213 protein-coding genes, 4 pseudogenes and 3 riboswitches (1 of these 220 only partly in view) are annotated in these 227,697 nt (G+C 71.9%); of the genes and pseudogenes, 131 read left to right on the top strand and 86 right to left on the bottom strand.

All coding sequences use genetic code 11. From position 1 onward, the window contains the following. Window positions 1-552 precede the first annotated feature (552 nt). A complete protein-coding gene (gene corA, locus VTA80_RS21425; protein ID WP_407343082.1) occupies window positions 553-1,683 on the top strand; it encodes a magnesium/cobalt transporter CorA in 1,131 nt (376 codons plus the stop codon). A 32-nt stretch (window positions 1,684-1,715) separates the two neighbouring features. On the opposite strand, the gene VTA80_RS21420 is transcribed toward corA, so the two are convergent. After that, window positions 1,716-2,555: a putative protein N(5)-glutamine methyltransferase gene (locus VTA80_RS21420; protein ID WP_407343081.1), complete on the bottom strand. Its 840-nt coding sequence runs from the start codon at window positions 2,553-2,555 to the stop codon at window positions 1,716-1,718. A 148-nt stretch (window positions 2,556-2,703) separates the two neighbouring features. On the opposite strand from VTA80_RS21420, the gene VTA80_RS21415 reads away from it, so the two are divergent. The 8 genes from VTA80_RS21415 (at window position 2,704) to VTA80_RS21380 (ending at window position 12,370) form a co-directional block, all read left to right on the top strand. After that, window positions 2,704-3,183: a CoA-binding protein gene (locus VTA80_RS21415; protein ID WP_407343080.1), complete on the top strand. Its 480-nt coding sequence runs from the start codon at window positions 2,704-2,706 to the stop codon at window positions 3,181-3,183. A 178-nt stretch (window positions 3,184-3,361) separates the two neighbouring features. Further along, complete coding sequence (locus VTA80_RS21410; RefSeq protein WP_407345836.1) at window positions 3,362-4,558, top strand: toxic anion resistance protein; 1,197 nt, start codon at window positions 3,362-3,364, stop codon at window positions 4,556-4,558. 32 nt (window positions 4,559-4,590) lie between these two features. Then, entirely contained in the window at window positions 4,591-5,142 is a 552-nt protein-coding gene (locus VTA80_RS21405) for a hypothetical protein (RefSeq protein ID WP_407343079.1), read from the top strand. Continuing rightward, window positions 5,139-6,590, top strand: coding sequence for an AAA family ATPase (locus VTA80_RS21400; RefSeq protein WP_407343078.1), 1,452 nt, complete (start codon window positions 5,139-5,141; stop codon window positions 6,588-6,590). Before VTA80_RS21405 ends, VTA80_RS21400 begins: the two co-directional genes overlap by 4 nt. Then, window positions 6,587-7,903, top strand: coding sequence for a hypothetical protein (locus tag VTA80_RS21395; RefSeq protein WP_407343077.1), 1,317 nt, complete (start codon window positions 6,587-6,589; stop codon window positions 7,901-7,903). Before VTA80_RS21400 ends, VTA80_RS21395 begins: the two co-directional genes overlap by 4 nt. Continuing rightward, window positions 7,900-8,907, top strand: a complete 1,008-nt coding sequence (locus tag VTA80_RS21390; RefSeq protein ID WP_407343076.1) for a glutamate ABC transporter substrate-binding protein — start codon at window positions 7,900-7,902, stop codon at window positions 8,905-8,907. Before VTA80_RS21395 ends, VTA80_RS21390 begins: the two co-directional genes overlap by 4 nt. Then, window positions 8,907-10,079 (top strand): hypothetical protein, encoded by a 1,173-nt coding sequence (locus tag VTA80_RS21385; protein WP_407343075.1) that lies wholly within the window; start codon window positions 8,907-8,909, stop codon window positions 10,077-10,079. Before VTA80_RS21390 ends, VTA80_RS21385 begins: the two co-directional genes overlap by 1 nt. Continuing rightward, complete coding sequence (locus tag VTA80_RS21380) at window positions 10,076-12,370, top strand: tetratricopeptide repeat protein (RefSeq protein ID WP_407343074.1); 2,295 nt, start codon at window positions 10,076-10,078, stop codon at window positions 12,368-12,370. Before VTA80_RS21385 ends, VTA80_RS21380 begins: the two co-directional genes overlap by 4 nt. 188 nt (window positions 12,371-12,558) lie before the next feature. Here VTA80_RS21380 and VTA80_RS21375 read toward each other — a convergent pair whose 3' ends face one another. After that, window positions 12,559-12,732: a hypothetical protein gene (locus tag VTA80_RS21375; protein WP_407343073.1), complete on the bottom strand. Its 174-nt coding sequence runs from the start codon at window positions 12,730-12,732 to the stop codon at window positions 12,559-12,561. An 18-nt stretch (window positions 12,733-12,750) separates the two neighbouring features. On the opposite strand from VTA80_RS21375, the gene VTA80_RS21370 reads away from it, so the two are divergent. From VTA80_RS21370 to VTA80_RS21355, 4 genes are read left to right on the top strand one after another with little or no spacing between them, the layout of a single operon-like run. After that, window positions 12,751-13,521 (top strand): PP2C family protein-serine/threonine phosphatase, encoded by a 771-nt coding sequence (locus VTA80_RS21370; protein ID WP_407343072.1) that lies wholly within the window; start codon window positions 12,751-12,753, stop codon window positions 13,519-13,521. Further along, complete coding sequence (locus VTA80_RS21365; protein WP_407343071.1) at window positions 13,518-14,801, top strand: VWA domain-containing protein; 1,284 nt, start codon at window positions 13,518-13,520, stop codon at window positions 14,799-14,801. The genes VTA80_RS21370 and VTA80_RS21365 overlap by 4 nt, the downstream gene beginning before the upstream one ends. Beyond that, entirely contained in the window at window positions 14,798-15,604 is an 807-nt protein-coding gene (locus VTA80_RS21360) for an FHA domain-containing protein (RefSeq protein WP_407343070.1), read from the top strand. The genes VTA80_RS21365 and VTA80_RS21360 overlap by 4 nt, the downstream gene beginning before the upstream one ends. Next, window positions 15,601-16,371, top strand: a complete 771-nt coding sequence (locus VTA80_RS21355) for a DNA alkylation repair protein (RefSeq protein ID WP_407343069.1) — start codon at window positions 15,601-15,603, stop codon at window positions 16,369-16,371. The genes VTA80_RS21360 and VTA80_RS21355 overlap by 4 nt, the downstream gene beginning before the upstream one ends. Here VTA80_RS21355 and VTA80_RS21350 read toward each other — a convergent pair. Both VTA80_RS21350 and VTA80_RS21345 read right to left on the bottom strand, forming a co-directional pair. After that, on the bottom strand, window positions 16,358-17,110 hold the full coding sequence (locus VTA80_RS21350) for a DedA family protein (RefSeq protein WP_407343068.1): 753 nt from the start codon (window positions 17,108-17,110) through the stop codon (window positions 16,358-16,360). The two genes, VTA80_RS21355 and VTA80_RS21350, sit on opposite strands and share 14 nt — an antisense overlap. A 135-nt stretch (window positions 17,111-17,245) precedes the next feature. After that, entirely contained in the window at window positions 17,246-17,896 is a 651-nt protein-coding gene (locus VTA80_RS21345) for an MOSC domain-containing protein (RefSeq protein ID WP_407343067.1), read from the bottom strand. A 136-nt stretch (window positions 17,897-18,032) separates the two neighbouring features. On the opposite strand from VTA80_RS21345, the gene VTA80_RS21340 reads away from it, so the two are divergent. The 6 genes from VTA80_RS21340 to VTA80_RS21315 all read left to right on the top strand — a co-directional run bounded on the left by VTA80_RS21340 (window position 18,033) and on the right by VTA80_RS21315 (window position 25,778). Then, window positions 18,033-19,046, top strand: a complete 1,014-nt coding sequence (locus VTA80_RS21340) for a LacI family DNA-binding transcriptional regulator (RefSeq protein WP_407343066.1) — start codon at window positions 18,033-18,035, stop codon at window positions 19,044-19,046. Between the two features lie 94 nt (window positions 19,047-19,140). Beyond that, window positions 19,141-20,502, top strand: a complete 1,362-nt coding sequence (locus VTA80_RS21335) for an ABC transporter substrate-binding protein (protein ID WP_407343065.1) — start codon at window positions 19,141-19,143, stop codon at window positions 20,500-20,502. Window positions 20,503-20,597: 95 nt separating this feature from the next. Further along, window positions 20,598-22,148: a glycoside hydrolase family 32 protein gene (locus VTA80_RS21330; protein WP_407343064.1), complete on the top strand. Its 1,551-nt coding sequence runs from the start codon at window positions 20,598-20,600 to the stop codon at window positions 22,146-22,148. Between the two features lie 135 nt (window positions 22,149-22,283). After that, the gene (locus VTA80_RS21325; RefSeq protein ID WP_407343063.1) at window positions 22,284-23,066 is read left to right on the top strand and encodes a CoA transferase subunit A; all 783 of its coding nucleotides are present in this window, start codon (window positions 22,284-22,286) and stop codon (window positions 23,064-23,066) included. Window positions 23,067-23,070: 4 nt separating this feature from the next. Further along, window positions 23,071-23,727: a 3-oxoacid CoA-transferase subunit B gene (locus tag VTA80_RS21320; RefSeq protein ID WP_407343062.1), complete on the top strand. Its 657-nt coding sequence runs from the start codon at window positions 23,071-23,073 to the stop codon at window positions 23,725-23,727. Window positions 23,728-23,819: 92 nt separating this feature from the next. Then, window positions 23,820-25,778: an acyl-CoA dehydrogenase family protein gene (locus VTA80_RS21315; RefSeq protein WP_407343061.1), complete on the top strand. Its 1,959-nt coding sequence runs from the start codon at window positions 23,820-23,822 to the stop codon at window positions 25,776-25,778. A gap of 45 nt (window positions 25,779-25,823) precedes the next feature. Here the strand turns inward: VTA80_RS21315 and VTA80_RS21310 are convergent, their stop codons facing one another. Further along, a complete protein-coding gene (locus tag VTA80_RS21310; protein WP_407343060.1) occupies window positions 25,824-26,708 on the bottom strand; it encodes a universal stress protein in 885 nt (294 codons plus the stop codon). Window positions 26,709-27,002: 294 nt separating this feature from the next. Between VTA80_RS21310 and VTA80_RS21305 the strand changes: the two genes are divergently transcribed. Next, entirely contained in the window at window positions 27,003-27,230 is a 228-nt protein-coding gene (locus VTA80_RS21305) for a hypothetical protein (RefSeq protein ID WP_407343059.1), read from the top strand. Between the two features lie 12 nt (window positions 27,231-27,242). On the opposite strand, the gene VTA80_RS21300 is transcribed toward VTA80_RS21305, so the two are convergent. Next, complete coding sequence (locus VTA80_RS21300; protein WP_407343058.1) at window positions 27,243-27,632, bottom strand: DUF1622 domain-containing protein; 390 nt, start codon at window positions 27,630-27,632, stop codon at window positions 27,243-27,245. Between the two features lie 107 nt (window positions 27,633-27,739). Between VTA80_RS21300 and VTA80_RS21295 the strand changes: the two genes are divergently transcribed. The 31 genes from VTA80_RS21295 (at window position 27,740) to VTA80_RS21145 (ending at window position 58,080) form a co-directional block, all read left to right on the top strand. Further along, entirely contained in the window at window positions 27,740-28,084 is a 345-nt protein-coding gene (locus VTA80_RS21295; protein ID WP_407343057.1) for a YciI family protein, read from the top strand. Next, a complete protein-coding gene (locus VTA80_RS21290; RefSeq protein ID WP_407343056.1) occupies window positions 28,081-29,310 on the top strand; it encodes an RNA polymerase sigma factor in 1,230 nt (409 codons plus the stop codon). The genes VTA80_RS21295 and VTA80_RS21290 overlap by 4 nt, the downstream gene beginning before the upstream one ends. 46 nt (window positions 29,311-29,356) lie before the next feature. Further along, window positions 29,357-29,851 (top strand): hypothetical protein, encoded by a 495-nt coding sequence (locus VTA80_RS21285; RefSeq protein ID WP_407343055.1) that lies wholly within the window; start codon window positions 29,357-29,359, stop codon window positions 29,849-29,851. Window positions 29,852-29,928: 77 nt separating this feature from the next. Then, the gene (locus tag VTA80_RS21280; protein ID WP_407343054.1) at window positions 29,929-30,801 is read left to right on the top strand and encodes a DUF4349 domain-containing protein; all 873 of its coding nucleotides are present in this window, start codon (window positions 29,929-29,931) and stop codon (window positions 30,799-30,801) included. Between the two features lie 81 nt (window positions 30,802-30,882). Beyond that, window positions 30,883-31,017 carry a hypothetical protein gene (locus tag VTA80_RS21275; RefSeq protein ID WP_407343053.1) on the top strand — a complete coding sequence of 45 codons (135 nt, stop codon included), beginning with the start codon at window positions 30,883-30,885 and terminating at the stop codon, window positions 31,015-31,017. Continuing rightward, the gene (locus tag VTA80_RS21270) at window positions 31,014-32,120 is read left to right on the top strand and encodes an ABC transporter ATP-binding protein (protein ID WP_407343052.1); all 1,107 of its coding nucleotides are present in this window, start codon (window positions 31,014-31,016) and stop codon (window positions 32,118-32,120) included. The genes VTA80_RS21275 and VTA80_RS21270 overlap by 4 nt, the downstream gene beginning before the upstream one ends. Continuing rightward, window positions 32,121-33,332, top strand: coding sequence for an extracellular solute-binding protein (locus VTA80_RS21265; RefSeq protein ID WP_407343051.1), 1,212 nt, complete (start codon window positions 32,121-32,123; stop codon window positions 33,330-33,332). A gap of 7 nt (window positions 33,333-33,339) precedes the next feature. Next, window positions 33,340-34,236, top strand: a complete 897-nt coding sequence (locus VTA80_RS21260; protein ID WP_407343050.1) for an ABC transporter permease — start codon at window positions 33,340-33,342, stop codon at window positions 34,234-34,236. A 10-nt stretch (window positions 34,237-34,246) separates the two neighbouring features. Next, complete coding sequence (locus VTA80_RS21255) at window positions 34,247-35,053, top strand: ABC transporter permease (RefSeq protein ID WP_407343049.1); 807 nt, start codon at window positions 34,247-34,249, stop codon at window positions 35,051-35,053. Window positions 35,054-35,144: 91 nt separating this feature from the next. Then, window positions 35,145-36,818 (top strand): GspE/PulE family protein, encoded by a 1,674-nt coding sequence (locus VTA80_RS21250; RefSeq protein ID WP_407343048.1) that lies wholly within the window; start codon window positions 35,145-35,147, stop codon window positions 36,816-36,818. A gap of 219 nt (window positions 36,819-37,037) precedes the next feature. After that, window positions 37,038-38,189: a type IV pilus twitching motility protein PilT gene (locus tag VTA80_RS21245; protein WP_407345835.1), complete on the top strand. Its 1,152-nt coding sequence runs from the start codon at window positions 37,038-37,040 to the stop codon at window positions 38,187-38,189. Continuing rightward, window positions 38,189-39,418, top strand: coding sequence for a type II secretion system F family protein (locus tag VTA80_RS21240; RefSeq protein WP_407343047.1), 1,230 nt, complete (start codon window positions 38,189-38,191; stop codon window positions 39,416-39,418). The genes VTA80_RS21245 and VTA80_RS21240 overlap by 1 nt, the downstream gene beginning before the upstream one ends. 410 nt (window positions 39,419-39,828) lie before the next feature. Then, window positions 39,829-40,263, top strand: a complete 435-nt coding sequence (locus tag VTA80_RS21235) for a prepilin-type N-terminal cleavage/methylation domain-containing protein (RefSeq protein WP_407343046.1) — start codon at window positions 39,829-39,831, stop codon at window positions 40,261-40,263. Window positions 40,264-40,370: 107 nt separating this feature from the next. Beyond that, entirely contained in the window at window positions 40,371-40,796 is a 426-nt protein-coding gene (locus tag VTA80_RS21230; protein WP_407343045.1) for a prepilin-type N-terminal cleavage/methylation domain-containing protein, read from the top strand. 116 nt (window positions 40,797-40,912) lie between these two features. Then, window positions 40,913-42,556, top strand: coding sequence for a hypothetical protein (locus tag VTA80_RS21225; protein WP_407343044.1), 1,644 nt, complete (start codon window positions 40,913-40,915; stop codon window positions 42,554-42,556). A gap of 59 nt (window positions 42,557-42,615) precedes the next feature. Then, complete coding sequence (locus tag VTA80_RS21220; RefSeq protein ID WP_407343043.1) at window positions 42,616-43,185, top strand: hypothetical protein; 570 nt, start codon at window positions 42,616-42,618, stop codon at window positions 43,183-43,185. Between the two features lie 79 nt (window positions 43,186-43,264). Next, on the top strand, window positions 43,265-44,698 hold the full coding sequence (locus tag VTA80_RS21215) for a hypothetical protein (protein ID WP_407343042.1): 1,434 nt from the start codon (window positions 43,265-43,267) through the stop codon (window positions 44,696-44,698). A gap of 33 nt (window positions 44,699-44,731) precedes the next feature. Next, the gene (locus VTA80_RS21210; RefSeq protein ID WP_407343041.1) at window positions 44,732-45,529 is read left to right on the top strand and encodes a prepilin peptidase; all 798 of its coding nucleotides are present in this window, start codon (window positions 44,732-44,734) and stop codon (window positions 45,527-45,529) included. A 100-nt stretch (window positions 45,530-45,629) separates the two neighbouring features. Then, entirely contained in the window at window positions 45,630-46,688 is a 1,059-nt protein-coding gene (gene pilM, locus VTA80_RS21205) for a type IV pilus assembly protein PilM (RefSeq protein WP_407343040.1), read from the top strand. Beyond that, complete coding sequence (locus tag VTA80_RS21200) at window positions 46,685-47,404, top strand: PilN domain-containing protein (protein WP_407343039.1); 720 nt, start codon at window positions 46,685-46,687, stop codon at window positions 47,402-47,404. The genes pilM and VTA80_RS21200 overlap by 4 nt, the downstream gene beginning before the upstream one ends. A gap of 1 nt (window position 47,405) precedes the next feature. Beyond that, window positions 47,406-48,122, top strand: coding sequence for a hypothetical protein (locus tag VTA80_RS21195; RefSeq protein WP_407343038.1), 717 nt, complete (start codon window positions 47,406-47,408; stop codon window positions 48,120-48,122). Between the two features lie 98 nt (window positions 48,123-48,220). Next, window positions 48,221-49,414 carry a chorismate synthase gene (gene aroC / locus VTA80_RS21190; protein ID WP_407343037.1) on the top strand — a complete coding sequence of 398 codons (1,194 nt, stop codon included), beginning with the start codon at window positions 48,221-48,223 and terminating at the stop codon, window positions 49,412-49,414. A gap of 374 nt (window positions 49,415-49,788) precedes the next feature. Next, on the top strand, window positions 49,789-50,238 hold the full coding sequence (locus VTA80_RS21185) for a prepilin-type N-terminal cleavage/methylation domain-containing protein (RefSeq protein WP_407343036.1): 450 nt from the start codon (window positions 49,789-49,791) through the stop codon (window positions 50,236-50,238). 179 nt (window positions 50,239-50,417) lie between these two features. Next, on the top strand, window positions 50,418-50,870 hold the full coding sequence (locus VTA80_RS21180) for a prepilin-type N-terminal cleavage/methylation domain-containing protein (protein WP_407343035.1): 453 nt from the start codon (window positions 50,418-50,420) through the stop codon (window positions 50,868-50,870). 129 nt (window positions 50,871-50,999) lie between these two features. After that, the gene (locus VTA80_RS21175) at window positions 51,000-52,775 is read left to right on the top strand and encodes an Ig-like domain-containing protein (protein WP_407343034.1); all 1,776 of its coding nucleotides are present in this window, start codon (window positions 51,000-51,002) and stop codon (window positions 52,773-52,775) included. Then, window positions 52,775-53,440, top strand: coding sequence for a type II secretion system protein J (locus VTA80_RS21170; protein WP_407343033.1), 666 nt, complete (start codon window positions 52,775-52,777; stop codon window positions 53,438-53,440). The genes VTA80_RS21175 and VTA80_RS21170 overlap by 1 nt, the downstream gene beginning before the upstream one ends. 17 nt (window positions 53,441-53,457) lie before the next feature. Next, the gene (locus tag VTA80_RS21165; RefSeq protein WP_407343032.1) at window positions 53,458-55,053 is read left to right on the top strand and encodes a hypothetical protein; all 1,596 of its coding nucleotides are present in this window, start codon (window positions 53,458-53,460) and stop codon (window positions 55,051-55,053) included. 19 nt (window positions 55,054-55,072) lie between these two features. After that, window positions 55,073-55,861, top strand: a complete 789-nt coding sequence (locus VTA80_RS21160; protein ID WP_407343031.1) for a prepilin peptidase — start codon at window positions 55,073-55,075, stop codon at window positions 55,859-55,861. Window positions 55,862-55,883: 22 nt separating this feature from the next. Beyond that, window positions 55,884-56,462: a shikimate kinase gene (locus VTA80_RS21155; protein WP_407343030.1), complete on the top strand. Its 579-nt coding sequence runs from the start codon at window positions 55,884-55,886 to the stop codon at window positions 56,460-56,462. Then, complete coding sequence (gene aroB, locus VTA80_RS21150; RefSeq protein ID WP_407343029.1) at window positions 56,459-57,610, top strand: 3-dehydroquinate synthase; 1,152 nt, start codon at window positions 56,459-56,461, stop codon at window positions 57,608-57,610. Before VTA80_RS21155 ends, aroB begins: the two co-directional genes overlap by 4 nt. Before the next feature lie 26 nt (window positions 57,611-57,636). Continuing rightward, window positions 57,637-58,080: a type II 3-dehydroquinate dehydratase gene (locus VTA80_RS21145; RefSeq protein WP_407343028.1), complete on the top strand. Its 444-nt coding sequence runs from the start codon at window positions 57,637-57,639 to the stop codon at window positions 58,078-58,080. 93 nt (window positions 58,081-58,173) lie between these two features. Here the strand turns inward: VTA80_RS21145 and VTA80_RS21140 are convergent, their stop codons facing one another. Continuing rightward, window positions 58,174-59,103: a DUF559 domain-containing protein gene (locus VTA80_RS21140; protein WP_407343027.1), complete on the bottom strand. Its 930-nt coding sequence runs from the start codon at window positions 59,101-59,103 to the stop codon at window positions 58,174-58,176. A 297-nt stretch (window positions 59,104-59,400) separates the two neighbouring features. Between VTA80_RS21140 and VTA80_RS21135 the strand changes: the two genes are divergently transcribed. The 4 genes from VTA80_RS21135 to nusB all read left to right on the top strand — a co-directional run bounded on the left by VTA80_RS21135 (window position 59,401) and on the right by nusB (window position 61,641). After that, complete coding sequence (locus VTA80_RS21135; RefSeq protein WP_407343026.1) at window positions 59,401-60,138, top strand: hypothetical protein; 738 nt, start codon at window positions 59,401-59,403, stop codon at window positions 60,136-60,138. After that, the gene (locus VTA80_RS21130; protein ID WP_407343025.1) at window positions 60,135-60,545 is read left to right on the top strand and encodes a hypothetical protein; all 411 of its coding nucleotides are present in this window, start codon (window positions 60,135-60,137) and stop codon (window positions 60,543-60,545) included. The genes VTA80_RS21135 and VTA80_RS21130 overlap by 4 nt, the downstream gene beginning before the upstream one ends. Window positions 60,546-60,659: 114 nt before the next feature. Beyond that, window positions 60,660-61,223: an elongation factor P gene (efp, locus tag VTA80_RS21125; protein WP_407343024.1), complete on the top strand. Its 564-nt coding sequence runs from the start codon at window positions 60,660-60,662 to the stop codon at window positions 61,221-61,223. 1 nt (window position 61,224) lies between these two features. Next, entirely contained in the window at window positions 61,225-61,641 is a 417-nt protein-coding gene (nusB, locus tag VTA80_RS21120) for a transcription antitermination factor NusB (protein WP_407343023.1), read from the top strand. Here the strand turns inward: nusB and VTA80_RS21115 are convergent. Further along, entirely contained in the window at window positions 61,619-63,904 is a 2,286-nt protein-coding gene (locus VTA80_RS21115; RefSeq protein WP_407343022.1) for a putative bifunctional diguanylate cyclase/phosphodiesterase, read from the bottom strand. The two genes, nusB and VTA80_RS21115, sit on opposite strands and share 23 nt — an antisense overlap. 296 nt (window positions 63,905-64,200) lie before the next feature. Here VTA80_RS21115 and pyrR point away from each other — a divergent pair, with 296 nt between their 5' ends. From pyrR to VTA80_RS20985, 26 genes are all read left to right on the top strand, one after another. Continuing rightward, the gene (gene pyrR / locus VTA80_RS21110) at window positions 64,201-64,869 is read left to right on the top strand and encodes a bifunctional pyr operon transcriptional regulator/uracil phosphoribosyltransferase PyrR (RefSeq protein ID WP_407343021.1); all 669 of its coding nucleotides are present in this window, start codon (window positions 64,201-64,203) and stop codon (window positions 64,867-64,869) included. Next, on the top strand, window positions 64,866-65,933 hold the full coding sequence (locus VTA80_RS21105) for an aspartate carbamoyltransferase catalytic subunit (protein ID WP_407343020.1): 1,068 nt from the start codon (window positions 64,866-64,868) through the stop codon (window positions 65,931-65,933). The genes pyrR and VTA80_RS21105 overlap by 4 nt, the downstream gene beginning before the upstream one ends. Next, window positions 65,930-67,327 carry a dihydroorotase gene (locus VTA80_RS21100; protein WP_407343019.1) on the top strand — a complete coding sequence of 466 codons (1,398 nt, stop codon included), beginning with the start codon at window positions 65,930-65,932 and terminating at the stop codon, window positions 67,325-67,327. Before VTA80_RS21105 ends, VTA80_RS21100 begins: the two co-directional genes overlap by 4 nt. Further along, on the top strand, window positions 67,324-67,899 hold the full coding sequence (locus VTA80_RS21095) for a hypothetical protein (protein WP_407343018.1): 576 nt from the start codon (window positions 67,324-67,326) through the stop codon (window positions 67,897-67,899). Before VTA80_RS21100 ends, VTA80_RS21095 begins: the two co-directional genes overlap by 4 nt. Then, window positions 67,896-69,125, top strand: a complete 1,230-nt coding sequence (gene carA / locus VTA80_RS21090) for a glutamine-hydrolyzing carbamoyl-phosphate synthase small subunit (RefSeq protein WP_407343017.1) — start codon at window positions 67,896-67,898, stop codon at window positions 69,123-69,125. Before VTA80_RS21095 ends, carA begins: the two co-directional genes overlap by 4 nt. Continuing rightward, window positions 69,125-72,457 carry a carbamoyl-phosphate synthase large subunit gene (carB, locus tag VTA80_RS21085; RefSeq protein WP_407343016.1) on the top strand — a complete coding sequence of 1,111 codons (3,333 nt, stop codon included), beginning with the start codon at window positions 69,125-69,127 and terminating at the stop codon, window positions 72,455-72,457. The genes carA and carB overlap by 1 nt, the downstream gene beginning before the upstream one ends. A gap of 32 nt (window positions 72,458-72,489) precedes the next feature. After that, the gene (gene pyrF, locus VTA80_RS21080) at window positions 72,490-73,392 is read left to right on the top strand and encodes an orotidine-5'-phosphate decarboxylase (protein ID WP_407343015.1); all 903 of its coding nucleotides are present in this window, start codon (window positions 72,490-72,492) and stop codon (window positions 73,390-73,392) included. An 89-nt stretch (window positions 73,393-73,481) separates the two neighbouring features. Continuing rightward, the gene (mihF, locus tag VTA80_RS21075) at window positions 73,482-73,793 is read left to right on the top strand and encodes an integration host factor, actinobacterial type (protein ID WP_407343014.1); all 312 of its coding nucleotides are present in this window, start codon (window positions 73,482-73,484) and stop codon (window positions 73,791-73,793) included. A 95-nt stretch (window positions 73,794-73,888) separates the two neighbouring features. Then, window positions 73,889-74,458, top strand: a complete 570-nt coding sequence (gmk, locus tag VTA80_RS21070; RefSeq protein ID WP_407343013.1) for a guanylate kinase — start codon at window positions 73,889-73,891, stop codon at window positions 74,456-74,458. 82 nt (window positions 74,459-74,540) lie between these two features. Continuing rightward, a complete protein-coding gene (gene rpoZ, locus VTA80_RS21065; RefSeq protein ID WP_407343012.1) occupies window positions 74,541-74,804 on the top strand; it encodes a DNA-directed RNA polymerase subunit omega in 264 nt (87 codons plus the stop codon). Window positions 74,805-74,834: 30 nt separating this feature from the next. After that, complete coding sequence (locus VTA80_RS21060) at window positions 74,835-76,121, top strand: bifunctional phosphopantothenoylcysteine decarboxylase/phosphopantothenate synthase (RefSeq protein WP_407343011.1); 1,287 nt, start codon at window positions 74,835-74,837, stop codon at window positions 76,119-76,121. A gap of 40 nt (window positions 76,122-76,161) precedes the next feature. Further along, entirely contained in the window at window positions 76,162-77,367 is a 1,206-nt protein-coding gene (gene metK / locus VTA80_RS21055) for a methionine adenosyltransferase (RefSeq protein WP_407343010.1), read from the top strand. Window positions 77,368-77,470: 103 nt separating this feature from the next. Continuing rightward, complete coding sequence (locus tag VTA80_RS21050) at window positions 77,471-78,085, top strand: hypothetical protein (RefSeq protein WP_407343009.1); 615 nt, start codon at window positions 77,471-77,473, stop codon at window positions 78,083-78,085. Next, window positions 78,010-79,650, top strand: coding sequence for a primosomal protein N' (locus VTA80_RS21045; protein WP_407343008.1), 1,641 nt, complete (start codon window positions 78,010-78,012; stop codon window positions 79,648-79,650). The genes VTA80_RS21050 and VTA80_RS21045 overlap by 76 nt, the downstream gene beginning before the upstream one ends. Next, window positions 79,647-80,417: an HAD family hydrolase gene (locus VTA80_RS21040; RefSeq protein WP_407343007.1), complete on the top strand. Its 771-nt coding sequence runs from the start codon at window positions 79,647-79,649 to the stop codon at window positions 80,415-80,417. Before VTA80_RS21045 ends, VTA80_RS21040 begins: the two co-directional genes overlap by 4 nt. 10 nt (window positions 80,418-80,427) lie before the next feature. Then, window positions 80,428-81,378: a methionyl-tRNA formyltransferase gene (fmt, locus tag VTA80_RS21035; protein WP_407343006.1), complete on the top strand. Its 951-nt coding sequence runs from the start codon at window positions 80,428-80,430 to the stop codon at window positions 81,376-81,378. Further along, window positions 81,375-83,030: an RsmB/NOP family class I SAM-dependent RNA methyltransferase gene (locus VTA80_RS21030; protein ID WP_407343005.1), complete on the top strand. Its 1,656-nt coding sequence runs from the start codon at window positions 81,375-81,377 to the stop codon at window positions 83,028-83,030. Before fmt ends, VTA80_RS21030 begins: the two co-directional genes overlap by 4 nt. 215 nt (window positions 83,031-83,245) lie before the next feature. Further along, the gene (rpe, locus tag VTA80_RS21025) at window positions 83,246-83,917 is read left to right on the top strand and encodes a ribulose-phosphate 3-epimerase (protein WP_407343004.1); all 672 of its coding nucleotides are present in this window, start codon (window positions 83,246-83,248) and stop codon (window positions 83,915-83,917) included. 131 nt (window positions 83,918-84,048) lie between these two features. After that, window positions 84,049-84,190: riboswitch (FMN riboswitch) on the top strand. 220 nt (window positions 84,191-84,410) lie between these two features. Further along, window positions 84,411-85,529, top strand: a complete 1,119-nt coding sequence (ribD, locus tag VTA80_RS21020) for a bifunctional diaminohydroxyphosphoribosylaminopyrimidine deaminase/5-amino-6-(5-phosphoribosylamino)uracil reductase RibD (protein WP_407345834.1) — start codon at window positions 84,411-84,413, stop codon at window positions 85,527-85,529. Then, the gene (locus tag VTA80_RS21015) at window positions 85,529-86,149 is read left to right on the top strand and encodes a riboflavin synthase (protein ID WP_407343003.1); all 621 of its coding nucleotides are present in this window, start codon (window positions 85,529-85,531) and stop codon (window positions 86,147-86,149) included. Before ribD ends, VTA80_RS21015 begins: the two co-directional genes overlap by 1 nt. Then, window positions 86,146-87,510, top strand: coding sequence for a 3,4-dihydroxy-2-butanone-4-phosphate synthase (ribB, locus tag VTA80_RS21010; RefSeq protein WP_407343002.1), 1,365 nt, complete (start codon window positions 86,146-86,148; stop codon window positions 87,508-87,510). Before VTA80_RS21015 ends, ribB begins: the two co-directional genes overlap by 4 nt. After that, window positions 87,507-87,974, top strand: a complete 468-nt coding sequence (gene ribH, locus VTA80_RS21005; protein ID WP_407343001.1) for a 6,7-dimethyl-8-ribityllumazine synthase — start codon at window positions 87,507-87,509, stop codon at window positions 87,972-87,974. The genes ribB and ribH overlap by 4 nt, the downstream gene beginning before the upstream one ends. After that, window positions 87,974-88,672, top strand: a complete 699-nt coding sequence (gene pnuC / locus VTA80_RS21000; RefSeq protein WP_407343000.1) for a nicotinamide riboside transporter PnuC — start codon at window positions 87,974-87,976, stop codon at window positions 88,670-88,672. The genes ribH and pnuC overlap by 1 nt, the downstream gene beginning before the upstream one ends. 57 nt (window positions 88,673-88,729) lie before the next feature. Beyond that, entirely contained in the window at window positions 88,730-88,993 is a 264-nt protein-coding gene (locus tag VTA80_RS20995) for a phosphoribosyl-ATP diphosphatase (protein WP_407342999.1), read from the top strand. A gap of 40 nt (window positions 88,994-89,033) precedes the next feature. Continuing rightward, window positions 89,034-89,879 (top strand): ATP phosphoribosyltransferase, encoded by an 846-nt coding sequence (gene hisG / locus VTA80_RS20990; protein WP_407342998.1) that lies wholly within the window; start codon window positions 89,034-89,036, stop codon window positions 89,877-89,879. A 5-nt stretch (window positions 89,880-89,884) separates the two neighbouring features. After that, window positions 89,885-90,346, top strand: a complete 462-nt coding sequence (locus tag VTA80_RS20985; RefSeq protein ID WP_407342997.1) for a PH domain-containing protein — start codon at window positions 89,885-89,887, stop codon at window positions 90,344-90,346. 23 nt (window positions 90,347-90,369) lie between these two features. Here the strand turns inward: VTA80_RS20985 and VTA80_RS20980 are convergent, their stop codons facing one another. Then, window positions 90,370-91,575, bottom strand: coding sequence for a DUF3866 family protein (locus VTA80_RS20980; protein WP_407342996.1), 1,206 nt, complete (start codon window positions 91,573-91,575; stop codon window positions 90,370-90,372). Window positions 91,576-91,628: 53 nt separating this feature from the next. Here VTA80_RS20980 and VTA80_RS20975 point away from each other — a divergent pair, with 53 nt between their 5' ends. From VTA80_RS20975 to VTA80_RS20930, 10 genes are all read left to right on the top strand, one after another. After that, entirely contained in the window at window positions 91,629-92,702 is a 1,074-nt protein-coding gene (locus VTA80_RS20975) for a helix-turn-helix transcriptional regulator (protein WP_407342995.1), read from the top strand. Next, the gene (locus VTA80_RS20970) at window positions 92,695-93,669 is read left to right on the top strand and encodes a helix-turn-helix transcriptional regulator (protein WP_407342994.1); all 975 of its coding nucleotides are present in this window, start codon (window positions 92,695-92,697) and stop codon (window positions 93,667-93,669) included. The genes VTA80_RS20975 and VTA80_RS20970 overlap by 8 nt, the downstream gene beginning before the upstream one ends. A gap of 9 nt (window positions 93,670-93,678) precedes the next feature. Then, complete coding sequence (locus VTA80_RS20965) at window positions 93,679-94,002, top strand: hypothetical protein (protein ID WP_407342993.1); 324 nt, start codon at window positions 93,679-93,681, stop codon at window positions 94,000-94,002. Between the two features lie 88 nt (window positions 94,003-94,090). Further along, complete coding sequence (tatA, locus tag VTA80_RS20960) at window positions 94,091-94,390, top strand: Sec-independent protein translocase subunit TatA (RefSeq protein WP_407342992.1); 300 nt, start codon at window positions 94,091-94,093, stop codon at window positions 94,388-94,390. Window positions 94,391-94,397: 7 nt separating this feature from the next. After that, window positions 94,398-95,192, top strand: coding sequence for a twin-arginine translocase subunit TatC (gene tatC, locus VTA80_RS20955; RefSeq protein ID WP_407342991.1), 795 nt, complete (start codon window positions 94,398-94,400; stop codon window positions 95,190-95,192). Then, a complete protein-coding gene (locus tag VTA80_RS20950) occupies window positions 95,189-96,103 on the top strand; it encodes a diacylglycerol/lipid kinase family protein (RefSeq protein WP_407342990.1) in 915 nt (304 codons plus the stop codon). The genes tatC and VTA80_RS20950 overlap by 4 nt, the downstream gene beginning before the upstream one ends. Window positions 96,104-96,184: 81 nt before the next feature. Further along, window positions 96,185-99,016 (top strand): DEAD/DEAH box helicase, encoded by a 2,832-nt coding sequence (locus tag VTA80_RS20945; protein ID WP_407342989.1) that lies wholly within the window; start codon window positions 96,185-96,187, stop codon window positions 99,014-99,016. A 78-nt stretch (window positions 99,017-99,094) separates the two neighbouring features. Then, the gene (locus VTA80_RS20940; RefSeq protein ID WP_407342988.1) at window positions 99,095-100,744 is read left to right on the top strand and encodes an amidohydrolase; all 1,650 of its coding nucleotides are present in this window, start codon (window positions 99,095-99,097) and stop codon (window positions 100,742-100,744) included. Between the two features lie 473 nt (window positions 100,745-101,217). Next, complete coding sequence (gene lnt, locus VTA80_RS20935) at window positions 101,218-102,780, top strand: apolipoprotein N-acyltransferase (RefSeq protein ID WP_407342987.1); 1,563 nt, start codon at window positions 101,218-101,220, stop codon at window positions 102,778-102,780. Beyond that, the gene (locus tag VTA80_RS20930; RefSeq protein ID WP_407342986.1) at window positions 102,780-103,529 is read left to right on the top strand and encodes a polyprenol monophosphomannose synthase; all 750 of its coding nucleotides are present in this window, start codon (window positions 102,780-102,782) and stop codon (window positions 103,527-103,529) included. Before lnt ends, VTA80_RS20930 begins: the two co-directional genes overlap by 1 nt. A 23-nt stretch (window positions 103,530-103,552) precedes the next feature. Here the strand turns inward: VTA80_RS20930 and VTA80_RS20925 are convergent, their stop codons facing one another. The 9 genes and pseudogenes from VTA80_RS20925 to VTA80_RS20885 all read right to left on the bottom strand — a co-directional run bounded on the left by VTA80_RS20925 (window position 103,553) and on the right by VTA80_RS20885 (window position 113,406). Next, window positions 103,553-103,897, bottom strand: coding sequence for an RNA polymerase-binding protein RbpA (locus VTA80_RS20925; RefSeq protein ID WP_130102953.1), 345 nt, complete (start codon window positions 103,895-103,897; stop codon window positions 103,553-103,555). A 247-nt stretch (window positions 103,898-104,144) separates the two neighbouring features. Further along, window positions 104,145-104,798 carry a hypothetical protein gene (locus VTA80_RS20920; protein WP_407342985.1) on the bottom strand — a complete coding sequence of 218 codons (654 nt, stop codon included), beginning with the start codon at window positions 104,796-104,798 and terminating at the stop codon, window positions 104,145-104,147. Between the two features lie 114 nt (window positions 104,799-104,912). Next, window positions 104,913-107,024: an ABC transporter ATP-binding protein gene (locus VTA80_RS20915; RefSeq protein ID WP_407342984.1), complete on the bottom strand. Its 2,112-nt coding sequence runs from the start codon at window positions 107,022-107,024 to the stop codon at window positions 104,913-104,915. A 75-nt stretch (window positions 107,025-107,099) separates the two neighbouring features. After that, window positions 107,100-107,582, bottom strand: a complete 483-nt coding sequence (locus VTA80_RS20910; RefSeq protein WP_407342983.1) for a heme-degrading domain-containing protein — start codon at window positions 107,580-107,582, stop codon at window positions 107,100-107,102. After that, window positions 107,579-108,310 carry an anaerobic ribonucleoside-triphosphate reductase activating protein gene (locus tag VTA80_RS20905; RefSeq protein WP_407342982.1) on the bottom strand — a complete coding sequence of 244 codons (732 nt, stop codon included), beginning with the start codon at window positions 108,308-108,310 and terminating at the stop codon, window positions 107,579-107,581. The genes VTA80_RS20910 and VTA80_RS20905 overlap by 4 nt, the downstream gene beginning before the upstream one ends. After that, entirely contained in the window at window positions 108,307-110,400 is a 2,094-nt protein-coding gene (locus VTA80_RS20900; RefSeq protein ID WP_407342981.1) for a ribonucleoside triphosphate reductase, read from the bottom strand. Before VTA80_RS20900 ends, VTA80_RS20905 begins: the two co-directional genes overlap by 4 nt. Window positions 110,401-110,596: 196 nt before the next feature. Continuing rightward, complete coding sequence (locus VTA80_RS20895; RefSeq protein WP_407342980.1) at window positions 110,597-111,565, bottom strand: NAD(P)-dependent alcohol dehydrogenase; 969 nt, start codon at window positions 111,563-111,565, stop codon at window positions 110,597-110,599. 118 nt (window positions 111,566-111,683) lie between these two features. Then, window positions 111,684-112,352, bottom strand: coding sequence for a TetR/AcrR family transcriptional regulator (locus VTA80_RS20890; protein ID WP_407342979.1), 669 nt, complete (start codon window positions 112,350-112,352; stop codon window positions 111,684-111,686). 128 nt (window positions 112,353-112,480) lie between these two features. Further along, a pseudogene (locus VTA80_RS20885) lies at window positions 112,481-113,406 on the bottom strand (tyrosine-type recombinase/integrase). 454 nt (window positions 113,407-113,860) lie between these two features. Here VTA80_RS20885 and VTA80_RS20880 point away from each other — a divergent pair. After that, complete coding sequence (locus VTA80_RS20880; protein WP_407342978.1) at window positions 113,861-114,112, top strand: hypothetical protein; 252 nt, start codon at window positions 113,861-113,863, stop codon at window positions 114,110-114,112. Here VTA80_RS20880 and VTA80_RS20875 read toward each other — a convergent pair. Further along, the gene (locus VTA80_RS20875; protein WP_407342977.1) at window positions 114,100-114,231 is read right to left on the bottom strand and encodes a hypothetical protein; all 132 of its coding nucleotides are present in this window, start codon (window positions 114,229-114,231) and stop codon (window positions 114,100-114,102) included. The genes VTA80_RS20880 and VTA80_RS20875 overlap by 13 nt on opposite strands. Before the next feature lie 190 nt (window positions 114,232-114,421). On the opposite strand from VTA80_RS20875, the gene VTA80_RS20870 reads away from it, so the two are divergent. Then, window positions 114,422-115,036: a PilZ domain-containing protein gene (locus VTA80_RS20870; protein WP_407342976.1), complete on the top strand. Its 615-nt coding sequence runs from the start codon at window positions 114,422-114,424 to the stop codon at window positions 115,034-115,036. Window positions 115,037-115,103: 67 nt separating this feature from the next. On the opposite strand, the gene VTA80_RS20865 is transcribed toward VTA80_RS20870, so the two are convergent. After that, complete coding sequence (locus VTA80_RS20865) at window positions 115,104-115,775, bottom strand: MBL fold metallo-hydrolase (protein ID WP_407342975.1); 672 nt, start codon at window positions 115,773-115,775, stop codon at window positions 115,104-115,106. Window positions 115,776-115,780: 5 nt separating this feature from the next. Then, the gene (locus VTA80_RS20860) at window positions 115,781-119,179 is read right to left on the bottom strand and encodes a pyruvate carboxylase (protein ID WP_407342974.1); all 3,399 of its coding nucleotides are present in this window, start codon (window positions 119,177-119,179) and stop codon (window positions 115,781-115,783) included. A 208-nt stretch (window positions 119,180-119,387) separates the two neighbouring features. Between VTA80_RS20860 and VTA80_RS20855 the strand changes: the two genes are divergently transcribed. Beyond that, window positions 119,388-120,161 carry a ParA family protein gene (locus VTA80_RS20855; protein ID WP_407342973.1) on the top strand — a complete coding sequence of 258 codons (774 nt, stop codon included), beginning with the start codon at window positions 119,388-119,390 and terminating at the stop codon, window positions 120,159-120,161. A gap of 27 nt (window positions 120,162-120,188) precedes the next feature. On the opposite strand, the gene VTA80_RS20850 is transcribed toward VTA80_RS20855, so the two are convergent. The 9 genes from VTA80_RS20850 to VTA80_RS20810 form a co-directional block, all read right to left on the bottom strand. Next, window positions 120,189-120,770, bottom strand: coding sequence for a MerR family transcriptional regulator (locus VTA80_RS20850; RefSeq protein WP_407342972.1), 582 nt, complete (start codon window positions 120,768-120,770; stop codon window positions 120,189-120,191). Between the two features lie 240 nt (window positions 120,771-121,010). Continuing rightward, window positions 121,011-121,535: a bifunctional nuclease family protein gene (locus VTA80_RS20845; protein ID WP_407342971.1), complete on the bottom strand. Its 525-nt coding sequence runs from the start codon at window positions 121,533-121,535 to the stop codon at window positions 121,011-121,013. Between the two features lie 37 nt (window positions 121,536-121,572). After that, on the bottom strand, window positions 121,573-122,250 hold the full coding sequence (locus VTA80_RS20840) for a MerR family transcriptional regulator (RefSeq protein ID WP_407342970.1): 678 nt from the start codon (window positions 122,248-122,250) through the stop codon (window positions 121,573-121,575). Window positions 122,251-122,423: 173 nt separating this feature from the next. Continuing rightward, window positions 122,424-122,957: an FHA domain-containing protein gene (locus VTA80_RS20835; protein ID WP_407342969.1), complete on the bottom strand. Its 534-nt coding sequence runs from the start codon at window positions 122,955-122,957 to the stop codon at window positions 122,424-122,426. Between the two features lie 103 nt (window positions 122,958-123,060). After that, entirely contained in the window at window positions 123,061-123,765 is a 705-nt protein-coding gene (locus tag VTA80_RS20830; protein WP_407342968.1) for a DUF881 domain-containing protein, read from the bottom strand. A gap of 118 nt (window positions 123,766-123,883) precedes the next feature. After that, window positions 123,884-124,216 carry a small basic family protein gene (locus VTA80_RS20825; RefSeq protein ID WP_407342967.1) on the bottom strand — a complete coding sequence of 111 codons (333 nt, stop codon included), beginning with the start codon at window positions 124,214-124,216 and terminating at the stop codon, window positions 123,884-123,886. Then, a complete protein-coding gene (locus tag VTA80_RS20820) occupies window positions 124,213-125,070 on the bottom strand; it encodes a DUF881 domain-containing protein (protein ID WP_407342966.1) in 858 nt (285 codons plus the stop codon). The genes VTA80_RS20825 and VTA80_RS20820 overlap by 4 nt, the downstream gene beginning before the upstream one ends. Before the next feature lie 53 nt (window positions 125,071-125,123). Beyond that, window positions 125,124-125,708, bottom strand: a complete 585-nt coding sequence (locus VTA80_RS20815; RefSeq protein ID WP_407342965.1) for a CDP-alcohol phosphatidyltransferase family protein — start codon at window positions 125,706-125,708, stop codon at window positions 125,124-125,126. 183 nt (window positions 125,709-125,891) lie between these two features. After that, the gene (locus VTA80_RS20810) at window positions 125,892-126,941 is read right to left on the bottom strand and encodes a zinc-dependent alcohol dehydrogenase family protein (RefSeq protein WP_407342964.1); all 1,050 of its coding nucleotides are present in this window, start codon (window positions 126,939-126,941) and stop codon (window positions 125,892-125,894) included. A 45-nt stretch (window positions 126,942-126,986) separates the two neighbouring features. On the opposite strand from VTA80_RS20810, the gene VTA80_RS20805 reads away from it, so the two are divergent. The 3 genes from VTA80_RS20805 to VTA80_RS20795 all read left to right on the top strand — a co-directional run bounded on the left by VTA80_RS20805 (window position 126,987) and on the right by VTA80_RS20795 (window position 131,147). Next, window positions 126,987-127,415, top strand: coding sequence for a CoA-binding protein (locus VTA80_RS20805; RefSeq protein ID WP_407342963.1), 429 nt, complete (start codon window positions 126,987-126,989; stop codon window positions 127,413-127,415). A gap of 228 nt (window positions 127,416-127,643) precedes the next feature. Continuing rightward, complete coding sequence (locus VTA80_RS20800; RefSeq protein WP_407342962.1) at window positions 127,644-129,518, top strand: DEAD/DEAH box helicase; 1,875 nt, start codon at window positions 127,644-127,646, stop codon at window positions 129,516-129,518. A 12-nt stretch (window positions 129,519-129,530) separates the two neighbouring features. Beyond that, on the top strand, window positions 129,531-131,147 hold the full coding sequence (locus VTA80_RS20795; RefSeq protein ID WP_407342961.1) for an SDR family NAD(P)-dependent oxidoreductase: 1,617 nt from the start codon (window positions 129,531-129,533) through the stop codon (window positions 131,145-131,147). Between the two features lie 23 nt (window positions 131,148-131,170). Here VTA80_RS20795 and VTA80_RS20790 read toward each other — a convergent pair whose 3' ends face one another. The 3 genes from VTA80_RS20790 to VTA80_RS20780 all read right to left on the bottom strand — a co-directional run bounded on the left by VTA80_RS20790 (window position 131,171) and on the right by VTA80_RS20780 (window position 134,878). Continuing rightward, the gene (locus tag VTA80_RS20790) at window positions 131,171-132,220 is read right to left on the bottom strand and encodes a threonine aldolase family protein (RefSeq protein ID WP_407342960.1); all 1,050 of its coding nucleotides are present in this window, start codon (window positions 132,218-132,220) and stop codon (window positions 131,171-131,173) included. A 53-nt stretch (window positions 132,221-132,273) separates the two neighbouring features. After that, a complete protein-coding gene (locus tag VTA80_RS20785; RefSeq protein ID WP_407345833.1) occupies window positions 132,274-133,575 on the bottom strand; it encodes a DUF6421 family protein in 1,302 nt (433 codons plus the stop codon). Window positions 133,576-134,341: 766 nt separating this feature from the next. Then, on the bottom strand, window positions 134,342-134,878 hold the full coding sequence (locus VTA80_RS20780) for a DUF1697 domain-containing protein (RefSeq protein ID WP_407342959.1): 537 nt from the start codon (window positions 134,876-134,878) through the stop codon (window positions 134,342-134,344). 105 nt (window positions 134,879-134,983) lie between these two features. On the opposite strand from VTA80_RS20780, the gene VTA80_RS20775 reads away from it, so the two are divergent. The 3 genes from VTA80_RS20775 (at window position 134,984) to VTA80_RS20765 (ending at window position 137,377) form a co-directional block, all read left to right on the top strand. After that, a complete protein-coding gene (locus tag VTA80_RS20775) occupies window positions 134,984-135,562 on the top strand; it encodes a D-alanyl-D-alanine carboxypeptidase family protein (protein ID WP_407342958.1) in 579 nt (192 codons plus the stop codon). A 95-nt stretch (window positions 135,563-135,657) separates the two neighbouring features. Continuing rightward, entirely contained in the window at window positions 135,658-136,224 is a 567-nt protein-coding gene (locus VTA80_RS20770; RefSeq protein ID WP_407342957.1) for a hypothetical protein, read from the top strand. Between the two features lie 64 nt (window positions 136,225-136,288). Further along, window positions 136,289-137,377, top strand: coding sequence for an App1 family protein (locus VTA80_RS20765; RefSeq protein ID WP_407342956.1), 1,089 nt, complete (start codon window positions 136,289-136,291; stop codon window positions 137,375-137,377). Between the two features lie 36 nt (window positions 137,378-137,413). Here the strand turns inward: VTA80_RS20765 and VTA80_RS20760 are convergent, their stop codons facing one another. Together VTA80_RS20760 and VTA80_RS20755 are read right to left on the bottom strand one after the other, a co-directional pair. After that, window positions 137,414-138,475, bottom strand: coding sequence for a PHP domain-containing protein (locus VTA80_RS20760; protein ID WP_407342955.1), 1,062 nt, complete (start codon window positions 138,473-138,475; stop codon window positions 137,414-137,416). Between the two features lie 11 nt (window positions 138,476-138,486). Further along, window positions 138,487-139,599 carry a Ku protein gene (locus VTA80_RS20755; protein ID WP_407342954.1) on the bottom strand — a complete coding sequence of 371 codons (1,113 nt, stop codon included), beginning with the start codon at window positions 139,597-139,599 and terminating at the stop codon, window positions 138,487-138,489. Window positions 139,600-139,687: 88 nt separating this feature from the next. On the opposite strand from VTA80_RS20755, the gene VTA80_RS20750 reads away from it, so the two are divergent. Next, entirely contained in the window at window positions 139,688-140,614 is a 927-nt protein-coding gene (locus VTA80_RS20750; RefSeq protein ID WP_407345831.1) for an ATP-dependent DNA ligase, read from the top strand. Then, window positions 140,611-141,513, top strand: a complete 903-nt coding sequence (gene ligD / locus VTA80_RS20745) for a non-homologous end-joining DNA ligase (RefSeq protein WP_407342953.1) — start codon at window positions 140,611-140,613, stop codon at window positions 141,511-141,513. Before VTA80_RS20750 ends, ligD begins: the two co-directional genes overlap by 4 nt. 53 nt (window positions 141,514-141,566) lie before the next feature. Here the strand turns inward: ligD and VTA80_RS20740 are convergent, their stop codons facing one another. The 3 genes from VTA80_RS20740 to VTA80_RS20730 are packed head-to-tail and all read right to left on the bottom strand — an operon-like array spanning window position 141,567 to window position 144,204. Then, window positions 141,567-142,523 (bottom strand): DNA-3-methyladenine glycosylase family protein, encoded by a 957-nt coding sequence (locus VTA80_RS20740; RefSeq protein ID WP_407342952.1) that lies wholly within the window; start codon window positions 142,521-142,523, stop codon window positions 141,567-141,569. A 26-nt stretch (window positions 142,524-142,549) separates the two neighbouring features. Then, window positions 142,550-143,743 carry an MFS transporter gene (locus VTA80_RS20735; RefSeq protein WP_407342951.1) on the bottom strand — a complete coding sequence of 398 codons (1,194 nt, stop codon included), beginning with the start codon at window positions 143,741-143,743 and terminating at the stop codon, window positions 142,550-142,552. Next, a complete protein-coding gene (locus VTA80_RS20730; protein WP_407342950.1) occupies window positions 143,674-144,204 on the bottom strand; it encodes an MFS transporter in 531 nt (176 codons plus the stop codon). Before VTA80_RS20730 ends, VTA80_RS20735 begins: the two co-directional genes overlap by 70 nt. Window positions 144,205-144,323: 119 nt before the next feature. Here VTA80_RS20730 and VTA80_RS20725 point away from each other — a divergent pair, with 119 nt between their 5' ends. After that, window positions 144,324-144,902, top strand: coding sequence for a TetR/AcrR family transcriptional regulator (locus VTA80_RS20725; protein WP_407342949.1), 579 nt, complete (start codon window positions 144,324-144,326; stop codon window positions 144,900-144,902). A gap of 55 nt (window positions 144,903-144,957) precedes the next feature. Here VTA80_RS20725 and VTA80_RS20720 read toward each other — a convergent pair whose 3' ends face one another. Beyond that, window positions 144,958-146,064 (bottom strand): ATP-dependent DNA ligase, encoded by a 1,107-nt coding sequence (locus VTA80_RS20720; RefSeq protein WP_407342948.1) that lies wholly within the window; start codon window positions 146,062-146,064, stop codon window positions 144,958-144,960. Window positions 146,065-146,110: 46 nt separating this feature from the next. After that, the gene (locus tag VTA80_RS20715; RefSeq protein ID WP_407342947.1) at window positions 146,111-148,417 is read right to left on the bottom strand and encodes a putative bifunctional diguanylate cyclase/phosphodiesterase; all 2,307 of its coding nucleotides are present in this window, start codon (window positions 148,415-148,417) and stop codon (window positions 146,111-146,113) included. 131 nt (window positions 148,418-148,548) lie between these two features. Between VTA80_RS20715 and VTA80_RS20710 the strand changes: the two genes are divergently transcribed. Continuing rightward, complete coding sequence (locus VTA80_RS20710; RefSeq protein ID WP_407342946.1) at window positions 148,549-149,064, top strand: molybdenum cofactor biosynthesis protein B; 516 nt, start codon at window positions 148,549-148,551, stop codon at window positions 149,062-149,064. Continuing rightward, on the top strand, window positions 149,057-149,539 hold the full coding sequence (locus tag VTA80_RS20705) for a TspO/MBR family protein (protein ID WP_407342945.1): 483 nt from the start codon (window positions 149,057-149,059) through the stop codon (window positions 149,537-149,539). Before VTA80_RS20710 ends, VTA80_RS20705 begins: the two co-directional genes overlap by 8 nt. 99 nt (window positions 149,540-149,638) lie before the next feature. On the opposite strand, the gene ppdK is transcribed toward VTA80_RS20705, so the two are convergent. Next, entirely contained in the window at window positions 149,639-152,362 is a 2,724-nt protein-coding gene (ppdK, locus tag VTA80_RS20700; RefSeq protein WP_407342944.1) for a pyruvate, phosphate dikinase, read from the bottom strand. Window positions 152,363-152,584: 222 nt separating this feature from the next. Here ppdK and VTA80_RS20695 point away from each other — a divergent pair, with 222 nt between their 5' ends. Continuing rightward, complete coding sequence (locus tag VTA80_RS20695; RefSeq protein ID WP_407342943.1) at window positions 152,585-153,985, top strand: MFS transporter; 1,401 nt, start codon at window positions 152,585-152,587, stop codon at window positions 153,983-153,985. 68 nt (window positions 153,986-154,053) lie between these two features. Beyond that, window positions 154,054-154,730: pseudogene (locus tag VTA80_RS20690) on the top strand (histidine phosphatase family protein). Window positions 154,731-154,747: 17 nt separating this feature from the next. Here VTA80_RS20690 and VTA80_RS20685 read toward each other — a convergent pair. Further along, window positions 154,748-155,587, bottom strand: a complete 840-nt coding sequence (locus tag VTA80_RS20685) for a UbiA family prenyltransferase (protein ID WP_407342942.1) — start codon at window positions 155,585-155,587, stop codon at window positions 154,748-154,750. Window positions 155,588-155,686: 99 nt separating this feature from the next. Here VTA80_RS20685 and VTA80_RS20680 point away from each other — a divergent pair, with 99 nt between their 5' ends. The 4 genes from VTA80_RS20680 to VTA80_RS20665 all read left to right on the top strand — a co-directional run bounded on the left by VTA80_RS20680 (window position 155,687) and on the right by VTA80_RS20665 (window position 159,454). After that, a complete protein-coding gene (locus VTA80_RS20680; protein ID WP_407342941.1) occupies window positions 155,687-156,766 on the top strand; it encodes a type III polyketide synthase in 1,080 nt (359 codons plus the stop codon). 18 nt (window positions 156,767-156,784) lie between these two features. Beyond that, on the top strand, window positions 156,785-157,303 hold the full coding sequence (locus tag VTA80_RS20675; protein ID WP_407345830.1) for an isoprenylcysteine carboxyl methyltransferase family protein: 519 nt from the start codon (window positions 156,785-156,787) through the stop codon (window positions 157,301-157,303). Beyond that, window positions 157,300-158,355, top strand: a complete 1,056-nt coding sequence (locus tag VTA80_RS20670; protein WP_407342940.1) for an NAD(P)/FAD-dependent oxidoreductase — start codon at window positions 157,300-157,302, stop codon at window positions 158,353-158,355. Before VTA80_RS20675 ends, VTA80_RS20670 begins: the two co-directional genes overlap by 4 nt. A gap of 111 nt (window positions 158,356-158,466) precedes the next feature. Beyond that, window positions 158,467-158,658, top strand: a riboswitch (cyclic di-AMP (ydaO/yuaA leader). Between the two features lies 1 nt (window position 158,659). Then, window positions 158,660-159,454, top strand: a complete 795-nt coding sequence (locus VTA80_RS20665; protein WP_407342939.1) for a C40 family peptidase — start codon at window positions 158,660-158,662, stop codon at window positions 159,452-159,454. 23 nt (window positions 159,455-159,477) lie between these two features. Here the strand turns inward: VTA80_RS20665 and VTA80_RS20660 are convergent, their stop codons facing one another. The 4 genes from VTA80_RS20660 to VTA80_RS20645 all read right to left on the bottom strand — a co-directional run bounded on the left by VTA80_RS20660 (window position 159,478) and on the right by VTA80_RS20645 (window position 162,996). Beyond that, window positions 159,478-161,745 (bottom strand): heavy metal translocating P-type ATPase, encoded by a 2,268-nt coding sequence (locus VTA80_RS20660; protein ID WP_407342938.1) that lies wholly within the window; start codon window positions 161,743-161,745, stop codon window positions 159,478-159,480. Then, window positions 161,742-161,969, bottom strand: a complete 228-nt coding sequence (locus VTA80_RS20655; RefSeq protein WP_407342937.1) for a heavy-metal-associated domain-containing protein — start codon at window positions 161,967-161,969, stop codon at window positions 161,742-161,744. The genes VTA80_RS20660 and VTA80_RS20655 overlap by 4 nt, the downstream gene beginning before the upstream one ends. Window positions 161,970-162,031: 62 nt before the next feature. Then, entirely contained in the window at window positions 162,032-162,334 is a 303-nt protein-coding gene (locus tag VTA80_RS20650) for a metal-sensitive transcriptional regulator (RefSeq protein WP_407342936.1), read from the bottom strand. Window positions 162,335-162,447: 113 nt separating this feature from the next. Continuing rightward, window positions 162,448-162,996 (bottom strand): cob(I)yrinic acid a,c-diamide adenosyltransferase, encoded by a 549-nt coding sequence (locus VTA80_RS20645; RefSeq protein WP_407342935.1) that lies wholly within the window; start codon window positions 162,994-162,996, stop codon window positions 162,448-162,450. Between the two features lie 99 nt (window positions 162,997-163,095). Beyond that, window positions 163,096-163,173, top strand: a riboswitch (cobalamin riboswitch). Window positions 163,174-163,315: 142 nt separating this feature from the next. Here VTA80_RS20645 and VTA80_RS20640 point away from each other — a divergent pair. The 7 genes from VTA80_RS20640 to deoC all read left to right on the top strand — a co-directional run bounded on the left by VTA80_RS20640 (window position 163,316) and on the right by deoC (window position 172,308). After that, a complete protein-coding gene (locus tag VTA80_RS20640; protein ID WP_407342934.1) occupies window positions 163,316-163,975 on the top strand; it encodes a hypothetical protein in 660 nt (219 codons plus the stop codon). 8 nt (window positions 163,976-163,983) lie between these two features. Continuing rightward, window positions 163,984-165,150: an energy-coupling factor transporter transmembrane component T gene (locus tag VTA80_RS20635; protein ID WP_407342933.1), complete on the top strand. Its 1,167-nt coding sequence runs from the start codon at window positions 163,984-163,986 to the stop codon at window positions 165,148-165,150. Further along, window positions 165,147-166,838: an ABC transporter ATP-binding protein gene (locus VTA80_RS20630; protein WP_407342932.1), complete on the top strand. Its 1,692-nt coding sequence runs from the start codon at window positions 165,147-165,149 to the stop codon at window positions 166,836-166,838. The genes VTA80_RS20635 and VTA80_RS20630 overlap by 4 nt, the downstream gene beginning before the upstream one ends. After that, window positions 166,835-167,680: an ECF transporter S component gene (locus tag VTA80_RS20625; RefSeq protein WP_407342931.1), complete on the top strand. Its 846-nt coding sequence runs from the start codon at window positions 166,835-166,837 to the stop codon at window positions 167,678-167,680. Before VTA80_RS20630 ends, VTA80_RS20625 begins: the two co-directional genes overlap by 4 nt. A 139-nt stretch (window positions 167,681-167,819) precedes the next feature. Next, window positions 167,820-170,699 carry a vitamin B12-dependent ribonucleotide reductase gene (locus tag VTA80_RS20620; RefSeq protein WP_407342930.1) on the top strand — a complete coding sequence of 960 codons (2,880 nt, stop codon included), beginning with the start codon at window positions 167,820-167,822 and terminating at the stop codon, window positions 170,697-170,699. Window positions 170,700-170,884: 185 nt separating this feature from the next. Beyond that, a complete protein-coding gene (locus VTA80_RS20615; protein WP_407342929.1) occupies window positions 170,885-171,418 on the top strand; it encodes a hypothetical protein in 534 nt (177 codons plus the stop codon). Between the two features lie 185 nt (window positions 171,419-171,603). Further along, window positions 171,604-172,308 carry a deoxyribose-phosphate aldolase gene (gene deoC, locus VTA80_RS20610; RefSeq protein ID WP_407342928.1) on the top strand — a complete coding sequence of 235 codons (705 nt, stop codon included), beginning with the start codon at window positions 171,604-171,606 and terminating at the stop codon, window positions 172,306-172,308. A 20-nt stretch (window positions 172,309-172,328) separates the two neighbouring features. Here deoC and VTA80_RS20605 read toward each other — a convergent pair whose 3' ends face one another. The 3 genes from VTA80_RS20605 to VTA80_RS20595 all read right to left on the bottom strand — a co-directional run bounded on the left by VTA80_RS20605 (window position 172,329) and on the right by VTA80_RS20595 (window position 173,991). Next, on the bottom strand, window positions 172,329-172,664 hold the full coding sequence (locus tag VTA80_RS20605; RefSeq protein ID WP_407342927.1) for a hypothetical protein: 336 nt from the start codon (window positions 172,662-172,664) through the stop codon (window positions 172,329-172,331). A 78-nt stretch (window positions 172,665-172,742) separates the two neighbouring features. Further along, window positions 172,743-173,450: a SprT-like domain-containing protein gene (locus VTA80_RS20600; RefSeq protein ID WP_407342926.1), complete on the bottom strand. Its 708-nt coding sequence runs from the start codon at window positions 173,448-173,450 to the stop codon at window positions 172,743-172,745. 127 nt (window positions 173,451-173,577) lie between these two features. Further along, window positions 173,578-173,991, bottom strand: coding sequence for a DUF5997 family protein (locus VTA80_RS20595; protein WP_407342925.1), 414 nt, complete (start codon window positions 173,989-173,991; stop codon window positions 173,578-173,580). Between the two features lie 80 nt (window positions 173,992-174,071). Here VTA80_RS20595 and VTA80_RS20590 point away from each other — a divergent pair, with 80 nt between their 5' ends. Then, a complete protein-coding gene (locus VTA80_RS20590) occupies window positions 174,072-175,127 on the top strand; it encodes a LysR family transcriptional regulator (RefSeq protein ID WP_407342924.1) in 1,056 nt (351 codons plus the stop codon). A 21-nt stretch (window positions 175,128-175,148) separates the two neighbouring features. Here VTA80_RS20590 and VTA80_RS20585 read toward each other — a convergent pair whose 3' ends face one another. Then, window positions 175,149-175,598 (bottom strand): MarR family winged helix-turn-helix transcriptional regulator, encoded by a 450-nt coding sequence (locus VTA80_RS20585; RefSeq protein WP_407342923.1) that lies wholly within the window; start codon window positions 175,596-175,598, stop codon window positions 175,149-175,151. Window positions 175,599-175,615: 17 nt separating this feature from the next. On the opposite strand from VTA80_RS20585, the gene VTA80_RS20580 reads away from it, so the two are divergent. Further along, a complete protein-coding gene (locus VTA80_RS20580; RefSeq protein WP_407342922.1) occupies window positions 175,616-176,515 on the top strand; it encodes an NmrA family NAD(P)-binding protein in 900 nt (299 codons plus the stop codon). An 80-nt stretch (window positions 176,516-176,595) separates the two neighbouring features. On the opposite strand, the gene VTA80_RS20575 is transcribed toward VTA80_RS20580, so the two are convergent. The 3 genes from VTA80_RS20575 to VTA80_RS20565 all read right to left on the bottom strand — a co-directional run bounded on the left by VTA80_RS20575 (window position 176,596) and on the right by VTA80_RS20565 (window position 179,616). Then, entirely contained in the window at window positions 176,596-177,375 is a 780-nt protein-coding gene (locus VTA80_RS20575) for an ATP-binding cassette domain-containing protein (protein ID WP_407342921.1), read from the bottom strand. Beyond that, window positions 177,372-178,418 (bottom strand): ABC transporter permease, encoded by a 1,047-nt coding sequence (locus VTA80_RS20570; RefSeq protein ID WP_407342920.1) that lies wholly within the window; start codon window positions 178,416-178,418, stop codon window positions 177,372-177,374. Before VTA80_RS20570 ends, VTA80_RS20575 begins: the two co-directional genes overlap by 4 nt. Window positions 178,419-178,530: 112 nt before the next feature. Next, on the bottom strand, window positions 178,531-179,616 hold the full coding sequence (locus VTA80_RS20565; RefSeq protein ID WP_407345829.1) for a substrate-binding domain-containing protein: 1,086 nt from the start codon (window positions 179,614-179,616) through the stop codon (window positions 178,531-178,533). Window positions 179,617-179,808: 192 nt separating this feature from the next. Between VTA80_RS20565 and VTA80_RS20560 the strand changes: the two genes are divergently transcribed. Both VTA80_RS20560 and VTA80_RS20555 read left to right on the top strand, forming a co-directional pair. Continuing rightward, complete coding sequence (locus VTA80_RS20560; RefSeq protein ID WP_407342919.1) at window positions 179,809-180,813, top strand: LacI family DNA-binding transcriptional regulator; 1,005 nt, start codon at window positions 179,809-179,811, stop codon at window positions 180,811-180,813. A gap of 117 nt (window positions 180,814-180,930) precedes the next feature. Then, window positions 180,931-181,932: an aldose 1-epimerase gene (locus VTA80_RS20555; RefSeq protein WP_407342918.1), complete on the top strand. Its 1,002-nt coding sequence runs from the start codon at window positions 180,931-180,933 to the stop codon at window positions 181,930-181,932. Here VTA80_RS20555 and VTA80_RS20550 read toward each other — a convergent pair. The 9 genes and pseudogenes from VTA80_RS20550 to VTA80_RS20510 form a co-directional block, all read right to left on the bottom strand. Further along, complete coding sequence (locus tag VTA80_RS20550) at window positions 181,911-182,597, bottom strand: response regulator (protein WP_407342917.1); 687 nt, start codon at window positions 182,595-182,597, stop codon at window positions 181,911-181,913. The two genes, VTA80_RS20555 and VTA80_RS20550, sit on opposite strands and share 22 nt — an antisense overlap. Next, entirely contained in the window at window positions 182,594-185,113 is a 2,520-nt protein-coding gene (locus tag VTA80_RS20545) for an ATP-binding protein (protein ID WP_407342916.1), read from the bottom strand. Before VTA80_RS20545 ends, VTA80_RS20550 begins: the two co-directional genes overlap by 4 nt. Continuing rightward, entirely contained in the window at window positions 185,110-185,823 is a 714-nt protein-coding gene (gene kdpC, locus VTA80_RS20540; RefSeq protein ID WP_407342915.1) for a potassium-transporting ATPase subunit KdpC, read from the bottom strand. The genes VTA80_RS20545 and kdpC overlap by 4 nt, the downstream gene beginning before the upstream one ends. A gap of 1 nt (window position 185,824) precedes the next feature. Further along, window positions 185,825-188,002: a potassium-transporting ATPase subunit KdpB gene (gene kdpB, locus VTA80_RS20535; protein WP_407342914.1), complete on the bottom strand. Its 2,178-nt coding sequence runs from the start codon at window positions 188,000-188,002 to the stop codon at window positions 185,825-185,827. Next, a pseudogene (kdpA, locus tag VTA80_RS20530) lies at window positions 187,999-189,662 on the bottom strand (potassium-transporting ATPase subunit KdpA). The gene kdpB and the pseudogene kdpA overlap by 4 nt, the downstream one beginning before the upstream one ends. Next, window positions 189,659-189,751: a K(+)-transporting ATPase subunit F gene (kdpF, locus tag VTA80_RS20525; protein WP_407342913.1), complete on the bottom strand. Its 93-nt coding sequence runs from the start codon at window positions 189,749-189,751 to the stop codon at window positions 189,659-189,661. Before kdpF ends, kdpA begins: the two are co-directional and overlap by 4 nt. 228 nt (window positions 189,752-189,979) lie before the next feature. After that, window positions 189,980-190,234: a hypothetical protein gene (locus VTA80_RS20520; RefSeq protein ID WP_407342912.1), complete on the bottom strand. Its 255-nt coding sequence runs from the start codon at window positions 190,232-190,234 to the stop codon at window positions 189,980-189,982. Then, the gene (locus tag VTA80_RS20515; RefSeq protein ID WP_407342911.1) at window positions 190,231-192,303 is read right to left on the bottom strand and encodes a ferrous iron transporter B; all 2,073 of its coding nucleotides are present in this window, start codon (window positions 192,301-192,303) and stop codon (window positions 190,231-190,233) included. Before VTA80_RS20515 ends, VTA80_RS20520 begins: the two co-directional genes overlap by 4 nt. Next, a complete protein-coding gene (locus tag VTA80_RS20510; protein WP_407342910.1) occupies window positions 192,300-192,530 on the bottom strand; it encodes a ferrous iron transport protein A in 231 nt (76 codons plus the stop codon). The genes VTA80_RS20515 and VTA80_RS20510 overlap by 4 nt, the downstream gene beginning before the upstream one ends. A gap of 150 nt (window positions 192,531-192,680) precedes the next feature. On the opposite strand from VTA80_RS20510, the gene VTA80_RS20505 reads away from it, so the two are divergent. Further along, window positions 192,681-192,980 (top strand): hypothetical protein, encoded by a 300-nt coding sequence (locus VTA80_RS20505; protein WP_407342909.1) that lies wholly within the window; start codon window positions 192,681-192,683, stop codon window positions 192,978-192,980. Window positions 192,981-192,997: 17 nt separating this feature from the next. Here VTA80_RS20505 and VTA80_RS20500 read toward each other — a convergent pair whose 3' ends face one another. The 6 genes from VTA80_RS20500 to VTA80_RS20475 all read right to left on the bottom strand — a co-directional run bounded on the left by VTA80_RS20500 (window position 192,998) and on the right by VTA80_RS20475 (window position 199,848). Beyond that, on the bottom strand, window positions 192,998-193,495 hold the full coding sequence (locus VTA80_RS20500) for a universal stress protein (protein WP_407342908.1): 498 nt from the start codon (window positions 193,493-193,495) through the stop codon (window positions 192,998-193,000). Window positions 193,496-193,512: 17 nt separating this feature from the next. After that, complete coding sequence (locus VTA80_RS20495) at window positions 193,513-194,772, bottom strand: SLC13 family permease (protein WP_407342907.1); 1,260 nt, start codon at window positions 194,770-194,772, stop codon at window positions 193,513-193,515. 133 nt (window positions 194,773-194,905) lie between these two features. Then, window positions 194,906-195,316 (bottom strand): DUF1304 domain-containing protein, encoded by a 411-nt coding sequence (locus tag VTA80_RS20490; protein ID WP_407342906.1) that lies wholly within the window; start codon window positions 195,314-195,316, stop codon window positions 194,906-194,908. A gap of 108 nt (window positions 195,317-195,424) precedes the next feature. Continuing rightward, a complete protein-coding gene (gene hrpB / locus VTA80_RS20485) occupies window positions 195,425-197,941 on the bottom strand; it encodes an ATP-dependent helicase HrpB (RefSeq protein ID WP_407342905.1) in 2,517 nt (838 codons plus the stop codon). Between the two features lie 30 nt (window positions 197,942-197,971). Next, the gene (ppk2, locus tag VTA80_RS20480; RefSeq protein WP_407342904.1) at window positions 197,972-198,811 is read right to left on the bottom strand and encodes a polyphosphate kinase 2; all 840 of its coding nucleotides are present in this window, start codon (window positions 198,809-198,811) and stop codon (window positions 197,972-197,974) included. 62 nt (window positions 198,812-198,873) lie between these two features. Continuing rightward, a complete protein-coding gene (locus VTA80_RS20475) occupies window positions 198,874-199,848 on the bottom strand; it encodes an aldo/keto reductase (protein ID WP_407342903.1) in 975 nt (324 codons plus the stop codon). Between the two features lie 504 nt (window positions 199,849-200,352). Here VTA80_RS20475 and VTA80_RS20470 point away from each other — a divergent pair. Continuing rightward, window positions 200,353-201,105, top strand: a complete 753-nt coding sequence (locus VTA80_RS20470; RefSeq protein ID WP_407342902.1) for a GAF and ANTAR domain-containing protein — start codon at window positions 200,353-200,355, stop codon at window positions 201,103-201,105. A 4-nt stretch (window positions 201,106-201,109) separates the two neighbouring features. Here the strand turns inward: VTA80_RS20470 and VTA80_RS20465 are convergent, their stop codons facing one another. Next, complete coding sequence (locus tag VTA80_RS20465; RefSeq protein WP_407342901.1) at window positions 201,110-202,441, bottom strand: DUF2252 domain-containing protein; 1,332 nt, start codon at window positions 202,439-202,441, stop codon at window positions 201,110-201,112. 257 nt (window positions 202,442-202,698) lie between these two features. On the opposite strand from VTA80_RS20465, the gene VTA80_RS20460 reads away from it, so the two are divergent. After that, the gene (locus VTA80_RS20460) at window positions 202,699-203,091 is read left to right on the top strand and encodes an SHOCT domain-containing protein (RefSeq protein ID WP_407342900.1); all 393 of its coding nucleotides are present in this window, start codon (window positions 202,699-202,701) and stop codon (window positions 203,089-203,091) included. 163 nt (window positions 203,092-203,254) lie between these two features. Beyond that, window positions 203,255-203,713 (top strand): MarR family winged helix-turn-helix transcriptional regulator, encoded by a 459-nt coding sequence (locus VTA80_RS20455; protein ID WP_407342899.1) that lies wholly within the window; start codon window positions 203,255-203,257, stop codon window positions 203,711-203,713. Here VTA80_RS20455 and VTA80_RS20450 read toward each other — a convergent pair. From VTA80_RS20450 to VTA80_RS20405, 10 genes are all read right to left on the bottom strand, one after another. Next, window positions 203,691-204,491: an ABC transporter permease gene (locus VTA80_RS20450; RefSeq protein WP_407345828.1), complete on the bottom strand. Its 801-nt coding sequence runs from the start codon at window positions 204,489-204,491 to the stop codon at window positions 203,691-203,693. The genes VTA80_RS20455 and VTA80_RS20450 overlap by 23 nt on opposite strands. Window positions 204,492-204,594: 103 nt before the next feature. Next, window positions 204,595-205,572 carry an ABC transporter ATP-binding protein gene (locus VTA80_RS20445; RefSeq protein ID WP_407342898.1) on the bottom strand — a complete coding sequence of 326 codons (978 nt, stop codon included), beginning with the start codon at window positions 205,570-205,572 and terminating at the stop codon, window positions 204,595-204,597. Then, complete coding sequence (locus VTA80_RS20440) at window positions 205,569-206,651, bottom strand: LolA family protein (RefSeq protein WP_407342897.1); 1,083 nt, start codon at window positions 206,649-206,651, stop codon at window positions 205,569-205,571. Before VTA80_RS20440 ends, VTA80_RS20445 begins: the two co-directional genes overlap by 4 nt. A 98-nt stretch (window positions 206,652-206,749) precedes the next feature. Then, the gene (locus VTA80_RS20435) at window positions 206,750-207,181 is read right to left on the bottom strand and encodes an META domain-containing protein (protein WP_407342896.1); all 432 of its coding nucleotides are present in this window, start codon (window positions 207,179-207,181) and stop codon (window positions 206,750-206,752) included. 157 nt (window positions 207,182-207,338) lie between these two features. After that, on the bottom strand, window positions 207,339-208,145 hold the full coding sequence (locus tag VTA80_RS20430) for an enoyl-CoA hydratase/isomerase family protein (RefSeq protein ID WP_407342895.1): 807 nt from the start codon (window positions 208,143-208,145) through the stop codon (window positions 207,339-207,341). A 31-nt stretch (window positions 208,146-208,176) separates the two neighbouring features. Continuing rightward, a complete protein-coding gene (locus tag VTA80_RS20425; protein ID WP_407342894.1) occupies window positions 208,177-209,025 on the bottom strand; it encodes an SDR family NAD(P)-dependent oxidoreductase in 849 nt (282 codons plus the stop codon). Between the two features lie 59 nt (window positions 209,026-209,084). Continuing rightward, window positions 209,085-210,242, bottom strand: a complete 1,158-nt coding sequence (locus VTA80_RS20420; RefSeq protein ID WP_407342893.1) for an acyl-CoA dehydrogenase family protein — start codon at window positions 210,240-210,242, stop codon at window positions 209,085-209,087. Between the two features lie 75 nt (window positions 210,243-210,317). Beyond that, entirely contained in the window at window positions 210,318-211,328 is a 1,011-nt protein-coding gene (locus VTA80_RS20415; protein ID WP_407342892.1) for an electron transfer flavoprotein subunit alpha/FixB family protein, read from the bottom strand. Further along, entirely contained in the window at window positions 211,328-212,122 is a 795-nt protein-coding gene (locus VTA80_RS20410) for an electron transfer flavoprotein subunit beta/FixA family protein (RefSeq protein WP_407342891.1), read from the bottom strand. Before VTA80_RS20410 ends, VTA80_RS20415 begins: the two co-directional genes overlap by 1 nt. A gap of 103 nt (window positions 212,123-212,225) precedes the next feature. Then, complete coding sequence (locus VTA80_RS20405; RefSeq protein WP_407342890.1) at window positions 212,226-213,125, bottom strand: helix-turn-helix domain-containing protein; 900 nt, start codon at window positions 213,123-213,125, stop codon at window positions 212,226-212,228. A 138-nt stretch (window positions 213,126-213,263) separates the two neighbouring features. On the opposite strand from VTA80_RS20405, the gene VTA80_RS20400 reads away from it, so the two are divergent. Continuing rightward, entirely contained in the window at window positions 213,264-215,147 is a 1,884-nt protein-coding gene (locus VTA80_RS20400; RefSeq protein ID WP_407342889.1) for a SulP family inorganic anion transporter, read from the top strand. Here VTA80_RS20400 and VTA80_RS20395 read toward each other — a convergent pair. Both VTA80_RS20395 and VTA80_RS20390 read right to left on the bottom strand, forming a co-directional pair. Further along, the gene (locus tag VTA80_RS20395; RefSeq protein WP_407342888.1) at window positions 215,053-215,907 is read right to left on the bottom strand and encodes a hypothetical protein; all 855 of its coding nucleotides are present in this window, start codon (window positions 215,905-215,907) and stop codon (window positions 215,053-215,055) included. The two genes, VTA80_RS20400 and VTA80_RS20395, sit on opposite strands and share 95 nt — an antisense overlap. Before the next feature lie 302 nt (window positions 215,908-216,209). Beyond that, window positions 216,210-217,240: pseudogene (locus VTA80_RS20390) on the bottom strand (NADP-dependent oxidoreductase). Between the two features lie 107 nt (window positions 217,241-217,347). Here VTA80_RS20390 and VTA80_RS20385 point away from each other — a divergent pair. After that, the gene (locus VTA80_RS20385) at window positions 217,348-217,980 is read left to right on the top strand and encodes a TetR/AcrR family transcriptional regulator (RefSeq protein ID WP_407342887.1); all 633 of its coding nucleotides are present in this window, start codon (window positions 217,348-217,350) and stop codon (window positions 217,978-217,980) included. Here the strand turns inward: VTA80_RS20385 and VTA80_RS20380 are convergent. Together VTA80_RS20380 and VTA80_RS20375 are read right to left on the bottom strand one after the other, a co-directional pair. Continuing rightward, window positions 217,977-218,384, bottom strand: a complete 408-nt coding sequence (locus VTA80_RS20380) for a TraR/DksA family transcriptional regulator (protein WP_407342886.1) — start codon at window positions 218,382-218,384, stop codon at window positions 217,977-217,979. The genes VTA80_RS20385 and VTA80_RS20380 overlap by 4 nt on opposite strands. Continuing rightward, window positions 218,381-218,620: a hypothetical protein gene (locus VTA80_RS20375; RefSeq protein WP_407342885.1), complete on the bottom strand. Its 240-nt coding sequence runs from the start codon at window positions 218,618-218,620 to the stop codon at window positions 218,381-218,383. The genes VTA80_RS20380 and VTA80_RS20375 overlap by 4 nt, the downstream gene beginning before the upstream one ends. 193 nt (window positions 218,621-218,813) lie before the next feature. On the opposite strand from VTA80_RS20375, the gene VTA80_RS20370 reads away from it, so the two are divergent. Together VTA80_RS20370 and VTA80_RS20365 are read left to right on the top strand one after the other, a co-directional pair. Further along, complete coding sequence (locus tag VTA80_RS20370; RefSeq protein ID WP_407342884.1) at window positions 218,814-219,635, top strand: FAD binding domain-containing protein; 822 nt, start codon at window positions 218,814-218,816, stop codon at window positions 219,633-219,635. Next, on the top strand, window positions 219,632-222,370 hold the full coding sequence (locus VTA80_RS20365; protein ID WP_407342883.1) for a molybdopterin-dependent oxidoreductase: 2,739 nt from the start codon (window positions 219,632-219,634) through the stop codon (window positions 222,368-222,370). The genes VTA80_RS20370 and VTA80_RS20365 overlap by 4 nt, the downstream gene beginning before the upstream one ends. A 13-nt stretch (window positions 222,371-222,383) precedes the next feature. Here the strand turns inward: VTA80_RS20365 and VTA80_RS20360 are convergent, their stop codons facing one another. Then, window positions 222,384-223,499: an XdhC family protein gene (locus VTA80_RS20360; protein ID WP_407342882.1), complete on the bottom strand. Its 1,116-nt coding sequence runs from the start codon at window positions 223,497-223,499 to the stop codon at window positions 222,384-222,386. 67 nt (window positions 223,500-223,566) lie between these two features. Here VTA80_RS20360 and VTA80_RS20355 point away from each other — a divergent pair, with 67 nt between their 5' ends. Next, complete coding sequence (locus VTA80_RS20355) at window positions 223,567-224,190, top strand: NTP transferase domain-containing protein (protein WP_407342881.1); 624 nt, start codon at window positions 223,567-223,569, stop codon at window positions 224,188-224,190. A 55-nt stretch (window positions 224,191-224,245) separates the two neighbouring features. Here VTA80_RS20355 and VTA80_RS20350 read toward each other — a convergent pair whose 3' ends face one another. Next, window positions 224,246-225,559: a glycosyltransferase gene (locus tag VTA80_RS20350; RefSeq protein WP_407342880.1), complete on the bottom strand. Its 1,314-nt coding sequence runs from the start codon at window positions 225,557-225,559 to the stop codon at window positions 224,246-224,248. Next, on the bottom strand, window positions 225,556-227,697 hold the 3' portion of the coding sequence (locus VTA80_RS20345; protein WP_407342879.1) for a glycosyltransferase. 39 nt of this gene lie beyond the right edge of the window; 2,142 of the gene's 2,181 nt are visible here — the last part of the coding sequence; its start codon lies off the right edge, out of view; it ends in the stop codon at window positions 225,556-225,558. The genes VTA80_RS20350 and VTA80_RS20345 overlap by 4 nt, the downstream gene beginning before the upstream one ends.

Here is a 227,697-nt window from a genome sequence, read left to right as displayed (position 1 = left end):
CGCGGGGCGGGCACTCGCCGTCGTCGGGTGAACGAGTGAGGGATTGGTCACATCGTGAGGAGTCAGATGGTCCGAGGTTCCGCCGGGCGCCACGCCGGTACCCGGCCGGCGGCGACGAGGTCGGCGAACCCTGCCGCCGACAGCGGGCGGGCGAACAAGAATCCCTGACCGCTGTCGCACGCGTCGGCCTGCGAGGACCGGAGGCGAGCTGCCTGAGCCCACGAAGCAGGTACGCGCTGCGCTCGGCGTCGCGCGTCAGCATCGGCTCCGTGATCTCGACGGTGAGCAGTTCCGGGTCGAGGCCGCTGCGGCCGAGTGCCGCGCGCACGTCCCCGACGAGGTCGCCGCGGCGGTCGAGGTGGCGTCCGCTGAGATTCACCGCCACCGAGAGCGGCTGGCTGCCGTGCTGCCATCCGGCCGCCTGGCGGTAGGCAAAGACGTCGGGCGATATCGGGCACCCGACGACGGCCGGTCGCGGTCGGTCGTCGTCGGCCGCTGTGGGACCATCACGGTGCCGGTCTGCGCGCTGAAGGTGTTTCAAGGGAGTCGCACATGAAGAGGATCGTTCGTCCGACACCGCGGCACCCGTCACCGGCGAACCCGCTCTACGACTCGACCACCTCGATCGATCAGGTGGACGACGCCGTGCGCTCGAGCGTGGCGGTCAACGTCGTCTACAACGACGGCGTGCGGCTCGCCCAGCCGAGCTCGCTCGCTGCGACCTACGCGCTGCTGCGGGAGCGGGGCGACGAGCACACGGGCGACCTGGCCTGGATCGGGCTCGTGCGGCCGAACGAGACGGATCTGGCGTCGCTCGCGGCCGAGTTCGACCTCCACGAGCTGGCGATCGAGGACGCGGTGGAGACCCACCAGCGCCCCAAGCTCGAGCGGTACGGCAAGACCCTCTTCGTCGTGCTGCGGGCCGCCCGCTACGACGACAGTCGCGAGGAGGTCGACTTCTCCGAGCTGCACGTCTTCGTGGGCGACGACTTCGTCATCACCGTCCGGCACGGCCAGGCGCCCGACATCGGGAGCGTGCGGCGCCGCATGGAGGCCGATCCGGAGCTGCTGGCACTGGGCCCGGAGGCGGTGCTGTACGCGATCCTCGACCGGGTGGTGGACGACTACGCACCCGTCGTCGCCGGTCTGGGCAACGACATCGACGAGATCGAGACCGAGGTCTTCCGCGGGGACCCCACCGTGAGCCGGCGCATCTACGAGCTCTCGCGCGAGGTCATCGAGTTCCAGCGGGCCGCCGCACCGCTGCGGCAGATCCTGCACGGCCTGGCCGCGGGGTTCGACAAGTACGGCATCGACCCCGAGCTGCAGCGCGCGCTGCGGGACGTCCAGGACCACGTCGAGCAGGTCGTGGACCGCGTCGAGGGCTTCCGCCAGCTGCTGCAGAACATTCTGCTGGTGAACTCGGCCCTGGTCGGCCAGCGGCAGAACGAGGAGACGAAGATCCTCTCGGAGGCGAGCCTGGCCCAGAACGAGGAGGTCAAGAAGATCTCCGCGTGGGCGGCGATCCTGTTCGCGCCTACCCTCGTGGGCACGGTCTACGGGATGAACTTCCAGCACATGCCTGAGCTTGCCTGGATGCTCGGCTACCCGTTCGCGCTGGGGCTGATGGCCATGGTGTCGGTCGTCCTGTTCACGGTGTTCCGCCGCCGCACCTGGCTCTGAGCCGCGATCTCTGAGCCGCTAACGTGCCGGTCCTACGGGCTCCAGGAGCCGACGACGACGGTCGCGTCCAGCTCCGACGAGGTCGTCACACGGGCGACGAACCCGCGCCGGGTGAAGAGCTCGACGGTGCGGTCCGCCTGGTCGCGGCTGGTCTCGATCAGCAGGTGGCCGCCGGGGGTCAGCCAGATCGGCGCCTGCTCCACCGCGCGCCGCTGGACGTCGAGCCCGTCGGAGCCGCCGTCCAGCGTGACCCGCGGCTCGTGCAGCCGGGCCTCGGGGGGCATCGTCGCGATCGCGTCGGTCGGCACGTAGGGCGCGTTCGCGACCACGAGGTCGACCCGGCCGCGCACCCCGGCAGGCAGGGCGTCGAACAGGTCGCCCTCGAACACCTGGCCTCCGGCCGGCACCACGTTCAGGCGTGCGCAGCGCACCGCGTCGGGTTCGATGTCGACGGCGTACAGCTCGAGACGCGGCACGGCCGCAGCCAGGGCCACGCCGACCGCACCGGTCCCGCAGCACAGGTCGACCGCGACCGTGCCCGGCCGGGCGAGCGCGGCGGCCTGCCGCACGAGGAGCTCGGTGCGCCGCCGGGGCACGAAGACGCCGGGCTGCACCACGATCCGCAGGCCGCAGAACTCCGCCCAGCCGAGGATCGGCTCGAGCGGGAGCCCCGCGACGCGCTGGCGCACCATCGCGTCGAGCTCGGCGGGCGTGCGCGCCGCGGCGAGCAGCAGTCGCGCCTCGTCCTCGGCGTATACGCACCCGGCCGCGCGCAGGGCGGCGATGAGGTCGGCGGTCACGAGGTCGGCGGTCGCGAGGTCGGCGGTCGCGGCGCCGTCGTCCGGCGTGGGCGGAGCGGGGCGTTCGGTCATGGCACGCCTCTCGGGTCGACGCGTGCAGCGGGTCGACGCACGTCCGGCGGTGAGCACGGCTCACGCTACCGGCCGAACTGCGACCGGGCCGCGTCGTCGGGCACAACGTCCCTGCACTCGGCCCTGGGCCGTCCCTAGGGTGAGGGCCATGACCAAGATCAAGGACGCAGCCACGCAGTTCCTCACCGCGAAACGGGTGGCGGTGACGGGGGTGTCACGCAAGGCCGAGGGGCACGGCGGGAACATCGTCTTCCAGCGCCTGCGGGACCGCGGCTACGAGGTGTTCGCCGTCAACCCGAACGCCGAGACCGTCGAGGGCGTCACGGCCTACCCGAACCTCGCGGCGATCCCCGGCGGCGTCGAGGCCGTCGTCATCGGGACCAAGCCGGACACGGCCGAGGTCACCATGCGCGAGGCCGCCGAGCTGGGGATCACCCAGGTCTGGATGCACAAGTCCGTCGGCGGCGGGAGCGTCTCGCCCGCTGCCACCGAGTACGGGCGCGCGCACGGGATCACGGTGATCGACGGCGGCTGCCCCCTGATGTTCGATCCCACGGCCGACGGCGCCCACAAGTGCATGAAGCTCGTCCTGACGATGACGGGCGTGGTGCCGCGGCAGGTGAGTTGAGGGCCCCCAGAGTGCAGCGCGAGAGGCCCTCGACCGCGTAGGTTGACCCGCACGTGCTAGATACGAGGATCGCTGCCCCGCGGGGTGGCGCGGGCAAGGAAGGACCACCCTGGTGACCGAGGTCGACCCGACGAAGGCCGGCGCGGAGCAGGTCGCGCCGCTGCAACCCCCTGTTCCTATGGAACCGGTGCTCACGCTCACCATCCCGGCGCCCGTCGCGCAGGTCGCCACGACGGCCGCGCCGCGCATGGCTCCGGCCGTCGATGCTGCCGCCCTCCCGGGGCTCGACGCGAAGGTCGGTGACTACCTCGGCTCGTTGATGACCGCGGAGCCGCACTCGCCCGAGTTCGCGGCGAAGGCCGCCGACGTACGCACCATGGGCGACGTCGACATCCGCAACGCGGCCGAGAGCTCCAACCGGCTGCTGAAGTCTCCGGTGCGCGCCCTGACCGAGGGCGGCCTCGCCTCGGGCTCCAAGGTCGGCACGACGCTAGTCGAGCTGCGCCGCACCGTGGAGGACCTTGACCCGTCCGGCGCCCAGGGCACACGCAAGCTGCTGGGGTTCCTGCCGTTCGGCGACAAGATCGCCGACTACTTCCAGAAGTACCAAAGTGCCCAGAGCCACCTGGACGCGATCCTGCACGCGCTACGCGACGGGCAGGACGAGCTGCGCAAGGACAACGCGTCGCTCAACCTCGAGAAGGGCGAGCTGTGGGCCGCGATGGCCCGGCTCAACCAGTACGTCTACATCGCCGAGCGGCTCGACGCACGCCTCGCCGCGGGCATCGCCGAGCTCGAGGCCACCGACCCCGACCGGGCGCGATCGCTGCGCGACGACGTTCTGTTCTACGTGCGCCAGAAGCACCAGGACCTGCTGGTCCAGCTCGCGGTGTCGATCCAGAACTACCTCGCGATCGACGTCGTCATCAAGAACAACCTTGAGCTCGTCAAGGGCGTCGACCGGGCGTCCACCACGACGATCTCGGCGCTGCGCACCGCCGTGATCGTCGCGCAGGCGCTCGGCAACCAAAAGCTCGTGCTCGACCAGATCACGGCCCTCAACACCACGACGTCCAACCTGATCGAGCGCACCTCGGCCATGCTCAAGGACAACTCGGTGCGGATCCAGGAGCAGGCGGCGTCGGCCACGATCGGGCTGCCGCAGCTGCAGGCCGCGTTCGCGAACATCTACGCGACCATGGACGCGATCGACACCTTCAAGGTCGGCGCGCTCGACACCATGGCCGCCACGATCGGCACGCTCGAGACCGAGGTCGGCAAGTCGCGCGACTACCTCGACCGTGTCCAGCAGCACGACGAGCGGCTGGCGAGCGGTTCGCTCGACCTCGACCGCGCGCCCGGAAGCGGCCGATGAGCCGCAGCACCCGAGCGAGGGGCTGAGGTTCGATGGGTTCGTTCGCCGACCTGTTCGCCAAGGTCACCGGGCGCGGCCGAGCGCCGCAGGAGACCGAGCGGCTCATGCTGCCGCCGGTACCGACGAGCGCCGACCTGCTCGCGTCCATCGACCGGGTCGATGCCCTCGTGGCCGACGGCGCGGTCCCCGCCCCGGTCGCCTCGCGGGTGGCCCGGGTGACGCGCGTCGTGCGCGAGGCGATCGGCCGGCTCGACCGGCTGGGCTCGGGCAGCCCGCAGGCGTACTCCGTCATGGCCACGGCCACCGACTACCTGCCCGAGGCGATCGGCGGCTACCTCCGGCTTCCGCGGGACTGGGCGAACAGTCGACCAGTAGACAACGGTCGAAGCTCGCTCATGGTGCTGATCGACCAGCTCGACCTGCTGGCACGCACGATGGACCAGGTGATGGACGCCGTGAACCGGTCGGACGCCGCCGCCCTGGTCGCCCACGGCCGGTTTCTCGCGGAGAAGTTCGGCTCCGCCGCAGCGGGCGGGCAGCTGGAGATCGGTCAGATCACCCCACCCCCGCAGCCGGCGCCATGACCGACGACGTCTCGCTCGCCGAGGCGCTGATCGGGCTCGCCGCGATCGGTGTCGCCGCCGACCTGGCCGACGCCGACGTCCGGGCCGAAGGTGCGGCCCTCGCGGCGGCGGTGGCGGAGTCGGCCCCCCGGGCGGCGGGGGACTGGATCGCGCAGGTCGCCGCGGCGCAGCCGGGCGCAGAGCCGGACGCGGTGCCGGCTGTGGTCGACGGTCGGGCGCTGAGCACGCAGGACTTCTTCGATGCCGCCACCCGCGGGCGCCGCTGGCGGGCCGCGCCGACGCGCCTGCTCGGCGAGCTCGTGGCCGTCGGGTCGCCTCAAGCGGCGGCCTACGCCCGCGCGCTCGTCGAGGTGACCTCGGCAGCGTGCTCGCTCGGAGAGCCCACGCTGCGCGTGATCGGCAACGCGTCCGTCGCGGCGGCCGCCCAGCTCGGTGCGCTGCCGCGCGCCCTGCCCGTGGTCACGGCGGCCAGCCCGGCGCTGTCGTGGGTCCCCGTGCCGTCGGCCACTGGTTCGTCGCCCACCACGGTGTCGTCCACCACTGTGTCGTCCACCACGACCTCGTCCCCGTCCTCGTCCACCCCGGCCACGACCGTCGAGGAGCTCCTTGCGGAGCTCGACGCGCTCGTCGGGCTCTCCCGGGTCAAGCGCGAGGTGCACCGGCAGGCCGCCGTCCTGCGGGTGCAGAAGCTGCGCGCCGAGCAGGGGATGCAGAGCCCGACCATCTCGCGGCACCTCGTGTTCACCGGCAACCCCGGCACCGGCAAGACGACGGTCGCCCGCCTCGTGTGCGGCATCTATGCCGCGCTCGGCCTGCTCGCCAAGGGGCACCTGGTCGAGGTGGACCGGTCCGAGCTCGTCGCGGGCTACCTCGGGCAGACGGCCGTCAAGACCTCTGAGGTGGTGGCCGGCGCGCTCGGCGGGGTGCTGTTCATCGACGAGGCCTACAGCCTCGCGGGCGACGAGTACGGCGCGGAGGCGGTCGACACCCTGGTCAAGGAGATGGAAGACCACCGCGACGACGTCGTGGTGATCGTGGCCGGCTACCCCGCCCCCATGGTCGAGTTCGTCGAGGCCAACCCCGGACTCGCGAGCCGGTTCCGCACGACTGTCGAGTTCGACGACTACACCGACGACGAGCTGACCGAGATCTTCGCCCGGCTCGCGCGCGCGGGCGACTTCGAGCCGAGCGCCGAGTGTCTGGTGCGGTTCCGCGAGGTGCTGGCCGCGACGCCGCGGGGGACCGGGTTCGGGAACGGACGCTTCGCCCGAAACGTTCTCGGAGGTGCCATCGGGCGTCTGGCCTGGCGGCTGCGAGACGTCGAGGTGCCGACTCGGCAGGACCTGCGGGTGCTGCTCCCGCACGACCTGGACGACGACCCGCAGCTCACGGACCAGGCCCTCGATCGACCGGCCGTGCACCCGATCCCACCCGGAGGTCCCGCATGAGCTCGACGGCTCCGAACGCCCTGATGGCTCCGACCGTGCAGCAGGGCGAAGCGCCCGCGACCCGGGCTGGTCGGGGCCTGCAGCGCGCGCGGCTCGGCGTGCAGGGCACCCCGGGACGGCTCCGCGTGGTCTCGGCCGTGCTCATCCTGGTCGCTCTGCTGGTCGGCCTCGCGGGGGCCCGGTCGTTCTGGGCCGCCGACGACGCCCTGGCGCGCGCCGACCGGAACGCGGCCCAGCTCGTGCGGCTGCAGGACATCCAGACGTCCCTCGTCCGCGCGGACGCCGACGCCACCAACGCGTTCCTCGTGGGCGGCCTCGAACCGGTGGAGCAGCGCCGTGACTACGACGCCGCCGTCGAGCGTGCCGCCCGGCAGGTCGCCTTCGCCGCCCGGGCCCAGCCGGCCGACGGCGACGCGCTCGCCGCGCTCGGGGCGGCGATCCAGCGGTACACGGGCGGGGTCGTGCAGGCGCGCGCGACGAACCGCCAGGGGCTCCCGCTCGGGGCGCAGTACCTGCGTGAGGCGAGCGCGGGGCTGCGCGCGGATGCGCTGCCGCTGCTCGAGGCGCTCAACCAGGCCAACCAGGACCGGGTCACCACGGAGTTCGCCGCGGCCCGTCGCGCGCAGGCGCTCGTCGCCGTCGCGGGGCTGGTCGCTCTCGCACTGATCGCCGGCGCCATGGTGTGGATCGCGCGGCGCTCGCACCGCATCCTCAACGTGCCGCTGCTGGCCGCGGGCGTCGTCGTGCTGGTCGTGCTCGTCGCAGGGGTCGCCGTCCTCGGTTCGGTCAGTGCCACGGTCGGCACGGTGAAGACGGGCTCGTACGCCGCCGCCCGCGCGCTGGCGGGCGCCCGGATCTCCGCGTTCGACGCCAAGGCCAACGAGAGCCTGACCCTCATCTCGCGCGGCTCGGGCGCTGCCTTCGAGACCGCCTGGGCGGCGTCGTCCGAAGCCACCACCACCCGGCTCGCGGACGCGGTCGCGGTCGACGGCGGTTCCGCGGACCTCGAGCCGGCCTGGGCCGCGTACACGGCGCTGCACCGGGAGATCAGGGCCCTGGACGACGGCGGCGGCTGGGACCAGGCGGTGGCCGCGGCGGTCAGCCGCGAGCCGGGCAGCGCCAACGCGGCTTTCGACAGCTTCGACACCCGCTCGGCGGAGCAGCTCACGTCCGCCGGGGCCGCGACGACGTCGGCCCTGACGGATGCCCAGTCGGGGCTCACGCTCGCGGGGTGGTTGTGCGTGCTGGCGGGTCTGGGCGCTGCCGTGCTGGCGTGGTGGGGACTGTCGCAACGGATCGAGGAGTACCGATGAGCGAGCTCACGACGCGTCCAGGTCGGCGCCGATCGACGCGGACCGTCGTGGCGGGTCTGGCCACGCTGCTGGTCGCGCTGGTCGCGGGCTGCACGTCCTCGGCCTACGACGCCACCCCGCTGCCGACGCCGTCGACCGCGGCGGCGACGCCGGCGCCGACACCGAGCCCGTCCGGGTCGGCCGCCCCGGTGTGCGCCGACCCGCTCGCGTCGTACGCGCCGCTGAGCCCGCTGCCCGCCCCGGGGCAGATGCCCGCGGGCTCCACCATGGCGAAGATCGCCGAGCGCGGCCGCCTGATCGTCGGGGTGTCGGGCGACTCGCTGCTGCTGGGGGCGCGCAACCCGATCAGCGGCCAGCTCGAGGGCTTCGACATCGACACCGCGCGGCTCGTCTCGCAGGCGATCTTCGGTGACCCCAACAAGATCGAGCTTCGGGTCATCACCGCCGCCGAGCGGATCCCGCTGCTCCAGGACGGCAGCGTCGACCTGGTCGCGCGGAACATGACGATCACCTGCGCGCGCTGGGACCAGATCGCGTTCTCGGCGGAGTACTACCGGTCCGGGCAGAAGCTGCTGGTCCCGCTGGGGTCGACCGCGACGTCGCTCGCCGACCTTGCCGGGCAGCGGGTGTGCGCCCCCACCGGGTCCACGAGCCTGGACAAGCTCAAGGAGTTCCCCGACGTGATTCCGGTCGGCGCGTCGACACACACCGGGTGCCTGGTCAAGTTCCAGCAGGGCGAGGTGGACGCGATCACCGGGGACGACACGGTGCTCGCCGGCCTCGCCGCGCAGGACCCGTACGCGCAGGTCGTCGGCCCGGCCTTCACCGCCGAGCCCTACGGGCTGGGCATCAACTCCGCGAACGTCGACCTCGTGCGGTTCGTCAACGGCGTGCTGGCGCAGGCCGCGGCGGACGGTCGCTGGACGCAGTCGTACGACCGGTGGCTCGCCGACGCGCTCGGGGCCGCCCCCGCGCCCCCGGTGCCCGACTACGGGCGCGGCTGATGACGACCGGACCCGCCGTCGCCCCGCAGGCCCCGGCCCGGATGGGGGAGGCCGTCGACCCGGTCGCGATGCTGCGCTACCTCGAGCAGCTGGGCGCGTGGTGCGAGCAGCGCCGCACCGAGCTCGACGAGCTGGACCAGGCCGCGCTCGCCGCCGCTGCTGCGGACGCTGCCGGCACTGACAACGGCGCGCTGACCGGTGACATCACACTGTCGATGACACTCTGGCAGGCGGTGGCCGCGCGTCTGGCGGAGCTCGAGCGCGTGTGGGACAGCGGCCGCGTCGGTCCCGTCGAGCGGCAGCGGCTGTCTGCCCTGGTCTGGGGACGGCTCGACGCCGGCGCCGGGCCGGGGAGCGCGTCGCTCGCGGTCTCGGTGCCCGAGGCGTGCCGGCTCTCGGACGCGCTCGCCGCCCAGCTGAGCTGGCGGCTCTCGCTCGACCCGGTCTCGGTCGACCTCGCCGCTCACCTGCGTTCGCTGCGCGCGACGCTCGAGCGCGTGCGCGACCAGGTCCCGGCCGAGCCCGCCGGGGCGCTGCGGGACACCGCCACCGATCGCCTGCACCGGCTCGACCGTCGCCTGGCGGACGTCGCCGAGCGGGCGCAGCGCGGCGCCGACGTCGGCGGGCTGGTCGGTCCGCTCGAGTCCGACTCCGCGCTGCTCGAGCGGGACCTCATCGTTGCCGGCGCCACCCGCCGGGACGACGAGCGCGACCGCGCCCGGGCTTCGGCCCTGCGCACCGAGCTCGTTGCGCGCGCCGTGCGCGTGCACGGGGTCGTCGACGACTGCGTCGCGCACGTGCGGTCGGCGCCCACGCTGGCGGTGCCGCGGGTCGAGGCGCTCGGGCCCGTGCCCGACGACGCGCTCGCGGTGGACGCCTACCTGGTCCGGCTGGCCGCGGTGGCCCGCGCGCTCACGCTCGCCGAGCAGGCGTACAGCGGGCCGCTCGCCGAGCTCGCCGACCTGCGGGCGCTGCTCGACGTGTACCGCGCGAAGGCCGCGGGCACGGGACACTCCGACCGCCCGGAGGTCGCCGAGATGTACAAGCAGGCCCTCGCCGTGCTCGGCGAGACCCCGACCGACCTGTCCCGCGCACGCGCCGTGGTCGGGGCGTACCAGCTGCTCCTCGGTGGCTCGAGCGCCCCCGCCGCACCCTCAGGACGGAACCCATGAGCGCCATCGCCTGCACCCAGCCGGGGTGCACCGGCACGATCCAGGACGGGTACTGCGACGTGTGCGGTTCCCCCGCCGGGGCGCCGCCGAGCACCTTCAGCACCGCCTCGAGGGCAGCGCCTTCAAGCGTCACGTCGTCGAGCGGCACCTCGCCCGGGTCGGGCACGGTGCACGCCGGTGTGCCCGCCGGGGTCGACTCCTCGCCCTCGGCGGTCTCGCGGGCCTCCAACCGGCTCGCGTCCACGGCGATGGGCTCGGCGCGCGGCACCGGCGGCACGCAGGTGACCCAGCGTCGGGGGACGTCGTCGACCCGGCTGCGCGCCGCGCGCCTGGGTGCCGGCCTGACGACGATCCCGCCGCAGCCGGCGATCGACGCTTCCAAGGCCCTGATGGCCAACCCGCAGGTGGCGGAGGAGAAGCGGTTCTGCCCGTCGTGCGGCTCCGCCGTCGGGCGCTCGCACGACGGCCAGCCGGGCCGCACCGAGGGCTTCTGCCCGCAGTGCCGCAGCCCGTTCTCGTTCACGCCCAAGCTGCGCGCGGGCGACCTGGTCGGCGGGCAGTACGAGGTCGCCGGTGCGCTCGCGCACGGCGGGCTCGGGTGGATCTACCTGGCTCGCGACCGCAACGTCTCCGACCGCTGGGTGGTGCTCAAGGGTCTGCTCAACGCGGGCGACGCCGACGCGGTGGCGGCCGCCATCGCCGAGCGTCAGTTCCTCGCCCAGGTCGAGCACCCGCTGATCGTCGAGATCTACAACTTCGTCACGCACGAGGGCGCCGGCTACATCGTGATGGAGTACATCGGCGGCACGTCGCTCAAGGCGCTGCTCAAGGAACGCATGCGGGCCGCGGGGCGGTACGACCCGCTGCCGCTCGACCAGGCGATCGCCTACGTGCTCGAGATCCTGCCCGCGTTCCAGTACCTGCACGACCTCGCCCTCGTGTACTGCGACTTCAAGCCCGACAACATCATCCAGGTGGGCGACGACGTCCGGCTCATCGACCTGGGCGGGGTCCGTCGCCTCCAGGACGCGGACTCGGCGATCTACGGCACGGTCGGCTACCAGGCGCCCGAGGTGCCCGACGTCGGCACGACGATCGCCTCTGACATCTACACGATCGGCCGCACCCTGATCGTGCTCGCGATGGAGTTCCGCGGGTACCAGTCGACGTATGTGACGTCGCTGCCGCCGGTGGCCGAGACGCCGCTGTTCCAGCGCTACGACTCGTTCTACCGGCTGGTCGCCAAGGCCTGCGCGCCCGACGCCGCCGACCGGTTCGCCTCCGCAGCCGAGCTGCGCGTGCAGCTGCTCGGGGTGCTCCGCGAGGTCGTGATCACCGACCGGCCGGATGACCCGGCGGGCCGGCACGCACCGCCGTCGCTGCTGTTCACCCCACCGAACGTCTCCGACTCCACGCTCGAGTGGCACGACCTGCCCGAGCTCGTCGTGGACACCAGCGACCCGCAGACCGGCTGGCTGGCGACGGTCAGCGTCGAGGACCCGGCCGCTCGGCTCGACCTGCTCGCGCAGGCGCCCGAACGGTCGCCCGAGGTGCTGCTCCATCTCGGTCGAGCGGCGCTCGCGGCCCACCGCCCGGACGTGGTCGACCGCGTCGCAGACGAGCTCTTGACCGTCGACCCGTGGGAGTGGCGTGCCGTCTGGCTCCAAGGGTTGAAGGCGCTCGCGGCGAACGACGGCGACGCCGCCCAGGCGGCTTTCAACGCGGTCTACGGCCAGGTCCCCGGGGAGCTCGCGCCCAAGCTGGCGTTGGCGCTGGCGTGCGAGCTGCGCCAGGAGCTCGACATCGCCGAGGCGCTGTACGACACCTGCGCGCGCAGCGACGCGTCCTACACAGCCCCCGCGGCGTTCGCGATGGCGCGGATCCGCACCGCTCGACGGGACACGGCCGGTGCCGTCGCGGCGCTCGACCTGGTTCCGCCGACCAGTCGCGCGTTCCCGGAGGCCCGCCGGCAGCGGGCCGGCCTGCTGGCCGCGTCCGACGGCGGCCTGCCGGCGCTGGCGTCGGCGATGACGAGCGTCGAGGGCGTGAGCATCGACCCGCTCGACCGGTCCCGGCTCACCGCCCGCGTGCTCGAGAGCGCGCTCGGCCTCGTGCTCCAGCACGGACCTCAGCCTGCTCTGAGCATCGGCGGCCACCCGGCCGAGGAGCCCGCGCTGCGCGACGGCCTGGAGCAGACCTACCGCGAGCTGGCGACCATGGCCACGACCATGGACGAGCGGGTGGCGCTCGTGGACGCCGCCAACAGCGTCCGCCGCTGGACCCTGCGATGAGTCCGGACCCTGCGATGAGTCCGGCCACCTCTGTCGGTCCTCGCGTGTGCGCGTCGTGCGGCCAGGTCGCCGGGACCGGCGCGAACTTCTGCGAGGCCTGCGGGACCGAGCTGCCCGCCGCCGTCGGGCCTGAGTCAGCGCCGCCTGAGTCAGCGTCGCCTGAGTCAGCGTCGCCCGAGTCAGAGCCGTCAGCTCCGGTACAGGTTGTCGCCGGGCCCGCTCCCTGCCGCGAGTGCGGCGGCGAGGTCGACGCTGACGGCTACTGCTCGTCCTGCGGGGCCAAGGCCCCGGCCGCGCGCGACCACGTCGTCGAGCAGCCGCAGCCGTGGGTGGGCGGGGTCAGTGATCGGGGCCGGCGTCACCACCGCAACGAGGACGCGATGGCCCTCGCCGCGCACGAGGCCCCGGGCAGCCGCGCCGTGCTCGTGGTGTGCGACGGCGTCTCGTCGTCCGAGGACTCCGACGTCGCCAGTCTCGCCGCCGCGCGCGCCGCGCTCGAGGTGCTGCAGGCGCCCGGCGCGCAGGGCTTGGGGACCGATTCGGGGCTCGCTGCCGTGCTCGGCGCTCGCCTGGCCGCCGCCACGGACGCGGCGGCCCGGGCGGTCGCCCAGGCGACGTCGCCCGACCACGGTGCGAGCCCGCCGTCGTGCACGATCGTGATGGCCGTCGTCGAACGGGACCGGATCGTGGCTGGGGTCGTGGGGGACAGCCGGGCGTACTGGCTGCCGGACGTCGGTACGGCTCGGTTCCTCACGACCGACGACTCGTGGGCGGCCGAGCAGATCACCCTCGGCGTCCCGCGCGAGCAGGCCGAGTTCGGTCCGCAGTCCCACGCGATCACCCGGTGGCTCGGCGTCGACGCCCCCGACCACACCCCGCGCGTGACGACCCAGGCCATCGACACCCCGGGCTGGCTCCTCGTGTGCTCGGACGGGTTGTGGAACTACTGCTCCCCGGCCGCCGACCTCGCCGCGCTCGTGCAGCGCACGGCGGCGGGCACGGCGGGTGAGCCGCTCGCGATCGCCTCGGGGCTCGTGGACTGGGCCAATGCCCAGGGCGGACATGACAACATCACGGTGGTGCTCGCCCGGCTCGGTGCCGGTCCGGCGTCCCCGCTCAGCAACGACCGTCAGACGGGATCAACGACATGACCGAGTTCTCCGCGCAGGTGTACCAGAACGAGTTCCTGGCCGACGGCGCCACGGACGTGCACGCGATCGTCACGGTGACGTGCACCGGCGCCGGCCAGGCCGGGCAGTCGGGCGCCGGCGAGGCCGCGGAGATCGTCATCGTCGACACCTCCGGTTCGATGGGACCCGTCGGGATCCGCGCCGCCCAGCTGGCCGCCGTCGCCGCGCTCGACCAGGTGCTCGACGGGACCTGGTTCGCCGTCATCGCGGGCAGCCACGTGGCCCGGCTCGCCTACCCGGCCGGGGTGCCCGAGCTCGCCATGGTGCGCATGGACCCCTCGACCCGGGCCGCGGCACGCGCGGCGATCGGCACGTTCGTGGCCGAGGGCGGCACGGCCATGGGCACGTGGCTCGAGCTGGCCACGGCGGTGTTCGCCAGCGTTCCGTCCGCAGCGCAGCGGCACGCGATCCTGCTGACCGACGGCAACAACCAGCACGAGACCCCGGCCGAGCTGACCGCACGCATCGCCGCCGCGAGCGGTCGTTTCCAGTGCGACTGCCGCGGGGTCGGGGCCGACTGGAAGGTCGGGGAGGTCCGGCGGATCGCGACGGCGCTCATGGGCACGGTCGACCTCATCCCGACGCCCGACGAGATGGCCGGGGAGTTCGAGAAGCTGATGCGGGCGTCCATGGGGCGCGGGGTGGCGTCGGCCGACCTGCGCGTGTGGGCGCCGCAGGGTGCCCAGGTGCTGTTCGTGCGGCAGGTCGCTCCGACGGTGGAGGACCTGTCGAGCCGCCGGCGCGAGGTCAACGCCCTGACGGGGGCGTACCCGACGGGGAGCTGGGGCGACGAGTCGCGCGACTTCCACGTCGCGGTCCGGGTCTCGGCCGCGCGCGGCGTGGGGCAGGAACAGCTCGCCGCCCGCGTCCAGCTGGCGATCGGGGACGAGGTCGCAGCGCAGGGGCTGGTCAAGGCGAAGTGGTCCGACGACAGCGAGCTCACCGCCCGGATCAACCCGGAGGTGGCCCACTACACGGGGCAGACCGAGCTCGCCGAGGCGATCCAGGACGGGCTCGCCGCCAAGGCCGCCGGCGACACGGCGACGGCCACGGCCAAGCTCGGTCGGGCCGTGCAGCTGGCCGCGCAGACCGGTAACGAGGAGGCCACCTCCAAGCTGCGCAAGGTGGTCGACATCGAGGAGCCCGGCACCGGCAAGGTGCGCCTGCGCAAGAGCGTGGACCGGCTCGACGAGATGGCGCTCGACACGGCCTCGACCAAGACGACGCGGGTGCGCAAGTGAGCGCCGCGACCTGCCCCAACGGGCACCCGAGCAACGCGACCGACTACTGCGACACGTGCGGGGCGCCGATGGGTGCCCCCGCGGCCGGTGGTCCCGCCACCGCGGCGGGGTCGGGCGCAGCGGGTTCTAGCGCGGCGGGTTCTAGCGCTGCGGGGTCCGGCGCTGCGGGGCCGACGTCGTCGTCGGGCACCGTGGGCGTGGGCGCCCAGACCTGCCCGAACTGCCAGACCCCGAACTCCGCCGAGGCGCTGTTCTGCGAGGCGTGCGGCTACGACTTCACGACCGGGGCCATGCCGCGGCTCGTCGCGCCCGCCTCGACGCTGGACCTGGGCGGGTCGGGCGCTGCTGCCGCGGGCAGCCCGGATCCCGGGCCGTTGGCGCCCGCGGTCCCGCTGGAGTGGGTCGCTGAGATCTGGGTCGACCCCGACTGGTACGCGGAGCAGGACAGCGCGGAGACGTGCCCGTCACCCGGCCTGCCCGCGATCGTGCCGCTCACCGTGCGCAGCGTCCTGGTCGGGCGCCTCTCGCGGAGCCGGAGCATCCACCCGGAGGTCGACTGCGACGGCGACATCGGCGTTAGCCGGCGCCAGGCGCAGCTGACCACGGACGGCACGCGGTGGTGGATCGAGGACCTCCAGTCGTCCAACGGCACCTACGTCGGTCCGGACAGCGGACCGCTGCCGACCCAGGCCCTGCCCCCCGGCCAACGGCACGAGCTCACCGAGGGTGATCGGGTCTACGTCGGCGCGTGGACGCGGATCGTCGTGCGCCGGGCCACCGACGAGGAGAAAGCCGGAGGGTGAGCGGCTCGGAGCCGCACCCCGCCAGCCGCAGCGGCAGCGGCGGGGCGAGCCCGGCGCTCGACGCGCTTCGCGTGGACCTCCTGGGCGTGGCCGATCCCGTGCGCGCCGTCGCCCAGGCCCGCTACCTGCAGGTGCGCCCCGGGGGCTACGGCGAGGGCGACCTCGTGCTCGGGGTCCCGGTGCCAGCGCAGCGCCGCGTGGCTGCGCGGCACGGGGCTGCCCTGACGCTGACCGAGGTCGCGCTCCTGCTGCACAGCCCGTGGCACGAGGAGCGGCTCACGGCGATCTTCGTCCTGGTGCGCAGGTTCGACCGCGCGGCGGCCGACGAGCGCCGCGCGATCGTGGAGCTGATGCTCGCGAGCACGGCGTGGATCAACAACTGGGACCTGGTCGACTCGAGCGCGCCCTACCTCCTGGGCCCCTGGCTGGTGGACCGCGACAGCTCCGTGCTCGACATCCTCGCCGACTCACCCTCGGTGTGGGACCGACGCATCGCGATCATGGCTACCTCGGCGTTCATCCGCGCGGGCCGGTTCGCACGGACCCTGGAGCTCGCGGAGCGCCTGCTCCACGACGAGCACGACCTGATCCACAAGGCGGTCGGGTGGATGCTGCGCGAGGTCGGCAACCGGGACCGTGCGGTCGAGGAGGAGTTCCTCGCGCGGCACTGCCGCGACATGCCCCGCACGATGCTGCGCTACGCGATCGAGAAGTTCCCGCCGGAGCTGCGCTCGGCGTACCTCACGGGGGCGGTCACGCCGTCGTGATGGTGCCCGCCGCGATGGTGCCCGTCGGGGCCGCGACGGGCGGGACGACGTCGGACATGACGATGTCGGACATGACGCCGTCGGGCAGGACGACGTCGGGCAGGACCGCTGCGACCCCCGCCTCGACCAGGACGCGCTCGCGCTCCCGCACGCGGAATCGCCGCCACACGAGCAGCCCCGCCACGATGAACACTGTGACGAGGACCGTGCTGCCGCGACCGAGCAGCTTCTCGACGGCGGAGTAGGAGGTCCCGGCGAAGTAGCCCAGCAGGGCGACCCCGCCGCCCCACACGACCGCGCCGATCGCGTTGTACACCAGGAAGCGCCGGTACGGCATCTGGCTCGTGCCCGCCAGCCCGGGCATGACCGCCCGCAGGAAAGCGGTGAACCGGCCGAGGAAGACGGCCCAGCCGCCCTTCTCTCGCAGGGATTTCTGGGCGCCGGCGATGGCGAGCTGATGTCTGCGCAGGGGGCGCGAGGCGAGCACTCTCGGACCGAAGTGTCGACCGACCTCGAAGCCGACCGAGTCGCCGGCGATCGCAGCTGCCACGACGAGGGCCAGGACCACCGGCAGGGACAGCCGGCCGTTCGCGGCGAGCACCCCGCCGATGATGACGGCGGTCTCCCCGGGCAGGACGAAGCCGACGAAGACGGCCGCCTCGGCGAACACCAGGGTCGCGATGAGGGCGTACGCGGCGGGTGCCGGAACGCTGAGCAGCCAGTCGGCGATCCCGCTCATCGTGCGATCGCCGTCGCGTTGCGCGGCGTGGGTGACGTGAGCATGGCGCTCATCCTGCCCCGCGCAGGCGGGGCAGGCATCACCCGCGGGTGGGATCTTCGGCGGGTGGTCGTCATTCCCTGGCGGTACGTCGGCTCAGGTCCCGGTACGGCGTCGGACCAGGTCACGGTCCTTGCGCGGCAGTGCGTCGGCCACGAGCAGCAGGGGGAGCAGGTCGGGTTCGAGCGTCAGGGCCCGGAAGGTCAGGGCCACGCTGACGCGGTGCCCTGGGCGGTGCACGACCTCGATCGGGTCGCCGGCCGCGACCTCGCCGCCCTCGATCACCCGCAGGTACGCCCCCGGCAACGCGGCCTGAGTGAACTCCTTGATCCAGCCGGCGCGCTCGAGCCAGCCCTGGAACGTGCCGCACGGGATCCGCGGGCACGAGACCTCGAGGACGACGTCGAGCCCGATCCGCCAGCGCTCGCCGATGAGCGCGCCCGCCAGGTCGATGCCGCGGGTCGTGAGGTTCTCACCGAAGACCCCGCCGGGCAGCTCGCGGCCGAGCCTGCGCTCCCACACGTCGAGGTCCTCGCGCGCGTAGGCGTAGACCGCCTGGTCGGTGCCGCCGTGGTGCGCGACGTCGAACACCTGGTCGCCCGCGAGGCCGACGGCGCCGGGAGCGCGAGGGTCGGGTGCAGTGACCGCGACGGGGCCGACGACGGCTCGCTTGTCGATCCCGGTCGTGCTCACCTCGTCCCACGGGTTCGGGCGAGGGTGGGCGACGTTGACGGAGTGCACGTGCATGCGCCCACGGTACGGGGTAGGGGAGGGGAAGAGGCTCGTCCCGAGGTGGGCCGATTGACACCGAGGTAGCGCTGGTCCTACATTGCTGTTGAGCGACTAACGCGCGTTAGTAACGCGCTTTATCTGAGGAGAGGCGATGTCCCGCAGCAAACCTCGCAGCGTGACGATGGACGACGTCGCCCGCCACCTCGGCCTGAGTCGCACGACCGTCTCCTTCGTGCTGAGCGACCGGCCCGACGCCAACATCCCCGCCGAGACCCGGCAGCGGGTCTGGGACGCGGTGCGCGAGCTCGGCTACCGACCGAACGCCGCCGCGAAGTCGTTGGCCTCGCAGCAGACCCACCTCATCGGGCTCGTCACGGACATCGTCACGACGCCGTTCGCGGGGGAGATCATCAAGGGCGCGCAGCAGCAGGCCTGGACCAGCGGCAAGCTCCTGCTCATCGTGAGCACCGAGGGCGACCGCTCGATCGAGGCCGCCGCCTTCGAGATGCTGCTCGAACGCCGGGTGGAGGGCATCCTCTACGCGACGACGTGGAACCGTGCGGTCACCCTGCCGGCGAGCGCGCGCGAGGTCCCGACGGTCCTGGTGAACTGCTTCGACGTCGAGCGAACCTACCCGTCGATCATCCCCGACGAGATCCAGGGCGGACGCGATGCCACCGAGCGGCTCGTCGCCGCCGGTCACCGCCGGATCGCGCTGATCAATCTCGACCCGACCATCCCGGCGGCGGTGGGGCGCCGGACCGGCTACGAGGCGGCGCTGCGCGCGGCCGGGATCGCGGTCGACGACGCGCTGGTCGTGTCCGGCCTGGCCACCGCCGACGGCGGCTTCGCGCGGGCCCGCGACCTGCTCGATCTCCCGGACCCCCCGAGCGCGATCTTCTGCGCCAACGACCGGATGGCCATGGGCGCCTACGACGCCGTCAAGGAGCGCGGCCTGCGCATCCCCGACGACGTGGCACTCGTCGGGTTCGACAACCAGGAGATCATCGCGGCCTACCTTCGGCCGGGCCTGACCACCGTCGCGCTCCCGTTCCAGGAGATGGGCGCCGCCGCCGTCGCGCGGCTGACCTCGCTGACGCGGTCCGACCAGCTCGCCGACCAGCACCTGGTGCTCTGCCCGCTCATCGAACGGTCGTCGGTATGACCGGCGCCAGGGGCCGCGCCACGTAGTTGCCGGACTCGTGAACCACGACGCCAGCACGACGACGCACGCACCACAACGCAGTGGAGGTCTACCCATGTCCAACCATCGTTCTCGCCGCGCACTCGCGGCGGTATCCGGCGCGCTGGGGCTCGCCCTGGTCCTGACGGCCTGTTCCGGCGCGGACTCGACCGGCGGTGACGGCACCACCAGGTCGGCCGCCGACTGCGCGGCCTTCGAGGCGTACGGCGACCTGTCCGGCAAGAAGATCGACGTCTACGCGGGCATCGTGACGCCCGAGGACGTGCCCTACATGGACTCGTATAAGCCGTTCGAGGACTGCACCGGCGCCACCGTCAACTACGTGGGCGACAAGTCCTTCGAGACGCAGATCCTGGTGCGCGCCAAGGCGGGCAACCCGCCCGACCTCGCGATCGTGCCGCAACCGGGCCTGGTGAAGCAGCTCGTCGCGACCGGGGCCGCGGTCGAGGCCCCGCAGGCGGTAGCGGACAACGTCGACACGTTCTGGGGCGCCGACTGGAAGGCCTACGCCACGGTGGACGGCAAGTTCTACGGTGCGCCGTCGAGCGCGAGCGTGAAGTCGATGGTCTGGTACTCGCCGTCGGAGTTCACCGACGCGGGCTACGAGATCCCGACGACGCTGGCCGAGCTCACCACCCTGTCCGACACGATCGCGGATACCGGCAAGAAGCCGTGGTGCGCTGGGATCGCCAGCGGCGAGGCCACCGGTTGGCCGATCACCGACTGGATGGAGGACTTCATGCTGCGGCTGTCGGGACCGGACGTCTACGACCAGTGGGTCAGTCACGAGATCGCCTTCAACTCCGCGGCACCGACCGCGGCGCTCGACGCCGTGGGGGAGTACCTCAAGAACGACAAGTACGTGAACGGCGGGCTCGGGGACGTCAAGTCGGTCGCGACCACCACCTTCCAGGACGCCGGCCTGCCGATCCTCGAGGGCACCTGCTCGCTGACCCGCCAGGGCAGCGGCTACGGGCTCAACTACCCGGAGGGCACCAAGATCGCGGCCGACGGCGACGTCTTCGCGTTCTTCCTGCCCGGCAAGACCGCGGCCGACAAGCCCGTGCTCGGCGGTGGCGAGTTCAACATCGCCTTCACTGACCGCCCCGAGGTCCAGGCGTTCCAGACCTACCTGTCGACCGACACCTGGGCCAACAACAAGGTCGCGGCCTCGCCGGCCGGCGGCTGGATCAGCGCCAACAAGGGGCTCGACGTCACGAAGCTGACGAACCCGATCGACCAGCTGGCGGCCTCGCTGCTGCAGGACCCGAGCACGGTCTTCCGGTTCGACGGCTCGGACATGATGCCGGCGGCGATCGGCTCGAACTCGTTCTGGAAGCAGGCGACGAGCTGGATCGTCGGGCAGAGCACGAAGGAGACGGTCGACAACATCGAGGCGGCGTGGCCGACCTCCTGAGCTGATCGGCTGGTGGTGGGTCCCGGCGCGCCCGTCGGCGCCCCTGGACCCACCCGCCAACCCGTCCAGTACGAACCCCAGCGGAAGCGGAAGCAGTGAGCGGAACAGCTCTGACGAACACGGCGACGGGGAAGCCCGACGTCGACGGCCTCCCGCTCGATCTCGGCCAGCTCGCCTGGCGGGACCCGCAGCGGCCACGGTTCCACTTCGTGTCACCCGGCGGGTGGCTGAACGATCCGAATGGCCTGTGTCGGTGGGCGGGCCGGTACCACCTCTTCTACCAGTACAACCCCGCCGCAGCGGTGCACCACCGGATCCACTGGGGCCACGCGAGCAGCACCGACCTCGTGCACTGGCGGGACGAACCCGTCGCGCTGGTCCCGAGCGACGGCCCCGACGTCGACGGGTGCTGGTCCGGGGTCGTGGTGGACGACGGCGGCGTGCCGACGATGGTGTACTCCGGCCGGAAGGACGGGCGCGAGGCCGGCTGCGTGGCGACGGGGTCGCCCGACCTGGTCCGGTGGCGCAAGCATCCGACCAACCCGGTGCTCGCCGGGCCGCCGCCCGGCCTGGACGTCACCGCCTTCCGCGACCACTGCGTGTGGCGCGAGGGAACGCTCTGGCACCAGCTCGTCGGCTCGGGCCAGCGCGGCGTCGGGGGCGCGGCCCTGCACTACACGTCGCCGGATCTGCGCTCGTGGACCTACGTAGGGCCGATGCTTGTCGGCGACGCCGCCACGACGGAGCCGATCTGGACCGCCGAGATGTGGGAGTGCGTCGACCTGTTCGACCTGGATGGCACGAGCGTGCTCGCGTTCTCCGTGTGGGACGACGGCGAGACGCTCTACCCGGCGTACGTGACGGGCCGCCGCGAGGGGGGCCGCCTGGTCGCGGGCCCGGCGCGTCTTCTCGACCTCGGCCTGCGGCACTTCTACGCGCCGCAGTCCCTGCTCGACGACGACGGCCGTCGGATCATGTTCGGCTGGATGCAGGAGGCCCGCGAGGACGCCGCAGCCGTCGCAGCGGGGTGGTCGGGGGTCATGTCGCTGCCACGCGTGGTCCGCCTCGACGCCGGCGGCGAGCTCGCCTTCGCCCCCGCCGCCGAGGTCGCCGCGTTGCGCACCACCCGGCTGCACGGTGGCCCGGCCGTCCTCGGAGCGGCCACCGCGGTCCAGACCGTCGACGGCGACCAGCTCGACCTCGTCGCGGAGGTTCGGTTGCCCGCCGGGACCCGGGTCGAGCTCGCGGTGCGGGCCACCGCCGACGGCGCCGAGCAGAGCGTCGTCGTGCTCGATCGAGCACCGGGCGCGGCGGGCGCGCGGCTGACGCTCGACCGGTCCTCGTCGAGCCTCGACCCGGGCGTGGACACGGTCGCGCTCGGTGGGGACGTCCCCGTCGGGCCGGACGACCGGGTCGCACTGCGGGTGCTGGTCGACCACTCCGCGCTCGAGATCTTCGCGAACGGTCGCGCGCTCAGCGCGCGGGTCTATCCGACGCGTCCCGACGCGGTCGGGGTGTGGCTCGGCGGCTGGAGCGCGCCCGGCGTCGCGGGCCGCCCTGTCCCCGCGATGGACCGGCTCGACGTGTGGCGCATGGCGGACCTGTGGACCGGTCCGCGCCCGCTCTGGCCCGACGCACAGTCCTGATTGCACCGATCCCGTACCGGTCATACTCGGAGCTGGGGACTCGCGTTCCCTCGCCCTGGCCGTCCACCGCAGACCGATGGAGCTCCGAGTGACCACCTACCGTGCCCCCGCCCGAACGTCGTCGGCAGCGCAGAGATGAGCGGGATCGACAAGGTCGTCGCCTCGCCCGGCGTCGCCGTGGCCGACATCCCGGACGGGGCCACGCTCGCCGTGGGCGGGTTCGGGCTGTGCGGCAACCCGATCGCCCTGATCGAGGCGCTGCTCGCGGCCGGGACCCGGGACCTCGAGATCGTGAGCAACAACTGCGGCGTGGACGACTGGGGTCTGGGCGTCCTGCTCGCCGCCGGCCGGATCCGCAAGATGACGTCCTCCTACGTCGGCGAGAACAAGGAGTTCGGGCGCCAGTTCTTCGCCGGCGAGCTCGAGCTCGAGCTGGTCCCGCAGGGCACGCTCGCCGAGCGGTTGCGCTCGGGGGGATCGGGCATCGCCGGCTTCTGGACCCAGACGGGTGTCGGGACCCAGGTGGCCGACGGCGGTCTGCCGCTGCGTTTCGACGGCGCGGGCGGCATCGCGCTGGCCTCCGCGCCAAAGGAGGTCCGGGAGTTCACGGTGCGCGGGGTCACGCGGGAGTACGTCCTCGAGGAGGCGATCGTGACCGACTTCGCGCTCGTGCACGCCGAGCGGGGCGACCGCTACGGCAACCTCGTGTTCCACCGGTCGGCCCGCAACTTCTCCCCGCTGGCCGCGATGGCCGGCCGGGTGACGATCGCGCAGGTGGAGGAGCTCGTCGAGCCGGGTGTGCTCGATCCCGACGAGATCCACCTGCCCGGGGTGTTCGTGCACCGCATGGTCGAGGTCGGGCGCGACGTGCCCAAGCGCATCGAGAAGCTGCGCGTGCGTACCGACAGGGAGGCGTGAGGAGATGGCGATCTCACGCGATCAGATGGCGATGCGGGCCGCCCTGGAGCTGGTGGACGGCTCGTACGTCAACCTCGGGATCGGCCTGCCGACCCTGGTCTCGAACTACGTCCCCGCCGGCTTCACGGTGATGCTGCACTCGGAGAACGGCATCCTCGGCGTCGGGCCGTACCCGACGCGCGACGAGGTCGACCCGGACCTGGTCAACGCGAGCAAGGAGTCGGTGACCGTAGTCGCGGGCGCGGCCCTGTTCGACTCGGCGATGAGCTTCGGGATGATCCGCGCCGGCAAGATCCACACCGCGATCCTCGGCGGCATGCAGGTGTCGGCCGCCGGCGACCTCGCGAACTGGATGGTCCCGGGCAAGATGGTCAAGGGCCCCGGGGGAGCGATGGACCTCGTGCACGGCGCGTCCCGGGTCATCGTGCTGATGGAGCACTGCGCGAAGGACGGCTCGATGAAGATCCTGCGGGAGTGTTCGTTCCCGCTGACGGGGCGCCGGGTGGTGCACCGGATCATCACCGACCTGGCCGTGCTCGACGTGACCCCGGCCGGTCTCGTGCTGCGCGAGCTCGCGCCCGGCGTCTCGCTCGCCGAGGTCGTCGCGGCCACCGAACCGGACCTCATCGTCGCGCCGGATCTGCGCGAGCAGATCGGCTGACAGACGTCGTTCGCCCGCCTGAATTGTCCCCCTTCCCCTAGCATCGGGTCACCTGGACCTGTCGCGAGCGGATGTTCACCAAGGGGAACGCCATGACCATCAAAGACGTCCCGCCGACGACCCCCGCCGCGGCCCGGCGGCCCGATGTGACCGAGCGCCGGGCGCGCGAGGTCGCCGAGGCCGCGCGCGAGACCGAGTGGGTCCGGCCGTCCTTCGCGAAGGGGCTGTACCTCGGCGACTTCGACGTCACCCTCATCCATCCCCACCCGCAGCCGACCCCGGACGAGGCCGCCCACGGTGACGCGTTCCTGGCGCGGCTCACCGCGTACTGCCGCACCCTCGACGGCCGCCGGATCGAGCGCGACGACCTCATCCCCGACGAGTACATCGCGGGGCTGACCGAGCTCGGGGTCTTCGGCATGAAGATCCCGACCCAGTACGGCGGGCTCGGGCTGGGGCTCGTGTACTACGGGCGGGCGTTGATGGTCATCAGCTCGGTGCACCCGAGCCTGGGCGCGCTGGCCTCGGCGCACCAGTCGATCGGGGTCCCGGAGCCGGTCAAGATGTTCGGCAGCGAGGCGCAGCGCCAGGAGTTCCTCCCGCGGTGCGCCGCGGGGGCGATCTCGGCGTTCTTGCTCACCGAGCCCGACGTCGGCTCCGACCCGGCTCGGATGGGATCCACGGCGACGCTCAGCGAGGACGGGACCGAGTACGTCGTCGATGGCGTCAAGCTCTGGACCACCAACGGACCGATCGCCGAGCTGCTTGTCGTCATGGCGAACGTCCCGGCGCACGGCGGCGAGCGCGGGGGGATCAGCGCGTTCGTCGTCGAGGCGGACAGCCCGGGCATCACGGTGGAGCACCGCAACGCGTTCATGGGCCTCAAGGGGATGGAGAACGGGCTCACGCACTTCCACCAGGTGCGCGTGCCGGTCGCGAACCGGCTCGGCCGCGAGGGCCAGGGCCTGAAGATCGCGCTGACCACGCTCAACACCGGTCGTCTCTCGATCCCCGCGATCTGCGCGGGTGGCGGCAAGTGGGCGCTCAAGATCGCCCGCGAATGGTCCGTCGAGCGCGTGCAGTGGGGCAAGCCGATCGGCAAGCACGAGGCGGTCGGCAAGAAGCTGGCCTTCATCGCGGCCACGGTGTTCGCGCTGGAGTCCGTGTTCGAGCTGTCGGCGGCGCTCGCGGATGCCGGCCAGAAGGACGTGCGGATCGAGGCCGCCCTGGCCAAGCTGTGGGCGAGCGAGATGGGCTATCGCGTCGCCGACGAGCTCGTGCAGATCCGCGGCGGTCGCGGGTACGAGACGGCCGACTCGCTCGCGGCGCGCGGCGAGCGGGCGGTCGCGGCCGAGCAGCTGCTGCGTGACCTGCGGATCAACCGGATCTTCGAGGGGTCGTCGGAGATCATGAAGCTCCTGATCGCCCGCGAGGCCGTGGACGCGCACCTCGCGGCGGCCGGCGATCTGGCCTCAGCGGACGCGAGCCTGGGGGCCAAGGCGCGCGCGGCGGCGCAGGCGAGCGGGTTCTACGCGCGCTGGCTCCCGCAGCTCGTCGTCGGCAAGGGGGCGCTGCCGGGGTCGTACTCCGAGTTCGGCTCGCTGGCCAAGCACCTGCGCTACGTCGAGCGCGCGTCGCGCACCCTGGCGCGGCGCACGTTCTACGCGATGTCGCGGTGGCAGTCGGGGCTCGACCAGAAGCAGGCCCTGCTGGGCCGCATCGTGGACATCGGCGCCGAGCTGTTCGCGATGTCGGCGGTGTGCACGCGGGCGGACTCGTTGCGCGAGCGCGACCGGGTCAGCGGCGAGGCGGCCTACCGGCTGGCCGACGTGTTCTGCGCGCAGTCGCGGGCGAGGGTCGACGCGCTGCTGCGCGAGCTCCGGCACAGCACCGACTCGGGCGATCGCGAGCTCGCGCGCGCCGTGATGGCGGGAGAGGCGACCTGGCTCGAGCGTGGCGTGCTCGACGGTTCGGAGGGCACCGGCCCGTGGATCTCGGTCGCGGCCTCAGGACCGTCGACGACGACGTCGGTCCGTCGCCGGTATCGCTGAGACTCCCGGCACCACCCGGGACCTGCGCGGCCCGGCACGCCGGGGTCAGTCGTGCGCGCCGTCGTGCATGACGAGCACGGTCGACGCAGCGTCCCGGAGCACCTCGTGGCTGACCGAGCCGAGCAGCATCCCGCGGAACGCCCCCAGGCCCCGTGAACCGACGACGACGAGCTGCGCCGACCGTGAGGCGGCCACGAGCGCATGCACCGGGTCGTCGGCTTGCAGCTCGAGGCTGATGTCCGCGCTCGGGTGCTCGAGGGCGAGCTGGTCGACCACGGCCTGGGCCGCCCGTTGCGGGTCGGTGTCGGCCGAGTCCTGCGGGGTGAGCGAGGCCGCGACGGGGACACCGCGGCCGACCGAGCTCGCGACGACCGGGCGCGCATGGAGCACGACGAGCGGAACCTTGCGCAGCGAGGCCTCCCCGGCCGCGGTGCGGGCGGCGGCGACGGACTCGGGCGAGCCGTCGACCCCGACGACGATCGGGGCCGCCGGGTCGGCTGGTGCCGCGCGCACGACGACGACGGGACAGGCGGCGTGCGCGGCGATGTGGCTGCTGACGGACCCGATCCCGGGGCGCCTGCCGCGGCCGCTCGCGCCGAGGACTACCAGCCGCGCGTCCTCGCTGAGCGTGCGCAGCTCGGGGACCGTGGGGCCGTGCGGTTCGCGGGTGCTGATCGTGAGGTCAGGGTGCTGGGCGCGCGCCCGCGCGAGCAGGTCGGCAAGGTAGTCCTTCGCGGCGGTCTCGAAGCCGAGGTCCTCGTCGATGAGCGGGTACCAGCTCCACTCGGCGAACTCGCGGGGGAGCTCGAAGACGCGCACCAGCAGCACGTCGGCGCCGCGGCGCACGGCCTCCGCGAGCCCCCACTCCAGGGTCTGCGCGCTGTGCGGTGAACCGTCGAGGGCGATCACGACGGGGCCGTCGGTCTTCATGGGAACTCTCCAGAGGGAAAGAGGTGCGTGCTCCCGGCACCTCCAGCGTGGCCCCGGAGGCGGCGCGGCGTCCCGGGCCTTCGGACCTCAGTTCGCCCGAGCAGGTCGGTCGCCGAATCCCTGGGCAGCTCGGTCCTCGGCCGTGTAGCGTCAGACTTTTCACCCGAAAGACTGACATCCCGTCACGTCGCGCGGCCCGGCCGAGCTGGTGAGTCGTTCTTCGCACCGTCATTGATCAGGACCTCCCATCGCACGCAGGGCCGCGCACGATGGACGGATGCCAAGGGAGTCTCCATGAGTACCAATACGCAGCAGCGCTACATCGTTCATCTGGACGTGAGCACCACGGCTGACGATGCCGTCGGCGCCGTGTCGGAGGCCCTCGCGGAGGTGCGGCGCGGCCGGCCGAGGGCGTTCGAGTTCAGTGTCGAGGAGGTCCACGAGAGCGTCGGGCTCCCGGGTGGCTTCGCGGACGACGTCGGCGCCGTGTGCAGCCCGTACTCCGGGGAGTTCCTCGGCTAGGTCGGCGCGCAGCTAGCTGGTCCGGCGGGCGGCGCGGGCGACGTGGCTCGCCCCGCTCGTGGCCGCACGCCGCCAGGGGGCAACCCCTTCGATCTCGATCTCGAGCGAGAAGCTCAGGAAGGTCCGGATGAGCACGATCAGGCCGAGGATCAGCACGTTCTCGACCGTGGGCGAGACCGCAACGGTGCGAACCAGGTCGGCGGCCACGAGGATCTCCAGCCCGAGCAGGATGACCCCGCCGAACGACTCCCGCAAGACCTGATAGGCCAGCTGACCGTTCGAGGTTCGCCGCAGTGTCCGGATCGCCAGCCCGACGCTGACGAGCAGCCCACCGAGCAGCACGACCGCCCCGATGGCCTCGAACGCCTGGGCCACGTGCTCCATCACCGCCGTGAAGTCCATGCGTCCGCAGCCTAGCCAGCGACCGCGGTACGTGTCCTTCTCACAGCCCGCCGTTCGTCCTGTCAGTGAAGCCGGTCATCCCGACCGGTCGCAACGAGGAGGTCACCATGCCGAAGTACGCCGCCATCATCTACTCCGCCGACCTGGACTGGTCCGCACCCGAGCAGGCAGCCGTGATCGGGGAGTACCAAGCGTTCGGCGAGGCCGCCGCCGCTGCCATCCGGGGCGGGGCCGCGCTCTACCCGACGGGCACCGCCACGACCGTGCGGGTGACCGGCAAGGGCGGGGACGTCGTGACGAGCGACGGACCGTACGCCGAGACCAAGGAGGTCCTGACGGGCTTCTACCTGCTCGAGGCGACCGACCTCGACGCCGCGATCGCCCTCGCCGCCCAGATCCCCGGCGCCTGGACCGGCGCGGTCGAGGTGCGGCCGGTCCTGCCGATGATGTGAACCAGCTCGACGCCACCCGCGCGGCCCTCGTCCGGCTCGTCCGTGAGGAGGGCGCGCGGGTCGTCGCCACCCTGATCCGGATGACCGGGGACGTCCAGCTGGCCGAGGACGCGGTCCAGGACGCGGCGATCCGCGCGCTGGAGGTGTGGCCCGTCAGTGGGCTGCCGGACAGTCCGCGCGCGTGGCTCACCGTGGTGGCCCGACGGCGGGCGCTGGACATCATCCGCCGCGAGGCCAGCCGAGACCGGAGGGAGGCTGAAGCCGTGCGTCTCGCGCGCGTGTTCGAGGCGGAGCCGCCGGACTCGGACGTCCCGGACGACCTGCTGCGCCTGATCTTCACCTGCTGCCACCCCGCGCTGTCCCTCGACACCCAGATCGCGCTGAGCCTGCGCACGCTGTGCGGACTGAGCACGGCCGAGGTCGCGCGGGCGCTGCTGGTCTCGGAGGCGACGATGCTCAAGCGCCTCACCCGCGCGAAGCAGAAGATCTCCCGGGCCGGGATCCCGTTCCGGATCCCGGCTGCGGCCGAGCTGCCGGACCGGGTCGCGGGGGTGGCGGCGTGCGTCTACCTCATGTTCAACGAGGGGTACGCGGCGACCTCCGGCGACGACCCGCTGCGGCGCGACCTGCTGGACGAGGCGATCCGGCTGGGGCGCCTCCTGCACTCGCTCATGCCCGACGACGCGTCGCTCACCGGACTGCTCGCCCTGATGCTGCTGCACGACTCGCGGCGCGACGCGCGCGTGGGTGCGGACGGAGAGCTCGTCCTGCTGGCCGACCAGGACCGCTCCCGGTGGCGCCGGGACCAGATCAGGGAGGGCGTCGAGCTGCTCGGTGACGGGTTGGCCCGAACCCCGCAGGAGGCCGACCCCTACGTGGTCCAGGCGGCCATCGCGGCTTGCCACGCGCTGGCCGGGACCTCCGAGGAGACGAGCTGGCCGGCGATCGTCTCCTGGTACGACGTGCTCCTGACGGTCCAGGACACCCCCGTGGTGCGGCTCAACCGCGCGGTCGCGCTGGCCGAACGGGACGGCCCGGCGGCCGGGCTCGCCGCGGTGGACGACATCGCCGGGCTCGAGAGCTACGCGCTGTGGCACGCGACCCGCGCCGTGCTGCTCGACCGGCTGGGCAGGAGGGAATCAGCCGACGCGGCGCGGGCGGCGGCTCTCGCCCTCGAGGCCAACGAGGCCGTGCGCCGCCAGATCCTCGCCGGCCCTACCTCCTGATCGGCGGGCCCGCCGGATCGGGCCGTCCGGTCCTACGCTCGTGGCCATGACCGAGACCGAGACGGCGCTGGTGCACCGCGCCCACCACGTGGCCGGTGCGATCTACGGCACGATCCTGGCCACGAGCGTGGTGGCCGCGTCGGCACACGATCCCGCGATGATCGACCGGGCGGTCCTCATCGTGCTCGGCACCTCGGTGGTCTTCTGGCTGGCGCACGTCTACTCCCTCGCGCTCGCGGCCCGCATGGTGCTGCGTCGACCGTTACGCCGTGACGAGCTGCGCTCGCTCGCGCTCGCGGAGTGGCCGATGCTGCAGTCGAGCTGGCCCATCCTGGCGGCGCTCCTGCTCGGCGTGACCGGCGTCGTCGGGCATACGACGGCGGCGGACCTCGCGATGTTCACCGGCATCGCGGCGCTGTTCATCTACGGCCTGGTGATCGGGCGCCAGGAGGAGATGCGGTGGCCGCGCGCGCTGCTCAACGCCGTCGTCGCCGGGGCGTTCGGGCTCGCGATCCTGGCGCTCAAGGTGCTCGTGCACTGATCACGACCTCGTCACGACCTCGTCACGATTGCGTCCGGAACCCGCGGGGCCGCGCCCGTCACCCCTACGGTCGGCTCATGAGACGAATCGCGGGTCCGGTCGCCCTGCTCCTGGTCGCAGGCGGGCTGCTGGTCGGCTGCAGCGCGTCGTCGGACTCTGCGGGCTCGTCGGGGCAGTCCAGGGCGGACGCGCCGGCGGTGTCGGTCGGCGACGCGGTCGGGGGACAGGTTGCGGGAGAGCAGGCCGCCGTCGATCGGCAGGTGGTGACCACCGGTTCGGTGCGGCTCGTCGTCGGCGACCCGGCGGTGGCTGCAGAGCATGCCGTCGAGATCGTCGAGCAGGCCGGCGGTCGCGTGGATGAGCGGACCGAGGACGCCGCCTCGGACGAGCGCGACGCGAGCGCGCGCCTCGTGCTGCGGATCCCGTCGGCGGAGCTCACCGCAACCCTGGCCGACCTCAAGGCGCTGGGCGACGTCGATCAGGTCCAGCTCAGCTCGACCGACGTCACCGGCGTGGCCCAGGACCTCGACGCACGGATCGCTGCCCTGAAGGTGTCCGTGGCCCGGCTCGAGACGTTGATGGCGTCGGCGACCTCGAGCGACGACCTGCTTGCGCTGGAATCGGCCCTGTCGAGCCGGCAGGGAGACCTGGAGGCGAAGCAGGCGGAGCGCGCCGGGCTCGCCGGTCAGGTCGCGCTCGCCACGGTCACGCTCGACCTGGTACCCGAGGCGACGGTGCAGGCCGGCGGCCCCAGCGGATTCTGGTCCGCGATCGGCACCGGGTGGGCGGCGCTGGTGACCACCCTGCGGGGGGTGCTGATCGCCGTCGGCGTGCTGGTCCCGTGGATCGCCTTCGCCGCGGTGGTCGGCGCCGTGACGATCGCTGCGATCCGGTTCGTCCGCCGTCGGCGTGCCCCCACCGCCGTGCCAGTCTCGGCGCCGGCGGAGTAGTAACAAGCTCGGCGCGAACTGGCCGGCCCCGATTCGGTCATTTCCTGGACAAACGCCCTCGATAGCGGGCATTCTTCGCCCATGCGCGACTCCCAGGCGAGCCACCGGCGGCCCCAGATCCTGACGTTTGCCGCGGCTTTCGACGCCTGGAGCGAGCAGATCAGCACTCGGGCGCGTCTAACAGGGCTGATCTCGTCGGTGTCGGTGACCGCATGAGCACCGCGGGAATCGGCCTGTCGGGAGAGCGCACGCCGGGGATCGCCGTCCGGCTGCGCGGCCTGCGCAAGCAGTTCGGCGAGGTCGTCGCCGTCGACGGGGTGGACCTCGACGTCTACGACGGCGAGTTCATCACGCTGCTCGGTCCGTCCGGTTCGGGCAAGACGACGGTGCTGCGCATGATCGCGGGGTTCGAGCTGCCGACCTCGGGCACCGTCGAGCTGGGCGGCGTCGACGTCACGGGGCGCGCGCCGTTCGAGCGGGACGTGAACACGGTCTTCCAGGACTACGCGCTGTTCCCGCACATGAGCGTGCTGGACAACATCGCGTACGGGCTCAAGGTCAAGAAGGTGGGCCGCAAGGAGCGGACGACGCGCTCGGCCGAGGCGCTCGAGAGCGTGCAGCTCGGGGGCTACGGCGAGCGCAAGCCGTCCCAGCTGTCCGGCGGGCAGCGCCAGCGGGTCGCGCTCGCGCGCGCTCTCGTGAACCGGCCGAAGGTCCTGCTCCTGGACGAGCCGCTCGGTGCGCTGGACCTGAAGCTGCGCGAACAGATGCAGGTCGAGCTCAAGGCGATCCAACGGCAGGTCGGGATCACGTTCCTGTTCGTCACGCACGACCAGGAAGAGGCCCTGACGATGTCCGACCGGATCGCGGTCTTCGCGGGCGGCCGGATCGAGCAGGTCGGCTCGCCCGCCGAGGTCTACGAGAACCCGGCCACGCCGTTCGTGGCGGGTTTCGTCGGCACCTCGAACCTGCTGACCGGCGACGTCGCCGCCCAGGTGCTCGACCGGCAGGGCACCTGGTCGGTGCGCCCGGAGAAGATCCGGATCGAGGCGGTGGACGCGCGTCCGGGCGCGGGCGAGGACGGCGCCGTCGGGACGGTGCGCGAGGTCGTGTACGTCGGGTCCGCGACGCGGTTCCTGGTCGACCTCGACGCCGGCGCGAGCCTCATGGCCCTCCAGCAGAACCTGCAGACGTCGTCCATGGACGTGCAGGGCATGCGCGGCGCGCGGGTACTGCTGGTGTGGAAGAAGGAGCACGAGTTCCAGGTGGCGCAGGGCATGGCCATGACCGATCAGACGCTCGACAGGAGGAGTTCTTAGATGACACGCACACGAGTACTCAAGCTGGCAGCGGTCGGTGCCATGGCGGCGCTGGTCGTGTCCGCCTGCGGCAGCAGCACCGACTCGAGCGGAGGCGGCGGCTCCGGCCCGGCCCAGCCGCCGACCCTCACCGCCCCCACGTCGCTCGGCGCCGGCGAGGGCGCGGTGAACATCCTGGCGTGGGCCGGGTACGCCGAGGACGGCACGACCGACCCGGCGGTCAACTGGGTCGGACCGTTCGAGAAGGAGACCGGCTGCAAGGCCAACGTCCAGGTCGCCGACTCGTCCGACTCCATGTTCGAGAAGATGGGCACCGGCGACTTCGACGTCGTCTCGGCGTCCGGCGACTCGTCGCTGCGGATGATCTACGCGGGCAAGGTCGCCCCCGTGAACACCGACCTGCTCACCAACTACGCCGACGTGCCGAGCTTCCAGAAGATGCAGGCCTGGAACTCGGTGAACGACGTGGCCTACGGGATGCCGCACGGCTGGGGCGCGCAGCTCATGGCCTACCGCACCGACGTGGTCACGCCCGCCCCGGACTCGTGGAAAGACGTGTACGAGACGAGCACCCCGTACGCCGGCAAGATCACCGACTACGACTCCGCGACGGACGGCATCGCGGCCGCCGCGGTGTACCTGATGTCCACCCAGCCGGACCTCGCCATCACCAACCCGTACGCGCTCGACCAGAAGCAGTTCGATGCCGCCGTCGCGCTCCTCAAGGCGCAGCGGCCCCAGGTCGGCAGCTATTGGGCGAGCTACACGGACGCGCAGAAGGCGCTCGAGAACGGCTCCACGGTCATCGGCTCGACCTGGCAGATCATCGTGAACCTGGCCAAGGCCGACGGCGCTCCGGTCGCGTCGGTGCTCCCCAAGGAGAGCGCCACCGGCTGGGCGGACACCTGGATGGTCGACGCTAAGGCGGCGCACCCCAACTGCGCCTACCTCTGGATGAACTGGGTCACCAACCCGGACACCCAGGCTCAGGTCGCGGAGTGGTTCGGCGAGGCGCCCGCGAACGTCAAGGCGTGCGACCTGACCGTCGACCCGACCCACTGCGACACCTACAGCGCGAAGGACGAGGCGTTCTTCAAGAAGATCTGGTTCTGGACCACGCCGCAGTCCGACTGCCTCGACGGCCGGACCGACGTCAAGTGCATCCCCTACTCCGAGTGGGGCAAGGCGTGGAGCAGCGTGAAGAACGGCTGATGGACCGATGACAGCCGCGCTCGAGAAGCCGGTGGGCGCAACCGGCGTCCACCGGCTCTCGGCCGCGCTGTTCCGGCGACCCCGGCTGCGGCTGGCCGGGCTGCTGGCCCTGCCGACGTTCTGGCTCGTCGCGGTGTACCTGGCCGCGCTCGCGTCCCTGCTCGCGACGGCGTTCTTCTCGGTCGACGAGTTCACGAACGCCGTGGTGCGGACCTTCACGCTGTCGAACTTCCAGGACGTCCTGTTCGATCCGGCCTACCTCCAGGCGACCGTGCGCACGGTCGGGATCGCGGTGGCGGTCACGGTGGGCTGCACGGTGCTCGGGGTGCCGATGGCGTTCTTCATGGCCAAGATCGCCCCGCGGCGCTGGCGCAACCTGCTCGTCGCGCTCGTCGTGACGCCGCTGTGGGCGTCGTACCTGGTCAAGATCTACGCGTGGCAGGCGATGGTCCAGCCGGAGACCGGGGTGATCGCGTGGCTGCTCAAGCCGCTCGGGCTGTCCGGTCCGGGCTACGGCGTGACCGCCACCGTGCTCACCCTCACGTACCTGTGGCTGCCGTACATGATCCTGCCGATCTACGCGGGGCTCGAGCGACTCCCGGACTCGTTGGTCGATGCGTCGGGGGACCTCGGGGCCAAGCCCGGTCGCACGCTGCGCAGCATCGTCATCCCGCTGATCTACCCGTCGATCGTCGCGGGGTCGGTCTTCACCTTCTCGCTCAGTCTGGGCGACTACATCACGGTGCAGATCGTGGGCGGCAAGACCCAGATGCTCGGCAACATCGTCTATCAGAACTACACCAGCAGCCTGCCGTTCGCGGCCGCGATCGCCGTGATCCCCGTCGTCATCATGGTCGGGTACCTCACGCTCGTGCGCCGGACCGGCGCGTTGGACAACCTGTGAGGGCGGCGACGTGAACTTCTCCCGGGGGGTCCGCTGGTCGGTCGGCCTCGTGATGGCATTCGGCCTGGCGTTCATCTACGTGCCGTTGGCCGTCATCCTCGTGAACTCGTTCAACGCGAGCACCGTGTTCGCCTGGCCGCCGCAGGCCTTCACGACGAAGTGGTGGTCCAGCGCGCTCGGGAACGAGGGCGTGCGCTCGGCCGTGCTCACCTCGGTCGAGGTCGGTCTGATCGCGACGGCGTTCGCTCTCGTCCTGGGCACATTGCTCGCCTTCGCGCTCGGGCGCTACTCCTTCTTCGGCAAGCACACGCTCTCTTTGCTCGTGGTGCTCCCGATCGCCCTGCCCGGGATCGTCACCGCCCTCGCGTTCCGCACGGCCTTCCGCACGATCCTCGGGACCGAGCTGTCGATCTGGACGGTCGTGATCGCGCACGCGACCTTCTGCATGGTGGTCGTCTACAACAACGTCATCGCGCGCCTGCGCCGGACGGGCACCTCCCCGGAGGAGGCCTCGATGGACCTCGGCGCCGACACGTTCACGACGTTCCGGCTCGTGACGTTCCCCCTCCTGCGCGGGGCCATGCTCGCTGGCGGGCTGCTGGCGTTCGGGCTCTCCCTGGACGAGATCGTGGTGACGCTCTTCACCGCGCCGCCGGGGGTCACCACCCTGCCGATCTGGATCTTCCAGAACCTCTCGCGACCCAACCAGGCACCGGTCGTCAACGTCGTCGCCGCGGTCCTGGTCGTGTCGTCGATCATCCCGATCTACCTGAGCCAGAGGTTCGCCGGCGAGTCGACGGCGGGCGGCCGGATCTGAACGCTGGCAGCCACCGGCAATCCCTCACGGTGCGGCCCCTTGCTGCCGATGAGATGGGTGAAGTGTCTGGCCACAACGCGAGAGGTCGCTCATGAAGCAACTCGGAGAGATCCTGCTCGTCGAAGGCCTCGTGACCGAGGCGCAGCTGATGGCTGCCCTCGACGAGCAGAAGCTCCGCGGGCAGTCGCTCGGGCGCACCCTGGTCGAGATCGGGATCCTGACGGAGGGCCAGCTGGTCCGCGCGCTGGCCAGCCAGGTCGGCATGGACTTCATCGACCTCGACGAGTTCTCCGTGGATCGCCTCGCCGTCTCCCGGGTGCCCGCGTCGCTGTGCAAGCGTCACGTCGTGCTGCCCGTCGCGATCGAGAGCGGCGTCCTGGTTCTCGCGACCGCGAACCCCGGCAACGTGGTCGCGGTCGACGACGTTCGCTCGATGTCCGGCATGTCGGTGCGGACCGTGGTGGCCACGCACGAGAACCTCTCGCGCGCGATCGACCGATACTGTCGCGCCGACGACGAGATGGAGGGCCTCTCCTCGGCGTTCGAGGGCGAGAACGCTGCGGCCGAGGTCGAGCTCTCGCAGGTCGGCAGCTACGTCGAGGACGACGCGCCGATCGTGCGGTTCGTCAATCTGCTCGTCACCCAGGCCATCACCGACCGTGCGTCGGACATCCATATCGAGCCCGCCGAGAAGGACATGCGGATCCGGTACCGGATCGACGGCGTGCTGCACGAGACCCAGCGCGCGCCCAAGCAGATCCAGGGCGGCGTCATCTCCCGCGTCAAGATCATGAGCGACATCGACATCGCCGAACGACGCAAGCCGCAGGACGGTCGCATGTCCGTGGTCCACGAGGGGCGCAAGATCGACCTTCGCGTGGCCACCCTGCCCACGGTGTGGGGCGAGAAGATCGTCATGCGAATCCTCGACAACACCACGGCGAGCCTGGACCTGCGCGACCTGTCCTTCCTCGACGAGAACTACGAGCACTACCACGACTCGTTCACCAAGCCCTACGGCATGATCCTCGTGACGGGTCCCACCGGTTCCGGCAAGTCGACGACGTTGTACGCCACGCTCAACGCGGTCTCGCGGCCCGAGGTCAACGTCATCACCGTCGAGGACCCGGTCGAGTACCGGCTCGCAGGCATCAACCAGGTGCAGGTGAACCCCAAGGCCGGGCTCACCTTCGCAGGTGCCCTGCGCTCGATCCTGCGATCGGACCCCGACGTCGTCCTCGTCGGCGAGATCCGCGACCACGAGACCGCCCAGATCGCGATCGAGGCCGCCCTGACCGGTCACCTCGTGCTCTCGACCCTGCACACGAACGACGCTCCGAGCGCGATCACCCGCCTGATCGAGATGGGGATCGAACCCTTCCTCGTCGGGTCCGCGCTGGACTGCGTCGTTGCTCAGCGCCTCGCGCGCAAGCTGTGCGAGAAGTGCAAGGAGGCCTACGAGCCGACGGAGGTCGAGCTCATCGCGGCCCGCTTCCCGTGGTCCCCGGGGGAGGAGATCCCCAAGCTCATGCGCGCGGTCGGCTGCTCGACCTGCTCCAAGACCGGGTACCACGGTCGCATGGCGCTGCACGAGGTCATGCGGGTCACGGAGGCCATCGAGCGGCACGCGGTCTCGCACTCGTCGAGCGCCGACATCACCCGTACTGCGCGCGAGGAAGGGATGATCCCGCTCCGGGAGGACGGCTGGCGCAAGGTCGTCATGGGTCAGACCTCGATCGAAGAGATTCTCCGGGTCGTCAACTGATGACCGCCGGCGCCGTACCCGTTCTCCTCAAGACCACTGTGAAGTGGGCCGATAGGACGACGAGAAAGAGTTCGCACGAGAGCCGCGGCTGTGCCGCGGGCCGAACCAACAGGTAGGAGGCGGACCGTGAGCGTTCCGAGCACCCCGGGCGGACAGCCCAGGTCAGCGCCACAACCGGCGACGATGGCGAACGCCCGTGCGCGGGCTCCGCGCATCGGCATGAGCGCACAGGCGGAGGACGGCGATCTCGACCTCGATGCGGCGCTGGCCGCCATGGTGAAGACCGGAGCCTCCGACCTGCACCTCACGGTGCACTCCCCGCCGATGGTTCGCGTCGAGGGCGCACTGCGTGCGCTCGAGGGCTTCGACGAGCTCAAGCCCGAATCGCTGCAGCGGAGCCTGTACTCGATCCTCACCCAGCGTCAGCGGGAGACCTTCGAGGCTGAGCTGGAGTTCGACTTCGCGTACGCGCTGCGGGGGGTGGCCCGGTTCCGCGTCAACCTCTACCAGCAGCGCGACTCGGTCGGAGCGGCCTTCCGAGTGATCCCGTACGACATCAAGCCGCTCGGCGAGCTGGGGATGCCCCCGGTCGTCGGGACGTTCGCTGGCCTGCCGCGCGGGCTGGTGCTGGTGACCGGTCCGACTGGTTCGGGCAAGTCCACGACGCTCGCCTCGATCGTGGACCTGGCGAACCGCACCCGCACAGACCACATCATGACCGTCGAGGACCCGATCGAGTTCCTGCACCGGCACAAGAAGTCGCTGATCAACCAGCGCGAGGTCGGGACCGACACGCACTCGTTCGCGGCGGCGCTCAAGCACGTGCTGCGGCAGGACCCCGACATCATCCTGGTCGGCGAGATGCGCGACCTCGAGACGATCTCCGTCGCGCTGACGGCCGCCGAGACCGGGCACCTCGTGTTCGCCACCCTGCACACCCAGGATGCGGCCCAGACGATCGACCGCATCATCGACGTGTTCCCGAGCCACCAGCAGGCACAGGTTCGCACCCAGCTCGCCAGCGGCATCCAGGCCGTCGTCTGTCAGACCCTGTGCAAGCGCGCCGACGGGCCCGGGCGGGCAGTCGCCACCGAGGTCCTGATCGCCACTCCGGCCATCCGTAACCTCATCCGCGAGGGCAAGACCCACCAGATCTACTCCGCCATGCAGGCCGGCGCCCAGTTCGGGATGCACACCATGGACCAGCACCTGGCCGAGCTCGTGAAGTCGGGCAAGATCTCCTACGAGGCCGGCCTGGAGAAGTGCCAGCACATCGAGGACTTCAACCGCCTGACCGGTCGGTTCTCCGGCGGCTCCCAGGGAGCTGCCGGCATCGGCGGCGCCAACGCCTTCCCGGCACAGGTGTACTGATGGCCGAGACGTCGAAGACCTACGAGTACGCGGTCCGCAACCGCGCCGGCAAGCTCATCAAGGGGCGGCTCGAAGCGACCAACCAGTCGGCCGTCGCCAACCGCCTGCACACCATGGGCCTGGCGCCCATCTCGATCTCCGAGGTGCAGAACTCCGGCATGAGCCGCGAGATCAAGATCCCGGGGTTCGGCGACAAGGTCAAGCTCAAGGACCTGGCGATCATGGCGCGTCAGCTGGCGACCATGATCAACGCCGGGCTCTCGCTCATCCGGGCGCTCGGCATCCTGGCGGACCAGACGGAGAACAAGGCGCTCGCGAAGACGATCGGCCAGGTCCGGACCGACGTCGAGACGGGGTCGGCACTGTCGATCGCGCTCGGCAAGCGCCCGGCCGTCTTCCCGCCGATCATGGTCAACATGGTCCGGGCCGGCGAGGTCGGCGGGTTCCTGGACCAGGTGCTCGAGTCGATCGCCCAGAACTTCGAGTCCGAGGTCAAGCTGCGCGGCAAGATCAAGAGTGCCATGACCTACCCGGTGATGGTCTTCATCATGGCCATCCTTGCGACTGTCGGCATGCTGCTGTTCATCGTCCCGGTGTTCGCGGGGATGTTTGCCGGGCTGGGTGGGCAGCTTCCGCTGCCCACTCAGATCCTCGTGAACATGTCCGCGGTCATGAAGGTTGCCGCCATCCCGATGGCCATCGTCCTGGTGATCTTCAGCTCGTGGTGGGGCAAGAACAAGCACAAGCACTCGGTGCGCGAGAAGGTGGACCCGATCAAGCTCAAGGTGCCGATCTTCGGCACCCTGTTTCAAAAGATCGCCGTGTCGCGTTTCACGCGCAACTTCGGCACCATGATCCACGCCGGCGTGCCGATCTTGCAGGCGTTGGACATCGTCGGCGAGACCAGCGGCAACCTCGTTATCGAGAAGGCGGCCAAGGATGTGGGCGAGTCGGTGCGCCGCGGCGAGTCCCTGTCCGGGCCGCTGTCCAAGCACCCGGTGTTCCCCCCGATGGTCGTGCAGATGATGGCGGTCGGCGAGGACACCGGTGCGCTCGACACCATGCTCGAGAAGATCTCCGAGTTCTACGACCAGGAGGTCGAGGCGACCACGGAAGCTCTCACGTCGTTGATCGAACCGCTCATGATCGCGGTCATCGGCGTCATCATCGGATCGATGATCATTGCCATGTACATGCCGATCTTCAAGATCTTCGACCTGATCGGATGAGGCCGGACGGCCTCGTGTGACTTCGGCTATGACTGGTGACGCGCACTTTCGGGTGACGCTCCCACCAACGGCAAGCGAACGGTGATCGTGGCCTAGAACTCACCGCACCACCCCAGCAGTTGGCAGCCCCGGAGGAGACTCCGGGGCTGCTTTTGTGCGCTCATCTGCGGCTTGGCTCAGCTGCCCGACGGCGTCCCCCCGCTCGCATCAACCACGCGGCTCGAGAAGATTGGTCATATCATAATCTCTTTGACTCCGTGGCGATACGGCAACCGGGTGATAGTGAGATCAGTCACTCGCGGGACTCAAGTCAGTGAGTTCGTGACCGATGAGGTACTTGCAGGGGGTTAGCCGGTTTCGTTCGGCATGAATAGGACATCAATCGTCGGTTCAATCTCTTGGAGTGCACCATGTTTGCTCGGATCAGCAAGGCTCGGGACGAGAGAGAAAAGGGTTTCACCCTGATCGAACTCCTCGTCGTCATCATCATCATCGGCATCCTGGCCGCAATCGCCATCCCGGTGTTCCTCAACCAGCGCCAGAAGGGCTGGGACGCGGCGATCAAGTCTGACCTGAAGAACATGGCCACGGCTGAGGAGACGGTTCTCACCGACACTGGCGCTTATGCCGACCCCGACGTCGCCGCAGGACTTCTCCTTCTCACGAACGGTGGTTTCAAAGCATCTGCCGCCGCAAACTACGGTGCCGCGACTGCGATCACCGGAACACCCGTCGCAGGAACGAGTTACTGCCTGACGGCGCAGTCGGCCTCGACCAAGTTCTGGACCTACAAGAGTGACGCTGGCGGCCTCCAGCCCACGAGCACTGCGGCGCAGGGTTGCTGATCGCGCGAGTCTGCGCCACATGGCTGGAGCGGGCGGCACGTGAAGTTTCTTCCCGGCCGTCCGCCGCCAGCATCAACTGTTGTTCCTTTATTTGAACGGAGCACCTCATGTTGGCACGAATTCGGAAGTCGATCGATGAGAAAGAGGAAGGTTTCACTCTGATCGAACTTCTCGTCGTCATCATCATCATCGGCATTCTTGCCGCGATCGCAATCCCCGTCTTCTTGAACCAGCGGCAGAAGGGCTGGGATGCGGCAATCAAGTCTGACCTGAAGAACGCGGCAACGGCGGAGGAAACAGTCCTCACCGATGGTGGCGCGTACACAGATGTAATCGCGACGCTCCAGACTGCGGGGTTCAAGTACTCGGCTGCGGCCAACTACACGGCGCCAGCAGTGATCACCGCGACTTTCAAGGGGGGCGAGGGCTACTGCCTGCTGGCAACCTCGGCATCGGCCCAGGTTTGGGTCTACGACAGTCGGCTCGGTGGTCTGCAGCCGAAAACCACGGTGACGTGTCCGGCCTTCGTCTGATCTAGCGGATGTGCGGAACGCAAGATCGTGAGCGTTGGGACGGGGAGCTTCAGGCTTCCCGTCCCAGCGGGGGCTGAGGCCGCGGGCACCTGATGGGCGACGACGAGGGATCTGAGATGCATTCACTATTCGAGCGCACGCGGCACGAGGACGTTGGTTTCAGCCTGATCGAAGCAATCGTGGCACTGCTCATCGCGGGTGTGGTCTTCGGTGCGCTCGCGACGACCCTCGTCGCGTCGATGCAGGCGTCGCTCTTCGGCAGGCAGAACCAGCAGGCCACAGACTTCATGACCCGCGAGGTGGAACAGCTCCGAGCTCTGAGTTTCGGGGCGCTGTCGAATTCCGCGACGGACGTCGCAGCCGACCCGCGACTCGTCGCGTGTGGCAGCGCGCGCTGCCTCGTGGTTGACGGCGTGGCGGAGCCCGTAGTCACGGCGGTGGCCGGCACGATCGGCGTCGCCAAGGTGCTCAATGCCGCTGAGGCCAACCACACGACGTTCACCCTGTCGCGGTACGTCACCCAGATCGCCGATCAGCCTGTCGGGCAGGCCAAACGCGCCACGGTCTACATCACATGGCTGAACAAGGGCACGCTCAAGACCCGGACCATCTCGACCGTCATTGCCTATACCCAGGCGGGTCTGCCACTGCCCGTCTTCAAGCTCGAACTGCCTGTGCCGACCGTGACCATCAATCCCGATGCACGTGTGACCTTCGCGTTCACGTTGACGAACCAGGGTGCGCCAGACCGGTGGAACCTGGCCAGGACGGGATCGGCCGCCGGCTGGGTCTGGTACGCCGACTCTGACGGCAACGGGATGCTTGACCTGGCCCTCGACTCGCTTCTCACGGACACGACGTCCGACGGCGGCATCGACACGGGTCGCGTCGACCCGAGCACGACGTTCCGGTTCTTCCTGACCCGGGACACCCTGGCGAGCGAACCGCTGGCCACCACGACGACGACGATCACGGCGACCTCGTTCGGGCAGCCGCTCGCCGCCGGTGCCGCGAAGTCGGTCATCGGGACGACCATCGTGGCCGCGGTCGCCGTCGGGCCGACCGTCGGGCCGACCTCGACGCCCACGGCGACCCCGACCGCCACGCCGGCCCCGGAGACCACGTGCCCCGCGGCCGTGGTCGCACCGAACGCTCGGCGATCGGGCTACACGCAATTCACCTACGCGATGCACAGCACGGGCCTCGGTGACGTGGCGCTGCAGAGTCAGATGTACTTCGACACGACCACCGCGGACGAGAGCGTCCTCATGAAGTACTCGACGGACATCGACGCGGTGGCGACCGGGCGCGTTCTCGCACCGGCCGCTGCCACCTCGCCGGCATTCGCCACCGTGCTCGGGCTCTCGAATACGCGGTTGCTCGCCGACTGGGCTCTCCAGTACGGGAGCAGGACCACGGTGGAGGGAACGGGGGTCCTACGCTTGTGGGCCGCGCGCTCGGGCGCTGGCGCCGCGAATGTGACCGTCAAGGTCGTGCTGTATTCCGCGACCGGCAGCTCGAGCGGGTTGACTCGGACCAAGCTCGCGGAGGCCGAGGTGTCCCTCGGGACCCTGACGTGCGCTGGCTTCCAGGAGTTCTACGTCAAGCTCCCGGACGTGAACGCGATTGTCATCGCGAAGAACGCCTGGCTGGGCCTCCGGGTCGTCACCTGGGGCACGGACTCGGTCCGACTCGGCTATGACGTCCCGGCGTCGGCCGGGGTGCCCTTCCCCGCCTCGTTCACGATCGGGACGAAATGATCACGGGGCGGCGCCGACGGTCCTGGCGTCGGGCGGGAAGCGACGGCGGCGACCGCGGGGTGACGCTCATCGAGCTGCTGGTGACGATGATGCTCCTCGGAGTCGTGTCGTCCCTGGTGGTGTCGGCCGTCGCGCAGGCGGCGCAGATCGTGATCCACGCTGACGATGAGGAGAAGGGGTTGCAGGACGCCAAGGTGATCCTCGACCGGCTCGGGCGGGACGTCCGGGAATCCCGGGCGGCCGAGTGCGACGGTGGGCTAGCGGACCTCACGGACGCGACGAGCAGCGATCCCGCGTGCGCTGCACACCTGCAGTTGTGGATCGATGCGAACTCGGACTACATGCGACAGGCGAGCGAGGTCGTGACCTGGCGTTTGCAGACCAACCCGGACGGCGTCCACTTCGACGTCTGGCGGACCTCCGGTCTCGGCCTCGGTGCGACGTCACAGCGCCAGGCGTCCTCGCTGATCGTCGACATCGCTTTCACCTACACGAACGGGAGCGGCGTTGTCGGCACTGCCGCCGCTGGACGTGAGGTCGACCTGTTGATGAAGTACGACGCGATCGTCGGTGCCGGGGCGGCTCCGCGTTGGGTCGCGTTCAGTGCCCGACTGCGAAACAAGGGGTAGCGAGATGATTCGACGGGAATGCCGCGCGGTCCGGGCGAGGGCGAGAGCGACCGGGGATGACGGGGTCGGACTGATTCTCGTGATCGGCGTCTCCATCCTGATCTTCACCCTGGCGGCCACGGCGGTCGCCCTGGCCGTCAACGGGGTGTCTCAGAGCCGGCAACGCGCGGGGTACGAGCGGTCGCTCGCGCTCGCAGAGACGGGCATCGACCGGGTCTTGTCCGAGGTCCAGGGGGCGTACACCTCCTTCAATGCGGACTACCCGGCGCCAGGACCGGTCTCGCTCGTCGAGCCCAGCCCGTGGTGTGCCGGCACCGCCGTCAACTTCCCCTCGGCAGGGGAGGGTGCGGGCGGGATCTTCTCGACCGAGGCAGCCGAGCGGACCTGGGCGCGCACCAAGCTCGAAGGACTCATCGCGGCGGGGACCTGCATCCAGACCGGCGGGGGTGGCCAGTATGTGGTGCTCAAGCCGGTCTCCACGAGTTTCAAGTACGGCCGGGTGTACTCCCTGTCCGCCGTACCGACCTTCGCCGATCCGACCGCCCGGGCGCGGCTGGTGAAGTCGGAGTACATCTTCATGCCGTACCGCCCGTCGCACGCGATCCTGGCGGCTGGGCCTCTGGTCATCTCCTCGAGCACGACCGTCACCGCCGCGTACGGAGTCGACCCGACGGTTGCGAGTGTTCACTCGAACGCCACCATCACGGGAACGGGCAACCCCTCGGTGTCCGGCCTGGTGACCAGCACCGGCACCTCGACCTTCTCGTCAAACGGGTTCACCCTCAATCCGGGTGGCGCGGTCGCCCAGAAGCCGACCGAGGCGATCCCGCTGGTCAGTGCCCGGACCTTCTACACCCAGGCCGCGACGAACGACCCGGCGGCGGTCGTCGACTGGTATGACCTGTGTACGGACGGGTCGATGCGGAACTACGCCAGCACAGGCCCCTGCACCGGGACCTCGATCGGCACCGCGTCGTCGTCCCAGGAGGTCCGCGGCTGGAACTATGCCAGCCGTACGTGGACCGCGACGCGCAACACCCTGAGCGGCACCTACTACGCCTTCCAGAGCGACATCGTGGCAGGAAACGGCAACGGCACGTTCGCACGGTTGACGCTTGTCGCGGAGTCCGAGAGTTCCACCGTATGCGCCGCCAAGCGCTACGGAAACATCTCCTGGGACCACTTCACGATCACCAGCCCCGCGTACCACAACCTGTGGATGTTCGCGGATACCGACATCGTCACGACGTCCAACTTCAGCGCGGGGAGTTTTGGCCCGCCCGTGGTGAGCGGAATGTTCGTCGCCGGTGACCAGATTCAGATGGAGACCTCAAGCCAGGGGGCGGTCGGGTCGGTCGTGACCGCCAATCTGTGCACGACGCCGGCCGGTGGCGGGGGACTGGTGTCCACGTCCGAGGTGAAGAACCCGGCGGTCTACTTCGACCCCAACTCCGACGCGCCGTTCAGCAGCATCATCACGACGTCTCTCTGGCTCGACTACTCCGGCGGATGAGCGACCGGATGAGCGACCGGAGGAGGGGCTGAGGTGTCAGCGGCCGCAGTGCTGCTCGGGGGCTTCCTGGTGCTGCTCGGCCTCGCGGTCGGGTCGTTCCTCAACGTCGTGGTCTGGCGGGTCCCACGGCAACTGTCGATCGCGCACCCGCCTAGCGCCTGCCCGGTGTGCGGACACCCGATCCGTGCGCGGGACAACGTTCCCGTCGCGTCCTGGCTGCTGCTGGGCGGGCGGTGCCGCGACTGCCATGCGCCCATCTCCCGCCGGTACCCCCTCGTGGAGGCGGGCACGGCCGCGCTCTTCGTGCTCGTCCTCGTACGGTTCGGCGTGGGCTGGGAGCTGCCCGCGTACCTGTACCTCGCGGCGATCGCGGTGGCGCTTGCGCTGATCGACGTCGACGCGCACCGACTGCCGGACGCGATCGTGCTGCCGGCGTATCCCGTGTCGATCGTGCTGCTCTGTTTGGCGAGCTGGAACCCCGGCGGCGCCGCCGACTGGTCGGCCGTCGGTCGGGCCCTCGCCGGCGGCGCCACGCTCTTCGCGCTGTACTTCCTGCTGGTGGTGGTCTACCCGGCGGGGATGGGGTTCGGCGACGTCAAGCTCGCGGGCGTCCTCGGGCTCTATCTCGCCTGGATCGGCTGGGGTGCGCTCGTGATCGGCGCTTTCGGCGCGTTCGTCGTCGGCGGGGTTTTCTCCTTGCTCTTGCTTGCCACCCGAAAGGCGACCCGCAAATCTGGCATCCCGTTCGGACCGTGGATGCTCGCGGGTGCCGTCGTCGGAATCGCTGTCGGGGAAAGGGCCTGGTCGGCCTACCTTTCCCTGCTCACCTGAGGACCTTGCTCCGGGTGCGGTTGGGGGTCCGCCGAACCCTCAAGAACCACCCACACTTACCCGATAAGTCAGATGGAAGTCATCGAGAGGGGACAGCACTGTGGCGACATCGCAAGTGGTCGGGCTCGACATCGGCACGATGGGCGTGCGCGCCGTGGAGCTCGAATTCGCTGGTTCACATGGCACCACGCCGCCCAAGCTGGTCCGCTACGGACAGGTGCCGCTCCCCCTGGGAGCGGTGCGCGACGGAGAGGTCGCCGAGCCCGGGATCGTGTCGAGCGCACTGCGCCAGCTCTGGCAGGAGAACGGCTTCGGCACCAAGCAGGTCGTGATCGGCGTCGGGAACCAGCGCGTCGTCGTCCGCGAGCTCGACCTGCCCTGGATGCCGATGGCGCAGATCCGCGCGTCGCTGCCGTTCCAGGTCAAGGAGCTGCTGCCGATGGCGACGGACGAGGCCCTGCTGGACTACTACCCGACCGGTGAGCACGAGACCGACACAGGCCGCACGTTCCGCGGCATGCTCGTCGCGGCCCAGCGCGACACCGTCAACGCCAACGTGCTTGCTGTCGAGGGCGCCGGCCTGCAGGCGATGATGGTCGATCTGACCGGCTTCGCCCTGTTGCGCTCGGTGGTGCGCGGCGAGCTGCTCGACCAGGTCGTCGGACTCGTCGACGTCGGCGCGAGCATCACCAACGTTGTGATCGTCGACCACGGCGTGCCGCGCCTCGTGCGCACCCTGCCGTCCGGGGGGCTGAACGTCACGACCGCCGTCGCGAGCGCGCTCGGCATCGCGGCGTCGGAGGCCGAGCTCATCAAGCGCGAGATCGGCTTCGGTCACACCGTCGGACCCGAGCACGCTGCCGCGGCCGAGGCCATCAGCGGGGTGACCCAGACGCTGATCGAGTCCATCCGCAACACTTTTGTCTACTACTCGGGAAACAATCCCGGCGCCACGATCGACATCGCGGTCCTGACCGGGGGAGGGGCGCACCTGCCCGGCTTCGGGCAGTACGTGTCGAGCGCCAGCCGCCTGCCGGTAGCGCTCGGCGATCCGCTGGCGGGGCTTCGCGTCGCCAAGTCGTTCGACCGCGCGAGCCTGAACGGTCTCGAATCCCTCATTGCCGTGCCGGTCGGCCTGGCCTTTGGAGTTGCGGCATGACCACCACCGTCCCCCCGGGCCCGCAGATTCCCCAGATGGCCCCCGCCCCGCGGAACCGGAACACCACCGTCGGTCCGTTGCTCCCGCAGGTCAACCTGCTCCCACCCGAGGTGCGTGCGGCCCGCGGGCTCCGCAAGATCAAGCGATGGCTCGCCATCGGGCTCATCGTGGTCGTGCTGCTGTGCGCCGGGATGTTCGCCTACGGCAAGCTCCTCGTGTCCCAGGCGGCCGACGAGCTGGTCTCAGCACAGAAGGAGACCGCCGTGCTGGCAGCCTCGGAGGCGAAGTACGCCGAGGTCCCCCAGGTGCTGGCCGCGCTCGATGCCGTCAAGTCCGCGCGCATCCTGGGCATGTCGACCGAGGTGCAATGGAAGGTCTACTTCGACGCGATCACGGCCGTGCTGCCCGCGGGCGTGACCATCGAGTCGCTCACGGTCACCGGTGCCACTCCGATGACGGCGGCGTCCTTGCCCGCCGACCCGCTGCAGGCTCCGAGCGTCGGGATGATCACCTTCACGGGCAAGAGCGCGACCTTGCCCGACACCGGCGCCTGGTACACCGCGCTCAATTCGATCCCCGGCTTCGCGGACGCCTGGGTCTCCAACGCAGCCATCGGCTCGGACGACACCGGCGACTTCTACACCGTCGAGTCGAGCGTGCAGTTCTCTGAGCTGGCATTCGCCAACCGGTTCGTCGCCGTCGACGGGAGCAAATGACATGCGCGCTCAGGCAAAGAGCACCTGGATCGGTGGCACGGTCTTCCTCGGGCTCCTGATCGCCATCGCGGCCTGGTTCCTGCTGATCTCACCGACGTTCGCGACCGCCTCAGAATCTCGGACCCAGGCGGAGGCGACCCGGCAGCAGAACCAGATCGTCGCGCTGCGGATCACCAAGCTCAAGGCCGACTTCGCCAAGCTTCCCGAGTACAAGGCCGAACTCGCCGGTCTCCAGGGGCAGATCCCGGTCACCAAGGACCTCGGCAGCTACTTCACCCAGCTCACCGACCTCGCGGCGGCACGCTCCGTGGTGATCGTGGCGGTCTCGCCGTCACTGCCTGTCTCCTTCTTGCCGGCCGTGCCGGTGGTGGTGGCCCCCGTGGTGGTGGATCCGGCCAACACGGCGACGTCCCAGACGCCAGCAGAAGCGGCCGCTGCGGCTGCTGCGGCCGCCGCGCCCGTCAACACGGGCGTCCCGGCGGGCTTCGCGTCGATCGCCTACTCGATCGACGTGGTCGGGTCCAGGGACAACGTGATCGGGTTCCTCGACGACGTGCAGGTCAAGGGACCGCGTCTGTTCCTCGTGGGCGGATTGGCCGCGACCACGCTCACCGCCGCGGATGCGGGTGGCGGCCGGCCGGCCGTGGCCGACGGTGACCAGGAGTTCGTCGTCAGCGGCTTCATCTACGTCCTGCCGGACCCGCTGGCGGTCAAGTAGCGGCTCGGCCTCGGCATGACCGGCGCTGCGGCGCGACTCCTGGCCCGTCCCGGGAGTCGCGCCGTCTCGCTGTGCAGGCGGCGTGACAGAATCCCCCCATGCTGCGTTGGTTGACTTCCGGTGAGTCGCACGGTCAGGCGTTGGTCGGGATCCTCGAGGGTTTGCCGGCGGGGGTCGAGATCACCACCCAGGACGTCCAAGACGCCCTCGCGCGGCGGCGGCTGGGTCACGGTCGCGGGGCCCGGATGAAGTTCGAGCAGGACGCCGTCCGCATCCTCGGCGGGGTGCGTCTGGGGCTCACCCAGGGCGGCCCGATCGCCATCGAGATCGGCAACACCGAGTGGCCCAAGTGGGTCGACGTCATGTCCGCCGACCCGGTGACGGACCCTGCGCTGCTGGAGCGCGCGCGCAACGCGCCGCTCACCCGGCCGCGCCCCGGGCACGCGGACCTCGTCGGGATGCGCAAGTATGCGTTCGACGACGCGCGCCCGGTGCTCGAGCGCGCCTCGGCCCGCGAGACCGCGACCCGGGTGGCGCTTGGCACGGTCGCGGCCCATTTCCTAGTGCAGGCCGCCGGGATCGAGCTGGTCTCGCACGTGGTCGCCGTCGGGCCCGTCGCCGTGCCCGACGACGCCCCGCTGCCGCTGCCCGACGACGTCGTCTTCCTCGACGCCGACCCGGTGCGCTGCTTCGATCCGGCCACGTCCGCCGCGATGGTCGCCGAGATCGATGACTGCCACGATGCGGGGGACACCCTCGGCGGAGTAGTCGAGGTGCTCGCCTACGGGCTGCCGTCCGGACTGGGCAGCTACGTGCACGCCGACCGTCGGCTCGACGCCCGCCTGGCCGGGGCGTTGATGGGGATCCAGGCGATCAAGGGCGTCGAGGTGGGCGACGGGTTCCGCACCGCCATGCGTCGCGGGTCCGCCGCGCACGACGAGATGTCGCGGGATGCGGACACCGGGCGGATCATCCGATCGTCGAACCGTGCGGGCGGGATCGAGGGCGGGATGTCTAACGGGGAGGTCCTGCGCGTCCGCGCGGCGATGAAGCCGATCTCGACGGTGCCGCGTGCGCTGGCGACCATCGATACCGCCTCGGGGGAGCCCGCCAAGGCGCAGCATCAGCGGTCGGATGTGTGCGCCGTACCGCCGGCCGCGGTGGTCGCCGAGGCGATGGTGGCGCTCGTGCTCGCGGGGGCGCTGCTGGAGAAGTTCGGCGGGGACTCGGTGGGGGAGGTCGCGCGGAACGTGCGGGCGTACCTCGAGGCGGTTCCCGAGCTTCAGCGGTAGGAGCGACCGACACTCTTTTGGCCTAGTGGTGCCCGGGGTGACTTTCCCCGGTGCTCTGGAGTCCCCGGCCTGCCCGATACCGGACGGATGTCCAGTTCTGTCCTCGCGGAGTGTGAGCGACGCCACAGAGCAATTCGAATCTGGTTCCTCAATTCCGATGTATTTGCCTGCGTCGCCCCACGAGATCTGATAGGCAATTCGGCTTTCACGCGCCCGGTATGTCGCGACAAGACGGATATGCGCTGGCGTCAAATATTCGCGTTGTGGGACGCTCAAGTGGTGGTCGGGAAGGCCGATAGAGAAGATGCCGGTCCAGGCCGGTCTGAAATCGACAACAACCTCTCTTTCCGCTCGGCCACAAACGGGAGTCTCACATGATGGCTCGTATTCGCAAGTCCCTCGATGAGAAGGAAAAGGGCTTCACGCTCATCGAGCTCCTCGTCGTCATTATCATCATCGGCATCTTGGCTGCCATTGCGATCCCGGTGTTCCTCAACCAGCGCAAGAAGGCCGTCGACGCCTCGATCAAGTCCGACCTCCGCACGGTCGCGACCGAGCTCGAGACGTTCTACACGGACAATCAGAAGTACCCGGTTGTTGGGAACGTAGCCATCACGGACGGGTCGGTCGTCATCACCGGCGGCAGCACGTTCACCACGACAAAGGGCAACGTACTCACCTACAAGCCGTTGACCGGTAATGCGTTCTGCGTCCTCGGCAAGAACCCGAACGGGACTGACGGTTCCGCTGCCGCGGACCTCGGATTCCAGTACCTGAGCGCGGCCGGCGGGCTCAGCGCGACCAAGATCGCTGCCTGCGCCTAAGCCGTCGGGCAATGGGGTGGGATGCGATTGCCTCCCACCCCATTCGCTTCTCTCAGGCGTCGTGATTCCTACCCAGGTTTGATTCTGCTCCGGGTCTAAGAATCTCGTCGCGAGCGAAACATAAGTTTGCTTGATGCAGAAATGCCCGCACTTCGCCAATGTCCGAATCGGAGCCTCACATGATTGCTCGTATCCGCAAGTCCCTCGATGAGAAGGAAAAGGGCTTCACGCTCATCGAGCTCCTCGTCGTCATCATCATCATCGGCATCTTGGCTGCCATTGCGATCCCGGTGTTCCTCAACCAGCGCAAGAAGGCTGTCGACGCCTCGATCAAGTCCGACGTTCGCACGGTCGCGACCGAGCTGGAGACCTACTACACGGACAACCAGGCCTACCCCGCCACGGTCACGGCCACGACGGCGGTCGCCAACACGATGACGATCACTACCGCCTCGCCCTTCACATTGACCATGGGCAACATCGTCTCCTACAAGATCATCGGCACCGACAAGTACTGCGTCTACGGCGAGAACGGCAACGGCACGGGCGGTGCCGGTAAGGGGTTCAGCTACCTCAGCGGGTCGGGCGGGCTCCAGCCGGGGGCCGCTGCCGCGAAGGCCGCGGGCTGCTAGTTCACCTTCCAGCTGTCGACTAGGGGGAAAGCTACGGCTTTCCCCCTAGTTCGCATCCAGCGCCGTCGTGCACCTGACGACGTCGCACCAGCGCGAGCGTCGTTCGCCGCCGTGAGTCGAGGAGGGGTAATGAGTTCAGGCCGGAACCGCCGTCCTCAGACGCCGGGGGACGATCAAGGTTTCACGTTGATCGAGGTCGTCGTGTCGCTGTCGCTGCTCGCGATACTTGCGACAGCGTCGCTGTACTTCTTCCTGGCCGGCACGCGCTCGGTGACTCACCTCCAGCGCTCTCACGACGCGGTCGCGCTGGCGAACGACGCGATGGAGGGCGCCTTCTCCTGGGTTGCGACCGCATCGACTTCAGGAACCTCGGGCCTTGTCGTGGGGCGCACGCAGGCGGACGTGACCGCTGCGTGGGCTGTCGCGACCGCTGCTGGCATCTCGGGCGTGGCGCAGACCTTCCCCGCCTGGGACACCGCCACCGCACCTTTGGCGCTGGCAGGCACGGCTGACGACGTCGTGCCATTGACCACGACTGCCACGGAGTCTCGGACGCTGTACTCCGTCACGACTCTGATCGGTACCTGCTACCGGCTTGCCTCCGGGACGAACGAGCTGTGCACGACCGTCGGCGGCAACGCGAGCGGGACCCCTCTGACGGGGTACATCCGGATGATGCGCACCATCGTCACCGTGAGCTGGCCGAACACGGCTGGCTCCTGCGCCGGATCGACCTGCCGTTACCAGATAGCGTCCATCATTGATCCCAACTCAGACGTCGAATGGAACAACACCACCAGGCTGCTCGCGGTAGACGACGCCGTCGCCGTCGACGCCGGTTCGTCGACCGCAATTGATGTCCTGTCCAACGACACGCTCATGCAGCTCGCGTCGAATCCGGTGTCAATCATCTCCGGACCGGGGCTGGGCTCGGCCGTCGTGGACACCAGCACCGGCAAGGTCACGTACACGGCCCTTCCTATCGCGGGCCCCGGTGCCGTCCACGGCGAGGTCACCTTCACGTACCGCGTGATGGTCGGCGCGCGCCAGGCGCAGGCGCTCGCACACATCTACGTCACGCCGCAGGCGTTGAGCTACGCGATCACGACGTACGTGGGCACTCCAGTGACGGTCAATGTCACTGACGTGACCGGTGTCCCGCTGAACGCGGCGCACGGGCTCTTCATCAGCGAGAACCTCACGCCGGGGGTCGCGAGCGCAGCAGTGTCGTCCGTCAGTTACGCGACACCCGGCTCCGTCGGCAGCTACTCCTTCAAGTACACCTACGTGGACCCCGCCGGGATGACGAGCCTGCCCGGCACGGTCAGGGTCACGGTCGTGTCGTACACCGCACCGGTCGCGACTCCGCTCTCGATCCTGTTGACGGCCTCCAACTCTCCTGCGAACACGCCGCTCGTGCTCCCGCCCGGTCAGGTCGGGTACAAGGTGCGCATCGTCTCGCCGCCGACTGGCGGAGCCGTCACGGTCGACAGCACCCAGACGGCTGCCACCTACCGGCCGCCCGTCGGCGCCGCGGGGACCTACACGTTCACGTACCAGATGCTCACCCCGGACGGCGTGACTGCTTCTCCCGTCGCGACCGCGACAGTGACCGTGCTCCCCGACGTCAACGACGAGGTGGCCGGGTCCAGCGTGAAGAGGAACCAAACCGACTCCTTCGGTCTGAGTTCTCTGCCGAGCTCGGGCGTGGTGTTCGAGGCACCGACAGGATTGACCTGCGGGTCAATCTCGAACTTCAACGCCAGCAACGGCCATTTCGACTTCAAGGCTCCTGGCAGCGTGCCCAGCAGTGGCTCCTGCTCGTTCAGCTACCGGGTCCAGACCACAGGATCCCCGGCACTGTGGTCCGACCCGGCCACCTACTCCGTCCGGATCAAGAACTGATGCGCGATCCAGTTCAGGCGTCCGGCCTGCGCCAAGACGAGTCCGGGTTCTCTCTCCTCGAACTGCTCGTCGCCATGGGCATCTTCACGGTCGTCTGCGCGGTCTTTCTCGCAGGCATGGTGACGATGACACGCGAGACGGTCAGGACTCAAGTGACGGTGGACGCTGCCGACTCGGTGCGGCGGGTGTTCCAACGTCTCGACAAGCAGGTGCGCTACTCCGACGCGATCAACTTGCCTGGGGCGAGTGCTTCGGGGACCGAGTACGTCGAGTTCCGCACCCCAGCCACAGTCTCGGCAGCCGGTGTGACCATGTGCACCCAGTGGCGGTGGGACCCGGCAACGGCGCTCGTCGAGTCCCGAGTCTGGGCCGAGAGTGCGCCGTCGCTGCCGGGGTGGATAGTCGTCGCGACATCGGTGGTCGCCCCCGACCCGGCCGTGCCTGGCTATCACCCGTTCTCAGTCGTGCGCGCTTCACCGGAGCATCCGCGTCAGAGCCTCAAGCTGGATCTGCTCCTCAAGTCCGATGCCTCTGCCGGCCAAGTGTCTTCCGCGTCGACGTTCGTGGCGCGCAACTCATCGGTGGAATCGTCCGGGAATGCCGACACCAATGGTGACGGCATCTCGGATCTCCCGGCGTGCTGGCGCGCGGGAGTCCGTCCATGAAACCTCAAAGGGGTCCGGTGTCCAAGGGAAAGCGAGAATCGACGTTGCGCCGTAGGGCCCGAGGGATTGCCCGCGACGACGGCGTGGCGATGATGATGGCGATCATGCTGATGCTCGTCATGGCGGCGCTGAGCGTGCTCGTTCTTGGTCTCTTGCTCAGTCAGGTGGGTCCGACCCAGTACGCGCAAAAGAACACCACGACGATCTTCGCCGCGGAGGCGGGAGTCGAGTCGGCTATTGGACGGATCCGCACTTCGGTCGGTGCCCGGGACTTCACCGGCGCCGTGTACGGCGACCCGCATCAGCTGCCCTGCACGGTGAAAGGAACGGTCGGCCCTTCGGCGAGCACGACCACTTTTGCCGCCACGGTCCGCTACTTTTCCGAGGATCCCGCTGGTCGCGACGAGACATGGCTCAATGCCCAGAAACTTGGGTGTGTCGATGGCACCGGAACTGGTGCTGTGCTGCCTGCCTACGCGCTCATCGAGTCTAAGGGCGTGGCGGCTTCCACCGGGAAGGTTGCGGTGGGTTCCGGCGACCGGGCGATCTCGATGGTGTATCGCTTCGAGACGACGACGACCAACATCAAAGGCGGCCGGATCTACGCGTGGAGCGGTTCAGCCACCGCGCAGTTCTGCCTACGGGCGGGTGGACTGACCTCCGGGTCAGAAGTCTTCTACCGGGCCGCGGCCGGGTGCGGTTTGTCGGCGAATGACGATACTGAACTCTTCGTCTACGACACCGACTACACGATCAAGCTCGCGAGCTCCACGCTCACGGCGACGCCACTCTGCCTGACTGACGTGTCGGGGGCGATCAAACTGAGCGCCTGCAATCCGCCGACCTTCTCTCAGCTCTGGTCGTGGGATCAGGGAGGGCGCGCCACCTGGGTCGGGCAGAACTCGTCCATCCAGGACAGCGGGTTCTGCCTGTTCTCTGGACGGACCTCGGGAAACCCAGTGGCCGGAGACAAGCTGCAGGTGGGGAACTGCGCGAACCAGAGTGCGTGGGGATCTTTCTCTCCCGACCCAGCAGTCGGCCCAGGCGCAGCAAGCGTCAATACCCACCAGATTGTGAACTATCTTGAATTCGGGCGCTGCTTTGACGTCACCGATACCGACGTGGGCAAGGATTTCATGATCTCCTACCCGTGCAAGCAGGACCCTCCGGCCGCCGCGAGTCTTTTCTGGAACCACAAGTGGTTCTACACTGAACCCCTGGTCGGGACCACGGCGCCGCCTCAACTCATCTACGTATACAAAGACAACTCCACCTCGCAGAAGTACTGCCTGAAGACCGCCGCCGGGCAGACGGACCCGGCGTCGGCCGGTGTCGATGCCGGATATTTCGTGACCCTCACGAGCGCATGCAATGCGTCGAGTCCAGGTCAGCTTTGGACGCGCAGCACCGACACCGGCAACAAGGTGACGAGCTACACGATTCGCGATTCGTCGAGCCCGAGCCGCTGTGTGGGTGTCGGTGGCGGCAGGTACAACGGCAACTGGTCGGCCCTCGTCGTGTCGACCTGTGATGGCGGTACCGCCCAGAAGTGGAACGCTCCGGCCGACAGCGTCAACGCCGACACCGGCAACTACCTCGAGGAGATTGGCTAGTGCGCGGGAGCCCCATCGGATGACGCCTGCAGTCGCCGCGTTCGCGGCCGTATTCGGCCTCGCGATCGGCTCGTTCCTCAACGTCGTCGTCTGGCGAGTTCCGCGCGGCGAGTCGATCGTGCGCCCGCCGAGCGCCTGCCCGCGCTGCCACCATGAGATCCGTTCGCGGGACAACGTCCCGGTGCTGTCGTGGCTCCTGCTGCGCGGCCGCTGCCGCGACTGCCGCGAACCGATCGCCGTCCGCTACCCGCTGGTCGAGGCGGGCACGGCGGTGCTCTTCGGGCTCGCCGCGTGGCGGACCGGCGCGACCTGGGCCCTGCCGGCGTTCCTGTACCTGGCCGCGATCGCCGTCGCGCTGGCGCTGATCGACCTCGACACGCACCGGCTCCCGAACGCGATCGTCTTGCCTGCCTACCCGGTCGCGATCGTGCTGCTCGCCCTGGCGAGCTGGAACCCCGGCGGTGCCAGCGACTGGCCGGCGCTCGTCCGCGCACTCATCGGCGGTGCGGCGCTCTTCGCGTTCTACTTCCTGCTCGCGTTCGCCTACCCGGCCGGGATGGGCTTCGGCGACGTCAAGCTCGCCGGCGTCCTGGGCCTGTACCTCGCCTGGATCGGCTGGGGCGCGCTCGTCGTCGGCGCCTTCGCGGCGTTCCTCGTCGGCGGGGTGTTCTCGGTCGCCCTCCTGGCCGCCGGCAAGGCCACCCGCAAGTCGGGGATCCCGTTCGGGCCGTGGATGCTGGCCGGCGCGGCGATCGGGATCGGCGCGGGCGAACAGCTCTGGTCGGCCTACCTGTCCATCCTTTCCTGACCTGGCGGGTAGCGTTCCGGGCGTGCCACCCACACCGTCCCCGTCGCCCCACCCGTCCCGCCCGCGCGTCGTCCTCGTCGGGCCGCCCGGCTCGGGCAAGTCCACGGTCGCCCGCACGCTCGCACGCCTGCTGGGCGTGACCTCCCGCGACACCGATGCCGACGTCGAGCACGCCGCGGGCAAGCCGATCCTCGAGATCTTCGTGGACGACGGCGAGCCGACGTTCCGCACCCTCGAGCACCAGGCTGTCGCCACCGCGCTCACCACGCACGCCGGCGTGCTGGCGCTCGGCGGCGGCGCAGTGCTCGACCCCGGCACGCAGGCGGCGCTGGCGGCGTACGTGGCGCAGGGCGGCGTCGTCGTCTTCCTCGATGTGACGCTCGCGCACGCCGCGCCCCGCGTGGGCTTCAACCAGGCCCGCCCGCTGCTGCTGGGCAACCCGCGCGCGCAGTGGCAGAAGCTGATGGAGGCCCGCCGCCCCGTCTACCGTCAGGTCGCGACCGTCGTCGTGGACACCGACAGCCGCACCCCGCTCCAGGTGGCGCACGAGATCGCCGCCGCGCTGACCCCGAAGACCCAGCCGACCGGAGACGCCCAGTGACCGACCCGACCCCGACCACCACCCGCGTCGTGCGCGTCACCGGCGAGCACCCCTATGACGTCGTCATCGGCCGCCGCCTGCTCGGCGAGCTGCCCGCGCTGCTCGGCCAGGACGTGCGCCGCGTGCTGGTGATCTGCACGGAGGCGATGACGACGTCGGGCAACGCTGTGCGCGAGGACCTCGCCGCGCAGGGCTACGAGGCGATGGTCGCCGAGATCCCCGACGCCGAGAACGCCAAGTCGATCGACGTCGCAGTGTTCTGCTGGACGGTCATGGGGCAGGCGAACTTCACGCGCTCGGACGCCGTGGTGTCCGTCGGCGGCGGCGCGACCACCGACCTGGCCGGGTTCGTCGCCTCGACGTGGCTGCGCGGCATCAAGGTGGTGCACATCCCGACCACGCTCCTCGCGATGGTCGACGCGGCCGTCGGCGGCAAGACCGGCATCAACACCGCCGAGGGCAAGAACCTCGTGGGCACCTTCTACCCGCCGGCCGGCGTGCTGTGCGACCTCCACTCGCTCGAGACCCTGCCCAAGTTCGACTTCGTGGCCGGGCTCGGCGAGATCATCAAGTGCGGCTTCATCGCCGACCCGCGCATCCTCGAGCTGATCGAGGCCGATCCCGCCGGCATCGTCGAGCGTCGTGGCGCATTCGCGGAGGGCGACGAGGGCGAGGACGTGGTGCTCGAGCTCATCGAGCGGTCCGTCGCGGTCAAGGCCCGCGTGGTCGGGGTGGACCTGACCGACCTGGGCCAGCGCGAGATCCTCAACTACGGCCACACGTTCGCGCACGCCATCGAGCACGTCGAGCGCTACTCGTGGCGGCACGGCGCGGCCGTGGCGGTCGGCATGGTCTTCGCCGCCGAGCTCGCGCGCCTCGCGGGCCGCCTGCCCGACGACGTCGTCGATCGCCACCGCGCGATCCTCACCTCCGTGGGTCTGCCGGTCACGTACCGCGGCGACAAGTGGGACCAGCTGCTCACAGCGATGCGTCGGGACAAGAAGACGCGCGGTGACCTGCTGCGGTTCGTGGTGCTGGAGGGCGTGGCCAAGCCTGCGCGTCTGGAGGGCCCGGACCCGGTGCTGCTGGCGGCCGCGTACGCGGAGGTCAGCGAGGGCGCGGTCACGAGCCGCGCGATCTCGCTCTAGCCCTCGGCGCCGATAGGGTTTCGGGCATGACTTCTGTGCTGGTGCTCAACGGTCCCAACCTTGGTCGGCTCGGGGTGCGCGAGCCCGAGGTGTACGGGTCGGCGTCGTACCCCGACCTCGTGGCCGCCGCGAAGATCTGGGGCGCCGAGCTCGGGCTCGAGGCCGAGGTGCGCCAGTCCGACGACGAGTCCGAGCTGGTCGGCTGGCTGCACGAGGCCGTCGACGCGGGCGTGCACGTGGTGCTCAACCCCGCGGCATTCACTCACTACTCCTACGCGCTGCGCGACGCGGCGGCGCAGATCACGACCGCCGGGCTGCTGCTGGTCGAGGTGCACCTGTCGAACCCCGCGGCGCGCGAGTCGTTCCGCCACCTGTCCGTGATCGGCGCGGTCGCCACGGGCACCATCGCCGGCTTCGGCTTCGACAGCTACCGCTTGGCCCTCTCAGCGATCGCGACCCGACTGGCCTGACGCTCCCGACTCGCCTGACGCTCCCGACCTCCCCGACCTCGCGCCCAGAACCCACCCCGATCCGCTCTTCAGAGAGAAGTGCGCGTTCGGTGCTCAGATTCCTCTGGAGCGCGGCACACTCAGGCCAGTCAGGCGGGTGAGCGCAGTGCGGATCTGGCGGACGACCTCGCCCGGGCGGTCCGTCAGGTCGTGCCAGGTGAAGCGGAGGACCGTGTAGCCCGCGTTGACCAGGCGGTTCTGGCGCGTGCGGTCGCTCTGGAAGGCCGCCTCACCGTGGTAAGCCATCCCGTCGATCTCGATCACCAGGCCGATGGCGCCGAACAGGACGTCGGCGCGCCCGATGAGCCCGTCGCCGTCGGCCACCTGCTGGTCGGCGAGCCAGCCGGTGATCCCTGCCCCACTCAGGATCGAGTGGAGCCGTCGTTCGGCGGCGCCGAGGGCACCGGTGCGGGTGTCGACGAGCGCGCGACGGCGGCGTTTGTTCCCCCACTGGCGCGGGCGGGTTGCCACCGCGAGCTCGAGGTCCGCGCGGCTGAACAGCTCGCGGGTGACGACCCAGATCATCAGCTGTTCGGATTGGCGGTCGTCGAAGCGGCCGAGGCAGTCGAACACCGTGCGCCGGAGATCCGTCACGGTGGCGCGACCGCGGACGGTGATCTCGTCTCGGTTGACGCGAAACTGGTGCGGGGTCAGCGCGCCGCGGGCTGCACGGGGCGACGGGACCAGGACGTGGACGCGGCCGTCGTCGGCCACCGGGAGCCGGTGGACCCGCGCCGCGGTGCCGAGGCAGACCACCGAGTCCGGCCACGTGAGCCACGCGCCGTGCGCCTGCCGCCAGGCGTCGATCGGCAAGGACCGGAGAGCGAGTGCGTCGCCGACAACCGTCACCCATCGACCGGTGTCCCGCCGGCGTCGGACCTGCGCGGGGGTCATCCCCGCGGCGATCGCCTGATCGGCGCGGAACAGCCCGACCTGCCGATGTGCGAGCGGCGGAATCCACTCGGAGGGAAAGCGCGGAGTCACGCCGGTCAGCATTCAGTGAGGCCCATCCGAAGCGGCTCAACGCGGCAGATCCGGTTGCGTGCACGATTGCCGAAGCCGCCTGAGGTCGGCCGGAAGCCCCCTCAAGCCCGCTATCCCCGGTTCTCTGAGAGAACTGCTCACCGCGTGCACCGGATCCTCTGGAAACCGGCGGTCGGGGTGGGGAGGGGCGCGCGAGGGGGGTGGAGGGGGTGCGAGGTTCGCCTGGTGCGGGCCTTGTGGGAGAGAGAACAAACTCTGGGGCTTGTTCTGGATCGAACCAGGGTCTAGGTTTGTTGCATGTTCGTTCTGACGATCGATCAGCAGGGGAGCCGGGTCGTGGGGGACCGCGTCGACGGGCTTCTCGCCGCGTTCGCGTCCGCACCGCTCACGGCCGCCGGGGCTCCCGGGTTCGTGCGGCCGTTCGAGCGGACGGTTGGGGACGAGGTGCAGGCCGTCCTGGACGACGCCGACGTCGTCGTCGACCTCGCGCTCACCGTGCTGCGGCGCGGGGGCTGGACCGTGGGGATCGGCGCCGGACCGGTCGACGAGCCGCTGCCGCCGACGTCGCGCGCGGGCTCGGGGGACGCGTTCGTGGCCGCGCGGGTCGCGGTCGAGCGGGCGAAGAGCCGGGTGCGGGCGGTGCCGCTGGCCGTCGAGGGCGCCGATCGCGCGTCGGCGGCCGACGCCGAGGCGGTCCTCACCCTGGTCGCGGCCGTGGGGGAGCGGCGGACGGCGGCCGGCTGGGAGGTCATCGACGCACTGCGGGCACCAGGGGTGCCCGGGCGTGTGGGTGGCAGGCAGCAGGATGTGGCGCACCGGTTGGGGGTCAGCCAGCAGGCGGTCAGCCAGCGGCTGCGCACGGCGCTGTGGGCCGAGGAGCTCGCGGCGCGGCCGCTGGCGGCGCGGCTGCTGATCGCGGCGGGGACGCGACCAGGCGATCCGTCCGGGGCGGGGCACGGCGAGAGTGAGCAGGGCGGAAGGCAGCACGACCCGGTGGTTGAAACGACGCAGGTCGAACGGAAGGTGGAGACGTGAACGGATGGCTCGCGGCGCTCGTCGTCGTCGGAGCGTTGGCGGTCTCCGTATTCGGCGGCTGGTTCCTCACCGGGATCGTGCTGCGGCTCGCGTCCCGGTCGCCCGACGCCGGGGACGGCACCGGTGAGGCCGGACCGAACGGCGAGGGGCCCCAGGCTGCGCTGCGCGGCGGCACGTGGATCGGCGTGCTCGAGCGGATCGCGGTGACCGGCGCGCTGCTCGCGGGCTACCCGGCCGCGATCGCGTTCGTCATCGCCATCAAGGGCCTGGGCCGGTACCCCGAGCTGCACAAGCACCCCGCCGCGTCCGAGCGGTTCGTCATCGGCACGCTCGCGTCGATGGTGTGGGCGTCCGCCGTCGGGCTCGCCGGATGGCTGATCCTGGGTGGCGCGATCATCACGGCGTGACCGCCCGATCCGAACCCGCAGGCCCGGCACGCTAGAATCGTTGCCGGTCTGGCGCCGAGCCCTCGCGGGCGGAGCCGCCCCGCACATTCTCAACTCGACAGGAAGCAGCCACCCGTGGCCACCACGAATGACCTGAAGAACGGCACCGTGCTCAAGATCGACGGCCAGCTCTGGACCGTCATCGACTTCCAGCACGTCAAGCCGGGCAAGGGTGGCGCGTTCGTCCGCACCAAGCTCAAGAGCGTGCTGTCGGGCAAGGTCGTCGACAAGACCTTCAACGCCGGTCTGAAGATCGAGACCGCGAACGTCGACAAGCGCGACATGCAGTACCTGTACAAGGACGGCAACGACTACGTCTTTATGGACACCTCGAACTTCGACCAGATCACGGTCCCCGAGGTCACGGTCGGCGACGCGACGCGCTTCCTGCTCGAGAACCAGACAGTTCTGGTCGCCACCAACGAGGGCTCGCCGCTGTACGTCGAGCTGCCCCCGTCCGTCGTGCTCGAGGTCACCTACACCGAGCCCGGCCTGCAGGGCGACCGCTCCACCGGCGGCACCAAGCCCGCCACGCTCGAGACCGGCCACGAGATCCAGGTCCCGCTCTTCATCGAGCAGGGCACCCGGGTCAAGGTCGACACCCGCGACAGCGGCTACCTGGGTCGCGTGAACGACTGACGTGGGAGCTCGCACCAAGGCACGCAAGCGCGCGCTCGACGTCCTGTTCGAGGCCGAGCAGCGCCAGCTGGAACCGATAGTCCTGCTCGCGGAGCGGATCCGGGAGTCGGGCACGCAGACGTCGCTGCCGCAGTACTCGGTCGACATCGTCGAGGGGGTGGTGGCGGAGCAGGAACGCATCGACGAGCTGCTCGCCACCCACGCGCACGGGTGGACGCTCGAGCGGATGCCCGCGGTCGACCGCGCGCTGCTGCGGATCGGCACGTGGGAGGTCCTCTACAACGACGATGTGCCCGACGCCGTCGCGGTGGACGAGGCGGTCGAGCTCGCCCGGTCCCTGTCGACCGACGACTCGCCGGTGTTCGTCAACGGGCTGCTCGGCCGGATCGTCGACCTCAAGCCGACGATCCTCGCCTGATCGGTTCGCGCGGACCGACCAGCTCGACCCGGCCGTCTGTGCCGCCGAAGCTCGCGCCAGACAGCACCACCGGCAGCGAGGCGGGCGACGTCGGGCGCCCGAGCAGGAAGCCCTGGAGCTGGGGCACGCCGAGGCCGATCAGCGCCTCGAGCTGGTCGGCCCGCTCGACCCCCTCGGCGATGATGTCCAGCTCGTAGGCCTGCGCGAGCGAGACGATCGCCCGCACGACGGCGATCCCGCCGGGCTCGCCGAGGTCCCGCACGAAGGCCTGGTCGATCTTCAGCACGTCGACCGGGAGCTTCGCCAGGCGCGCGAAGGAGCTGTACCCGGTCCCGAAGTCGTCGATCGAGACGCGCACGCCGAGCGCGCGGAGCGTCGTCAGCGACTCGATCACGTGGTCGAGGTCCTGCAGCAGCGCGCTCTCGGTGATCTCGAGGGTCAGCAGGTGCCAGTCGGCGTCGCCCCAGTCCTCGCGCAGGCCCGCCACGAACCCCGGTTCGGCGAGCTGACGGGCCGCGACGTTGACCGCGACCGGCAGGCCGAGACGTCGCGATCCGGCCCGGGCGGCGCGCACGAGGTGGCGGCCGATCGGCACGATCAGGCCGGTCTCCTCCGCGAACGGCAGCCACTCGCCGGGCATCCGCAGGCCGTCCGGGTGGTGCCAGCGCACCAGGGCCTCCGTGCTGACGATCTCGAGCGTGGCGGAGTCGACGATCGGCTGGAAGTACATCTCGAACTCGCCGCGCGCCATCGCGTCGTCGAGCTCACGCCGCAGGTTCTGCTCGGCGACCATCTGGGCGCGCAGGACGTCGTCGAACACCACGACGCCCACGCGGCTGCGCTTGCCCTCGAACATGGCGGTGTCGGCCTGCCGCAGCAGGACCTCCGGGGTCGTGTCGTCGCCGGGCTCCCAGATCGCCACCCCGACCGAGATCAGCGGCGCGATCTGGTCGGTGCCGGTGAGGTCGAGCTCGGAGCGGATCCGGTGGGCGAGGTGCACGAGGTCGTCGCGCGAGCGGACGTCTTCGCGCACGACGACGAACTCGTCGCCACCGAAGCGCGCCGCGAAGTGGACCTCCGGCCCTCTCGCGCGCACGTGGCCGGCCGTGCGGCGCAGCAGCTCGTCGCCCCAGGAATGCCCGTGCTGATCGTTCTCCTGCTTGAACCCGTCGATGTCGCAGTACAGGACGGCGAGCCGGGTGCCGGACGCGGCCGCACGTTCGAGCGCGTGCACCAGGTGCAGCTCGAGCGCGTGCCGGTTGGGCAACTGGGTGAGCGCGTCGGTGAAGGCCGCGGCGCGCAGGTTCTCGGCGAGCCGCATCCGCTCGGCCGCGACGGTGACGATCTCGCACAGGTCGTCGAGGAAGTCGCGCGTCGCGGTGTCCGGGGCGAGCGTCGGGCCGGGGGAGCGGTCGAACCGCGTCTGGAAACGGCCACCGGGCAGGGCCAGCATCGACCCCGACAGGGAGGGGTCCCCGACCTGGTCGCGTGCCGCGGTCTCGGCCAGCGCGAGCAGCTCGTGCCGGTCGGTGGCGAACCAGGCCGCCCGGCCGACGTCGGCGAGCACCTCGCGGAGCTCGTGCTGGCGGTGCACGCTCTTCTCGGTCGTGCGGATCCGGAGCATGTCCATCCCCTGCAGGGCGGCCACCAGCGGGACCGCCCACAGGCTCGTCGTCAGCTCGGCGATGTGGCCGCGTGGAATAAGGTACGTCGCCAGGAGCCCGACCACGCTCAGGCTGCCGGCGAGCTGCAGGGTGTACCGGACACGGATGGCGGGCATGCGCATCGTCGACCGCGCGACGTACCAGGCGACGATCCCGGCCGGAATGAAGAACGTCACGACGAGCAGGGGGCCGTACTGCGGCACGCCGTTGATCGCGGTGTGCGCGGAGACGGCGTCGGTGGTGAGCCACAGCAGGGCCCGGACTCCGAACAGGGTACCGGCCACCAGGACATACGGGCGGATCGCGTGCCCGCGGGTGAAGCTGCGCACGGTCGGCAGGGCGAGCAGGACGGAGGCCGCGAGCAGCTGCGACCGCGCGAACAGTGCCGCGCCGTCGAGCGGACCGGCCGGCAGCATCGGCAGCACCGCGTTGACCCCGAAGAGCAGCGCGAGGGTCGCCGACCACGCCATCAGCCAGAACGCACCGCGGTTGCTGCGATCGCCGCGCCACGAGGTCAGGTGCTGGAAGCTCAGACCGCTGATGAATCCGGCCGCGACGCACTGCGCCACGGCCGCCAGGATCCCGGCGTTATCGTCCACCGAGGCGCTATCGGCACGAATGCGACTTTCCTTAACCGCCTCAGCCGTCCTGTCTGTCTGTTTCACCCACTTCTGTCCCGCCAACCCGGCAAGATCCGCGACTTCCAGAGGTCCCGGCCCGCAAGACACACCGATTCTTCAGGAAACGGCAAGTGCTCAGCGGGTCGGGGCCGGTAGCGGGGGTTCGGCGGGGCGGTCGGTCCGGGGGCCGGTGGGGGTCGGAGGGGCGGTAGGATCGCCGCCGTCAGACATTCCTTTAATGACCCGTCCTGTGAGGCGGGGAAGGAGGTCGCCAGATGAGCTCTGGCCCCGTAAACCCGAACGCTGCTACCCCGAACGACCCGTTCTCGACCGGACATGTCGAGCAACCTGCAGGCACCGGCGCACCTGACGCCCCCGCCGCGACGAACGCACCCCCTGGCTCCCGGCTCGTCCTCGGCGCGCCCGAGATCGCCCGGGCGCTGACGCGCATCGCGCACGAGATCCTCGAGCGCAACCACGGTGGCGCCGACCTCGTCCTGCTCGGCATACCGACCCGCGGCCTGCCGCTCGCGCTGCGCCTGGCCGACCGGCTCGCCGCCGTCGAGCCCGACCTGGTCGCGGCCGACCTCGTCGGCAGCCTCGACGTGACGATGTACCGCGACGACCTGCACAAGCACCCCACCCGCACGATCGGCGCCACGCGGCTGCCTGCGGCGGGCATCGACGGACGCGTCGTCGTCCTGGTCGACGACGTCCTGTACTCCGGCCGGACCATCCGCGCCGCACTCGACGCGATCAGCGACCTCGGCCGGCCGCGTGCGGTCCAGCTCGCCGCGCTCGTCGACCGCGGGCACCGCGAGCTGCCGATCCGCCCCGACTACGTCGGCAAGAACCTGCCCACCTCCCAGTCCGAGAAGGTCCGCGTGCTGCTCGCGGAGACCGACGGCGAGGACGCCGTGTTCATCGAAGGAGAGTCCCGATGAGGCACCTGCTCTCGACCGCCGACCTCGACCGGTCTGCCGCCGTCCACATCCTCGACACCGCCGCGCAGATGGCCGCGACCCAGTCGCGCGAGATCAAGAAGCTGCCCACCCTGCGCGGGCGCACCGTGATCAACCTGTTCTTCGAGGACTCCACCCGCACCCGGATCTCGTTCGAGACCGCCGCGAAGCGGCTCTCGGCCGACGTCATCAACTTCTCCGCCAAGGGCTCCAGCGTGTCCAAGGGCGAGTCCCTCAAGGACACGGCCCTCACGCTCCAGGCCATGGGGGCCGACGCCGTCGTCGTGCGTCACCAGTCCTCGGGCGCGCCGCACACCCTGGCTCACTCCGGCTGGGTGGACGGCGCCGTGATCAACGCCGGGGACGGCACCCACCAGCACCCGACGCAGGCGCTGCTGGACGCGTTCACGATCCGTCGGCACCTCGCGGTGGCCGGCGCGGCCGGCGCGGGCGCCATCGGGCAGCTCGATCCGACCGGTCGCGACCTGGCCGGGCTCAAGATCGCCATCGTCGGGGACGTGCTGCACTCCCGGGTGGCCCGCTCCAACGTGCTGCTGCTGCGCACGCTCGGGGCCGACGTCACGCTCGTCGCGCCGCCGACGCTCGTGCCCGTCGGGGTCGAGGCGTGGCCCTGCCGGGTCTCGTACCACCTGGACGAGGTGATCCGCGACCAGCAGCCGGACGCGATCATGATGCTCCGCGTGCAGCGCGAGAGGATGAGCGCGGGCGGCGCCGGGGGAGGCGCGTTCTTCCCGAACCCGCTCGAGTACACGCGCGGCTTCGGCCTGGACGCGCGGCGGCTGGCGCTCCTGCCGGAGCACGCCATCGTGATGCACCCCGGCCCGATGAACCGCGGGCTCGAGATCTCCGCCGACGCCGCGGACTCGCCGCGCGCGGTGATCGTCGAGCAGGTGGCGAACGGGGTGGCCGTCCGGATGGCGGTGCTGTACCTGCTGCTGGCGGGGGATACCGCCGGCACATCCGGCACAGCGGGCACCGAAACGGCCGGACAGCGAACTGCAGACGAAAGGACGGCGATCGCGTGACCGGCTCGACGAGGTTTGTGCTCCGGGGCGTCGCCCCGCTCGGCGGCGAGCCCACCGATCTGCTGCTCGCCGACGGCGTCATCGCGGCTATCGGCACCGCCGCAGTTGCTGCTGCTGTCGACGCCAGCACCACCACGAGCACCGTCGTCGAGGTCGACGGCAGCGGCCTCATCGCCCTGCCCGGCCTGGTCGACCTGCACGTGCACCTGCGCGAGCCCGGCCGTGAGGACGCCGAGACGGTCGAGTCCGGTACCCGGGCCGCCGCGCTCGGCGGGTTCACCTCGGTGCACGCGATGGCCAACACCACGCCGGTGGCGGACACCGCGGGCGTCGTCGAGCAGGTGTGGCGCCTGGGCCGCGACGCGGGCTGGGTCGACGTGCACCCGGTCGGTGCCGTGAGCGTCGGGCTCGCCGGCGACCACCTCGCCGAGCTGGGCGCGATGGCGGCCTCCGCCGCGCGTGTCCGCGTGTTCTCCGACGACGGCATGTGCGTGGCCAACCCGGTGCTCATGCGCCGCGCGCTGGAGTACGTCAAGGCGTTCGACGGCGTCATCGCGCAGCACTCGCAGGAACCGCGGCTGACCGCCGGCGCCCAGATGCACGAGGGCGTCGTGTCGGCCGAGCTCGGGCTCGCGGGCTGGCCGGCGGTCGCCGAGGAGGCGATCATCGCGCGGGACGTGCTGCTCGCCGAGCACGTGGGCTCGCGCCTGCACGTGTGCCACCTGTCCACCGCGGGCTCGGTCGACCTCATCCGCTGGGCCAAGGCCCGGGGGATCGCCGTCACCGCCGAGGTCACCCCGCACCACCTGCTGCTCACGGACGAACTCGCGCGCGGCTACGACCCGATCTTCAAGGTCAACCCGCCGCTGCGGACCGCGGCCGACGTCGAGGCGGTCCGCGCCGGCCTGGCCGACGGCACGATCGACATCGTCGCGACCGACCACGCGCCGCACACGCGCGAGGACAAGGACTGCGAGTGGGCGGCCGCGGCCAACGGCATGACCGGCCTCGAGACCGCGCTCAGCGTCGTGCAGCAGACCATGGTCGACACCGGCCGCCTCACCTGGGCCGACGTCGCCCGGGTCATGTCGAGCGCGCCCGCCGCGATCGGCCGCATCACCGACGGCGACCTCCCGCAGGGCCGCCCGATCGCGGTCGGCGAACCGGCGAACCTGACCCTCGTGGACCCGGCCGCGCGCTGGACCGTGGTCCCCGAGAAGCAGGCCACCGCCAGCGCGAACTCCCCGTTCCGCGGGCGTGAGCTGCCCGGCCGGGTCGTGGCGACATTCCTGCGCGGCCGCGCCACGGTGTTCGACGGCCAGCCCGTCCCGCGCGACGCCCCGCTGCCCGACGGCGGTCGCGCCGTCGTGGCCTCCGTGCGGACCCCCCTGTGACGCCGACCGAGTCCGCCATCGTCCTGGCCGTCATCGGCGTCGCGGTCCTGTTCGCGATGTGGACCGGCTGGCGGCATCGCGCGATCCGCAGCTCCGCCGTCGTGCCCGAGCTGTACCCGGTGCCGGCGGACGACGACGCGCTCGGCGCGGCGCTGACCGCGCCGATCGACGCGACCTACGTCTCGACCACGCTCGCCAGCGACTGGCTCGACCGCATCGCGGCGCACGGTCTGGGGGCCCGGGCGGCCGCCGTCGTGCGGGTGTTCGACGCCGGGGTGCTGATCGAGCGCGCCGGCGCGCCGGACCTGTACCTCCCGGCGGCCGCGGTGCGCGCCGTCGGGACGGCGTCCGGGATCGCGGGCAAGGTCGTCGGCCACGAGGGCCTGACCGCGCTCACCTGGCAGGCCCCCGGAGCGGACGGGGTCGAGCTCACGACCGGGCTGCGGGTGCGCCACGCGGCCGACCGCGCCCTGCTGATCGAAGCGGCGGGCGCCCTCGCGGGCAGCCCCGTGCCGCCGTCCGAACCGACGCGCGCCCCGGACCGCGGCGCGCGCAACGAAGGAGTGCAATGAGTCACCCGATCGACCCCGCGACCCAGCCCGCGGCCGCACCCGCCCCCGCAGGCCCGGCGGTGCTCGTCCTGGAGGACGGCCGCGTGTTCACCGGGCAGGCGTACGGCGCCCGCGGCGCCACGGTCGGCGAGATCGTGTTCAACACCGGCATGACCGGGTACCAGGAGACGCTCACCGACCCCTCGTACCACCGCCAGATCGTCGTCATGACGGCGCCGCACATCGGCAACACCGGCGTCAACGCCGACGACGCCGAGTCCGACCGGATCTGGGTCGCCGGCTTCGTCGTGCGCGACCCCGCGCGCCGTCCGTCGAGCTGGCGGGCCACCGGCACGCTCGACGACGACCTCGTCGCGCAGCACGTCGTGGGCATCAGCGGCATCGACACCCGCGCGCTGACCCGGCACCTGCGCGAGCGCGGCGTGATGCGCGCCGGCATCTTCTCCGGCGCCGAGCTCACCCAGGCCGACGGCACGCGCCGCCCGGTCGCGGCGCTGCTCGCCGTCGTGGCCGCCGCACCCCTGATGGCCGGCACCGACCTGGCCGGCGAGGTCTCCACCGACGTCGCCTACGTGGTCGAGGCCCTCGGGCCCGACGGCGCCCCGCTCGCCACCCCGGTCGCCACCGTCGCGGCGGTCGACCTCGGCATCAAGGCCATGACCCCCAAGCGCCTGGCCGAGCGCGGCATCCGCGTGCACGTGCTGCCCTCGACGTCGACTATTCAACAGATCGAGGCGATCGCGCCCGACGGCGTGTTCTTCTCCAACGGCCCGGGCGACCCGGCCGCGGCGACCCACGAGGTCACGCTGCTGCGCGAGGTGCTCGACCGGCGGATCCCGTTCTTCGGCATCTGCTACGGCAACCAGATCCTCGGCCGCGCGCTCGGCTACGGCACGTACAAGCTCGCGTACGGCCACCGCGGCGTGAACCAGCCGGTCCTGGACCGTGCGACCGGCAAGGTCGAGATCACCGCGCACAACCACGGCTTCGCGGTCGACGCGCCGCGCACGGGCGAGTCCGTCGCCCCGCACGACGGCGGTCGCTACGGCCGGGTCGTCGTCAGCCACGTCGGCCTCAACGACGACGTCGTGGAGGGCCTGCACGCGCTCGACCTGCCGGCGTTCTCGGTGCAGTACCACCCGGAGGCCGCCGCGGGCCCGCACGACGCCGCGTACCTCTTCGACCGCTTCCTCGACCTGATGACCACCGCGAAGGACCACGCCTGATGCCCCGCCGTACCGACATCTCCAGCGTCCTCGTGATCGGGTCCGGCCCGATCGTCATCGGCCAGGCCGCGGAGTTCGACTACTCCGGGACGCAGGCGTGCCGCGTCCTGCGCGACGAGGGCATCCGGGTCATCCTGGTCAACTCCAACCCGGCCACGATCATGACCGACCCCGAGTTCGCCGACGCCACCTACATCGAGCCGATCACCACCGCGGTGCTCACCACGATCATCGCCAAGGAGCGCCCCGACGCGCTGCTGCCGACCCTCGGCGGGCAGACCGCGCTCAACGCGGCCATCGCGCTCGACGAGGCCGGGGTCCTGGTCGAGTACGGCGTCGAGCTGATCGGCGCAAACATCCGCTCGATCAACCTCGCGGAGGACCGCCAGCTGTTCAAGGGCGTAGTCGAGCGCTGCGGCGCCGAGGTCGCGACCTCGCTGATCGCGCACACGCTCGACGCGTGCATCGAGGCGGCCGGGGTGCTCGGCTACCCGCTCGTGGTCCGCCCCTCCTTCACCATGGGCGGGCTCGGCTCCGGGATCGCGTACGACGAGGCCGGTCTGCGCCAGATCGCCGGCCAGGGCCTGCACTACTCGCCGACCACCGAGGTGCTCTTGGAGGAGTCCATCATCGGTTGGAAGGAGTACGAGCTCGAGCTGATGCGTGACCGCGCGGACAACGTCGTGGTCGTCTGCTCGATCGAGAACGTCGACCCGGTCGGCGTGCACACCGGCGACTCGGTCACCGTGGCCCCCGCGCTGACGCTGACCGACCGCGAGTTCCAGCACCTGCGCGACATCGCCATCGCGGTGATCCGCGAGGTCGGCGTCGACACCGGCGGCTGCAACATCCAGTTCGCGGTGCACCCGGACACGGGTCGCGTCGTCGTGATCGAGATGAACCCGCGCGTGTCGCGGTCCTCCGCGCTGGCGAGCAAGGCGACCGGGTTCCCGATCGCGAAGATCGCCGCGCGCCTGGCCGTCGGCTACACCCTCGACGAGATCCCCAACGACATCACCGGGTCCACCCCCGCGAGCTTCGAGCCCACGCTCGACTACGTCGTGGTCAAGGTCCCGCGGTTCGCGTTCGAGAAGTTCCCGGCCGCCGACGACACGCTCACCACCACGATGAAGTCCGTCGGCGAGGCCATGGCCCTGGGCCGCAACTTCACCGAGGCCCTCGGCAAGGCGATGCGGTCGATCGACAAGAAGGGCTCGGTCTTCGCGTGGGACGGCGTCCCGCTCACCGGAGAGCCGCTGGCCGCGCTGCTCGCGACGATCTCCCGGCCGACCGAGCACCGCCTCATCGACGTCCAGCAGGTCCTGTGGGCCGGGGTGTCCCTCGAGGACGTCTACGCCGCCACCGGCATCGACCCGTGGTTCCTCGACCAGATCCAGCTGGTAAACGAGGTCGCCGCGGCGACGGGGGCCGCGCGCGAGCTCACCGCGGCCGTGCTGGTCCACGCCAAGCGGCACGGCCTGTCCGACGTGCAGATCGCGCAGATCCGCGGCATGAGCGAGGACGCGGTCCGCCTCACCCGGCACGTGCTGCACGTGCGCCCGGTGTTCAAGACCGTCGACACGTGCGCGGCCGAGTTCGCCGCGAGCACGCCGTACCACTACTCGTCCTACGACGAGGAGACCGAGGTGCACCCGCGCACGCGCCCGGCCATCCTGATCCTCGGCTCGGGCCCCAACCGCATCGGCCAGGGCATCGAGTTCGACTACTCGTGCGTGCACGCGGCGCTCGCGCTGCGCGGCGAGTTCGAGACCGTGATGGTCAACTGCAACCCCGAGACCGTCTCGACCGACTACGACACCTCCGACCGGCTGTACTTCGAGCCGCTCACCTTCGAGGACGTCCTCGAGGTCTACGAGGCCGAGCTGACCGCCGGCCCGGTCGCCGGCATCATCGTGCAGCTCGGCGGGCAGACGCCCCTGTCGCTCGCGCAGCGACTGGCCGACGCCGGCCTGCCGATCCTGGGAACGACGCCGGAGGCTATCGACTCCGCGGAGGACCGCGGCGTGTTCGGCAAGGTGCTCGCCGAGGCCAACCTGCCCGCGCCCGCGTTCGGCGTGGCCACCACGCCCGAGCAGGCCCTGGAGGTCGCCACCTCGATCGGCTACCCGGTCCTGGTGCGCCCGTCGTACGTGCTCGGCGGGCGCGGGATGGAGATCGTCTACTCCGACGGTCAGCTGGCCCACTACGTCGGGCGCGCGTTCGACGAGGCGCACGGCGCCCCCGCCGGGTCCACCGCGCCGCTGCTCATCGACCGGTTCCTCGACGACGCGATCGAGATCGACGTCGACGCGCTGTTCGACGGCACCGAGATGTTCCTCGGCGGCGTGATGGAGCACATCGAGGAGGCCGGGATCCACTCCGGCGACTCGGCGTGCGTGCTGCCGCCGGTCACGCTGTCCAACACCGAGCTCGCGCGCATCCGTCGCTCGACCGAGGCGATCGGCCGGGGGGTCGGCGTGCTCGGCCTGCTCAACGTGCAGTTCGCCCTGGTCAGCGACGTGCTGTACGTCCTGGAGGCCAACCCGCGCGCGTCGCGGACCGTGCCGTTCGTGTCCAAGGCGACCGGCGTCTCGCTCGCCAAGGCCGCCGCGCTGGTGATGGCCGGCCACACTATCGCCGACCTGCGCGCCTCCGGCGTGCTTCCCCTGCGCGACGGCGGCCTGCTCGACCTGGACGCGCCCATCGCCGTCAAGGAGGCCGTGCTGCCCTTCAAGCGGTTCCGCACCACCGACGGCATGGTCGTCGACACGGTGCTCGGCCCGGAGATGAAGTCGACCGGCGAGGTCATGGGGTTCGACGTCGACTTCCCGACGGCGTTCGCCAAGTCCCAGGCCGCGGCGTACGGCGGGCTGCCGCTGTCGGGCACGGTGTTCATCTCCGTGGCCGACCGGGACAAGCGCGCGATCGTGTTCCCGATCAAGCGGCTGGTCGAGCTCGGGTTCGAGATCCTCGCGACCGAGGGCACCGCGGGCGTGCTGCGCCGCAGCGGGATCCCGTCCCGCGTGGTGCGCAAGCACTCCTCGGGGCGCGGTCCGAACGGCGAGCCGACGATCGTCGACCTCATCCGGGCCGGCGAGGTCGACATGGTGATCAACACCCCCTCCGGACAGGGTGCGCGCGTCGACGGCTACGAGATCCGGACCGCCACCACGGCGGCCGACAAGGCGATCGTGACCACGGTGCAGCAGCTCGGTGCGGCGGTGCAGGGCATCGAGGCCGAGCTGGCCGGCCCCTTCGACGTCAAGAGCCTGCAGGAGCACGACGCCGAGGCCGCCGTCCGTCGGGCCGCCCACGCCGTCGCCGCCCTGTGAGCGCCCCTCGGAGCACGCCTGACAGCGGCGCTGTGCGCTCTGCGCTGCACACCGTGCCCTTCGGCGCGCGCCTGGCGGCCGCGATGGACGCGCACGGCCCGCTGTGCGTCGGGATCGACCCGCACCCGGGGCTGCTCGCCGCGTGGGGCCTGCCCGACGACGCCCGCGGCCTGCGGGAGTTCTCCCGGCGGGTGCTGGACGCCGTGCGCGGGGAGGTCGCCGCGGTCAAGCCGCAGTCCGCCCTGTTCGAGCGGCACGGCTCGGCGGGCATCGCCGTCCTCGAGGAGGTCATCGCGGCCGGCCGTGAGGCCGGAACGATCGTGATCGTCGATGCCAAGCGCGGCGACATCGGCTCGACCATGGCGGCCTACGCCGACGCGTACCTGCGGGACTCCTCGGCGCTGGCCGGGGACGCGCTGACCGTCTCGCCGTTCCTCGGCTTCGGGTCGCTCGCGCCCGCGATCGAGACCGCGCTCGCCACCGGGCGCGGCCTGTTCGTGCTCGCCCTGACCTCCAACCCCGAGGGGGCGAGCGTGCAGCACGCCGTCGGCCCTGCGGTCGCGGGGGCAGCGGCAGCGACGGCGCCGCGCAGCGTGGCCGGCGCGATCGCCGCCGCGGTGGGCGAGCTCAACGCGGCCGAGCTGGCTGCGCACGGGGGAACGCTGGGGTCGATCGGCCTCGTCGTCGGCGCGACGATCGGGAACGCCGTCGCGCGCCTCGGGATCGATCTTGCCGCCGTGCGCGGACCCCTGCTCGCCCCCGGGATCGGCGCCCAGGGGGCGGGTGCCGCGGAGCTCCAGGCGGTCTTCGGGACCGCGCGCCGGGCGGTGCTCGCGTCGACGTCCCGGGGGGTCCTCGCCGCTGGTCCGGGCGTGGCGGCGCTGCGTGCGGCCGCGCGCGAGGCGACTGTCGTCGCAACCGGTGCGCTGCGCTGAGATACTGGGGTCCTCGCGTTGCCCCCGGGCACGCGGATCGCTAGGTTCGATGCACGTTCTGCCCCTTTCAATGATGAGGTGACTTGTCCGTGGCACTCCCGCCGCTCACCCCCGAACAACGCGCTTCCGCCCTCCTCAAGGCCACCGCAGCGCGGCAGGCTCGAGCCGAGGTCAAGAATCGTCTGAAGTACTCGCAAGGTTCCTTGTCTGACGTCATCGCGCAGGGCCAGCAGGATGACGTCATCGGCAAGCTCAAGGTCGTCGCGCTGCTCGAGTCCCTGCCGGGGGTTGGCAAGGTCAAGGCGCGCGCCATCATGGCCGAGATCGGGATCTCCGAGACGCGCCGCGTGCGCGGCCTCGGCCCGCACCAGGTCAAGGCTCTCGTCGAGCGCTTCGGCTGATCCGTCGCGGCGGGCCCGCGCAACGTCGCGCGCGCCCGCCGCATCATCTTCCCCGCACTCCCCGCACGAACCCCCTCAGGAGCACCGCCCCACCTATGACGCCGACGCCAGCCCGGCTTACCGTCCTCGCCGGACCGACCGCTGTCGGCAAGGGAACCGTCTCCGCTGACATCCGCGCGAGGCACCCGGAGGTGTGGCTGTCGGTCTCCGCGACGACCCGCCACCCGCGTCCCGGGGAGATCGACGGCGTGCACTACCACTTCGTCTCCGAGGAGACGTTCGACCGGATGGTCGCCGGCGGTGAGCTGCTCGAATGGGCCCGCGTGCACGGCGTCAACCGCTACGGCACCCCGCGCGCGGCCGTCGTCCAGCGCCTCGCCGCCGGCGAGGCCGCGCTGCTCGAGATCGACCTGCAGGGCGCACGTCAGGTCCGCAAGACCATGCCGGACGCGCGGTTCGTGTTCCTCAAGCCGCCGTCCTGGGAGGAGCTCGAGCGCCGCCTGGTCGGGCGGGGCACCGAGGACGCCGCCGAGCGCGAACGACGCCTCGCCACGGCCCGGATCGAGCTCGCGGCCGAGCCGGAGTTCGACGTCGTGATCGTCAACGACGATGTGCGACGTGCCACAGACGAGCTCATCCAGGTAATGGGCCTCGTCAACCGGTAGACTCTTTCGCTGGTCCACCCGGCGTGCGCACAGGTAGTGAGCGCACGCGAGCAAAACACGCATCGAAACATCAGGAGTCCATGTGTCCGGAACTGTCGCAGCACCGATCGGCATCACTGACCCGCCCATCGACAAGCTGCTCGAGAAGGCCGACTCCAAGTACGCCCTCGTGATCTACGCCGCCAAGCGCGCGCGCCAGATCAACGCCTACTACTCCCAGCTCAACGAGGGCCTGCTCGAGTACGTCGGGCCGCTCGTCGAGACCCGCCCGCAGGAGAAGCCGCTCTCGATCGCTATGCGCGAGATCAACGAGGGTCTGCTGACCATCACCCCGATCGAATCCTGATCTGAGGTCAGGGGGCGGACGGGGGCTTCAGTGCGCATCGTCCTGGGGGTTGCCGGCGGGATCGCCGCGTACAAGGCGGTCCTGCTGCTGCGGCTCCTGCGGGAGGCCGGGCACGACGTGCGGGTCGTCCCCACCCGCGCGGCGCTCGAGTTCGTCGGGCGACCCACGTGGGAGGCGCTGTCCGGCCAGTCCGCCAGCCCCGACGTCTTCGACGACGTCGCGCACGTGCCGCACGTGGCGCTCGGCCAGCACGCCGATCTGCTGATCGTCGCACCGGCGACCGCGGACCTGCTGTCCCGGGCTGCGACCGGGCGCGCCGACGACCTGCTCACCTCCACCCTGCTGACCGCGCGCTGCCCGGTGCTGATGGCCCCGGCCATGCACACCGAGATGTGGGACCACCCCGCCACCCGCGCGAACGTCGCGACCCTGCGCGCCCGCGGCGTGCACGTGCTCGACCCGGCGTCGGGCCGGCTGACGGGCGCGGACACCGGGCCCGGGCGCTTGCCCGAGCCCGCCGAGATCGCCGCGGCTGCCCTGGCGCTGGTCGACGCCGGACCGGACGCCGACCAGGACGACGAGTCGCCGTCGTCCCGGCCGGTCGAGCAGGACCTCGTTGAGCGGGACCTGGTTGAGCGGGACCTCGTCGAGCAGGACCTCGCGGGGCGGCACGTCGTGATCTCCGCCGGGGGCACGCGCGAGCCGCTCGACCCGGTGCGGTACCTCGGGAACCGGTCCTCCGGCCGGCAGGGTTACGCGCTCGCCCGCACGGCACGTGCTCGCGGTGCCCGCGTCACGCTCGTGGCCGCCAACGTGACGCTCGACCCCCCGCCCGGGGTCGACGTCGTGGTCGTCGAGACCACCGACCAACTGCGGGACGCGGTGCGGGCCGCAGCGGTGACGGCCGACGTCGTCGTCATGGCCGCCGCCGTGGCGGACTTCCGGCCGGTGGGAGCCGCCGGGCACAAGGTCAAGAAGCGCCCGGACGGCGTCATCGAGCCGATCCAGCTCGAGGCGACCCCGGACATCCTCGCGGAGCTGGCCGCCGCCCGGCTGCGACCCGGGCAGGTCGTGGTCGGTTTCGCCGCCGAGACCGGAGACGACGTCGCGGGCGTGCTCGAGTACGGGCAGGCCAAGGCGCGCCGCAAGGGCGCCGACCTGCTCGCGGTGAACGCCGTCGGCGACGGGCTCGGGTTCGGCACCCTCGACAACGCGGTCACGATCCTCGACCGCGACGGATCGGTCCTCGGCGCCGCCGCGGGCACCAAGGAGCAGGTCGCCGACGCCGTCTGGGACGCGGTCGGCCGGCTCGGCTGACGCGTCCGGCCCCGGCCGGGTCCCTACTACGCTGGTGCGCATGACCGCTGCTGATCTACGCCAGTTCACGTCCGAGTCCGTGACCGAGGGGCACCCCGACAAGGTGTGCGACCAGATCTCGGACGCGATCCTGGACGCGCTGCTCGAGCAGGACCCCGCCGCCCGCGTCGCCGTCGAGACGATGGTCACGACCGGCCTGGTGCACGTCGCCGGCGAGGTCACCACGAGCGCGTACGTCGAGATCCCGCAGGTGGTGCGCCAGGTGGTGCGGGCCATCGGGTACACCTCGTCCCGGATCGGGTTCGACGGCGACTCGTGCGGCGTCTCGGTGTCGATCGGCGCCCAGTCGCCCGACATCGCCCAGGGCGTCGACAAGGCGTGGGAGCTGCGGCACGACGCGAGCCTCGGCTTCGCCGACCCGCTCGACGCGCAGGGCGCCGGCGACCAGGGCCTGATGTTCGGGTACGCGAGCGACGACACGCCGCAGCTGATGCCGCTGCCGATCTGGCTCGCGCACCGGCTGGCGGAACGGCTCGCGCTGGTCCGCAAGGAGGGCATCGTTTCTGGGCTGCGTCCCGACGGGAAGACCCAGGTCACCATCGGGTACGACGGCGACCGCCCGGTGCGCCTCGAGACGCTCGTGCTGTCGACCCAGCACGACCCCGACGTCCAGCTCGTCCAGCTGCTGCCGGAGATCGCCGAGCACGTTGTGAAGCCCGTGCTCGAGCTCGTCGACATCGACACCAGCCACCATGAGCTGCTGGTCAACCCGACCGGGACCTTCGTCGTCGGCGGGCCGCAGGGCGACGCCGGGCTGACCGGCCGCAAGATCATCGTCGACACCTACGGCGGCATGGCCCGGCACGGCGGCGGCGCGTTCTCCGGCAAGGACCCCTCGAAGGTGGACCGCTCCGCGGCGTACGCGATGCGGTGGGTGGCGAAGAACGTGGTCGCCGCCGGGTACGCGCGCCGCTGCGAGGTGCAGGTCGCGTACGCGATCGGCCGCGCGCACCCCGTCGGGCTGTACGTCGAGACCTTCGGGACCGAGACCGTGCCGGTGGCCCGGCTGACCGCCGCGATCCGCGAGGTGTTCGACCTGCGGCCGGCGGCGATCATCCGCGACCTGGACCTGCTGCGCCCGATCTACCAGCGCACGGCGGCCTATGGCCACTTCGGCCGCGAGCTCCCGGACTTCACCTGGGAGCGCGCCGACCGCGTCGCCGACCTGCAGTCGCAGCTGAAGTAGTCCTCCGGCCGACCGTCCCGGGGCTGGGGACGACGACCCGGCAGTGTCGGTGGGTAGTGGTGGGGTGGCGGTTGTGGATCCAGGTGGCGTTGCGAGGGGGACGGTGACGGCGACAGACCTTCCCGACGGCGTGCAGCTGACCCTCGCCGGGTTGCCTGGGCCGCGGGCGGCGCGGCGGCCGCGGTCGGCCGTGGCGGTCGAGATCGCCGAGCGGCTGCCCGTCGCGCGGGTCTGCATCGACCTGCCGCCCGCGCACCTCGACCGGCCGTTCGAGTACCTGGTCCCCGCCGCGCTCGACGACGTGGCGCTGCCCGGCACCCGCGTCAAGGTGCGGTTCGGCCGCCAGGACGTCGACGGGTTCCTGCTCGAGCGCGTCGAGACGGCCGAGCACGACGGCGAGCTCGTGCCGCTGCGCAAGGTGGTCTCGGGCGAGGTCGTGCTGACGCCGGCCGTCCGACGGCTCGCGCGCGCGGTCGCCGACCGGTACGCCGGCACCCTCGCCGACGTGCTGCGGCTCGCGATCCCGCCGCGGCACGCCCGCGTCGAGGCGGAGGCGTCCCTGGGCGGACCGGCTGGGGGAGTGGGCGCGGGGGCGAGAGCGTCGTCGCTGGTGGAGCGGCTCTGGCGGCGCCCGGAGCAGAGGTGCTCGCCGGGCCGACGCCGCCGGGCACGGCCTGGGTGGACCACCGCGGCGGCGCGGCGTTTCTCGCGCACCTGAGTGCCGGGCACGGCCCGCGCGCGATCTGGAGCGCGCTGCCGGGGGAGCCGGGCCGCGGGTGGGCGGACGCGATCGCGCAGGCCGTCGTGGCGACCACGATCAGCGGGCGAGGGGCGCTCGTCGTCGTGCCCGACGCGCGGGACGGGGACCTCGTCGCCGCGGCGCTCGAGTCGGCGGGGCTGCCGGCGTGGGCCCCGGGCACGGAGGGCGGCTTCGCGCGGCTCGCCGCCGACGACGGGCCCGCGCAGCGGTACCGCTCGTTCCTCGCGGTGCTCCGCGGTCAGGCGCGGGTCGTGATCGGCACGCGGGCCGCCGCTTTCGCTCCGGTGCAGACCCTCGGCCTGGTCGTGTGCTGGGACGACCTCGACGACCTGCACGCCGAACCGCGCGCGCCCTATCCGCATGTGCGCGAGGTGCTCGCGCTGCGCTCGGAGCAGTCCGGGTGCGCCGCGCTGATCGGGGGGCACGCGCGGTCGACCGAGGCGCAGGCGATGGTGGTGTCCGGCTGGGCCCAGCCGCTGCAGGCCGACCGCGCGACCGTGCGGCAGCGCACCCCGCGGGTGCGCGCCCTGACGTCGATCGAGCTGGCCCGGGAGGGTGCCGCCGGTGCGGCTCGGCTACCGGGCGAGGCCTGGCGGGTCGCCCGCGAGGCGCTCGCCGTCGGCCCCGTGCTGGTGCAGGTGCCGCGCGCGGGGTACCTGCCCGTGGTCGCGTGCGAGCGCTGCCGCACGGTGGCGCGGTGCGGCGCGTGCCACGGGCCGCTCGCCCTCGGATCGTCGGCCGGCGTCCCGCAGTGCACGTGGTGCGGCGCGCTTGCCACCGCGTGGCGGTGCCCGGAGTGCGGCAGCGCGGCGCTGCGCTCGGTCCGGGTCGGCTCGGACCGCACGGCGGAGGAGCTCGGCCGGGCGTTCGCGGGGGTCACCGTGCGGGTCTCCGGGGCGGGTGCCACCGGCGGCGTGCTGGCGCGTGTGGACGGCCGACCGGCCCTTGTCGTGGCCACGCCCGGCGCCGAGCCGGTGGCCGACGGCGGCTACGCCGCGGCGCTGTTGCTCGACGCCGCGGTGTCCACCGCGCGCGTGTCGTTGCGCACGGGGGAGGAGGCGGTGCACCGCTGGCTGACCGCCGCGGCGCTCGTGCGCCCGTCCGGGGTCGTCCTGCTGGTGGGGGACGCTGCGCCCGCGCCAACCCAGGCTCTCGTGCGCTGGGACCCGGTCGGCTTCGCCGAGCGCGAGCTCGCCGAACGGTCCGAGCTCGCGCTGCCGCCAGCCGTCCGCGTCGGCGCGGTGACCGGGTCGCGGGACGCCGTCGCCGCCTTCCTCGCGCGCCTCGACCTGCCCGCGGGTGCGGACGTGCTCGGGCCGGTGGTCGTCGACGACGCGCCGTCGGCCGCCACGTCGAAGCCGCAGCCTGGGACCCTCGACCAGCCTGTCCGGGCGATCGTGCGCGCGCCGCTGGTGGCCGGCGATGCGCTCGCCGCGGCGCTGGCCGCGTCGTCGGCCGTGCGCAGCGCCCGCCGTGAGGGCGGGACCGTCCGGGTCCAGCTCGACCCGAAGGAGATGCTGTGAACCCGCTCGAGGTGCGGCCGGGCCCGGTGGGTGCCGACGCTGGGGGAGTGGTCGGCGCGGCGGGGTTGGTCGATCCCGCGGGTTTGGTTGATCCCGCGGGGGTGGTGGCTGTCGCGGGGGTGGTCGGCGCGGACCGGGTCGGTGGGATCGAGGCCGTCGTGTTCGACCTGGGGAACGTCCTGGTGCGCTGGGACCCGTACCGGGCGTTCGTCGGCCGGATGGAGCGCATCGAGGTTGATCGCTTCTTCGCGGACATCGACTTCCCCGCCTTCAACGCCCGTCAGGACGCCGGCCGGACCTGGACGCAGGCACGCGCCGACGTGGCCCGCCGGTTCCCGGAGCACGTCCGCGCCGTCGACCTGTACCTGGAGCACTTCGCGGCCGCGCTGCCGGGGCCGGTGGCGGGATCCGAGCAGGTGGTCCGCGACCTCGGGGCGGCCGGGGTGCGGCTGCTCGGGCTCACGAACTGGTCCGCCGAGACCTACCACCATGCCGTGCCTGCCGCGCCCGCGATCGGCCTGCTCGAGGGCGTGCTCGTGTCCGGGCAGGTGGGGCTCGCGAAGCCCGATCCGCGGATCTTCGCGCTGCTCGCCGAGCGTTTCGCGCTCGACCCGGGTCGCACGGTCTTCATCGACGACTCGCAAGTGAACGTCGCCGCGGCGCGGCATGCCGGGTACCGGGCGGTGTGGTTCACGCAGGCGGAGGCGCTGCGTCGGGACCTCGCGGCGCTCGGGCTGCCCGTCGGGGCGTCGCTGCCCCGCCCTTAGACTGGGACGAATGAGACTGCTCTTCGCCGGAACCCCTGAGGTGGCCGTGCCGGCCCTCGAGGCCCTGATCGGCTCCCGGCATGAGGTGGTCGCGGTGCTGACCCGTCCTGACGCGCGGGCCGGTCGCGGCCGGACCCTGGTGTCGAGCCCCGTCAAGCAGCGTGCCGAGGCCGCCGGTCTCGAGGTCCTCACGCCACGCAGCCCCCGGGATCCCGACTTCCAGGCCCGGCTTGCCGAGCTCGCCGTCGACTGCGCGCCGGTCGTGGCGTACGGGGCGATCCTCCCGGTCGCGGTGCTCGACGTGCCGACGCACGGCTGGGTCAACCTGCACTTCTCGGTGCTCCCCGCGTGGCGCGGCGCGGCCCCGGTGCAGCGCGCCGTCATCGCCGGCGACGAGGTCACGGGCGCGACGACGTTCCGGATCGAGCAGGGGCCGGTGGACACCGGTCCCGTCTTCGGGATGCTCACCGAGACGATCCGTCCGCGCGACACGTCCGGCGATCTGCTCACCCGGCTGTCGGTCGCCGGGGCCACGCTCCTGGTCGCGACCCTCGACGCGATCGAGGACGGCACCGCGAGCCCGATCGCGCAGAGCGCGGACGGCGTCAGCCAGGCGCCGCGCCTCGAGGTCGAGGACGCCCGGGTCCGGTGGACCCATCCCGCCTACGCGGTCGATCGGCTGATCCGCGGCTGCACCCCCGCTCCTGGTCCCTGGACGACGACGCCCGAGGGCGCCCGGCTCAAGCTCGGCCCGGTCCGCCTGCGGCCCGACGTGACCGACCTGGCGCCGGGGGAGGTGCGGGTGGGCCGCGACGAGGTGCTCGTCGGCACCGCGACCCACGCCGTTGCCCTGGGCGAGGTCTCCGCCGCAGGCAAGCGCGCGATGAACGCCGCCGACTGGGCCCGCGGGGCCCGGCTGGCTCCCGATGCAGTACTTGGCATCCAGGAGGTGGCGGCATGAGCGCTCCCGAGAACGGCAACCACCCCGACCTCACGACCAACGGTGATAACGGAACCATGCGCGATGGCAGCGCCGCCCGCGCCGGCGACGACGGTGCGCGCACACCTCAGCAAAACCGCAGCTCCGGACGCTCAGGGTCGGGCTCCCGACCGGACGACGCCGGCCACCGCGACAGCCGCGGCCGCGAGCGGGGAGCGGCTCGGGCGACCGGGCAGGGGCACCACACCGCCGCCGCGCCCGGCGATCGACGCCGGGGGACGGACCTGGCGCGCAACGCGGCGTTCGATGTGCTGCGCGACGTCGACGAGTCGGACTCGTACGCCAACCTGGTGCTGCCGCCGATGCTGCGAGACCGGGGGATCTCCGGTCGCGACGCGGCCTTCGCGACCGAGCTCGCGTACGGCACGCTGCGCCTGCGCGGCCGGTACGACGCGATCATCGAGATCTGCGCCGCGCGCACGCTCGACAAGATCGAGGCGCCGGTCCTCGACCTGCTGCGCCTCGGGACGCACCAGCTGCTCGGGATGCGGGTACCGGCCCACGCGGCGGTGTCCGAGACCGTCGGGCTGGCGCGCGAGCGCACCGGCGTCGGCAGCGGGCAGTTCGTCAATGCCGTTCTGCGCTCGGTCGGGCGCGACTCCCTCGAGAACTGGCTGGAGCGGATCGGTGAGGTGGCCGACCCCGCCGGCACCGACGCCGTCGCGCGGCTCGCGGTCACCGAGAGCCACCCGCTGTGGGTCACCCGCGCCATGCGCGAGGCTCTGGTCGGCAACGGCCGGTCGGCGGACGAGCTCGGCGAGCTGCTGCGCGCGGACAACATCGCCCCGCTGGTCACGCTCGTCGCCCGGCCGGGTCTCATCCGCACCGGGGACCTGATCGATCAGACCCGCGGTGCCGGGGCCCGGGGGCGCTGGACCTCGACCTCCGTGGTGCTCAGCGGTGGCGATCCCGGGGTCATCCCGGCGGTCCGGGACTGCACCGCCGCGGTCCAGGACGAGGCCAGCCAGCTCGTCGCCCTTGCCCTGACGGTCGCACCCCTGCTGGGGGAGCGGGACGAGCGCTGGCTGGACCTGTGCGCGGGCCCCGGCGGCAAGGCCGCGCTGCTCGGCGCCGTCGCGCACGAGCGCGGCGCACGGTTGGTCGCCAACGAGGTGACCCCGCACCGTGTGCGGCTCGTCGAGCACGCCCTCGCGGCGCTGCCGGCGGACGCCATCGAGGAGATCCGCACCGGTGACGGACGCCTGATCGGGCAGGACGAGCCGGACGCCTACGACCGGGTGCTCGTCGACGCGCCGTGCACGGGCCTCGGTGCGCTGCGGCGACGGCCCGAGGCGCGGTGGCGCCGGACGCCGTCGGACCTTGCCCAGCTCGGCACGCTGCAGCGCGAGCTGCTCACCTCGGCGCTCGCCGCGGTGCGACCCGGCGGTGTGGTCGCGTATGTCACGTGCTCGCCGCACCTGGCGGAGACGCAGCTCGTCATCAAGGACGTGCTGCGCAAGCGGGACGACGTCGAGGTGGTCGACGCGCGCCCGGCCGTGCGCAGGATCGCCGGCCAGAAGATCCCGTTGGGGGAGCGCCCGGACATCCAGCTCTGGCCGCACATCCACGGCACCGACGCGATGCACCTGACCCTCCTGCGCCGCGCACTGTAACCACCCGGTCCGGCCGCGAGGGTCAGGCCGCACCCCGGCCCGACCGCACGCTCCGTGTTGCAGCTCCGCACCTCCGTGCGTCCGTGCGTCCGCGCGGAGCATGGTGCGCAGGTGACGCCAGGCGAGTCGTGGCGTCCGCGCCGGGACCCAACCGCCCCACCTGCACCGTGCTCCGCGCGGACGGTGGGCGGTTCGAGTCCCAGTACGGTGACCACATGGCCGCACTGATCAACCCGAGCATCCTCTCCGCCGACTTCGCGAACCTCGAGCGCGACCTGGCCAAGATCGCGAGCGCGGACTACGCGCACGTCGATGTCATGGACAACCACTTCGTGCCGAACCTGACCCTCGGCCTGCCGCTCGTCGAGCGGTTGGTCCAGGTCTCGCCCGTGCCGATCGACGTCCACCTGATGATCGAGGACCCGGACCGCTGGGCGCCCGGCTTCGCCGAGGCGGGCGCCGCCTCGGTCACGTTCCACGCCGAGGCGGTTCAGGCGCCTGTGCGGTTGGCGCGCGAGCTCCGGCGGCTCGGTGCGCGCGCCGGCCTCGCGCTCAAGCCGGCCACCCCGGTCGAACCGTTCCTCGACCTGCTCGCCGAGATCGACATGCTCCTCGTGATGACGGTCGAGCCCGGGTTCGGGGCGCAGTCGTTCATCGAGGGCACCCTGCCGAAGATCCGCCGGGCGCGCGCCGCGATCAGGGCGGCGGACCTCGACGTGTGGGTCCAGGTCGACGGCGGCGTCTCGCGCAGCACGATCGAACGGATCGCCGACGCCGGCGCGAACGTGTTCGTCGCGGGCTCGGCCGTCTACGGCGCGGACAACATCCCTGCCGAGATCGAGGCCCTCCGCGCGCTCGCCGACGCCACCAAACACACCCACGCGTAACCCCGCCCCAGCCCGCGGCGCGGTGGTGGTCCGACTCGGTGAGCGAGGGTCGCAGATCCCGACCAGAACCGCGCCGGGCAGGGAGGCGGTCGGGATGGGGGGTGTTTGTGGCATGATCGGGTGCAGAACACACACGTGCTCCGGGGTCGGTGCAATTCCGAGCCGGCGGTGATAGTCCGCGACCCGCTCGAAGCCTCGTCAGAGGCCGACCGCGGTTGACCTGGTGAAACTCCGGGACCGACGGTGAAAGTCCGGATGGGAGGAAGTACGTGGCGGTGTGGGTGGCCTCGGCCAGCCGCGCCGTGGCTTCGCAGGCTCCAACGAGCCCAGCGCCGCCCGTCCGTCCCCGGAGCCGCTTCAGGCACGGGGAGGTGGCATGGCAGGCGAACCCGCACAGCAAGGCGTCCCGACTCTGCGCCCGACGACGCCCAGCCAGGCGTCCAGCACGACGACGCTCAGCACCGCTTCCGGCAGCGTGCCCCCCTTCGAACCGATGCCGCGCACCGTGGCCGACGAGCTCGCCGCGATGGATCGTGCGCTCGAGCTCGCGAGCCGCGGCCCCCTGTTCGACCTGAACCCCCGCGTCGGCTGCGTGCTCCTGAGCCCGTTCGACCCGGCTCGTTCGCAACTGACCGCCGGTGGGCTGCCCGACGGCGGCCTCGTCGTGCTCGCCGAAGGGTGGCACCAGGGCGCGGGCACGGCCCACGCGGAGGCCGCCGCCCTCGCCAACGCCCGTCTGGCCGGGGTGGACGTCCACGGCGCGACCGCCGTGGTGACGTTGGAGCCGTGCAACCACACCGGGCGGACAGGCCCGTGCACCCAGGCCCTCCTCGACGCCGGCATCGCGCGCGTCGTCGTCGCGGTGCCCGACCCCAACCCCCTGGCCGCCGGGGGAGCGGAGCGCCTGCGCACCGGTGGCGTCGAGGTGTCGTTCGGGGTCCGTGAGGCCGAGGGCCGCGAGCTGCTGCAGCGCTGGCTGTCGGCGGTGCACCGGCAGCGCCCCTTCGTCACCCTCAAGCTGGCCACCAGCCTCGACGGTCGCATCGCCGCCGCCGACGGCTCGAGCCGGTGGATCACCTCGCAGGTCGCCCGCCAGCACGCGCACGGCCTGCGCGCCGAGGTGGACGCGATCGCGGTCGGCACCGGCACCGTCCTGGCCGACGACCCGTCGCTCACCGCCCGCAACGCCGCCGGCGAGCTGCACACGCGTCAGCCGCTCCGCGTCGTCGTCGGGCATCGCGAGGTCCCGGCCGGAGCGCGGCTGCGCGGTCCCGGCGGGGAGCTCGTCCAGCTCCGCACGCACGACGTCGGCGAGGTGCTCGCCGCGCTGCACCGGCGCCAGGTGCGCCACCTGCTCGTCGAGGGCGGACCCACCCTGGCCACCGCGTTCCTGCGGGCCGGCATCGTCGACGAGGTGCACGCGTACATCGCGCCGGTGCTGCTCGGGACCGGCCGCACCGCCGTGGGTGACCTCGGCGTCGGCTCGATCGGCGAGGCGCTGCGCTTCGAGCCGCGCGAGCCGGTCCCGCTCGGACCCGACGTCCTGATCGTTTCCACCCCGGTGCGGGCTCCGCTCGCGCCGCTGCCGGCAGTCAACGAGGAGATGTCCTGATGTTCACAGGGATCGTGGAAGAGGTCGGTCGCGTCGTCGCGATCGACGCCGCGCCCGACGGTTCGCTCGACGGGGACGCGCGCCTGACGGTGCACGGCCCGCTCGTCACGTCCGACGCCGCCCTGGGTGACTCCATCGCGGTCTCCGGGGTGTGCCTGACCGTCGCGGACCTCGGTGAGGGGACCTTCACGGTCGACGTGATGCCCGAGTCGCTGCGCCGGACCTCCCTCGGCACGCTCGTGGCCGGCAGTCCGGTCAACCTCGAGCGTGCCGTGCGTGCCGACGGTCGCCTCGGCGGGCACGTGGTCCAGGGCCACGTGGACGGCGTCGGGCACATCCTGCGCCGCGAGCCCGGCCCGCGCTGGGACGACGTCGTCGTGGCGATGCCGGTCGAGCTGGCCGGGTACGTCGCCGAGAAGGGCTCGATCACCGTCAGCGGCGTCTCGCTCACGGTCACGCACGTCGGCGCCGACGAGTTCGGCATCAGCCTGATCCCGACCACGCTCGCCGCCACGACGCTCGGCACCCTCGCCGTGGGAGACCCCGTCAACCTGGAGGTGGACGTCATCGCCAAGTACGTCGAACGACTGCTCGTGACCGGAACGGTGGCGCAGCGATGAACGCGCCGCTGGAGCCCGCGGAGACCGGACTGGCCCCCGAGGCCATCCACCTCGGCACGGTCGAGGAGGCCCTCGAGGAGCTGCGCCAGGGCCGTCCCGTGCTGGTCGCCGACTCGCCCGACCGGGAGAACGAGGCCGACGTCATCTTCGCCGCGGGCTCGGCGACCGAGGAGTGGGTCGCCTGGACCATCCGGCACTCGTCGGGCTACCTGTGCGCGCCGATGACCGCCGAGCGGGCCGACGCGCTCGAGCTACCGCTCATGGTGCCGCGCAGCGAGGACCCGCGCCGCACGGCGTACACCGTCACCGTCGACGCCTCCCGCGGGGTGACCACCGGCATCTCGGCGCACGACCGGGCCCGCACGATCCGGGTCCTGGCCGATCCGGCCTCGGGCGCCGTCGACCTGATCCGCCCCGGCCACGTGCTCCCGTTGCGGGCCGTGCCGGGCGGCGTGCTGCACCGCGCCGGGCACACCGAGGCGGCCGTCGACCTGTGCCGGCTCGCGGGGCTCGCGCACGTCGCGGGCATCGCCGAGCTCGTGAACGACGACGGCTCGATGATGCGGCTCCCGCAGGTCGCCGCCGTCGCCGAGCGCACCGGCCTGGTGCTGCTCACGATCGCGGACCTGATCGCCTGGCGCCGCGCGCACGACGACCTGCCGTCCGCGGTCGAGACCGACCCCGGTGCGGTGTCCCGGATCGCCCGCGTGCACGGCGGCAACGATGCCGCGCTGCCCACACGCCACGGCGAGTTCCGCGTCCACGGCTACCGGGACCTGCGCACGGGCGCCGACCACATCGCGCTCGTGTCCACCCACCCGCTCGGCGACGACCCCATCGTGCGCGTGCACTCCGAGTGCCTGACCGGCGACGCGTTCGGCTCGCTGCGGTGCGACTGCGGCCCGCAGCTCGAGGCGTCGATGGAGCGCGCGGCGGCCGAGGGTGGCGTCGTCGTCTACCTGCGTGGGCACGAGGGGCGCGGCATCGGCCTGCTGTCGAAGATCGAGGCCTACGCGCTGCAGGACGCCGGCCGGGACACCGTGCAGGCGAACCTCGACCTCGGCTGGCCCGCGGACCGCCGCGAGTACGGGGCTGCGGCGGCGATCCTCGTCGACCTGGGCGTGACGCGCCTGCGCCTGCTCACCAACAACCCGGCCAAGGCGCTCGGGCTGCGCGCGCACGGGCTGGACGTCACCGAGATGGTCCCGCTCGAGGTGGGCCGGACCCCCGAGAACGCGATCTACCTGCACACCAAGGTGGCGCAGATGGGGCACGTGCGTACGCGCCCCGTGGACGTCGCGCCCCCGGCCGGCGAGCAGCTGCCCACCACCCCCGTCATCCCCCAGGAGACCCCCGCATGAGCGGTACCGGAGCACCCACCAGCCACGTCGACGGAACCGGGCTGCGCGTCACGATCGTCGCGGCGAGCTGGCACACGGTCGTGATGGACGGGCTGCTCGCCGGCGCGCGCCGGGCGCTGACCGCAGCCGGCGTGACGGACGTCCGGGAGATCCGCGTGCCGGGGTCCTTCGAGCTCCCGATCGCGGCCTCGCGCGCCGCGCACCACGGGGCCGACGCCGTCGTCGCGCTCGGCGTCGTCATCCGTGGCGGGACCCCGCACTTCGAGTACATCTGCGCCGCGGCGACCCAGGGCCTGTCCGACGTCGCGCTGCGTTCCGGCGTGCCGGTCGGCTTCGGCCTGCTCACCTGCGACGACGAGGCGCAGGCGCTCGACCGCGCGGGCCTGCCCGAGTCGCACGAGGACAAGGGCGCCGAGGCGGCCCAGGCCGCGATCGCGACCGTCGTCGCGCTGCGGGGCATCTGATGGGCCTGCTCGGCTGGCTGTTCGACGCCCAGGTCACCATCGCGGGCCACCCGATCCTGTGGCGCGAGATCATCGGCAACCTGTTCGGGCTCGCGTCCGCGATCGGGGGCATGCGGCGCCAGATCTGGGCGTGGCCGGTCGGCGTGATCTGCAACGTGATGCTGTTCACGGTCTTCCTCGGCGGGGTGTTCAACACCCCGCAGAACGTGGACCTCTACGGCCAGGCGGGGCGGCAGGTGTTCTTCATCATCGTCTCGGTCTACGGGTGGGTGCAGTGGCGCCGCACGCGCGCGGCCAGCGGGGGAGAGGGACCGGCCGTCATCCCGCGCTGGGCCGGTCGCACCGGCTGGATCCAGATCGCCACCGTCGCCGTCGTGGGCACGGTCGGGTTCTCCGTGCTCTTCCGGGCGCTCGACTCCTACGGCCCCTGGGCCGACGCGTGGATCTTCACCGGCAGCATGCTCGCGACGTACGGCATGGCGCGCGGCTGGACCGAGTTCTGGCTGATCTGGATCGCCGTGGACGCCGTCGGCGTGCCCCTGCTGTTCCGGGCGGGCTACTACCCGTCCGCGGTCCTCTACCTCGTCTACGCGGTCGTGGTCGCGTACGGCTTCACGGTGTGGCTGCGGGCGCAGCGCGCTGACGGCCCGGAAGCCCCTGTCGAGGCCCCCGAACCGGCCGCCGCTCCGGTCGGCTGACGGGTGGTCCTGGACGGTTCGACCTCGCCGGCCGGTCCGGCGTCTAGGCTCGGGGCCGTGAAAACGTTCGAGTCGCTGTTCGCCGAGCTGGCCGACAAGGCCGCCACCCGCCCCGCAGGATCCCGCACCGTCTCCGAGCTCGACGCCGGGGTGCATTCCATCGGCAAGAAGGTCGTCGAGGAGGCGGCCGAGGTGTGGATGGCCGCGGAGTACGAGGGCCGCGACCGCACCGCCGAGGAGATCTCGCAGCTGCTCTACCACCTGCAGGTCATGATGATCGCGAGCGATCTCACGCTCGACGACGTCTACAAGTTCCTCTGACCTGATCGATCCGGCTCGTCCTACGTTGTGGGGATCTGAAGTGTTTCGCATCGCCGTCCCGAACAAGGGCTCCCTGTCCGAGCCCGCCGTCACCATGCTCAAGGAGGCCGGGTACCGCCAGCGCCGCGACCCGCGCGAGCTCGTGCTGCAGGACCCGGACAACGACGTCGAGTTCTTCTTCCTGCGCCCGCGCGACATCGCGGTCTATGTCGGGTCGGGCACCGTCGACGCCGGCATCACCGGTCGTGACCTGCTGCTCGACTCGGGGGCCGACGCCGTCGAGCACCTCCCGCTGGGCTTCGGCGGGTCGACGTTCCGGTTCGCCGGACCGCCGTCCAAGGTCGGGTCCGTCGCGGAGATCGACGGGCTGCGCCTGGCGACGTCGTACCCGGTGCTCGTCACCAGCCACCTGGCCTCCCATGGGGTGACGGCCGCCGTCGTCCGCCTGGACGGAGCGGTGGAGTCCGCCGTCCAGCTCGGCATCGCCGACGTCGTGGCCGACGTCGTGTCGACCGGGACGACGCTGCGCGGCGCCGGGCTCGAGGTCTTCGGCGACCCGATCCTGGTCTCCGAGGCGGTGCTGATCCGGCCGCGCGCGAGCGAACCCTCGTCCGGCCTGGAGACCCTCACCCGTCGCCTTCAGGGCGTGCTCGTCGCTCAGCAGTACGTGCTCATGGACTACGACGTGCCGGTCGCCCACGTCGACCGCGCGATCGCCATCACGCCGGGCCTGGAGTCGCCGACCGTGTCGCCGTTGCACAACCGCGAGTGGGCGGCGGTGCGCGCCATGGTCCGCCGCGACGAGACCAACCGGATGATGGACGACCTGTACGAGGTCGGTGCGCGCGCCATCATCGTCACCTCGATCCACGCCTGCCGGCTCTGACGGCCGTGGACACCCCGCGGGACGTGGCCCGGCGCGAGCTGCACGCGCCGTTCCGGCCGCGGCTCGCGCGCGTGGTCGCCCTGATCCTCGGGCTCGTCGTGGCGGTGGCGACGCCGGTGCTGGTGCTCACGATCCCCGGCGAGTACGGGCTGCCCGACCTGGTCGGGTTCGCGCTGGTCGGCGGGGCGATCGTGTGGTTCTGCTGGCGGCAGGCCACGGTGCGGGTCACGGTCGATGAGACCGGCGTCTCGGTGCGCAACCTGCTGCTCTCGCGCCGGCTGGAGTGGGCCGAGATCGTCTCGGTCCGGTTCGGTCAGGGCCGCCCCTGGGTCCAGCTCGACCTGGCCGACGGCGACACGCTCGCCGTCATGGGCATCCAGCGGGCCGACGGCGCCTTCGCCGCGGCCGCCGCGAGCCGCCTGGCCACCCTGGTGGCTCTGCATACCCGCACGCCGGGAAACAACTGACCGAGCCGCTCCTGCGGGTTCGGCTACAGAAGGCGCGCGGCGTGCACGCCGGCCGCAGCGGCGGTGAGGAACGCGGCCGGGTCCTCGGCCAGCCCGCGACCCATGGTCGACAGCTGCACGGGGGAGGCCGCGAGCGCGGCGAGGAGATCCCCGCCGGCGTCGACCCGGACGAGGCGGTGCGGGCCGACGGGTGCCCCCAGGGCGAGCGCCTGCTGGTGCACGCGGGCCCCGAGCGCGTCGAGCGAGCCGCTCTCCAGCGGCGCGACGCCGTCGTCGTCCGCCAGGCCCTCGATCGGGCCGGGCTCGAACACCGGCACGACGACGTCGGCCGCCACGAGCGCGACCCGGCCGTACGCCGTGAGCGAGTGGTGGGAGATCCCGAGGTGCCGCGGGCGCAGGTCGGCGCCGGACACCCGCAGCGAGGCGACGGGCCGTCCGCCCAGCACTCCGGCGGCGTTGATCGCCTCACCCGCGGCGACCCCGGAGAAGCCCCAGCGCGTGCCGGTGCCGAGGTTGCCCGGGCCCTGGGCGACCACGACGAGGTCGGCGCCCACGACCAGGCGCGCCGCGAGCAGCGCGGTGTGCACGGTGACGGCCTCGTGGTCGCCGCCGAAGGCCTGGCCGGCCGTGAGGCACGAGGAGATCCAGCCGGCGTCGCGCAGCCCCGCGATGGTGCGGGAGAACCAGGCCGGCAGCGCACCCCCGTCGGTCATGACGTAGGCCACCTTCGGTGCCGGTCGGCCCGCGAGCGCGGCGGCGTGCCGAGCGCCGGCGATGATCGCGGGCAGGGCGGAGTGCAGATCGGCGACGACGACGGGCAGCCCGGCCAGGTCGTCCGCGTCGCGCAGCATCGCGTGGTGCGTGGACTCCTGCTCGTCGACGCCGAGGACGAGCGCCTGCAGCGGCGTGTAGCGCGCCTTGACGAGGTGCCCGGGACCGCGCACGGGATCGGACGGCGGCGCGTCCGGCAGGGCGATCACCATGGCGTACCCCCCGGTGCCGAGCCCGCGCGCGAGCGCCGAGACGTTCAGCAGCACCCGGTCGCCGACCGCCGGGTCGCCCACGAGCGCGGGATACGCCAGGGCGCGCACCTCGGTCCCGGCCGGCAGGACAGCGGTCTCGACCGGGCGGGCGGACCCGTCCGCGGCCGCCAGCCGGACCTGGATCTCGACGGCCCCGGTCCACGACTTGCCCCGGGACACCACAACGCCTGCTCGCCACGTGATCACCCGGCCACGCTACCGGCAGGCGTGGGCGCTTCCGGCCACTAGCGTGGTGCCCGATGTCCGATCACCTGCACCCCGCCGAGCGGCTGCTCAACCTCGTCATCGCGCTGGTCAACACCGCCGGCCGACTGACGAAGGACCAGATCCGTTCCACCGTCGCCGGGTACGCCGACGCCCCGACCCCCGATGCCTTCGAGCGCATGTTCGAGCGAGACAAGGACGCGCTGCGTGAGCTCGGCATCCCGATCCTCACCGTCGTGGGCACCGGCCACAGCGACGACATCGGCTACCGCATCGACCAGGAGGCGTACGCGCTGCGCGCCGTCGAGCTGACCGCGGCCGAGCTCGGCGTGCTGTCGCTCGCGGCGGCGTTCTGGCAGGACAAGTCGTTGCGCACAGATGCCCAGCGCGCGCTGACCAAGCTGCGCGCCGTGGGTGCCGCGCCGGCCGGCACGGACCTCGTGGCTGGTCTGGCCCCGCGCGTCCGGGCCGCGGGGGACGCGTTCGGGCCCCTGCTCGACGCCGTCCAGGCGCGCCAGGCGGTCCGGTTCACCTACCGCGCGGCCAGCACCGGGGAGGTGTCCGAGCGTGTCGTCGAGCCGTGGCGGCTGCTCGCCCGCGGAGGTGGCTGGTACGTCGTCGGGCGTGATCGGGATCGGGACGCGGCCCGCTCGTTCCGGCTCAGCCGGCTCGAGGGCACGGTGAGCAAGGTCGGCGGGCCGGGGTCGTTCGAGATCCCGACCGACCTCGACGCCGCCGCCGTGCTCGCGGGGCGCGCCGCCGACGCCGTCCGCGACGCGACCCTCGCGCTGCGCCCGGAGCGGGCCAGCGCGCTGCGGGCGCGCGCGGTCCCCGCCCCGGACGTAGAGGCGTCCGGGTCAGGCACGGGCGCCGCGCCGCAGCTCGCGCAGCGCGACGTGGTCCACGTGGCGTTCACCTCGCTGACCGACCTGGCTGACGAGCTCGCCGGGTACGCCGACGCCGTCGTGGTGCTCGCGCCACTCGACCTGCGCGAGGAGGTGCTGCGTCGCCTGCGTGCCGCGGCCCTGCTCGACGCACCTCGACCAGACGCACCCCGACCAGACGCACCCCTACCGGACGCGCCGACGACAGGAGAAGCCCGTGGCTGAGAAGGCGAGCGACCGGCTCCTGCGCATGCTCGGCATGATCACCTACCTCGACCGGCACGCCGGGGTGCCGCTCGAGCAGCTCGCCGCCCAGTTCGGGGTGAGCACGCACCAGGTGGTCGAGGACATCGACACGCTGTGGGTCACCGGCACGCCCGGGTACTGGCCGCATGACCTGATCGACTTCGACGCCGCGTCCTACGACGAGGGCGTGGTGCGCCTGGTGGAGTCGCGCGGGATGACGAGCCCGCTGCGGCTGGGCACCCGCGAGGCCGTGGCGTTGATCGCCGCGCTCCGGGCCATGCGCGCCGTCCTGCCCCCCGGCCTGGACGAGGGGCGCGCCCAGGTGCTCTCCTCGGCGCTCGACAAGCTCACCGCTGCGACCGGCGAGGCGGCCGCGGCGGTGGACGTGCGGCTCGCGCGGGAGGGAGCGCCCGAGGTGCTCGCCGCCCTGGCGGACGCGGTCTCGCGCGGACGGCGGCTGCGGCTGCGGTACGTGACCGCCGCGGACGTCACCTCCGTGCGCGAGGTCGACCCGATCCGGCTCCTGACCGAGGACGAGCACTCCTACCTGCAGGCCTGGTGCTACCGGGCGGGGGACGAGCGGCTGTTCCGGGTCGACCGCGTGCTCGAGGCCGAGGTGCTTGCCGTCCCCGCGGCGCAGCACGGCGTCAGCGCCCACGTCGCCCCGTTCGCCCCGGCTCCCGACGACGAGCTGGTCACCCTCGAGCTCGCCAGCCGGGCCCGCTGGATCGCCGAGCAGGTCCCGGTCGAGAGCGTCGTGAACCTGCCCGACGGCGACTTCCGCGTCGCCCTGCGCGTCGCCGACCCGGCCTGGCTGCGCCACCTGCTGCTCCGGGTCGCCCGCGACGTGCACGCGGTCACCCCGGCCCGGGTCGCCGCCGACGCGGCTTACGCCGCCCGTGAGGCCCTGGCCGCCTACGCCACCGGCGCCACGCCCAGCAGATAGCCTGTGCGGATGCTCTGGTTCACCGTCTGGACGGTCCTCGTGCTCGCCACCCTCGGTGGCGGGTTTCTGCTCGGGCGAGACCTGTGGCGCAAAGGCAAGGCGCTCCTGGCCGAGGTGGGACGCGCCGGGGAGGTCGCGAGCGCGTTCGCTGCCCGGACCGACGAGCTCACTGCCGCCGCCCAGACCGAGCCGGTGACGCACGACCTGCTCACCGACCGTGCGATCCCGCTCGCTCGCCGCGACGAGCTGCGCGCCCGGCGTGCGGTCCGCCGGCAGCTACGGCAGTTGCGCCAAGAGCAGACGGTGCGTGGATGGCGCGCGTACTCTCGCTGAGTTGGGCAAGGATCACCCGATTGGCATCACGAATTGCCCCGAGCGTGCGAGTTACGATGGCGAAAGCGCCAAGAAGAGGAAGGTCGTCATGCCGAACCTGAGGGCACCTGAGATTCTGCTGATCCTGCTGGTCGTTCTGCTGCTCTTCGGGGCGAAGCGACTGCCTGACCTGGCCAAGAGCGTCGGCAAGTCCCTGAAGATCCTCAAGACCGAGGTCAGGGACATCAACGACGACGCGCCGGCCGCCACGCCTCCGGTGGCCACCCCGCCGGCTGCCGCGCCTCCTGTCGCCGCGCCGTACACGCCCCCCGCGACAGCCCCGCCGACGCAGTTCCCGACGACGCAGGTCCCGACGAACGCGGACACCTCCGACCGCAAGCAGGTCTGAGCCGGAAGTGAACGCCCGCCCCACCCGGCAGCGCAAGGACGACGCGGGCCGGATGCCCCTTCGTGCGCACCTGGTCGAGCTGCGCAAGCGCGTCGGCCTCGCCGCGATCGGACTTGTCCTCGGCGCGATCGTGGGCTGGATCGTCTACCCGACGGTGTTCGCGATCCTGCAGGCCCCCGTGGTGCAGCTCAACCAGCAGCAGGGTCGACTGATCGCGCTGAACTTCAGCGGGGTCGTGTCGGCGTTCGACATGCAGCTCAAGGTGGCGCTGTTCGTCGGCGTGCTGATCTCCAGCCCGTGGTGGGTCTACCAGCTGTGGGCGTTCATCACGCCTGGCCTGACCCGGCGCGAACGACTGGTGACCATCGGGTTCCTCGGCGCGGCCGTGCCGCTGTTCCTCACCGGCGCGTTCCTCGCGTGGTGGCTGCTGCCCAAGGCGGTGGGCGTGCTGACCGGGTTCACCCCGGCCGACTCCACCAACCTCATCTCCGCGCAGGAGTACCTCACGTTCGTCATGCGGATGGTGCTCGCCTTCGGCGCGGGCTTCCTGCTGCCCGTGATCATGGTCATGCTCACCCAGGTCGGGATCGTGGCCGGTCGCACGTGGCTCGGTGGCTGGCGGGTCGCCGTCCTGCTCTCGTTCGTCTTCGGCGCGGTCGCCACGCCCACGGGCGACGCGATCTCGATGCTCGTGCTCGCCCTGCCGATCACGGCGCTCTACTTCATCGCCGTCGGCGTCACGCTGCGGATCGACCGGCGCGCCGCGAAGCGTGCAGCCGCCGAGGAGCTGGCGCAGGGGTGAGCCGGCTGGGAGTCGTCATCAACCCGACCGCGGGCCGGGGCAGGGGGTCGGAGGTCGGGGCGTCGGTGCTCTCGGCGCTGCGCCGGCGCGGGCATGCGATCGAGGACCTGTCGGCCGGCAGCCTGGCCGAGGCCACGGCACGCGCGCGGCACGCGGCCGTCGCGGGGCTCGACGCGATCGTCGTCGTCGGCGGGGACGGCATGTCCCATCTCGGCGTCAACGTCGTCGCGGACACCGATCTGCCGCTCGGGATCGTCGCGGCCGGCACGGGCAACGACGTCTCCCGCTCGCTCGGCCTGCCCCAGTCGGACGTCGCCGCGTCCGTGCGTGCCATCGAGCACGGCCTGAGCGAAGGTCCGCGGCGCATCGACGCGGTCAGTGCCGGGCCGCCCGACTACAGCGCACGGGAGTGGTTCCTCGGCGTGATGTCGTGCGGGTTCGATGCCGCCGTCAACGCGCGCGCCAACACGATGACCTGGCCGCGGGGCAGCGCCCGGTACGTGCGCGCGGTGGCCGCGGAGCTCACCCGGTTCAAGCCGTACGGCTACAAGCTCACGCTGGACGACACCGTGTGGGAGTCGGCCGGGACGGTGGTCGCGGTGGCCAACACCTCGGTCTTTGGCGGTGGCATGCGGGTCGCCCCGAACGCGCTGATGGACGACGGGCTGCTCGACGTCGTCGTGGCCGGCCCGTTCACGAAGGGCGGTGTCGTCAAGATCTTCCCGGGGCTGTACAGCGGGCGGCACCTGCGCCACCCCGCCGTCCAGGTGTTCCGGTCCCGCACGGTGCTCATCGAGGCGGACCTCCGGCTGGGGACCGTGCCGCCGGCGGCATTCGCCGACGGCGAGCGGCTCGGCCCGCTCCCGCTCCGGGCCGAGGTCCACCCCGGCGCGCTGGCCGTCCTCGCCTGATCGGTGCCGAACCGCGCCCGCGGCTCGGAGCGGGGGCGGGCATGGACCCACCTGGGGGCTGGGATGCCTAGGCTGACCGATGTGTCCGCAGAAACTGAGCCCTCGGGGCCGACCGAGCTCGAGATCTTCCGTGCGCTGCTGGACTTCACGCTCGACGACTTCCAGGTGGCCGGCTGCGAGGCCCTGGAGGCCGGCCGTGGGGTGCTGGTGGCGGCACCGACGGGAGCGGGCAAGACGGTCGTCGGCGAGTTCGCCGTGCACCTCGCGCTGGCCAGCGGCCGCAAGGCGTTCTACACGACCCCCATCAAGGCGCTGTCGAACCAGAAGTATGGCGACCTCGTGCGCCGCTACGGTCCGGACCGGGTCGGGCTGCTCACCGGGGACACCACGGTCAACGGCGAGGCGCCGATCGTGGTCATGACCACCGAGGTGCTCCGCAACATGCTGTACGCGGACTCCCGCACGCTCGACGGCCTCGGGTACGTGGTGATGGACGAGGTGCACTATCTCGCGGACCGGTTCCGCGGCCCGGTGTGGGAGGAGGTCATCATCCACCTCGCGCCCGACGTGCAGCTGGTGTCCCTGTCGGCGACCGTGTCCAACGCCGAGGAGTTCGGCGACTGGCTCGAGATGGTCCGCGGGGACACTGCGGTCGTGGTCAGCGAGCACCGGCCCGTGCCGCTCGGCCAGCACGTGCTGGCCCGCGGCGAGCTCTACGACCTGTACGCCGGGCACGTCGACCCGACCGCGCCCGGGGTCAACCCGCCGATCAGCCCCGAGCTCGCCGACGCGATGCGACGCCGCGACCGCGCGGCGAGCGACTCCGGTCCCGTGGGCCGCGGTCCACGCGGTCGCGGCGACCGCGGGTACCGGGGCGGGGGCGGCTACCGCAGTGGTGGGGACCGGCCCGGCGGGCCGAACCGTTCGTCGTTTCGCCCGACGCCGCGGTTTGCCGTCGTCACGCTGCTGGCCGACGCCGGCCTGCTGCCCGCGATCGTGTTCATCTTCTCGCGCGCCGGGTGCCAGGGCGCCGTCAGCCAGTGCCTCGCCGCCGGGCTGCGGTTGACGACCCCCGCGCAGGAGGCGCAGATCCGGCAGATCGTGGCCGACCGGTGCGCCACCCTCCCGCCGGAGGACCTCGCGGTGCTCGGGTACTTCGAGTGGCTGGAGGCGCTCGCACGCGGCCTTGCCGCCCACCATGCCGGGATGCTGCCGATCTTCAAGGAGACCGTCGAGGACCTGTTCTCGCGGGGCCTGGTCCAGGTCGTCTTCGCCACCGAGACGCTCGCGCTGGGCATCAACATGCCGGCAAAATCGGTCGTGCTCGAGAAGCTGGTCAAGTGGGACGGCTCCGCGCACGTCGACATCACCCCGGGGGAGTACACCCAGCTCACGGGGCGGGCGGGGCGCCGCGGGATCGACGTGGAGGGTCACGCGGTCGTCGTCGAGCACCCCGGGCTCGACCCGATCGCGCTGGCGGGCCTCGCGTCGAAGCGCCTGTACCCGCTGAGGTCGAGCTTCGTCCCGACCTACAACATGGCCGTCAACCTCGTCGCGCAGGTGGGCCGCGAGCGCGCCCGGGAGGTGCTCGAGACGTCGTTCGCCCAGTTCCAGGCCGACCGCGGCGTCGTCGGGCTGGCGAAGCAGGCCAAGGCGCACGCCGAGGCGCTCGAGGGCTACGACGAGGCCATGCGGTGCCACCTGGGCGACTTCGCCGAGTATGCGGGGCTGCGTCGCGCGATCTCCGAGCGCGAGCACGGCCTGACCCTGGACGCGTCCCGCGAGCGCCGGGACGCCGCTGCCCGCTCCCTGCAGGGCCTGCGCATCGGCGACGTGCTCGAGATCCCCACCGGGCGGCGGGCGGGGCACGCCGTCGTGATCGACCCGGGCACGGACGCCGGCGTCGAGGGTCCGCGGCCCACTCTGCTCATGGACGACCGCCAGGTGCGTCGCGTCTCGATCGCCGAGGTGCCCGACGGCGTCCGCACGATCGGCTCGCTGCGGGTCCCGCGCGGGTTCAACGGCCGCAACCCCGCCGCACGCCGGGCGCTTTCCGCCGACCTGCGCGCCTGGCTCCCGACCGCCTCGACCCCCCGCGGCGGGAAGCGTCGGCCGCCGAAGGGCCACCACGCCGCGGACCAGGACGCCGAGCTCGCCGCGCTGCGCCGCCGTGTGCGCGCACACCCCTGCCACGCCTGCCCGGAGCGCGAGGATCACGCCCGGTGGGCCGAGCGGGCCGACCGCCTGCGTCGCGAGCACGCCGCGCTGCTGGCGCGGATCGAGGGCCGCACGAGCTCGATCGCCCGGGTCTTCGACCGCATCTGCGACGTCCTGCAGCGCCTGGGCTACCTCGCGGTGACCGACGGCGCCGGGCACGGACCGGGGCACGATCAGGTGACCGTGACGACGGACGGGCAGTGGCTCCGGCGCCTGTACGCGGAGAACGACCTGCTCGTGGCCGAGTGCCTGCGTCGCGGGGTGTGGGCCGACCTCGACGGGCCCGGGCTGGCGGCCGCGGTCTCGACGGTCGTGTACTCCGCGCGCCGCGACGACCGCGAGGGCGCGCCACGCATCCCCGGCGGGCCAGCCGGCAAGCTCGGCCGCGCCCTCGAGGAGACGGGCGAGATCTGGGCCGAGCTCGAGGAGCTGGAAGGCGAGCACCAGATCGAGACGACCGGTCCGCTGGACCTCGGCCTGGTCGAGGTCGTGCACCGGTGGGCCGCCGGGCGCAGCCTCGAGGTCGTGCTCAAGAGCACCGACCTTGCCGCGGGGGACTTCGTGCGCTGGTGCAAGCAGATCATCGACCTGCTCGACCAGATCGCCCAGGCCGCACCCGACGCGCGGGTGCGCGAGGCGGCGCACCGGGGCGTGCGGGGCCTGCGTCGCGGCGTGGTGGCGTACTCGTCCCTCTGACCGCGGCGTCGCGGCGCTGCGGCACCGCCGGTCCTGGCTGGTCAGGACGGGCAGCCGGTGGGCCTATCGTGAGCGACTGTGAGCTCCACCCTGTACCGCCACGGCGTGATCCATTCCCCGGCTGACCCGTTCGCCGAGGCCCTCCTCGTGACCGACGGCGTCATCGCGTGGCTCGGTGCGGACGACACCGCGGCGGGCCTCGCGGCGAACGCCGACGAGGTGGTCGACCTCGACGGCGCGCTCGTCGCCCCGGCCTTCGTCGACGCGCATGCGCACGTGCTGGAGACCGGGCTCGCGCTGGTCGGCCTGGACCTGTCGGTGGGCGCCGGCGTCCACTCGCTCGCCGGGGCGCTGTCCGCGCTCGCCACCGCCACCCGCGAGGCGCGCGCGGCCGGGGCGACCGGGCCGCTGCTCGGGCACGGCTGGGACGAGCGTGCCTGGCCCGAGGGCCGCGCCCCGACCCGGCTCGAGCTCGACGCGGCCACCGGCGGTGCGCCGGTCTACCTCGCGCGCGTCGACGTCCACTCCGCGGTGGTGTCGTCGTCGTTCGCGTCGGTCGCCGGCCTGGCCGGGCTCGAGGGCTGGACGGCCGACGGCGGCGTCCGGGGTGCGGCCCACCACGCGGCGCGGGAGGCCGCGCGCGAGGTCGAGCCCGCCCATCGGGAGGACCTCTACCGCCGCGCCCTCGGCGAGGCGGCGTCCCGCGGGATCGCGTCGCTGCACGAGCACAGCGCGCCCTTCATCGACACCCGGGCCGGGCTCACCGCCCTGCTGGCGCTCACGTCGGACCCCACCGGCGGGCTCCCGCACGTCGTGGCTTACCGCGGCGAGCTGTGCGCGACCACCGACGACGCCCGCGAGGTGCTCGCGGCCCTGCCGGGCCTGACCGGCATCGGTGGGGACCTCAACGTCGACGGGTCCCTGGGCTCGCACACCGCCGCCCTGCGTCAGCCCTACAGCGATCTTTCGGGCGCCGGCGCGCACAGCGGCACGCTCTACCTCGCCGCCGACCAGATCGCCCGCCACCTCGTCGCGGTGTCTGGGACCGGGATGCAGGCAGGCTTCCACGTGATCGGCGACCGCGCCATGGACGAGTTCCTGGCGGGCCTGCGCCTGGCGGTGGACGAGGTCGGGGCGAGCGCGATCCGCTCCGGCGGGCATCGGGTCGAGCACGCCGAGATGATCGATGCCCCGACGCTGGCGGCGCTCGTGCTGCTCGGGGTGCGGCTGAGCGTCCAGCCCGCGTTCGACGCGGCCTGGGGCGGGCCCGGCGGGATGTACGCCGAACGGCTCGGCGCCGGCCGCGGGGCGTCGCTCAACCCTCTCGCGGACCTCGCCGCCGCCGGGGTGCCGATGGCCTTCGGCTCCGACTCGCCGGTGACCCCGTTCGACCCCTGGGCAGGCGTCGGTGCCGCCGTCACACTGCACGAGGCGGACCAGCGCATCTCGGCCCGCGCGGCGTTCCGCGCGCACACCCGGGGCGGCTGGCGCCTGGCCGGGCTCGACCACACGGGCGCCGGGGAGATCCGGCTCGGGGCACCGGCCCACCTCGCTCTCTGGCGGGCCGAGAACCTCGTCGTGCAGGCCGCCGACGGACGGGTCTCGGCCTGGAGCACGGACGCGCGCGCGGGTACCCCGCTGCTGCCCGAGGTGGGTCCGGACGCAGCCCCGCCGCAGTGCCTGCGCACCGTGCGGGGCGGCGTCGTCATCTTCGACGCGCTGGGCTGAGCACCGGCGGCTGCACGTCCGCCGAAAGGCCCTGACCTGCGGGTTCTACCACAATCGGTGCGTACGCGACAGTGGAACCGGTCACGAGCGGTGCGGGCAGCGGGCGGTCCGGGCGGTGCTCCGGACAGCCCCCGGGCGGGCACCGCGGCGACACGCCGCACGACACGCCGAGGACTCGTCGAGGTCGCTCCCGGCGCCGTCCGGCTGACCTGCGGTGATGCTTTTGAACTGGCCATACGTCCCCTTGACAGCCCTTGCTGACCCGGTAGGTTCACTTCTTGTTCCGCTTTCGACAGCTGTTGAGTAGTCCGGAGTTCACCTCCAGGACCCTCGCCCTTCTCGATCGCCGGACACCGGCTGGACCCGCGTGTTCAACAGAAAACAGGCGATCTCCCCATGGGGGGAGCGCTTGGTACGAAGGGCACGCGGGTCGGTCGGTCCGCCCCTGACTGGTGCTGTCGTACTCTTCTTCAATGCCCCGCCTCGAGCCCACCCGTTGGTGGGGCCTCGTGCTTGCCGCGGGCAGCGGATTCCTCACCGAAGCAGCCTTCCCCGACCGCGGTTGGTGGGGTGCGGCGTTCATCGGCATGGCCCTGCTGTTCCTCGCTCTGCAGCGCGACAGCGCCCGGTGGAACGCACTCGTCGGGCTCGTCTGGGGCCTGGCCTTCTTCGCCCCGCACATCACCTGGGCCAACTACGTCGTCGGCAGGGTGCCCTGGGTCGCGCTGTCGGTGTTCGAGGCGCTCTACATCGCCCTGTTCGGGGTGCTCTGGACGTGGGCTCGCCGCGGCACGTCCATCTGGCGCAGCGCGGGCCTCCAGGTGACGGCGTTCGTGGTGCTCTGGGTCGCGGTCGAGGAGCTCCGGTCGATCGCGCCGTTCGGCGGGTTCCCCTGGGGCCGGCTGGCCTTCTCCCAGGCGGACTCGCCGCTCGCGCGGCTCGCCTGGCTCGGTGGTGCCCCACTCGTGTCGGCCGCCGTCGTCGCGGTCGGCGCGCTCCTGGCGGTCGGCCTGCTCGCGGCGCGGCGCCTGTCGGTGGTGCGCACGGGGGTGGCGGTGAGCCTCGCGGTGCTGCTCGTGCTCGCGGGGCTGATCGTCCCGCTCGACACGCAGGCCCAGGACGGGCAGCTTCGCGTCGGCGCCGTCCAGGGCAACGTGCCCACTCCCGGTGCGGATGCGTTCTCCCAGGCCAGGGAGGTGCTCCACCTGCACGCCCAAGGCACGAAGGCGCTCCTCGACCAGGTGGAGCCCGGCGAGCTGGACGTCGTGCTGTGGCCCGAGAACGGGACCGACGTCGACCCCCAGGTCGACGACGCCGCTGCCGCCGAGATCGACGCGGCCGCACGCGCCGTGGACGCCCCGATGCTCGTGGGGACGGTCCAGTACCCGCCCTCGGGCGGGCGCTACAACACGGCCGTGCTGTGGGTCCCGGGCGAGGGGATCGTGGCGACCTACGTCAAGCAGCACCCGGCCCCGTTCGCCGAGTACATCCCGCTGCGCCGCTGGGTGCGACCGTTCTCCTCAGCGGTCGACCTCGTGGTCAACGACATGATCGCCGGCACCAAGGTGGGAGTGATCCCGCTCGAGTCCGCGCGGCTCGGGCGCACCGTGCCGCTCGGTGACGTGATCTGCTTCGAGGTCGCGTACGACCCCCTGGTGCGCGAGGCGGTGCGGGCCGGTGCCGAGGTGATCGTGGTCCAGACCAACAACGCCTCGTTCGGATTCACCGACGAGTCCACCCAGCAGCTGGCGATGTCGCGGCTGCGCGCCATCGAGCACGGCCGCGCGACGGTGCAGATCTCGACCGTGGGGGTCAGCGCGATCATCGCGCCGAACGGGGTCGTCAGTCAGCAGACCGACCTGTTCACCCCGGCGCAGCTCGTGGCGTCGCTACCGTTGCGCACCTCGCTCACCCCGGCGACCCGGTTCGGGGACTGGCTCGCGTGGGGGACCGTGCTGCTCGCACTTGTCATCGTGGGGTCCGGCATGGCCGGCGCCGCTCGTGTTCGTCGCTTCGACCGTCCGGAAGGCTTGTGATGCGCGCAGTAGTCGTGGTCCCGACCTACAACGAGCTGGAGGCTCTGCCGATCACCCTCGGCCGGCTCCGCTCGGCGGTGCCCGAGGCGGACGTACTGATCGTGGATGACGGCAGCCCGGACGGCACCGGTGACCTGGCGGACAAGTTCGCCATCGACGACCCCGCGGTGCAGGTGCTGCACCGGGCGAGCAAGCTCGGCCTGGGGCAGGCCTACATCGCGGGGTTCCGCTGGGCGCTGGCGCAGGGGTACGAGGTCGTCGTCGAGATGGACGCCGACGGATCGCACCGCGCCGAAGACCTGCCGCGGCTCCTGGCGGCCCTGACGACGGCGGACCTGGTGCTCGGCTCGCGCTGGGTGCCCGGCGGGAGCGTCGTGAACTGGCCACGGCACCGCCAGCTGCTCTCGCGCGGCGGGAACACCTACACCCGGATCATGCTCGGCCTGCCCTTGCACGACGCCACCGGGGGCTTCCGGGCCTACCGCGCGTCGGTCCTCGCGGACCTGGACCTCGACGAGATCGCCTCGCAGGGGTACTGCTTCCAGGTCGACATGGCCCGGCGCGTGCTCGACGCCGGCGGTCGGGTGGTCGAGGTGCCGATCACCTTCGTCGAGCGTGAGCAGGGGACCTCGAAGATGAGCCGCGAGATCGTGATCGAGGCGCTCACCCGCGTGACCGTCTGGGGCGCGGCGCACCATGCACGCCGAACAGCCGGCGCGGTGCGCCGGCTGTTCGGTCGTACGAGGTAGATCAACCGCGGTGAGGCGTGCGGTCAGGCGCTCCGGCGCAGCTTGCCGGCGCGGAGCAGGTCGAGCCGCTCCTCGAGAAGCTCTTCGAGCTCCTTGACCGTGCGTCGCTCGAGGAGCATGTCCCAGTGCGTGCGCGGCTTCTTGCCGTTCTTCGGTTCCGGCCGGGTGGCGTCGCGGAGCAACGCCTCCTCGCCACACCGGCACTCCCAGACCAGAGGCACGTCGGCCTCGGTCGAGAAGGGCAGGATGATGGTGTGCCCGTTCGGGCAGTCATAGTGGGCCTGCAGCCGGGGAGCGAATTCCACGCCCTCTTCCGTCTCCAGGCTGTTGGAACCGATGCGCATTCCGCGCAAAGATCGGTTCGCCATCTGTACCTCCGTGGTGCCGTAATTCGCCTGATGTTCTACCGTCGTGTTCAACGCATACGACCCCGCCCGTGTTCCACGACAAGGTGAAGGTCCCGTGAACGTCGGTTGAGGTGGCTCTCTTGGCCGAGTTCTCAGGGCATCCCGCGGGTGTGACCCGCGTCCGTGCCCCGGGACTCAGGATGGCGGCACCCGATGCGCGCTGGCAAACTTTCCCGGTGTGACGCTCGACTCAGTTAGGACTTTCGCCTCATGCGACGGGTCGCAGCGGTAGGACGCGGGATCGATCGCGACCGATCGCCACGACCGCTCTCACCTGCAGGTCGACGGCGTCCATCGCCTCGTGCAGGGCCGCGGACCACCCGGCCTCGAACGTCCCCCGGTCGCCGCCGCCGCGGCGCACCAGGCCGAACGCGACGCCTCCGCCGGGTGCGTTCTGATCGACGAGCGTGCGTAGGTTCGTGGCGAGGTTCGCCACCATCGCGCGGTTGACGATCGTCGGCAGGTCTGGAATCGGGATCACGAGCGGGAGCGCGCGGTCGTCCTCGTCGAAAAAGATCACCCACAGCGCGCGCGGGCCGTCGCGTTCGGGACCCACGAGGGCCACGAGGTGCTCATGGATCTCCTCGGCGGTGCACAGCACGCTCCACGGCAGCGGGACGCGCTCATCATCGTCGTCGTCCTCGTACTCGTCTTCCTCGTACTCGTACTCGTCGAACGGGTCCAGATCGTCGTCGAGTCCGCCACGGCGCAGGATCTTCTCGTGGGACAGCGGGTTGCCGAATCGGTCCGAGCAGAGCGGGTAGCTGTCCCCGTACGGGAACGTGCGGTCGAGGGCGGGCGGGTGGTCGGGGGAGTCGGCGCCGTCGAGGTCGTCGTCCCAGCTGTCGTCGATGTGTGTCATGCCCGTCAGCCTCCCGACGGACGCCCGCTCGCTCCTGTCCGCGGCCGGTGTCGGGGGACGACCCGTCGAGCGAACCCGCCTGGGGGTGGGCGGCGGACCGGGGGCGGGAGCCGGTCAGCGGTCGGGGCCGCCCGGCTGGGCCAGCACGACGCCGTCGGTGAACATCACGCCGTCGGCGAACCGCGCCTCGACCCGGCCACCCCCGAACTGCTCGGCGTACAGCCGGGCGTAGAGCCCGTCGGGCGCCGCCACGAGCTCGTCATGCGTGCCGCGCTCGACCACGCGCCCGCCGTCGACCACGAAGATCACGTCCGCGTGCCGGATCGTCGACAGGCGGTGCGCGATCGCCAGCGTGGTCCGCCGGGTCATCGCGACCGCGAGCGCCTGCTGCACGAGCCGCTCCGAGGCCGAGTCGAGGGCCGAGGTCGCCTCGTCCAGGATGAGGATCCGCGGGTCCTTGAGCAGCACCCGCGCGATGGCGATGCGCTGCTTCTCGCCGCCGGACAGGCGGTAGCCCCGCTCGCCCACCGTGGTGGCGTACCCGTCGGCGAACGCGACGATCCGGTCGTGGATGTTCGCCGCGCGGCAGGCCTCCTCCAGCTCGGCGTCCGTGGCGTCGGGCTTCGCGTACCGCAGGTTCTCCGCGATCGTCGCGTGGAACAGGTAGGGGTCCTGCGTGACCATGCCCACGACGTCCGCGAGCGAACCCATGGTCAGGTCCCGGACGTCGAACCCGTCGATCAGGATGGCGCCCCGGTCCACCTCGTACAGCCGCGGGACGAGGTAGCTCAAGGTCGTCTTGCCCGCCCCGGACGGGCCGACGAACGCCGCGAGCTGCCCCGGCTCGATGACGATCGACGTGTCTCGTACAGCCCAGGGCCGACGGCGGCTGCCCCCATCGGCGGGCGCGGCCGGGGCCGAGGCGGCGTCGTCGGGCGCGAGGTCGCCCGCCACCAGCGGCGGTGCGGGCTGGGTCGAGCCGCCCGCCCGGCCGGCACCGGTCGGCGCGACCCCGTAGGCCAGCCCCATCCCGCGCGTGCCGCCACCGCCGTGGCCGCCGGCGACCGGCGCGGGCGCGAGCAGCAGCGGCGGCTCGGGGTAGGAGAACCAGACCCGGTCGAGCTCGACCCGGCCCCGCGCCGTGGCGGGGTCGAGCACCACGGCGTCGGGTCGGTCGGTGATCGCCGGGGTGAGGTCGAGGTACTCGAAGATGCGGCGGAACAGGGCCAGCGAGGTCTGCACGTCGAGCGCGACGCGCATGAGCGACAGCATCGGCATGAGCAGGCGCGCCTGCAGGGTGGAGAACGCCACCAGGGTGCCTGCGGTGAGCACCGAGCTGCCGGTGGTGCCCGTCGACCCCGCGAGCATGTAGCCGGCCACGAGGTACACCAGCGCCGGGGTGATGGCCATGAAGGCCGACACGACACCGAAGAACCCCTGGCCGGCCAGCGCCTGACGCACCTGCAGGTCCACGAGGCGGTCGTTCTCCTCGCGGTAGCGCCCGACCTCCGCGTCGGCCCGGTTGAAGATCTTCGCGAGGAGCACGCCCGACACGCTCAGCGCCTCCTGCGTGATCGCCGTCATGTCCGACAGCGACTCCTGCGTCGCCCGCGCGAGCCGCTGGCGGCGGGCTCCCACCCGGCGCTGCAGCACGATGAACACCGGCATGAGCGCGAGCGCCACCACGGTCAGCTGCCAGCTGAGCAGGATCATCGCCACGATCGAGGCGATCACGGTCACGGAGCTGGACAGGATGGACGACGCCGTCGTGGTCAGGACCGAGCCGACGCCGCCGACGTCGTTCGCGAGGCGCGACTGGATCGACCCGGTCTTCGTCGTGGTGAAGAACGCCAGCTCCATGCGTTCGAGGTGCTCGAACAGCCGTCCGCGCAGGTCGGCCATCGCGAGGTTGCCGACCTTGGTCGTGAGGTAGGTCTGACCGACGCCGATCGCGGAGCTGAGCAGCGGGATCGCGATCATGGCAGCCGTGAGCTTGAGCAGCAGGGGCAGGTCCACGCCGGCGCCGGTGGCGAACCCGAGCCCGTCGTCGAACACGCGACGGGTCAGGAAGGGCGTCACGACGCCGAGCGTCGAGGCCACCAGGATCGCCACCGCGACGAGCGCGAGCCGTCCCCGGTAGGGCATGAGCAGCGCGCCGATCCGGCGGAGCAGGGCGGGGGAGGCCGCGACCTCGGGGGTGCTCGCGCGCGGCTGCGTGTCTGACACGCCCACAGTGTGCGGTGCGGGTGCGCCGGCTGTCTGCCGCGGCGGCCCGGATTTCGCCGTTGGCGCAGCCCGGAATCAGGACAGGAAGGTGCGCAGCGCCTCGACCACCAGGGCGTGATCGTCGGCCTGCGCCAGGCCGGAGACCGTCACGGTGCCCACCACACCGACGTCGGCGATCCGGACCGGGAAGCACCCGCCGTGCGCGGCGTACTGCTGCAGGGGCAGGTCGTGCGCGACGGCGAACGTCGTGCCCTTGGCCACCGAGCGCAGGCCGACGAGGTAGGACGACGCGCCGAAGCGCTCCACGACCCGGACCTTGCGCTCGACCCACGTGTCGTTGTCGGCGACCGTGCCCGGCAGGGCTGCGTGGAACAGCTGCTGGGTGCCGCGGCGCACATCGATCGTGATCCCCAGCTCACGCTCCTGGGCGAGCTCGACGAGCAGGCACCCCAGCCGCCAGGCGTCAGCGTTGTCGAACCGGGCGAAGACGAGCTCACGCTCCTGTGCCTCGAGGGAGGCGATCGTGGTCAGGACGGCGGGATCGGGCGCGGTGGTCATGCGGGCGATGCTACGGCGCCCGAGCGGCCCGCGCGGAACTGCGCCAGCCGCGCCACGTACTCGGGCCGGGTGCCCTGGGTGCGCACCTCCTGCAGCACGTGCTCGCGCACCCCGCGGGCACGGAGGTCGGCGGTGAGGGCGGCCACGTCGTCGGGCAGCAGGACGGTGGGATCGACCGTGGTGCGCACCTGCAGGTCCACCCCGGACGCGATCGCCAGATCCAGGCACGCGAAGGCGTGGTCGGCGCCGCCGCGGACGCCGGTGACGGCCTCGTACCGGTGGGCGGGCGCCTTGAGGTCCAGCCCGACCCAGTCGCACAGCGGCAGGACCTCGGCGAACCGCCGCGGGTACGCCCCGGCGGTGTGCAGGCCGACGCCGAACCGCGCGGCCCGCACCTCGCGCATCGCCGAGCCGAGCCCGGCCTGCGCGGTCGGCTCGCCGCCGGAGAACACCACGCCGTCGAGCATCCCGGCGCGCCGGGCCAGCAGGTCGCGCACGGCCCGCCACGCCACGGTGCCCGGGGTGCGCGGGTCGAGCAGCCCGGGGTTGTGGCAGTAGCCGCAGGCCAACGGGCACCCCTGCAGGAAGACCGTCGCGACCAGCCGACCCGGCCAGTCGCACGTGGACAGGCGGGTCAGGCCGGCGATCTGCAGGTCGTCCGCGGTTGCGACCGGCCGAGCGGCCCGCGGCCCACCAGCGCGGGTCAGGAGCCCAGCGGGGCCGCTCATCTCGTGAGTGCCGCTTCCACGAACGGCACGCGCTCGGCGTGCTCGCCCTGCTTGCCGATGTTGAACGAGCTGACCGGGCGGAAGTACCCCATCACGCGCGTCCAGACCTCGCACGGGCCGCCGCACGTGGTGCAGGTCGGGTGCTCGCCGGCGAGGTAGCCGTGCGCGGGGCAGATCGAGAACGTCGGGGTGATCGTGATGTACGGCAGGCGGTGCGTGGACAGCGACCGCCGGACCAGCTCGCGGCAGGCGGCGGCGGAGGACATCTGCTCGGACATGTACAGGTGCAGCACCGTCCCGCCGGTGTACTTGGTCTGCAGCGCGTCCTGCCGGTCGAGCGCCTCGAACGGGTCGTCGGTGAAGCCCACCGGGAGCTGGGAGGAGTTCGTGTAGAACGGGTTCGCGTCGGTCCCGGCCTGGAGGATCTCGGGGAACCGCTTGCGGTCCTCCTTCGCGAACCGGTAGGTGGTGCCCTCGGCCGGGGTGGCCTCGAGGTTGTACATGTTCCCGGTGGCCTCCTGGAACTCGACCATGCGGGTGCGGACGTGGTCGAGCAGCCGCACCGCGAGCGCATGACCGGCCGGGGTGGTGATGTCGTCGGCGTCGCCCGTGTGGTTGCGGATGAGCTCGTTGATCCCGTTGACGCCGATCGTGGAGAAGTGGTTGCGCAGCCCGGCGCCGAGGTAGCGCTTGGTGTACGGGAACAGGCCCTCGTCGATGAGGCGGTCGATCACCTTGCGCTTGACCTCGAGCGAGTCGCGCGCCAGGTCGAGCAGCCGGTCGAGCGCGGCGAGCATGCCCGCCTCGTCGCCGGGGTGGAGGTAGCCGAGGCGCGCGCAGTTGATCGTGACCACACCGAGGGACCCGGTCTGCTCGGCCGACCCGAACAACCCGTTGCCGCGCTTGAGGAGCTCGCGCAGGTCCAGCTGCAGGCGGCAGCACATCGATCGGATCTGGTTCGGCTTGAGCTCGGAGTTGAGGAAGTTCTGGAAGTACGGCGTGCCGTACTTGGCCGTCATCGCGAACAGCCGGTCGGCGTTCTCGGACTCCCAGTCGAAGTCGGGCGTGATGTTGTACGTCGGGATCGGGAACGTGAACACGCGCCCGGACGCGTCGCCGGCCGTCATGACCTCGATGTAGGCACGGTTGATGACCGCCATCTCCGGTGCCAGGTCCCCGTAGGTGAAGTCCTGCTCGACGCCCCCGATGACCGGCACCTGCTCGCGCAGGTCCTCGGGGCACGTCCAGTCGAAGGTGAGGTTGGTGAAGGGCGTCTGCGTGCCCCATCGCGAGGGGACGTTGAGGTTGTAGATGAGCTCCTGGATGCCCTGGCGGACCTCCTCGTACGACAGGTGGTCCACCCGGACGAACGCGGCCATGTAGGTGTCGAACGAGCTGAACGCCTGCGCGCCCGCCCACTCGTTCTGCATCGTGCCGAGGAAGTTGACGATCTGACCGATGGCCGAGCTGAAGTGCTTCGGGGGAGTCGACTCGACCTTCCCGGGCACCCCGTTCAGGCCCTCCTCGAGCAGCACCCGCAGCGACCAGCCCGCGCAGTACCCGGCGAGCATGTCCAGGTCGTGCAGGTGCAGGTCGCCGTCGCGGTGCGCGCGGCCAATCTCGGGGGCGTAGACGTGCGAGAGCCAGTAGTTCGCGATGACCTTGCCGGCGGTGTTGAGGATCAGTCCGCCGAGCGAGTAGCCCTGGTTCGCGTTCGCGCTGACCCGCCAGTCCGAGCGGTCCAGGTACTCGTTGATCGACGAGCCGACCTCGACGACGGTGCGGGTGTCGTCCCTCAGCTGGGCGTGGCGTTCGCGATAGGTGATGTAGGCGCGGGCCGTGGCGGTGTGCCCGGCACCGAGCAGAGCCTGCTCGACGACGTCCTGGACGTGCTCGACGTGCGGGTAGGGCACCTGCTCGGCGGCGAGACGTCCCGCGACCTCGACGGTGAGCGCCGCGGCCCGGGCCCGGTCGACCTCCCCGATGGCGCTGCCGGCGCGCTCGATCGCCGATCGGATGCGGTCGGCGTCGAAGGTCGTCGTCGCACCGGTGCGCTTGATGACGCCGGTGGGCAGGGTGGGGCTGGGCATGGAGGTCCTCGGGGTTCGACGGCGTTCTCGTCGCCAACCAGGTCAAGCAGGACACTAGATGTAGTGGCCTCGCTCGATCGGACAACAAGATGTGCCATTTCTATCCCTCGAACAGGCCAGGGAACGGGACCTTCGTCCCGCGCCCGGCGGCATCAGCGACGCGTGGGCGGGGGAGGGGACCCGTCGTTGGCGGAGGTCACACCGTGATGACGATCTTCCCGCGGGCGTGCCCATCACCCACCTGGGTGAGCGCCCGGTCGGTCTCCGTCAGCGGATACGTGCGGTCGATGACCGGCGTGACCGCGCCCGCCTCGATCAGGTCCGCCAGAGCGATCAGGTCCGGCGTCGTGATCGCCACCACGAAGGTGGCCACCTTCTGGCTGCCGAACACGAAGCGCACGGCGGCGACGATCAGCCGGCCGGTGCTGGCGAACCACCGGTTGTCGAACCGTCCGCCGTTCGGCACGAGCGTCCCGGTCGGCGCGAGCACCCGGCGGAGGTCGGTGAGCGAGTGGTTCGACACGTTGTCGAGGATCACGTCGTAACGCTCCGCCTGCGCGGTGAAGTCGTCGGTCGTGTAGTCGATGACGTGGTCCGCGCCGAGCGAGCGCACCAGGTCGACGTTGCGGGTGCTGCACACGGCGGTGACCTCGGCGCCGAGCGCCTTGGCGATCTGGACGGCAAAGGTGCCGATGCCGCCGGAGGCGCCGTTGATCAGCACCTGGTCGCCCGGCCCGACATGGGCGTGGTCGCGCATCGCCTGCAGCGCGACCAGCCCGGCCATCGGGGCGGCGGCGGCCTGCTCGAAGCTGAGGCCGGCCGGCTTGCGTGCCAGCGTGCCCGGCGCTGCGGCCGCGAGCTGCGCGTACGAGCCGTCGGCCCGGCCGAAGACCTCGTCACCCGGCTGGAACTGGGTCACATGGCGACCGACCGCCTCGACGACCCCCGCCACGTCGGTTCCCCGGACGCGCCGTCTCGGCCGCGGCAGCCCGTACACGGGGCGGGCGATGTACGGCAGGCCGCACATGATCGCCCAGTCCGCCGGGTTGACGCCCGCCGCCCGGACCCGGATCAGCACCTGGTCGTCATCGATCGTCGGCGCGTCGATCTCGTGCGCCGCGAGCACCGTGGCCGGGCCGTACTGATCCTGGACGATTGCCTTCATGGTCCTTCACCTCTCGGGTAGACATACGTTGTAAGGTTCCGAAAACGGACCTTACGGCGTATGGCTGCAGTCGTCAAGAGGTGCCCCGCCCGCCGTCGGCGGGGCGACCGCGGGGGCCTCAGCGGCGCGCCGCCGCCTCGAGCCCGTCGAGGATGAGGCCGATGCCGAAGTCGAACTCGTCGGCGTACCGGTACCCCGGGACGAGCACGTGCTCCATGGTGAGCTCGGCGAGGTACGGGAAGTCCCGCGCGAGGTTCGGCAGCACGCCGTCGATCACGGCCTCGATGCCGCCGGTGTCCTCGCCAGGGAGGTTCACCTCCTGCAGGACGAAGCCGTAGACGTAGCTGTCGATCAAGGAGGTGGCGTGCGCGGCCATCACGACCGAGAACCCGGCCCTGCGGAAGCAGCCGATCAGCGCGTCGAGATGGCCGAGGTTCTCGGGCCCGGGCGAGGTGCGCGACTGCAGGATGCTGATGGCCCACGGATGCCGCCGCAGGGCTGACCGCACCGAGCCCGCACGCTCGCGCATCGCCGCCTTCCAGTCGATCCCCTCGGCCGGGTGCTCGATCTCGGCGAACACCAGTTCCACCATGCCGTCAAGGATCTCGTCCTTGTTCGCGACGTGGTGATATAGCGACATCGCCTCCACGCCCAGCTCCCGCGCCAGCCGGCGCATCGTCAGGGAAGCGAGCCCCTCGACGTCGGCGAGGGCGACGGCGGTGGACAGCGCCCGATGCCGGCTCAGCGGGATCCGGGTCTGCACGTCCATGCCTGGTGAATCAGCCATCGGTTGTCCTTTCAGCACGTGTCCGGAGCCCCGCTCGCGCCCGGGCTTTGAGGTCCTTTTAGCGCATGTCTTGTCTCTCGCGAACTTACAGCGTAAGTGTCGAGTGTCCCCACCGGCGGGAGGACGGCTTACAGGCCGCGCCGCTCCAGGGCGTCGCTGGCCTCCTGGCGGCGCCGGGAGCTGACCTCGGCGTAGCCGGCGACCGAGCCGAGACCGTGGTGGCCCAGGTAGTCGGCGGTGACGAGCGGGTCGCCCAGCTCGTCCTGGACGATCGTGCCCGCCGTGTGCCGGAACCGGTGCGGGTGCAGCTTGGCGATCTTGTTCTTCGCGCCCAGGCGCGTGCAGATGGCCTCCGCGCCGCGCACGCTCAGGCGGCGGCCGGCCTGGCCGGGGGAGTAGCTCACGAACAGGGCGGCCCGGGGTCGGTCCGGGCGTCCAGGTAACGGTTGATCTCGGACCGGGCGCGGTCGGTGATGACCACTGTTCGTTCGACGTCGCCCTTGCCCCGCACGATGACCCGGCTCGGGTTCCAGTCGGCGCGATCCAGCCCGAGCGCCTCGGAGATCCGGGCCCCGGTGGAGATGAGGAACGCGACCAGGGCCCGGTCACGCCGGCCGGCGTCGTCCAGCTCGAGGTCGCCGACGTCGGCGGTCACCCGCGCCAGCTCGTCGGCGGCCAGCGGTTTGGGCAGCCGGCGGGGGAGCTGGGGGAGGTCGATCGTGACGCCGAGGTCACCGGGACTCCACTGCTCCCGCGCGCAGAACTTCAAGAACGAGCGCAGGGCGACGAGGCGGCGGTGCCGGGTCGAGGCGCTCAGCGGTGCCGTACGGCCCGGCCCGCGGGCGAGGTCGGACTGGAACGCGCGGAGCAGCTCACGGTCGATCTGGGCGAGGGCGGTGACGTCCAGGCGGGCGCAGTAGGCGACGAACATGCCGAGGTCCTGCTTGTACGCGCGCACCGTGTTGGGGCTGCGCGCCTTGTCCAACGCCTGCCAGTCGAGGTATTCCTCGACCGCCTGCACGAGCGGAACCTGACCCCCGAGAGTGTCCGTCATTCGAACAAGTGTACTACGGATAATTGGTGTTTAACGCAGTGGGTCGGCCTGGCGAGGCACGCGAGAAGCTCCGACGACGTCCGCCGATCGTCCGACGGCGATCGTTCCGCACGAACCCCGGATGGCTGCGAGGTCCGGCCGGGCCGGCGTTCGTCCACCTGGACGACGATCACCTGTCAGGTCAGCCGTCGTGCCAAACCCGGCGAAGACCGGCGACCGGCCAGCGCACGAGATCGGCAGTTCTCCAGGATCGATCCTGCGGGTCGAAGCCAGCAATGCATTCGTGGTGAAACGCACAGTTCCGGCTGATGCAGTTGCGAGCTGTCGGCCGGGGCTAGAGCACCCCGTCCCGCCTACCGAGTTAACGCCGATAATGAACATTATGACATCTCGACCTGAGAAATCCCGCTGACGGTGCTTCGGGCCCCTCCTCTTTCATGGCAGGCTACCGGCCATGCCCGAACTGATCCCGTCCGACGAACCCGAACCCACCCCGACCCCGGACGACGACGGGAAGACCTCGGTCCGAGACAACTGGTGGTGGTCGCCGGCGTTCGCGATCGTGGCCGGCGTCGTCGTGGCGATCTTCCAGTACGGGCCGATCAGCCAGTCCGGCGGCGTGTGGCTCAACTGGGTCGTGGCCGGCGTCGGGATCGCCCTGGCCGGCTACGGCGCGGTTCGCCTGGTGCGGTCCTACCCGCGCTGACGATCGGCCACGTCGAGCTCCGCGCGGGCCGCGTCCGCGATCTCTTCTTCCGGACGGGGCGGGATCGTCTCGTCGAACTCGAGGTTCACGACGGCGTCGTGCGACGGCAGCTCGGACATGGGCGCTCTCCTTCGGTCGACAGTCGTCAGGCTACGCCCCGTCCTCAGCAGCGTGACAGGGAGCGAACGGGTGGCACCTTCGGGTGAGATTCGTCCCTTCGCGGCCGTGCCTCCCGCGCGCAGGTGGTCCGGTCTCGTAGGCTGAAGTGTCCGAATGCCGTGCGTGTGCGTCCATGGGTGGTGAACAGGAGTGCTCGAAGGCAGCCCGAGCGTGGTGCTCGTCGGTGAGTCCGAGGTGGCGCGCGGCGAGGTCAGCGTCGACGCCGGTCTCTCGCTCAGCATCCGGCTCGCCGAGCTCCTGGGCCCCCTGCCCTCCCCCGGCGACGAGGTCGTGCTCCGCACGTTCGAACCGATCCGTGGCCGACGCGAGTACGTCGTCACGGTGGAGTCGTCGAACCAGGACATGCTCGTCGTGACGGACATCGAGCTCATCTCCGCCTACCAGCAACGCGCGATCGTGCGGGTCGACACGGACATCCCGGTCACCCTCGTGTACGAGATGATCGGCGACGAGCTGGTCGACGCCGAGATCCCGATCCAGGGCCGCATGCTCGACCTCAGCGCGACCGGCTTCAGCCTCTACTGCTCGACCGAGCTCGGCGAGGGCTACCGGTTCGGGTTCCACTTCAGCACCGACTTCGACGACCTCGTGCTCGTCGCCGACGCGATCCGGCGCGAGGACCTCCTGCGCGGGTTCAGGTACGGCTGCCGGTTCGTCGGCACGACCCAGCGCGAGGCCGATGCCCTGCACCGCTTCGTGCTCAGCGAGCAGATCGCCCGCCGCCGGCGCGCCGAGGGCAACTAGCCACTGCTCCTCTCCCCCTCTCTCCCCCTCCCCCAGCTCTCTCCCTCAGTCCCGGCCGGGCGACGGGTCAGCCCAGGTCGACGGGGACGCCGTCGGGTGGGCGCCGGTACTCCGCAGCGCCGATCCCGAGCCCGTGCGGGCCGAGCAGCCGGTCGACGAGCTCACACCCCACGCGCGAGTACAACGCATCGTGGATCGGCACGACGATCCGGGGCGCGACGGCCCGGATGTAGTCGACGACCTCGCCCAGTCGCAGCCAGGGCGCGCCGACCGGGGCGAGCAGGACGTCGACCGCGCGGGGCGGGACGGTGAACGAGTCCCCCGGGTGCAGCACCGCACCGTCCACGAGGTAGGCGACGTTCGCGACCGGCGCGAGGTCCTGGTGCACGACGGCGTGCCGCTCGCCGAAGACCTCGACCGCGAAGCCGCCCGCCTCGAACGTGCTGCCCGCGCGCACCGCGTGCACCCGGTGCTCGAGCTCGGGCGCACCCTCGAGCAGCTGGTGCACGACGTCGGCCGGGGCCCAGACCTCCAGGCCCGGCCGGGCCGCCAGGTCGTGCCGCAGGGCGGCCGGCACGACATGGTCGGCATGCTGGTGGGTGACCAGGACGGCGTCCGTGCCCTGGACGGCGTCGGGTGCGCTGTACGCGCCCGGGTCGATGACCAGCCGGGCGCCGTCCCGCTCGAGCTGCACGCATGCGTGGCCCAGGCGGGTGAGCCGCAGGACTCCGGTCGCCATGACCGCTAGCCGATCACGAGGACGAGGTCGCCGCCCTCGAGCTGCTGCGTCGCACCGATCGCGAGCCGACGCACCACCCCAGCGATCGGGCTCGTGATCGCGGCCTCCATCTTCATGGCCTCGACCGTGGCGACCGTCTGACCCGCCTTCACCGACTGCCCCTCCTGGACGACCGGGGTGACGGCGCCGGCGAACGGCGCCGCGATGTGCCCCGCGACCCCGGGATCGGCCTTCTCCAACGAGGTCAGGTCGACCTCGATCCGGCGGTCGCGGACCTGCAGCGGGCGCAGCTGACCGTTGAGCGTGAACATCGCGCTGCGCATGCCGCGCTCGTCGGGCACCCCCACGGCCTCGAGCCCGACCAGCAGCCGAACCCCCTTCTCCAGGACGATCTCGACCTCGCCGCCCGGCTCCATGCCGTACAGGTAGCTCTTCGTGTCGAGCACGGACACGTCGCCGTGCGCGGCACGCGACGCCTCGTACTCCTTGGTCGGCCCGGGGAACAGCAGGTGGTTGAGCCGGTCACGGCGGGTGGCCGAGTCGCCGTCGAGATCCTGGCGGTCCTGCTCCGTGAGGGGCTTCACCCCGGTCCGCACGGCGCGACCCGCCAGCGCCTTGGTGCGGAACGGCTCGGGCCAGCCCCCGGGAGGGTTGCCCAGCTCCCCGGACAGGAACCCGATCACTGACTCGGGGATGTCGAAGTCCTGGGGCCTCTCGGCGAAGTCGGCCGGGTCGGCACCGCGGGCCACCAGGTGCAGGGCGAGGTCACCGACGACCTTCGAGGTGGGCGTGACCTTGACCAGCCGACCCAGCACGGCGTCGGCCGACGCGTACATCGACTCGATCGCCTCGAACTTGTCGCCGAGGCCGAGCGCGATCGCCTGCTGGCGCAGGTTGGAGAGCTGACCACCGGGGATCTCGTGATCGTAGACGCGGCCGGTCGGCCCGGGCAGGCCGGACTCGAACGGCCGGTACAGGCGGCGCACGGCCTCCCAGTACGGCTCGAGGTCGCACACCGACCGCAGCGAGAGCCCCGTGTCGCGATCCGTGAACGCCAGGGCAGCGACGAGGGCCGACATCGGGGGCTGGCTCGTGGTCCCGGCCATCGCCGAGCTCGCGACGTCTACGGCGTCGACCCCGGCCGCGGAGGCCGCGAGCAGGGTCGCGAGCTGTCCCCCGGTGGTGTCGTGGGTGTGCAGGTGGACCGGCAGGTCGAACCGCTCCCGCAGCGCGGTCACGAGCGTGGCCGCCGCCGCCGGGCGAAGCAGGCCCGCCATGTCCTTGATCGCGAGCACGTGCGCGCCGGCGGCCACGATGCGGTCCGCCAGCCGCAGGTAGTAGTCGAGCGTGTACAGGTTCTCGGCCGGGTCGAGCAGGTTGCCGGTGTAGCACAGGGCCACCTCGGCGACCGCCGTGCCCGTCTCCCGCACGGCCCGGATCGCCGGGCGCATCTGCTCGACGTCGTTCAGCGCGTCGAAGACGCGGAACACGTCCACGCCGGTCGCCGCCGCCTCGCGCACGAACGCGTCGGTGACCTCGGTCGGGTACGGCGTGTACCCCACGGTGTTGCGCCCGCGCAGGAGCATCTGGAGCGCGATGTTCGGCAGGGTCTCCCGCAGCGCCGCGAGGCGTTCCCACGGGTCCTCGGTGAGGAACCGCAGCGCGACATCGTAGGTCGCGCCGCCCCACCCCTCGACGGAGAACAGCTCGGGGGTCAGGCGCGCGACGTGGGGCGCGACGGCGACCAGGTCGTGCGTGCGAACCCGCGTCGCCAGCAGGGACTGGTGGGCGTCGCGGAACGTCGTGTCGGTCACGGCCAGCGCGCGCTGGGCCCGCAGCGCGGCGGCGAACCCCTCGGGACCGAGCTCGAGCAGCCGCTGCCGGCTGCCGTCGGGGATCGCCACGCCGAGCTCCAGCAACGGGAGCTTCGTGCGCGGGTCCGCCAGCGTCGGCGCCGGGCCGTAGGGCTGGTTAACTGTGACGTTGCCGAGGAACCCGAGCAGCTTGGTCCCGCGGTCGGCGCTCACCCGGGCGGCGAGCAGCTTCGGGCGCTCGTCGATGAACGACGTCGACAGGTCCCCGGCCACGAAGGCCTCGTCGGCCAGGACGGCCAGCAGGAACGAGATGTTCGTGCGCACCCCGCGGATCCGGAACTCGGCCAGGGCGCGCTGCGCGCGCCGGACCGCCATCGGGAAGTCACGGCCCCGGCACGTGAGCTTGACCAGCATCGAGTCGAAGTGACCGCTGACGTCGGCGCCGGCGGTCGCCGTGGCGCCGTCGAGCCGGACGCCTGCGCCGCCCGGCGAGCGGTACGCGATGATCCGGCCCGTGTCCGGGCGGAACCCGTTCGCGGGGTCCTCGGTCGTGATGCGGCACTGCAGCGCGAAGCCGTTGACACGCACGGAGTCCTGCGTGATGCCGAGGTCCGCGAGGGTCTCCCCCGCCGCGATCCGCATCTGGGACGAGACGAGGTCGACGTCGGTGACCTCCTCGGTCACGGTGTGCTCGACCTGGATGCGCGGGTTCATCTCGATGAACACGTGCTGGCCGGCGCGCTCCCCCTGCGTGGCCACGAGGAACTCGACGGTGCCCGCGTTCTCGTACCCGATGCTGCGCGCGAAGGTGACGGCGTCGCGGCACAGCGCATCCCTGATCGCTGGGTCCAGGTGCGGCGCCGGCGCGATCTCGATGACCTTCTGGTGCCGCCGCTGGAGTGAGCAGTCGCGCTCGAACAGGTGGACGACGTTGCCCGCCTTGTCGGCGAGGATCTGGACCTCGATGTGCCGCGGTCGCAGCACCGCCTGCTCGAGGAACATCGTGTCGTCGCCGAACGAGCCGCGGGCCTCGCGCATGGCAGCGGACAGCGCCTCGCGCAGATCGGCGCGACGGTCGACGCGGCGCATGCCGCGACCCCCGCCGCCGGCCACGGCCTTCGCGAACAACGGGAAACCGATCTCGTCGGCGGCGGCCACCAGCACGTCGACGTCGTTCGACGGGGCCGAGGACGCGAGCACCGGGATCCCTGCCTCGCGGGCTGCCTGGATCGCCAGCACCTTGTTCCCCGCGAGCTCGAGCACCTCGGGTGGGGGGCCGATGAACGCGATCCCGGCGGCCTGGCACGCCCGGGCGAACGCCGGGTTCTCCGACAGGAAGCCGTAGCCCGGGTAGATCGCGTCGGCGCCCGCGCCCTGGGCGACACGGATCATCTCGTCGATGTCGAGGTAGGCGCGGACCGGGTGGCCCGTCTCGCCGATCGGGTACGACTCGTCGGCCTTGAGCCGATGCTCGGAGTTGCGGTCCTCGTGCGGGAAGACGGCCACCGTCCGCGACCCGAGCTCGTACGCCGCCCTGAACGCACGGACGGCGATCTCGGCCCTGTTCGCCACGAGCACCTTCGAGAACACGTCCCACCCCTCTCACCACGGTTCGCGCGAGGCACCCCCGGTGGGTCGAGTGGACCCGGGTGCCCCGTTCCGGACGGTGGGCCTGACCCACGTCGTCTCAGCAGTCGGCGTGATCATCCCACGCCCGTGCAGCCACTGGACCCGACTCGTGCGGCCCGCGCGGTGTGGTCTCACCCGATGATCACCGACCAGCCACTACAGTGAGGAGGTGCTGGTGCTGGGGGTCTGCAGTCTCAAGGGTGGCGTGGGCAAGACCTCGGTGACCCTCGGTCTCGCGTCGGCCGCCGTCGCGCGGGGTGTCCGCACCCTTGTGATCGACCTCGATCCTCAGGGCGACGCGACCATGGCGCTCGGCGCCGACGCCACGGACCGGTTCGACGTCGCCGCGGTGCTCGACGACCCCCGCTCGTCGGTCGTGGACCGCGCGATCGCGCCCAGCTCCTGGGCCGCCGACGGGCTCGACGTCATGATCGGCTCCGCGCGCTCCGCCGCGCACGACGGGCCGGGGTCGAACGACGACCTCGATCGGCTCGCGTTCGCGCTGTCCTTCGTCGGACCGTACGACCTCGTGCTGCTCGACTGCCCGCCGTCGCTCGGTGGACTCACCCGGGCCGGGCTCATGGCGGCCGATCGCGCGATGATCGTGACCGAGCCCGGCCTCTTCGCCGTGATGGCGGTCGGGCGGGCGATGCGCACGGTCGACGAGCTCCGGCGCGGGCCGGCCCGGGCGCTTCAGCCGCTCGGCGTGGTGGTCAACCGCGTGCGCGGACGGTCGGTCGAGCAGACGTTTCGGCTCGACGAGCTCCGGACGCTGTACGGCCCGCTCGTGCTGTCCCCCGTGATCCCGGAACGCGCGGCGTTGCAGCAGGCCCAGGGTGCTGCCTGCGGGCTGCACTCGTGGCCCGGGGTGGCCGCCGCCGAGCTCGCGCTGATCTTCGACCAGCTCCTCGACCGCGTGCTCCGCGCCCCGCGCACGACCTGAGACCGGTCACGCACGACCTGAGACTGGTCAGCCGGCGGTGCGCGCGTGCCGACGCGCGGAGAGCTCGTCGCTCGCGCCGTTCGGTGTGCTGTCGTCCAGTCGCTCGGTCGGCAGGGCCGCGAGCGTGCCTTCGACCTCGCGCCACACGCGGCCGACCGCGATCCCGAACACGCCCTGCCCGCCCTGGACCAGGTCGAAGACCTCGTCGGCGGACGTGCACTCGTACACCGAGGCGCCGTCGGACATGAGCGTGATCTGGGCGAGGTCGTCGACCCCGCGCTCGCGCAGGTGCGAGACCGCGGTGCGGATCTGCTGCAGCGAGACCCCGGTGTCGAGCAGCCGCTTGACGACCTTGAGCACCAGGATGTCCCGGAAGCTGTACAGCCGCTGCGTCCCGGAGCCGGTCGCGTTACGGATCGTCGGCTCGACCAGGCCGGTGCGGGCCCAGTAGTCGAGCTGCCGGTAGGTGATCCCGGCCGCGCGGCACGCCGTCGGCCCGCGATACCCGGTCGTCGTGTCGAGATCGGGAAGCTCGTCACCGAAGAGCAGGCCCTGGGCGCGCTGCGGGACCCGGCCTGCGGCCTCCCCTGTATCGCCAGTGCCGCTCACGGGTCCTCCATCTAGCCGTTGCACGCATCCGCCGAAGATGTCGGCGCTCTTCTCCCTGCTCGGCGGGCCTGTGGGGGCCGGCGCTCTACCGGGGTGCTTCGGATGTCAGTGCCACGCTAGGCCGCACCGGATGGGCAGTCAACGACGCCGCGCCGTGGTCGCCGGTGGAGTGTCGCCGCCCCGTAGATCTCACCCTCTACCTCAGGCTCAAGGTTGGTCCCACGGGCCGGACGACGGACCTCACGGGAGCTCCCGGTCGGACGGTCCCGCGTTCCCCCCGGTGTCGAAGTCCTCGGGCGTGATCTGGTCGAGGAACTCGCGGAACCGCTCGAGCTCCTTCTCCGCCGTCCCGGTCGACGCCTCGACCCCAGCGATCGCCACGACCTCGGCGGAGCACAGCACTGGGCTGCCCGTGCGCACGGCCAGCGCGATCGCGTCGGAAGCCCGCGAGTCGACCCGGGCCCCCGTGGTCAGCGCAAGCACAGCGTGGAACACGCCGTCGGTCAGGCTGGTGATCTCGACGCGCGAGAGCCCGACCCCGAGGGCGGCGAGCACGTCGCGCAGCAGGTCGTGCGTCATCGGTCGGGGTGGCACGATGCCGGCCTGCGCCGCGGCGATCGCGCTGGCCTCGTTCGGCCCGATGAGGATCGGCACGAGCAGCTCTGCCGCCGGATCGAGCAGGAGCACGACGATCTCGTCGTCGAGGCGGTGCTGACGCACCCCGATGACCTCTACCGGCACCAGTTCTTCGTCGTCGCCCGTCACAGTTCCACGCTACGGCTTTTCCAGCCGAGGATGCGGATCAGGGCGAGAGTTCGGACACGCCGGCGCGCACGAGCGCCGTGTGCAGCTGGCTGCACAGCTCACCGACCTCTGCCGCGAGCGTGTGCGCGTGCGCCCGGGAGGATGCGGCGTGCTGACCACGCCACGGCGCGACCACCTGGTCGACCAGGTCCACCTGCCGCTCGGCCGCGGTGCGGAAGGCCCGCAGGTGCCGCGTGTCGATCCCGTGCTCGCGCAAGGCCGCGGCCAGCACGACGACCTCGCGTGCCCACGGCTCGAAATAGCCGCGGGTCGTCTGCCGCAGCACGCCCGCCTCGACCAGATCCGTCACGAACTGTTCCGGGACGCCGGCCTCGGCCGCGAGCCCGACCGGGGTCCAGCGGCCCGCGATGGCGGGCGCCTGCCGGACACCGTCGCTCGTCGCCAGCCGCGCGGGCGACGGCGTCGGGACCTGACTCTCGTCACCGGTGTCGAGCAGGTCGAGCTGGCCGCCGATCACCTTGAGGGGGAGGTACCGGTCGCGCTGCTGGCGCAGGACGAACCGGAGGCGTTCGACGTCGGCCGGACTGTACTGGCGGTAGCCGGACGGCGTACGGACCGGCTCGACCAGGCCTTGCTCCTCGAGGAACCGGAGCTTGGAGTTGGTGACCGCCGGGAACTCGAGCTGCAGGGCACTGAGCACGTCCGAGATCCGCATGCTCGGTCGTCGGGAAACCCCGCGCGGCCACGGCTCGACCACATGGGGACGCGTGATCCCGGTGGACGACGCGTCGGGTGCAGCGCTTGTCCGGAAGGGCTCTTGCGACCCGCTCATCGGAACCCGCCGAGCGGCGTGGGGGGCGCAGGCGAGAGGTCATCCACGGGCGGTGCTCACTGTCCGGAGGTTGAGCCTGGAGCCCCACCGCTCTCGCGACCGGGGCTCGGGTGGAAGGTCAGCCGGTACTTGCCGATCTGGACCTCGTCGCCCGACCGGAGCACAGCCGAGTCGATCCGCGTCCGGTTGATGTACGTCCCGTTGAGCGATCCGATGTCACGCACCAGGAAGTCGTCGCCCTCGCGAACGAACTCCGCGTGCCGCCGCGACACCGTGACGTCATCGAGGAAGATGTCGGCGTCCACGCTGCGGCCGGCGACGGTCTTGGACGCATCGAGCAGGAAGCGTGCACCCGCGCTCGGTCCGCGCTGCATGATCAGGAGCGCTGACGTTCGCGGCAACGCGGCAACGGCGGCACGTTCCTCGCCCGAGAGCCCCGGAGCGGAACCCGACTCGGGTTCGGCAGACTCGAACTGACCCAGGCTGATCGTGGTTTCGCCACTCCCCCGGGGCGCGTTCTGCTGCCACCGGTCCTGGCCCGGTGCGTCCCCGCCCTGGCCGGGTGGGGATACCTGTGGGCCGTCCGTCATCACGCCTCCAAAGTTCATGTACCCGACCAACAGATCGTCAAAGATCGAAAGATCGCGTGTGGAATAGCACCAGCCTATGCGGACGAGCCGGTGGCCGCAGCCCTCAGCCTGCTCCGATCGGCGCTGGAGTTGCGAACTCGGGCTCCGTGACGGCCCTCGTGGCGGTCACCTCGATCTTGTCGCGCGCCACCGGCGAGCCCCGTCCACCGTCGTTGCGCACCGCCGCCATCGCTCCACCCGGGATCTCGAGCGCCGGGCCCACCGCGGTGGGATCGCCGATCACGAGCCACCGGTAGGGCGGGGTCAGCAGGTCGCCGTCGATCTCGACGCCGTCGGGCGTGTCTACGAAGTAGCTGCTGGCGACGACACGATGGTCGTTGAGCTGGATCGCCTCGGCGCCCGAGTTGCGCATCTCCTGGAGCACGTTGAACAGCGTCAGCGCCGGGATGGCCTTGTCGGACTCCGAGATCGTGAGCTCGATCCCGGGACCTTCAGCGGGGAGCCTGCCCGAGAGGATCCCGAGGGTCGTGGCGGTCTTGGTCGCGGCGTCGAGCGCAGCCTGCTTCTGGTCCGAACCGGTGAGAAGCTCCTGACGGGTCCGCTCCAGGGCCGCCGCCTCGCGTTCGAGGTCGGTCGCACGCTGGGTCGTCTCGTCGAGGATGCGGACCAGGTCCGACTGGCCGAGCGCCGCGAGACCCTCGACGTTCGTCTGACGCACCTGCACGACCAGGGCGAACCCGAGCAGCGCGCACAGCAGCGCGACGACGAACTGGGCCCGGCTGGCCCGGGGACGACCGATGTGCCACAACGTGCGCCGCTCCGGCGGTTGGGCCGCAGGCTCGGCCGGGCTCGGTGCCGAAGCGCGCGCGGGGGCACGGTCGGCACCATGTCGGTCGCAGCCTCGCTGCGGTGGTCGCCCGGCACCATCACGCCTTGAGGAGGTGCCGACGGATCGCCGCGGCGTTGGAGAAGATCCGGATCCCGAGGACGACGACGACGGCCGTGGAGAGCTGGGTCCCGACGCCGAGCTGGTCGCCGAGGAAGACGATCAGGGCCGCAACCACCACGTTGGACAGGAACGAGACCAGGAAGACCCGGTCGTTGAAGATGCCGTCGAGCATCGCGCGCAGCCCGCCGAAGAGCGCATCCAGCGCGGCCACCACAGCGATGGGCAGGTAGGGCTGGAGCGATGCCGGCACGGTCGGTTCCAGGACGAGGCCCGCAACGACTCCGATGATCAGACCCAGCACCGCAATCACGGTTTACCTCCCACAGATGTCTGAGGTGACGATGTCACACTCTTCGGCTCGGCCGTGGTTGCCACCTGCGCGGACCAGAGCCGCGTTCGGGAGGCGCCCGGGAGCGACAGATGGTCCTCGCTCGAGAACTTGGTCGTGATCCCGTAGGTGTTGCGCAGCATGGACAGGTGCGTGCCGGCGTCCGTGCGAGCGAACCGCGTCGCCAGCGACGCGGGGTCCCCGATGGCCTCGACCACGTACGGGCCGCTCAGCGGCACCAGGTCGACCTGGATCGCGCTGCCGGCGCTCCGGATGGCCGTCATGGCGGTCAGGCGGTGGCCGTTGATGGCGATCGCCTCCGCGCCCGAGGCCCACAGACCGTTGACGGTCACCTGCAGATCGCCGTCCTGCACCCGCTCGTTCGGGTTTGCCTGCTCGAGGTTCACCCGCGCGCTGGCGGCGTCGTCCACGATGATCCTCAACCCTGACCCGCTCACGGCCACCGTGCCCGAGCTCGCCCCGTCCGCGGCCAGCTGGGCGATCGAGGCCGGGTCGCGGTCCCCGAGCGCAGCCTCCTGGAGGCTCGCGATCTCCTGGGCGGTGCGGGTGTTCTGGTCCAGGAGCTGCTCCGCCACGGCCGTGCGGTCGGTGATCTGCTCTTCGAGCAGGGTGCGGGCCTGCGCGACGGCCGGTTCGGGGGCTCTGAGATCTGCTGCCGCAGCCGCTGTGACAAGTCCGAGCGCGGCCGCCAGGGCGAACAGCCACGCCTGGGTCCGTTTGCGGACGGCCGGGTTGCCGGCCGCGCGCCGCCGATCGGTCGCCTCCTGGTAGCCCGGGTCGAGCGGCTTGAGCATGACCTCGTTGAGGAGAGTCATCGACGCGTCCACCGGCCGCGCCGGAACCCCCGCGCCCTGGACCGGGCGCGCCGTCATGCGACGACCCGGTGCGGACGCAGCAGCGTCCGAGCCTGGGCGAAGTAGAGCAGCGCTGCGAACCAGTACAGGCCGACGCCCCACCAGGCGAATGCCCAGCCCAGAGCGGACGCCACAGCTCCGACCTTGCCGCTCCACTCGGCCAGGAGCAGCAACGGGAAGGCGTACAGGAGAGCGAAGGTGCCGGCCTTGCCCGCGAAGTGCACAGGTAACGGTCCGTAGCCGTGGCGGGCGAGCACCGGGAGCAGACCGGCGAGCAGCACGTCGCGACCCACGAGCACGATGACGATCCACAGCGGCACGACGTCGCGCAGCGCAAGCCCGATCAGCGTCACGAGGATGAACAGACGGTCCGCGGCCGGATCGAGCAGCTGGCCCAACCGGGTCACCTGGTTGAAGTGCCGCGCGATCCAGCCGTCGAGCCAGTCGCTCGCGCCGGACACCGCGAGCACGGCCAGCGCCCACACGTCTTCACCCTGGATGATCAGGACGGCGAACACGGGCACGAGGGCGAGTCGCCCGAAGCTGATGATGTTGGGGACGGTGAGCACGCGACTGCTGACCTCCTGCTCGCGTGCCACTGCTCTCCTGTCGATGATGTCGTGCCGCTGGTGCGCCGTGTGGTCGTGCTCCCGGTGCGCCGTGTGATCGTGCTCCCGGTGCGCCGTGTTGAATGACGATCCTAAAGGAAGGTTGCCAGGTCAGAGCCCGGGCGCGGAGGGTGTTGCCGCCCGGAATCGCACCTGGCACCCGCCGGCGGCGGGCTACGGACGCAGCAGCGTCTTGATCGCCCGGCGTTCGTCCATCGCCGCGTACCCCTGCGCGACGGACTCGAGCGGGAGTGTGAGGTCGAACACGCGCCCGGGATCGATGGAACCGGCCAGCACGTCCGCGAGCAGCTCGGGCAGGTAGGTGCGCACCGGGGCGACCCCGCCGGCGACGTTGAGGTTGGCGCCGAACATCTGCCCGACGGGCAGCTCCGGACCGCCCGCGGGAACGCCGACGTAGCCCACGAACCCACCGGGGCGCGTCGTGTCCAGCGCCTGCTGCATCGACTCCTTCGTGCCGACGCACTCGAGCACCGAGTCGGCGCCGATCCCGCCGAGCAGCTCGAGCACCGCGGCCACGCCCTGCGCGCCGCGCGTGTCCACGATGTCGGTGGCCCCGAACTCGCGCGCCATGGCCTGGCGGTCGGCGTGCCGCGACATCGCCACGATCCGCCCCGCCCCGAGCCGGGCGGCCGCGAGCACCGCGCACAGCCCGACCGCACCGTCGCCGACGACGACGACCGTCGACCCCGTGCCGACCCGGGCGGAGACAGCGGCGTGGTGCCCGGTGCCCATCACGTCCGACAGTGCGAGCAGGCTCGGGATCAGCTCGTCGGCGGGATAGGTGGGGACCGCGACGAGGTTCGCGTCGGCGAACGGGGTGCGCACGAGCTCGCCCTGCGCGCCGTCGACGAGCAGACCCTCGTGGTCGAGCCCGCCCCACATCACGCCGTGCACGCACGAGGTCGGGAACCCGTTGAGGCAGTGCGGGCAGGTCCCGTCCCCCAGGGCGAACGGGGCGATGACGAAATCGCCCGGCCGGACGGTCGTCACCTCGGCGCCGATCGCCTCGACGACGCCGACCAGCTCGTGCCCGATGCGGCGGGGTTTGACGGTCGGCCGGATGCCTCGGTAGCTCCACAGGTCCGAGCCGCACACGCACGCCGCGACGACCCGGACGATCGCGTCGGTCGGTCGGTGCAGGACCGGGTCCGGGACCTGCTCGAGGCGGATGTCCTTGGGCCCGTACAACAATGTGGCGCGCATGCGCCACACCCTACGGCGGGGGCGTCGGTGTGGTTGTGTTGAGCCGTGCCTCACGTCAACGATCCCGCGGTCATCCGACGCCTGCTCACCACCCCGGCCCGCTGGGCCGTCGTCGGCCTGTCGACCAACCGCGAGCGGGTCGCCTACGGCATCGCGCTCTATCTCCAGGGCGCGCTCGGCATGACGATCGTCCCGGTGCACCCGGCTGCCGAGCCCGTGCACGGCGAGATGGGCTATGCCGGCCTCGAGGACGTCCCCGGCCCGGTCGACGTCGTCGACATCTTCGTGAACTCGGCTCTCGCCGGCGCCGTCGTCGACCAGGCGATCGCGATCGGCGCCCGCGCGGTCTGGCTCCAGCTCGGGGTCGTCGACGAGGTCGCTGCCGCCCGGGCTGCTGCCGCCGGGCTCGACGTCGTCATGGACACCTGCCCGGCGATCGAGGGTCCACGGATCGGTGTCGGCGCACACCAGTAGGTCCGATCCGCCGGCTCGACCACCCCTGTGGGCGACGTCACCACGGAGCTGCGCCCACCGTCCGGTAGACTCATCGTCGAATCTGGAGTTCGTCGCGTAATCCCTCGTGTGTCTGTGCCGGTGGTTCGACCACCAGTGTGTTCAGGGATGGCGACCGTGCGGTCCGCTACCTGGCACCCGTTAGAAGACTCCGCTACGGCTATGCGACGAAAATGGTTCTCACACCACATGACGATTTCTCATGACTCCATCGCGCCCTCGGACAGCACGTCCACCGAGCGCGTCGCGACTTCCCCGAGCTTTGACGAGCTGAACCTCCCCGCAGCGCTGCTGCGCGCCGTCGCCGACCTCGGCTTCACGGAGCCCTCCGCCATCCAGTCGCAGGCGATCCCGCCGCTGCTGGCCGGCCGCGACATCACCGGCGTGGCTCAGACCGGAACCGGCAAGACGGCGGCCTTCGGTCTGCCGCTGCTCGCCGCGATCGACCCGCAGCTCGGCCGGGTGCAGGCCCTCGTGCTCGCCCCGACCCGCGAGCTCGCGATGCAGACCGCTGAGGCGATCGAGTCGTTCGCCAAGCACATGCACGGCGTCGAGGTCATCGCGATCTACGGTGGCTCGCCCTTCGTGCCGCAGCAGCGCGCCCTGGCCCGCGGCGCGCAGATCGTCGTCGGTACCCCCGGCCGCGTCATCGACCACATCGAGCGCGGCACGCTGCACCTCGACGACGTGCGCTTCCTCGTCCTGGACGAGGGCGACGAGATGCTGCGCATGGGCTTCGCCGAGGACGTCGACAAGATCTTCAGCTTCGCCCCGGTCGAGCGTCAGGTCGCCCTCTTCTCCGCGACCATGCCGCCGGCGATCCGCCGCGTGGCCAACCAGCACATGACGAACCCCGTCGAGATCGCCACCTCGCGGCAGTCCTCGACGGTCACCACCGTCAAGCAGTCGTACGCGGTCGTGCCGTTCCGGCACAAGGCCGGCGCGCTCGCCCGGATCCTCGCGGTGACCGAGGCCGAGGCCGCGATCGTCTTCGTGCGCACCCGGGGTGCGGCCGAAGAGGTCGGCAGCGCGCTCGTCGAGCGCGGCATCTCCGCCGCCTACATCTCCGGCGACGTCGCCCAGGGCGAGCGCGAGAAGATCGTCGAGCGCCTGCGCAGCGGCGCTCTGAACGTGCTGGTCGCCACCGACGTCGCCGCCCGCGGGCTCGACGTCGACCGGATCGGCCTCGTCGTGAACTTCGACGCGCCGAGCGAGCCGGAGATCTACGTGCACCGCATCGGTCGCACCGGCCGCGCCGGGCGAACCGGTGAGGCGCTCACGTTCGTCACGCCGAGCGAGCAGCACCGCCTGCGCCAGATCGAGCGCCTGACGCGCACGCCGCTGAAGGAGTTCACGCTCCCGACGCCGGCCGACGTCTCGGCCCACCGGGTGCAGCAGCTGCTGGGCAAGGTCAACGCGCGCACCGAGGCGGGTCGCCTCGACCTGTACCGCGAGGCCGTCGCCGTCTTCCTGGCGCAGAACCCCGAGGTCGACATCGAGGACCTCGTGGCCTCGCTCGCTGCGCTCGCCGTCGGCGACGACGGCCCCACGGCCCGCACGAACCACGGCGACGACCTCGACGAGGCGCTGAGCCGGGCGCGCATGAGCCCCGAGCGGCCCGAGCGTGGCGGCCGCAACGATTCCCGCGACAGCCGTGGCGACCGTGGCGAGAACCGCAACGGCCCCCGCGGTGGCGAGCGTTCGCGCCGCACCGAGGGCGGCACGCGGTACCGCGTCGCGGTCGGCACGTCGCACGGCGCACAGCCGGGCGCGATCGTCGGCGCCCTGACCAACGAGGGCGGCCTCACGGGCAAGGACCTCGGGAAGATCGACATCTTCCCGAGCTTCAGCCTCGTGGAGATCTCCGGGGACCTCAGCCAGGAGGCCTTCGACCGCATCTCCAAGGCCCGGGTCGCCGGCCAGCCGCTGCGCATCCGGCTCGACGACGGCCCCGCGCCCCGCTCGACCCACGCGCCGTCGCGTCCGACCGGTTCCAGCACCGGTCCGCGTGAGCACCGGGCGCCCTCGTCCGACCGCAAGACGTACCAGCGCTCGACGTACTGAGCCCGTCTAGCAATGACGACTGACCTCGGCGGGAACCTGGTAGACGGCGCGATCGGCGTCGTCCACCAGGTCGCTCCGGGCGAGCGGCACTCCGGTGCCGCCCGCCCGGCCGCCGAGGTCGCGTCATCGTCGTCGTCGGTCGACGACGACCAGGCGAGCGACGTCGGGATCGACGGCGACGTCGAGCCGACGTTCGACCCCGCACCGGATGACTTCGACACCTTCCTCCGGGTCGCTCGCGAGCTCGCGGCGCTCCCGGCCGACCACCCGGCGAACCTCGCCGCCCGGCGCGCGACGTCGGCGCTGTTCAAAGCCGTCAAGAAGGATCGCCGCCTGACCAAGCGTGCGGCCGTGTCCGCGGCCGACTCTGCCGTCGTGGCCGCCACGGCGACCGGCAGCCCGGGCCGGATCGACGACGAGACGCGCGGCATACCGCTCGTGTCGCAGGCGCCAGGTGCCCTCGCGGGCACGCTGCTCAAGGCTCGCGCGTGCTACATCTGCAAAGAGCTCTACTGCGACGTCGACGCGTTCTACCACCAGCTCTGCCCGTCGTGCGCGGCGCTCCACCGCGCCAAGCGGGACGCACGCACCGACCTGACCGGGCGGCGGGCCCTGCTCACCGGCGGCCGCGCGAAGATCGGCATGTACATCGCGTTGCGGTTGCTGCGCGACGGCGCCCACACCACGATCACGACCCGGTTCCCGCGCGACGCCGCCCGGCGGTTCGCAGCGATGGAAGACAGCAGCGAGTGGCTGCACCGGCTCAAGGTGGTCGGCATCGACCTGCGGGACCCCGCCCAGGTCGTGGCGCTCGCCGACGAGGTGAGCGCCGCCGGCCCGCTCGACATACTCATCAACAACGCCGCCCAGACCGTCCGCCGCTCCCCCGGCGCGTACGCGCCCCTCGCGGACGGCGAGCTCACGCCCCTGCCGTCCGGACCGCTGCCCGAGATGATCACCTACGGCCACACCAGCGACGCGCACCCCCGCGCGCTGGCCGGTTCGGTCGCGACGCTGTCGGCCGACGTGGCGGCCCTGCCTGCGGCGGACGTCGCGACGCTCGCGCTCACCGCTGAGGCCGCCTCGCTCGTGCGGCTCGTCGCCGGCACCTCGATCGACGCGGGCGGGCTCGTGCCGGACACGCACTCGACCAACAGCTGGGTCGCGACGGTCGGTGAGGTCGACGCGCTCGAGCTGCTCGAGGTCCAGCTCTGCAACCAGACCGCGCCGTTCATCCTGGTCAGCCGGCTACGTCCCGCGATGGAGGCCGCGACTGCGCGCCGCAAGTACATCGTCAACGTGTCCGCGATGGAGGGGGTCTTCTCCCGCGGCTACAAGGGCCCGGGTCACCCGCACACGAACATGTCGAAGGCTGCGCTGAACATGCTCACGCGCACGAGCGCCGGCGAGCTGGCCGAGCACGGGGTCCTCATGACCGCCGTCGACACCGGCTGGATCACGGACGAGCGCCCGCACCCGACCAAGGTGCGCCTGGCCGAGGAGGGCTTCCACGCTCCCCTGGACCTCGTGGACGGCGCGGCGCGGGTCTACGACCCGGTCGTCCGGGGCGAGGCGGGCGAGGACCTGTACGGCATCTTCCTCAAGGACTACAAGCCCTCACCCTGGTAAGCCGTGCAACAAGCCCGAGTGGGTTAGCGGCTCAGCTCGGCGCGGATCGCTGCGGCGAAGGCGTCGACGTCGGCCGCCGTCGTGTCGAAGGCGCACATCCAGCGGACCTCGCGCGTCGCCTCGTTCCAGTCGTAGAAGCGGAACCGGGTCCGGAGCCGGTCGGCCACCCCCGGGGGCAGGATCGCGAAGACGGCATTGGCCTGGGTCGGCTGGGTGAGCTGGAGGCCGTCGATGCCCTCGACGGCGGCCCGGAGCCGGGTCGCCATGGCGTTGGAGTGCTGCGCGGACGTGAGCCACAGGTCGCCGTCGAGCAGCGCGAGCAGCTGGGCTGAGACGAACCGCATCTTGGACGTGAGCTGCATGTCCATCTTGCGCAGGTACGTGAGCCCGGCCGACGCCGCGGGATCGAGCACGACGACGGCCTCGCCGTACAGCAGGCCGTTCTTGGTCCCTCCGAACGACACGACGTCCACGCCGACGTCGGTGGTGAACGCGCGCAGCGGCAGGTCCAGGCTGGCCGCGGCGTTCGCAATCCGGGCCCCATCGAGGTGGACGGTGAGGCCGAGGTCGTGCGCGTGGGTCGTCAACGCCGCGATCTCCCCGGGGGTGTACGCGGTGCCGAGCTCGGTGGTCTGCGTGATCGACACGACACCCGGCTGTGCGCGGTGCTCGTCGCCGAATCCCCACGCCTGCCGGTCGATCAGCTCGGGGGTGAGCTTGCCGTCGGGCGCGGCGACGGTCAGCAGCTTCAGCCCTCCGATCCGCTCGGGCGCACCGTTCTCGTCCATGTTGATGTGGGCGGTCTCGGCGCAGATCACCGCGCCCCAGCGCGGGAGCATCGACTGCAGGGACAGCACGTTCGCGCCCGTCCCGTTGAAGACCGGGTAGGCCCGCGCCTTGTCCCCGAAGTGGTGGGCCATGACCTCCTGGAGGCGCGCGGTGTACACGTCCTCGCCGTAGGCCACCTGGTGCCCGCCGTTGGCCGCAGCGATCGCCGCCAGCACCTCGGGGTGCGCCCCGGCGTAGTTGTCGGACGCGAAACCGCGGGACTCGGGGTCATGGAGAGAGATCACAGCGACATCCTCCCCCACCCGCGGGGCGAACCCGCGCACCGCCGACCCCAGGTTCACGCAGTGATCCCCGACGTCGAGGCCACCACGTCACCGATCTTGCGGGCGAGCGCCTCGTAGAACATCGACAGCGGGAACTCGTCGGGCAGGACGGCGTCCGTCAGTCCCTTCGGCGGCCCGTCGAGCGGGAGCACCTCGCCGCCGCGGGCCCAGGCCGACGCCGGGTGGGGCGTGAGGGTGCCCGCCACCAGCGCGTAGGCCGCGAGCCAGTGGGCGACCTTCGGCCGGTCGATCGAGCGCCAGTACAACGTGTCGATCTCGTCCCCGAGCGCGATCACCGCCGCGGGCACGTCGGGCCAGTCGATCGTGAGGCGGCTGTCCGTCCAGTGCAGCACATGGTGCTGGTGCAGCCACGCGAACAGGAGCTGTCCGCCCAGGCCGTCGTAGTTGCGCACGCGCGAACCGGAGACGGCGAAGCGGAAGATCCGGTCGAAGATCACGGCGTACTGGACCAGGCGGGCGTGCGGGACGCCGTCGGCCTCCAGCTTGACGGCCTCCCGGAACGCGGTCAGGTCGCAGCGCAGCTCCTCGAGCGAGTACAGGAAGAACGGCATCCGCTGCTTGATCATGAACGGGTCGAACGGCAGGTCGCCGCGCATGTGCGTGCGGTCGTGAATGAGGTCCCACATCACGAACGTCTCCTGCGCGAGCGTCTGGTCGTCGAGCAGCCGAGCCGCGTCCGGCGGCAGGGCGAGGCGCGTGGTGTCGGCGGCGGCCCGGACCACCCGGCGGAACCGCGCGGCCTCCCGATCGGCGAAGATGCCGCCCCAGGTGAACCGGGGGATCTCGCGCATCGCGACCGTCTCGGGGAACAGCACCGCGGAGTTCGTGTCGTACCCCGCGGTGAAGTCGAGGAAAGTGATCGGGACGAACATGGCGTTCGAGTAGCCGCCGGCCTCGAGGTCGGCGACGAACTGCGGCCAGAACACGCGCAGCAGCACCGCCTCGACCTTGCGCTCGGTGCTCCCGTTCTGGGTGTACATCGGGAACACGACGAGGTGGTCGAGCCCATCGGTGCGGTTGAGCTCGGGATGAAACGCGTTGAGGGAATCGAGGAAGTCGGGTACGCCCAGGCCGAGGTCGCACCAGCGGCGGAAGTCCTTGACGAGCGCCGTGAGGTAGTCGGCGTCGTGCGGCAACCGGGGTGCGAGCACGATCGTGGCGGCGCAGATCGTCTCGACGAGCGTCTGGGCCTGCGCGCGATGGCGCGGGTCCGGCACCGAGCCGTCCTGCACCTGGAGCGGCTGCAGCGCGGTGACGGCCTCCTTCAGCCGGAACCACGCCGGGTCCGCGGCCAGCGCGCCGGGCTCGGTCGATGCCGCGGCGGCCGCCGGGGCCGGGCGCGGTGCCGCCCAGAAGACGGCGTTGAGAAGGAGTTCGGCGCCCGCCTCGCGCACGTCCGCGGCGAGCACCTCGACCCCGATCGCGGCGACGCGGCAGCCGTCGTCGTCGGCCACCGCGGCCACGACGGGTCCGGGCAGGCCCGCGCGCCCGGCCTCACGCAGGGCGGCGACGGCGGGCCCGCTCACGGCGAGATCGGCCACGACGGTGAGCGACGGCGTCGTCGTCCAGGCGAGGAGGTCTTCGGTCGGCGCGGAGCCGCCCGGCTCGACCGGGACGATCGTGCGACGCTCCGGGAGCGGGCTGGGACGACTCGTGATGCCGCGGGCCGCCAGCAGGTCGGCCGCCACGGGGTCCGCACCGAGCAGGACGACGACGCCGGCACCCCCGCGGCGGGACGCGCTGGCGTCGCCGTCGGGCGTCGCGACGACGACGTCGGCCGCGGGCGGCGCATCGACGATGCTGAGACCGTGCGCCTCGAGATGGTCACGCAGCCCGGATCCGTGCACGAGCATCGAAGGGGGCAGGTACACCGTCGGGAAGAGCGTCATCGTTCGTCCTCGCAGCCGTGTGGGCGGACCATCACGAAGTACCGCCGGGACGCGCCGGGTCCGGCATCGCCCCGCCAGTGGTGACAGTTACTGCACGGTACGGTCCGGCTCCACGTGAGGTCAACGATCGGACCGGTCGGCCTTGCGGCAGTGTCGGTCGGCCTTGCGGCGGCTAGAGCGGGATCCCGGACCGCACGAGGATCCCCTCGACCGTCGCCAGGCCGCGCACGGTCGCCACGACGCCGAGCCGACGCTCGATGGCGGACGTCGTCATGGTGGTGCGGGCCTGACCGTTCGGGTAGTGCAGCGCGAGCTCGTCGCCGAGGTAGAGGTGCTCGTCCGGCGGGAACGCGCCGAGGCGCTCGTCGGCGTCCGGACCGGGATCGCTGCTCATGAACGCGATCTGCACCCGCTTGGGCTCGGCCTGGGGAAAGACGGGGCGGACCCGCTCGAGCGTGGCGGCGAGCTGGGCCGGGGTACGCACGATGACCGGGACCTCGCGCGCGAACTCCGCACGCAGGGCCGCGGCCAACCGCTGCTCGACGGTCGCCGCCGGCTCGCTCGTCGCCAGGAGCACGTTGCCGGTCGCGAGGTAGGTGATGACGTCGGTCCAGCCGAGCTCGGACGCGATGTCGCGCAGGTGGGTCATCGGGACCGTGACGCCTCCGACGTTGATGGCGCGGAGCAGGGCGACATGGGTCGTGGTCATCCCCGCATCGTCCCATGCCGTCGTGTGCGGCCGACTTCTGCTCACACGCGCGACCCGACGGCCGATTGGGCGGGCGAACCGACCCGAGGAGCGACAAGGACCGCCGTGGACGCCATCGCCGCGATCAACAGCCGCATCGCTGAGATCCAACGCACCATCAGCACGCTCGCGCCCCAGGCCGCGAGCTCGTCGTCGACCGCCAGGACTGTCGCCGGAGGAACGTTCGACTCGATCCTCGCGACCGAGGTGGCATCGGTGAACGGTGCCGGCACGTTGACCGCCGAGGGCGCCCCCGTGGAGCTCTCGCGGTACGGCAACGGCCACCTCCCGACCTCGGCTCTGACCGCCATCGGCACGACCGGTCACCGGCTCTGGTCGCCCGCGGCGAGCGCGTACGAGCGACTCTCGGCGGCGGCGGCGCAGGACGGAGTCACGATCGGCATCACCGACTCCTACCGGACCTACGAGAGCCAGGTCGACCTCGCCGCCCGCAAGGGCCTGTACTCCGAGGGTGGCCTCGCTGCTGAACCGGGCACGTCGAACCACGGCTGGGGCCGCAGCCTGGACCTCGATCTCGGCACCTCCGCGCTCGCCTGGATGAGGACGCACGCCGCCGCGTACGGCTTCGCAGCCGACACGCCCCGCGAGTCCTGGCACTGGACGTACTCCCCGACGGCGGCCTGAGGCCGCCGCACTCCCCCGCAGCACTCCCCCGCCGCTCGACCCCGCCCGGCGATGCGGCAGGATAGCCAGCGCAGTCGAGGCAACGGGAGACACGCGTGGTAGAGGTCGAACCGGTCAGCGCCGGGATTCGTCGGGTGGGTGCGCAGGTACGCGCGGAGCACCACACGGCCGGGGTCGTCCGGACCCTTCCGGGGGCGGTGAACCAGCTCGACTGCGCGTGCGGGGTGACCCTGACGAACGGCCCGGGCTGGTCCCTCGATGAGCATCTGCGCCTGCATCGCGCGGAGGTCAAGTACGAGGCACTCCTCGCCGTCGCGCATCCGGACATGCCCCTGATCCGCCGCTCGCCGCGCTCGCGAGGGGCCACGGCGATCGATGCACTGCTCGGCGGCCACACGGACGTCGCGGCCAACGCGCTGGCGTTCGCCGACATGGCGGAGCGCACGCACCTGCGAGCCGTCGCACGCGAGCTCCTCGCACTGCTCGACGTCGAGTGGACGGCCGGGTTCCCGAGCCTGAGCCGGTTCGGCGAGCCGGACACCGAGGCCCGGGTACGCGACCAGGTCGCGGCCTGGAACGTCAAGGTCGCGGACGGACGCGAGTCCGTCGCGGCAGCGGTGTTCCGGCGGCACGTGGGCGGAGACTGGGAGCCGGCTGCCTGACCCGGCCGTCGCACCGGCGCGTGCCCGCGAGCGTGTCGCGGCACGGGTGGGCACACTGGTGCGCGTGAGCTTCTCGTCCGCGCCGTCGCCCAGCACCCGTGCGCCGACCGTCCCCCCGGCGCACCGTCGCAGCCGGTTCGAGTCGGGGGTGCGCCATCGCGCCGCGCAGGCGCTGTGGAAGCACGGCTGGCGCACGCGGGTCGAGCCGTACGCCGGCTACGGAGCACCGGGGTGGGTCCGGGTGATGGGGCGCACGGTGCTCGCGCCCCCGAGCGGCAGGTCTGCCGGCGAGGGTCCGCACCACGTCGTGCCGCGCGACCGTGGCTGGCGCAACCTGATCACCGCCCAGGTCCAGGGGGTCGAGGTCTTCGCGCGCGCGGACGCGGGGGCGTTTCGGATGGTCTCCGACGACGGGGGGTACCTCGACGCGGTGGTGCCCGTGAACCTTCCCCCGGGGTGGCACCAGGTCGAGCTCGCCTGTGCAACCGGGCGGGTGCACGCCCCGGTCTTCGTGGTCGGCGCGGACACGACCGCGGGGATCGTGAGCGATATCGACGACACCGTGATGATCACGTCCGCACCGTGGCCTCTTCTCGCCGTGTGGAACACGTTCGTGGTGCACGAGACGACCCGCCGACCGGTGCCCGGGATGGCGGACCTGTTCGACGACCTGCTCCGCGAGCATCCCGGCGCGCCCGTGATGTACCTGTCGACCAGGGCCTGGAACGCGGCCCCGGCGATCCGGCGCTTCCTGGGCCGGTTCGGCTACCCGGCCGGTCCGCTGCTCCTGACCGACTGGGGGCCGACGCGCACGGGCTGGTTCCGGGACGGCGCCGACCACAAGCGGGCGATGCTGCGCCGCTTGACGGCCGAGTTCCCGCAGATCCAGTGGATCCTCGTCGGGGACGACGGCCAGCGCGACCCCAAGCTCTACACCGAGCTGGCCCTCGAGCAGCCGGACCGGGTGCGCGCGGTCGCGATCCGCCAGCTCTCCGGCGCGGAGCAGGCAATCGTGCACGGCTCGCCTGCCAAGCCGTCAGCGGCGCAGGTGGCCCTGCAGCGCACGGCCGCCGCCGGGGTGCCCGTCATCGCCGCCCGCAACGGGATCCGCCTGGCCGAGGGACTGCGCGAGGCCGGCATCGACCTGAGCTGACGTCCGCGAGCGCGACGTCTCCCGGCTGCGCTCGACCTACCGGTGCCTGCGCCGGTGCCGGTCCAGCAGGTCCTCGCGCGCCAAGGTGTTCCGGACCCGCCCGGGTGCCAGACCGTGCACGGCAGCCCGGTCGCAGCCCACCTGCTGCCAGTCGAGCTGGCCCGGCGCGTGCGCGTCCGTGTCGATGGTGAACTCGCAGCCGGCCTCGACCGCCCGCTCCAGCAGGGCGTGCGGCGGGTCGAGGCGGTCGGGCCGGCAGTTGATCTCGACCGCGACACCGTGCTCGGCGCACGCCGAGAAGACAGCCTCCGGATCGAACGTGCTCGGCGGGCGCAGCTTGCCCGTGAGCTGCCTGCCGGTGCAGTGCCCGAGCACGTCGGTGTTCGGGTCGGCGAGAGCGGTCAGCAGCCGCTGGGTCATGGGCGCGGACTCCATCCGGAGCAGCGAGTGCACGGACGCGACGACGACGTCGAGCTCGGCGAGGAGTTCCGGATCCTGGTCGAGCGAGCCGTCCTCGAGGATGTCGACCTCGATCCCCGTGAGGACCCGGAACTCGGTCCCCGCAGACAGCAGAGCGGCGTTGAGGGCGGCGACCTGGTCGAGCTGGGCCCGCAGCCGCGCGGCAGTCAGTCCGTTGGCGATGGTCAGGCGCGGGGAGTGGTCGGTGATGGCGAGGTAGTCGTGCCCCAGGTCGATGGCGGCCAGGGCCATCTCGGGCAGCGGGCTGTTCCCGTCGCTCGCGTTCGTATGGGCGTGCAGGTCTCCCCGCAACGCGGCCCTCAGGGCCGCGGCCGGCTCCGACGCGGTCGATTTCGACAGCTCGGCCTCGAGCGTGTCGAGGTAATCGACCGGTTCGCCCCGCAGCCGGGTCTCGACCACCGAGGCGGTCCGCTCCCCCACGGCGGGCAGCTCGCGGAGACGGCCCGCTCCAGCGAGCTCGTGGAACCGGTCGGGATCGGTCCCGGCGATCGTGCGCGCAGCGACCCGGAACGCGTCGCTCCGGTACGACGTCGCCTGCGCGCGCTCGAGGAGGAACGCGATCCGGCGCAGGGTCGCCACCGCGTCGTCCTGCGCGCCTCTCGCGCTCGGGGATGCCACGGAGGGGCCGGTCAGGACGCGCGGCGCCGCGTCGTCGGACGGGCGGGGGCGGCGTCCTTCGACGGGGCGGCGGACGTGGACCGGGGCTTGCGTGCGGGCTGCGGGGAATCGGTGGCGGACGTGGCGCTCGCGGGCGTCGCGGCGGCCGCTTTGGAACCGGCGGCTTTGGAACCGGCGGCTTTGGAACCGGCGGCTTTGGAACTGGCGGCTTTGGATGCGGTGGCTTCGGGTGGAGTGGACTTCGGGGCGCGCGCCTTCGTCGCGGGCGCCGTCGCACCCTTGCGGCCCGGGGCCACGCCCGCGGCCGCCTCGCGCGGGGGCTCGCCACGGGCCTCGCGCGCCTTGTCGACGCTGCGCTGCAGCGCGGCGAGCAGGTCCACCACCTCGCCGCCACCCCGGGCGCCACCGTGCCCGACGGCGTCCTGCTCGGGGACGAGCTGCGTGCTGCCGGCCGCGACCTTGGCCTCGATCAGGGCGTCGAGGGCGTCGGCGTAGGCGTCGTGGAACTCGGACGGGTCGAAGTCGCCCGCGAGCGACTCGACCAGGGACGAGGCCATCGACAGCTCCTGGGGCCGCACGGCGACCTCCGTCTCGAGCACCGGGAAGTCCGCGGCGCGCACCTCGTCCGGCCACAGCAGCGTCTGCAGGCAGATGACGTCTCCCCGCACCCGCAGGACCGCCATCGACTCGCGCTGACGCAGCGCGACCTTGACCACGGCCATGCGATCGCTCGCGGCGAGGGCCTCGCGCAGCAACGCGTACGGCTTGGCCGCCGTGCGCTCGGGCTCGAGGTAGTAGGTCTTGGCGAGCAGGATCGGATCGACCTGCTCGCCGGGGACGAACTCGAGCACAGAGATCTCCCGTTCGGTCGCGAGCGGCAGCTCGGCGAGGTCCGCCTCGGTGAGCACGACGAGCTCGCCGTCGTCCGTCTGATAGCCCTTGGCGATGTCGGCCATCTCCACCTGCTCGCCGCACACTCCGCACGTGCGGCGGTAGCGGATGCGCCCGCCGTCCGCCCGGTGCACCTGGTGCATCGGCACCTCGTGCTCCCCCGTGGCCGCGTACAGCTTGACCGGGACGTTGACCAGGCCGAAGGCCACCGCGCCCTTCCAGATCGCTCGCACCGTCGTCGCCTCCTGTTCGCTTCACGCCCCACGACGGCGTCCGCGCGCCGAAACGGGCCTGTCTGGGCAGGATGGACCCGTGGAGCCCATGCTCGCCACCCGAGCGGTCAACCCGGCCGAACTACCCACGGGACCGGAGTGGGTCTTCGAGGTCAAGTGGGACGGCGTGCGCGTGCTCGCCGAGACCACCGGGGACCGGTTGCGCCTGCTCAGCCGCAACGAGCGGGACGTCACGCTCGCCTACCCGGAGCTAGCAGGCCTCGTCGGCCTGCAGGGGGCACTTCTCGACGGCGAGGTCGTGGCCCTCGTCGACGGCGTGCCGTCCTTCGCTGCGCTGGCGGAACGGATGCACGTCCGGGACGTCGCGCGCGCGCGTGCCCTCGCGCGCCAGCTCCCGGTGAGCTACGTGGTGTTCGACGTGCTGCGGCTGTACGGCGTCGATCTGACCCGCCGCTCGTTCGACGAGCGCCGCGCGACCCTGGAACGCCTCGAGCTGCCCGCTCGGGTCCAGCTCTCGCCCGTCTACCCGGACGGGGAGGACCTCTGGCGGGTGACCCGTGAGCACGGTCTCGAGGGTGTCCTGGCAAAACGGCGGGCGTCGACCTATCAGCCGGGTCGGCGCTCGGCCGACTGGATCAAGGCGGCGCATCGCCGCACCCGGACAGCCTTCGTCGGCGGGTGGCGCGACGAGTCGACCGGCTCAGGACGGCTGGGGGCCGTGCTGCTGGGGGCGCCCGACGCCGTCGGTGGGCTGCGATACCTCGGGCGTGCCGGCAGCGGGTTGACCGGGCGCCTCGCCCGCGACCTGGCGCGGGCGCTGACGCCCCTCGCGGACCAGGCCAGCCCCTTCGCCGATCCGGTGCCGGCAGTCGACGCGCGCGGTACGCACTGGTGCGCGCCCGGGGTGATCGTCGACGTCGGCTATCTGGCGCGGACCCCGACGGGTCGACTGCGCCAACCGGTCGTCCGGGGCATCCGCGACGACTGCACCGTCGACGTCTGGGAGGACCCGTGAACCCCGGTGATGGTGGCCAGCTCGTCGACGTGGACGGACGCCGGGTGCGCGTCAGCCACCTGGACCGCGTCATGTACCCCGCCGTCGGGATGACCAAGGCGGAGGTGATCGACTACTACTCGCGGGTCGCCGTCGCGCTGCTTCCCCAGCTCCGCGACCGACCCGTCACCCGCATCCGGTACCCGCAGGGGGTCGACGGGGAGAAGTTCTTCGAGAAGAACATCCCGGCGGGTGCACCTCTGTGGCTCCGGCGCCTGACGCTGCGCGCCGCGCCCGGCTCGCTGGACGAGGGCAAGGAGCTGACCTTTCCGTTCGTCGACGACCTGGCTGCGCTCGTGTGGACCGCGAACCAGGGCGCGCTCGAGCTCCACACCCCGCAGTGGCGGGTGGGGCCGCACGACGAGGTGCTCGCGCCGGACCGGCTCGTGATCGATCTCGATCCCGGTCCGCCCGCCGGGCTGGCGGAGTGTGCCCAGGTGGCCCGCCTCGTCGCCGAGCGGTTGCGCGCGGACGGTCTCGATGCCATCCCCGTCACGTCGGGGAGCAAAGGCCTGCAGCTCTACTCCTCGCTCACCGGCACCCATCCGGTCGACGACGTGCGCCGGTACGCCCGCGTGCTGGCCTTTGCGCTCGCACGAGAGCACCCGGGGCTGATCGTCGCCGTCATGCGCAAGGACCTGCGCGCCGGCCGGGTGCTGCTCGACTGGTCGCAGAACCACCCCGGCAAAACCACCATCACGCCCTACTCGCTGCGCGGGCGGGAGCTCCCCCGGGTTGCGGCACCCCGGACGTGGGCCGAGCTAGCCGACGACGGTCTGGACCAGCTCGCCCCGGACGATGTCCTCGACCGGCTCGAACGCCACGGCGATCCGTTCCTGCGAGGGTCCGCGGCTGACTGAGGCGCGCGCCACGAGCGCTGCCGCGAATCGGGACCGCCCGCTCCTGCGACCCGTCAGTTCCGGCGGTGGTCGGTGATCGTCGCGCGCGGGCCGCGGCGCGGGGCACGCGCCAGACCCGAGAGCTCGAGGAGCCGGATGACGCGGTACCGGTGCCCGCGCCAGGGCTCGAGGAGCTCGAGCATGCGGGCGTCGTCGACGCGCTGGCCGGTCAGGGCCCACCCGACGGCCGCGGCGAGATGGAAGTCGCCCACCGAGACGGCGTCGGCGTCACCGAGCGCGCGCTGGGCCACCTCCGCCGCGGTCCACGGGCCGACGCCGGGGATGGCCTGGAGCCGTCGGGACGCCTCGAGCGGTGACATCGCGGTCACCTCCTCGAGCCGCCGGGCAGCGCGTGCGCAGGAGCGGATCGTGCGCGCGCGGCCCGGGTCGACGCCCGCTCGGTGGAAGTCCCAGCTCGGCACCTGCAGCCAGGCGTCGGCGTCGGGCACGACCCGCATGCCGAGCGGGGCCGGCCCGGGGGCCGGAACGCCGTGGTGGTCGAGCAGCCAGCGCCAGGCGGCGGTCGCCGTGCGCCCGACCACGCGCTGCTCGAGGACCGCCGGGACGAGGGAGGCGAGAACGCGTCCGGTACGAGGGATGCGCAGGCCGGGGTTGCTCCGCAGCGCCCGGGTCAGGTCGTCCCGGCCGGGGAGGAACGACCCGGGGTCGTCGTGCGCGCCGAGCAGGCTGGGCAGGCCGTCGAGCGCTTGGTCGGCTCCCGCCCCCCAGCCGTCGGCGTCGACCCGCGAGGCGCTGACCTGCACGAGCCGAAGGGTGGCGGGGCCCGCCGGCATCGAGGAGGTGAGCCAGATGTCGCCGTCCGACGTCCGCCGGAAGGTCGGGTCGGCCGCGCCGTGGGCGAGCCGCTGCAGGGTCCGGACGACGTCGACGGGCGCGTCGGCGAGGTAGGACGTGGTCTCGTCCGCGTGGCCGATCGTCCGCCGGGGACGATCGGCCGGGGCTGCGGTCATCCGGTCATAATCGCACCCTCGTGACGTCAGCCGGCCTGCGGCACCGGGGACGCGGCGGTGACGGCCGGCTCCGTCTCGTCCTCGCGTCGTCCGGCGGGCAGCGCGATCGTCGCCAGCAGCCCGAGCATGATGATCCCGGCGGCACTGAGGGTCGTGATCCGGGCCGCGGTGACCATCGCGGACTGGGCCGCGGCCTGTGCGGCCTCGCCGCCGGGCATCGCCGCGAGCTCCGGGATGGCGGCTCCCGCCGACCCACGGACGGCGGCGACGACCTGCGCCTGCGCGGCCGCGTCGAGCCCCGGCACCGTGCTCAGGTTGTTGGCGGTCGAGACGCCGAGCGTCGAGATCAGCAGGGTCCCGAGCAGCGCGATCCCCAGCGACGAACCGAGCTGGCGGAAGGTGCTCTGCAACCCCGACGCCTGGCCGCTCTGGCGTACGGGCACGTCGGCCAGGATCACGCTGGTGAGCTGCGCGGTCGCCATGCCGACGCCGGCGCCATAGAGGAACAGCCAACCGGCGAGCACCCACGCGTTCGCGGTGAGGTTCAGGCTCAGGCCGAGTCCGATGATCGCGATCACCTCGAGCGAGAGCCCCACCCGGACCACGCCCCGCCCACCGATGCGCTCGGTGAGCTGAGGGCTCGCACCCGAGACCAAGAAGGTGCCCACGGCGAGCGCGAAGATGAGCAGGCCGGTGTGCAGCGCCGTGTAGCCGAGGGCGCCCTGGACGAACAGCGGCAGCGCGAAGAGCATCCCGAACTCGCCGAGGGCGACGACGAGGGCTGCGATGCTGCCGTAGCGGAAGCTGCGGATGCCGAGCAGGGACAGGTCGAGCAGGACCGGACGGCCCCGGGTGGTGCGCGACCGCTCGACGAGCACGAACGCGGCGAGCATGAGCACCCCGAAGGTGAACATCACCGGCACGGGCGAGATCGACCACGTCCAGATGAACCCGCCGATGGAGAACGGCTGGACCGAGGTCCACCACCCGAACCGCAGCCCTTCGATGAGGGCGAAGACCACCGCGCCCAGGCCCACGATCGACAGGACGACCCCCGGCAGGTCGGCACCGCGGTCGGCGTGCGGGTCCTTCGTCTCGGGCACCCACAAGATCGCGCCGACGAGCACGATGATGACGATCGGGATGTTGATCAGGAACGCCCAGCGCCAGCTGAAGTCGGTCGTGAGCCAGCCGCCGACCAGCGGACCGGCCGCCGCCATCCCCCGATCGTGGAGCCCCAGATCGCGAACGCGATCCCGCGCTCGCGCCCGGTGAACAGTGCGTTGATCGTCGAGAGCGTGGCGGGCAGGATCATCGCGCCACCGGCGCCCTGCAGCAGGCGGGCGGCGATCAGCGTCGCGCCGCTGTCGGCGGTCGCGGCCAGGGCGCTCGCGATCCCGAACACGATGATGCCGACGATGAGGAGCCGGCGCCGACCGAACACGTCGCCGATCCTGCCGACCGTGATCAGCAGCGAGGCGAACACGAGGGCGTAGACCGAGTTGACCCACTCCGCGTCCGTCGCGGTCAGCGAGATGTCCCGGATGAGCACCGGGAGCACGACGTTGACGACCGTCGCGTCCATGATGATGACCGACACGGCGAGGGCGATGATCGGCATCGCCCGCCAGCGGCGAGGGTTCAGCACGGCGGGTGCCGTGTCCGGCTGAGGTTGCGTCATGGTCGTGACCCGATCTGTTGGTATCTTGCTGACACTACTGTCGGTATCATAGACACGAAAGTCGCCGCCGTGTGATCCACTCGACCGCGAACCTGTTCGATCCGCAGACAAGGACGGCCATGCCCCGGATCACTGCCCCCACGGTTGCCGAGCACCGCACCCGCCAGCGGGTGGCGCTGCTCGCTGCCGCAACCGAGCTGCTCGTCTCGCAGGGGGCGGGCGCGGTCACGCCGGGCGCGGTGGGCGCCGCCGCGGGGCTGGCCCGACCGAGCGTCTACCAGTACTTCTCCTCGGGCGCCGACCTGCTTGCCGCCGTCGTGGAGGATGCGTTCCCGCAGGCCAACGCCGATCTGCGGACGGCCCTCGAGCGCTCCACGGACCCGGCCGACCGGCTCGACATCTACGTCCGCACCACGCTCCGGCTCGCACGCGACGGGGCCCACCGCGCGGTCGCTGCACTGGCTGCGGCGCCGCTGCCCGAGCAGTGCCGCGCCCGGCTGGCGGAGCTCCACCGCGAACAGGCGGCGCCCCTGCTCGCGGCGCTGCAGGACCTCGAGGTCCCGGATCCTGCCCTGACCGCACAGCTCCTCGGAGGTGCGCTCCGCGCCGCGATGGCGGCGCTCGACGCCGGCTGCGACTTCGATGCCGTGACCGAACGGACACTCGCACTCGTGCGTGCGACGACGCGTACGCGCTGACACCCAGCCGGTGCGGACGGGGTGACGCATCCGGCCCTCGACCCCCGTGGCGCGGCTACCCCTCGCCGAGCCCGGCTGCCAGCACGTCGGCGAGGGCGAAGCTCACCGGCTCCTCAAGCTGGTCGAAGGTGCAGGTGCCGGGGTCGCGGTCGGGGCGCCAGCGGCGGAACTGCGTCGTGTGCCGAAAACGCGGTCCCTCCATGTGGTCGTAGGCGACCTCGACCACTCGCTGGGGTCGCAGCGGCACGAAGGACAGGTCCTTGCCACGGTTCCACCGGCTCGTCTCGGCCTCCCTCGGCGTTCGGGTCCCGCTCTCGACGGCCTCGCGGCCCCACGGGTGGTCGCCGAGCTCGGTTCGCAGGGGCTGCAGCTCGTCGAAGAGCTCGCGCCGACGGGCCATCGAGAACGCGCCCACGACGCCGACCGAGGCGAGCGCGCCGTCGTCGGTGTACAGGCCGAGCAGGAGCGACCCGATCGCCCCGGGCCCCGAGGTGTGGACCCGGTAGCCCGCCACGACGCAGTCGGCCGTGCGGTCGTGCTTGACCTTGGACCAGCCGCGCTTTCCCGGCAGGTAGAGGCCGTCGGGGCGCTTGGCGACCACGCCGTCGAGCCCCGCCCCCTCGAACTGCGAGAACCACCGTGCCGCGAGGTCGGGGTCGTCGGTCTGGGGGGTGAGGTGGACGGCGAGCGGCGCTCCGGGCGCCTCGGTGCCCCGCCGGGACGCGGCGAGCGCGTCGGCGAGCCGGGCCCGCCGGTCGGCGAGCGGACGCGAGGTGAGGGCGTCGTCGTCCAGCGCGAGCAGGTCGAAGGCGACGAAGAGCGCCGGCGTGGACCGGGCGAGCAGCGCGACCCGGGAGGCGGCCGGGTGGATGCGTTGCAGGAGCGCCTCGAAGTCCAGACCGGAGGTCTCGGAGCTCGGCACGACGATCTCGCCGTCGAGCACGCACCGGCGGGGCAGAAAGGCGAGCGCCGAGGCGACCACCTCGGGGAAGTAGCGGGCGATCGACTTGGTGTTCCGGCTCCCGATCTCGACCTCGTCGCCATCGCGGTACACGATCGCGCGGAAACCGTCCCACTTGGGCTCGTAGAGCTGACCGGGCGGGATCTCGGGGACGGACTTGGCGAGCATCGGGTCGACCGGCGGCAGCACAGGCAGGTCCATCGCGTCAGTCTGGCGCTGTCGGGAGGGTGCCGCGAGTGCTCGACGGCTAGTGACCGAGGATCGCGGCCTGTCTGCCACGGTCGAGCAGTGCGGGGAGTCGGGCCTCGATCGCGTGGACGAGGTCCGGCAGGGCGGTGGCGGGGACCGGTCGGCCGAGGCCGAAGCCCTGGACCGCGAAGCAGCCCATGAGGTGCAGCCGGAGCAGGGTCATGTCGTCCTCGACGCCCTCAGCGACCACATCGAGCCCGAGGTGCCGAGCGAGCTCGATGGTCGAGTGCACGATGGCGGCGCTCGCGTCGTCCTGCACGAGCCCGGTGACGAACGAGCGATCGATCTTCAGGCGTCGCACCGGAAGCCGCTGCAGGTACGCCAGGGAGCTGTGGCCGGTGCCGTAGTCGTCGATCGAGAGCAGCACACCCATCTCGGCGAGGGCCCCCAGCACCTGCACGGAGCGCCGGGGGTCCACCATCGCGCTGCTCTCCGTGATCTCGAGCTCCAGGGACCCGGCGTCGAGACCGTGCCGGTCCAGGGCTGCGCGGACGTCGTCGACGAGCCCTCGGTCGAGCAGGTTGCGCGCCGACAGGTTGACCGCGATCGTCAGGGCGAGCCCGTCTCGCTGCCAAGCGGCACCCTGCGCGAGGGCGCTGTCGAGCACGTACTGCGTGAACGGGCCGATGATGCCCGTTCGCTCGGCCGCCGGGATGAAGAAGTCCGGGCTCAGCAGTCCGTGCACCGGGTGCTGCCAGCGCGCGAGCGCCTCCACGCCGAGCACCCGACCCGTCGCGACCTCGACCTGAGGTTGGTAGTGCAGCACGATCTCGCGTCGCGCGAGCGCGCCGCGCAGCTCACCGATCAGGGACGGCGGGACCTTACCGTGGGTCTCCATCTCGATGCCGTAGCGCGCGATGCGGCCCGGCCTGGCCTTGGCCGCGGACAGCGCGAGGTCCGCGCGGCTCAGCACGGTCGCCGCCTGCGTCCCGTCGTCGGGCAGGAACACGAAGCCGATGCTCACCTCGATCGACACACTCAGGTCGGGCAGCTCCAGGGGCTGCTCGAGCGCGGTGCGCACCCGCTCGGCGAACTCGGTCGCGCACGATGGGGTGGTGATCGAGCGATCGAGCACGCCGAAGGTGTCGCCCCCCAGCCGGGCGACCAGGGCCCGCTCGCCCTGCAGCTCACCGAGACGGCCACCTACGGCCCGCAGGATCGCGTCTCCGGTGCGGTGCCCGAGAGTGTCGTCGATCTCGGTGAACCGCTCGAGGTCGATCACCACCAGAACGGCGTGCGGGCTGCGCCCCGGCACGGGCGAGCTCGCGAGGTGCTCGGCCACACCGTCGGCGAACCGGCGTCGGTTCGCCAGCCCGGTCACGTAGTCGGTGTCCGCAAGCTCCCCCAGCCGCACGGTCCGGGCTCGCAGCAGCCCGACCAGCCGGCTCATGCGCACCAGGATCAGCGGCACGATCAGCCCGGACGTGATCACGACGGCCCACACGTGCGGCCGAGCACCCGCGACCAGCTCAACCAGGAGGATCGCCGGCCCGATCAGCAGTGCGGCGGTGAAGGCGACGACCGGGCTCGCTTCCCCGGCGAGGGTCCGCGAGTTCGCCGTGGGTGCAGACAACGCCCGCATCGACGGGTGCAGGGCCGCAGCGCCCCAGAGCACGTAGGCCGCGAGCCAGATGGGGTCGATCCACGTCGTGCGCGCGTCGAGCGCCGGCACGAAGACCGCCACCTCGAACAGGATGTCGGCTACGAGGAGCGCCGCGATGGTCGACGCCAGCAGTCGCAGCGCTGCCACGTGATTGCTCAGGCCCGCGTCGAGGGCGAGCCGGAGCAGGAGCGCGAACAGCAGGCCGTCGCCCAGCGGGTAGGCGACGGCGGCGAGCCGGTCGAGTAGCGGCGCCGCGTCGACGGACCAGGCGGGCTCGACCAGGAACACCCACGACAGCAGGCCGAGCGCGATCGTGAGGATCGCGCTGTCGAGCAGGGCGACCGGCCAACGCTCGGCCCCCCGGCTCCGCACGAGCAGGAACAGACCCGCGGCGAACAACGGATAGGCGGCGAGGTACAGGACGTCCGCGGAGGAGGGGAACGGGGTGACGCCGGCGACGTGCTCGTACCAGGAGAACTGGGCGTCGGCAGCGACCCAGCACGCCGCACTGGCCACCATGAGGTACCACGCCGCAGCACGTCGGGGCCGGTTGCACCGGACGCCCACCACGAGAGCGATCACGCCCGAGGCGCCGACGGCGATGTACGCCAGGTCACGACCGAGCCCGATCGGCAGACATGCCGTGCCGGCAGCGGCCAGCAGGCCGATGACCAGGTAACGCCGCCATGTCGTCTTCGCCATCGCCACAGATGCTTTATCGGCGTTTGGCGCTGCAACCTGAGGCCTTGCCCTGCCGCGTTTGCACAACTGGTCTCACACCGGGTGAAAACGCGCCAGAGCGTCGGCATCGGCCGGCCCGGTACCGTGTGCCGGTGAACCTTCCCGCTGCGCAGAACCCCGATCTCGAGGGACCCGTCACGGTCATCGTGGTGTCCGACCGGTGCTCGACCGGTGTCGCCGTGGATCGGTCCGGTCCGCGCGCGGCGGGGCTCCTGGCCGCGGCCGGCTATCGCGTCGAGCCCGTCCGGATCGTGCCCGACGGCGTCCGGTCCGTGGCAGACGCGCTGACGGGTGCCCTGGCCGACGGCGCTCGCGTGATCGTGACCTCGGGCGGCACCGGGGTCGGGCCGCGTGACCTCACCCCGGAGGGGACGGTCGGGCTTCTGGAGCGCGAGCTGCCCGGTCTGGCGGAGGCGTTCCGACGCGAAGGCGCTCGGCACGTGGCCACGGCAGTGCTGTCCCGGGGGCTTGCGGGCGTCACCGCAGGGGGGACGGTCATCGTGAACCTGCCGGGTTCGCCGTCCGCCGTCGAGCAGGGGCTCGCTGTGCTGCTCCCCCTGCTCCCCCACCTGCTCGACCAGCTCGCGGGCGGGGACCACCATGGTTGACCTCGGTGTCCGGGCGAGCACGCTCGTCGCGGCGGGCGTCGCGGTGACGGTCGTCGCCTATGCGGGCCTCGCGACCCGGTGGGTCTCGAGCGACCCCGGGTGGTACGCGGGTCTCGTGAAACCGTCGTGGCAGCCGCCCGACTGGGTGTTCGGCGTCGCCTGGCCCTACAACTTCATCGCCCTGGTGGTGGCCGGGCTCGCGATCGCGCTCACGACGCCGCCGGCGACCTCGCTCCCCTGGCTCGGATTGCTCGTGGCATCGTCGGTGGGCGCGCTGACGTGGGCCTACCTCTTCTACGTGCCGCACCGGCTCACGGCGGCGGCGATCGCGCTCACCGTGGCGGCCGTGCTGGCCTGGGCGCTCGTCGTCGTCGCCTGGCGGGCGGTGCCGTGGGCGGGGTACGTCCTGACGCCCTACGCGCTGTGGCTCACCGTGGCCACGAGCCTCGCGGTCGGGTTCGCGGCCACGGCGTAGCGGCCGTCCGGCACACGATCGAAGCGCCGGCCCGCAACGCACCGCGGGCCGCGACACCGGTGTCGGTGTCGCGGCCCGCAGCCGTGTGCTCGGTGCTGGTCAGCGGCTGTCGCCCGAGCCCTGCCCCGGTGCTGCCACCTGGGCGCGGCCGGCCTCGAGCCGAGCGATCGGCACGCGGAACGGCGAGCAGGAGACGTAGTCGAGTCCGGCTTCGTGGAAGAAGTGGATCGACTCCGGGTCACCGCCGTGCTCCCCGCACACCCCGATCATCAGGTCGGGGCGAACCGCGCGGCCCTCTTCGACCGCGATCCGGATCAGGCGACCCACGCCGCGGGTGTCGACGGACTCGAACGGCGAGACCGCAAGCACCCCGAGCGCCGTGTACTCGTCGAAGAACGCGCCCTCGACGTCGTCCCGTGAGAAGCCCCAGGTCGTCTGCGTCAGGTCGTTCGTGCCGAACGAGAAGAACTCGGCGGCCTCCGCGATCCGTCCGGCCGTGAGACAGGCGCGCGGCAGCTCGATCATGGTGCCGACCGGGATGTGGAGCGCGACGCCGGCAGCCTCGCCGACCTCCTTGATGATCTCGAGCGCCTGGTCGCGCACCAGGTGCAACTCCATCACCGAAGCGACGAGCGGCACCATGATCTCGGCGTGCGGGTCCCCACCGGCGAGCATCCGGGCCGCGGCGGCCTCGGCCACGGCGCGGATCTGGAGGGCGAACAACCCCGGGATGACGAGCCCGAGCCGGACCCCGCGGAGCCCGAGCATCGGGTTGGCCTCCCGCATCCGCTGCACCGCAGCGAGGAGCGCGAGATCGTGCGGGTCAGCTTCGCCCCGTGCCTTCGCGAGCGCCACCTTGACGGCGAGCTCGGTGTGGTCCGGGAGGAACTCGTGCAGTGGCGGGTCGATGAGGCGGATGGTCGTCGGGAGCCCGTCCATCACCTCGAGGATGTCGGTGAAGTCGGCGATCTGCAGCGGCAGGAGCGCGTCGAACGCCGCCTGCTTCTCGGCCGGCTCGACGGCGAGGATCACGCGCTCGATGAGCACGCGACGCTCCCCGAGGAACATGTGCTCGGTGCGGCACAGCCCGATGCCCTGCGCGTTGAGGGACCGTGCCCGGCGAGCGTCGTCGGCCGTGTCGGCGTTGGCATGCACGTGGAGCCGGCGGACCGAGTCGGCGTGCGTGAGGATCCGGTCGACAGCCTCGACGAGGTCGATGATCTCCGAGTCGTCGCCCGCAGCGTCGATCGCCGCCTCGAGACCGTGCTCGAGGTAGTGCGCCACCGGAGAGGGGACCACGGGGACGTCGCCCAGGAACACCTCACCGGTGCTGCCGTCGATGGCGATGACGTCGCCCTCGGCGACGGTGTAACCACCGGCGGTGAAGGATCGGCCGGTGGTGGCGTCGACCACGATGTCGTCGGCACCGACCACGCAGGTGGTGCCCATGCCGCGCGCCACGACCGCCGCGTGCGACGTCTTGCCGCCGCGCGAGGTGAGCACGCCGACCGAGGCGATCATGCCGCCGAGGTCGTCCGGGTTGGTCTCGCGGCGGACCAGGATGACGTCCTTGCCCTCGGCGCGCCACTGCTGCGCGGTGACGGAGTCGAAGACCGCGGAGCCGACCGCAGCCCCGGGAGAGGCCGCCATGCCGGTGGCCAGCAGGATCTTCTCGGAACGGAAGTCGAACTGCGGGAACATGAGCTTGCTCAGCTGCGCACCGGTGACCCGCTCGAGCGCCTCGTCCATCGTGATGAGGTGCTCGTCGACGAGCTGGGTCGCGATGCGGAATGCCGCTGCCGCCGTCCGCTTGCCGACGCGGGTCTGCAGCATCCACAGCTTGCCGCGCTCCACCGTGAACTCGATGTCGCACAGATCGCGGTAGTGGGTCTCGAGCCGCCGCATGGCCTGCGTGAGGTCGGCGTACGCGGCCGGGTCCAGCGCCTCGAAGTCGGCCAGGCTCAGCGTGTTGCGGATGCCGGCGACGACGTCCTCACCCTGAGCGTTCGACAGGTAGTCGCCGTAGACCCCCGTGACGCCGGTGGACGGGTCGCGGGTGAAGCACACGCCCGTACCCGACGTGGTGCCCAGGTTGCCGAACACCATGGTCATCACGTTGACCGCGGTACCCAGGTCGTGAGGGATGCGCTCGCGGCGGCGGTACATCTGCGCCCGATCGGTGTTCCACGACTCGAAGACCGACACGATCGCCAGGTCGAGCTGCTCGCGCGGGTGCTGCGGGAACTCCCGCCCGGACTGCGCCAGGACGATCGCCTTGAACGTCCCGACGAGCGTCTCGAGGTCCGCGGCGGTCAGGTCGACGTCGCTCGTGACCCCCCGCGCTGCCTTGGCCTTGTCCAACGCGTCGGCGAACAGGTCGCCGTCGATGCCGAGGACGGTCTTGCCGAACATCTGGATCAGGCGTCGGTAGGAGTCCCAGGCGAAGCGCGGGTCGTCGGAGTAGTCGGACAACCCCTGCACAGACGCGTCGTTCAAGCCGATGTTCAGGACGGTGTCCATCATGCCGGGCATCGAGAACTTCGCGCCCGAGCGCACCGACACCAGCAGCGGGTCGTGGAAGTCGCCGAGACGACGACCGAGGGTGTCCTCCAAGCGGCGAACCGCCATGGTCACCTCGACCCGGAGCTCCGGCGGGACCTCACCGCTCGACAGGTAGGAGCGACAGGCCTCCGTGGTGATGGTGAATCCGGGCGGTACCGGTAGCCCGAGGTTCGTCATCTCGGCAAGGTTTGCACCCTTGCCACCGAGCAGGTCCTTCATGTCCTTGTTGCCTGCGCTGAAGTCATATACGTATCCGGCCACCGCTGCGCCTCCCGTTTCGACACGTGGCCGACCTCGTCGTCGGCCCGTTGCTTGCGATTGTGCCGCGTCCGCACCCAGGGGACTACGGGACCAATGGCCCCCCCGCGGCACGCCGGGAAGTTTGCGCAGGTCGGAGGGGGTATCGACCCGACACGACCCGACACGGCTCGACGCGGTGCGCGCGGGGTGAACCCTGGTCACGGAGTGGAATCATGACCCGACGTGACCACGACGACCGATCTAGGTCCCCGCTCGACGACGCGCACCGCACGGCTCGACGCGCTGCCCTTCACCCGCGAGCACCTGCGGCTCCTCGTCGGCTCTGGCGCGGGGTGGGCCTTCGACGCGATGGACGTGGGCCTGATCTCGTTCGTGCTCGCGGCGCTCGCCGTGAGCTGGCACGCCTCCCCCGCTGAGCTGTCCTGGATCGCGTCGGCCGGTTTTGTCGGCATGGCGCTCGGCGCCAGCATCGGCGGGCTGCTGGCCGACCGTGTCGGACGTCGGCAGGTCTTCGCGCTCACGCTCCTGGTCTACGGCCTGGCCACCGGTGCCTCGGCGCTGTCGTGGTCCGTCGGCTCGCTGATCGTCTGGCGGCTCGTCGTCGGGCTCGGGCTGGGGGCCGAGCTGCCGGTGGCATCGACCCTGGTGAGCGAGTTCGCGCCGCCGCGGATCCGCGGCCGGGTGGTGGTGGCGCTCGAGGCGTTCTGGGCGCTGGGATGGACGCTGGCGGCCGTCATCGGGTTCCTCGTCGTGCCGCTCGGCGACGACGGGTGGCGCTGGGCGCTGGCCATCGGCACCCTGCCGGCCCTGTACGCGGTGGTCGTGCGGCGCGGGCTGCCCGAGTCCGTGCGGTTCCTCGAGGGCCGCGGGCGGCACGCGGAGGCCGAGGCGACGGTCCGGCGGTTCGAGCGCTCGGCGGGGATCGACGTCGCGGCCGTCGTCGAGGTCAGCACGACCGACGCGGCCGGCCAAGCCGGGGCCGGCCCGACCGACGACGGTCCGGCCGACGACGCCGCGCGAACCGCACCGCCGCGGCTGCGCGATCTGTGGTCGCCCGACCTGCGTGACCGCACGCTCGCGCTGTGGGTGGTGTGGCTCGCGGTGAACTTCGCGTACTACGGCGCGTTCATCTGGCTGCCGACGCTGCTGTACGCGTCCGGCCTGTCCCTGGTGCGCTCGTTCGGCTTCACCCTCGTGATCACCCTCGCGCAGCTGCCCGGGTATGCCGTGTCGGCCGTCCTGGTCGAGCGCTGGGGGCGCCGGCCCACCCTCGCCCTCTTCCTGCTCGGCTCCGCCGGAGCAGCGGGCCTGTTCGCCGGGGCGGACAGCACGGCGCAGGTCGTGACCGCGGGCATGCTGCTGTCGTTCTTCAACCTCGGCGCGTGGGGCGCCCTGTACGCGATCACCCCGGAGCTGTACCCGACGCGGCTGCGCGGCACCGGGTCCGGCTCCGCCGCCGGCATCGGCCGGATCGCGTCGATCCTCGCCCCGCTCGCCGTCCCCGTGCTGCGGGAGCTCGGCGGCACGTCGCTGCTGTTCGCCGTGTTCGCGGGGGTCTTCGTGGTCGCCGCCCTCGGTTCGCTGCGCCTGCCCGAACGCCGTGGCCTGGTGCTCGACGAGTGAGGATCTGGCTCCGCCAGGCCGCATGATGATCTCGAAACCCGACCCACCAGCCCGCGAAGGAGTCCACGGTGCGCCTCATCCTCGTGCGGCACGGCCAGAGCCCGTCGAACGTGCTGCACCTGCTCGACACCGCTGAACCCGGCCCCGGTCTCACCGACCTCGGTGCCCACCAGGCCGTCGTGCTCGCGGCGGCGCTCGCCCGTGAGCGCATCGGTGCCGTGTACGCGTCGAGCCTCCTCCGCGCGCAGCAGACGGCGGCCCCGGTGGCGGCGGCGCTCGGCCTCGACGTGCAGGTGCGGGCCGGGATCCGGGAGGTCGCGGCGGGAGAGCTCGAGATGCGCGGCGACGTGGCGTCGGTCGAGCGCTACCTCAGAACGGTCTTCGCCTGGCCGGCCGGGGACCTCGATCGGCGGATGCCCGGGGTGAGAACGGCCACGAGGTGCTCGCCCGGTTCGACGCCGTCGTCGCGGAGGCGTGCGCTCTGGACGACGACGACGACGCCAACGACGGCGCCGACCGGACGGCTCTTCTCGTGAGCCACGGGGGGGCGATCCGCGTCTGGACGAGCTCGCGCGCGGAGAACCTCGATGCCGCGTTCGGCGCGACCCACACGCTGCCCAACACCGGCACCGTGATCCTCGAGGGCGCGCCGACCGCGGGCTGGCGGGCCGTGTCGTGGACCGGCGCCGATCTCGACGCGCCGGCACGCGACTCGCGCGACGGGCTCGAGCCCGGTTTCGCCTGACGGTACGAGGCGAACCGCTACACCAGCACGGGCCCGGCCGCCACGAGCAGCACGACGTCGACCCCCGCGACGGCCATGGTCAGGTAGAACGGGACCCGACTGCCCGCCCGCGTGAACGCCACCACAGCCCCGGCCGCAGCGATCCCGGCCGCGGCGAGCAGTCCGGGCCACGCGGTCCCGCTGGGGCTGCCGGTCGGGCCCAGCACGATGAGCACCGTCGCGGCGAGCAGCGCCGCCGGGGCGAGCAGGGTCGACCCCGTGCGCCCCAGCCGGTGCGGCAGCCCGTGCACGCCGGTCGTCCGGTCGTCCTCGAGATCCGGGACGACGTTGGCAAGGTGCGCGCCGACGCCGAGCAGCGCCGCCGCCGCCATGGCCCACCCTGCGGGCCAGGGGTGCTCGGGCAGGGCGAGCGCCACGAAGGCCGGGAGCAGGCCGAACGACACCGCGTACGGCACCCACGACCAGGGGGTCGACTTGAGCCCGAGGTTGTAGCCCCAGGCCACGCCGACGGCGACGAGGTGCACGCCCCCGGCGCGCCAGCCCGTGGCGAGGGACAGCGGCACGCAGCACGCGACCGCGACGAGCGCAGCGGTGCGCACCGTGGGGGTCGTGACCGCGCCCGCGACGATCGGTTTGTCGGATCGCCCGACCGTGAGGTCACGCCCCGCATCGATCCAGTCGTTCGACCAGCCGACCGACAGCTGACCGGTGAAGATCGCCGCCCCGATCAGGACGCACGTGCGCAGGTCGGCGCCGACACCGATGGCGAGGGCCGTCGTCAGTGCCGTCACCGCCAGCGTCGGTCCGAGGTGGCACGAGCGTGCCAGCCCGCCGATCGTCGCCCTCAGACCCCGCACCGCTCACCCCTCCCCCGCGATCGCCACCGATGTTGTCGTGGACCGTACCAACCGGGCGGAATCCCGGCCTCAAAACGCGCGGCATGGCACGATGCCGACATGTCGCGCATCGCATCGGTGACCGGAGTCCTCCCCGAGTTCTGCTACCCCCAGCACGAGATCACCGAGACGATCGGTTCACTTCTCACCACCGAAGGGTCCACACGCCGTGCGGTGCTCGAGCGCCTGCACGCGAGCAGCGGTGTGCGGACCCGTCACCTCGCCATGCCGCTCGAGGACTATCGGGACCTGACCACCTTCGGCCAGGCCAACGACCTGTTCATCTCGCTCGGCACCGACCTGGCCGAGCGGGCGCTGCGCGGCGCGCTGGCGGCGGCCGAGATCGCGCCCGAGGAGGTGGACTTCATCCTGTTCACCTCGGTGACCGGCATCTCGGCGCCGTCGATCGACGCCCTGCTCGTCGCCCGGCTCGGGCTGCGCCCGGACGTCAAGCGGCTGCCCGTGTTCGGGCTCGGCTGCGTCGCGGGCGCCGCCGGGATCGCCCGCGTGCACGACTACCTCCAAGGCCATCCCGGCGACGTCGGGGTGCTGGTCTCGGTCGAGCTCTGCTCGCTGACGATGCAGCCCGGCGACGACTCGATGGCCAACCTCGTGGCGAGCGGCCTGTTCGGTGACGGTGCGGCCGCCGTCGTGATGGTGGGCGACGAGCGTGCGCGGACGACGGGCGTCGCGGGGCCGGACGTGATCGCGACCCGCAGCCACCTGTACCCCGAGACGCAGGACGTCCTCGGCTGGGGCATCGGCGGCAGCGGGTTCCGGATCGTGCTCGAGGCGAACCTGCCCGACGTCGTCGGGCGTCACCTGCGCGACGACGTCGTGGACCTGCTCGCCGGGCACGGCCTGAAGCCGGGCGACATCACGACGTGGGTCGCGCACACCGGCGGCCCCAAGATCCTCGAGGCCGCAGCCCGGGTGCTCGACCTGCCGACCGCGGCGCTCGCGCTGAGCTGGGAGTCCCTGGCGCGCGTCGGCAACCTGTCCTCGTCCGGTGTGCTGCACGTGCTCGCGGACACGCTCGCGCTCGGCGGTCAGCAGCCGGGCGACCCCGGGGTGCTCTTCGCCCACGGCCCGGGCATCAGTGCCGAGCTCGTGCTGCTCCGCTGGCCGGACCAGGGCTGAGGGCGCGCCGTGCCTGCCCTGAGCGTGATCGCGTTCGATGCCCTGATCGCGGCCGTCGCCGTCGAACGGATCGCGGAGCTCGTCGTGTCCACCCGCCATGCCCGATGGGCGTTCGCCCGCGGCGGCGTCGAGGCGGGTCGGGGCCACTTCCCGCCCATGGTGCTGCTGCACGCGGGGCTGCTCGTGGCCTGCGTCGTCGAGGTGCACGTCGCCGATCGACCGTTCGTGCCGCTCCTCGGCTGGCTCGCGCTGGTGGCGGCGCTCGCCAGCCAGGCCCTGCGCTGGTGGTGCATCGGCACGCTCGGCCCGCAGTGGAACACGCGCGTGATCGTGGTCCCCGGCCTCGCCCTGGTCGATCGCGGGCCGTACCGCTGGCTGCGGCACCCCAACTACGTCGCGGTCGTCGTCGAGGGGATCGCGCTCCCGCTGGTGCACACCGCCTGGCTGACGGCGCTCGTGTTCACGGTGCTCAACGCGGTGCTGCTGCTCGGGTTCCGTATCCCGACCGAGGAGCGCGCCCTGGTCGCCGCCGCATGAGCACCGCGACCCGCGACACGGATGTGCTGGTCGTCGGCGGCGGGCCGATCGGGCTGGCGGCCGCGATCGAAGCGCGACTGGCCGGCCTGGACGTCGTCGTCGTCGAGCCGCGGGGCGCGTCGATCGACAAGGCCTGCGGCGAGGGGCTGATGCCCGGAGCGGTCGCGGCCCTCGCCCGGATCGGGGTGCACCCGCAGGGTCACCCGCTGCTCGGGATCGGGTACCGCGGCGGCGACCTGCACGCCGACCACCACTTCGAGTCCGGCCCCGGGCTCGGGGTGCGGCGCACGACGCTGCACGCCGCCCTGGACGCCCGCGCGACGGCGCTCGGCGTGCGGCGCGTGGCGGGGCGCGTCGGGACGATCGAGCAGGACCACGACACGGTCTCCGCCGCAGGCCTGCGCGCCGGCTGGCTGCTGGGCTGCGACGGTCTGCACTCGACGGTCCGCCGGGTCGTCGGGCTCGACCGGCCCGCAGCCGGGCCGCCGCGGGGTCGGGGAGACCGCGACCGGCGCCGGTTCGGCCTGCGACAGCACTTCCGCGTCGCACCGTGGACCGACCTGGTCGAGGTCCACTGGGGCCCGACGGTCGAGGCGTACGTCACGCCCGTGGCCGACGACGTCGTCGGCGTGGCACTGCTCGGGCCGCCCCACACGGACTACGCGGGTGCGCTCGCGACCTTTCCCGAGCTCGCCGAGCGGCTTCGAGGGGCCGAGCCTGCCGGCACGCTGCGCGGCGCCGGTCCGCTGCACCAGCGCACGTCGCGACGCACCGCCGGCCGGGTGCGCCTCGTCGGTGATGCGTCCGGGTACGTCGACGCGCTCACGGGCGAGGGGCTCCGGGTGGGGCTCGCCCAGGCGGCCGCCGCCGTCGCGCACCTGGACGACGCCGGAGCGTACGAGCGCGCCTGGTCGGCGTCGACCCGCGACTACCGCCTGCTGACGACCGCGCTCGTGGCCCTGGCGACCTCTCCGCTACGCCGGGTGATCGTGCCCACCGCGGTGCACCTGCCGTCGGCCTTCGGCGCGGTGGTCGAACGCCTTGCGCGCTAGGACGAATTGCCGCATAGCAGGCGCGCTTTTGCCCCGAGGCGATCGGTTTGTCCTCGCAGCCCCTCGGCGCGGTAGGGTCGAGCGTCCCTGAGGTTCATCCTCAGGTACGCCCAAGGTGGACCGCCGAGTCCTGCCACCACCGTCTGGGCACCAGGACTTCTCGCTGGCAGGAGCGGGGGAACCACGATCGTCGGGCGCCGCCAGTCGGTGTCCTTGGGGTGAAGCGGGTCGGTACCTCGACCCGCCGGGCGCGACTTCCGCCCGAACCCGACAGCTCACCCCACAGGCGACCGGAGAGGTCACCATGGCTGTGAGCACCACGCCCGCCCGTCATCGCGCGACCGGTCGACCGAGCACCATGCTCGGTGACCTCGCGGACGCAGCCACCGGCAGCCTCGCGTCGGTCGGACGGCGATCCGTCGTCGTCGCTGCCGCTTCCGGTCTCGTGGTCTCCGCGATGGCCGCACCGGCCGGTGCCGCCGAGCCCGGTGACGCGAGCGTCGCGGTGCCGTCAGCCGCCGGCGCCCTCCCGGCCGAGAGCGTGGCTACGGGCGTCGACACGTCCGCGCTGACCTCCGCCGCTCGTGCGGTGCTGGCGTCCGCGCCGGTGGTGAGCGTCGCCGCCGACTCGGCATGGGCGCTGGACATCCCCGCGCTCACCGTCGTCGCCGACCCGCCGCCGCCCGTCCGGGCGCGGGCCGCGTCTCGCAGCGCAGTGCGCGCCGCCATCCCGACGACCACGGGCGCACCGGCCCCCGCCAGCGCGAACGGCAGCGCCGTGATCGAGATCGCGGCCCGGTACGTCGGGGTCCCGTACGTGTACGGCGGCACCACGCCGAGCGGGTTCGACTGCTCCGGCTTCACCTCCTACGTGTTCGCCCAGCTCGGCATCGCCCTCCCGCGCACCTCCAGCGCCCAGCGCAACGCCGGCACGGTCGTCTCGCGTGCGGACGCCCAGCCCGGCGACCTCGTGTGGCACCCGGGGCACGTGGCGATCTATGCCGGTGGCGATCAGCTGATCGACGCACCGCAGCCCGGCGGGAGCGTCCAGTTCCGCGCGATCTACTTCTCCAACCCGGTCTTCATCCGGATCAGCTGACCGCGGACCGCCAGCGTCGGCGGTCAGCGCTCGAAGCGGCGCAACCGCAGGCTGTTGGTGACGACGAAGACCGACGAGAACGCCATCGCGGCGCCCGCGATCATCGGGTTGAGCAGCCCCGCGGCTGCCAGCGGGAGTGCCGCGAGGTTGTAGGCGAAGGCCCAGAACAGGTTCCCCTTGATGGTGCCGAGGGTGCGCCGCGAGAGCCGGATCGCGACCCCGGCCGACCGCAGGTCCGAGCGCACCAGCGTCAGGTCGCTGGCCTCGATGGCCACGTCGGTGCCCGAGCCCATCGCCAGCCCGAGGTCGGACTGCGCGAGAGCGGCGGCGTCGTTCACCCCGTCGCCCACCATCGCGACGACGTGGCCCTCGGCCTGCAGCCGGCGGATCACCTCGACCTTGTCGGCCGGGCGCACCTGGGCGATGACGTCCTGCGGATGGATGCCGACCTGCTCCGCGACCGCGGCGGCCGACCGGGCGTTGTCCCCGGTGAGCAAGATCGGGCGCAGGCCGAGCCGGCGCAGCTCGCCGATCGCCTCGGCGCTGGACACCTTGACGGTGTCCGCGACCACGACGACGCCGCGGATCTCGCCGTCCCAGCCGACCCACACGGGGCTGCGGCCCTGACTCTCGGCGGCGTCGGCCGCGGTGACCAGGGCCGCGGGGGCGTGCTGGGCCCAGTCCTCGGCCAGCCAGGTGCGTTGTCCGACCGTCACGGCGCGCCCGTCGACGACCCCGGCGACGCCGCGTCCCTCGGTGCTCGCGAAGCTCTCGACGGGCGGGAGCGTGCCGCAGCGCTCCCGCGCGCCGTCGGCGACGGCGCGCGCGATCGGGTGCTCCGACGCGTGCTCGAGGGCGCCCGCGAGCAGCAGGACCTCCCCCTCGTTCGCTCCCGCGGCGGCGACGACCTCGACGAGGCTCATCTGGCCCGTGGTCACCGTGCCTGTCTTGTCGAGCACGATGGTGTCGACCCGACGGGTGGACTCGAGGACCTGCGGACCCTTGATGAGGATGCCCAGCTGCGCGCCACGACCGGTGCCGACCATGAGCGCCGTCGGGGTGGCGAGGCCGAGGGCGCAGGGGCACGCGATGATGAGGACGGCCACGGCGGCCGTGAAGGCGGCCTGCGCGTTCGGTCCGAGCACGAGCCAGCCGACGAGCGTCAGCAGCGACAGCAGGATCACGATCGGCACGAACACGGCCGAGACCCGGTCCGCGAGGCGCTGGACGTCGGCCTTGCCGTTCTGGGCGTCCTCGACGAGCCGGGCCATCTGGGCGAGCTGGGTGTCCGCGCCGACCCGGGTCGCCTGCACGACGAGCCGTCCGCCGGCGTTGGTGGTGGCGCCGACCACGGCGTCGCCCGGTCCGACCTCGACCGGCACCGACTCGCCGGTGATCATCGAGGCGTCCACGGCGCTGACGCCGTCCGTCACGGTGCCGTCGGTCGCGAACTTCTCCCCAGGGCGCACGACGAACCGCATCCCGACGGCGAGCTCCTCGACGGCGATGCGGACCTCGGCGCCGTCGCGCAGCACCGCGACGTCCTTGGCGCCGAGCTCGAGCAGCGCGCGCAGCGCCTGCCCGGAGCTGCGCTTGGCACGGGCCTCGAGGTACCGCCCGGTCAGGATGAACACGGTCACGGCAGAGGCGACCTCGAGATAGATCTCGGGGGCCCCGGTCGCGCTCGACGGCATCAAGGTGAACGGCATGCTCATGCCGGGCTCGCCCGCGCCGCCGAAGAAGAGGGCGTACAACGACCAGGTGAAGGCCGCGAGGACGCCGAGGCTGATGAGGGTGTCCATCGTCGCGGCGCGATGGCGCAGGTTGGTCCAGGCGGCGCGGTGGAACGGCCACGCACCCCAGGTCACGACCGGCACCGCGAGCACGAGCGAGACCCACTGCCAGTAGTCGAACTGCCACGCCGGGACCATCGCGAGCGCGACGACCGGCGCGGCCAGCACGGCGCTCACGATCAGGCGCCGACGCACGACGGCGGCCGGGTCGGGCTCGTCCGCCCCGGCGCCCGAGCGGGGCGGAGCAGGAAGTGCCGCGGTGTACCCGGTCGCCTCGACCGTGGCGACCAGGTCTGCCGGCGACACCGTCGGCGCATAGGAGACCTTGGCCTTCTCGGTGGCGTAGTTGACCGTCGCGCTGACCCCGTCCATCCGGTTGAGCTTCTTCTCGACGCGGGCCGCGCACGAGGCGCAGGTCATCCCGCCGATCGAGAGCTCGATGGTGCCGGCGACGGTGCCGGCAACGGGGACGGGGTCAGGCGCGACGGTCGGGGTCATGCGCGGGCACCTTGCAACACGTAGCCCGCCTCGTCGACCGCCATGCGGACGGCAGTCTCGGGCAGCGGCCCGGTGCTTCGCACGGTGACCGTCGACTCGCCGTCGGCGACGAGCTCGATCGAGACCGCCTGGACGCCGTCCAGCGCCGTCAGCTCACCGGTGACAGCTGCGACGCAGTGCGCGCAGGTCATACCCGTGACGATGTAGTCGGTCGTGGTGGTCATGGTGACTCCCCTGGTGGTGATGGTTGTTGTGGTGAAGTGGGGTGGGGTGGGTGATGGCGCGGTCAGCTACGCACGAGCCGAGCGATAGCGACCGAGGCCTCCTTCACCTTGGCGTCAGCCTCGGCGCCACCGGCCGCGAGGGCCTGGGCGACGCAGTGGCTGAGGTGTTCTTCGAGCAGCCCGAGCGCGAACGACTCCAGGGCTCTCGTCGCCGCGCTGACCTGGGTCAGGACGTCGATGCAGTACGTGTCGGACTCGACCTGGCGCTGCAGCCCGCGGACCTGGCCCTCGATCCGGCGCAGACGCTTGAGCTGAGCTTGTTTCGTGGCGGTGTAGCCCGGCGGGTGGTCCAACGGGTGGTCCATCGACCGCTCCTTCGCGTGTCCGTACGTGATGCCCGCAGGATCTATACCCCCCACGGGTATACCTTCTCCGTCGAAGATATACCCTCCGGGGGTACTTTGTCAGATCCGCTCCCTCACGCCCGGCTGGCGGGCTCGTCGACCTCTCCAGCCGCGTTCCTGGCCAGGACGAAGAGCAGGTCGGAGAGCCGGTTGAGGTAGCGCAGCGCGTCTCGGCTCGCCGGGTGGCCGTGACCCTGGGCGCGCACGACGTGCCGCTCCGCGCGGCGCACGACCGTGCGCGCGTGGTCGATGGCGGCGCCCGTCGGGGTCGCCCCGGGGACCACGAACACCGGCCGCAACGGCCGCTCGGTCACCAGGGCGTCGATGATCTCCTCGAGCTCGACGACCATGGCCGGCGCGACGAGCGAGACGCGCGTGACCAGCCGTTCGCGCCGGTCAGGGTTCGCCGCCAGGTCGGCGCCCACGACGAACATCTCCCGCTGCAGCCGCAGGAGCAGCTCGGCCAGCTGCGGATCGGCGCACCCGCTGCGGGCCACCCCGAGCAGCGCGACCGCCTCGTCGACGTCGCCGTACGCGTCGACCAGCTCGTCTCCCTTGGACACCCGACCCCCGAGGAAGAGTCCCGTGGTGCCGTCGTCTCCGGTCTTCGTGTAGATGCGCATGCGGACATGATCCCGCGGTCAGGCCCTGGTGCGAGCGTAGAATCGCGCAGCCGGCCCGAATGTGGGCAGGCGCACGTGCTCCACCCGCCTCGTACTCAGGGGAAGCCGGTCGAAGTCCGGCGCTGACCCGCAACCGTAGGTCGTGACAGCCACACCGTCACGACGAGCCGGAACACCTGGGTGAGGCGATCGACTCCATCCGCCGAGGTCTGCGGGACGGAGTCCGGATCGTCGTCTCCGCCCGCTCGGCCGGTTCTGCCGGACGTGGTGCGAGGCTCCCGGTGCCGGGCCGTCGCCGACCGCTCACGAGAGGCACCCGGTGCGAAAGACCACGGCTGCTCTGCTCCACCTCCCCCTGATCGCCCTGCTCGTCTCGATCCCCGTCTCCACGGCCACCGCGGCCGTCCCGTCCGCCACCGTCCCCGCCGGCGCGTGCGCCGGCACCTCCGGTGTCAGCGTCGTGGTCGACCTCACCGATCTCGGCGGTGACGTCGCCGTCGGCTGCGCTGCTGGTGATCCCGCCACGGGCCGCCAGGCCCTGGTCGACGCCGGCTTCGTCGTCGCCGACGCCCCGACCGGCATGATCTGCACGATCAACTCCGCGCCCGACCCGTGCCCGGTGGCGTTCGACGGGTCGTACTGGTCGTACTGGTCGGCCGACGCGACCTCGGACTGGACCGCGTACGACGTCGGCGCCGATTCGAGCGATCCGAAACCCGGCGCCATCGAGGGCTGGCGCTACAACGACGGGTCTGCGGGACCTAGCGTGCAGCCGGCCGCACTCGCGGCGGCTGCCCCGTCGGCGACCGCGCCCGCTAAAGAGACCGTCGTCGAGGCGACGGGTCTCGACCGGTCCACCGGGCCGTCGACCGGCACGGTCGTCGGGCTCGGGGCGGTCGCGATCCTGCTGGCCGCCGCCGTCGTCGTCGTCACGCGCCGCCGCGCAGGGGCGCGTCCCGCCGACGAGAGTCGCGACTGAGGCAACCGATGGCCACCCAGACGCGGGTCACGGTCGACGCCCGCCCGGGAGCACCTTCTCCTGGGCGGGCGGAGCCGCGCCGTCAGGCATCGGTGGCGGACCGGTCCGTCCACCCGCTCGCCTGGTGGGCCTGGGCCCTCGGGCTGTCCGTCGCCATCACCCGCACGGCCAACCCGCTGGTGATCGGCCTGCTGCTCGCGGCCACGATCCTCGTGGTCGTGGTGCGGCGGGACGACTCACCGTGGGCCCGGGCGTTCGGGGCGTACCTCGTGCTCGGAGCGGTGATCATCGTCGTTCGCGTGGCCTTCTACGTGCTGGTCGGGATCAAGGCGGGCGGACCGGTGCTCGTCGACCTGCCGACCGTCGCACTGCCCGGCTGGGCCGCAGGCGTCGACCTGCTCGGGCCGGTCCACCTGACCGGGCTGCTCGCAGCGGTGTACGGCGGGCTTCGGCTCGCGGCCCTGATCATCTGCTTCGGCGCCGCCAATGCGCTCGCCAACCCCAAGCGCGCCCTGCGCTGCCTGCCTGCCTCGTTGCACCACGTCGGCACGGCGGTCGTGATCGCCGTGACGGTCACCCCGCAGCTCGTCTCGTCCGTCGTGCGGGTGCGCCGCGCGCAACGGCTGCGTGGCCAGGACGACCGTGGCCTGCGTTCCGTCCTGACCTGCGCGCTGCCCGTGCTCGCGGACTCGCTGGAACGCTCGCTCGCCCTGGCCGCCTCGATGGACTCGCGTGGGTACGCCCGGTCCGCCCCCGGTCGCAGCGACGCGCGGATCACCGCCGCGCTGCTCATCTCGCTGCTCGCCGCGGCCCTGGGCACGTACGGCCTGCTCGATGGCACGACGCCGGGCTGGCTCGGCCTCCCGCTGCTCGTCGCCGGGGCGCTGATCGCCGTCGGCGGATCGGTGCTCGCCGGGCGCCGGGTCCAGCGCACCCGCTACCGCCCGGACCCGTGGCGCACCCAGGAGACCGTGATCGCCGCGTGCGGAGCGGGGGTCGCGCTGCTCCTGGTCGGCGTGCTCGGGACGGACCCCGCCGGCCTCGACCCGTCGCTGAGCCCGCTGCGCTGGCCGAGCGTGCCGCCCGTCGCTATCGTCGCGGCCCTGCTCGCAGCCGTCCCCGCCCTGCTCGGCAGCACGGGCCGCGCGCCCACCCGCTCCGGGGGTGGGCGATGATCGCGTTCGAGCACCTCGGCGTCACCTACTCAGGCCAGTCACGGCCCGCGCTGCGCGACGTCACCGTGCGCGTCGACGAGGGCGAGCTCTGCCTCGTCGTCGGCCCGACGGGGGCCGGCAAGTCGACGCTGCTCCAGGCCGCGTGCGCTCTGGTCCCGCACTTCACGGGCGGGCTGCTGACCGGCCGGGTGCTCGTGGACGGACGGGACACCCGCGACCACCGACCGCGCGACCTGGCCGACGTCGTCGGTGTGGTCGGGCAGGACCCGCTCGCCGGGTTCGTGACCGACTCCGTCGAGGACGAGCTCGCGTACGGCATGGAACAGCTCGGACTGTCGCCGGGGGTCATGCGCAAGCGCGTCGAGGAGGTGGTCGATCTGCTCGGGCTGGGCGACCTGCGCGGCCGCCCGCTCGCCGACCTCTCGGGCGGCGAGCAGCAGCGCGTCGCACTCGGAGCCGTGATGACCAATCAGCCGCGCATCCTCGTGCTCGACGAGCCCACCTCGGCGCTCGACCCGGCGGCGGCCGACGAGGTCCTCGCCGCCATCACCCGGCTGGTGCACGACCTCGGCGTGACCGTCCTGCTCGCCGAGCACCGCCTCGAGCGGGTGGTGCAGTACGCCGACCGGGTCATCAGCCTGGCCGCGGACGGCCGGGCGGTGGCCGGGAACCCGGCCGAGGTGCTCGCCGGCTCGCTCGTCGTGCCCCCGCTCGTCGAGCTGGGGCTGCTGGCCGGATGGGACCCGCTGCCGCTGTCGGTGCGCGATGCCCGACGGCGCGCGGCGCCGTTGCGCTCCCGGATCGAGCGGTCGCCTGCCGCGGTGGCGGTGCCGGCACAGGGACGGTCGCCGGCCCCACCTGCTGGCGTCGCGCCCTCCGGCACCCCTGCTGGCGAGCTCGCCTCCCCCGCCGGTCCCCCGCTGCTCGTCGCGCGAGACCTGCACGTCCGCCACGGGCGGGTGCACGCCGTGCGCGGGGTCGACCTCGAGGTGCGTGGTGGCGAGGTGGTGGCGGTCATGGGTCGCAACGGCGCCGGGAAGTCCTCCCTGCTCTGGGCCCTGCAGGGCTCCGGGCCCCGGTCGGGCGGCTCGGTCCGGATCGTCGCGCCGACCGGTGCGGTCGACCCGGCCACGCTGCGCCCCTCCCAGGCGCGCCAGGTCGTCACGCTGGTGCCGCAGACGCCGTCGGACCTGCTGTACCTCGAGACGGTGCGGGCCGAGTGCCTCGCCGGGGACGCGCAAGGGCGCGCCGACGACGGCTCCACGGCACGGCTGCTGGCCCGGATCGCCGGTCCGGTCAGCGCGCAGGCGCATCCCCGGGACCTGTCCGAGGGCCAACGGCTGGCGCTCGTGCTCGCCGTCCAGCTGGCCGCGGGGCCGCCGGTGCTCCTGCTGGACGAGCCGACGCGGGGCCTGGACTACGCCGCCAAGCGGCGCCTGACCGAGGTCCTCGCCGAGCGCGCCGCGGCCGGGGTCGCCGTCGTGCTCTCCAGCCATGACGTCGAGTTCGTGGCCGGGTGCGCCAGCCGCGTGGTCGTCCTGGCCGACGGCGACCTCGTCGCCGACGGGACCGCGCGCGAGGTGCTGGTCGCCTCGCCCGTGTTCGCGCCCCAGGTCGCCAAGGTGCTCGCACCGCTCGAGCTGCTCACCGTCGACGCCGTGCGCGCCGCGCTGGGAGCGAGCGCGTGACGCCGGGCCAGGATCCGGTGGCGCAGGTCCCCGCGGTTCCCCTGACTCTTCGCACGGCGTTGGTCCTCGCGCTCGCGTCGGTCGTCGGCGTGCTGGCCTTCGGCTGGCCGCTGCTGATCGACCCGACCGCGGCGCTCGCGCAGGGCACGGATGCGCCGATCGTGCTCGCCGGGGTGCTGGTCGCGGCGCTCGCCGTCGTCTTCGTGACGCTGAGCGACGGCGGGATCGACGTCAAGGCGATCGCCATGCTCGGCCTGCTGTCCGCCGTGGGGGCGGTGCTCCGGCCGCTGTCGGCCGGGACCGCCGGGGTCGAGACGGTGTTCCTCGTCATCGTGCTCGGAGGGCGCGCCTTCGGTCCGGGCTTCGGTTTCGCGCTCGGCTCGACGACGCTGTTCGCCTCCGCGCTGCTCACGGGCGGCGTCGGCCCGTGGCTGCCGTTCCAGATGCTCGGCGCGTCGTGGGTGGGCCTCGGCGCAGGGCTCCTGCCCGGTCGGTGGCGCGGGCGCCGCGAGGTGGTCGCCCTGGCCGCCTACTCCGCCCTCGCCGGGATCGGGTACGGGCTGGTGCTCAACATGTCCTGGTGGCCGTTCCAGCTCGGCGGGGGCACCGCGCTGTCGTTCGTCGCGGGTGATCCCGTCATGGACAACCTTCGACGGTTCTGGTTCTTCAGCATCGCGACCTCGCTCGGCTGGGACCTGGGGCGCGCGGTGACGACCGCACTCGGCGTTCTCATCGTCGGGCGGCCCGTTCTGGCACTGCTGCGGCGCGGCGCGACGCGCGCGGTTTTCGGGTCGCCGACGGGCCTGTCTGACGCCGAAAACCTGCTCCGAACAGGCACTTGATCGGCCCCGACACGCCGATGGAGAAAAAGTCGCCTCAGGTCCCGCCAGCCCCCTCGAACACCACATATAGTGGTGCCCCGGAAACGAATGACCACAAGTTGTGGTTCAGAACACATCGGATCCGTTCGAGGGAGATGGCATGAGCAAGACGTCGCAGGCAGCCGGGCAGACCGGGACGAACGGTGGCGAGGGCACCCGGAATCCGGCGCTGACGATCGGTCGCGTGTTCACCACGGCCGGCATCCATCCCTACGACGAGATCGTCTGGGAGCGTCGCGACGTCGTCCAGACGAACTGGAAGTCGGGCGAGACGATCTTCGAGCAGAAGGACGTCGAGTTCCCGAAGTCCTGGTCGCTCAACGCCGCCACCATCGTCACGACCAAGTACTTCCGTGGCGCCGTCGGCTCCGAGACCCGCGAGTGGAGCCTCAAGCAGCTCGTGGACCGGGTCGTGCACGCGTACACGAAGGCGGGGGTGGACAACCACTACTTCGCGACCGACGCCGACGCCGAGATCTTCGAGCACGAGCTCACCTGGATGCTCGTGCACCAGGTCTTCTCGTTCAACTCCCCGGTGTGGTTCAACGTCGGGACGCCGTCGCCCCAGCAGGTCAGCGCGTGCTTCATCCTGGCCGTCGACGACACGATGGACTCGATCCTCAACTGGTACCGCGAGGAAGGCCTGATCTTCAAGGGCGGGTCCGGCGCAGGCCTGAACCTCTCGCGCATCCGCTCGTCGAAGGAGCTGCTCTCCTCCGGCGGAACCGCGAGCGGCCCGATCTCCTTCATGCGCGGCGCCGACGCGTCCGCGGGCACCATCAAGTCCGGTGGCGCCACGCGCCGCGCGGCCAAGATGGTCGTGCTCGACGTCGACCACCCCGACATCGAGGAGTTCGTCGAGACCAAGGCCCTCGAGGAGGGCAAGATCCGCGCCCTGCGCGAGGCCGGCTACGACATGGACCTCGGTGGCAAGGACATCATCAGCGTCCAGTACCAGAACGCCAACAACTCCGTCCGGGTCAACGACGAGTTCATGCACGCGGTCGAGAACGGCACCGGGTTCGACCTCAAGGCACGCCAGGACGGCCGCGTCATCGAGACCGTCGACGCCAAGGGCCTGTTCCGGAAGATCTCGCAGGCCGCCTGGGCCTGTGCCGACCCGGGCATCCAGTACGACGGCACGATCAACGACTGGCACACGAGCCCCGAGTCGGGCCGCATCACCGCGAGCAACCCGTGCAGCGAGTACATGCACCTGGACAACTCGTCGTGCAACCTCTCGTCGCTCAACCTGCTGGCGTTCCTGCGCGAGGACGACACGTTCGACACCGAGCGGTTCGTCAAGGCCGTCGAGCTGATCATCACCGCGATGGACATCTCGATCTGCTTCGCCGACTTCCCGACCGACGCGATCGCCGAGACGACCCGCGCCTTCCGCCAGCTCGGCATCGGCTACGCCAACCTCGGCGCGCTCCTGATGGCGACCGGGCACGGCTACGACTCCGAGGGTGGGCGCGCGCTCGCCGCCTCGATCACCTCGCTCATGACCGGGACCGCCTACAAGCGCTCGGCCGAGCTGGCCGCCGTCGTCGGGCCGTACGAGGGGTACGCCCGCAACTCCTCGGCGCACGAGCGGGTGATGCACAAGCACGCAGACGCGGACGCCGCGATCGTCACGATGAGCACGATGGACGGCGAGATCCACGCGGCCGCGACCGCGCAGTGGGCCGACAGCCTCGCGCTCGGCGCGGTCAACGGCTGGCGCAACGCCCAGGCGAGCGTGCTCGCGCCCACCGGGACCATCGGCTTCATGATGGACTGCGACACCACCGGCATCGAGCCGGACTTCTCCCTGGTCAAGTTCAAGAAGCTCGTCGGTGGCGGTTCGATGCAGATCGTCAACCAGGCCATCCCCCGCTCGCTCAAGCAGCTCGGGTACACCGACGAGACCATCGAGGCGATCGTCGAGTTCGTCGCCGAGAACGGCCACGTCGTGGACGCGCCCGGCCTCCAGCCGGCGCACTACGAGATCTTCGACACCGCGATGGGTCGGCGTTCGATCGCCCCCATGGGTCACGTCAAGATGATGGCGGCCGTCCAGCCGTTCCTGTCGGGGGCCATCTCCAAGACGGTGAACATGCCCGAGAGCGCCACGGTCGAGGAGATCGAGGAGATCTACTACGAGGGCTGGAAGCTCGGCCTCAAGGCGCTCGCGGTGTACCGCGACAACTGCAAGGTCGGTCAGCCGCTGTCCGACAGCAAGGACGCCCCGGCTGAGCAGTCGACCACCGCGAGCCGGGCCCTGGACGCCGCGAACGCCCTCGCGGCGAACGCTCCGGTGCGGCCCGTCCGCCGTCGCCTCCCGAAGTCCCGCCCGTCGATCACGACGTCGTTCACCGTCGGTGGCGCGCAGGGCTACATGACCGCCGGTTCCTACCCGGACGACGGTCTCGGTGAGGTCTTCCTCCGCCTGGGCAAGCAGGGCTCGACCCTGGCCGGGGTCATGGACGCGTTCTCCATCGCGATCTCGATCGCGCTGCAGCACGGGGTCCCGCTCGAGACGTTCGTGCAGAAGTTCACCAACCTGCGCTTCGAGCCGGCCGGCATGACCGATGACCCGGACGTCCGGATGGCGCAGTCGATCATGGACTACATCTTCCGGCGGCTGGCGCTCGACTACCTGCCCTACGAGACGCGGGCCGGCATGGGGATCCACACGACCGAGGAGCGCACGCGCCACCTCGACACCGGGTCCTACGAGTCGCTCGAGAACGACGATCTCGAGTCGATGAACCAGACCACCGGGTCGGCGCTCGACCCGGCTCCGGCCGCTCCCGCGGCCAAGGCGGCACCCGCCGTTCACGCCCGGCCGGCGATCCACTCGTCGACCGAGCTCTACGAGCTGCAGCTGGGTCGCACCGCCGACGCCCCGCTGTGCTTCTCCTGCGGTATCAAGATGCGCCCGTCTGGCTCGTGCTACGTCTGCGAGGGGTGTGGTTCCACCAGCGGCTGCAGCTGAACCTGGGCCGGTAGTTGTTGTCCCCTGATCCCAGCCTGAGGCCCGGAGAGCATCGCGCTCCCCGGGCCTCATGTCTGTGTCGGGCCCCTCGGTTGGCGCTGCTTGCTCTCAGGGGCAGGGGGCCAACCGACAGTCGCCCGCCCGTTTGCGTCCCGTGCTCCCGCGCGAGCCGGGATACTCGCGACATGACACGCACCGCTCGGCGCGCCCTGGTCCTGCTGCTGGTCGGCGTCGGCGGGGCGGCGACCTCCGCCTGCGGACCGTCCGACGCGCCGCGGGCCGGCGACGGCGTGCAGGAGAGGGGGGAGAGCCTGGAATACCCCCTGGTCGAGGGCGACGTGATCTTTGTCGACCCCACCCGGCCGCTCCCGGCGAACGTCCGCAACGACATCAGGTTGACGAGCCAGGAAGTCGTGGACGCGGCGCCGGCCGCCGATGGCCCGGTCGAGGGTGACCCCGGTCGAGCGGTGGCGATCGCCGTCTCGCAGAAGGCTGCGTGGGCCGAGGACGCCACCGGACGAGAGATCAGCATCGTGTACCGCGTCTGGGGAGCTCCCGACGTGGACGGCTCGCCCGGTACGCCGCAGTGGCTCTGGGCGGCCACCAAGGGCGCACCCCAGACGGCGATCGCCGACAAGGCCACGCGCGTCGCTGAGGTCACCGCATTCGTCGCGACCCAGGACGACCCGACCGCGTGGGAGATCATCGTCCTCACGTGAGAGCCGCGGTCTGAGACGACTCGTCAACTAGTGGAGTAGTCGCAGTGTTCTTGGCTCGGCGCTCCGAGCAGGCCGGGGCAGGGGCACCGCGCGCCGTAGCATGAGGCGACCGGGCGCAGACCACGCCCACGCGTCGGCCGGATCGAGTACCTGCTCTCCGGCGTGAACCGCTCAAGGGAGAACCAGTGACCAGCACCGCCCCCATCACGCGCGCCGAGCTCCTCCAGATCGTCGACCACACCCTCCTCGCCCCGCAGACCACCGCGGCCCAGGCCAGCGAGTTCATCGCCGAGGCGCAGCGTCTCGGCGTCAGCGCCGTGTGCCTGTCCCCGTCCGCGCTGCCGGTGAGCGCTGCCGGGCTGCGCGTCGTCGCCGTGTGCGGGTTCCCGTCCGGGAACCACCACACCGAGATCAAGCGCGCCGAGGCGGCCCGGTCGATCAGCGATGGCGCCGACGAGATCGACATGGTCATCAACCTGGGGCTGGTCGCGGCCGGGGACTGGGCCGGTGTCGAGGCCGACATCGCGGCCGTACGCTCCGCGGTGCCGGCGCCCCACCTGCTCAAGGTCATCATCGAGTCCGCGCTGCTGACCGACGAGCAGATCGTCGGATCCTGCCGCGCGGCCGAGTCCGCTGGGGCCGACTTCGTCAAGACGTCGACCGGTTTCAACCCGGCCGGCGGTGCGAGCGTGCACGCCGTCGAGCTCATGGCCAAGACCGTCGGTGGGCGCCTCGGGGTCAAGGCCTCCGGCGGGATCCGCACGGCGGCGGCTGTGCAGTCGATGGTCGACGCCGGCGCCACCCGCCTCGGACTGTCGGGCACCGCCACGATCCTCGCCGAGCTGGACGGCGCGTCGACCGACGCGACGCCCAGCTCCGGCGGCTACTGAGCAGGGTTCGACCTGTCGGGCTAGATCTCGTCCGAACGGATCCGCTCGGCGTCGGTCTCGACGCCCTCGTCGGTGTTCGTGAAGCCCTCGCCCGAGACCGAGCCCGGCTCGTCGAGCCGGTCGGACCGGAATCGGTCGGCCTCGGTCTCGGTGCCCGGGTCCGCGTTCACCGCGAGCCCGGCCGCCTCATCGAGGCCGGCTGACCTGAGCCGATCCGCATCGGTCTCGGTGCCTGGATCCGTGTTCGTGAACCCCGAGACCGATTCGGGCTCGTCGATCCCGGCGGAACGGAACTTGTCCGCCTCGGTCTCGTCCTTCAGGTGCCGGGGAAGGTCGGAATCTTCATGGGCCACCATGGCGCACTCCTTCGTGTGTGGTGCAGAGCAGTAGTTCGACCGTAGCCCCGCACCCGAGCCCTCCGCGAGGCCACAGTCCTACCTGGAATGTCCGCGAACCAGGTCGAACGGGACAGTGACGATGCCGACGCGGGTGCGCACGTGGTAGCGCGTGCGCCCCTTCTTCTCGATGAAACCCCGCTGCCCGGAGAACCTGCCGCCCCCGCCCAGCACGACCAGGGTCCCGATCGGCAGGTGAACCGTCTGCCCCGCACCCGAGGCCGTGCCGGAGCCGGCCGTCTGGGCCGCCGTGTGCAGCCGCGCGAGCTCGGCTCGGTACGACGCCGGCATCGTGATCTGGCTGCCATGGAGCTTCCAGGTGATCAGGTGGGCCGGATCGAACGTCGGGCTGCAGCGCAGGCACGACGTGGGCCGGGCCGGGCGACGGTGCCGGGTGACCTCGTGCCCGCGCGCGCACTCCCCCACCCACGGCGCCGGCGGGCGGGGTGCGCTCGCACTCACGCACCGCCGGCCGTCGCCGCCGATCCCCCGCGCGGTCGCGCGCCAGACGGCGTCGTGCGCGTGGCCCGGACCGGTCAGCGCGTGGGCGATCTCATGCAAGATCGTCTCGCGCACGAGCTCCGGCGGGTGCAGAGCCGTGAGCACCCGACTCAGGCCGATCTCCCGGCGGTCGTAGCGGCACACACCCGCGCGCGTCCGGGCCCGGTCGAAGACGAGCTGCCAGCCCGCGAGCTGGTGATGCTGCATGAGGTCGGTCGCCAGCCGGCGTGCCTCGTCGATGTCCATCGTGCCTCCTGCGGTCCGCACCGAATGTCGTGCGCGAGACGCTAGAGGGGGCCACCGACATCGGGGACGATCGAGCTCGGCGGCCGAACCGGACGCACGGGCACCGTGGCGCCGACGCCATCGGGCATCAACGCGTGGGGCGAGGACCCTGCGGGCGCGACCGACGCTCGGCGTCACGGGCCGCGACCCGCTCGTCCTCGGTTCGGACGTCCGCCTGGATCGCGCGCTCGCGCACGAGCCACGCGGGCGGCTTCTGGCCCAGCTCGACGATCTCGGACGTCGTCAGCGGCTCGGTGACCCCGCCCCGGACGAGACCGGCGATCGAGACGCCCAACCGGCTGGCGACGAGCTCGCGCGGGTGGGGGCCGTTCTCGTGCAGCTCCTTGAGCCACTCGGGCGGCGTGGTCATGAGTGCCGCCAGCTCGGATCGGGTCACTGCCGGGGCGTCCCGGAAGGACGCCGGAGCGGCTGCTGGGTGGATGCCCAGCTTCTTCGCAGCCGTCACCGGCTTCATGGTCTGCTGAGTCTTGGCCGAGGTCATCCGTTCATGATATCCGTGCGCCTCGCCTAGCCTGGGACCACGCGGTGCTATCCGAGCCCGGCGTGAGCGAGGAGCGGGCCGTGGACGTCGACCTGGTGAGGCTGCGCTATTTCGTCGCCGTCGCCGAGAACCTTCATTTCGGCCGGGCCGCGGCGGCGTTGCACGTCGCCCGCCCCACGCTGAGCCGGGCGATCCTGGAGCTCGAGGCCGAGCTGGGCGTCGAGCTGTTCGTGCGCCCGTCCGAGACGACCGTGCTCACCGACGCCGGTCGCGCGCTGCTGGACGACGCGCGGCTCCGGCTCGCCGAGGACGACCTCGCGGGCCTCGAGGCGAGCGGACCCGAGGACGGCGGCGAAGCGTTCACGATCGGGATCACGCCCGGGGTGACGGTGTCGAAATGGACCCGCGTCTGGGCCGACCGGATGCCGCACCTGCCGTTGAAGGTGCTCCGGACCGACGTCGACGACCAGGTCAGAGCCCTGCACGACGGGCGCGTCGACGTCAGCTTCGTGCGGCTCCCCGTCGACAAGACCGGCCTGAGCACCATCCCGCTGTACTCCGAGGTCGCCGTCGTCATGGTCCCGAAGGACCACGCCGCCACGGTGCTCGACGCCGTGTCGGTCGCCGACCTCGTCGACGAGCACCTGCTCCAGGACCCCGACACCGTCCCGGAGTGGCGGGATGCCGCCGCCACGGCACGCACCGTCGAGCGTCGGCCCCTGCCGGACATGCGGACCACGGCTGACGCGGTCGCGCTCGTCGCCGCCGGGATCGGCATCGTGATCGTCCCCCAGTCCGTCGCGCGGCTGAACCACCGCAAGGATGTGACGTATCTCCTTGTGGTCGACGTCGCCCCCTACCCCGTGGCGCTGGCGTGGCTGGCCGAGCACACGACCGGCGAGATCGAGGAGTTCATCGGGATCGTGCGGGGCCGTTCGGCCCAGAGCTCGCGGACAGCGCCGGGCCCCGCTCGCGAGCAGGGTGCCCGATCGACCGGGAAGCCGGCCGAACGATCGGCGGAGCGCGGTGGCGGGAAGCCCCGGTCCGCGGGCGGCGCTGCCGGACGCAAGGGATCTACCCCCGGCCGACTGGCGAAGGCAGCCCCGAAGTCCCGCCGCGGCCGCCCGTCCCACTGACCAGTTCGAGAGGGCGGGGGGCTACCTTTCGCTGCGGACGGCGTGGGCTAGGCGCTCGAGCAGCGTCGTCAGGGCGTGGCGGTCGTCCGGCGACCAGTCGGCGAGCAACCCGTCCAGTCGCGCGCCGCGGAACTCCCGGGCCCGGCGGGCGAGGACCGTGCCGTCGGGGGTGAGCACGAGGTTCGCCCGGCGACCGTTGATCGCGCTCGGCACCTTGACCAGGACGCCGGCGCCGACCGCCCGGTCGACCAGCCGGCTCGCGGTCGACGGGCGCACGTCGAGGCGCTCGGCGACCAGGCCGACGCCGATCTCGCCGTCGGGCAGGGTCGGGCCCTCGACCACCGCCTCGACCACCAGCAACGTCGAGAGCTCGACGGACGCGGCGCCGTCGGGCACGGCATCGGGCGCGGTCCAGAAGTGCCGCAGCGCGATCAGCGCTCGGTCAAGTCGGTCGCGGTCGGGGTTCGCCATGTATGTACAGTACACATATGGAAATCGACCCCACCCCCACCGCAGCTCGTGCGACCCCCTGCCCCGTCCTCGTCACCGGAGCGACCGGGAACGTCGGGTCCGCCGTCCTGGCCGAGCTCGTCGCCGCGGGCGTCCCGGTGCGGGCGGCGGTCCGGCCCGGGGGCCGGACGGTCGAGGGGGTCGACTGCGTGCCGCTCGACCTGACCGACCCCTCGACCTGGGCGGACGCGTTCGCGGGGGTGCGCACGATGTTCCTCGTCCGCCCGCCCGCCCTCGGCAACGTGAAGCGCGATCTGCTGCCCGCGCTCGCCGCGGCCCGCGAGCACGGGGTGGCGCACGTCGTCTTCCTGAGCCTGCAGGGCGCCGAGCGCAACCCGGTCGTCCCCCACGCCACGGTCGAGAAGTGGCTACGCCGGTCCGGGCTGACGTGGACGTTCGTGCGGCCGTCCTTCTTCCACCAGAACCTCAGCACGACCCATGTCAGCGACATCCGCGACCGCGACGAGATCGTGATCCCGGCGGGTCGCGGACGGACCGCCTTCGTCGACGTGCTCGACGTCGCAGCGGTGGCCGCCCAGGCGCTCGCCCACCCGGACGAGCACCGCAACCGCGCCTGGACGGTCACGGGCCCGCGAGCGGTGACCTACGCCGAGGTGGCTCAGATCCTTTCCGGGGAGCTCGCGCGCCCCATCCGGTACGCCCGGCCCGGCGCGCTCGGGTACATGCGCCACGCCCGCCGCGCGCTGCGGATGCCGTGGGCCATGGTCGCGGTCACCCTCGCGATCTACACCAGTGCTCGGCTCGGGCTGGCGGCGGGCCTGTCCGACGACGTCCGCACGGTCCTGCGTCGCGATCCGATCGACTTCGAGACCTTTGCCCACCGCGAGGCAGCCATCTGGACCCCCCGACCCGCCTGACGTCGCGGTCCTGGTCGGGATCTGCGAGCCAGAGGCGCGGATCCCGACCAGAACCGTACGGAGCGGAGGCGGCCGGTGGGTCAGGCGGCCGTCATCGCGCCCGTCATGATGGCGACCGCCTCGTTCGGGGTGTGCGTCTGCGGGGTGATGACCGCGGCGCGCTTGCCCAGCCGCTGGATGTGGATCCGGTCGGCCACCTCGAACACCTGCGGCATGTTGTGGCTGATCAGGATGACCGGCAGACCACGGTCGCGCAGGTCCTTGACGAGCTGGAGCACCTGGCCCGACTCCCGCACGCCGAGCGCCGCCGTCGGCTCGTCGAGGATGACGACCTTCGAGCCGAACGCCGCGGCCCGTGCGACGGCGACAGCTTGTCGCTGCCCGCCGGACAGGGTCTCGACCGACTGGGTCATGCTCTGCAGGGTCGTGATGCCCAGGGACAGCACCTGCTCCTTGGACCTCGTTCGCATTCCCTTGTGGTCGAGCATCCGGAACACCGAGCCGAGGAGGCCGGACCGGCGCTCCTCGCGCCCGAGGTAGAGGTTGCTCGCGATGTCCAGCGCGGGCGAGACCGCGAGCGACTGGTACACGGTCTCGATGCCCGCCGCCCGGGCGTCCTGCGGGCGGTGGAACGTCATCGGCTCGCCGTCGAGGAGCAGCTCCCCGCTGTCGGGCGTGTAGGCCCCCGACAGGCACTTGACCAGCGTCGACTTGCCGGCGCCGTTGTCCCCGATGATCGCCAGGACCTCGCCCGGGTAGAGCTCGAGGTCGACGCCGTCGAGCCCGACGACGCGCCCGAACGTCTTGACCAGGCCCCTGGCCTGGATGACGGGGGTGCGGGTGATGGCTTCGGTGCTCATGCGTGTCCCCTCCGGATCCACTGGTCGAGCGAGACAGCAACGATGACGAGGACGCCGACGGCGAGGGTCTGGTAGAGCACGTCGAGCCCGGCCAGCGAGAGCCCGTTGCGGAACACCCCGACGATCAGGGCACCGAGCAGGCTCCCCCACACCGCTCCGCGGCCACCGAACAGGCTCGTCCCGCCGATCACCACGGCGGTGATCGAGTCGAGGTTGGCCTCCGCCCCGGCGTTCGGGCTGGCGGCGTTGATACGGCCGATGAGGATCCACCCCGCGACGGCGAAGGTCGAGCCGGCCACCACGTACACGCTCAGCAGCACCCGGCTGACGGCGATGCCCGCGAGGCGCGCCGCGTCCTGATCGTCGCCGACCGCGTAGACGTGCCGGCCCCAGGCCGTCTGGCCGAGCGCGAATGCGATGACCGCGTAGAGCAGGATCATCAGCAGCACGCCGATGGTGATGCGGACCTGGCCGAGCGAGAAGGTCGTGCCCGTCCAGGTGAGGATGGCAGGCAGCTCCGCGCCGCGCACGGTCGCCCCCTTGGAGTACAGGAGCGTCAGGGCAAGGAAGATGTTGAGGGTGCCGAGGGTGACGATGAACGGCGGCAGCTTGAGCCGGGTCACCAGGAGCCCGTTGACCATCCCCGCAAGCAGGCCGACGGCCAGCCCGAGTGCGAGCGCGATCGGTCCCGGGACGCCGTTGGTCGCCGCGGTCTGGGCCATCACCATCGAGCTGAGCACCATGATGGCGCCGACGGACAGGTCGATCCCGGCGGTGAGGATGATGAGCGTCTGCCCGACGGCGAGCGCCCCTACGACGGCGACCTGCTGCGTGATCAGGGAGAGGTTCTCCGGCCGGATGAACCGGTCGTTGAGGAACCCGAAGACCACGATCGCAACGACGAGAACGAGGGCGGGGCTCAGCGCGGGGTACTTGTGCAACGTGTTCTGGATGCGCCCGCCGAACGTCTGACGGTCGAGGAACTCCTCGGCGGGGTCGTGCTCCTGGGGCGGCGCGCCAGCGGCTGCCGGTTGGATCGTCACGTGTCCTCCTGGACTGCGGGATGGTCGGTCGTGCCGGGTCGGCGCCGGTTCCCGGCGCCGGACGGGGGCTGGTGGCGCGACGTCACCGTCGGCACCACCAGCCCCGCGGGTGTCAGCCCCAGCAGATCGCTTCGGCAGCCGTGGTGTCGATGCTGTCGACGCCGGCAACCGGCTTGTCCGTGACCAGAGCCACGCCGGTGTTGAAGAAGTCGAGGCCCTCGGACGTGGTGGGCTTCGTGCCGGACTTGACCAGCTCGGCGATCGCCTTGACGCCCTCCTCAGCCATCTTGACCGGGTACTGCTGGGCGGTCGCGCCGATGATGCCGTCCTTGACGTAGCCGACGCCGGCGCAGCCGCCGTCGACCGACACGATGGTCACGCCGGACTCCTTGCCGGCGCTCTTCAACGCCTGGTAGGCGCCGTAGGCGGCCGGCTCGTTGATCGTGTAGACGAGGTTGATGTCCGGGTTCTTCGACAGGCAGGTCTCCATGGCGGTCGTGCCGCCGTCCTCAGCGCCCTGCGTCGGCTCGTTGCAGACGATCGTGTACTTGCCACCGCTGTAGGTACCAGTCGGGGCCTCGTCGCCGTTCACCTTGGGGTCGGCGGTGTCGATGCCCATCCCCTCGAGGAAGCCCTGGTCGCGGTTGTAGTCGACCGAGACGACCTTGTCGTTGAACAGGTCGAGCATCGCGATCGTGGCGTCCTTGCCGGCGAGCGTGCCTGCGGCCCACTTCCCGATCAGTGTGCCGGCCTCGAAGTTGTCGGTCGCGAACGTGATGTCGACGGCGCTCGCCGGGTCCGGCGGTGTGTCGAGGGCGATCACGAACAGGCCGGCGTCGCGGGCCTTGTTCAGTGCGTCGACGACGCCGTTGCCGTTGGGCGTGATGAGGATGCCCTTCTGGCCCTGCGAGATCGCGTTCTCGATGGCCTGGATCTGGGTGTCCTCGTCGCCGTCGGCCTTGCCGGCGGCGAGCGTGAGGTCGACCCCTGCGGCGTCGGCGGCCTTCTTGGCGCCTTCCTGCATCGCGATGAAGAACGGGTTCGTCGTGGTCTTGACGATCAGCGAGACGCCGATCTTGTCCGACGACGAGCCGGAGCTGGCCGTGGTGCCTGTGGTGTCGGAGGACGACGAACAGGCCGTGAGGGAGAGCGCGGCCACAGCGGCGATGGCGACAGCGGTGGGGCGGAGGTGGCGCATGCGCGACACAGCGGTGAGGGTCATCGTTGAGCTCCTATGAGTTGAGGCACGTCGTGCCTGACAACGTTGTCAGGAGATTTCTACCCGGGCGTGGCGACTTCGTCAAGAGGTTGCTCGGCGAGATAAGGTCACAGAATGACAACGTTGTCCGGGCCACACCCCGAGAAACAGCCGATCCGACGACGCGCCACCATGCGCGACGTCGCCGCGCTCGCGGGCGTCGGGATCAAGACAGTGTCACGGGTCGTCAACCACGAGGAGGGCGTTTCACCCGCCCTGGTCGAACGGGTTCGTCAGGCCGCGCAGGCGCTGAGCTTCCAGCCGAACCTCGCCGCGGGCAACCTGCGGCGATCCGACCGTCGCGCCCAGAGCATCGGGCTGCTGCTCGGGAGCGTCGCGAACCCGTTCGGGGCGGCGATCCATCGGGCGGTCGAAGATGTTGCGGTCGGGCGGGGGGTGGCCGTGTTCTCGGCGAGCATGGACGAGGACCCTGCACGCGAGCGTCAGCTCGTGGCGGCGTTCACCGCGCGGCGCCTGGACGGCCTGATCCTCACCCCGATCTCCACCGACCAGAGCTACCTGCGCAGCGAGAGCGAGACCGGAACCCCCATCGTCCTGGTCGACCGACCCGCCGTCGGGATCGAGGCCGACTCCGTCACCGTGGACAACATCGCAGGTGCGAAGCAGGCGACGGCCCATCTCATCGCGCACGGCCACCGCGCGATCGCCTATCTCGGTGACCTCGCCCAGCTGATCACGGCACGCCAACGGCACGTCGGCTACCTTCGTGCGCTCGGCGCCGCCGGCATCCCCACCGGGTCCGCCCGGGCCATCGACGACCTGCACAGCGAGGAGGCCGCCGAGGCCGCGGTCCGGGAGCTGTTCGCGAGCGAGAACCCGCCGACGGCGCTGTTCACGAGCCAGAACCTCGTCACGGTCGGCGCGATCCGGGCGCTGCGCGCGCTCGGGCTGGAGCACACGATCGCCGTCGTCGGCTTCGACGACTTCCAGCTGGCCGACCTGCTGGAGCCCGCGGTGACCGTGATCGCCCAGGATCCAGCCCGCATCGGGCACCTCGCGGCCGAGCGGCTCTTCGATCGCCTCAGCGGAGACACCTCCCCCGCCGAGGCGATCGTCGTGCCGACCCGGTTGATCACCCGCGGCTCGGGCGAGATCGGCGGACGGGGCCGCTCCTGACGAAAGACCCGGGCCGCCCGCCCAGTTCCCGACCGCCCCGCCCGGTCCGAGCCCGCTCGTCCGAGCAGTTTCGAGACGGGCGGTGACAACGTTGTCAGCACGCGCTACTCTCCCGGGATGACTCAGCCGGGAGTGACGACGGGACTCTTCGGCTCGTCGCCGACCGTCGAGCTCGCGGTCGGTGGTGACCGCATCCGGATCGCTCTGCTCGGTGCGACGCCGCTGAGCTGGCTCGTCGATCTGCCGGGCGGACCGGCCGACGTCCTCGACGGGTACCAGGACGACGGCGAGCTCACCGCCCAGGACGGCGTGCGCAACGGCCTGATGGCACCGTTCTGCAACCGCGTCGCCGACGGGCGGTACACCTTCGACGGCCGCGTGCACGACCTGCTGCCCGGGGCAGCCGATCGGACCATCTACCACGGGCTGGTCCGCAGTCAGGAGTTCACTGTCGTTGCCACGGGGCACGACGAGGTCAGCGCCTGGGTCCGGCTCCGGTGCGACGCGTTGGCCGGCGGGCACGTGCCCGGATACCCCTTCGCCGTCGCGATCGAGGTGACCTACCGGCTCGCCGCGGGTGCGCTCGCGGTCGAGATCGTCGGGGCCAACGTCGGCGCGACCGCGGCGCCGTTCGCGGCGGGCTGGCACCCCTACTTCCGATTGCCCGGACCGACGACGATCGACCGTCTCCACCTGGATCTGGCGGCGCACGTGGCCATCGCCACCGACGCCGAGCTCATCCCCCGGTCGGGACCGCGCGCCTACCGCCCCCTGGCCGGCCACTGCCGCTGGGAGCCGATCGGCGCCGCCGTCGTCGACGGGGCGTTCGTCGGGTCGCCGGACGAGACGGGCACGATCCGCTCGGTGCTGCGCGACCCGATGACCGGCGTCGAGCTGTCCGTCTGGCAGGACCGCGGCCTGGTCCACGTGTTCACCGGGGACACCGTCGCCCGGGGCCGCCGCGCCTCGGTCGCGATCGAGCCGGTCGAGGTCCTGACCGATGCCTTCAACCGCCCCGACTGCGCCACGGCGATCCGGCTCGAGCCCGGCACACGGCGCAGCTTCCGGTTCGGGGTCGACCTGCGCGCCACGACCCCTCAGGTGGTCTCGAAGATGTAGCCCATCCCCGGCTGCGTGATGATGTGCCGCGGGTGGGCCGGGTCCTGCTCGAGCTTGCGCCGCAGCTGCGCGGTGTAGACGCGCAGGTAGCCCGTCTCGGTCGTGTACGACGGGCCCCAGACCTCCTGCAGGAGCTGGATCCTCCCGACCAGCTTGCCGCGGTTGCGCACGAGGACCTCGATCAGCGCCCACTCGGTCGGGCTGAGCCGTACCTCCACCCCCGCGCGCAGCACCCGCCGTCGGGCGAGATCGATGCTGAGCTCGCCGGCCTCGACCACCGCCTCGGTGATGTCCCCCGGCGCCGCCCGGCGCACGGCCGCCCGCAGCCGGGCGAGCAGCTCGTTCATGGCGAACGGCTTGGTCACGTAGTCGTCCGCCCCGGCGTCGAGCGCGTCCACCTTGTCCTCGCCGTGCTGGCGGGCCGAGAGCACGACGATCGGCACGCGGCTCCATCCCCGGATGCCCGCGATGACCTCGAGCCCGGAGATGTCGGGCAGCCCGAGGTCCAGCAGGACGACGTCGGGGCTGGCACTCGCCGCGAGGTCGAGCGCTCCGGCGCCGTCGGGGGCGGTCACGACGTCCCAGCCGTGCGCGCGCAGGTTGATCGCCAGCGCGTGGACGAGCCCCGGCTCGTCGTCCACCACGAGGATCCTCGCCCCGGTCATGAGGCTCCCGCGATCGCCAGCGGGACCGTGAGCACCAGCGTCAGGCCCCCGCCGGGCGTGTCCTCCGCGCTCAGGTCCGCGCCGACCGCCGCGGCGAGCCCGTGCGCGACGGCGAGCCCGAGCCCGAGCCCGCCCGGAGTGCCGTTCCCGAGCCGCTGGAACGGCTCGAACATGCGCTCCTTGAGCTCATCGGTCAGGCCGGGGCCGGTGTCGACGACGCGCAGCTCGAGGCTGCGCTGCGTGGCCGACGCCGTCACCCGCACCGGCGACCCCGCGGGGGCGTGCCGCACCGCGTTCGAGACGATGTTGGCCACGACCCGCTCAAGGAGGCCCGGATCGGTGTGCACCAGCGGCAGCGCGTCGGGAACGTCGACCAGGACCTTCGCGGCCTCGAACTCCTCCACCGCGAGCGGCACGACCTCATCCATGCTGGTCGCGCGGAGGTCTGGGCGAACGCTCCCCGTCCGCAGCCGGGTCAGGTCCAGGAGGTTGCCGATCAGCCGCTCCAGGCGCGACGTGGCGTCGTTCACCGTCTCGACGAGGATCGCCGTGTCGGCCGCGCTGAGCCGGACCTCCGGCGAGACCAGACCGTCGACGGCGGCGCGGATCGTGGCCAGGGGCGTGCGCAGGTCGTGGGACACGGCCGAGAGCAACGCACTGCTCGCGGCCTCGGCCTGCTGGAGGGCGAGGGCTCGCTCGGCCCCTTCCCGCAGCCGGCGGTACTCGAGCACGAGCCCGGCCTGCGCGGCGAAGGCCTCGAGCACCCGGCGGTCGCTCGCGGGGAGCACCCGCCCGTGCAGGGCCAGGACGCGATGGGAGTCGATGGCGACCGTGGTCTGGGCCGCCTCCGGCGACAGCTCGGCATCCGTGCCCGCCGTGGCCAGCGCCCGCCAGGGCCCGCGGTCGGTGTCGCGCTCAAGCAGGGCTACCCCCGCGAGGTTGAACGTCTCCCGCAGGCGCGTGACCAGGGCCGCAGTCGTGTCCTCGCCCGAGAGCACCGACCGTGAGACCGCCGCGAGGGCCGAGGCCTCAGCCCGCGCCCGGAACGCCTGCGCAGCCCGGCGGGCGGCGAGGTCCACCACGGATGCCACACCGGCTGCCACCAGGACGAACACGGTCAGGGCCAGCGCGTTCTCAGGGTCGCCGATCGTGAGGCGACCCGTCGGTGGCGTGAAGTAGTAGTTGAGGGTCACGAAGCCCGTCACCGCGCTGGCGATGGCGGGCCAGAGCCCGCCCACGAGGGCGACGGCGACCGTGAGCGCGAGGAAGAGCATCAGGTCAGTCGGCAGCCCCACCTGCGTCCGCGGGAACAGCAGGACCAGTGTCAGGGCGACCGGGCCGAGCACCGCGAGCATCCAGCCGACCATCGTGCGCGCCTTGGGCAGGTGTGCGGTGCGGGTGGACGTGCGCCGACCCGCACGCGCGCGCTCGTGGGTGACAAGGTGGACGTCGATGCTCTCGGCGAGCCGGGCGATCTCCACCCCGTTGCTCCCCGAGAGCGCCTCGCGAAACCTGTTCCGCCGGGAGACGCCGACAACGATCATGGTCGCGTTGACGCCGGTCGCGAAGTCGACGACCGCGGCGGCGACGTCCTCACCGATCACGGTATGCAGCGTGCCGCCGAGCGACTCCACGAGGGTGCGCTGCGCGGCGATCGCCGTCGGCGGGGCGCTCGGCAGGCCGTCCGTGGCGAGCACGTGCACGGCGATCAGCTCGGAGCCCGCCGCGCGCTGGGCGATCCGGGCACCGCGGCGCACCAGGGTCTCGCTCTCCGGACCGCCGGTCACGGCCACGACGATCCGTTCACGCGCCGGCCACGGGTCCTCGATGAGGTGGTCCCGGCGGTAGGACAGGAGCGCATCGTCGACACGGTCGGCAAGCCACAGCAGCGCGAGCTCACGCAGCGCGGTGAGGTTGCCGACCCGGAAGTACGACGACAACGAGGCGTCGATCTGCTCGGCGCGGTACACCGCACCATGAGCGAGCCGACGACGCAGCGCGGACGGCGGCAGGTCGATGAGCTGGATCTGGTCGGCGTCGCGGACCACGTGGTCGGGGACGGTCTCGCGCTGCCGCACGCCGGTGATGGCCTCGACGTCGTCGTTGAGCGACTCGAGGTGCTGGACGTTGACCGTGGTGACGACGTCGATCCCGGCGTCCAGCAGCTCGTGCACGTCCTGCCACCGCTTCGTGTTCCGCGAGCCCGGGATGTTGGTGTGCGCGAGCTCGTCCACCATCGCCACCTGGGGTGCGCGCCGCAGCAAGGCATCGACATCGAGCTCCGTGAACTCCTTGCCCTGGTAGACGACCTCTCGCCGAGGCAGCACCTCCAGGCCGTCGAGCTGGGCCACGATTCCAGCACGCCCGTGCGTCTCCACCAGCCCGACGACGACGTCCGTCCCTCGCGCCGCGCGCCGATGGGCCTCGTCCAGCATGGCGTAGGTCTTGCCGACCCCGGGGGCGGACCCGAAGTAGACGGTCAACCGGCCGGGCCGAGGACTGGAGCTGGGATTCACCCCGCTATCCTCTCCAACGCGAGGTTGAGGCGGAGCACGTTGACCCGTGGCTCGCCGAGGACCCCGAGGGTGCGGGCCTGCGTGTTCGCCTCGACGAGCGCCGCGACGTCACTGACGGGCAGGCTCCTCGCGGCGGCAACCCGGGCGACCTGCAGCGCGGCGTAGGCCGGGGAGATCTCCGGGTCGAGGCCCGATGCCGAGGCCGTCAGCGCGTCCGGGGGAACCGTCGCCGGATCAATGCCTTCCCGGTCGGCGACCGCCTGCCGGCGCTCGGCCACCGTGGCCAGCAGGTCGGGGTTGGTGGGTCCGAGGTTGGACCCGGCGGACGCAAGCGTGTCGTACCCGTCACCGGCATTCGACGGGCGCGGCGCGAACCATGCGGGCCCGTCGAAGCTCTGACCGATGAGGGCCGAACCGATCACGCCGGACTCGCCAGGAGACGAGGCCCGCGCACCGGTGGAGGTCACCAGCGATCCGTTCGCCTGCCACGGGAAGACCAGCTGCCCGACGCCGGTCACCGCGAGCGGGTAGGCGATCCCGAGCAGCACGGTGAATCCCAGCAAGAGGCGCAGCCCGGCCCAGCTCTGGCGGAGGAACTGCAGGGAGATCGCGCCGACGGACGCGGCGGCGTGCGCGCGCCGTTCCGTCGGCGGGTTCGTCGACCCAATCGGTGACGGATTCGGTGACGGGGCGGTGAGGTCGATGGTCATTTCAGCCGATCCCGGGGATGAGCGAGACGAACAGGTCGATGAGCTTGATGCCGACGAACGGCGCGATGAGCCCGCCGACGCCGTAGATGAGCAGGTTGTGGCGCAGCATCACGGACGCGGCCGCCGGCTTGTACTGCACGCCCCGCAGCGAGAGCGGGATCAGGGCGATGATGATCAGCGCATTGAAGATGACGGCCGACAGGATCGCGGACTGAGGGCTCGACAGTCGCATGACGTTGAGCACCTCGAGCTGCGGGAAGACGAGCACGAACATCGCGGGCAGGATCGCGAAGTACTTCGCGATGTCGTTGGCGATCGAGAACGTCGTCAGAGAACCGCGGGTGATGAGCAGCTGCTTGCCGATCTCGACGATCTCGATGAGCTTGGTCGGGTTGGAGTCGAGGTCGACCATGTTCCCGGCCTCCTTGGCGGCCGTCGTACCGGTGTTCATCGCGACCCCGACATCGGCCTGCGCGAGCGCCGGTGCGTCGTTCGTCCCGTCTCCGGCCATCGCGACCAGTCGCCCCCCGGCCTGCTCGCGCCGGATGAGCGCGAGCTTGTCCTCCGGGGTCGCCTCGGCCAGCACATCGTCCACGCCGGCCTCGGCAGCGATCGCCCGCGCGGTGATGGCGTTGTCACCCGTGACCATCACGGTGCGGATACCCATCGCCCGCAGTTCGGCGAACCGCTCCGTGAGCCCGACCTTGACCACGTCCTTGAGGTGGATGACGCCGAGCACGCGGGCCGGACCTGATCCGAGCTGTTCCGCCACGACCAGCGGGGTCCCTCCTGAGCTGCTGATCGCATCCACGATGGCGGCCGTGTGCGCACCGGTGTGCCCGCCCGTGGAGCGCACCCACGCGGAGACCGCGGCAGCGGCTCCCTTCCGGATGTGCCGGACGCCGGTTTCGGGATCGCCGCCCACCGATCCGTCAGCGGGCAGGTCCAGGCCGCTCATACGCGTCCTGGCGGTGAACGGCACGAGCGTGGCGCCGACCAGCTCCCCGGTCTCGCGGGCCCGCAGCCCGTACTGGTCCTTGACCAGGACGAGGATGCTGCGCCCCTCGGGCGTCTCGTCGGCCATCGAGGACAGCTGCGCGGCATCGGCCAGCTCAGCTGCCTCGACGCCCTCGATCGGCAGCAGCTCGGCGGCCTGCCGGTTGCCGAGCGTGATCGTGCCGGTCTTGTCGAGCAGCAGGACGTCGACGTCACCGGCGGCCTCGACGGCGCGGCCGGACATCGCCAGCACGTTGCGCTGCACGAGCCGGTCCATGCCGGCGATCCCGATGGCCGACAGCAGCGCACCGATCGTCGTCGGGATCAGGCACACGAGGAGCGCGACCAGGACGATGAGCGACTGCCTGGCGCCGGAGTAGATGGCGAAGGGCTGCAGGGTCGCGACGGCCAGCAGGAAGATGATCGTGAGCGAGGCGAGCAGGACGTTCAGCGCGACCTCGTTCGGGGTCTTCTGGCGCTCGCTGCCCTCGACCAGCGCGATCATCCGGTCGACGAACGTGTGCCCGGCGGGGGCCGTGATCCGCACGACGATCCGGTCCGACAGGACGGACGTCCCGCCGGTGACCGCCGAGCGGTCGCCACCCGACTCGCGGATCACCGGCGCGGACTCGCCCGTGATCGCGGACTCGTCGACGCTCGCGATGCCCTCGATCACGTCACCGTCACCAGGGATGGTCTCCCCCGCCACCACGACGACGACGTCGCCGACGAGCAGGGAGGAGGAGCTCACCTCCGTCGTGGGCAGATCGGCGAGCACGCCGGACAGGTCCGGCTCGCCACGGGGCGCGACGACCTTGCGTGCGGTCGTCTGCCGCTGCGAGGCGCGCAGGCTCGCGGCTTGGGCCTTGCCACGGCTCTCGGCGACGGACTCGGCGAGGGTCGCGAACAAGACGGTGGCCCAGAGCCAGAGCGTGATCGAGATCGCGAACACGCTCGGGTCCAGGATCGACAGCACGGTGCAGCCGACCGCGCCCACCTCGACGACGAACATGACGGGCGAGCCGAACATCTCGCGCGGGTCGAGCTTGCGCACCGCCGCGGGCAGCGCCGCCGCCAGCTGACGCGGTCCGAGCGCCTGTCTCCCGCCTCGGGCCTCGCGCACCGGGGACGGGGCGCCGTCGTCGACGGCGAGGCCCGTCGGGTCCAGCTGGGTCGTGTTCATGAAAGAGCCTCCGCGATCGGGCCAAGGGAAAGTACGGGGATGTACGTCAGGCCGACCACCACGAGCACCACGGCCACCAGCAGACCCACGAACAACGGCTGGTAGGTGGGCAGGGTCCCGGCACTGGCCGGCACCGTCCTCTGGGTCGCGAACCGACCCGCCAGGGCCAGCACGAGCGCGATCGGCACGAACCGGCCAGCCAGCATCGCGATCCCGAGCAGGGTGTTGTAGAAAGGGGTGGCGACGGTGAGCCCAGCGAAGGCGCTGCCGTTGTTGTTGCCCGCAGACGTGAACGCGTACAGCACCTCGGACAACCCGTGCGCACCGGGGTTCAGGATCCCGGCCTGCCCAGCGGGCACCGCGATCGCGATCCCGGTGCCGATCAGCACGATCGCCGGAGTCGTCAGCACGTACAGCGCGACCAGGGTGATCTCGCGGCGACCGATCTTCTTGCCGAGGTACTCCGGGGTGCGCCCGACCATCAGCCCGGCGATGAACACCGCCACGATCGCCAGGATCAGCATCCCGTACAGACCCGACCCGGTGCCGCCCGGCGTGATCTCCCCGAGCTGCATGTTGAAGATCGCGAGACCGCCGCCCGCCGCGGTGAACGAGTCGTGCATCGAGTTGACCGCACCGGTCGACGTCGAGGTGGTCGACGCCGCGAACAGGGCACTGGCAGCCTCGCCGAAGCGGGTCTCCTTGCCCTCCATCGCAGCGCCCACAGCCTGAGGCACGAGCCCGGATCCGGACAGCTCGGCCCAGGTCAGCAGCGCCATGGCACCAGCCCACAGCGAACCCATCGTGGCGAAGATCGCCCACCCCTGGCGCCGGTCGCCGACCATCACGCCGAACGTCCGGGGCAGCGAGAACGGGATCACGAGCAGCAGGAAGATCTCGAGCAGGTTGCTCAGCGGCGTCGGGTTCTCGAACGGGTGGGCCGAGTTCGCGTTGAAGAACCCGCCCCCGTTGGTGCCCAGCTCCTTGATGGCCTCCTGGGAGGCGACCGGGCCGCCGAGCATCGACTGCGTCCCACCCGCGAGGGTCGTGATCTCGGTGTGGGCCGACAGGTTCTGGATCACGCCCATCGAGATCAGCACGATCGCCACGACGAACGAAGCCGGCAGCAGGATCCGCATCACCGTGCGGGTGAGGTCGGTCCAGAAGTTGCCGACCCGGCCGTCGGCCTGGGACCGCGCGAATCCGCGGATCAGGGCGACCACGACGGCGATGCCCACGGCCGCGGAGACGAAGTTCTGGACCGCGAGCCCGGCCATCTGCAGCAGGTGGCCCGCCGCAGCCTCACCGGAGTACCACTGCCAGTTCGTGTTCGTCGTGAACGAGACCGCGGTGTTCCACGCCCCGGCCGGATCCATTGGTGCGAACCCGAGTGACAGCGGAAGGTGGTTCTGCAGGCGCGCCATGCCGAAGAGCAGGAGGATCGACGCCAACGAGAAGCCGAGCACGGACAGCAGGTAGGTGCTCCAGCGCTGGTCGGCATCGGGGTCGACCCGCAGGGCGCGGTACCACACCCGCTCGACCCGCAGGTGCCTCGGGGAGGTGAACACCCGAGCCATGTACCCCCGAGGGGCACGTGCACTGCGGCCAGTGCCGCGATGAGGATCAGGATCTGGCCGACGGCGATCCAGGTAGCGCTCACCGGGTTCGGTCCGCTCGGATCAGAGCGAAGAAGAGATACACCAGGAGCGCCCCGGTGATCACGAGCCCGACCCAGTCCTCGCCGGTCACGGCCGGTCCAGCTTCCGGGCGACGATCGCCACTGCGGCGAAGAACGCCACAGTGAGCGTGATGAAGGCCAAGTCAGCCATGTCGAGCAACCTTCGACGACGGGCGGCCACCCACGGTCAGGGCGAGCCGGTGAGCACCGCTCACAGCCCCAGTCGTAACACCGCCCCGGCTCGTCGCCGCGGACGTTGACGGACCCTTAGCGCCTTCGCCGAGGTTCTTGACGGCTTCCTATCGGCGCGGACCTGCGCCCCGCCCGACGCCCGGTGCGACGAGCGGGCAGCCGGTGCACCCGGTCGGCAGGTCTGGCCCGGTCGGGCAGCCCGACCCGCAGCCCTGGCCGGCCACCGCGACTACCCCCAGCCGTTCGGCGTGGTCGAGCACCGCCAGCACGAGCGGCATCGGGATCCCGAGCCGGCCGGAGACCTGCGCCGGCGTACCGCCCCGCGCCGCGACGTCGTCGAGCACGCGCTCCCACGCGCTCACAGCCGCGACCCCACCTGGAACACCGTGACGGCCAGGACCCACGCCAGGGCCAGCTGGGCGACCAGGGCCGAAGCGGTCGGGCGCCAGCCGAACAGTCGGCGCTGCTCGGCGAGGGTCGCCACGCACGGCGTGTAGGCGAGCACGAAGACCATGAACGCCAGCGCCGCCGCCCCCCCGTGCCCGCCCGAGGACTCGTCGAACGAGGCCCGCAGCTTCTCGCCGAGCGTGCCGGCCACCGCGGGGTTGCCCGGCTCCGTCACGGCGTAGGACTGCGCGAACGACCCGACCACGACCTCTTTGGCCACGAATCCCGTCAGCAGCGCGGCCGCGGCGTGGTCGTCGCCGAAGCCGGCCGGGGCGAGCACCGGCACGAGGCTCGCCGCGGCCAGGCCGTACACGCTGTCGGCGACGGGCACGTGGCCGACAGCGTGCTGGCCGGTCGTGGGGACGGCCATGAGGACCCACACGACGATCATGGTCGCGACGATCAGCTTGCCGGCGCCGACCACGAACGCACCGACCCGCGTGCGCACCGAGAGCGCCAGCGTGCGCAGGTGCGGCCGCTGGTAGGCGGGCAGCACGAGGATCAGCGGACCGGCCTGCACGTCCCGGAACGCCGTCCGACGCAGCAGGAGGCCGCCGGCGAGCACCAGCACCACACTCGTGAGGTACATCCCGAAGATGACCGATCCCGCGTGCGTCGGGAAGAACGCGCCGGCCAGCAGCACATACACGGTCAGCCGCGCGGAGCAGGACGTGAGCGGGATCAGCAGCCCAGTCAGGAGCCGTTGCCGCGCGTGCGGCAGCGTGCGCGTCGCGGCCAGTGCGGGCAGGTTGCAGCCGAAGCCGACGATCAGCGGGAGCAGCGCCCGCCCGTCGAGCCCGAGGGACCGCATCGCGCGGTCGGCGACGAACGCGGCCCTCGCCAGGTAGCCGGAGTCCTCGAGGACCCCGAGAGCCGCGAACATCACGGCCATGACCGGCAGGAAGGTCGCGACCGTGCCCACCCCGACGAGGACGCCGTCGACGAGCAGCCCGCGGACCCAGGTGTCGTCGAGGCCCACCAGAGCGAGGACCGCGGTCAACCCGTCCGCCAGCGGACCGTTGACGACCCGGTCGATGAGTCCCTGCACGGGTGCGGCGAACCGCGTCGTGAGGGCGAACAGCAGCCAGACCACGACGAGGAACACCGGGATCCCGGCCCACGGGTTGAGCAGCACGGCGTCCACCCGGTCGGAGAAGGACCGCCGAGGCCGCCAGCCCGCACCGGTGGGCCGTGCCGCACCGGCGCCGGGCTCGATCCGGGCGGTCACCCCCTCGACCCAGGCGAACAGCGTCTCGGCGTGCGCGAGCTCGTCCACCAGCCCGACGTCGGCCGTCCCCGGCCCGACGCCCGTCGCACGGGGGGCCGCGCGTCGGGCGATCCCGTGGACCTCCACGGGGCGCGCGGCGGTCGCGTCGACCGCGCGGGCGAGGGCGAGCCGCCCACCGCCGTCCCGGCTGCGCGCGTCCACGGGCACGACCGGAACCCCGAGCTCCGCCGCGAGGGCGTCGGCCAGGGAGTGTGGCGCCATCCCGGCCGTGGGCGCGTCGGTCGCCGCCGCGAGATCGAGCATGGTGAGGGCGACGACGAGCGGCACCCCCGTCTCGGCCACCTGCGCCAGCAGGTACAGCGAGCGGGTGAGCGCGGTGGCATCGAGGACGACGACGACGACGCCGCGCTCGCCGGTCCGCGCGTGCACCGCCGCGCCCAGCGCCCGGACCGCGTCGGCGGTGACCTGTTCGTCCGCCGACCGGGCCAGCAGGCTGTACGTGCCCGGCAGGTCCACGAGCGATCGCACGGCCGCCGGGCCGCCCGCCTCCACCGCCCCGCGCCACTGCCCGGTGGCGAGCTCGACCGTGGTGCCCGGGGCGTTGGTGGTGTGCTGCCGCGCACCGGTCAGCGCGTTGAACAAGGTCGACTTGCCGACGTTCGGACCGCCGACGAGCAGGACGCGCGTCGTGGCTGCAGGCGTTCCGGTCGGGTCGAGCACCGGGCCCGGCGCGACAGGGCTGCCGTGGCAGCTCACGTCGGCACGACTGCTGTGATGTCGATCAGATCGGCGGTCGCGCCGTCGAGCGCGAACCGGGAACCGGCGACGGCCACGACCCGGCCACCGAAAGCGGCTCGCTGCGTGACGTGGGCGAACGTCCCGACGCGGATGCCCATCTCGCTCAGCCGCAGCGCCGAGGGAGCGGAGAGCCGGATGCCCGACACCCGGAACAAGGCGCCCGGCGGGCTCTCGCGCAACGTCATGGTTCGACGCTACAGGTGAGGTAAGCCTAACCTCGGGACCTTCGACCCGGGTGATCCGTCGACCGGGTGCCCGGTCGAGCTCGTAGCGTCGCCCGTGCCGCCCGCAGTCCGGGCGCGTTGAACCGGCGATCCTGCTCGTACACTTGTTCGATGCCAGAGGTTGAGTGGTCGCGGTGGCGGCGCACCGCGCGGGGGTACGAGCTGATCCCGCCCGCCGGTTGCCCGCGCGGTCACCGATGGACGATGGACGGCCCCGGCCGTCCCTCGGAACGGTCCGTGTCCTGCGTGTGCACGATCGAACGGCGCCACCTGGTGTGGGTCTGCCCCGCGTGCGGAACGTACTGCGCCGAGGGGTGCACCGACGTCGCTTCCTGGGCCGCATCCACCGTCCCGTCCGGAGTCACGCTCGATCGCCGGGCCGCACTGCGGCCCCCCGCCACCCGAGGGTGACCGCGAGCCCGACCAGGTCAGCGCGGCACAGGGTCCGGCGGCGGGGGGATCGACCCGATCTCGGGCGCGGCCACGGGCCAGACCAGCAGCGTCGCGCACGGAGCATGGTCGACGACGAACCGGGTCGCCGGTCCGAGGCTGTGCGGACCCAGCCGACGCAGGTCGCCGTCGCGCGCGAGCACGAGCAGGTCGGCCCCGTCCGCGGCGCGCACGACCTCCCGCTCGACCCGGCCGTGCCGCTGGTCGACGGCGACCTCCCGGCCGACCTCGCGCGAGGCCGCTGCCAGCAGGTCACGACCGGCCTGGTCGGCGAGCGCGCGCACCCGAGCTGCCGGGTCACCGCCGGGTGCGGTCGCACGGCCCAGCAGCCCAGCCAACGCACCCTGGGCCGCGACCGCGACGCCGTCGTCGGCCACGAAGAGCAGCGTGACCGCAGCCTCGAGCGGCACAAGGTCACGCACCGCAGCCACGCACGCGGGCCACGTTGCCTCGGTCAGCCACACCACGACCACCATGTCGACCACCTTTCTCATCACGCGCCGAGCACCGCCAGCGACACCCAGAGCGCACCCACGCCGCCGAGCAGTGTCGCTGGGACGCTCCAGGCCCCCAGTGCGCTGAACTCTGCCAGGTTCGCGTCCGCGTCGTGCTCGTGCAGCACCCGCCGCCACAGCAGCGTGGCCAGCGACCCGACGTAGGTGAGGTTCGGCCCGACGTTCACGCCGATCAGGGCCGCCAGGACCGCGGGCGGGCCGCCGAGGGTGAGGGCCAGCGGTGCCAGCAGCAGGACCGCCGGCAGGTTGTTGAGCAGGTTGGCGAGCACCGCAGCGACGCCGGCGATCGCCAGCAGCGCGAGGAACGACGACCCGGCTGGCAGCAGGCCCGTGAGCAGGTCTCCCAGGCCCGAGTCGACGACGCCCACGACGATGATCCCCAGCGCGAGAACGAAGACGCCGAACGGCAGGTTCGCCGCGGCGAGCAGCGCGCCCGGCGCGGTGCGGCGACGTGCGAGGGCGCGCGCGGCGAGCACGACCGCGCCGACGGCGGCCGCCCACGCCGGCGGCACCCAGAGCATGGAGGCCACCACGAACCCGGTGAGCGTGACGAGCACGACCGCGACCGTCACGGCGGAGACGTCGGGGGTGACGGTCGCCACCGGTCGCCCGCCCGAGCCGACCGCGAGGTCGGTCGCGAAGAATCGACGCAGCACGACGTACTCGATCGCGACGACAGTGATCCACGGCAGCGCCATCAGGCCGGCGAAGCGCCCGAACGACAGGCCGCTGGCGGTGAAGGCGAGCAGATTCGTGAGGTTGGAGACCGGGAGCAGCAGCGACGCCGAGTTCGCCAGGTGGGTGCACGCGTACACGTACGGCTTGGGCCGCACCCCGGCGCGGGCGGCCGTGGCGAACACCACGGGCGTGAGCAGCACGACGGTCGCGTCCAGGCTCAGGACGGCGGTGACCAGCGAGGCCACCACGAATACCGCGACCAGCAGACGTTGTGGCCGACCGCGGGCGTCGCGCGCCATGAGCGCACCCGCGGCGGCAAACAGGCCCTCGGCGTCGCACAGGTGCGACAGCACCAGCACGGCCGCAAGGAACGCCACCACCGGGAGCAGAGTCACGATCTCCGCCCATGCGCTCGCGGGCGTCACCGCGCCGAGGGCGACGACCAGGCCCGCGGCTGGGACCGCCGCCACGGCCTCGGGCAGCCCGCGCGGGCGGGCGACGGCGAACCCCAGGACGGCCACGAGCAGGACCACCGCGACCAGCGGACCGGCGACGTTCATGCGGCCGTCCCCGGCGCTCGGTGTGGTGCCACGTACGGGTCTCCTGACTCGGCAGTGTCGCTCACGCGGCGCCATCCGGACCGCGGAGCCACAGCACAGTGTCGGGGAGGAATCGCCCCACCGGAAACGCGACCTACCCGGCGAGCGCCTCGCCCGCGACGAGCACGACGACGACCAGCGGGGCGACACCCTGGACCGCGGCGGCACGGGCCATGCGCGGGTTGCTCACCACGAGCACGAGCGCCGCCGCGACCATCGAACCGGTCGCCAGCAGCAGCACCCCGATCCCCGCCGCGCGCACGGAGTCGTCCCCGACGCCGACGAGGACCGCACCGACCACGGTCCCGATCGCGAGAAACAGGTTGTACCAACCCTGGTTGAAGGCCAGCGCACGCGTCGTGGCTGCCTCCTGCTCCGAGGCGAGCCCGAAGGTCGCGCGAGCCCGCGGCGTCATCCAGAGCAGGCTCTCGAGCACGAAGATGTAGACGTGGATGATCGCCGCGACAGCGGCGAAGAGCAGAGCGACGACCTGGGCAGCGGTCACGGAGGCGTCCTTGACTCGGGGTGGTGCCCGCCGGGCACGGCGCGGGCTTCGTGCTCAACCGTCGTCGTGCACGCGATGTTCCGATGGGCGACCGGCGACGGGTCAGGGTCAGGGTCGGGGTCGGCGGGCGCCGCGGCTCGGAGCGGCCGTGAGCGGGTCCTCGGGCCATGCGTGCTTGGGGTACCGCCCGCGCAGCTCGGCGCGCACCTGGGGGTACCCGGTACGCCAGAACGACTCCAGGTCGGCGGTCACGGCGGCGGGCCGGCGCGATGGCGACAGCAGGTGCAGCAGCAGCGGGACCCGGCCGCCGGCGAGGCGAGGCGTGCTGCGCCAGCCGAACACCTCCTGGACGCGCACGGCGAGCACGGGCTGGTCGGCGTCGTAGTCGACCCGCACGCTCGCGCCGCTCGGCACCTCGACGCGTTCGGGCGCCAGCTCGTCCAGTCGTGCCGCCTGCGGCCAGGGCAGCAGCCGCCGCAGCGCCGAGCGGACGTCGATCCGCTGGAGATCACGCGCGGTCCGGATGCGCGCCAGCTCGGGCCCGAGCCAGCCCTCGATCCCGGCGAGCAGCGCGGGGTCGGACACGTCGGGCCAGGGCTCCCCCAGCGCGGCATGAAGGAAGCCGAGCCGCTGGCGGAGCGAGACGGCGGACGCCGACCACGGCAGCAGTGCGAGACCGTCGCGGGCGAGACCGTCGCGCACGGCCGCGACGACCAGGTCGCGCGGGGGGTCGGCGATCTTCTCGGACGAGAGCTCGATCGCGCCGAGCCAGGTCGCGCGCCGGGCGACCACGCGCCCGGCGGTCCACGCGACGGTGGCCTCGTCACGCAGCATCCACGACGCCGCCTCGATCGCGAGGGCCTCGTCGATCGGGGCCGCGGAGCGCACGGTCGCGTCCCGCCGTCCGGCACCGCGGTCGGCGTCGGCGATCGCGAGCCAGTCGAAGCCGGTCAGGGGCGACCCCGCCGGCAGGGTCGCGCCGGTGCCGGAGGCCATCAGGTAGGCCGTGCCGCTCGCCCGCCGCCGAGCGATCCGATCGGGGTGCGCGAACGCGATGACCAGCCCGACCGCGAGGTCGTCGGTGAGGTCGGTCTCGCGCGCTCTGCGGCCGGTCCCGGTGGGCAGGCCGGCCTGCAGCCGCCGGGTCTGGGTCGCCCACGCCACGGCCTCGGGGCCCCCGCGCCGGAGCGAGCGCAGGGCGGCGACCAGGTCGCCGTCGGGCGTGCGCACGTCGTCCGACAGGAGCGCGACCACCTCCGCCGCGCGCCGCGCACCGAGGAGATCGGCCGCATCCAGGAGGGCGCGCGCCAGCCGGGGGTCGGCACCGATCCCCGCGATCACACGCCCGCGCTTCGTCACGCGCCCGTCGGCCTCGACGGCCCCGAGCCCGACCAGGGTCTCGTGCGCCACGGCCATCGCCGGGGCCGGCGGCGGGTCCATGAGGGCCAGGCCGGCACCCTGCGGGCTTCCCCAGCAGGCAAGCTCGAGCGCGAACGCGGTGAGGTCGGCGGTCGCGATCTCGGGATCGGGGTGCTCGGGCAGCAGTCGGTCGTCGGCGGCGGACCAGCACCGGTAGACCGCACCAGGCCCCTCCCGCCCGGCGCGACCCGCCCGTTGCTTCGCCCCCGACCGGCTCACGCTGACGGTCACCAGCCCGGCCAGGCCGCGGCGCAGGTCGGTGCGCGGCTGACGGGCGAGACCGGCGTCGACCACGATCCGCACGCCCGGGACCGTGAGGGACGACTCGGCCACGGCCGTCGCGACGACGACGCGGCGTCGGGTCCCCTGGGCGAGGGCGAGGTCCTGCTCGCGGTGCGGCAACCGCCCGTGCAGGGGACGGATGTCGGCGTCAGCTCCCGCGAGCCGTCGGGCGACCCCGTTCACCTCGCCCGCGCCGGGCACGAAGACGAGCACATCGCCGGGCTGCTCGACCAGGGCCCGGCGAACGGTCGCCGCCACGTGGTCGAGAAACCGGGGGGTGACCCCCCGGTCATCGATCCGCAGGGTGCCCGACGGCGCCGGGCACCAGATCGTGGCCACCTCGAAGAGCGAACCGGCAACGGCCACGACCGGCGCGGGCGTGGTTCCGCCGAGCAGAGCCGCCGTGCGCTCGGCCTCGACGGTGGCGGACATCGCGACGAGGACCAGGTCCTCGCGCAGGTTGCTGCGGACGTCGACGAGCAGCGCGAGGGCCAGATCGGCGTCGAGGTGCCGCTCGTGGCACTCGTCGAGCACGACGGCGGCCACGCCCGGCAGGTCGGGGTCACGCTGCAGGCGGCGCAGGAGCACCCCGGTGGTGACCACCTCGATGCGGGTCGCGCCACTGCTGCGGTGCTCGCCGCGCACGGCGTAGCCGACGGTCTGCCCGACCGGCTCCCCGAGCAGCTGGGCCAGGCGCCGGGCCGCGGCGCGCACGGCGATCCGGCGCGGCTGGGTGACCACGACCCGACCGGGAACCAGTGCGGCGAGGGCAGGTGGGACGAGCGTCGTCTTGCCCGTGCCGGGTGGCGCGTGCAGCACGACGGTGCCGCGCGCCGCCACGGCCGCCGCGAACGCGGGCAGCCCCGCGCGGACCGGCAGGTCAGGGGGGTCGGCGAGCAGCCGCAGGATCGGGTCGTCGGCCACCCGTGCAGTCTGCCCCGTCCAGCCGTGCGGTCAGCGCAGCAGGTCGCCGCCGTGGTCCGGCACGTAGTTCTGGGTGTCCCGCGGCGGCCGCACATACCCGCTGGACGGCGGGCGGGGCGGCAGGTCGAGCGGGAGCCGCTGCACCTGCCGGTAGTCGATGGTCGAGAGCAGGTGATGGATCATGTTCAGCCGCGCGCGCCGCTTGTCATCGCTCTCCACGACCCACCAGGGCGCCTCGGGGATGTCGGTGTGGACCATCATCTGGTCCTTCGCCCGGGAGTACTCCTCCCAGCGGGTGATCGACTCGAGGTCCATGGGCGACAGCTTCCAGCGGCGCATGGGGTCCTCGAGCCGGGACCGGAACCGTGCCTCCTGCTCCGAGTCGCTCACGGAGAACCAGTACTTGCGCAGCAGCACGCCGTCCTCGACGAGCATCCGCTCGAAGATCGGGCCCTGGTGCAAGAACCGGTGGTACTCGTCGTTCGTGCAGAAACCCATGACCCGCTCGACGCCTGCGCGGTTGTACCAGGACCGGTCGAACAGGACGATCTCGCCGGCGGCCGGGAGCTGGGCGACGTAGCGCTGGAAGTACCACTGGGTGCGCTCGCGGTCGCTCGGGGAGGGAAGTGCCGCGATGCGGGCGACGCGCGGGTTCAGGTACTGCGTGACGCGCTTGATGGTGCTGCCCTTGCCGGCGGCGTCGCGCCCCTCGAAGATGATGACGACGCGCTTGCCCTCGGTGCGAACCCACTCCTGCATCGTGACGAGCTCAGCCTGGAGCTTGAACAGCTCCTTCTCGTACAGCTTCTTGGGCAGGCGGTCCGTGACGGTGGTCTTCACGGACTTCGGCACCTTTGCGCTCTTGGCCATAGGGGCAGCGTAGGGGCGCGGGGCGGGTCATGTCTCGGTCTGGGGGGACCAACAGCGGGTGATCAGAAGAGCGCGACCTTCGTCGGTCGCGGGAAGATGCCGTCGAGCTCCGCGAGATCCTGCGCCGAGGGCCGCCAGCCGCCCGACCGGGCGTTCTGAGTCACCTGCTCGGGCGTCGTCGCACCCGCAATCACGCTGGCAACTGCCGGCTGGCTCGCGAGCCACGAGAACGCGACCTCGACCTCGGTCAGGTCCCGAGCCCGCGCGAAGGCACCGAACCGGTCGAGCCGCTCGAAGTCCGTCTCGCGCAGCAGGTGCGTTCGCGCGTGGGTGAGCCGGCTCCCCGCCGGCGCGGTGCCGCCGCGGTACTTTCCGGTCAGCAGCCCGTTGGCGAGCGGGAAGTAGGGCAGCACGCCGAGCCCGAAGGCCTGGGCCGCCGGCAGCACCTCGAGCTCGGCGCGCCGGTCGAGCAGGTTGTAGTGGTTCTGGGCCGAGACGAACCGGGTGAACCCCCCGATACGCGCCGCGAACTCCGCCTCGGCGATCTGCCAGCCGGCCCGGTTCGAGTGCCCGAGATACCGCACCTTCCCCGACCGCACGAGGGTGTCCAGCGCCGCGAGCGTCTCCTCGATCGGGGTCAGCGGGTCGGGCGTGTGGAACTGGTACAGGTCGATCCACTCGGTGCGCAGCCGCCGCAGGGACGCCTCGACCGCCCTGATGATGTAGTGCCGCGACCCCCGAGCTCCGTGGTCGGGTCCGTCGGTGCCCGCCATGTCCATCCCGAACTTCGTCGCCAGCACCACGGCGTCGCGCCGTTTCCCGAGCGCACGCCCGAGCAGGTCCTCGCTCAGCCCCGGGGTCTCGCCGTAGCAGTCGGCCGTGTCGATGAGTGTGATGCCGGCGTCCACGGCGGCATGGACGACGGCGGCTGCCCCCTGCGGCGTCTGCGTCACGGTTCCGGGGCGGCCGAGGTTGTTGGCGCCCAGCCCGACGACCGAGACCGCGAGTCCGCTGTTGCCGAGCCTGCGCGTTTCCATGCGCCGAGCCTAGACAACCACGTGAACAGGGCCGGTCGACCGGGCACCAAATCGGGCCCAAACCGGCGCCAAAAGAGCAGAATGGGTGCAGCCCTAGCGTCGCGGGTGCGACGCCGGTGCGGCCGGTCGAACGCTGTCAAGGGGGACTAGTGACAAAATCTCAGAAGTCGCGACCAGCGGAGTCATCCGGCGAGGAGCGGATCCGGCGGTTTGCCGAGATCGAGACGCTCATCCTAGGGCGGGAGCTCCACGACCGAGAGGCTCGACGTCCGGACTCGGAGATCCGCCTGAACGTTCCGACCGAACCGCCCACGCGGGTGCCGTAACCGGGGCGCGGTGTGCGCGGCGGGAATCGGCTAACCCGTTGGTGACCGCTATTTTGCTTTTGCTTGACCCCGCGTGAGAAAATAGTCCGGTCGGAAGTCTTCCGAGCGTGCCACGCAACGACGCGCCATTTCCGATGTGTCCGAACGCGGGCTCATCCCCTGGGAATGCTGGCACACCATGCCCGGCCCCAAACCTTCGATCCCCGCGGGCGACCCCGTGCGCCATCCGGCGAGCGAGCTGCAGGAAGCCCTGCTTGCGACCGCTGACATCGAGGAGTTCCTCCAGCAGCTCACCGACGTCGCCGTCGCGACGATCGGAGGTGGCATCTCGGCAGGCATCACCGTCGCCAGGGAAGGCCATCCGATCACCGTCGCGAGCAGCGACGCCTACGCGGCCCAGTTCGACGAGGTGCAGTACGGGCACGACGACGGCCCCTGCCTCACGGCGATGCGCGCGGGCAAGATCGTCCTGATCGACGACCTCGCCACCGACGAGCGCTTCCGCCCGTACCAGCCGCGTGCGCTCGCGCTCGGGGTGCGCTCGTCCATCTCCCTGCCGCTCGAGGGCGGCGAGCACGCGGTCGGTGCCCTCAACCTCTACTCCCGCCGACCGTACGCGTTCGGCGCCATCGAGCAGTCAAAGGCACAAGGCTTCGCCAACGAGGCCTCCCGCGCCCTGACGCTCGCGGTGCGCCTCGCCCACTCGCTCGAGATCACCGATCAGCTCCGGGCCGCGCTGACCTCGCGGACCGTCATCGACCAGACGATCGGCATCATCATGGGCCAGAACCGGTGCGACGCCAACGCGGCGTTCGCGGTCCTGCGCTCGGCCTCCCAGAACCGCAACGTCAAGCTCCGGGATGTCGCCGCGGAGATCATCACGACCGTCAGCAAGCAGCCGCCGCAGCTGGGGCACGTATTCGAGGGCTGAGCCCTCAGACTCCGACGACGGCCGACAGGCGCCCCGCGCCGATGGCGCGAACCAGGCTGTCGTGATCCTTGGCGTTCTGATCGGCGTACGCCGCCGCGAAATCGGCCAGTGCGCGCTCGAACCGCTGGCTCGAGCCGAGGTAGCCGGCCATCGCCGCCCGGTCGCCCGAGCGCGCGTGGGCCCGCGCGAGCGTCCACGCGCACAGCCGCCCGTAGGCGCTGATCCCGGACGGGAGCATGCGCTCGATCGATGCTGATCCCTTGCCGTCGCGCAGCTGACGCACGTAGAAGTCGCGGGGCACACCGTCGATGCCGAGCACCTGCTGCGTGCCCAGGAAGATGTCGCTCGCGGCTTGCATCAGGTGCTGCCCTCGAACCACCCGGGTCCCCTGGTTCGCGATCCGCCCGGCACGGACGAACGGGGCAAGGACGGACGCCTGTGCTTCCTTCGCCTGCAGGAGCAGCAGGTCGCCGTCGTCGCGCCCGACCAGGAGGATGACCCAGGCGCGCGTCCCGACGCTCCCGACCCCGACCACCTTGTGCGCGATGTGCGCGATCCGGTACTGGTCGAGCAGGACCCTGCGGTCGTGCTGGAGCGAGCGGCTGTAACCGCGGAGCATCGCTGTGAGGCTCGCGAGCGTGTCGAGCCCGGCCTGCCCCGGGATCAGCTCCTCGATCGGGACGAGCAGGGGCGGGTCGCTGACGAGTCGACGCTCGCCATCGACGATCTGGGTGATCTTCTTGGCCGCCTGCAGGCTGTCCCGCCCACTCGCCTTGGCGACCGCCGCCGACGTGCGCGACCGCTGCTTGGCGGTGAGCTGTCCGCCCTCACGGGCGAGGATCTCCTCGACGTCGACCCGCGCGTACCAGACCGACAGGTTCGACCGGCCGGCAAAGTCCCTCATCGCCGTGCGATAGGCGCGTCCGCAGTCGACCAGGATCTGCCGACGAGCGGTATCGCTGAACCCGTTCTGTCGACCGGCTACCTCGAGGCTGGCGACAAGCCGCTTGACGTCCCACTCCCACGGGCCCGGGAGCGTCTCGTCGAAGTCGTTGAGGTCGAAGACCATGCGGCGGTCGGGTGCGAGGTACGTCCCGAAGTTCGACAGGTGCGCGTCGCCGCAGACCTGGGTGCGCAACCCCGACGTCGCAGTCCCGGCCAGATCGGCGGCCATGACTCCGGCGGCGCCGCGGTAGAACGCGAAGGGCGACGCGGCCATGCGACCGTGCCGGATCGGCAACAGCTCGGGCACCCGGGTGCGGCCCTGTGCCGCGAGGATCTCGAGCGGTTCGACCGTGGCGACCCGCTCGAACCGGGCAAGCTCGTCAAGCGGCATCCGCTCGCGAGCGGCTTTCCCGTTTGCGACGCGTTCCTTGAACCCCGCAGAGGCTGGCTCCGAGGTCTCGTTCGCTTTCTGCGGTGGTGGCGTCATGCGGCCATCCTGCCCAGATCCGCGCCCGACCGGAAGCCCCTGCGAGGCCCGACAGAGATCCACCGTGACCTGGTTCTGGCGAGCGGTTTGGGAGGGTATGTGCCACGATTTGGGCAGCCGCGGAACGCGGCGGCACGAATCGTTACTCGGAGAGGATTGACATGTCGTTCTGGGACATCATCTGGTTCATCGTTATCTCGTTCGCCTTTATCGCATATCTGATGGTGATGTTCTCGATCATCGCTGACATCTTCCGCGACCGGGACTCCGGCGGATTTGCGAAAGCGCTCTGGATCGTCGCCCTGATCTTCTTGCCGTTCGTGACCGCGCTCATCTACCTGATAGCCAAGGGTGGTGGCATGGCCGAGCGTTCCGCGCAGCACGCGCGGGCGGTGCAGTCGGCCCAGGAGTCGTACATCAAGGACGTCGCCGGCAACTCGTCGCCCGCGGACGAGGTCTCCAAGGCGAAGGCACTGCTCGACGCCGGCGCCATCTCACCTGCCGAGTACGAGACGCTCAAGGCCAAGGCACTCACCGGGTCGTCAGCCCAGTAGTCCCGGCCAGCGCAGAGAACGTCTCCCGTCACCTGCGGCGGGCCGCCCCTCGAGGTGGCCCGCCGCAGGTGTGTCGCGAGGCGTTCACGGCGTGACCTGCGCCCGCACACGGCGGCTAGTGTGGGAGGCCACGCCAGGTGTAGGGGGGTGCACGGTGCCGAAAGTGAGTGAGATCGACGTGGCCGCGGTCGGGCGCGCCATTCGCCACCTCATCCTGGCGGGCGACCACTTCCGCAGCGCGCTCGCCTCGCAGCTCCACATCAATGTGACTGAGCTGACGGCGCTCGGGCACCTGATCGAGTCCGACGAGCTCACGCCCAAGCAGCTCGCTCAGCTGCTCGGCATCACCACCGGCTCGGTGACGGGGATGGTCGATCACCTCGAGTCGGCCGGACTGACCACCCGCGTCCCCAATCCCGTCGATCGCCGCAGTGTCCTCGTCCGTCCCACCCCCGTCGCGGTCGTTGCGATGCGCGGGGTCTACGAGCAGTACCACGCGGCCCTGGCGTGCTGCATCGAGAGCGATGCCCCGTGCGCCCCGGCCGAGCTGGCGCTGCTCATCGAGCACGCCGGCGAGTCCCTGTCAGGGGCCGCACTCGTCAGGACAGCACGTCCTTCGTGACGAACCGGCCGTAGGCCAGCGCGCCGAACGTGAGCACGTACCCGGCCTGGAGCAGCGCGTTGTCGGCGAAGGACGTCCACGAGATCGGCTGGCGCAGCAGGTCCGCGAAGCCGAGCCAGTAGTGGCTGAACAACCACGGGTGCAGCCAGTCCAGCTGGCTCAGCGAGTCGAGCACCTGGGCCACGACCGACAGGACGATGGTGGCCGCCATCGCGCCGACCGGGACCTCGGTGAGGGTGGAGATGAACAGCCCGATCGCCGACAGCCCGAGCAGCGAGACGGTGACGTAGGCGGCGACCAGCAACGAGCGCCCCACGGACTCGCCGACCCCGATCGTGTCGCCCGAGAGCAGGGTCACCGGACCGACCGGGAACAGCGCCGCGCCGATCGCGGCGCCCGTCCCGACGACGGTCACGGTCGCCGCGAGACAGAAGACCGCCGCCGCGCAGTACTTGACGATCAGGAGTCGGACTCGCCCTGCCGGGCCCACGAGCAGGTAGCGCAGCGTGCCCAGGCTCGCCTCGCCGGCGATGGTGTCACCGGCCACCACCCCGACGGTGAGCGGCAGGAACAGCGGGATCGAGACCACCAACGCGGTGATCCCGACAAACAGGCCGTTCTGCGTGATGCGTTCCAGGAAGGGCGGACCCTCCCCCGCGGCGGGGGCCGACGACGACAACCGCACGGCGACCGCGATCAGGATCGGGATCGCCGCCAGCGCGGCCAGCATCGCCCAGGTCCGCCGGCGCCGGAACAGCACGGACAGCTCGGAGCTCATCAACGGCCAGCCGGCCGAGGGACGCTCGAGGCGCGCCGTCACGTCGCTGGTCAATGCCTCACTGGGCGATGCCTCACTGGGTGACATCTCCCTGGGTGATGTCTCATTGGGCAATGTCGAACCCCTCTCCGGTCAGGGCCACGAACCGGTCCTCGAGCGTGGCGCCCTCGACGGCGAACCCCCGAACCCGCACCCCTTGCGCGACGAGCGCGCCGACGATCTCCTCGGGCAGCATCCCGGTGCGCGCGATCGGCGCGCTGACGACGCCGTCGGCCGCGTCGTCGCGGGGACCGGACGCGGGTTCGGGCACGAGCCCGAGCCCGCTGAGCACGTGGCGCGCGAGGTCGCCGTCGGGCGTGCGGACTCGGACGTGGGCGAGGCCGACCCGGCGCAGATCGTCGAGCGTGCCCTGGGCCACGAGGCTGCCGGCGCTCATCACGGCGGCGTGCGTGCACATCTGCTCGACCTCGGCGAGCAGGTGGCTGGAGACGAAGACCGTGGCGCCGTCGGCTGCGAGGGAGCGCACGAGACCACGCACCTCGCGCGTGCCCTGGGGGTCGAGACCGTTGGTCGGCTCGTCGAGAACCAGCAGGTCGCGCGGCGAGAGCAGGGCGTTGGCGATCCCGAGCCGCTGCTTCATCCCGAGCGAGTAGGCGCGCACCTTCTTGCCCGCGGCGTGCGTCAGGCCCACGCGCTCGAGCGCGTCGGCCACCCGGGCGCGACGCGTGGACGACGGCGCGCACCGGTCCGCCGTGTCGAGCCGGCGCAGGTTCGCCGCCCCGGACAGGAACGGGTAGAAGGCGGGCCCCTCCACGAGCGCGCCGACCCGCGGCAGGACGTCGCGCAGGTCGTGGGGCATGTCGCGGCCGAGCACGTGGATGTCACCGCTCGTGGCCGCCGCCAGGCCGAGCATCAGGCGGATCGTGGTGGTCTTGCCGGACCCGTTCGGGCCCAGGAACCCGAAGACCGCGCCCCGCGGCACGGCGAGGTCGATCCCGTCGACGGCGATCTGGTGGCCGAACCGCTTCGTCAGCCCGTGCGTCTCGATCGCCAGGTCGATCGTCGGCGTGGCGACCGTCACTGACTGCTGCTCGAGGCCTGCAGCCGTTCGAGCGGTACGGATCCGGCCAGGAGCCGGCCGTCGTCGGTCAGGAGCACGTTCAGCAGGGCGGTGTGCAGGAACCGGCCACCCGGCACCGCCTGCGTCAGCTCCTCGAGCCCGGCCGAGCCGGTCAGAGCCGGCGCCGCCAGCCCGAGCGGCAGCTCGACGACCGCGTCCCACCCCGTGCCCGAGACGGTGGGCCGGCCGATCCCGAGCTCGCCCGGCTGACCCGTCGCCGGAGCGGCCAGGTTCGCGGGAAGCTCGGGCACGGCCTGTTCGGTCACGGTCGCACCAGGCGGCGGGGTGAACTGGAACCGCTCCGCGGCCGGCGCGCCGAGGCTGAGCTGCGTGAACGCCACCTGGAACGCGGGTTCCTGCTGCCCCCTGGCGGCGACGTCCACGCGCAGCGGCAGGCCGGTCTCGCCGTCGACCGCGATCGAGACGGAGCCGACCAGGGTGTCGTTGGCACGGGGGGTCAGCACGAGGTCGTACGCAGCACGCCCGGCCACGACGGTGTCCGCATCGACGGTCACCACGGTGCTCGCATCGATCGCGGTGAGGAACTCGTCCGCAAGCTCCGCCGGGGTCACGACGCCGTCCGGTGCGTGCTCCCCCGCTGATCCGCCCGGGAGCACGAGGTGGGTCGCGGTGTTGCCGACCGAGCTGTAGAGCCAGACGTCGTCACCGTTGCGCACGGCGTCGCGCTCGGCGAGCATGTCGAGAACCTGCACGCGCACCCGCGTGGGGCCGTCGAGGTAGACGCGCGCGGTGTGCGAGCCCGTGAGCAGCTCGAGCGCCGCGGCCTGACCGGACGCTCCCGCGCCGTCCGTGCCGGAACCCGAGCTCGGCAGCGCGGGCAGCCCGAGCTTCGAGGTCTGCTCGACGGTGCCCGAGAGCGCGTCCACCGAGCTCTCGCCTACGAGGGCGAGCACCTCGGCCGCGGACTTGTCCGGCAGGTCAGCGTTAGCACCGGCCTGGGAGGCGCTCACCAGCGCGCCGGCTGCGATGACCGCCGGAACGATCGCGGCGGGCAGCCAGCGCGACCACGCGCGTGTCATGACCTCACCCGGGGGGAACGGCTCATGCCATGAACGCTACGTCGTCGACCGGCGTCGCGCACCTGTCGTCGCACGCGGCGGCTCGCAGGTTGACCGCGTCAGGGAGCAGCCGCGTAGATCAGCTGGTCGTTCCCGGCGGCGTCCTTCAGGGTCAGCCGGTCGCCGTCCAGCTGGTAGGCCGTGGCCGACCGCAGGAGCTTGATGTAGGTGGCCTCCGCCTGCATGTCTGCCTCGGGGCCCGCCATGAGGGTCGAGATCAGCTCCCCCACCGAGAACGTGCCGGCCGAGGTCGCGGTGTAGCCGCCGCTGTAGCGGTTGACACCGGACGAGCCGGAGATCTGGGTGTCGGTGAACTCGGCCGTGATCGCGACCTTGGCGGGGTCGAACGAGTCGGCGGACGTCCCGGTCAGGACCCAGCTGGAGCCTCCCAGGGACCCTTCGCCGCTGCCCGGCCGGGTCATCGCGAACACGGCTCCCCCGGCGACCAGGACCGCCAACCCGACCAGAATGACGCGAGAGTTTGCGCGCATAGCCCCTCCGTCTCACGAACCACGTGCCGGTCGGCGGAACCACCGATGGTGCTCACGCTAGCTCTCGGAGGGAGGCTCGGCTCGTCGAGATGGGCGCCGCACGCGGGCCGGAGACGGGCGCGGCGGGGTGAAGGCCCCACCGCGCCCTGCGCCGCGTCTAGTACCCCTTGTAGACCGGCTCGCGCTCCTGCGCCGCAGCCAGGTTCGTCTCCTGGAAGTCGGCACTCAGCGCGCCGATCGCGAGGTAGTCACCCTCCACCTGGAAGTAGGTGTCCATCGTGTACTCGTGCAGCCGGTTGGAGATCTGCTTGGTGTGGTTGATGCCGACCGGGGACTTCGCCGCGATCTTGTCGGCCAGCTCGCGGGCCTGCTCATAGGCGGTTGCGGCGGGGACGACCTTGTAGACCATGCCGAGCTGCGCCGCTTCCAGCGCCCCGACCGGCTCGCCGAGCATGCAGATCGCCTTGGCCCGCATCGGCCCGACCAGCCGCTGCAGCGCCCACAGCCCCCCGGTGTCCGGGGTGAGGGCGTAGTTGACGAACAGCTCGTGGAAGTACGCGTTCTCGGTCGCGATCACGATGTCGCTCGAGAGCAGCAGGTTGCAGCCGCCGCCGAGGCAGCCCCCCTCGGCCAGGCCGATGATCGGCGTCGGGATCGAGTACATCTTCTTGATGAGGTTCGAGATCTCGCACATCACCTCCCGTGCGGCCGAGAGGTTCTTCGCGAGCTTCGTCTTGATGATGCTGAGGTCGCCGGGGCCGAAGGAGACCGGCCCTGTCCCGCGCAGGATGATCACACGGACGTCGTCGTCCCAGTGGGCCTGGTCGAGCGCGGCGCCGAACTCGTCGATGACCTGCTCCGAGAACCGGTTGAGGTTCTCGGGACAGTCGAACGTGATGGTCGCGACGTGACCGTCCTTCACGTACGTCACGACGTGGTCGTAGTTCTTGATGTAGGGATACATGACCTGGACTCCTTCGAGGAACGGGTGCGTGTCAGCGGCGGACGAGGGCGGGTCGGGTACCGGCGACGATGCCGGCGACCCGACCGGTGATCGCCGGGTTGTACATCGGATGGGTGAGGATGTAGAAGGTGCCCTTCTCCAGCTCGGCGATGATCACCTCGACGGCGTCGGCGACCGGCATCCCCGCCGGCATCGACTTGGCGACGATCTCGGACCGGGCGATGAAGTCCGCGGTGGCGTAGTACGGGTCGTCGGCGTCGTAGGTCGCCGGGTCGCGGTGACGCAGGCAGTTGTCCAAGTCGGTCTGGACGATGGCGGGGCAGATGACGTGGGCGCGGACCTTCGCGTCCACGGCCTGCAGCTGCAGGTCGAGGACCTCGGTCAGGGACAGCGCGGCGAACTTGCTCGCGACGTAGGCCGGCGAGTTCTCGACGGTCAGCAGCCCGGCGATCGAGGCGGTGTCGATGATGTGGCACTCGATGTCCTGGGCGATCATCCGCGGCACGAAGGCCTTGATGCCGTGCAGGATCCCCTTGACGTTGACGTCGATCAGCCAGTCCCAGTCCGCGAGCGGCTGCTCCCAGATCGTCCCGACCGAGATGACGCCGGCGTTGTTGAAGAACAGGTCGACCTTGCCGTACGAGGCGAACGTCTCGGCGGCGAAGCGCTCCATGCCATCGACGTGGCGCACGTCGAAGACCGACGCGAGGACGTCGACGCCGTCGGCCGTGAGCTCGGCGGTGAGCGCCGCGAGGTTCTCGGCGTCGATGTCACCGAGCGCGAGGCGCGCGCCCGCGCGCCCGAACCTGCGGGCCAGCTCCTTGCCGATGCCGTTCGCCGCACCCGTGATTGCGACGACCCGGTCCTGGTAGTTCTCCATGACGCTCCTCCTTGAACGGTGTGAGACTGCTTCGATCGTGCGAATGGCAGAGCGCTCGCTCAGACGCGCTTCGCCTTGATGAGGCCGGCGATGGCATCGACGAGCGCCTCGACCGAGGCGCCACCGATCGCCATGACCTTCGCGTCGCGCCAGTAGCGCTCGACGCCGGTGTCGACGACCGTGCCGACGCCGCCGAACAGCTGGATCGCCTCGCGGGCGACGTACTCGGAGACCTCGGCGCCCTTGACCTTGAGCAGCCGGCCCTGCGCGAAGCACAGCTCGCCGCGGTCGCGTTCGGCGTAGGTCGAGTACACGAGCGCGCGCAGCGACTCGATCTCGCCCCACATCCGCACCAGCTTGTGCCGGGTCACCTGGAACCGGTCGAACATCGTCTGGCCCTGCTGCTCTCGCTCGAGGCTGTACGCGAGCGCCATCTCGTAGGCCCCCTCCGCGATCCCGAGGCTGACCGGCCCACAGCTGAGGAACTCCGCCGTCGCGCTGACGAACATCGCCGGCAGGGCGCCTCCTTGCGGCGCGAGCAGGTTCGCCTTCGGGATGCGGCAGTTCGTGAACGAGAGCGATCCGGTCGCGGACCCGTGCCAGCCGAGCTTGTGCTCCGGCTTGCCGACGCCGAGCCCGGCGGTGCCCGCGGGCACGATGAACGCGCTCATGCCGGCCTTCGTGGCCGGGTCCACGTGGTCGGCCGTGACCGCGATGATGATGTAGACGTCCGCGACGCCGATGTTCGAGATGAGCACCTTGCCGCCGTTGAGCACCCACTCGTCGCCGTCGAGCACGGCACGTGTGCTGAACTCGACCTGGTTGCTGCCGCCGACGGCCTCGGTGGACCCGCACGCGAGGACGATCTCGCCCGTCCCCGCCGGGACGAGGTACTCCTTCTTCTGCTCGGCCGTACCGAGCATCTCGATCAGGCCCCCGGCCAGCAGGCTGTGGGCCGCCATCGCGACCGTGAGCACCGGCAGCGCCTTGGCGATCTCCTCGAGCATCAGCGCGTGGGTCGTCTGATCGGCGCCGAGCCCGCCGAACTCCTCGGGGACCGTGACTCCGAGCAGCCCGAGCTCGCCCGCGCGCTTGAACAGGGCGAGCGGGAACTCGCTCGTCCGGTCGATCTCCATCGCGACCGGCGCAACCTCGCACCTGACGAACTCGCGCACCGTCGCCAGGATCGCCTCACGCTCTTCGGTCAAGTACCACATCGTTGTGCTCCTTCTCGTCGGCAACTCGGGGGTGGTTCGGGGGTGGTTCGGGGGTGGTTCGGGGGTGGTTCGGGGTCAGGCCGGCACGTCGCGGGCGCGGACCGCGGCAGCGAGCAGCGGGACGATCTCGTGCAGGTCGCCGACCAGGGCGTAGTCGCACACGCCGAACAGCGTCGCGGCCGGGTCGGTGTTGATCCCGACGACGACCTTCGCGTCGCGGATCCCGATGGTGTGCTGGACCTGGCCCGAGACGCCGACGCCGACGTAGAGGTCGGGCGACACGCGAACGCCGGAGATCCCGATGTACCGCTCGGCGGGCAGCCACTCGCGGTCCTCAGCGACGGGCCGGGTGCAGGCCATCTCCGCGCCCAGGGCGGTCGCGAGGTCGGCAGCGAGCGTGAGGTCGGCGCGCGTCGCGAGGCCCATGCCGACGCACACCACCCGGGAGGCGCCGGCGAGGTCCACCGCGGCGTGGTCGCGCACACTGAGGCTCACGCGCCGGACCCGGGTGTCGACCTCGACCGCGATCGACTCGACGGTCGGCGGCGGTCCGGTGCGCCCTGCCGGCTCGGTGGGTGCCAGGGCACGGGCTCCCGCGGCCTGGCCCGGGGCGATCGTCATGACCGCCGGTCCGGTCCAGGCCTCGGACTGGATCGCGGCGCCGGCGTACATGATCCGCTCGCTCGACCACTCGCCGTCGGCGCGCGAGCCCAGTGCGGTGGCCTCGCTGACGAGGCCGCACCCGAGGATCGTCGCGACGCGCGCCGCGATCTCCTGGCCGCTCGTCGTGCCGCCGACCAGGAGCAGGTCACCACGCCTTTCCCCGACCACGCGGGCGAGGGCGCCCGCGTAGGCCTCCGGCCGCGGCTCGTCCGCCACCAGGGCGATGACCGACGTCGCGCCGGAGCCGGCGAGCACCGCCCCCTGCGCCGTGCCGAGACAGACGACGTGCACCTGGGTCTGCTCGGGGGCCGACGTCGTCATGGCCGTCGCCATCGCGACGAGATCGGCCGCGATCCGCGCGCTCTCGGAGAACACGTAGATCTGGCGGGACGCGCTCCCGCGGGCGACGAGGCTGGCGGCCATCACAGCACCCCGTCCTGGGTGAGGCCACGCACGAGGGCGGCGACCCTGTGCTCGGCATCACCGTCGTCGAGAAGCACGCGTCTGCGTTGGGCGACGAACCCGAGGAACGAGGTGACCGTGGTGCGGGCGGTCCGCGCGTCGGCAGACAGATCGAGATCGGCCACCGCGACCTGTTCGGTGGGCTTCTTGCCGGCGAGCAGCACCGAACGCAGACCCGGGATGGGTGCGGGCGCGATCTCCGGCACCACGGTGACGACAGCGGGCAGCTCACACTCGACCGTCTCGGCGTCGGCCCCCAGGACCCGCACGGCGCGCAGGCGATCGCCGTCGATCACGAGGTCACGGACGTTGGTCACGACCGGCCAGCCGAGCAGCTCTCCCAGCCTCGGTCCCGTCTCGTGGGCGTAGGTGTCGGACGCACCCTCGGTGCAGAGCACGAGGCCGACGTCGTCCAGCCGCCCGATCTGGGCGGCCAGCACCCGCGCGGTCACGTGGCCGTCGGCACGGTCGGTGCCGTCGGCGGTGGTGGCCCCTGCCAGGATGTGTACCGCGCGGTCCAGACCGCGCGCGAGGGCGTCCTTCACGGCCGCCCTTGCATCCGCACGGCCGAACGTCAGCCCGACCAGCTCGCCCGCCAGCTGCCCCGCGGCGATCCGGGCCGCCTCGATCGTGTTCCGGTCGTAGTCCGAGATCTTCGGATGGGTGCGGCTCGCGTCGACGGCGCGCGTGACGGGGTCGATCCGCAGATCTGCCTCGGTGGCGACCGACTTGAAACAGACGACTGTTCTGGGCAACGTCCCATCCTCACCACGGTCGAGCCAGGCCCCGGAGATACCGAGTTGGCTCCTCCAGGTTCGCCGCAAACTTGGCGGTGGCTTGACCTTTTGGTGGTAGGAATCAGACCTGTTGTTGTCCGTTGCGGACAGCCGGCGGTCGGTCGGCGGCGCGCGAGGCGCGGAACGCCCCCGGCGACATCCCGGTCGCCCGCGTGAAGAACTTGCAGAAGTTCGCGGGGTCGTCGAATCCGAGTCGTCGGCCGACCGCGCTGACCGAGATGTCGGAGTAGGTGAGAAGTCGGCGGGACTCGAGCACGAGGCGTGCGTCGATCACCTGCTTGGGGGTCAGGCCCGTCGACTCGACGCTCGCGCGCGTGAGCGTCTTGGCGGAGTATCCCAGCGCAGCGGCGTACTGACCGACGGTGTGGATCGAGGCGAACGACCCCTCGACGAGCTCGATGAACGCCCGCGCGGCAGGGCGCATCTCGCTCGGTTGCCCCGGCCGGAGCGGCTCGGCCTGACCGACCCGGAGCAGGAAGGCCAGGAGAACGTGGCGCAGCATCGTCTCGCCCTGAAGAAGATGTCGACCCGTCGGCCCGAACACGAACCGCGTGTACTCGCCGGTGAGGACGGCCAGCTGGGCGCGGACGTCAGCGAAGTCGTCGAGGTCGAGCTTCCACGAGTTCGGGCCGGTCCGCATGTCCTCGTTGCTGCCGAGGAAGGCGTCCGTGAAGCACACGGCAGTCCCCTCGACCGCGGGAGGTCGCTCATGGACCTGGCCGGGCCGGATCCAGAGCAGCGTGCCCGGCTCGTGGTGGTGGATGGCAAGGTCGACCACCTGGTCCCCCGCCCCGCCGGTGCACAGGACGACGAGGTGGAAGTCGGCGCGCAGCAGCTGGGCTGCCCGGGCGCGGTCCATGCACCCGCCGGTGGGCTTCAGGGTCGCGACGCAGACACCGAGGTCGGTACGGTCCGGATGCATCGCCTCGAGATGGGCGATGACCTGCCGTGTCGCGTTCATGACCTGACGTTAGGGCGAGGCCGGCCTGACGTGGCGGGACCATCGACCCGTCGACTGGGCCGTCCGTGCAGGACGGGTGCTCGATCCTGGGCAGGTGGACACTTGCGGGCGCCGGCGCAGGGGCGAAACGTGGAGAGCATGGAGCACCGGAGGCACGAACGACTACTCCCCGGGCTCGCGACCGCCCGAGCCTACGAGCGTCCGTGGCTCCGGGGTGACCTCGTGGCCGGCGGCACCCTGTGCGCGCTCCTGATCCCGGCCGGGATGGGCTACGCGGTCGTGGCCGGGCTGCCCCCGGTGACCGGCCTGTACGCGTCGATCGTCCCGCTCATCGCGTACGCCTTCTTCGGCCCGTCCCGGGTGCTCGTCCTCGGGCCGGACTCGTCGCTGGCCCCCATGATCGCCGCGGCCGTGCTCCCGTTGTCGCTCGGGAACAGCGAGCGGAGCGTGGCCCTGGCCGGTCTGCTCGCGATCCTGATGGGACTGGTCCTGCTCGCCGGTCGCGCTCTGGGGCTGGGCTTCGTGACCGGGCTGCTGTCCAAGCCCATCCGGGTCGGCTACCTCAACGGCATCGCGCTCGTCGTCATCGTGAGCCAGCTGCCCAAGCTGCTGGGGATCTCCGTCCCGGGCGGCTCCGTGTGGGACTACCTCGGGCAGACCATGCGCGCGGTCGCGGCCGGTGAGACGAACGGCGTGGCCCTCACGGTCGGCCTGATCTCGTTGGGTGCGATCATCACGACCCGGCTGCTGCCGACCAAGGTCCCCGGGGTGCTCGTGGCGGTCGTCGGCGCGATGATCGCGACGGTGACCCTCGGGCTGCAGGACCTCATCCCGACGGTCGGTGCCCTCCCCCAGGGCCTCCCGGCGCCCGCTCTGTCGGGGCTCGGCCTCGACGATGTGGTTGACCTGATCGGCCCCGCGGTGGGGATCGCGGTGATCGCCTTCGCCGACACGAGCGTCCTGTCGCGGACCCTGGCCATGCGATACCGGTACTCGGTCAGTGGCAACCAGGAGATGGGAGCTCTCGGCGTCGCGAACATCGCCAGCGGCCTGCTCGGCGGGTTCGCGGTCTCCGGCAGCACCTCGCGCACCCCCGTGGCCGTCGAGGCCGGGGCCCGCACGCAGCTGGCCGGCTTCGTCGCGGCGGGCCTGCTCGTCGTCTTCATGCTCGTCCTCCCGGGGCTGCCCGAGTACCTCCCCTCGGCGACCCTGGCCGCCATCGTGATCACCGCCGCCGCGTCGATCGTGGATCTGAGCACCTTGGTTCGGCTCGCGCGGATCAGCCGCACCGAGACTGCACTTCTCATCGCGGCATTTCTCGGCGTGGCGTTCATCGGGGTCCTCGAGGGGATCCTCGTGGCGATCGGCTTGTCGTTGATGGTGTTCGTCCGGCAGGCCTGGGACCCCTATCGCACGGAGCTGGTGGATCTCGACGGGGTGCCCGGGTTCCACGACCTCGCCCGGCACGCGGAAGGCGAACGGATCACCGGGCTCGTGATCGCCCGGTTCGACGCCCCGCTCTTCTTCGCCAACGGCGGTGTCTTCGAGGCGCACATCCGTGACCTGGTCGATCAGGCTCCTCCGCCGACCAGATGGGTCATCGTCGCCGCCGAGCCGATCACCGGGATCGACACGACCGCCCTGGACGACCTGGTCGAGCTGGACGACTACCTGCAGCGCCGGGACATCGCCCTGGTCTTCGCCGAGATGAAGGGACCGGTCAAGGACCGTCTGCTCCGCTTCGGGGCGGGTGGCAGGTTCGGCCCGGAGCACTTCTTCCCCACGGTCCACAACGCGGTGAAGGCGTACGAGACGGAGTTCGGCCTGCGCACCGCGGGCGGGCATCGCCCGGTGCGCGCTCGAACGGCGGCCCGGAGCCGAGCCGCGATCCACGGCGCGGCGGCCGGGAGCAACGAGCCCGGCCGGCTCAGGCGGCCTCGCGACCGAGGGCGCGCAGGTCCCGTGGCCGGACAGCAGCGACCCGCGCGTCGACGCCGGCCGCGGCGGCCACCATATGCGTGAAGGCCAGCCGGAGGCCGCGGGCCGTGATCGCCAAGCCGGCCGGGGCGATCCGGCCGGTGCGACGGTCCGTCGAGGGGTGCACGCGGAGCCACAGCGCCCCCGGGTCGGATCCCTCCAGCTCGTCGACGAGCGCCGAGCGCACCTCGAGCCACCGGTCGATGGTCCGTCGGGAGCGATCGGTCAACCCCATCGCCTCGGCAGGTCCGGTTCCGGCGAGGTCCCCGATGGTCATCGTCGCCAGCTCGTTCTCCCCCGCGCCGGTGACGGCCGACAGGTGGGCGTGCGCCGCGAACCTGGCCCACACCCCCGGGTGCACTGGCCAGGGCGCTGACCCGGCCGCGACGGTGAGCAGGATCCGGGCGGCGGAGCGGTCGGTCTCGGCCGGGCTCGGTGGAGCCGCCAAGGTGAGGTCCGCCGGTGCGGACGCGGGACCGGGACCGAGCAGGCGGTGGGCACGCGCGAAGCCATCCAGGGCCCTGGCTGCGCCGGCGCGGGCCCGCAGCCCCGCCTGGGACGCCGGGGCCACAGGATCGTTCTGCGCGCGTGCCACCCAGGCGATCAGCAGGTCAGGATCAAGCAGGGCTGGCGCCGACAGCCGGACGGGCTCCTGCTGCTCGCCGGCGAACGTCAACAGGTCTCGTAGCGCCCAACGGCGCTGCCGCACGGTGGACTCCGAGCCCTCGAGCTGCTCCAGGTAGGTCTCGACGAGCCGGTGGGCGCTCATCAGATGATCGGTCGGTCCCGCGGGGCGCTGGCTCATCCGTGTGGTCTACCACGAGCCTCTGACGCAGCCGCGTGCTCTCGAAGCTCCCGTTGCTCAGCGATCGACCAGCATCTCTGGCATCAGTGATAACAGAAGCCCCTTGCCGCTTTGGGGCGGGGTAGTCCTGTTCTTCCCGGCTGAGCCGCCACGGTCCGGCTGCGTCAGCACGCGCATGGTTCCGTTATCACGGAAGCCCGATGAAGAGCCGCCCAAGCCGGTGGCGGCAGCGCGCAGTCGATCCGGCCGGGTGCTGCCGCCGACCGGCCGCCGGATTCTGGCTCCGGCGGCCGGCCCCCCGATCAGACCGCGGCGGCCGGTCCCCCGACGCGCACGAGCATCTTGCCGGTGTTCCCCCGTGCATCAGGGTCCCGAACGCGTCGACAGCATTCTCGATCCCGTCGACGACGGTCTCGTCGAAGACGATGTCCCCCGCTGCCAGCCAGGTGGCCATCTCGGCGGCGAAGGCCGGGAAGTGCTGCGCGTACTTGCCGACGATGAACCCCGTGAGGGTCAGACCGCGCCCGATCATGTTGGCCAGGTTGCGCGGGCCGGCCGGCGCCTGCGTGCTGTTGTACTGCGAGATCGCCCCGCACAGCGCGGCCCGCCCGCCGTCGTTCATGACCGCGAGCGCGGCCTCGAGGTGGTCACCACCGACGTTGTCGAAGTAGACGTCGATGCCCTCGGGAGCCGCCGCCTCGAGCTGCTCGGTCACCGAGCCGTCCTTGTAGTTGAAGGCGGCGTCGAAGCCGTAGCGGCTCGTCAGGAGCTCGACCTTCTCAGCAGAACCAGCAGATCCGATGACGCGCCCCGCGCCCTTGAGCCGGGCGATCTGCCCCACCATCGAGCCCACCGCCCCCGCCGCACCGGAGACAAACACAGAGTCTCCGGGCACCATCGCGGCCACCTTGAGCAGCCCCACGTACGCCGTGAACGCCGTCATGCCGAGCACCCCGAGGTACGCGGAGATCGGCACGCCAGCGATCTCCGGGACCACCCGGAACGCGGCCGCGTCGTCCTGCGCGATGTCACGCCACCCGAGCTGGTGCACGACGACGTCGCCGACGGCGACCGAGTCCGCGGTCGAGGCCGTGACGCGCCCCACCGCTCCCCCGGTCATGACCTCGTCGAGGGCGAAGGGCGGCGAGTAGGACTTGACGTCATTCATCCGCCCGCGCATGTACGGGTCGACAGAGATGTACTCGTTCGCCACGCGGACCTGCCCCGGGCCGAGGTCAGGGAGCTCGACGCGGACGGTACGGAAGTCGCTCGCCGTCGGCCATCCCTGGGGCCGCCGGGCGAGCTGGATCTGCGTGCTGACGGGCAACGCCATGAGTGCGCGCCTTTCGCTAGGAAATTGAACTGATCGTTCTACTATAGGTCGAGCAGATCGACCGCACGACCATCACGAACCGCACGACCATCACGAGAGGACAGCACATGGGGCGCACCCCGCTCTTCGACCGCACGACCGTGGTGCGAGCGGCGCGCGACGTGTTCTGGTCGACCGGCTTCGACGAGGCCTCGATCACCGAGCTCGAACGCGCGACCGGAGTCAACCGCTCGAGCCTCTACCACTGCTTCGGGAGCAAGCGCGGGCTGTTCGACGCCGCCGTGGACGACTACCTCGAGACGGTGATCCGGCCCCGGCTGGGCGTGCTGCGCGTCCCCGCCCCGCCCGGTCGGGCCCTGCTGGGGTACCTCGAGGAGCTGCGTGCCACCGTCGCGGCCTTGCCCGACGGCTCAGCGCGCCGCGGCTGCCTGCTGGTGAACTGCGCAGCCGGTCTGGCGGGCCACGACCCCGGCGCACGAGACGTCGTCGCGGCCTACTGGGCCGAGCTCCGTGGAGCGCTGTCCGAAGCGCTCAGCGCCGGCGCCGTGCCGACCGATCCGGGCGAGGTCGACGAGCGCGCCCGGACGCTCGCCGCCCTGACGACCAGCGCGATGCTGCTCGCGCGTGTCGGTCCCGTCGAGCCGGTCGCCATGCTGGACACCGCAGCCGCGCTCGTGCGGACATGGTTCGACGTCCCGCCGGATGCAGCCTCGCACCCCGGCGCCCGCGCGGGGCGCTAACCGCGCCGGGCAGCCGCCCGCGCGCAGTCGATGCAGGTCAGGGCTCCCGGTCGGGCGGCAAGCCGCTCCGCGGCGATCGCACCGCCACACACCTCGCAACGGCCGTAGCCGCCTGCGTCCAGCCGCTCCAGCGCGCGGTCGAGGCTCGCGAGCCGCGCCCGCGCCTGAACCCTGAACGCATCGACCAGCGCCCGCTCGACGGCAAGGCCGGGACCGTCGGGGTCGTGCTCATCGTCGGTCGAGACGGACCGGGCCGCGTCCAGGAGCCGCTCGAAGTCCCGGTCAGCGGCCTCCACAGCGGTGCCCGCGGCAACGCGCGCATCGAGCAGCTGTGCACGGATGTCCGGCGACGGAGCGATCGCTGCGCCTAGCGGGTTCTCGCGGGACGCAGCCGGTCCGGTCACCAGGCCCCGGCGAGCCGATGACGCGCCAGGGACGCGTCGGCCTCGCCGGCGGGAACGAACTCGCACGAGGCTCCGTGCCCGTGCCGGAGCACACAGATCCGGCCGGTCGGAAGGTGCACCTGCGCGCACGCTCCCTGACGGCGCCGGACAGCGTCGACGGCGGCGTTGTGCACCTCGGGCCGCTCGATCGTGGGCACCGCACGCGGCGCTGCCTTCGCTGCTCTGGTGGGATCCATGGGAAGACCACCTCACTCCTCTCGTACGTGAGAGGTCGGGCGCCCCGGTCTGGGACAACTTCGACCGTACCCTTGCGCTGCCTGCCGCGCCCGGCCGTTGTGACCGAGTCCACGCCCGCCGACAACCCACGGCGGCGAGGCCGTGACTACGCTCGAATGTCGACGTCTCCGTGTCGGCCGAGAGGACACTCCGATGGATCTGCCGACCGTGGCGTCGATCAAGGCCGCGCACCACCGCGGCGATCTGCGTGCCCTGACCACGACCGTCGCCCCGCTCGCGGGAGGTTCCGAGCTCTTCGCCTACCCCCGGAGCCACCTCACCGGGCTCGTCGACCTGCTGACCCTGGACTGGCCCGCCCTCGTGGTCACGGACGCGGGTCTGGAGATCGCCGCCACCTGCACGCTCGCCGAGCTCTCGCGCCTGCCCGCCGTTCCTGGCTGGGCGGCCCAACCCCTGTTCCTCGAGTGCTGCGGTGCGCTGTTCGGCTCGTTCAAGATCTGGAACGTCGCGACGGTGGGCGGGAACCTCTGCACCTCGCTGCCGGCCGGCCCGATGACGGCCCTCGCGTGCGCGCTCGATGCCGAGGTGCTGATCTGGCTCAAGGACGGCAGCGACGTGCGCCTGCCGGCGGCTCAGTTCGTGACGGGCAATGCGACCAACGTGCTGACGACCGGCGACGTGCTGCGGTCGATCCACCTGCCGGCCGCGACGCTCGGCGCAGTCACCGCCTACCGCAAGATCGCGCTCTCCCCCCTCGGCCGGTCCGGCGCGGTCCTCGTGGGGCGGCTCGACCCCGACGGCGGCTTCGTGCTCACCGTCACCGCCGCCACCGTGCGACCGGAGCTGCTGCGGTACCCGGCGATCCCCTCGGCGGCGATCCTGGCTCACGACGTGAACGCGCTGGCGTCGTGGTTCACCGACGCGCACGGCGCCGCCGACTGGCGCCGGGCCGTGACCGCGGTGCTCGGCGAGGAGATCCGCGCAGAGCTGCAGCGAGGGGCGGGCCGGTCATGAAGCTCGAGATCAATGGCGAGACCGCCGAGGGCACCGCGGCGCCCGGGCAGTCCTTGCGCACGTTCCTGCGGGACCGGGAGCACTTCGAGGTCAAGAAGGGCTGCGACTCGGGCGACTGCGGCGCGTGCTCGATCCTGCTCGACGGCGTCCCGGTGCACTCCTGCATCTACCCCGCCAGCCGCGCGGAGGGCAAGGCCGTCACGACCGTCGCCGGCCTCGGCCGGGACGGTGACCTCTCCCCGCTCCAGCAGCGCTTCGTCGACGCCTCCGGGTTCCAGTGCGGTTTCTGCACCCCCGGCATGATCGTGACGGCCTCCACGCTCGACGAGGCCAAGTTCGATGCGCTGCCCCGCATGCTCAGCGGCAACCTGTGCCGGTGCACGGGCTATCGCGCGATCGAGGACGCCGTGCGCGGAACGCACCGCCCGGTCGGCGAACCTGTCGCACCCGAGCCCCTGGCCGCCACGTGCGCGGCGACGAGGTCCGGCGGCCGGGTCGGGTCCTCCCTGCCCGCACCCGCGAGCACCCGGATCGTCAGCGGTTCCGAGCCGTACACCTTGGACGTCGCCGTGCCCGGCCTGCTCCACCTGGCCGTGCTCGCGAGCCCGCACGCGCACGCCCGCATCACCCGCATCGACACGAGCGCCGCGACCGCGCTGCCCGGGGTGCACGCCGTGCTGACCCACGCCGACTCCCCCACCACGCTCTACTCGTCGGCTCGCCACGAGAACCGGCTCGACGACCCGGACGACTCTCTCGTGCTCGACGACGTCGTGCGCTTCCGCGGTCAGCGGGTCGCGGCCGTCGTCGCCGACACCGTCGCGATCGCCGAGCAGGCGTGCGCCCTGATCGTCGTCGACTACGACCAGCTCCCGGCGGTCTTCGACCCGAGGGCGGCGCTCGCCCCCGGCGCGGCCCTCGTGCACGGCGACAAGGACGCGACGGCCTCTCGCCTCGCCGACCCGAACCGCAACCTGGTCGCGCAGATGCGGGGAGAGCACGGCAGCCTCGCGGCAGGCCTGGCCCAGGCGACGACCGTCGTGACCGGCACCTGGCAGACCCAGCGCGTGTCCCACGTCCAGATCGAGACGCACGCCACCATCGGCTGGCTCGAGGACGGTCGGCTCGTGCTGCGCAGCGCCACGCAGGTGCCGTTCCTGGTGCACAAGGAGATCTGTCGGATCTTCGCGCTCGAACCGGCGGACGTGCGGGTCTTCGCGGCACGCGTGGGCGGTGGCTTCGGCGGCAAGCAGGAGATCCTCACCGAGGACATCGTGACGCTGGCCGTCTTGACGACCGGCCGCCCCGTCCAGTACGAGTTCACCCGGACCGACGAGCTGACGGTCTCGCCCGTGCGGCACCCGTTCACGGTCACGGTCACGCTCGGTGCGACGGACGACGGGCGCCTCACCGCGCTCGGGCTCGAGGTGCTGTCCGACACCGGGGCGTACGGCAACCACGGACCCGGGGTCATGTACCACGGCTGCTCGGAGTCGGTCAGCCTCTACTCGGTACCCAACAAGCGCGTCGACGCCGCGTGCGTCTACACGAACAATCCCCCGTCCGGTGCGTTCCGGGGCTACGGCCTCGGCCAGGTGATCTTCGGGATCGAGTCCGCGCTCGACGAGCTGGCACGCAAGCTCGACCTGAACCCGTTCGACCTGCGCCGGCTCAACTCGATCGGCCCCCACGACCCCCTCATCGTGACCGAGGTCGAGGGCGGCGACCTGATCATCGGCAGCTACGGGTTGGACCAGTGCCTGGACCTCGCGCAGGCGGCGCTGGCGCGCGGCAACGATGTGCCGGTCCCGACCGGCTCAGAGTGGCGGCTCGGCGAGGGCATGGCGTCCGCGATGATCGCCACGATGCCTCCGAACGGCCATTTCTCGCAGGCCTCGATCCGCCTCGACCCCTCAGGGACCTACACGCTAGGCATCGGGACTGTCGAGTTCGGCAACGGGACGACCACCGTGCACGCCCAGATCGCGGCCACCGCGCTCAACACCACGCCTGACCGGGTCAAGATCCGGCAGTCGGACACCGACGTCGCGGACTACGACACCGGCGCCTACGGCTCCGCCGGGATCACGGTCGCGGGCAAGGCCGTGCTGGTCGCCGCGACCGCGCTCGTCGAGCAGCTGCGGCGGATCGCCGCCGATCGGACGGGCCTGCCGGCCGACTCCTGGGTGCCCGAGCGCGAGGGCCTGCGCTCCGGCGCGGCCTTCGTGTCGCTTGCCGACCTCGCCGGGTCGGCCGGACTCGAGGCGAAGGGTGCGGAGAGCGGGGCCGTCCGCTCGCTCGCCTTCAACGTGCACGCCTTCCGCGTCGCCGTGAACACCCTGACCGGCGAGGTGCGCATCCTGCAGTCGATCCAGGCCGCAGACGCCGGTGTCGTGATGAACCCCGAGCAATGCCGCGGGCAGATCGAGGGGGGCGTCGCCCAGGCGATCGGAACATCGCTGTACGAGGAGGTCATCCTCGACGGCGCCGGAGCCGTCACCACCCGGGTGCTGCGCAACTACCACGTGCCCCAGCTGGCGGACGTCCCGATCACGGAGATCTACTTCGCGACCACGAGCGACTCGCTCGGCCCGTACGGGGCCAAGTCGATGAGCGAGTCGACCTACAACCCGGTCGCGCCCGCCCTCGCGAACGCGGTCCGGGACGCGATCGGCATCCGACCGTTCGAGCTGCCGATGTCCCGCGATCGGATCTGGCGCCTGCTGCAGGACTAGACCGGGCTTGCGGTCAGGCCCGCACGCGGTGGATCGGACCGTCAACCAGGGCAAGGGGTCCACCTGGCGCGCCTGTCCGCGCCGCGATCACCTCGGCAAGGATCGAGACAGCGGTCTCGGCGGGTGCGCTGGCGCCGAGATCGAGGCCGATCGGCGAGTGCAGCCGCGCCAGGTCATCGACGCCGATCCCCGCCGCGACGAGCCGGGCGGCCCGCCGCTCGTGCGTGCGGCGCGAGCCCATGGCGCCGACGTAGCCGACGTCGAGCCGGAGGGCCACGGCGAGCAGGGGCAGGTCGAACTTCTCGTCGTGCGTGAGGACCACCACGACCGTCCGGGCGTCGACGACAGTGCTGGCCAGGTAGTCGGCCGGCCACTGGACCACCACGTCGTGCGCCGAGGGGAAGCGCGCGGCGGTCGCGAACACGGCGCGGGCGTCACACACGGTGACGCGGTAGCCCAGCAGCGCCCCGGCGTCGCACAGCGCGGCGGCGAAATCGACCGCCCCGAAGATCAGGAGTCGAGGCGGAGTCGTGGCCACCACGTAGAGCACGCGTGCCTCGCGCTCGCCGCACGCGAGCACTCCGGTGGCGGTCGAGCCGCTCGCCAGGCGCGCCCGCAGCTCGGCCGTGATCCGCCGCAGGGCCTCATCGTCGAGGTCGCCGTCCGGGACCTCGGGTCCGTCGTCGTGCACACCGGCGGGCAGGATCGTCCCGGCGCCCGGGCCCTCGACGACGATCGCCAGCCCGGCCGGCTCGCCACGCCTGGCGGCTTCGAGCTCCGCACGGACCGCGGCGCTCAGCACGTTCCGACCGCCGCCCCCGGCCAGCTCGGTGACGAACACCTCGATGCTCCCCCCGCAGCTCAGGCCCGCGGCGAACGCGTCGTCGTCGGTGACGCCGAATGCGGTGAGCACCGGTCGCCCCTCGGCGAGGACCTCGCCGGCCACCGAGTACACCTCACCCTCGACGCAGCCGCCGGAGATGCTCCCCACGACGGTCCCTGCCTCGGAGACGGCCATCGCCGTGCCGAGGGTGCGCGGCGCGCTCCCGAGCACCCGGGTGACCGTGGCGACGGCCAGACGGTGCCCCGAGTCGAGCGCGTCCAGCAGCTGGCCCGCGAGCTCAAGCATGCGACGCTCCGATGACGGACATGGCGGCAGCCTCGCACACGCTCGCCGTACGCCCTTGGCGCCTACGATGACGAACATCGACACCCGCCGCGCACCCCTGCCGCACCCACCGGTCGCCGGACTGGTGCTGGCAGCCGGGGGCGGGAGTCGCTACGGGGGGCCGAAGGCGCTCGCCCACGACGCCGACGACACGTCGTGGCTCCGGCGAGCAGTCCAGGCGCTCGCCGACGGTGGCTGCGCACCCGTGCTGGTGGTGCTCGGCGCCGACGCCGACGCGGCCGAGGAGCTGCTCGACCCGTCGGCCGGGCTGCTCGTCGTGCGAGCGCAGGACTGGGCCACGGGCCTGTCCGCCTCGCTGCGCGCCGGACTGCGTGCGGCGAGCACGATCGCGCCCGAGCCCAGCGCCGTCGTCGTCGTCCCTGTCGACGTGCCCGACCTCACCGGCGACCTCGTGGCTCGGCTCCTGTCCCCCGACGGCGAGAGCGGCGGCCGGATCTCCGACGGCACGCTGCGCCGCGCGGTCTTCGGCGGCCGGCCCGGCCATCCGGTCGTGCTGGGCCGCCGGCACTGGGGACCGCTCCTGATCGAGCTCACCGGGGACACGGGGGCGCGCGACTATCTCGCGGCCCGGCAGGTCGACGAGATCGAGTGCGCCGACCTGGGCACGGGCCTCGACATCGACCGGCACTGAACCTGAAACTGACGCTGACGCTGACGCTGACGCTGCGAGCATCCGCGGCGTGCCGTCAGTGCGCGGCCGGGGCACCAAGCAGGGTCTCCCACGCGCGCTGGGCCCCGGGCACACCCGCGAGGGACGCGCTGAGCCGGTCGAGCCGGCCGCGGGGCTCAGCGTCGAGCCTGAGCAGGCGGCTCGCGGCCTCGCGGAGCTCGCCCGCGGTAGCGGTGTTCGGGTCAAGGGTCAGCCCGAACCCGGCATCGTCGAGCGCCGCGGCGCCGGCGAACTGGTCGGTCGAGAACGGCAGCAGGAGCAGCGGGACACCGGCAGTCATCGCCTCGGTCACCGAGTTGTTGCCGCCGTGCGAGACCGCGAGCACCGCCGCGTCCAGCAGCCGCACCTGCGGCAGGAACTCCCGCACGAGCCAGGACTTCGGGACGCCGCCCAGCTCCGCGGCGCGGGTCGACCCGGTCGCGAGCGCGACCCGGACCCCGAGCCCGCGCAGTGCCTCGGCGACACGCGCGAGCACGTCGGAGCGCACCGACAGGAAGCTGCCGAAGCTGACGTACACGACCGGCACGTCACTGCTCGCGAGCCAGCGCTCGACGTCGTCGTCCACCGCCTCGGCCCGCACGGCCGAGCCGAGGAAGGCGTGCTCCGGGAGCAGCTCGCTGCGCGTGCGGCCGTGGAGCTCGGCCGGGTAGTTCAGCAAGAGCACGTCGCCGGTCTCCGTGAACGCGTCCTCGCTCGCGTCCGCACCCGCGTCGAGCAGCGTGAGGGCGTCGTTCCACTGGGAGGTGAAGCTGTCGCGCACGTCCCCACAGAGCCGATGGAGCGTGGCCAGCTCGTCGCGGTCCGGATCGAAGCACGCCGGCCAGCTCGACGGGTAGCCGTAGATCTCCTCACCGACGGTGAGCGCGGTCGGGTGTCCCAGGACGACGTCGGCGTGGCGGATCCCGGCACTCTTCAGCGCGAGCCGGGCACTGAAGGCCAGGTGGTCCACGATCACCTGGTCCGGCTGCACCCGCTCCACGAGCCGCCGCACGGCGTGAGCGGTCGCGACCGGGTTCCACAGCAGGTCGGCGTTGCGCGCCTGGGCCTGGAAACGGAGCGTGGGCACCATCCCCCCGCGGGTGGCGGCGAAGAACCCGCGCAACGCGTCGTCCTCGCCTGCAGGCTGCTGCTCCGCCCGGATCACCCCGGGGTTGGACCCGCGACCCAGCTGGAGGTTCTCTCGCTCGAAGCCGAACGCGCCGACGATGCCGGCCGTCGCAGGACCGCTCGCGACCACCACCCGCTCCCCCGCTGCGAGCCAGGCGGTGCCGAGCGTGGCGAGCGGGTACAGGTGCGAGGCGTAGTCGGGGCTGATGATCAGCAGCGTCATGAGTTCATCATCGCCCAGGGCGCGGAGCGGTCGACGGCCACGACCCGGTCTGCCAGGGCGACCTCGCGGTACGCGCCGGACAGGGATGCCGCCATCGCCTGGATCGTGAACTGCGCACGCACCATCGCCTGCCCGCGCGCCGCGCCGCTCTCGCCGCGCGGTCCGGTCGCGAGGTCCAGGGCTGCGGCGATCCCGGTCGCGAGCGCCGCGTGGTCGCTCGTGTCCACGAGAGCGCCGGTGACCCCCTCCTCGACGTACGTGGCCGGGCCGCCCGACGCCGGGGCCACGACGGCGAGCCCGGTGGCCATGGCCTCGAGCAGCGCGATCCCGAACTCCTCCTTCAGGCTGGCGCAGACGTACACGCCGTGCGGCGCAGCGAGGCCGGGCCGACCGAGGCGCGCGGCGGCGAGCCACCGCGCGACCGTCCCGTTCGCCCGATGGCCCGCCAGCAGCAGGCCACGGCGGGGCGCGTCGCCGAGGGGGACGACCGCCTCGATGCGGAGCAGCTGCTCGCGCTCGGCCGCCGACGGCCGCTCGAGGTCACCACCGACGACGAGCAGGTTGCAGCGCTCGTACAGCTCAGGCTGCGCGGCCCATGCCTCGACCAGGGTGGCCATGCCCTTGACGCGGTGCAGCCGCCCGACGGTGAGCGCGAGCGGCAGCCCGCGCCGCTCGGGCGGCAGCGTGGCGAGCAGCGCGTCGAGCTCCGCGAAGGGGGCCGGCTCGGGCGCGCGCGCGTCGGCCAGCGCGCTGTCGATGACCGTCAGGTCGATGCCCTCGGCGACCACCGAGAACCGCTCCGGCTGGGAGGCGCGGTCGAGCCCGAGGAGCTCGCGCAGGTCTCGCTCGAGGTGCGGGCGGGGAAAGAGCACGAGGTGAGCCGCATCGGCGCTGATCCGCTGGACGAGCCGGACACGGAACCAGTAGTGCTCCTCGGAGTCGGCGGTGCCGAAGTTCGCGCGCGTGAGGGTGCCCGCGGCCGCGAGCGCGTCGATGGCCGCGTGCGGGTCCGGTGCCACGGTGAAGACGACCGGTACGTCGTGCTCCCGCGCCACGGTCGCGGCGGCGAGCGAGCCGACGTCGGCCATGCGCAGGTGGATCACGTCGACCGGGCCCGCCGCGCGTAGCACCCGCCGGATCCCTCGCTGGGCCGCGATCCGCTGCGGCCAGGTGTCGACCGAGGGGACGGGCTCGCCGAGGAAGGGCACTGCCGCGAACGAGTGGCCGGGCACGGTGGCGCCGATGTCGGTCAGGCATGCGAACGCCTCGTCGGGGCGGCCCCGCGAGATGGTCACGACCCGCTCGATCGGGGAGGTTCCGGAGGCCTCGGCGGCGTCGCCCGCCACGAGCGCATCGCCGAGCCGCACGAGCAGGGTCGCGATGCCACCGTTGTCCCCTGCACCGACCTGCGCGAGGTCCCGGTCGATGTCCGCGTGCAGGAACAGCTGCGCGATCGTCAGCCCCTGGTTCGACCGCGCGCCACCAGCGGGCGGGGCGGTGAGGTCGAACAGCGCAAGGCGGGCCACGTCGGCGAGCTCGTCGTTCGCCTCCGCGAGGACGGCCAGCCCCGCGAGCACCGCAGCGGTCGGGGTGCGGTCGCCGAGCCCCGCGACCCCGGCGGCGCGCACCTCGGGCGACTCGCCCGCGTCGAGGGCTGCGCCCCGCAGGACCCGCTCGGGGATGCGCCCGGGCACGAGGCCCATCGTCTCGACCAGGCGGGCCCGCGACTGCGGGTCGTCCACGCCGAGCAGCGCTCCCTCGAGCGCGAGCGCGACATGGTCGGGCGCGGAGGCGCCCCACTGCTCGAGGGTGCGCTGCGCGAGCATCCCGGGGAAGCCGCCGTCGGCGATCATCGTCACGAGTCCCGCGATCGCGTCCAGCCGGGGCAGCCCGGTGCCGAGCGCCCAGGCGGCGTGCTCGCGCAGGAACGGAGCGGCGTTCGCCAGGAGGTCGACCAGCGCCTCGTCGGCGGAGCGGTCGAATACCTGGGCCAGCGCGTGGACCGCCGCGATCGCGGTGAGCTGGTCCGTCGGATCGGTCGCGGCGGAGACGAGGAACCGGACCGCGCGCGGACCGCCGTCCCGGCTCGCGGCGACGGTGAGCTCGTCGGCGCACCGGATGGCGACGAGAAGGGAGGT

The organism is Pengzhenrongella phosphoraccumulans (assembly GCF_045689905.1).
Taxonomy (GTDB): Bacteria; Actinomycetota; Actinomycetes; order Actinomycetales; family Cellulomonadaceae; genus Pengzhenrongella; species Pengzhenrongella phosphoraccumulans.
The sequence above is the reverse complement of the archived record's forward strand: the minus strand, read 5'-3'. Positions and strand labels throughout refer to the sequence as shown.

Coding starts and splice junctions, on each gene's coding strand:
- corA (WP_407343082.1), top strand. CDS start 553: ATGAAGAGGATCGTTCGTCCGACACCGCGGCACCCGTCACCGGCGAAC.
- VTA80_RS21420 (WP_407343081.1), bottom strand. CDS start 2,555: ATGACCGAACGCCCCGCTCCGCCCACGCCGGACGACGGCGCCGCGACC.
- VTA80_RS21415 (WP_407343080.1), top strand. CDS start 2,704: ATGACCAAGATCAAGGACGCAGCCACGCAGTTCCTCACCGCGAAACGG.
- VTA80_RS21410 (WP_407345836.1), top strand. CDS start 3,362: ATGGAACCGGTGCTCACGCTCACCATCCCGGCGCCCGTCGCGCAGGTC.
- VTA80_RS21405 (WP_407343079.1), top strand. CDS start 4,591: ATGGGTTCGTTCGCCGACCTGTTCGCCAAGGTCACCGGGCGCGGCCGA.
- VTA80_RS21400 (WP_407343078.1), top strand. CDS start 5,139: ATGACCGACGACGTCTCGCTCGCCGAGGCGCTGATCGGGCTCGCCGCG.
- VTA80_RS21395 (WP_407343077.1), top strand. CDS start 6,587: ATGAGCTCGACGGCTCCGAACGCCCTGATGGCTCCGACCGTGCAGCAG.
- VTA80_RS21390 (WP_407343076.1), top strand. CDS start 7,900: ATGAGCGAGCTCACGACGCGTCCAGGTCGGCGCCGATCGACGCGGACC.
- VTA80_RS21385 (WP_407343075.1), top strand. CDS start 8,907: ATGACGACCGGACCCGCCGTCGCCCCGCAGGCCCCGGCCCGGATGGGG.
- VTA80_RS21380 (WP_407343074.1), top strand. CDS start 10,076: ATGAGCGCCATCGCCTGCACCCAGCCGGGGTGCACCGGCACGATCCAG.
- VTA80_RS21370 (WP_407343072.1), top strand. CDS start 12,751: ATGGCCCTCGCCGCGCACGAGGCCCCGGGCAGCCGCGCCGTGCTCGTG.
- VTA80_RS21365 (WP_407343071.1), top strand. CDS start 13,518: ATGACCGAGTTCTCCGCGCAGGTGTACCAGAACGAGTTCCTGGCCGAC.
- VTA80_RS21350 (WP_407343068.1), bottom strand. CDS start 17,110: ATGAGCGGGATCGCCGACTGGCTGCTCAGCGTTCCGGCACCCGCCGCG.
- VTA80_RS21345 (WP_407343067.1), bottom strand. CDS start 17,896: ATGCACGTGCACTCCGTCAACGTCGCCCACCCTCGCCCGAACCCGTGG.
- VTA80_RS21340 (WP_407343066.1), top strand. CDS start 18,033: ATGTCCCGCAGCAAACCTCGCAGCGTGACGATGGACGACGTCGCCCGC.
- VTA80_RS21335 (WP_407343065.1), top strand. CDS start 19,141: ATGTCCAACCATCGTTCTCGCCGCGCACTCGCGGCGGTATCCGGCGCG.
- VTA80_RS21325 (WP_407343063.1), top strand. CDS start 22,284: ATGAGCGGGATCGACAAGGTCGTCGCCTCGCCCGGCGTCGCCGTGGCC.
- VTA80_RS21320 (WP_407343062.1), top strand. CDS start 23,071: ATGGCGATCTCACGCGATCAGATGGCGATGCGGGCCGCCCTGGAGCTG.
- VTA80_RS21315 (WP_407343061.1), top strand. CDS start 23,820: ATGACCATCAAAGACGTCCCGCCGACGACCCCCGCCGCGGCCCGGCGG.
- VTA80_RS21310 (WP_407343060.1), bottom strand. CDS start 26,708: ATGAAGACCGACGGCCCCGTCGTGATCGCCCTCGACGGTTCACCGCAC.
- VTA80_RS21305 (WP_407343059.1), top strand. CDS start 27,003: ATGAGTACCAATACGCAGCAGCGCTACATCGTTCATCTGGACGTGAGC.
- VTA80_RS21300 (WP_407343058.1), bottom strand. CDS start 27,632: ATGGACTTCACGGCGGTGATGGAGCACGTGGCCCAGGCGTTCGAGGCC.
- VTA80_RS21295 (WP_407343057.1), top strand. CDS start 27,740: ATGCCGAAGTACGCCGCCATCATCTACTCCGCCGACCTGGACTGGTCC.
- VTA80_RS21285 (WP_407343055.1), top strand. CDS start 29,357: ATGACCGAGACCGAGACGGCGCTGGTGCACCGCGCCCACCACGTGGCC.
- VTA80_RS21280 (WP_407343054.1), top strand. CDS start 29,929: ATGAGACGAATCGCGGGTCCGGTCGCCCTGCTCCTGGTCGCAGGCGGG.
- VTA80_RS21275 (WP_407343053.1), top strand. CDS start 30,883: ATGCGCGACTCCCAGGCGAGCCACCGGCGGCCCCAGATCCTGACGTTT.
- VTA80_RS21270 (WP_407343052.1), top strand. CDS start 31,014: ATGAGCACCGCGGGAATCGGCCTGTCGGGAGAGCGCACGCCGGGGATC.
- VTA80_RS21265 (WP_407343051.1), top strand. CDS start 32,121: ATGACACGCACACGAGTACTCAAGCTGGCAGCGGTCGGTGCCATGGCG.
- VTA80_RS21260 (WP_407343050.1), top strand. CDS start 33,340: ATGACAGCCGCGCTCGAGAAGCCGGTGGGCGCAACCGGCGTCCACCGG.
- VTA80_RS21250 (WP_407343048.1), top strand. CDS start 35,145: ATGAAGCAACTCGGAGAGATCCTGCTCGTCGAAGGCCTCGTGACCGAG.
- VTA80_RS21245 (WP_407345835.1), top strand. CDS start 37,038: ATGAGCGCACAGGCGGAGGACGGCGATCTCGACCTCGATGCGGCGCTG.
- VTA80_RS21240 (WP_407343047.1), top strand. CDS start 38,189: ATGGCCGAGACGTCGAAGACCTACGAGTACGCGGTCCGCAACCGCGCC.
- VTA80_RS21235 (WP_407343046.1), top strand. CDS start 39,829: ATGTTTGCTCGGATCAGCAAGGCTCGGGACGAGAGAGAAAAGGGTTTC.
- VTA80_RS21230 (WP_407343045.1), top strand. CDS start 40,371: ATGTTGGCACGAATTCGGAAGTCGATCGATGAGAAAGAGGAAGGTTTC.
- VTA80_RS21225 (WP_407343044.1), top strand. CDS start 40,913: ATGCATTCACTATTCGAGCGCACGCGGCACGAGGACGTTGGTTTCAGC.
- VTA80_RS21200 (WP_407343039.1), top strand. CDS start 46,685: ATGACCACCACCGTCCCCCCGGGCCCGCAGATTCCCCAGATGGCCCCC.
- VTA80_RS21195 (WP_407343038.1), top strand. CDS start 47,406: ATGCGCGCTCAGGCAAAGAGCACCTGGATCGGTGGCACGGTCTTCCTC.
- aroC (WP_407343037.1), top strand. CDS start 48,221: ATGCTGCGTTGGTTGACTTCCGGTGAGTCGCACGGTCAGGCGTTGGTC.
- VTA80_RS21185 (WP_407343036.1), top strand. CDS start 49,789: ATGATGGCTCGTATTCGCAAGTCCCTCGATGAGAAGGAAAAGGGCTTC.
- VTA80_RS21180 (WP_407343035.1), top strand. CDS start 50,418: ATGATTGCTCGTATCCGCAAGTCCCTCGATGAGAAGGAAAAGGGCTTC.
- VTA80_RS21175 (WP_407343034.1), top strand. CDS start 51,000: ATGAGTTCAGGCCGGAACCGCCGTCCTCAGACGCCGGGGGACGATCAA.
- VTA80_RS21170 (WP_407343033.1), top strand. CDS start 52,775: ATGCGCGATCCAGTTCAGGCGTCCGGCCTGCGCCAAGACGAGTCCGGG.
- VTA80_RS21160 (WP_407343031.1), top strand. CDS start 55,073: ATGACGCCTGCAGTCGCCGCGTTCGCGGCCGTATTCGGCCTCGCGATC.
- VTA80_RS21145 (WP_407343028.1), top strand. CDS start 57,637: ATGACTTCTGTGCTGGTGCTCAACGGTCCCAACCTTGGTCGGCTCGGG.
- VTA80_RS21135 (WP_407343026.1), top strand. CDS start 59,401: ATGTTCGTTCTGACGATCGATCAGCAGGGGAGCCGGGTCGTGGGGGAC.
- pyrR (WP_407343021.1), top strand. CDS start 64,201: ATGAGCTCTGGCCCCGTAAACCCGAACGCTGCTACCCCGAACGACCCG.
- VTA80_RS21105 (WP_407343020.1), top strand. CDS start 64,866: ATGAGGCACCTGCTCTCGACCGCCGACCTCGACCGGTCTGCCGCCGTC.
- carA (WP_407343017.1), top strand. CDS start 67,896: ATGAGTCACCCGATCGACCCCGCGACCCAGCCCGCGGCCGCACCCGCC.
- carB (WP_407343016.1), top strand. CDS start 69,125: ATGCCCCGCCGTACCGACATCTCCAGCGTCCTCGTGATCGGGTCCGGC.
- gmk (WP_407343013.1), top strand. CDS start 73,889: ATGACGCCGACGCCAGCCCGGCTTACCGTCCTCGCCGGACCGACCGCT.
- metK (WP_407343010.1), top strand. CDS start 76,162: ATGACCGCTGCTGATCTACGCCAGTTCACGTCCGAGTCCGTGACCGAG.
- fmt (WP_407343006.1), top strand. CDS start 80,428: ATGAGACTGCTCTTCGCCGGAACCCCTGAGGTGGCCGTGCCGGCCCTC.
- VTA80_RS21030 (WP_407343005.1), top strand. CDS start 81,375: ATGAGCGCTCCCGAGAACGGCAACCACCCCGACCTCACGACCAACGGT.
- rpe (WP_407343004.1), top strand. CDS start 83,246: ATGGCCGCACTGATCAACCCGAGCATCCTCTCCGCCGACTTCGCGAAC.
- ribD (WP_407345834.1), top strand. CDS start 84,411: ATGCCGCGCACCGTGGCCGACGAGCTCGCCGCGATGGATCGTGCGCTC.
- VTA80_RS21015 (WP_407343003.1), top strand. CDS start 85,529: ATGTTCACAGGGATCGTGGAAGAGGTCGGTCGCGTCGTCGCGATCGAC.
- ribB (WP_407343002.1), top strand. CDS start 86,146: ATGAACGCGCCGCTGGAGCCCGCGGAGACCGGACTGGCCCCCGAGGCC.
- ribH (WP_407343001.1), top strand. CDS start 87,507: ATGAGCGGTACCGGAGCACCCACCAGCCACGTCGACGGAACCGGGCTG.
- pnuC (WP_407343000.1), top strand. CDS start 87,974: ATGGGCCTGCTCGGCTGGCTGTTCGACGCCCAGGTCACCATCGCGGGC.
- VTA80_RS20975 (WP_407342995.1), top strand. CDS start 91,629: ATGTCCGATCACCTGCACCCCGCCGAGCGGCTGCTCAACCTCGTCATC.
- VTA80_RS20965 (WP_407342993.1), top strand. CDS start 93,679: ATGCTCTGGTTCACCGTCTGGACGGTCCTCGTGCTCGCCACCCTCGGT.
- tatA (WP_407342992.1), top strand. CDS start 94,091: ATGCCGAACCTGAGGGCACCTGAGATTCTGCTGATCCTGCTGGTCGTT.
- lnt (WP_407342987.1), top strand. CDS start 101,218: ATGCCCCGCCTCGAGCCCACCCGTTGGTGGGGCCTCGTGCTTGCCGCG.
- VTA80_RS20930 (WP_407342986.1), top strand. CDS start 102,780: ATGCGCGCAGTAGTCGTGGTCCCGACCTACAACGAGCTGGAGGCTCTG.
- VTA80_RS20925 (WP_130102953.1), bottom strand. CDS start 103,897: ATGGCGAACCGATCTTTGCGCGGAATGCGCATCGGTTCCAACAGCCTG.
- VTA80_RS20920 (WP_407342985.1), bottom strand. CDS start 104,798: ATGACACACATCGACGACAGCTGGGACGACGACCTCGACGGCGCCGAC.
- VTA80_RS20910 (WP_407342983.1), bottom strand. CDS start 107,582: ATGACCACCGCGCCCGATCCCGCCGTCCTGACCACGATCGCCTCCCTC.
- VTA80_RS20905 (WP_407342982.1), bottom strand. CDS start 108,310: ATGAGCGGCCCCGCTGGGCTCCTGACCCGCGCTGGTGGGCCGCGGGCC.
- VTA80_RS20900 (WP_407342981.1), bottom strand. CDS start 110,400: ATGCCCAGCCCCACCCTGCCCACCGGCGTCATCAAGCGCACCGGTGCG.
- VTA80_RS20895 (WP_407342980.1), bottom strand. CDS start 111,565: ATGAAGGCAATCGTCCAGGATCAGTACGGCCCGGCCACGGTGCTCGCG.
- VTA80_RS20890 (WP_407342979.1), bottom strand. CDS start 112,352: ATGGCTGATTCACCAGGCATGGACGTGCAGACCCGGATCCCGCTGAGC.
- VTA80_RS20880 (WP_407342978.1), top strand. CDS start 113,861: ATGCCCGAACTGATCCCGTCCGACGAACCCGAACCCACCCCGACCCCG.
- VTA80_RS20875 (WP_407342977.1), bottom strand. CDS start 114,231: ATGTCCGAGCTGCCGTCGCACGACGCCGTCGTGAACCTCGAGTTCGAC.
- VTA80_RS20865 (WP_407342975.1), bottom strand. CDS start 115,775: ATGGCGACCGGAGTCCTGCGGCTCACCCGCCTGGGCCACGCATGCGTG.
- VTA80_RS20840 (WP_407342970.1), bottom strand. CDS start 122,250: ATGCGGATCTCGGACGTGCTCAGTGCCCTGCAGCTCGAGTTCCCGGCG.
- VTA80_RS20835 (WP_407342969.1), bottom strand. CDS start 122,957: ATGACGGACGGCCCACAGGTATCCCCACCCGGCCAGGGCGGGGACGCA.
- VTA80_RS20820 (WP_407342966.1), bottom strand. CDS start 125,070: ATGACTCTCCTCAACGAGGTCATGCTCAAGCCGCTCGACCCGGGCTAC.
- VTA80_RS20810 (WP_407342964.1), bottom strand. CDS start 126,941: ATGCGCGCCACATTGTTGTACGGGCCCAAGGACATCCGCCTCGAGCAG.
- VTA80_RS20800 (WP_407342962.1), top strand. CDS start 127,644: ATGACGATTTCTCATGACTCCATCGCGCCCTCGGACAGCACGTCCACC.
- VTA80_RS20795 (WP_407342961.1), top strand. CDS start 129,531: ATGACGACTGACCTCGGCGGGAACCTGGTAGACGGCGCGATCGGCGTC.
- VTA80_RS20780 (WP_407342959.1), bottom strand. CDS start 134,878: ATGACCACGACCCATGTCGCCCTGCTCCGCGCCATCAACGTCGGAGGC.
- VTA80_RS20750 (WP_407345831.1), top strand. CDS start 139,688: ATGCTCGCCACCCGAGCGGTCAACCCGGCCGAACTACCCACGGGACCG.
- VTA80_RS20740 (WP_407342952.1), bottom strand. CDS start 142,523: ATGACCGCAGCCCCGGCCGATCGTCCCCGGCGGACGATCGGCCACGCG.
- VTA80_RS20735 (WP_407342951.1), bottom strand. CDS start 143,743: ATGGCGGCGGCCGGTCCGCTGGTCGGCGGCTGGCTCACGACCGACTTC.
- VTA80_RS20730 (WP_407342950.1), bottom strand. CDS start 144,204: ATGACGCAACCTCAGCCGGACACGGCACCCGCCGTGCTGAACCCTCGC.
- VTA80_RS20725 (WP_407342949.1), top strand. CDS start 144,324: ATGCCCCGGATCACTGCCCCCACGGTTGCCGAGCACCGCACCCGCCAG.
- VTA80_RS20720 (WP_407342948.1), bottom strand. CDS start 146,064: ATGGACCTGCCTGTGCTGCCGCCGGTCGACCCGATGCTCGCCAAGTCC.
- VTA80_RS20715 (WP_407342947.1), bottom strand. CDS start 148,417: ATGGCGAAGACGACATGGCGGCGTTACCTGGTCATCGGCCTGCTGGCC.
- VTA80_RS20705 (WP_407342945.1), top strand. CDS start 149,057: ATGGTTGACCTCGGTGTCCGGGCGAGCACGCTCGTCGCGGCGGGCGTC.
- VTA80_RS20680 (WP_407342941.1), top strand. CDS start 155,687: ATGTCGCGCATCGCATCGGTGACCGGAGTCCTCCCCGAGTTCTGCTAC.
- VTA80_RS20670 (WP_407342940.1), top strand. CDS start 157,300: ATGAGCACCGCGACCCGCGACACGGATGTGCTGGTCGTCGGCGGCGGG.
- VTA80_RS20665 (WP_407342939.1), top strand. CDS start 158,660: ATGGCTGTGAGCACCACGCCCGCCCGTCATCGCGCGACCGGTCGACCG.
- VTA80_RS20660 (WP_407342938.1), bottom strand. CDS start 161,745: ATGACCCCGACCGTCGCGCCTGACCCCGTCCCCGTTGCCGGCACCGTC.
- VTA80_RS20655 (WP_407342937.1), bottom strand. CDS start 161,969: ATGACCACCACGACCGACTACATCGTCACGGGTATGACCTGCGCGCAC.
- VTA80_RS20650 (WP_407342936.1), bottom strand. CDS start 162,334: ATGGACCACCCGTTGGACCACCCGCCGGGCTACACCGCCACGAAACAA.
- VTA80_RS20645 (WP_407342935.1), bottom strand. CDS start 162,996: ATGCGCATCTACACGAAGACCGGAGACGACGGCACCACGGGACTCTTC.
- VTA80_RS20635 (WP_407342933.1), top strand. CDS start 163,984: ATGGCCACCCAGACGCGGGTCACGGTCGACGCCCGCCCGGGAGCACCT.
- VTA80_RS20630 (WP_407342932.1), top strand. CDS start 165,147: ATGATCGCGTTCGAGCACCTCGGCGTCACCTACTCAGGCCAGTCACGG.
- VTA80_RS20620 (WP_407342930.1), top strand. CDS start 167,820: ATGAGCAAGACGTCGCAGGCAGCCGGGCAGACCGGGACGAACGGTGGC.
- VTA80_RS20615 (WP_407342929.1), top strand. CDS start 170,885: ATGACACGCACCGCTCGGCGCGCCCTGGTCCTGCTGCTGGTCGGCGTC.
- VTA80_RS20605 (WP_407342927.1), bottom strand. CDS start 172,664: ATGGTGGCCCATGAAGATTCCGACCTTCCCCGGCACCTGAAGGACGAG.
- VTA80_RS20600 (WP_407342926.1), bottom strand. CDS start 173,450: ATGGACATCGACGAGGCACGCCGGCTGGCGACCGACCTCATGCAGCAT.
- VTA80_RS20595 (WP_407342925.1), bottom strand. CDS start 173,991: ATGACCTCGGCCAAGACTCAGCAGACCATGAAGCCGGTGACGGCTGCG.
- VTA80_RS20585 (WP_407342923.1), bottom strand. CDS start 175,598: ATGGCGAACCCCGACCGCGACCGACTTGACCGAGCGCTGATCGCGCTG.
- VTA80_RS20580 (WP_407342922.1), top strand. CDS start 175,616: ATGGAAATCGACCCCACCCCCACCGCAGCTCGTGCGACCCCCTGCCCC.
- VTA80_RS20575 (WP_407342921.1), bottom strand. CDS start 177,375: ATGAGCACCGAAGCCATCACCCGCACCCCCGTCATCCAGGCCAGGGGC.
- VTA80_RS20565 (WP_407345829.1), bottom strand. CDS start 179,616: ATGCGCCACCTCCGCCCCACCGCTGTCGCCATCGCCGCTGTGGCCGCG.
- VTA80_RS20560 (WP_407342919.1), top strand. CDS start 179,809: ATGCGCGACGTCGCCGCGCTCGCGGGCGTCGGGATCAAGACAGTGTCA.
- VTA80_RS20555 (WP_407342918.1), top strand. CDS start 180,931: ATGACTCAGCCGGGAGTGACGACGGGACTCTTCGGCTCGTCGCCGACC.
- VTA80_RS20550 (WP_407342917.1), bottom strand. CDS start 182,597: ATGACCGGGGCGAGGATCCTCGTGGTGGACGACGAGCCGGGGCTCGTC.
- kdpC (WP_407342915.1), bottom strand. CDS start 185,823: ATGACCATCGACCTCACCGCCCCGTCACCGAATCCGTCACCGATTGGG.
- kdpB (WP_407342914.1), bottom strand. CDS start 188,002: ATGAACACGACCCAGCTGGACCCGACGGGCCTCGCCGTCGACGACGGC.
- VTA80_RS20510 (WP_407342910.1), bottom strand. CDS start 192,530: ATGACGTTGCGCGAGAGCCCGCCGGGCGCCTTGTTCCGGGTGTCGGGC.
- VTA80_RS20505 (WP_407342909.1), top strand. CDS start 192,681: ATGCCAGAGGTTGAGTGGTCGCGGTGGCGGCGCACCGCGCGGGGGTAC.
- VTA80_RS20500 (WP_407342908.1), bottom strand. CDS start 193,495: ATGGTGGTCGTGGTGTGGCTGACCGAGGCAACGTGGCCCGCGTGCGTG.
- VTA80_RS20495 (WP_407342907.1), bottom strand. CDS start 194,772: ATGAACGTCGCCGGTCCGCTGGTCGCGGTGGTCCTGCTCGTGGCCGTC.
- ppk2 (WP_407342904.1), bottom strand. CDS start 198,811: ATGGCCAAGAGCGCAAAGGTGCCGAAGTCCGTGAAGACCACCGTCACG.
- VTA80_RS20475 (WP_407342903.1), bottom strand. CDS start 199,848: ATGGAAACGCGCAGGCTCGGCAACAGCGGACTCGCGGTCTCGGTCGTC.
- VTA80_RS20470 (WP_407342902.1), top strand. CDS start 200,353: ATGCCCGGCCCCAAACCTTCGATCCCCGCGGGCGACCCCGTGCGCCAT.
- VTA80_RS20465 (WP_407342901.1), bottom strand. CDS start 202,441: ATGCCGCTTGACGAGCTTGCCCGGTTCGAGCGGGTCGCCACGGTCGAA.
- VTA80_RS20460 (WP_407342900.1), top strand. CDS start 202,699: ATGTCGTTCTGGGACATCATCTGGTTCATCGTTATCTCGTTCGCCTTT.
- VTA80_RS20450 (WP_407345828.1), bottom strand. CDS start 204,491: ATGAGCTCCGAGCTGTCCGTGCTGTTCCGGCGCCGGCGGACCTGGGCG.
- VTA80_RS20440 (WP_407342897.1), bottom strand. CDS start 206,651: ATGACACGCGCGTGGTCGCGCTGGCTGCCCGCCGCGATCGTTCCGGCG.
- VTA80_RS20435 (WP_407342896.1), bottom strand. CDS start 207,181: ATGCGCGCAAACTCTCGCGTCATTCTGGTCGGGTTGGCGGTCCTGGTC.
- VTA80_RS20430 (WP_407342895.1), bottom strand. CDS start 208,145: ATGTATCCCTACATCAAGAACTACGACCACGTCGTGACGTACGTGAAG.
- VTA80_RS20425 (WP_407342894.1), bottom strand. CDS start 209,025: ATGGAGAACTACCAGGACCGGGTCGTCGCAATCACGGGTGCGGCGAAC.
- VTA80_RS20420 (WP_407342893.1), bottom strand. CDS start 210,242: ATGTGGTACTTGACCGAAGAGCGTGAGGCGATCCTGGCGACGGTGCGC.
- VTA80_RS20415 (WP_407342892.1), bottom strand. CDS start 211,328: ATGGCCGCCAGCCTCGTCGCCCGCGGGAGCGCGTCCCGCCAGATCTAC.
- VTA80_RS20405 (WP_407342890.1), bottom strand. CDS start 213,125: ATGAACGCGACACGGCAGGTCATCGCCCATCTCGAGGCGATGCATCCG.
- VTA80_RS20400 (WP_407342889.1), top strand. CDS start 213,264: ATGGAGCACCGGAGGCACGAACGACTACTCCCCGGGCTCGCGACCGCC.
- VTA80_RS20395 (WP_407342888.1), bottom strand. CDS start 215,907: ATGAGCCAGCGCCCCGCGGGACCGACCGATCATCTGATGAGCGCCCAC.
- VTA80_RS20385 (WP_407342887.1), top strand. CDS start 217,348: ATGGGGCGCACCCCGCTCTTCGACCGCACGACCGTGGTGCGAGCGGCG.
- VTA80_RS20375 (WP_407342885.1), bottom strand. CDS start 218,620: ATGGATCCCACCAGAGCAGCGAAGGCAGCGCCGCGTGCGGTGCCCACG.
- VTA80_RS20370 (WP_407342884.1), top strand. CDS start 218,814: ATGGATCTGCCGACCGTGGCGTCGATCAAGGCCGCGCACCACCGCGGC.
- VTA80_RS20365 (WP_407342883.1), top strand. CDS start 219,632: ATGAAGCTCGAGATCAATGGCGAGACCGCCGAGGGCACCGCGGCGCCC.
- VTA80_RS20360 (WP_407342882.1), bottom strand. CDS start 223,499: ATGCTTGAGCTCGCGGGCCAGCTGCTGGACGCGCTCGACTCGGGGCAC.
- VTA80_RS20355 (WP_407342881.1), top strand. CDS start 223,567: ATGACGAACATCGACACCCGCCGCGCACCCCTGCCGCACCCACCGGTC.
- VTA80_RS20350 (WP_407342880.1), bottom strand. CDS start 225,559: ATGACGCTGCTGATCATCAGCCCCGACTACGCCTCGCACCTGTACCCG.